Source organism: Glycomyces buryatensis, assembly GCF_004912275.1.
Lineage (GTDB): Bacteria > Actinomycetota > Actinomycetes > Mycobacteriales > Micromonosporaceae > Glycomyces > Glycomyces buryatensis.
Genome location: NZ_STGY01000073.1, coordinates 1 through 199221 on the forward strand (window position 1 = coordinate 1; position 199221 = coordinate 199221).

Consider the following 199221-nt stretch of genomic DNA (forward strand, 5'->3'; position numbering starts at 1 on the left):
CGACTGCTGTACCAATTCCATATCTCTGTGCGTACCTCAATACTACTTTTACGACAAAACCCGATCCACTTACGACAAAGAGACGCCGGTCACATCCGCCCCGTGGAACGGTTGCGGCACAACACCTCTCGCCACGACCGCCACCGGGACCGCACCGCACGATCGCACCCCCGCACCCCGCCATCCCGCCACGCCTCCGACCCTCCCCCCTCCCCGCGGACGGGCACGGAGGCCGCGCCCGTCCCCACCGCTGCCGTCGCCGATGCCTTTAGCGCAGAACGACCCTCCACTGGCACCGCCCCCGCCAGCGCCCCCACCCCCAATGCAGGCCTCCCCAAGCGCCCCACGCACACGCACGCACCCGCACCCGCACCCGAGGGCGCTCAGTCGAAAGCCCGATGCCCCATCGAAGGGGAAGTTTCGGGCCTTGGCCTAGAAGCCCGGTTCGCCGTTGCCGCCGCCCAGGATCCGGGGATTGCGTTCGATGATCGACAGAACCTTGTCGGCGAGGTCGGCCGCGCCGAAGTCGATCTGCGAGCGCACCCGCTCGGTCATGGTGGTCCACTGCCGGGTCAGGCCCGGGCGCTCCTCCAATGAGTCCCACATGAACTGAAGGTCGTGGCTGGTCCGCGAACCGGGGGACCACAGATGCAGCAGATGGTCGACGACCGGACGCAGCGTCTGCAGGGTGTGCCGGGAGTCCTCGCCGATCTTGGATCGCTGGATCCGCTCCTGGACTGCCGTCAGCAGCCAGTCGTGGACCGCCAGATCCTCTGCCGCAGAGGCGAGCTGTTCGGGGTCGACGGCACCGGTCGTCATGCTCATCCGGCGTCGGTCGCCGTCGACGAGGCGGAAGGCGACCTCCGAGACCATGCCGGGTTCGGCGATGGCCGCCCAGCGCACCCGCTTCGCACCGGTCTTGATCGGCGGGCGCTGGTCGAGGTGCTGCCAGGCCAGGACATCGTGGATGGAGTGCTTGGCGATGGCGGCGGTGTCGAGCAGGCCGGTGCGGTCGCGGCGGGCGTCGGCGTAGAGGAAGCCCCGGGCGAGGCGCCCCGCGTCCAGGTTCCCGATGGGATTGACCTTGCCGGGCCGCGCCAGGTAGTACGACCAGGGCATGCGGCGGGGCTGGTACTGCGCGGTGATCGCGGTCCAGGCCGACCCCTGGAGGAGGTGCCCGCCGGTGAGGACGGCGCGGGAGCAGACCGTGCCGACTCCGCGCACGGAGCCGTTGTCGGCGGCGGCGTCGGTGACCCTGCCGTCGTCCCGGGGCCCTTGCGGCAGTTTGCAGTCGACGCCGTGCAGCAGCGTCGGCGAGGCGGTGTGCGGAACGGGCCGCGCCCACTGGACGACGCTCTCACCGACGGCGAGAGCGAGCGCCTGCCGCGCCTGTTCGGGAGTGAGCGGCCGCGAGTGCGGCAGGAGCGCGGTGATGATCTCCCCGACGACGAGCATGGACGGACCACTTCCCTTCAGACGCGGTGACAACCGAAAGCGGGTAAGTCGGCGGTTCGGCCCGGTCGGCCTGGGGGACCGGTGCGTCCCGGGGTCGGGATGCGGCGCATTAGCGTTCCCGGTGTTCGGTGATCGCCAGTCCGTGACCGTCGGGGTCGCGGAAGGATGCCGCCCGCATCTCGTAGTTCTGTCCCAGCAGCGCGGTGCGCGGCAGGTGCAGGAACTCGACGCCGGCCTGGTTCATCTCGGCGAACGCCGCGTCGATGTCGCCGACCTCGAAAGTCAGGTGCATGACGCCGGTCTCGCCGGGTGGCGCGTCCGCGCGTTCCCACAGCAGGATCTTCCCGAACCCGGCGTCGAGCATGGCCGCCTCGTCCGTTCGATCGGTGATGGACAGACCGAGTGCGTCCCTGTAGAACTCGATCGACCGTTCCAGGTCCGCGACCACCAGGGTGGCGGCGACATCGGTGACGTCGGTGCCGTCGAGGCGCTGCTCGGACAGCAGCAGCTCGGCCAGTCCGTCGGGGAGCGAGGCGCCGTGTTCGGGGGAGATGCGCTGGCGGGGAGGCGTGGGCGCCGACCTGAACGCGGACGCCTCTTCGATCGGTGGCGGCGACGAGAGGTCGAAGGCCATCCCCGGATCGTCGGCGTCGAACCCGCCCGAAGCGGCCGTGGTCACGGGTTCCGGCGGCATCGCCTCAGACATCATCTCGAGTTCGTCGACCGGCCCGGCCTCGGATTCCGACAATGGACCGGTGACCTGCTCGATCACGATCGGACGCCGAGGTGTCTCGGCCGCAACCACTTCCCCAATGGGCTCGGCCGCAACGGGCTCGGCCGGACCGGGCCCAGGGTCGGCCGGGACGGTTTCCGGGGGAGGTTCGACCCCGCCGGCCTGCTCGGGAACCTTGGCCTCGACTCCCGGCGCCGGAGCGGGTTCCGGACCCTTCGGCTCGGGCGGCTTCGACTGGGCTGCAGGAGCCTTCGCTTCGGGAACCGGCGGCTTCGACTCAGTTGTGGGACCCTTCGGCTCGGTCGCGGGAGCCTTCGTCTCGGGCTCGAACATGTCGTTCAGGGCGTCGAGGGTGGCCGTCCGCTGGTCGGGGGCCGGTTTGGGGCGCGGAGGGTCGTCCTCCACGATCAGGTCTTCGAGCTTGTGCTGGCCGATGTTCGGCGGTGCGGGCACCGGCGCCGGGAAGCGCCGCGCCGAGAATTCCACGGTGATGAACGCGATGCCTCCGGCCAGGCACAGGAACGCCAGCACCGCGACGCCGACACTTTGCGCGCCGATCGACATGGAAGCGAAGAAGAACGACAGAATCAGTAAAGTGAATGCGCCGACCGCGTAGGAGGTGCGCCAGCGAAGCCGCCTGTCCCCGTTGAGGACCGTGCCGATCGCGTCGCCGCCCGCGGAGTGGTGCTGGGCGGCGTGCAGCTGACTCGTCGCGGTGTGGTTGGCGGCGAACCAGCGCAGTTCGCGCTGGCGGCGCTGCTGGTCGAGCATGATGCGTTGCTGCCGTAGCTGTTCGGCACTGTTGGGGCGGCCTTGCTGCTGTTTGCCGCGTTGCGCGGGCGCGGCCTTACGTGCGGTGCCGGTGCGCGGTTTCGCGCCACCTTTGGCTCCGCCTTTGCCTCCACCCTTCGCGCCGCCTTTGGCCCCGCCTCTGGCGGCTCCCTTGGAGCCGCCCTTGTTATTCGCGGCTTTGGGAGCCTGCCGCGGTGCTGGTCTGGGGGGCTGCCGCATTGCCGACACCTCATCCACAACTGGGAAACCGGGTTTCACCGTGAATGGTACGTGGGTGAGGCAAGGCGCACAACGTCGCTTAGTATGACGACGAAATCCGACAGTTACTTGAAGGAGTCGCCGTGGCCGAGCAGCGCACGCTCGTCTTGATCAAACCCGACGCTGTGAAGCGCGGGCTCATCGGCGAGGTTCTCGCCCGTCTGGAGCGCAAAGGGCTGCGGGTGGAGCGGATGGAGCTGCGCACGATGAGCTCCGAGCTCTCCGACGCCCACTACGCCGAGCACGTGGACCGGCCGTTCTACCCGGGCCTGAAGGCGTTCATGACGTCCGGTCCGCTGGTGAGCCTGATCGCCGTCGGCGACGAGGCGATCCCGGTGGTGCGGCAGCTCGCCGGCGCCACCGACGGCCGCAAGGCCGAGGCCGGGACGATCCGCGGCGACCTGTCGCTGTCCAACCAGCAGAACCTGATCCACGCCTCCGACTCCGAGGAGTCGGCCAAGCGCGAGATCGACCTCTGGTTCAGCTAGTCAGAGGCACGTTAGGCGGCGGCTCCGCCTTCGAGGGCGGTGAGGTCGGCGGGGGTGTCGATGTCGCCCGCGTCGCCCGGGCACGGCACCTCCCGGACCAGAGCCGCCTTGGCGGCCAGGTAGTTCCGGGCGCCGCGGTCGCCCGCGGCGTCGGCCGCGATGCCGTCGAAGTGCTTTCGGGAGAAGAACATCGGGTGGCCCCGCTCACCGTCGTAGGTGGCCGCGGCGAGCTCCGCGCCGTCGTCGGCGGCCGCGATGAGGCGCCGCACCGCCTCGGGCCGGATGTGCGGCAGGTCGACGAGGGTCACCACGACACCGTCGTACCGTTCGGGAATGGCCGCGAGCCCGGCCTGGAGCGAGGTCGACATGCCCTGGCCCCAACGGCGATTGAGCACCGGCGTGAACGGCTCCTTCGCGGCCCCCATCGCCTGCTCCGCCTGGGCGCCCAGCACGGCCAGGACCTGGCGGCACCCGCCCTCGCGCAGCGTGGCGACGGCCCGGTCGAGCAGGCTCCGCCCGTCGTATTCGACCAGCGCCTTCGGCTGTCCGAACCGGCGTCCCGCGCCGGCGGCCAGGACCAGTCCTGCGTAACTCATGCATCTCCCTCTATTCGAGGCTCACCGCGAGTGCCAGATCCATGCGGTCCAGCGGATTGCGCAGGTCGCGTCCGGTGAGCTGTTCGACGCGCCGCATTCGGTAGCGGACGGTGTTGACGTGCAGGTGGAGGCTCGTCGCGCATTGGCGCCAGGAGCCGTCGCATTCGAGGAACCGCCGCAGGGTCGGCAGCAGGTCGGAGCGGTGGCGGGCGTCGTATTCGATGAGCGGGTCGAGCACCCGGGTGCGGAAGGCGCGGCTGACGTCGGCGGGGACGGCGGCGAGGAGCATCCGGTGGGAGACGAGGTGGTCGGGCTCGGCGACGTCGACGCAGCCGGGGCGCGGCTTGGCGAGCGCGGCGGTGTGGCGGGCCTGTTCGAGGGCGCCGCGCAGGGACTCGGGGGAGCGGACCGGGTCGGCCAGGCCGACGCCGATCGCGCCGGCGCCGCCGAACGACAGGATCTCGGCGCAGCGGCGGGTCCACTCCACCAGGCGGGTGCGCTCCGTGGGCGCCCCGGCGGGCCCCGAGAGGACCGCGATCGTCTCGGCCCCCTTCGTGGCCCAGGCCGCGACCGGCATGTCCAGTGGGTCCGAGTCCTCGTCGTCGCCGCACGCCAGGGCCTCGGCGATGACGACCTCGCGCCGTTCGACCGGTTCGCCGGTCGCGACGATGACGGTCATCGGCTCGTCCAAGGGGAGTCCGGCGCGGCGCAGGGCGTCGTCGTCGGTGCCCGCACCGGCGATGGCGGCGATGAGTTCGGTGTGGCTGGCGGGCCGGATGGCCGGGTCGTCCAGCTCGAGCATGAGCAGCGCCGACAGCTGCTCGGCGACCAGGCGACGCTCGGGCGGCCACTGGGTGTGGTCGTCATCGATCACCAGGAATCGGCCGGTGTGAATGGTCGAGCCGATGCCGAAGACCGAGTAGCAGCGGTGCCGGTCCAGCGTGACGCGCTGCGGCAGGCGTTCGGCGGTGTGGGCGCGGGAGACGACCGTGGCCCGGTCGGGCTCCGACAGCGGGAGCGAGCCGCGAATGGGCCGCCCGGTGGGGGACATGACCAGGCACTCCATGCCCAACTCGTCGTGGATGAGTTCCAGGATCTGCCCGATGCCGTCGGCGGCGATGAGCTGGCGGTGGCGGTCCAGGAGCGAGGCCAGGTCGCCCGAGCGCCCGACCGACAGCCGCTGCACGATCCGCTCGGTGATCTCCGCGAACGCCACCGCCGCGTCGACCGAGAACAGAGGCAGATCATGCGCCTCGCAGGCATCGACCAGATCGGTTGGGACGGTGTGGAAATCGGGGTGGTCGCCGGCGCCGAGCGCGGTGACGCCGGCGGCGATCAGGTTGCGCACGAACGTATCGGAGTCGTCCCGGGCCCTGCGCCACATCATCCCGGTCAGCACCAGTTCGCCGCCGGAGAGGTAGCGGCGCGGGTCCTGGAGGTCGGTCGGGACGACCCAGCGGATCTCCCGGTCGAGGTGGTGCGTGCCCGAAAGCAGGGTCAGCCCCAGCTCGGGCATCTGTAGCAGGGAGCGAAGTCTCAAGGTGACCCCCAGGGGTTCCGGCGCCTACGGCGGCGCCGTTGTCGCTAAAAACCCACGATAGCGCTGCTCGCGAAGCCGACTTGGATGATCCTCCAGCATTTAACGAATGCGAAATCAAGGTTTCATAGCGTGCGACAGTGGCCCGGACCGCACCAGTCGGCTTCACTGGTGCGACAGCCTGCGCGCGGCCCGCGGGCAGAGCACAATGAGACCGATGCAGGAGGCGCCGATGTGGACTCTCGGGGAGTTCAACACCCTGGCGGCCGACGCCGTCACCGAAGGCCTGTTGGCCTGCTGCGCTTCGGCACAGTGGGCCCGGAAGGTCGTCTCCGGACGGCCGTACGGGACCCTCGCCGCGCTCCTCGCCGCAGCCGGAGCGGCCTTCGACGAACTGGACGAGGCCGAGATCGAGGTCGCCCACGCCGCGCACCCCCGCATCGGCCGGCCCGTCCAGCCGGCCGGCACCGGGCAGCGGACCGGGGCGGCCTGGTCCCGCGGCGAGCAGTCGCGGGCCCTGGCCTCCGGCGAGGCCGTGCGGGCCGCGCTGGCCGATGCGAACCAGGCCTACGAGCACCGGTTCGGCCGGGTCTTCCTCATCTGCGCGACCGGCCTGACCGGCGAAGAGATCCTGGCCGAGGCCAAGCGCCGCTTGGGCAATGACTCCCAGACCGAGGCGTACGAGGCCTCCGTGCAGCTGCGCAAGATCGTCCTGCTCCGACTCGGAAAGGCGGTGCGGGCATGAGCCAATTGTCATCCCACGTGCTCGACGCGGCCCATGGCCGTCCGGCCGAAGGCGTCCGCCTGACCCTCTCCTGGCAGGAGGAGGAAGACGGCGAATTCGTGGCGGTCCGCGAAGGCGTCACCGACGCCGACGGCCGGATCGGCGGTTGGCCGATCCTGTCCGGGCTCCACCGCCTGCGCTTCGACACCGGAACCTGGTTCGCCGAGCGCGACGTCGAGAGCTTCTACCCCGAGGTGGTCGTGGCCTTCGCCGTGGACGACGAGGCCCAGAACTACCACGTTCCGCTGCTGCTCAGCCCCTTCGCGTACTCGACGTACCGGGGCAGTTGAGCGGCGAGGTGCCCTTTCCGATCCCCACCACCCGAACTGGAGCGTTCTCTGTGTTTTCCTTGGGCGGCAACAACTACGGCAAGTCCGGCGTCCGGCTCGTCAGGGTCGAGCGCGAGACTCCGCGCCACGCCATCCGCGACCTGACCGTGCACACCGCGCTCTCCGGCGACCTGGACGCCACCCACTTCACCGGCGACAATGCGAACGTCCTGCCCACCGATACGCAGAAGAACACGGTCTACGCCTTCGCCCGCGACGGGATCGGACCGATCGAGTCCTTCGCGGAGCGCCTGGCCCGCCACTTCGTGGACCGGGCCGAGCCGATCCGCACCGCCCGCGTCCAGATCGAGGAGCAGGCCTGGTCGCGACTGGGCGACCACTCGTTCTCCCGCGGCGAGGGCGGCGAGCTGCGCACCTGCGAGGTCGTCTACGACGGCGAACGCGTCGAAGCGGTCGCCGGCCTCAGGGACCTCCTCCTGCTCAACAGCACCGACTCGGAATTCGGCGGATTCCTGGTCGACGAGTTCACGACCCTGCCCGAGACCTCCGACCGCATCCTCGCGACGGCCGTCAACGCCCGGTGGACCTACGTCGGAGCAACCGAGGACTTCGACTACGACCGGGCCTTCGCCGCCGCCCGGGGAGCCCTCCTGGCCGCGTTCGCCGGCACCTACTCGCTGTCGCTGCAACAGACCCTCTACGCCATCGGCGAGCGCATACTGGAGGCGATCCCCGAGGTCGGCGAGGTACGGCTGTCGCTGCCGAATCGGCACCACTACCAGTTCGACCTCGAACGATTCGGCATAGACAACCCCGGCGTGGTCTTCCAGGCCGGGGACCTGCCCTACGGACTCATCGAGGGCACGGTCCGGAGGGAGACGTCATGACCGCGCTTCGAGCGGCCGGGGCGGTTTCGACCGACCGACCGATCATCTTCTATCGGCCGACGGAAACCGCCGACGCGCTGCGGTTCCTGGCCGAGCGGCCCGAGGCCGTCCCGGTCGCCGGCGGCACCGACCTCATGGTCGGCGTCAACTACCGCCACATCCGCCCCGAGGCCATGCTCGACCTCACCGCGATCGTTGAGCTGTGCACCTGGACCGACGAGGGAACGGCGATCCGCATCGGCTCCGGCGTCCCCTACGCCCGGATCGTCGCCGAACTCGCCACCGCACTACCTGGACTGGCCGCAGCCTCCCGCACCGTCGGCTCCCCGCAGATCCGCAACCGCGGCACCGTCGGAGGGAACCTCGCCACCGCCTCACCGGCCGGGGACGCGCATCCGCCGCTGCTCGCGACCGGCGCGAACATCGAGATCGCCGCACCCGAGGGCCGTCGCACCGTCGCCATCGACGACTTCTTCACCGGCCCCAAACGCTCGGTGCTGCGCCCGGGCGAGATCATCACCGCCGTGACGGTGCCCAAGGCCGCCGGCCCGCAGCAGTTCCTCAAGGTCGGCACCCGCAACGCCATGGTGATCTCGGTCTGCGCGTTCGCGCTCGCCCTCGACCTTGATCGCCGAACGGTCGGCACCGGCATCGGCTCGGCCGGCCCCACCCCGCTGCGCGCTCTTCCCGCCGAGGAACTCGAACTGCCCTGGGCCGCACCCGCAGGGCTCACCGACGCGACCGTCGAACGCTTCGGCGACCTGGTCGCGGCGGCCGCCCGGCCGATCGACGACGTCCGCGGCACCGCCGCCTACCGCCGCCACGCGCTGGCCGTGTGCGCCGCACGCGCGCTGCGCCGCACCTGGCGGGCCGCCTTCGAGGAGAGGAGCGCCGAATGGAACTGAAACTGCACATCGACGGCGAGAACGTGACCGCCCAGATCGACCGGCCCGGGGAGAGCCTGCTGCAGACGCTGCGCGACCGGCTCGGCCGCACCGGCTCCAAGAACGCCTGTGAGCAGGGCGAATGCGGTTCCTGTACGGTCCTGCTCGACGGCGATCCGGTGTGCGCGTGCCTGGTGCCGACCGCCGGTTGCGAGGGCCGCGACGTCAAGACCGTCGTGGGCGCCGTGCCGAAGCCGGTGCGGGACGCGTTCGTCGCGTGCGGCGCGGTCCAGTGCGGCTTCTGCACCCCGGGGCTGCTGGTGAGCGTCGCGGACCTTCTTGCACGCGAGGACGACCCGTCCGATCCGCAGATCCGGGAGGCGCTGGCCGGGAACCTGTGCCGCTGCACCGGCTACGAGAAGATCATCGACGCGGTCCACCACGCGGCGGAGGCCTCCAGATGAGCCCGATGGTCATTGAGAACGCGGCCATCGCGACCGTCGATGCCCAGAGGCGCGAATACGACAGCGGCCACATCGTCATCTCCGGCGGCCGGATCACCGCCGTCGGCCCCGGTCCGGCCCCGGATCTGCCCGGCGCGCACCGCATCGACGGCGCCGGCTGCCTGGCGACGCCCGGCCTCGTCAATACCCACCACCACCTCTACCAGTGGGCGACCAGGGGTTACGCGACCGAGCACACCCTGTTCGAATGGCTGGTCGATCTCTACCCGGTGTGGGCCCACCTGCGGCCCGAGCACGTCGGCGCCTCCAACCGGGCCGGGCTCGCCTGGCTCGCCCTGTCCGGGTGCACCACCGCCGCCGACCACCACTACGTCTACCCCGCGGGCCAAGCGGCCGACCTCATCGACGTGCAGGTCGCGGCCGCCGCCGACATCGGCGTCCGCCTCCATCTGGCGCGCGGATCGATGGACCGGGGCGCCTCCGACGGCGGGCTCCCGCCCGACCACCTGGTCGAGGACATCGACGCCGCCCTCATGGCCACCGCCGAGGCGGTCGACCGCTACCACGACCCATCGCCGGAATCCATGCTGCGCATCGCGGTCGCGCCCTGCTCGCCGTTCTCGGTCTCCACCGACCTGCTGCGCGAATCGGCGGTCCTGGCCCGCGAGAAGGACCTGCGGCTCCACACCCATTTGTGCGAGACCCTCGACGAGGCCGAATTCTGCCAGAGCGTCCACGGCTGCGACCCCGTCGAATACATGGACTCGCTCGGCTGGCTCGCTCCCGACGTGTGGCTCGCCCACGCCGTCCACCTCTCCGCCGACGCCCAGAAACGCTTGGGCCACACCGGCACCGGCGTCGCCCACTGCCCGTCCTCGAACGCCCGGCTCGGCACCGGACTGGCCGACGTGCCCGCCATGCTCGCCGCCGGCGTCCCGGTCGGCCTCGGCGTCGACGGCGCCGCCAGTCAGGAGGCCGGACACCTCGGGGAGGAACTGCGCCAAGCCGTCTACACCGCCCGCCAACTCGCCGGACCGCACGCCATGAACGTCCGGACCGCACTCGAGCTCGGTACCATCGGCGGCGCCCGAGTCCTGGGGCGCGAAACCGAAATCGGTTCGCTCGAAACCGGAAAACAGGCCGACATCGCACTGTGGCAACTTGACGGACTGGGACACGCCGGCATCGCCGACCCCGTCGCCGCGCTCGTGCTCGGCCCGCCCGCGCCGCTGAAACTGCTCACGGTCGCAGGCCGGAGCGTGGTCGAGGACGGCACGCTCACCACCGCCGACACCGGCGAACTCGCCCGGAACCTGCGCAGCGCCAGCGCCCAACTGAGGGAGGCCGTCGATGCCTGAGCCCACACCGCTTCCGACCCCAACGAGCAATGCCGTCGGCCAATCCGCGATCCGGGCCGACGCGCTGCCGAAGGTCAACGGGGACTTCGATTACGCCTCCGACCTGGCCGCCGAGGGCATGCTCTGGGGACACACCCTGCGCAGCCCCCACCCCAAGGCCCGCATCCGCTCGATCGACACGGCCGCCGCCGAAGCGATGGCCGGAGTCGCGGCCGTCCTCACCGCCGCCGATGTCCCCGGCAAACGCACCTACGGCCTCATCGAGGACGACCAGCCCGTCCTCGCCGACACCATGGCGAACTACCAGGGCGAGCCGGTCGCGATCATCGCCGCCACCGATCTCGACACCGCCCGCCGCGCCGCCGACGCCATCACCGTCGACTACGAGGTCCTCGAACCGCTCTGCGACCCGGCCGAAGCGGTCCGCCGCGGCGAGTACTTCCGCCACCAGCCGCTCCAGGTCGGCGACCCCGACACCGCCACCGCCGCCGTGGTCGTCGCCCGCGAATACGTCGTCGGCATGCAGGACCAGGCGCCGCTCGGCCCCGAGTCGGGTCTGGCCCTGCCCCGCCCCGACGGCGGCGTCGACCTGCGGGTCGCCACCCAATGGCTCCACTCCGACCAGGAACAGATCGCACCTTGCCTGGGCCTGAAGGAATCACAGGTCCACCTGGAGATGGCCGGGATCGGCGGCGCCTTCGGCGCCCGCGAGGACCTGTCGGTGCAGGTCCACATGGCAATGCTCGCACTGGCCACCGACAAGCCGGTCAAGATGATGTACGACCGGGCCGAGTCATTCCTCGGCCACGTCCACCGCCACCCCGCTCGCATGCGCTACGAACACGGCGCCGACGCCGAGGGGCGCCTCGTGTACGTCAGGGCCCAGATCGTGCTCGACGGCGGCGCCTACGCCTCCACGACCGACGCCGTCGTCGGCAACGCCGCATCACTCGCGGTGGGGCCCTACGAGGTCGAGCATGTGGCGGTCGAGGCCTGGGGCACGCGGACGAACAATCCGCCGTGCGGGGCGATGCGCGGCTTCGGCGGCGTCCAGACCTGCTTCGCCTACGAGTCCCAAATGGACGCACTGGCGGAGGAGCTGGGCCTCGACCCCCTCGAAATCCGCCGCCGCAACGCCATGCACCAGGGCTCGAAGCTGATCACCGGTCAGGTCGTTCAAGAGCCTGGTATTGACGTACCGAACGAGAACGCACCCTTCTCACCCCTGGTCGACCTGCTCGACCGCTTCGCCGCGATCCCGGCCCCGGCGATCCCGGCCGGGCGAGACATCATCGAACTGCCCGGCGGAACCGGCAACACCACCCACGGCGAGGGCGTCGTGCGCGGCGTCGGCTACGGCGTCGGCCTCAAGAACGTCTGCTACTCCGAAGGCTTCGACGACTTCTCCACCGCCCGCATTCGGCTCGAACTGGTCGACGGCGAACCCGTCGCCTACGTCCACACCGCCGCAGCCGAAGTGGGCCAAGGGCACCAGACCATCCAGGCGCAGATCGTCCGCACCGAACTGGGCATCGACCGCGTCGAACTGCTCCCGGTCGACACCAAGGTCGGCTCCGCCGGATCCTCCTCCGCCTCCCGCCAGTCCTATATGACCGGCGGCGCCGTCAAGGCCGCCTCCGAGGCCGTCCGCGAACTTTGGGCCACTCACGATCTCGCCGACGGACCCATCGAAGCCACCCGCGAATTCCGCCACCGACCCACCAAACCGATGGACCCCGTGACCGGCCAAGGCGACTCGCACGTCCAGCTCGCCCTGTGCGTCCACCGCGCCACCGTCGACGTCGACATCGAGCTCGGACTCGTCAAGGTCGTCGACCTCACCTGCGTCCAAGACGTCGGCAAGATCCTCAACCCGATCGCCCTCGAAGGCCAGATCCACGGCGCCAGCGCCCAAGGACTCGGCCTCGCCGTCATGGAGGAGATGATCGTCGACGCAGGAGTCGTCAAGAACGCCTCCTTCACCGACTACCTCATCCCGACCATCCTCGACATGCCGCCGATGCGGCTGGAGATCGTGGAGAACGCCGACCCGGCCGCGCCCTACGGGCTGCGCGGCGCCGGCGAACCACCGACCCTCTCGTCCACGCCCGCCATCGTCGCCGCGATCCGCGACGCCACCGGCCTGGCGTTGACCCACGTCCCTGTCAGGCCCGAACACCTGACACGACACCTGGTGAGGCAGCCATGAAAGAAATCGCCACACAACTGCGCGACTGGATGCGGGAGGGACGCCCGTTCGCGCTGGCCTCCCTCGTCGGCGTCTCCGGCTCCGCGCCGCGACCACTCGGCACCGCGCTCGCCGTCGACGGTCGAGGAGCGGTCGTCGGCGGCGTCTCGGGCGGCTGCGTCGAGGCCGCCGTCTACACCCGCTGCCAGGAAATTCTCGAATCCGGGCAGGCGGCGGTCGAATCGTTCGGCTATTCCGACGAGGACGCCTTCGCGGTCGGCTTGACCTGCGGCGGATCGATGGACGTCCTCATCGTCCGGGTCGAGGCGGACGACGCGGCCATCGCCGCCGCCCTCGACGCGATCATCGCGGGCGAGGCGGTGACGCTCTACCGCGCCGTCGAAGGCCCCGATCTCGGTGCGGCGCTGGCGATCGGCGGCAACGGCTTCACCGGGACGCTCGAAATCGGCGCGGCGGACCTGCCTGCCACGTCGGGCCGGGACGGGCGATTCGCCGTCGAGGTCTACGCACCGCCGCCCCGGCTGCTCGTCTACGGCGCGGTCGATTTCGCCGCCCCCGTCGCCCGGGCCGCGAAGTTCTGCGGCTTCGATGTGACGGTGTGCGACGCCCGGTCGGTGTTCGCCACCGAGCTGCGCTTTCCCGACGCCGACCGGGTGATCGTCGACTGGCCGCACCGCCACTTCGACAAGACCACGGTGGACGAACGCACGGCCGTGTGCGTTCTGACGCACGACGAGAAGTTCGACATTCCGCTGCTCGAACGGGCGCTCGTGTCCAAGGCCGGGTACGTCGGCGCGATGGGATCAAGGCGCACGCACCAGGAACGGCTCGCGCGGCTGCGGGAGAACGGCGTGACCGAAGCCGAGCTCGCCCGCCTGCACGCCCCGATCGGCCTCGACCTGGGCGGACGGACCGCCGAGGAGACCGCGCTGTCGATCCTGGCCGAGATCGTCGCCGTCCGAAACGGCGCGAACGCCGGCTTCCTCACCACCTCCACCGGCCCTATCCACCACTGACACCACCGCATCGGACCCGCCGGAAGCCGACATTTCGGCGGGCCGAAGCACCGGCCAGCACAACTCATCTACCAGCATCGGAGGCGACCATGGTCCACATGTTCCTGAACGGCGGCGGCATGAAGGGCGGCAACCTGCACCACCTCATCGGCGGCGCCCCCTTCGTCGGGCCTGCCAAGACCCTGCCGATCTACCGCCTCCACTCCGTCGGCGACGACCACCCCGCCCTCGAACCCGCAGGAGAGGGCACAGGCGAGGGCGCCACCATCGAAGGCGAGCTGTACGACATCGACCTGCGCGTCCTGCGCGAATCCCTGCTTCCCGCCGAACCGGCCGACCTCGAACTCGGCGTCGTCGGCCTGGCCGACGGCACCGAAGCGCTCGGGATGCGGCTGCGGCGCGAATGCTCCGACCTGCCCGAACTCATCGACATCACCGCGTACGGCTCCTGGCGGGCCTACCTGGCCTCCAAGACCGATGCGTCATGAGCCCCATGTCGGTTGACAGCGACATCTCCGCGCCGGTCGTCTACGACCTGGTGATCCGCTCCCGGCGGACCGTCCTGCCCGACGGCGAACGACCGGCCGCCGTGGCCATCGCGGGCGAACGCATCGCCGTCATCGGCGACTACGACGACGCCATCCCCGCCCGGCACACCGAGGACCTCGGCGACACCGCCCTGCTGCCCGGCCTGGTCGACACCCACGTCCACGTCAATGAGCCGGGCCGCACCGAATGGGAAGGCTTCGCGACCGCCACGCGCGCCGCCGCCGCGGGCGGGGTCACCACCCTCATCGACATGCCCCTCAACAGCCTCCCGCCGACCGTCGACGCCGCGGCGCTCGACGTCAAACGCGCGGCGGCCAAAGGAAAGACGTATGTGGACGTCGGCTTCTGGGGAGGAGCGATCCCCGGGAACACCGATGAACTCAAGGGCCTGCACGAGGCCGGAGTCTTCGGCTTCAAATGCTTCACGGCACCAAGCGGAGTCGACGAATTCCCGCCGCTCGACGCCGCCCAGATCAGACAGGTCTGCCAGGTCGTGGCCGAACTGGGCACCGTGCTCCTCGTCCACGCCGAGAACCCCGACCACCTGCACGAGACCGAAGCGGCACCTGACTTCGACACCTTCCTCGGCACCCGGCCGCCCGAGGCCGAGACCAGCGCGATCCGCACCGTCATCGACATCGCCCGCGAGACCGGCGCGCGAGTCCACATCCTGCACCTGTCGGCGGCCGAAGCCGCCGGAGCGATCTACGAGGCCTGGCTCGAGGGCGTCCGCATCTCGGCCGAGACCTGCCCGCACTACCTCACGATCGCCGCCGAAACCGTCCCGGACGGAGCGACCGAGTACAAGTGCTGCCCGCCCGTCCGCGGCGAAGCGAACCGGGAAGCGCTGTGGCAGAGACTCATCGGAGGCGACATCGACTTCATCGTCTCCGACCACTCACCGAGCCCGCCGAGCATGAAATCGGGCGACTTCGCCACGGCCTGGGGCGGCATCTCCTCGATCCAACTGGGCCTGTCGCTGGTGTGGAGCGAGGCGCGGCTCCGGGGCCTGACCCTGTGGGACGTGGTGCGCTGGATGGCGAAGGAGACGGCCGATTTCGCAGGCCTGGAGCACAAGGGCCGCATCGCCGCCGGTGCCGACGCCGACCTGGTCGCGTTCGACGCGGACCGCGAATGGCAGGTCCGCGCCGAAGACCTGCACCACCGCCATCCGATTACCCCGTACGCGGGCCGGACCCTCCACGGCCAGGTGAGCGCGACCTGGCTGCGAGGCAAGAAGATCGACACCGAATCCGCCCCAAGAGGACGCCAACTGCGGCGTCCGCGACAGCAAAGGAGCCGGACATGACGCTCACCGCCCAATCGGGAGGCACCGGCGCGGACTTCACCGCGCTCCCCGACCTCGCCGCCCGCGCCCTCGGCGGCGCCGTCCTCGCCGCGAACGACGAGTCCTTCGCCGAGAAGGAAAGTCTCGTCCGGCCCTACCCCGTCGTCCACCAAGCCCACACCTTCGGCCACAAGGGACAGGTATACGACGGCTGGGAGACCCGCCGCCGCCGCGAGGACGGCCACGACTGGGCCATCATCCGCCTCGGCGTCGGCGGCACGATCAGCGGTATCGTCGCCGACACCGCCTACTTCACCGGCAACTACCCGCCCGCTGTCTCCATTGAGGCATGCACCGTCGACGGCCACCCGTCCGTCGCAGCGCTGCAAGCGGCCGAATGGACCACGATCGTCGCCCCAGCGGCGGCCAAGGGCGACAGCAGAAACGAATACGAAGTCGAACCGGATCGACGCTTCACCCACGTCCGGTTGAACATCCACCCCGACGGGGGAGTGGCCCGCCTACGCGTCCACGGAACCCCGATCCCCGACCCATCCGGCTTCGCGGACCTGCCGCTCGACCTTGCCGCATTGGTCAACGGCGCCATGGTTACCGATGCATCGAACACGTTCTACTCCAACCCGACCGGCGCCATCATGCCCGGCCTGGCCGCGAGCCAGGCCGACGGCTGGGAGACCGCGCGCCGGCGCGCGGAGGGCAACGAATGGCTGGACGTGGCGCTGGCCGGGCGCGGGATCATTCGCGTGGCCGAGCTGGACACGACCCACCTGAAGTACAACGCGCCGGGCTGGGCCTCGATCGAGGCCTTCGACGGTGAGGAGGAGTTCGAACTCCTGCCGAAGACGGTCCTTCAACCCGACACCCCGCACCGCTTCATCCTCGAAAGTGCCCGGCCCGCGACCGCGGTGCGGCTCAATATCTTCCCCGACGGCGGCATGGCGAGGCTGCGGCTGTTCGGCAGGCTGACGGCGGAGGCGCTCGAGGAGATGCGGGAGCGTTTCGAGGGGACCAAATAGAGGAATCGCCACGGCCCCCAGAGGCGAACCGAATCCACCGGAGTGAAATCCCAGGTAAAACCGGTAGGATTCGGCGCGGTAGGCCGGGAGCTATCCTCGCCGGATGCCAGAACAATCGCAGACTGCCGAGCAGACGGTCGAGGAGTCGACCGTCGAGGACTTCTTCCGCACCGAGATCCGCACCGGCCGCATCGACCGCGCCGAGGTCAATGAGAAGGCGCGCGTGCCCGCGTACAAGCTCTGGATCGACTTCGGCGACCCCGGAATCAAGCAGTCGAGTGCCCAGATCACCGCCCTGTACCAGGCGGAAGACCTGGTCGGGAGAACCGTGGTGGCGGTGACGAACTTCCCCCCGAGAAGGATCGCAGGCTTCAAATCCGAGGTCCTGGTCCTGGGAGTCCCGATCGAGGGCACCGACGAGGTAGTCCTCCTGGCTCCCGACATCAAGGTCCCGCTAGGAGCAAGAATCGCCTGAACGAACCGCTGTGCCGCTGTGCCCCTCTGCGACGGCTCCCGCGAAGACGAAGCAACGCAGTCGCACCGCCCGCGCGAACCCGAGGCCCTAAAACCCACGCACCAATGTCGCACTTCGCCAAGCCCACGCACCAATGTCGCACTTCGCCGGTAGCGTTGAATCCGGGGGACGCGACGATGCCCGAAATGCCGGGACCCTCCGCTCACATTCCCCCGCCGTCACACCCACGACGTAGCGTTGAAAGTGGGGGTTCCCGGATGTCCGTTTCGCCGGGAAACTCCGTTCACCTTCCCGCGGCGTCACACCCTCCACGTACGTTTGAAGTGGGGGTCCTCAGATGTCCGATTTGCCGGGACCCTCCGTTCACGTTTCCTCAGTAGCCGTTCTCGACCACATTCTCCAGCGGCTCACCGACCGCGAACCGCCGGATCTGGTTGCCCACCAGCGAGTAGCAGCGCTCCATGAAACCCTCAACCGCACCACCGCCATCACGTGCGGGGAAGCCGGATCGTGAACATCGCACCTCCCTCCGGGGCGTCCGCGACCTCGATCGCACCGCCGTGCGCGGAGACGACGTCGCGCACGATCGCCAGGCCCAGGCCGGCTCCGCCGTCGTCGCGGCTGCGGGACTCGTCCAGCCGAACGAACCGGTCGAAAATGCGCGCCCGCTCCTCGACCGGAACGCCATTGCCATCGTCGGCGATCTCCAGCCGCAGCCAGCCGTCGTCCTCCGCAGCCAGCCGCACCGCGACCGCGCCCCGCGAATGGCGACCGGCATTGTCCAGGAGGTTCGCGATCACCCTCGACAGATGATTCCGCACCCCCGTGACCGTCAGGTCCTCCTCCAACTCCAACCGCACCGGCACCCGCTCGGCGGCGGCGCGGCGGGCCACCTCCTCACGGACCAGTTCCGTGAACGGCACCGCGACATGCGGCGGCCGTTCCCCGGCATCGAGCCTCGCCAGCAGCAGCAGATCCGCCGCGAGATCCTGCAGGCGAATGACATCCGCTAGCGTCGCCTCAAGGTCCAGCAGGTCCGGATGGTCCTGGGCGATCTCAATCTGAGTCCGCAGGATCGCGAGCGGACTGCGCAGCTCATGCGAGGCATCCGCGACGAACTGCCGCTGCTGGGACTCCGCCGCATCCAGCGCCCCCAGCGTGAAGTTGGTGGTCACCGCGAGATCGTGGATCTCGTCCCGGCTGTCCGGCACCGGCACTCGGCGCGACAGATCGCCGCCGGTGATCTCGACCAGTTCGCTCTGGATGGCCCTGACCGGACGCAGCGCCCGCCTGGTCACCAGCCACGTCACGACCGCGACGACCGCGAGCAGCGCCGGCAGTGCCCACAACATGGCCGCCGCCACGCTGTCGACGGCCTCCTCCTGCGTCTCCAGAGAGGCACCCGAGTAGACGGTGAGGACCTCCCCGTTCGGGGTGTCGGCCGTGATTGCGGCGAACCGGTAGAATGCCTCCTCCCCGGGGACGTTCAGAGTCGCGTACGTGACCTCGGATCCCACCGCGCCGCTCTCGGCCGAGTCGTCATCGCTCTCCCCGCTCTCGTCGTCCCGGTCGTCATCGCCACCGTCGTCGGAGTCGTCCGAATCAGCCTGGTCATCTTGATCGTCCTGGTCCTCAGGAGGACTCGAACCGTCGTCGCTCGGCGGCGCGAAATCCGCGACCGGGCCATCCCCGGTCAGCTCCTCACTCGAGGCGAGCAGTCGGCCGTCAGCGTCCACCACCTGGACCGCCTCCTCGTCATCCGGCAGATCCAGCGTTGCGGGATCGACCCCGGAAGCCAACTGACCCGCGACCGAGCGGGCATTGACCTCGGCGGTCAGCTCCGCCCTGCCATACAGGTTGTCGCGAAGCAATGCGACCACCAGAATCCCGGCGGCGACCAGCGCCAGCGTGACCACCACGGTGGCGGCCAGTGTGGTGCGCGCCCGAACCGACTGCGGCCGCCAACCTCGCTTGAACTCAGCCACCGTCGGCCGCCAATCGGTAGCCCGCCCCGCGCACCGTATTGATCGCCGACCGCCCGAACGGTGCGTCGATCTTGCGCCGCAGATTGGAGATGTAGACCTCCACGATGTTCACGTCACCGTCATAGGCGAAGTCCCACACGTGGTGGAGTATCTCCGATTTGGACACAATGGTTCCGGCCCTGCTCGCGAGGTATTCCAGGACCGAGAACTCCTTGGCGGTGAGTGTCACCGCCTGTTCGCCGCGCTGGCAGGCCCGGGTGACGGGATCGACGACCAGGTCGCCGAAGCGCCACATGGTCGGAGCGGCTGCGGCCGGACCGCGCCGCAGCATGGCCCGGATGCGGGCCCGGAGGACCACGAAGGAGAACGGCTTGGTCAGGTAGTCGTCGGCGCCGGTGTCGAGGCCCTCGGCCTCGTCGTACTCGCCGTCTTTGGCGGTGAGCATGAGGATCGGCGTGGATTTTTCGTCCTCGCGGAGGGCCGAGCACACCTGGTAGCCGTTGAGTCCGGGCAGCATGAGGTCCAGGATGATCGCGTCGTAGCCAGTCGCACGCGCCATCGCGAGGCCGGTCCGCCCGTCGTGGGCGAGGTCCACGGCGTATCCCTCGGCCGTGAGCGCCGCGGCGACCATCTCGGCCATCCGCTGCTCGTCTTCCACCATCAGCAAGCGCATGTCGGGAAGCTTGACACACCAAACCTGAAGCGCACCTGAAGTCGGCTTCAGGTCTCTTCAGCTTCGCTTCAGGTACGCCCGGGCACGCTGGTGGACATCCGATACCGATTCAATTCCCGAAAGGACGCGAGATGAACAAGCTCACGAATCGCCGCAGGACCTGGATCATTGCCGGTGGCGCGGGTGCCCTGCTCCTGGCAGGTGGCGCCACGGCGGCCTACGCCGCCGAATCCGACGACGCGGACCCCCGGCTCACCGACGCGGCCGAATACGAGGACGCGGTCGAAGACACGGACGACGGCGACGACCTCGCCCAGTCCGAACTCCCGGCCGATGCCTACACGGCCGACGAGGCCATCGACGCGGCCCTCACTGAAATCGAAGGCACGGTCGATGACGTCGAACTCGAAGGCACCGCCGACGCCCCGGTGTGGGTCGTCGAGGTGGTCGACGCCGACGGCATCGACTACGACATCACGGTGGACGCGTTCGATGGCACGGTGATCGACGCGGTCGCGGACGACGCCGACGATGCGGACGAACCCGATGATGAAGATGACAGCGCCGATGACGGGGACGATGACGGCCCCGACGACGATGACGACGAGGTCGACGGAGGCGACGACTAGGTCCGAATCGCTGTCAGTGTCCCGCGCCGTCCAGGCGCGGGACACGGCAAGACGTTGAGGACACGCCCGACGCCGCGCCGAGAATCGTCACTGTTTGCACTAAATGTCCAATGCTGGGATGGAAGCATGAGCGTTGCGGGATCCCCCCGCCGACTCAGGAGGAACGAAACATGGGACGAACAAAGGTGTTCGGCGCGCTGGCGGTATTCGGTGCCGCGGTGGCGCTGTTCTTCGCGACCGCTGCCCCGGTCGCTGCCGAGGAGACAGAGCTGCTCGAGCCCGACGGCTCGATCTCGGCTTCCACCACCGACATCGAACAGTCCGACGCCGAAGAGGTCAACTGCGCGGCCGCCACCGATCGGACCGAGGTCCGCATCCGGGAGGCGCCCTCGACCGACTCGGCCATCGTCTCCTTCATGGAGTCGGGGGTCTGGTACTACTCGGCCTGCGACTCCACCCCCGGCGGCGAGTACGGCGGCGACTGCGGCGCAGGCTTCCACTGGCTGGAGGTCTACATCGGCGACACCGTCGGATACGTGGCCCTGCTCTGCCTCGACGGCTGGGTCGAGGTCGACGTCTGACAGGCCCTGCATCGCGCCCTCGCCCGAGATGGGCGCTCGTTTATTGAGGAGGGGAGCGGTTCAGGCTGAACCGCTCCCCTTCGTTGTGATCGGCCCGGTTCAAACTCTGCTCGAAGCCGAAGCCGAAGCCGAAGCCGAAGCCGAAGCCGGAGCCGAAGCCGAAGCCGAAGCCGAAGCCGGAGCCGAAGCCGAAGCCGAAGCCGAAGCCGCAGCCGAAGCCGAAGCCGAAGCCGAAGCCGAAGCCGAAGCTAGGCCGGTTTAACCCGGTAATGCAGCGATGCGAAGGCGCCGGATCGCTTGGCCTCCAGCAGTTCCAGCCGGTTGGACGGGATCCGCCGCGGCAGCAGCGGAGCGCCCTCGCCGAGGAAGACCGGCGCCAGAGTCGCGACCACCTCGTCAAGGAGGCCGGCGTCGAAGAACTGGCCCACCAGGTCCCCGCCGCCGACGATCCAACGGTTCTTTTCCCCGGCCGCTTCGGCCATCGCCTCATGGACCTCGGCGACGTCCCCCGACGCGAAACGGATGTCCGCGCCCGGCACCGCCGGCAGGTCTCGGCTGGTGAACACCCAGGTCGGCTGCGGGTACGCCCACTTGTCCGGGTTCTCGAGCAGCTGCTCGGCGCCGAGTATCCACTCGTAGGTGGTCGAGCCCATGCAGACCGCCCCGACTCCGGCCATGAAGTCGTCGAACTCGTTCAGCGGCCCCTCCTCGGATGACGGATCGTCCGGATGGCCGCCCTCGACGTCGAACAGCCACTGAAGCGAGTTGTCGGAGTCGGCGATGAATCCGTCGATGCTCGTTGCGGTGTTGTAAATGGTTTTCGCCATCCCCCAAGCCAATCACGACCCACCGACAAAAACACCGGGAGTCGCCCCTCCGGCAGCTCAGGACGCCGCGAGCTCCGGCGCCTTGATGCCACTGATCCCCATCGCGCGGGCGATCGCGCGCTCCCGCATCCGCGCGGCTGGGCCTCATCTGGCCCGCCATGCACCCGCAGATCTACGGTGAGCTGTCCGAACTCGCCGATGCCGGATGGATCGAGATCGACTCCGAGTGCCCGCGTGGCCGCAAGGTCTACCGGATCACCGACGCCGGCCGCGCCGTCCGGGCTAGTCGGCGGTCGTGCGCCAGTACTGCTTCTTGTCCTTGTCGCGCACCACGACGCCGAGCTTGGCGAGTTCTTCGCGCAGCTCGGCCGCGTCGTCGTTCTTCGAGTTCTCGATGGCGATCTGCCGGGCTTTGAACACCGGATTCGCCCCGGCTGGCAGGCCCTCGGCGTCGGGTACCCACAGCCGGTACTCCGACTCGAACGGGTCGCCGCCTTCGAGCCAGGTGTATCCGTGGCGTCGCAGCGCCTTCGCCAGTTCGTCCCGCTCCAGGTCGAACTCGACGCGGATGAGCTCCTCACCCTGATGCCCGAGCGCCACCATGCGCTTGTTCGCCACGAAGACCGACTCGACCGCCACCGCCTCGGCGGTCTGGACGTCCTCGCCGCGCTTGGTCTCGATCCGCTTCGAGTCCACAATGACCGTGATCAGTTCATTGAGCGCGAAGAAGGCCAGCGCCAGTCCGACCGCGGCGCCCAAACCGATGCCGACGAGCGGCCGCACCGCGTCGGGGAGGCGGTTGAACAGCTCCATAGGCCCCTGGAACGGGAACCACGGCAGGCCCACGATCCAGGCCACCGCGAAGACCAGGCCCCAACCGACCAGGGCGCCGACCACCGGCACCCCGACCAGCAGTAGCTTCGCGACCCACTTGGGGTCGGTAACGGTGGTCTGGTCGGGTTCCTCGATGAGCATGGCGTCCTTTCGGGCCGGGTCGGCCCGGCGGCGGAATCTGGTGGGCGCGAACCACTCTAATGTGCGCCGTCCTGCCGTACGCGGAACGGCCGGGGCCGCCATAGGCCCCGGCCGTCTCGCGATCGGGTTCAGGCGGTCAGTCGCAGCACATTGCCGATGATCCGGTGGCCGTGCGCGCCGGCCGCGGTGAGGATCGATTCGGGGTGGAACTGGACGGCGAACCATTTCTTCTCGGGCGCTTCGATCGACATGACGACCTCGTCGATCGCGGCGGTCGGCGCGAAGTCGCCCTTGACCTGGTCGGCCGTGGCGTACAGGGAGTGGTATCGGGCGGCGACGACCTCGTCGGGGAGGCCGTCGAAGAGCTTGCCACCGGTGACCTTGACGCTGCCGGGCTTGCCGTGGCTCGGCTCGTCCAGCAGCGACAGTTCGCCGCCGGCGTGTTCGATCATGGCCTGGAGGCCGAGGCAGACGCCGAAAGCGGGCAGGCCGCGCCGGGCGATCTCGTCCAGCAGAGCGGCGGTGCCGAAGTCGCCCGGGCGTCCGGGGCCGGGGGAGAGGACGACCAGGTCAGGCGCCAGTTCGTCGAGGGTCGCGGCGGTGTCGAAGCCGAACCGCAGCGTGGTCACCTCGCAGCCGTGCTGCCGGAAGTAGTCGCCGAGGGTGTTGACGAAGGAGTCCTCGTGGTCGACCAGGAGGACCTTGCGGCCGTTCCCGGCCGGGCCGCCGGCGACCTCGATCGGCTCGGACTTCGGCTCGGCGGCGCCGATGCCGCCCGAGGCCGTCTCCAGCAGCGCCCGCGCCTTGAGGTGCGTCTCGGCCTCCTCGGCTTCCGGCACGGAGTCGTACAGCAGCGTCGCCCCGGCGCGCACGCATGCGACGCCGTCGCGGATCTGCGCGGTGCGCAGGGTCAGGCCGGTGTTCATGGAGCCGTCGAGACCGATGTAGCCGACGGCGCCGCCGTACCAGCGCCGCGGCGTGGTCTCCTGCTCTTCGATGAACCGCATCGCCCAGGTCTTGGGCGCGCCGGTGACGGTCACCGACCACATGTGGGTGAGGAACGCGTCGAGCGCGTCCATGTCCTCGCGCAGGCGCCCCTCGACGTGGTCGACGGTGTGGATGAGCCGCGAATACATCTCGATCTGCCTGCGCCCCAGGACCTTCACCGAGCCGGGCACGCACACGCGGGCCTTGTCGTTGCGGTCGACGTCGGTGCACATGGTCAGCTCCGACTCCTCTTTCAGGGAGCCGATGAGCTCGGCGATCTGGGTGGCGTCGTGGACGGGGTCGTCGCCGCGGGCGATCGTGCCGGCGATCGGGCAGGTCTCGACGCGGTCACCGTGGACGCGGACGAACATTTCCGGGGAGGCGCCGACGAGGTATTCGCTGTCACCGAGGTTGAAGATGAACTCGTACGGCGCCGGGTTGGCCACCCGCAGCCGCTCGTAGAACGCGGTCGGGGAGTCGCAGGCGGCGTACATCTCGTGGCCGGGGACGACCTCGAACAGGTTGCCGGCCTTGAACTCCTGCTTGGCGCGGCGCACGGTGTCGGCGTAGACGCCGGGCACCGGCCCGTCCGGGACGGTGGCCGCGGGCGAGTAGGCCACGGTCTCGGTCTCGCGGGCCAGGCCCTTCGTGGTGCGGTCCCCGAGGGTGAAGTCGTAGCGGTAGACGCGGGCGGTCTCGCGCTTGCGGTCGACGACGTACACCTCGTCGGCCAGGTGCAGCACCAGGTCGCGCTGGTCTTCGGGGCGGTCCTTGGCGTAGGGGATCGGTTCGAACTGGTAGGCCAGGTCGTAGCCGAACGCTCCCCAGAACCCCAGGTAGGCGTCGTCGCAGGCGAGCGCCTCGAGCAGGACGCGCAGCGCCGAGAACGCGGTGGGCTGCTTGGACCGCTCCTCCTCGGGCACGCGGCCGACCGGCTCGGGCACGACGACCTTGACCTGGGCGTCCGCGCGTTCGATCCGTCCGGCTTCGGCCGCGGTGAGCGCGTCGGCGAAGGCGTCGACGAGCAGGTAACCGCGGGCGTTCAAGGCCCGCACGGTGACTTCGCGGCCGCGCGCCACGACTTCCACGGGCGGGTCCGAATAGGCCAGGTGGAAGCGCGAATATCGTCCCGGGTACTCCATGCCGCTGGAGAGCACCCCGCCACGTCTGGTCTCGACGCGCGCAATGACGTCGGTCAGGTCGGCGTGGTCGAGTTCGGTCGTCTCCCGCTGCACGTGAACCCCCGAAGGGGTGGAATAGGCGGTCATGCTTCCTCGCAATTCTCGATCGGAATCAGATTCGGGCCGAGACGGCCTACCCCGGATACGAGGAAGCGACCGCCATCGGCGGTCGCTTTGCTTTGCAGTACGCAGGAGCAGAGACGCCGCCTCAGCGACGCCACCACCAGTTGCGCGTACTCGAATTCACGAGACACACCTTACACGGCGGCCCGGCGGGTGCAAACTCGATAGTCCCGGCGCGAGGGCGGGGGCTACACTAGGCCCCAACAGCGTCGACCCGGCCATCACCGGTGAGCTTCCGGAAGAACGGGCCCCGCGGCCTCGCGCGGCAGGGCCTCAGTAGAACCGGACGGGCGCGGCCCGTCAGAGCCGCCGAATCAAGCGGGCGCATCCGTGCGCTAAGCGAGGTGGTACCGCGGGCCACTGCCTGACCAGGCAGCGCTCGTCCTCGCACACCGAAGTTCCGCAAGGTGTGTGATGAGGAGACACCGAGCCAATGGCTTATCCACTCGACGACCCAGCCCGGGGCGTACCTGCGAGCCCGAACCTGCCCGAGGTCGAGCGCCGCGTGCTCGACTTCTGGACCAAGGACGACACGTTCGCCGCCTCCATCGAGGCGCGCGACGCCGGCGAGAGGGGCGCGAACGAGTTCGTCTTCTACGACGGCCCGCCCTTCGCCAACGGCCTGCCCCACTACGGGCACCTCCTCACCGGTTACGTCAAGGACATCGTCCCGCGCTACCAGACCATGCGCGGCAAGCACGTCGAACGGCGCTTCGGCTGGGACACCCACGGCATGCCCGCCGAGGTCACCACCGAGAAGGAGCTCGGCCTGAGGTCGAAGGCCGAGATCGAGGCGTACGGCGTGGACCGGTTCAACGCCGCAGCCAAGGCCTCGGTCCTCCAGTTCACCGACGAGTGGGTCGACTACGTGACCCGCCAGGCCCGCTGGGTCGACTTCGAGAACGACTACAAGACCCTCGACCTGTCCTACATGGAGAGCGTCATGTGGGCCTTCAAGACCCTCTACGACAAGGGTCTGATCTACGAGGGCTACCGCGTCCTGTGGTACTGCTGGCGCTGCGAGACTCCGCTGGCCGCCACCGAGACCAAGATGGACGACACCTACCAGGACCGGCAGGACCCCGCCGTCACCGTCGGCCTCGACGTCACCGGCGACGGCCCCCTGGCCGGCGCCAAGCTCCTGGTGTGGACCACCACGCCCTGGACGCTGCCGTCGAACCTGGCCGCGGCCGTCCACCCCGACGTCGACTACGTCGTGGTCAAGTCCGAGGGCAGCCGCTACCTGCTGGCCGAGGCCCGCCTGGGCGCGTACGCGCGCGAACTGGGCGACGAGGCCGATGTCGTCGGCCGCTACAAGGGCGCCGACCTGGTCGGCCTCACCTACAACCCGCCGTTCGACTTCTTCGCCGGGCGCACCAACGCCCACCAGGTCCTCGCCGCCGACTACGTCACCACCGAGGACGGCACCGGCATCGTGCACATCGCGCCGGCCTTCGGTGAGGAGGACAAGCTCGTCACCGATGCCGCCGGGATCGAAACGGTCGTGCCCGTGGACGACTCGGGCAAGTTCACCGACGAGGTCCCGCCTTACGCCGGTGTTCACGTCTTCGAGGCCAACAAGCTCATCATCGCGGACCTCAAGGAGACGCAGGCGCTGCTGCGCCACGACACCTACAACCACAACTACCCGCACTGCTGGCGCTGCGGATCGCCGTTGATCCAGCGCGCCCTCTCGGCCTGGTTCGTGGCCGTGACCCGCTTCCGCGACCGCATGGTCGAGCTCAACCAGCAGATCGACTGGACCCCGTCGCACATCAAGGACGGCCAGTTCGGCAAGTGGCTCGCCAACGCCCGCGACTGGAACATCAGCCGCAACCGCTTCTGGGGCTCGCCGATCCCGGTGTGGACCAGTGACGACCCCGAATACCCGCGCGTCGACGTCTACGGGTCGCTCGAAGAACTCCAGCGCGACTTCGGAGTCGAGGTGACCGACCTGCACCGGCCGGGGATCGACAACCTCACCCGGCCGAACCCGGACGACCCGACCGGGAATTCGGTCATGCGCCGCGTCCCCGAGGTCCTCGACTGCTGGTTCGAATCCGGGTCCATGCCGTTCGCGCAGGTCCACTACCCGTTCGAGAACGCCGACTGGTTCGAGCACCACTACCCAGGCGACTTCATCGTGGAGTACACGGCCCAGACCCGCGGCTGGTTCTACCTGCTGCACGTCCTGGCCACCGCCCTGTTCGACCGGCCCGCGTTCCGCACCGCCGTCGTCCACGGCACGCTCCTGGGCGACGACGGGCAGAAGATGTCCAAGTCGCTCAAGAACTATCCGGATGTGCGGGAGTCCTTCGAGTCCTACGGGTCCGACGCGGTCCGCTGGTTCCTCGTCTCCTCCCCGGTTCTGCGCGGCGGCGACATGCCCGTCACCGAGACCGGCTTCCGCGACGCGGTGCGCCAGATCGTGCTCCCCTTGTGGAACGTGTGGTACTTCTACACGCTCTACGCCGGGGCCGCCGGATACGAGGCGACGCCGGAGCAGTCCCGCGCCACGGCGCTCGCCTCCGAGCACCGGCTCGACAAGTACCTGCTCGCCAAGACCCGCGAACTGGTCGAGGTCTCCACGAAGGCGATGGACGAGTACGACCTGGTCACCGCGACCGCGGCGTTCCGCACCTACCTGGAGAGCCTGACCAACTGGTACGTGCGTCGCTCGCGCGACCGGTTCTGGGAGGGTGACGAGGCCGGATTCGCCACGCTCGCAACCGCACTGGGGACCGCATGCGAGGTCGCCGCGCCGCTGCTGCCGCTGATCACCGAGGACATCTGGCGGGGCCTGACCGGCGGCCGCTCGGTCCACCTCGCCGACTGGCCCGACGCCGGCGACCTGCCCGCCGACCCGGGCCTGGTCGAAGCGATGGACACCGTGCGCGACATCGCCTCGGTCGGCCTGTTCATGCGCAAGGCCCGCAAACTCCGGGTGCGCCTGCCGCTGGCCAAGGTCACCGTCGCCACCGCCCACGCCGAACGGCTCTCCCCGTTCGCGGACCTGCTCAAGGACGAACTCAACGTCAAGGCCGTCGAGTTCGACTCGGATGTCGCGGCCTACTCCAAATCCGACCTCAAACTCGTCCCGCGCGTGCTCGGACCCCGCCTCGGCGGCGACGTGCAGCGGGTCATCAAGGCCGTCAAGGCCGGGGACTGGACCGTCGATGACGGCACGGTCACCGCCGGAGGCGTGACCCTGGAGGACGGCGAGTTCGAACTGACCATGGTCGCCGTCGACGCCGAACACACCGAGTCCCTGCCGAACCAGGGCGGGGTCCTGGTCCTCGACACCGAGGTCACCCCCGAACTGGCCGCCGAGGGCCTCGCCCGCGACGTCGTCCGCGTCATCCAGCAGGCCCGCAAGGACGCCGACTTCGACGTCAGCGACCGCGTCACCGCGGTCGTGGACGCGGGCGACGACGTCCGCGCCGCCATCGAGGCCCACCGCGAGTTCGTCCAAGGCGAGACCCTTGCCCTGGAACTGACCTTCGGCGACCTCCCAGGCGACGCCACCACCGGCGACGCCGGCGAGGGCACTGTCAAGGCCGCCGTCACCAAGGCCTAGCGCGAACGAGAAAGGGCCCGGCGACCTGCGCGGTCGCCGGGCCCCTACTCGTTCGCTCCCGTCCCGGGATCCGGGCCGACCTCGCCGTCGGTTCCCCCGCGCGGGGGAACCGAATCCCCCGCGCGGGCAAGGACATCGGCCACCGACCGGACCAGACTCGACGCCATGATCACCACCACGGCACCCCGGCCGACGACCCCCGCGGCCCACACGTACCCGGTCCTGACCTGGGCACCGACGGCGATCCTGCTCTGGGCCGTCCTCTACGGTGCGCTCCAGACCTACTGGGCACTCGGCAACGCCCCCGAATTCGCGCCCCTGCCCCAAGACCTCCTGGTCTTCCACGGATGGGGCGCCGTCGGACTGTGCGCCGCGGTTGCCGCCGCCGCCCTCGGACTCCGCCTCACCCGCGAATCCAAGACGGCGCTGATCGCCGCCTGGGCCGTCGCCGCGGCCATGCTGGCCGCGAGCCCCATGTTCTTCCTCGACGTGATCGGTGGAATCCTCGGCGGCCTCGGCATCGCGATCAACGGCGAGTCGGCCCTCAGCCGCGGAGGCATGGTGACCGGGGCAGCACTGCTGACACTCGCCTCACTCACCTATCTGCACCGCATGCGGGGCGCCTGCGGCCGCTGCGGCCGCAAGACGCCCGGCCCACGCCCCGAACGGGTGCCCGGCTGGGCCGTCGCCGCCGCCTACGCCGCCGTCGCAGGCTGTTTCATCCGGCTCGCCGCCCAATACGGCTTCGCCGGATTCGATGCCATCCCGTACAACGCCGGAGTCTCGGCGGTCCTCTTCGAGATCGGCTTCATCCTCGCCGGAACCCTGCTGCCGCTCGCGCTGGTCCACCGGTGGGGCCTGATCTGGCCCCGCTGGGTCCTCGGCCTGGCGGGGAGCAGGGTCCCGCGCTGGCTCGTGCTCGGCCCGGCGCTCTTCATCGCGGGCGGCATGACCGCGTACTTCGGTTTCCAACAGCTGGATCTGATCGGGATGCTGTTCACCGGCTGGGACGTCGACACCGGGGGAAGCCCGTACAGTCCGGCGTTCTTCTGGGTTTCGATCCCGGCCTACACCGTCTGGGGCCTGGGCATCGGCGTGGCCGCCATCGCCCGCCTCCGCCAGACCCGCCCGCAATGCAAGCGCTGCGAAGCCACAGAAAGAACGGTCAATGCGGCCATCACGATTGCGTAAGCATCAGAACAACCTCAGGGCTCGGACGTCGGGAAGGTGTTCGGGCCCTGGCGATTTCATTACTAGCATATTCATCGCTCGCGTGGACCGCCGAGCGGTGCTCTTGATTTATGCATTTTGGCGCCCGGTGGGGCGCCGCGATCGCGGGAGGTGCGGGCGCAGGAGCCGCACGCGGAGGCCTCCGCGTGCGATCTTCGGGGGCGGCTCCCGGGATAACCCAATGTTCTTACCGCCGATCCTGCACTGGCCGACACCAACTCGACTAGCCGGAATTGGTGCCACTACTTCAAAAACACGATCACATCACGCGCACCAAGGACCCACCAAAACTATTTTGCCGCCTGTGGATAACTTCGTGGAGGTGCAGGTCGTAGCCGTTTATTGCAGGACGGTCCGACCAACTTGGCATTGTTCGGGCGCAGGATTCACTCCGCGAGGCGTCGAAGCAGCTCGCGGTTCTTCTCCAAGGCCCGGTCGACCACCACTTCGAACTCCTGGGAGCGTTCGAAGTCTCGGCGCAGCTTCTGGAGTACGAGGTCCTGTCGCGAAGTGCCCATGCGCGCCGCATCTCTTGCAAGCCAACGGGCCAGGCCATCCGGAAGCTCGATCAGCATTCTCACCATCTGTCCATGGTCGATTACATGCTCGTGATGGGCAACTCGGAATTCGGCGATTGATGCCCCTGCAACCAGTCAATCGAGGTCGGGGCGCCAGGTCTTGTCGGCTCCCACGTAGTAGAAGGCCGTCTGGATCTCCGATTCGGGCACCTGCTTGAGTTTGGCCCAGGCCCTTCGATAGACCTTCAGTTGGAGGGCGGCGTGTTCCGCGGCCTCTCCCTGTGGCGGGCGACCGGTCTTCCAGTCGACTATGTCGTAGCCGCCGTCGGGGCCGGCGAAGATGGCGTCGATGCGGCCGCGCACCACTGTGCCCTCGAAGTCGATGACGAACGGGACCTCCTGGGCCACAATGCTTCGCTGCGCCCATTGCGATTGCTTGAATGACGCTTTGAGCCTCGCCAGGTCGACGTCGGCCTCCGCCTCGTCGGCGGCTCCGGGGAGGTCGGCCGAGTCGAAGAGGGTGCCGCCGCCGAAGAACTCCTCGACCCAGGCGTGGAATTCGGTGCCGCGCTGGGTGACCTCGTGCGGGGGCTGCGGCATCGGGCGGCGGCGCTCGGCCGCGAAGGCCTCCTCGTCGGCGCGCATCGCCATCAGCTGCGAGGTCGAGAGCCGCTCTGGCCTGGGCAGGCGCACGATGCCCGACTCGCGTTCGTCCCGCTCGGTCAGCAGCAGCTCGGCCTCCTCGGCCCACTGCCGCGCCGCCGGGGCGTCGCTCAGTTCGTCTCCCGCGACGAGCACCAGGTCCGCGGCCGCAGCGAACGCCTCCTGGCGCGAACCGAGCGGGGCCGGGCGCGGCCATTGGGCCGTCCTCACCTGGTCCTCGAGGGGATTGGACGGGCCCGAATCGGCCCACGCCGCCACCCGGGCGCCCGCAGCCCGCGCCTCCTCCAGATATGGCGCCGGCTTGTGCGACTTGCCGCTGTCGGCGTCCCACCAGTAGCCGCTGGCCAGCAGCGCCCGCTTCGCCCTGGTCAGCGCCACATAGGCGAGGCGCCGCTCCTCGTCCAGGCGGGCCTCCTTGTCGTCGGCCTTGAACGCCCGCACCGCCTTCGCCACCTCCGACGGGCTCTGCGCCGCGTCCAGGTAGAGCACCGGCAGGTTCTCCGCGTCCCCGCGCAGCGGGTACGGCAGCCGCGAGGCGTCGCTCACCCACGTCGAACCCGTCCCCGAACCGGGCAGGATGCCCTCGCACAGGCCCGGCACGGCCACCACGTCCCACTCGAGTCCCTTGGCGGCGTGGACGGTCATGAGTTGTACGATCCCGCCGGTCGTGCTCGCGGACTCGACCACCAGGCCCCGCTCGCGCTCGGCGGCCGACTCCAGATACGACAGGAACCCCGCGACGTTCGCTCCGGAGGTGTCGTTCTCATACGCCGCCGCGATGTCCGTGAACTCATCCAGATTGGACAGATCGCCGCGGTGGAGCATGACCTCCACGTCGAGGCCGCTGTGGGTGATCGCGTCGCCGATGACGTCGGGCAGGCTCTGGCCCAGCCTCGAACGAATCCAGGAGAGCTCCGCGTGGAGCTGCCCGAACCTGAGATACCCCAGGGCCGAATACGCTTCCTGCCCACCGGGATCGGCCAGCGCGTCGGCCAGGGAGGCCTCGGCGTCGGCGCCCGCGTCCGGTTCGAAGCCGCGGATGTCGGGGGCGAGTTCCCTCGCCCGCGCCCACAGCGCCGCGATGTCGCGGGCGCCGATGCGCCACCGCGTGCCGGTCAGCAGGCGCATGAGCGAAGGGCCGTTGGTGGGGTCGGCGGCGGCGCGCAGCATCGCGACGGTCTCGGCCACTTCGGGGTAGTAGAGGAGGCCGAGCGAGCCGACGACCTGGACCGGGAGCCCGGCGGCGGTCAGGGCCCGGTGGAGGGCCGGGATCTGGCGCCGCTTCCGCACCAGGACGGCGCCGGTGTCGAGGAACGGGTTCCAGGTCTCGACGAGGCGCGCGGCGATCCATTCGGCCTCGTCGTCCTGGGTGAGGTGCATGGCGGCCTCGGCCGTACCGACCCCGGGCACGCCCGCGGTCAAGGGTGGGACGGTTCCCGCGCGAAGCGGTTCGGAGACGGCGTTGGCGACGTCGAGGATCGCGGTGCGGTTGCGCCAGGACCGGGTCAGGTAGGCGGTGGACGTGGCGGCGTCTGCGGGTCCGGGGAAGTCGGATCCGAAGCGCTGCAAGGTGCCCGCGGAGGCCCCGCGCCAGGAGTAGATCGACTGGTTCGGGTCGCCGACGGCGGTGACGGGGTGTCCGCCGCCGAACAGTTCGCGCAGCAGCGTCACCTGCGAGTGGGAGGTGTCCTGGTATTCGTCCAGGAGCACGACTCGCCACCGGTCGCGTTCGGTCCGCACGATCTCGGGCGAGTGCCCGACGACCTCGGCGGCGAGCGCGAGCTGGTCGGCGAAGTCCATGACGCCGAGTTCGCGTTTGCGCAGCTCCCAGGCGTTCACGAGCGGCAGCAGCTGTTCGTGGCGTTTCACCAGCGACACCAGGGCCCGGAATTCGGGGTTGGTGCGTTTGGCGGCGCGCGCCTCGAGTTCGTCGGCCAGGCCGCGGTCGAAGGAGCGCAGTTCGTCCTCGCCGCGGAGGTGTTCGGCGAGTTCTCCGGCGAGGCGCAGCACGCGTTCGGTGACGGCGTCGACGCCGATGTCGAATTCGCTCATTTCGCCATCCCAGGCGCACACCAGATCCCGGGCGAGTTGCCAGCGCCCGGTCTCGGAGATGACGCGCGCGTTCGGTTCGACGCCGATGCGGATGCCGTGTTCGGTGACGAGGCTGGCGGCGTAGGCGTTGTAGGTGGACACGGTGGGTTCGCCGGGGAGCTGCGCGAGTTCGGGGATGCCTTCGGCGAGTTTGCGGAGCTTGTCGCGGATGCGCGCGGCGAGTTCGGCGGCGGCCTTGCGGGTGAAGGTGAGGCCGAGTATGTGTTCGGGGCGGGTGACGCCGTTGGCGATGAGCCAGACGACGCGGTCGGCCATGGTGGTGGTCTTGCCCGATCCGGCGCCGGCGATGACGAGGAGGGGGGCGGGCCCGGCTTCGATGACGGATCGTTGTTCGTCGGTGGGGGTGGGTTCGCCGAGCCGGTTGGCGATGCCGACGGCACTGTACTTGGGGGGCTTACTCATCGGTGACCTGCCGTCCTTCGTCCGCGATGGGGCAGCAGTGCTTGACCGAGCAGGTGGCGCACTTGTTGGTGTGGCGGGCCTCGAAGCTGGAGCCGCTCATCTGGTTGGCGGTGTCGGCGACGAGGTCGCGGGCCCAGTCGGGGTTCTCGGCCTCGCCGAGCGGGCCTTGGGTGAGGGAGGAGGCCTGTTTGGCCTCCTTGCTGGGGTAGACCAGTTCGGCGCCGCCGGCGTCGGTGCCCTCCTCGAAGGCGCCTTCGGTGACGGCGAGCTGGTAGGAGCCCATCTGCGAGTTCTCCTCGGCCTCTTTCTTGGTGGGCACGGTGCGGCCGGTCTTGAGGTCCACGATGTAGAGGCGGCCCTGGTCGTCGCGTTCGAGCCGGTCGACCTGGCCGGTCATGATCACGTCGACGCCTTCGGGGCCGAGCGAGAGCTTGACGCGGAAGTTGCGTTCGGCGCCGAGGAGTTCCCTCTGGTTGGCGCCCAGCCAGGCCGCGAATCGTTCGACGGTGCCGGAGACCCTGCGGCGTTCCTGTTCGGCCTGCCAGGGGGCCTCGAACGGGAGCCGGTCGAAGTGTTCGCCGACGACCTGCTCCATGACGGTTCGCGGGTCGGCGTCCGGGGTGGCGACGACGGCCTCGGCGGCGGCGTGCAGGAGCGTGCCCATGTAGCGGGGGAGGAGGTCGCCGTCGTCGCCTCCGTTGGATTCGAGGACCCATCGCAGCGCGCACTGCTGGGTTTTCTCCACTTGCGACGGTGAGATGCGGAGGGTCTCCCCGGCGAGCGCGAGCGCCCGGTCGTCGGAGAGCTCTGCCAGACCCCACCAGGTGGCCGGGTCGGCCCCGGGCACGTTCGCGCCGGCGAGCCGTTTCAATTGGGCGGCAGCGGCCTCGCGGCCCTGATGGGCCTCGGTGGCTACGGTTTCGCGGAGCCGGGCGACGAGCGCGGCCAGGCTCAGCGGCCGCGCCCCCCGCGCCGGAGCGGACGCCTCGCGGCCGAGTTCGGCACAGAACCGGCTGGGCTGCGCGTCGTCGGAGTCGACGGCGGTGACCAGAAGCCGGCGCCGCGCCCGGGTGCAGGCGGTATAGAACAGCCGCCGCTCCTCGTCGAGCAGCTGCGCCACCTGATCGACATCGGCACGCCCGTCGAGCAGGTCGACCAGCGCTTCGGCACCCATGACCGAGCCACGCGGGCGCAGGTTCGGCCACGCGCCCTCCTGGGCGCCGGCGACGACACAGAAGTCCCATTGCCGCCCGTGGGCGGCGTGCGCGGTGGTGAGCGTGACCGCGTCGCCGAGATTCGCCGTGGCCGAAAGGAAGTCGCCGGGCAGCTGCTGGTGCAGCACGTGCTCGCAGAACACGTCGACGCCGGCGCCGGGCTGCTTGTACTCGTAGTCGGCTGCCAGGTCGAACAGGGCGATGACGGCGTCGAGCTCGGAGTCGGCCCGCTGCGCGCGCCGGTCGGCCGACAGGGCCCTGCGCCGCAGCCGCTCGCTCTGGTTCGACTCCTCCCACACCCGCCACAGCACCGGCGCCACCCCGGATCCGCCACGGGCGGCCTCGAACAGCGCCGAGAGACGCCGCGCCGGCTCGGCCCACGGCTCCTCGGGCAGCGCCGCCACCACCTCGGGGTCGGCCAGGGCCTTGACCAACAGGTCGGCGCCGGGGGAGAAGTCGTCGGCCGCGACGGCCAAGCGCCGCAGCTCCTGACGCAGCCGCCGCTCGGCGAACGGGTCGGCGCCGCCGAACGCCGAATGCAGCAACTGCGCGGCGGCCGTCTCGTCCAACCGCTCCGGATGCCGTCCGATGAGAATGATGCGCAGCAGATCCCGGACGGTCGTGTGCGCCGGCAGCGGCACATCGTCGGCGGCCTGCGCGGTCGGCACGCCCGCGTGCTGCATGGCCCGCCGCAACTGCGGGATCTGCGAGGCGGACTTGACGATCACGGCCATATCGCCGTACGCGGTGCCCTCGAGCAGGTGCGCGCGGCGCAGCGTATCGGCGATGTGCACGGCCTCGCGGGTCGGCGACGGCAGGTACACGACCGCGGCCGCGCCCTCCTCCTCGGCATCGGTGCCGCGCCGCCGGTCCCGGTCAGGCCCCCGCAGCCGCTTCGACAACTCCACGGTCGCCGCCAGCGGCGCCGAAGCGACCGAGTGCGTGTTCGCCAACTGCACCACCGGCGCGTCCTCGCGCCCCAGCGTCGGGAACCGATCGGGGAAGTCGCGCACCGCCTCGGGATCGCCACCCTGGTAACCGAACACGGCCGCGTCCGGGCTCCCGGCGACGACCAGGTTCGCCCCGCCCCCGGCCAGCAGCTCGAGCAGGTCGACGTGCGCGGGCGTGGCGTCCTGCAGATCGTCCACGAACACCCACGACGGGCGCGGGACCAGCTCCGGGCTCTGCTTCAGCTCGGCGGCCGCGGCCCGCACGATCTCGGCCGAGTCGTACAGGGCGCTGGCGACCGACTGGACCGCGAGCGTGGTGACGTAGCGGTCGTAGAACCGCGCGGCGGCGCCCCATTCGGGATGCTCGTTCTGGCGTCCGAGCGCGGCCAACGCGCCGGGGGTCACGCCCCGCTCGCCGCAACGCAGCACCAGGTCCCGCAGCTGCTGCGCGAACGCATAGGTGCGCAGCGCCTCCGAGAGTTCCGCCGGCCAGGCGAAGTCCTCGGTGTCGAGCATCGACCGGATGAGCGCGTCGGCCTCAGGGCCGGTCAGCAGTCGCGGCTCGTCCTGGCCGGCGGCGAGGGCGGCGGCCCGCAGGACCGCGAAGGCGAAGGCGGGGAAGGTGAACACGCCGACCTCGGCGGCCGAGACACCCGCGCAGGCGGCATTGATCCGACCCCGCAGATAGGAGGTGTCCTGACGCCGCAGGCCCAGCACGAGGATCGAGGCGGGATTGACGCCCGAGACCACCTTCGCTTCGGCGGCGCGGATGAGCGATTCGGTCTTCCCGGTGGCGGGGCCGCCGCGGACCAGGAGCGGACCGGAGGCGTGCTCGACCACCGCCCGCTGCGCCGCATCGAGCTCGAACGCGGGCAGGGCGGGCGGTTCGGTGAACTCATACCGAAGCTCGACGGCACCCCCGGAAGACACGCTGCTCATAAAACCATAGGAAAGCACGCGGGTATGACAGGTCGCCCCCGGCCGCTCCGGAGTGGGCGAGCATACGAAGCGCCCGGCCGGCCCTTTCGGACCCGCCGGGCGCTCGATCTTCGGTTTCCTTGTATCTGGTTAATGCGCTGTTTCTGCAGTTAACTGAAGTGCAGATTGCGTCGCCGCACGCCCAGGTAGCCGATCGCGGCGATGAGCGCCGCGACCACCGTGAGGACGATCAGCGCCAGCCAGTCGATGTCCTGGGCCGGGTAGGCCGAGACGTGGTAGAACGGCGAGATCCCCTGGGCGCCTGAAGAAAGCTCCAGAAGTTCCCCGTAGTAGGCGACCACGAACGCGTAGATCCACGCGATCCAGCGCAGCCAGCCGGCGCGCGGCAGCCAGGCGTACATGGTGAACGCGAACGCCGTCAGTACCCATATCGCCGGGAGCTGGATGAGCGAGGCGCCCAAGAGCTTCCCGAAGAACGCGCCGTCACCCGTCGATGCGGCGCCGGTCAACCCCAGGATGAGTCCGCCGGCGGCCGTGGCCACGGTGGCGACGACGAGCGCGGCGGGCAGGTAGCTCCCGGGCCAGCCGCTGCGGGCCACGGGGCCGGAGGCGAGGAGCTCGCCGCGTCCGCCGGTCTCCTCTTTCCTGGCCCGTCCGACCACGAGCAGTCCGAACAGGGCCGCGAACAGTCCGTCGATCGCGGCGATGGTCGAGGCGAAGTTCTCCTCCATGCTCGCCCCGCCCTGGTTGAGGACCGCCTGCTGGTCTTCGGAGAGCCCCGAGAGCATGTCGTCGGCGCTGCCGACGATCGAGCCGTAGGCGGCCGCCAGCAGCACCAAGCTGATGACGCCGGCCCACATCAGGCCGCGGGTCAGCCGGAAGGTCAGCGCACCGGCGCTCCCCAGTCCGGGCTTCGCCTCGGCCCGGCCGGGCCGGTACGGGAGCATGCCGGCCCCGAAGTCGCGGTGCGTGACCAGCGCGAACGCCACCCACAGGGCGATCGCTCCCACGCCCAGCGTCAGGGCCAGCGGCCACCAGCGCTGGTCGGGCGTGGACACGAAGGTCAGCTGCGACCAGCCGACCGGCGACAGCCACGTCACCCAGTTCTCCTGGGCGTTGCCGATCGCCGCCAGCAGGACGGTGGCGCCGAGCGCGGCGAAGCCGAGCCCGTTGGCGCTCGACTGGTACGCGGCCAGCTGGGCGGCCACCGCGGTCAGGCAGGCGAAGACGATTCCCAGCGAGGTGTAGCCGAGCCCGTAGAGCAGTGCGCCACCGGCGTCGACGCCCTGCATGCCCAGGACGGACACGGCCATGCCGGCGCCGATTAGCACGGCGACGAGGACGGCCAGGATCATCGAGGCGGCCAGGTCGGCGCGGCGGCCGACCGGCTCGGAGCGGATGACCTCCAGGCGGGAGGTCTCCTCATCGGCGCGGGTGAGCCGGGTGACGAGGAGGATGAACATGACCGCGGTGATGGCCCCGACCCACAGGATCATCTGCTGGGCGAACATCGCGCCGGTCGACTCGGCGAAGGCGTCGAGGTATTCGCCCGGCCCGGTCATCGACCGCATCGCCGGAGTGTCGAGGGTGACGGCGAACTCGGCGCGGTCCTCGGCGTTCGGGTACAGGCTGGGGAAGGCCGCGGCGATGAGCCACGAGAAGCCCACGAGGCCGACGAACCAGCCGATGATGAAGACGCGGGTGCGGCGGGTCTGGAAGCGCAGCAGCTTGCCGGTGCCGGCGAGCGTGCCGAGGGTGCCCTCCTTGAGCGCCGTCGGCTCCATGGTCGCGGTGGTCATGACTGGTCTCCGTTGTTGACGCCCTTGGCGGCGAGCTCGTCGCCGTAGAAGCGCAGGAAGAGCTCTTCGAGCGACGGGGGCTCGCAGGTGAGGGCGGTGATGCCGACGACGGCGAGCTGGGCGAGCACATCGTCGAGCGCCCCGGTGTCGACATTGAGACGCACGTCCAGGCCGTCGACGGCGAGGTCGTGAACGCCTTCGAGGTCGTCAAGGCCGCGGACCGGGTTCTTCACCGTCGCGTGGATGCGCGAGCGGGAGAAGTGGCGCATCTCGGCGAGCGTTCCGGTCTCGACGATGACGCCCTTGCGGATGATGCTGACCTTCTGGCACAGCTGCTCGACCTCGCTCATGACGTGGCTGGACAGCAGTACCGTCGTGCCCTGGGCGGCGACCTCGCGGACGCACTCGTTGAACACGGCGGCCATGAGCGGGTCGAGCCCGGAGGTGGGCTCGTCCAGCAGCAGCAGTTCGACATCGGCGGCGAAGGCGGCGACGAGCGCGACCTTCTGCCGGTTGCCCTTGGAGTAGGAGCGGCCCTTCTTGCGCGGGTCGAGGTCGAACCGCTCCAGCAGTTCGTCGCGTTTGCGCTTGTCGATGCCGCCGCGGAGGCGCCCGAGGACGTCGATGGTCTCACCGCCGGTGAGGCCGGGCCACAGGGCGACGTCGCCGGGCACGTAGGCGAGGCGGCGGTGCAGCTCGGAGGCTTCGCTCCAAGGGTCGGAGCCGAAGAGCTCGGCCTTGCCGCCGTCGGCGCGCAGCATGCCCAACAGGACGCGGATGGTGGTTGACTTCCCGGCCCCGTTGGGGCCCAGGAAGCCATGGGTCTGGCCCCTGGCCACTTCAAGATCGAGATTGTCGAGCGCGGTCACGTGACCGAAGCGCTTGACCAGTTTCTCGGTGCGGATCACTGCGTTCATCGGCTCACAATATCATACTTTTCATGAATGTGTGAAAATTAGAATGCCGTGGCATAACATGTACATCGCTGACGAGGGGGAGACGATGAGCGGCCATACCGACGACCGAAAGGCGCTGCTGGAGTACGTGGAGCGATTCGCGGCGATTCTGGTGGAGTCGGGGATGCAGCGCATGTCGGCGCGCGTGTTCGCCTACATACTCGCCGACGACGAGGTCACCTACACCGCCGCCGAGATCGCTGAGGGCCTTGGCATCAGCCTCGCCGCCGTCTCCGGGGCGGTGCGCGAACTGACCACCGCCGGACTGCTCATCAAGGCCCGCCGCGCCTCCACCCGCGCCGACGTCTACCGGCTCAACGACGACGACATCTGGGGTTCGGTCATGCTCGACCGCTCCCCGATCATCGACCACTACCGCGCGGTCGCCATCGAGGGCGTGCGCACCCTGCCGCCGGGGCCCGGCCGCGACCGGCTCGAGCAGACCGTCGACTTCATGGAGTTCATGCTCTCGGAGATGGCGGACATGCGGGAGAAATGGAATGCGTACCGCGCCGGTAAGCGCGGCCCCGCCCGGCCGAAGTGAGGCGAAGGGGGGCCGTTCGGTAGCCTATGGCGGTATTGCCGATGCCGACCCCGCGCACACGCGCCGCAGGCTCACCGAGCCGAACTACCCTGGAGGACCGCCGTGGCCGACGACACCAGCCGCTCCGATGCGACCGCTGACAAAGGTCGTCCCACCCCCAAGCGTGGTGAGAAGACGGCCCGCGTCAACCCCTTCAGGCGTCTCGGCCGGTTCCTGCGCGAGGTCGTCGAGCAGCTGCGCAAGGTCGTCTACCCGACCCGACGCCAGCTCATCACCTACTCGATCGTCGTCCTCATCTTCGTCGCCGTCGTGATGGCCTACATCGGCGCACTCGACTTCCTCTTCGGCGACCTCGTCCGCCGGGCCTTCGGCGCCGACTCCTGAACCTCCGGCTTACGTGACCTGCGCCTGTCTCCAGGTGCCTGAGGCGAACCCCCGCATCGAGCGGTTACCCTAGGGGTATAACACGCGCCGGCTCCGTCCGGCGCGTGCGTGTTAGAGGGGGCGGGCTCGCCGCACCCGAGAGACCAATGCAGTCCCCCGCCGACCGCGGGGATGAGCCGGAATGAGAGCCAAGCGTGTCTGAGTTCGACGAAGCCTTGAAGAACGAAGCCGAGGCCCGAGCCGCCGCGGCGCAGGACACGGACGTCGCCGAGGAGATCGAGCCCGAGGACATCGAGGCCGATGAGAACGCCGAGCCCGAGGTCGACCCCGCCGAGGCCCTGCGCGCCAAGCTGCGCTTCGCACCCGGCGAGTGGTACGTGCTGCACTCATACGCGGGTTTTGAGAACCGCGTGCGCTCGAACCTGGAGAACCGCATCCAGTCCTTCGACCAGGAGGACTACATCTACCAGATCGAGGTCCCGACCCACACCGAGGTCGAGATCAAGAACGGCAAGCGGTCCAAGGTCGAGGCCAAGGTCTTCCCCAGCTACGTGCTGGTCCGCATGGAGATGACGCCCGAGTCCTACTCGGTCGTGCGCAACACTCCCGGCGTGACCGGATTCGTCGGCGTGGTCGACCGCACCGACCGCCCCAGCCCGCTCCCGCTCGACGAGGTCATCCAGTGGCTGCTGCCGCCGGAGCAGAAGCCCGAGACCGAGGCCTCCTCCGAGGACGGGACCTCCACCGATTCCGGCATCAAGGTCGACTTCACCGAGGGTGAGTCGGTCACCGTCGTCGACGGCGCCTTCGCCTCCATGCCGGCCACGATCTCCGAGATCAACGCCGAGCAGCAGAAGCTCAAGGTGCTCGTCTCGATCTTCGGCCGCGAGACCCCGGTCGAGTTGAACTTCAACCAGGTCTCGAAGCTCTAAGGAGCGCCGGGTCGCCGGCCGCGGCCTGTAGCGCCTGCTACAGGTCACACACCTCGCTTGAGGTGTGGACTTCTCCTGCGAGTACCCTGGAGAAGTTGTGCGCCTGCGTGCCGCAGGCGCGCGCACTGAACAGACGGGGCGATTTCGTCCCGTGACAGCCCAGGAAGAGAAGGACACGATGGCTCCCAAGAAAAAGGCCGTTGTGACGTTCAAGCTGGAACTCGCGGGTGGCCAGGCCACTCCGGCTCCGCCGGTGGGTCCTGCCCTCGGCCAGCACGGCGTCAACATCATGGAGTTCTGCAAGGCCTACAACGCGGCCACCGAATCGCAGCGCGGCGAGATCCTCCCCGCTGAGATCACGGTGTACGAGGACCGTTCGTTCACGTTCGTCCTCAAGACCCCGCCGGCAGCCAAGCTGCTGCTCAAGGCCGCCGGTGTGCCCAAGGGCTCCGGCGAACCGCACCGCGTCAAGGTCGGCAAGGTCACCGAGGCCCAGGTCCGCGAGATCGCGGAGAAGAAGATGCCCGACCTCAACGCCAACGACATCGACGCCGCCGCCCTGATCGTTGCGGGCACCGCCCGCAGCATGGGCATCACGGTCGAATAGATCGACGTCGAATAAGCAGACCCAGTGGAAGGGCGAGCGCTCGTCCTCACCACGACATCCGAAGGATGGATCATGAAGCGCAGCAAGAAATACACTGACGTCGCCAAGAAGGTCGACAAGTCCGAGCTCTACGCGCCGCTCCCGGCCGCCGAGCTCGCCAAGGAGACGTCCCCGTCCAAGTTCGACGCCACCGTTGAGGTCGCCATGCGTCTCGGCGTCGACCCCCGCCAGGCGGACCAGCTGGTCCGCGGCACGGTCTCGCTGCCCAACGGCACCGGCAAGACCGTCCGCGTCATCGCCTTCGCCGAGGGCGACAAGGCCGAGGCCGCTCTCGCGGCCGGCGCCGACGAGGTCGGCTCCGACGACCTGGTCAAGCGGATCTCCGAGGGCTGGCTCGACTTCGACGCCGCCGTCGCCACGCCCGACCAGATGGCCAAGATCGGCCGGATCGCGCGCATCCTGGGCCCGCGCGGTCTCATGCCGAACCCGAAGACCGGCACGGTCACTCCGGACGTCGCCAAGGCCGTCACGGAGATCAAGGGCGGAAAGATCTCCTTCCGCGTCGACAAGCACTCCAACCTGCACCTGGTGATCGGCAAGACCAGCTTCTCCGCGGAGCAGCTGGCCGAGAACTACAACGCGGCCGTTGAAGAAGTGCAGCGCTTGAAGCCCGCCAGCTCCAAGGGCGTCTACATCAAGAAGATCACCCTGACCACCACGATGGGCCCGGGCATCCCGGTCGACCCGTCCGCGGTCAAGGCCGCCAAGTAATTCGGCGAATGTGACGTGGCCCCAGTGCAGGTACCTGCACTGGGGCCCTCGCGTTTCCCCTGTTAAGATTGCCTAGTTTTCCACAACCCAAAGACCGTCGGTCACCGCTTTGAGCGGTTGTAAACCACCCGGGACCAACGCAGGGCGACTCAAGAGCTTTTCAGGCGCGAGCCTGATGCGGTTCCTTCTGGCGTCCCGATGGGGCGCCTTTTTTGTCGCCTCCATAAAGACGGTTGAGGATTGATCAGCCGAGAAAGGAGGGAAACATGGCTGAAAGGGAATATCCGGCAGACAAGCAGTCTGCCATCGCCGACCTCACCGAGCGTTTTTCGAACTCGTCGGCCGCAGTGCTCACGGAGTACCGCGGTCTGACCGTCGAAGAGCTTCAGGAGCTCCGGCGTTCCCTCGGCGAGGGGGCGAACTACCGTGTCGCCAAGAACACCCTCGCCAAGCGTGCCGCGAACCAGGCCGGCGTGTCCGGTCTTGATGACCTGTTCACCGGCCCCACCGCGATCACCTTCATCGAAGGTGACCCGGTCGAAGCCGCGAAGGGCCTGAAGGCTTTCGCCAAGGCCCACGAGGCTCTGGTGGTCAAGGGCGGTGTCATGGACGGCAACGTCCTGACCGTCGAAGAGATCACCAAGCTGGCCGACCTGGAGTCCCGCGAGGTGCTCCTGGCCAAGCTCGCCGGTGCGCTCCAGGCCACCGCGCAGAAGACCGCCGGCGTCCTCGCCGCCTCTGCTTCGCAGGTGGCGCGTCTCGGTGCGGCGCTGCAGGAAAAGAAGGCGGCCAGTGGGGAGTAACCCCCGGGCCCAAGACTTGAGAAAGGAACCACATCATGGCTAAGCTGTCCACTGAAGACCTGCTGTCGCAGTTCGAGGAAATGACCCTCCTTGAGGTCTCCGAGTTCGTTAAGGCGTTCGAGGAGAAGTTCGACGTCACCGCCGCCGCTCCGGTCGCCGTTGCCGCCGCTGCCGGCCCGGCCGCCGAGGCCGCCGAGGAGAAGACCACCTTCGACGTCGTCCTCGAATCCGCGGGCGAGTCCAAGATCAAGGTCATCAAGGAAGTTCGTAGCATCACGAGCCTCGGCCTGAAGGAAGCCAAGGAGCTCGTCGAGAGCGCCCCCAAGGCTGTTGTCGAAGGCGCCTCCAAGGACGACGCCGACAAGGCCAAGGAGGCCCTCGAGGCCGCCGGCGCCACCGTCTCCCTCAAGTAATACAAGCCGCTCCCAGCGACTTGGGCGAAGCCTTCGGGCGACGCCGCAATAGCAGTTAGGGGCCTCCCAGCCCTGTACGGCCGGGCCCGCGTCACCGATCGGTGACGCGGGCCCGGTTCTTTCATGCCCGAGAACATTGCGCGGCAGTGGCAACCTTGCGCCCGGTTCGCGCGTATCAATCGCGTACCCAGACCCTGGATGGAAAGAGGGACCCCTATGCGACGGTGGAAGAGTGCGGCCTCCCTGGCCGCCGCGGCCGCAGTCCTGGCCGCGGCGAGCGCCTGCACCCCCGACGAGTCCGATCAGGCGGGCGAGGAGGACGAAAAGGTCGCCCTGGTCGATCTGCTCAACGAGAACGAGCGCCTGCGCGCCGATGTGGCCGACGCCGAGTACGCGGTGATCAAGGACTGCCTCGAGGAGCAGGGCCACTCGGTGCACGACGCCCACCTGTTCCCCGCGTGGACCGAGGAGGACGGCGGTCTCCAGGACTCCTGGCACGACTTCGACAATTGGCTGCCGAAGCCGGAAGTCGCCTCCGAGTGGGGATTCGGCGTGGGCACCGTCGTCTCCAATGAGGATTACGAGGAATACGAGGAGGTCGCCTACGGCGTGGGCGGCGAGGAAGAGGAGATCGCCGAGTCGACCGAGGAGATCGACAACTCCGCGTTCGAAGCGCTCCCGGCCGAGGAGCGCGCCGCCTGGTACATCGCCTACGAGGGCGAGGAACTGTCCGAGTTCACGGTGTGGACCCTGGAGCACCCGGATGCCACCGAGGACGAGATTCGGGCCTACGACTGGACCGGGCTCGACGAGGACAACAACCCCCTCAAGCCGGGCGGCTGCCGGCTCACCATGATCGAGGCCCTCTACGGCGAGCCCGAGTTGGTTCCGATGGGGGGATTCGAGGACGACCCCGAGATGGCCGCCGAGATGGAGGCCTCCGGCGAGCCCATGAACGAATGGTCCTGGGGCGTGGACGAACCGGCCGTGGAGGTCGACTCCAATGCCGCCTACATCGAAGGGACCGTTGAAGAGTCGCAGGCGTTCATCTCTTGCCTGTCCGACGGCGGCTGGGGCGACTGGGAGTTCGACGAGTGGGGCTCGCTCCCGGTGAACCACTACCTGTCCATGGTCTACCAGGGTGAGGACTACCTCGAAGAGGAGGCCGCCATGTACGACCCGGCCGAGCTGGAGGACATGGGCGGCCTCGAGACGCCGGAGGGCGCCCCCGACCTCCCGGTGGACCTCCCCACCGACGACGCCGGCAAGGTCGCCCACGAGATCGCCCTCGCCGAGGCCTTCGTCGCCTGCTCCGACGAGACCGGCTTCCGCGATGCCGCCGTCGAGGCCTGGGACAACGCCGAGCTCTACGCCTACCGCGACGCCGAGACCGAACTCTTTGCGTACCAGGAGGAACTGCGCGCCGTCATCGCGGACGCGCAGAAGCTGCTCTAGCGGGACCGCCGCGCCGCCGGACCGGCGGCGCGGCGAAATTCAAGACTTTCTCATCCGCTTGCAACTCTTCTGCTTCCGCACTGCGTCTTCGGGATAGACACACTCACTTACCCAAGGAGACCGATGATGCGCAAGGCATCGAGAGGAGCGGGGGCGCTCGGCGTGGCCGCCGCGCTCGCGCTGACGGCCGCGTGCGGCTTTGGCGGAGACGAGCCCACCCAATCCGACGAGGATCGCCTCGTTGACATGGTCAACGAGAGCGCCCGCCTCGACGCCGAGCTGTCCGCGGCGGAGCACCGGATCATCGTCAACTGCCTTGAAGAGCAGGGACACACCGTCCACGATGCTTACACCATGGAGCAGTGGGAGCCTCAGGAGATGGACTCCCTGACCTACGAATATCCGCACGAGAGCTTCATCCTCAGCAAAGAGGACGCGGCCGAGTACGGCTTCGGCGCCTGGGCCGACGCGGAGGGCTCCGACCCCGAAGAGTCCCAGGCTTACTATGAGCACCAGGAAGAGCAGTACGAGGACGAATACGACGAGAACTACGAGGAGCCCGACAACTCCGAGTTCGAAGCCCTCGACCCGCAGGAGCAGTACGACTGGTGGGTCGCCTACTACGGCGAGGAGAAGGCCGCGGAGTGGGACGCCTACCTGCTCGATGAGAACTACGGCGAGGAAGGCATGCCCGAAGACGGCGTAGCCACCGAGGAGCCCGGCGCAGACGGCGCGATCGTGCTCGAAGACGAGGAGTACGTCGAGCCCAAGCCCGGCGGCTGCGAACTCGAGATGATCGAGGGCCTCTACGGCGAACCGGAACTCGTCGAGCACGAGGGCGAATCCGCGGAGGAGTCCTGGACCGAGTGGTCCTACCGCCCCGAGAACCCCGAGTACGGCTCCGAGACCATGTGGGAGGACATCCAACTCGCCTACCTCGACAAGATCGGCGACCTGCCCTACGACTTCTCCGACTGCCTGGCCGAACGCGGCCACGAGGGCTGGGAGATCGGCGAAGGGGGTTACGTCCCCACCTGGGAGTACTTCTACCAGATCTACTGGGACGAGTCCCAGGAAGATATGTACGGGGACATGGAGGGCTACGAGGCCCCCGAGCTCCCGCCGCTCCCCGACGACCTCCCCAGCTCGTACGAGGACAAGAAGGCCTACGAGATCGAGGTGGCGATCGCCTTCGCCGAGTGCGGCGAAGAGCTCGACTACGCCACCAAGTCCACCGAGGCCTACGACCAGGTTCACATCGACGCATACACGGCGATCGAAGAGGACGTCTTCGCATGGCAGGAAGAGATGCGTGACGCCATCGAGAAAGCCCAGGAGATGATCGGCTCCTAAAGACCACCTCTGGATCGGGGAAAAAGGGCCCGGGCTGCGCAGATGGGGCGCGGCCCGGGCTTCTCCATATCCAAGGGAGAAAAACCGGGATCCGGGGCAACGACGCTCGCGTCGGCGCACGTAATCAAGTTCAGACGGGGGACCGCAGAAGAGAGGACCGAAATGCGACAGTGGACCAGAATGGGCGCGATCGCGGGGGGTGCCGCCATGCTCGCGGCGACCGGTGCGTGCACCATGTTCGGCGAGGATTCGGGCGGGGAGGACCCGGCCGAGACGGTCGACGCGGAGACCGCGGCCGACCTGACGCAACTGGTCAACGAGACCCAGCTGACCGAATGGGAGCTCCACAACGCCGAGCGGCGGATCCTCAAGGACTGCATGGAGGACAAGGGCCACACGGTCCACGACGAGATCGGACTCGTCGAGATCGATACCGACGACCTCGAAGCCTCGGTCGTCTCCTACCCATTCGCCGAATGGCTCCCCGAGCCCGAGGACGCCGAGCAATGGGGCTTCGGGGAATGGGCCGGGGCGCCCGAGGCCCAGGGAACCGCCGAGGCCGAGGAGTACCACAACTTGCGCTTCGGGGAAGAGGTCGAGGACGAGTCCGGGCCGAAGATCGCCGACAACTCCGAGTTCGAGGCGCTATCCAATGAGGACCGACGCGCCTGGTACTTCGACTACGCCGGAGAGGAGTACGCCGAGGCGACCTATTCCGGGAACTACCTCACCGATGACGAACTCCAGGAGCTATGGGCCTCCAGCGAATCCGAGGCGGGCGGCACCCTCGACCTCGGCAACCCCCAGCCCGGCGGATGCCTGCTGGAGATGATCGAGGCCCTCTACGGCGAGCCCGAATTCATCACCGAGGAATCCGAGGAGGGCGACCGGGAGTACTGGGTCTGGCGGCCCCAGGCGCCGATCGACACCTACGAGATCGACTGGGGTGAACTCGAACCCGAATGGTCAGGATCGATCCAGGAATCCCAGGACGCGCTGCTCGACTGCCTCGCCGACGCCGACGCCGACGCCGACGCCGGCATGGGCGAGTGGCAGTTCAGCGAATGGGGGTCCCTCCCGGTGCGCGACTACTGGAGCGTCGCCTACTACGGCGAGAATTCAGACGAAAGCCCCTCCAGCGACGTCCCCGAACTCCCCGCCGACTTCCCGACCGACTACGACGGCAAGAAGGCCGCCGAGATCGCCATGGCCGTCGAATTCGCCGAGTGCGGCGACACCTCCGGCTTTCGCGAGGACGCCACCGTCGAATGGGACCGGATCCACTACGGCGTCTACGCGGAAGTCGAGACCGAGCTCTACGCCTGGCAAGAGGAGACCGACGCGGCACTGGGGCGGGCACAGGACCTCATCGCCGGCTGAATCGCATTTCGGATGAATAACGGCCCCAGTCGACCTGCAACGATTCGGCCCCTTCGCGGCGCCTTTCGGACGGTAGGAGTAATTCATTCGAAAGGACCCCTGACATGACACATTGGAATAAATCAGTGGGCGCGTTCGTGGCCGCCGCCCTGGCGGCGACCGGCGCGTGCTCGGTCTTCGGCGGCGACGAAGCGGGTGAGGGCGGGGACGGTGACGCCGCGACCCGCCTGGTCAACGCTCTCAATGAGAGCACCGCCCTCCAACAAGAGCTGTCCGCCGCCGAGCTCCGCATCGTCCAGACCTGTCTCGAAGACCAGGGACAGACCGTCCACGACCAGTACGAGCTGGCGCCGTGGGACGAGACCGAGCAGGAGTCGCTCGTCGAGTACTACCCGCACGAGGAGTTCCTGCCGTCGGCCGAGGAGGCCGAGAAGTGGGGCTTCAGCGCTTGGACGAACACCGGCGAGGGCTCGGAGGACCCCGAGCTCGATGCGGCCATCGCCGATGTGAACCCCGAGGGCGAGGACGAGATGCAGGACGTCGACAACTCCGAGTTCGAGACCCTCTCCCCGCAGGAGCAATTCGACTGGTACGCCGCCTTCTACGGCGAGGAATACGCCACCGAGTACTACGGCTGGGCACTCGAGGAGGAGGGGTCCATCGAGGAAGCCGAGACCGCCGAGACCGCCGAGGGCGACGCCGCATCGGGCGAGATCGACGTCGAAGGCGGGGACGGGTACTCCGAGCCCAAGCCCGGCGGGTGCAAGCTGGAGATGATCCATGCCCTCTACGGCGAGCCCGAGGAGGTCACCGAGGACCTCGGCGACGGCGATAGCTTCTCCCACTGGAGCTACGGCCTCGAAATGCCCACGGGCACCGAAGAATCCTGGCAGGAAATGGAGGACGGGTACCGGGCCGCGGTCGCCGAGGTAGAGGATGCCTTTTTGACCTGCCTGTCCGAGGGGCAGCTGGGCGAGTGGGAGTTCGACGAGAGCGGCTACCTGCCGATCTGGGAGTACTTCATCGTGGTCTACAACGGTGGCGAGGGGGGCGACCTCTCCGAATTCCCCGTCGGCGAGATGCCGGACTATGACATCCCCGAGATTCCCGCCGACCTGCCCTCCGACTACGAGGGCAGGAAGGCCTACGAGATCGAGATGGCGACCGGCTTCGTCGCCTGCGGTGAGGAGACCGGCTACAGCGAGACGGCAGGGAACGCCTGGGACCAGGTCCAGCTCGACTTCTACCTCTCCATCGAGCAGGAGCTGTATGCCTACCAGGAGTCGGTGCGCGAGGCCATCGACAAGGCCCAGGGCCTGATCGAAGGCTAAAAGAGCGATCGCCGGATCGGCCTCACCCGTCCGAGCCGGTTCAACGAGCCCGCGCCACCTTTGTGGCGCGGGCTCGTTGTACCCGATGAGGCGGCCCGCTTCGGCCGCCGCAGGTGTGAAGGCGGGGCGTCCCGGGCCCGCCGGCCGCGACTCGCGGTCGGCCGAGGCGACGCACCGGGGCGCTCCGCATCGCACCGAGGGCGCGAGTTCAGGCGCGCCGAGCCGGGGAGGGGACGGCTCGGCGCGCCGCCCGAGCCCGGCGCCCTCCACCGCGCTGTGGCGTCTGAAGCATCGCCCGCGCCGCCGCTCGCCAGCTCCAGTCGGATCCCGCCCGGTCCGCCGCCGTCCGAGCTGCCACCGGCCGGTCCGCGGCCGCGCGACTCCGCTGTGACCACGACTCCGCTGTGACCTTGTCGCGACGCTGCTGCGACCCTGCTCACGTCGCTTCCAGACGGGCAGTGCGAACAAACCCATCCGGGCGTATTGGACGCCTGACTTGACGAAGTGTGACTTGATCCTGCAAACTAGTTCCTCAAGCGCACCTAGTGGCGCGTGCAACGCCTACGCACTGGTCTTCGGCCGGTCGGGCAGGCGGAGCGAAGGAAGGCCCCGCAGTGTGGGGCCGGGCAGGATTCGACCCTGAGTTCGGGAGGACTTCGGCAGACGGAGAGATCGTCGTCACCACTGACCCCGCTGACCCGGCGGGGAGTTGACAGTTGCCGAAGCTTACACTAAGCTATTAATTTGCGCTGCCTCCTTCACGCCTTCTTGACGCGGTGAGGGACGCGGACGGTGGGGAATCCAGGCCAACGACCGACTCTTGAACACTTGTGCTCTGCGCGAGTCTGTTCGATTCGGTGCCTGCCTCCGGCTGTCCTCGTCTGATCCCGCATCGGTGCGGTGACTGTGGCATGCGTCGGCCGTCGTAACCATCAGGTCCTCGGAAGGACGAATCTTGGCAGCTTCCCGCACTGGCAAGACCAGCTCCAGCAAGAGCAAGCACGCACCTCGCCGTATCTCATTCGGCAGGATCGAAGAAAAACTGGAAGTCCCGAACCTACTGGCGCTCCAGACCGATTCGTTCGACTGGCTCGTCGGCAATGAGGCTTACCGCGCCCGCATCGGAGAAGGTGCAGAGAGCGGTCTGGGTGACATCCTTGAGGAGATCAGCCCGATCGAGGACTTCTCGGGCACCATGAGCCTGTCCTTCTCGAACCCGCGGTTCGACGAGGTCAAGGCCCCGATCGAGGAATGCCGCGAGAAGGACCTCACCTACTGCGCCCCGCTGTTCGTCACGGCGGAGTTCATCAACCACACCACCGGCGAGATCAAGAGCCAGACGGTGTTCATGGGCGACTTCCCGATGATGACCCCCAAGGGGACGTTCATCATCAACGGAACCGAGCGCGTCGTCGTCTCGCAGCTCGTCCGCTCGCCCGGTGTCTACTTCGACAAGCAGCCCGACAAGACGTCGGACCGCGACCTCACCAGTGCCAAGGTCATTCCCGGCCGCGGCGCCTGGCTCGAGTTCGATGTCGACAAGCGCGAGACCGTCGGCGTCCGCGTCGACCGCAAGCGCCGCCAGGCCGTCACCGTCCTGCTCAAGGCGATCGGCTGGGACGCCGACCGCATCCGCGAGCGCTTCGGCTGGTCCGAACTGATGATGGCGACCTTGGAGAAGGACACCATCAACTCCCAGGACGAGGCGCTCCTGGACATATACCGCAAGCTCCGTCCCGGCGAGCCGCCGACCAAGGACAACGCGCAGACGCTGCTGGAGAACCTGTTCTTCAACCCGAAGCGCTACGACCTGGCCAAGGTGGGCCGCTACAAGGTCAACAAGAAGTTCGAGCTCGACACCCCGATCAGCACCGGAGTGCTGACCGAGGAAGACCTCGCGTCGACCATCGAGTACATGCTGCGGCTGCACTCGGCGGAGCCGGGCTTCGGCCCCGACGACATCGACCACTTCGGCAACCGTCGCCTGCGCACCGTCGGCGAGCTCATCCAGAACCAGATCCGGGTGGGCCTGTCGCGCATGGAGCGCGTCGTCCGTGAGCGCATGACGACTCAGGACGTCGAGGCCATCACGCCGCAGACGCTCATCAACATCCGCCCGGTCGTGGCCGCGATCAAGGAGTTCTTCGGAACCTCCCAGCTGTCGCAGTTCATGGACCAGGTCAACCCGATCACGGGTCTGACCCACCGCCGTCGCCTCTCGGCGCTCGGCCCGGGCGGTCTGTCCCGCGACCGTGCCGCGATGGACGTCCGAGACGTCCACCCGTCGCACTACGGCCGCATGTGTCCGATCGAGACGCCGGAAGGCCCGAACATCGGCCTCATCGGCGCCATGTCGACCTTCGCCCGCGTCAACCCGTTCGGCTTCATCGAGACCCCGTACCGCAAGGTCGAGGCCGGCAAGGTCAGCGACGAGATCCAGTACCTCACCGCCGATGAAGAGGACAAGTTCGTCATCGCGCAGGCCAACCAGGGCCTGAACGCCGACGGCACCTTCACCGACGCGCAGGTCCTGGCCCGTGGCCGGGGCGGCGAGGCCGAGCTGGTGCCCGGTGCGCAGATCGACTTCATGGACGTCTCCCCGCGGCAGATGACCTCGGTCGCCACCGCGCTGGTCCCGTTCCTGGAGCACGACGACGCCAACCGCGCACTCATGGGTGCGAACATGCAGCGCCAGGCCGTGCCGCTCATCAAGACCGACTCGCCGCTCGTCGGCACCGGCATGGAGTACCGTGCCGCCGTCGACGCCGGTGACGTGGTCGTGGCCGACTCCGACGGTCTCGTCGAGGACGCCAGCGCCGACTACATCACGATCGCCCAGGACGACGGCCTGCGCCGGACCTACCTGCTGCACAAGTTCCGCCGTTCCAACGCCGGCTCGTGCATCAACCAGGTTCCGCTGGTCACCGAGGGCGAGCGGGTCGAGGCCGGTCAGCCGATCGCCGACGGTCCCTCGACCGACAAGGGCGAGATGGCCCTGGGCAAGAACCTGCTCGTGGCCTTCACCTCGTGGGAGGGCCAGAACTTCGAGGACGCGATCATCCTGTCCTCGAACCTGGTCGAAGGCGACGTGCTCACCTCGATTCACATCGACGAGCACGAGGTCGACGCCCGCGACACGAAGCTGGGTCCGGAAGAGATCACCCGCGACATCCCGAACGTCGGCGAGGAAATGCTCTCCGACCTCGATGACCGCGGCATCATCCGGATCGGCGCCGAGGTCGAGGACGGCGACATCCTCGTCGGCAAGGTCACGCCGAAGGGCGAGACCGAGCTGACCCCCGAGGAGCGGCTGCTCCGCGCGATCTTCGGTGAGAAGGCCCGCGAAGTCCGCGACACCTCGCTCAAGGTTCCGCACGGCGAGGCCGGCACCGTCATCGGTGTCCGGACCTTCTCGCGCGAGGACGGCGACGAGCTGAGCCCGGGCGTGAACGAGATGGTCCGCGTCTACATCGCGCAGAAGCGCAAGATCGGCGTGGGCGACAAGCTGGCCGGGCGCCACGGCAACAAGGGCGTCATCTCGAAGGTGGTGCCGCAGGAGGACATGCCGTTCCTGCCCGACGGCACCCCGATCGACATCCTGCTCAACCCGCTGGGTGTGCCGGGCCGTATGAACATCGGCCAGGTGCTGGAAGTCCACTTGGGTTGGGCGGCGAAGGCCGGTTGGAAGATCGAGAACTTCGACGAGCAGTGGGCGCAGGCGCTCAAGGGCATCGGGGCGGACGAGTCCCCGGCGGGCACGAAGGTCGGCACTCCGGTGTTCGACGGTGCGCACGCCGAGGAGGTCCAGGGTGTGCTGGCGAACGCGCTGCCGAACCGCGACGGGGACCGCATGGTCGCCCCGACCGGCAAGGCTCGGCTGTTCGACGGTCGCACCGGCGAGCCGTTCCCGGACCCGATCAGCGTCGGCTACATGTACATCCTGAAGCTGAACCACATGGTGGACGACAAGATCCACGCGCGGTCCACGGGCCCGTACTCGATGATCACCCAGCAGCCGCTCGGCGGTAAGGCCCAGTTCGGTGGCCAGCGCTTCGGTGAGATGGAGTGCTGGGCGATGCAGGCCTACGGTGCGGCTTACGCGCTGCAGGAGCTGCTGACGATCAAGTCTGACGACGTGGTCGGCCGCGTGAAGGTCTACGAGGCGATCGTCAAGGGCGAGAACGTCCCCGAGCCGGGTATCCCGGAGTCGTTCAAGGTGCTCCTCAAAGAGCTTCAGGCCCTGTGCCTGAACGTGGAGGTGCTGTCCGCCGATGGGCAGGCCATCCAGATGACCGAGAGCGACGACGAGGTCTTCCGTGCGGCTGAGGAGCTGGGGATCGACCTGTCCCACGAGGAACCCAACAGCGTCGACTTCGAAAGCGCCTGACGTCGAGTGAGGGCGGCTGCGTTGCCGCCCTCACCCACGTCTCATCCATCCTTATAGAAGCATCAAGGGGAAGAAGAGTTCAGTGCTCGACGTCAACTTCTTCGACAAGTTGAAGATCGGCCTCGCCACCGCCGAGGACATCCGGCAGTGGTCTCACGGCGAGGTGAAGAAGCCCGAGACCATCAACTACCGGACCCTCAAGCCCGAGAAGGACGGCCTCTTCTGCGAGAAGATCTTCGGCCCGACTCGGGACTGGGAGTGCTACTGCGGCAAGTACAAGCGCATCCGGTTCAAGGGCATCATCTGTGAGCGCTGCGGCGTCGAGGTGACCCGTTCGAAGGTCCGGCGTGAGCGCATGGGCCACATCGAGCTGGCCGCCCCGGTCACGCACATCTGGTACTTCAAGGGCGTTCCGTCCCGGCTGGGCTACCTGCTGGACCTGGCGCCGAAGGACCTTGAGAAGGTCATCTACTTCGCGGCCTACGTGATCACCAGTGTCGACGACGAGGCGCGTCAGCGCGACCTCCCGACGCTGGACAACGAGATCGTGGCCGAGAAGCGGACCCTCGAGCAGCAGCGCGACGCCGCGATCGAGGAGCGCGCCTCGAAGCTCGAGGCCGACCTGGCCGAGCTGGAGGCCGAAGGCGCCCGCGCCGACGTCCGCCGCAAGGTCAAGGACGGCGGCGAGCGCGAGATGCGCCAGATCCGCGACAAGGCCCAGCGGGAGATCGACCGTCTCGACGAGGTCATGGACACCTTCCGCAAGCTCGACGTGCGCCAGCTCATCGGCGACGAGATGCTCTACCGCGAGCTGCAGCAGCGCTTCGGCGAGTACTACACCGGCGGCATGGGCGCCGAGGCGATCAAGAATCTCCTCGAGCACATGGACCTGGTGGCCGAGGCCGAGCTGCTGCGCGACATCATCGCCAACGGCAAGGGCCAGAAGAAGCTGCGGGCGCTCAAGCGTCTGAAGGTCGTGGCGGCGTTCCAGGCCACCGGCAATTCGCCGATGGGCATGGTGCTCGACTGCGTGCCGGTCATCCCGCCGGAACTGCGCCCGATGGTGCAGCTCGACGGTGGCCGCTTCGCGACCTCGGACCTGAACGACCTGTACCGCCGGGTCATCAACCGCAACAACCGCCTCAAGCGGCTGATGGACCTCGGGGCTCCCGAGATCATCGTCGCGAACGAGAAGCGGATGCTGCAGGAGTCGGTGGACGCGCTGTTCGACAACGGCCGTCGCGGCCGTCCGGTCACCGGTCCCGGCAACCGCCCGTTGAAGTCCCTTTCGGACATGCTGAAGGGCAAGCAGGGCCGGTTCCGCCAGAACCTGCTGGGCAAGCGCGTGGACTACTCGGGCCGTTCGGTCATCGTGGTCGGTCCTCGCCTGAAGCTGCACCAGTGCGGTCTGCCCAAGCAGATGGCCCTGGAGCTGTTCAAGCCGTTCGTGATGAAGCGCCTCGTGGACCTCAACCACGCGCAGAACATCAAGTCGGCCAAGCGGATGGTCGAGCGGGCCCGCCCGGTGGTCTGGGACGTCCTCGAAGAGGTCATCTCCGAGCACCCCGTGCTGCTCAACCGTGCGCCCACGCTGCACCGTCTGGGCATCCAGGCTTTCGAGCCGCAGCTGGTCGAGGGCAAGGCCATCCAGCTTCACCCGCTCGTGTGCACCGCCTTCAACGCCGACTTCGACGGTGACCAGATGGCGGTCCACGTGCCGCTGTCCGCCGAGGCCCAGGCCGAGGCCCGCATCCTGATGCTGGCTTCGAACAACATCCTCAAGCCCTCCGACGGCAAGCCGGTGGCCCTGCCCACGCAGGACCAGATCATCGGCCTGTACTACCTGTCCCACCTCAGTGCGGGGCAGGCCGGCGAGGGCCGCGTCTTCACCGACATCGGTGAGGCCCAGATGGCGAAGGACCTCGGCGAGCTGGACCTCCAGTCGCCGATCCGGATCCGCCTGGACGGCATCCACTCGGTGACCAACGCTCCGGGTGAGGAGCCGTGGGTCGCTCCCGAGGGCTGGGAGCCGGGCGAGCCGCTCATCGTCTCCACGACGCTGGGCCGGGTGTTCTTCAACGAGTGCCTGCCGCCGGACTTCGGCTTCGTCAACTACGAGATCCGCAAGGGCCAGTTGTCGGACATCATCCACAACCTGTCCGAGCACTACTCGAAGGTGCAGCTGGGCGCCTGCCTGGACGCGCTGAAGTCGGCCGGTTTCAAGTGGGCCGGCTGGTCCGGTGTCACCATCGGCATCGAGGACGTCGTCGAGCCCGAGCACAAGGCCGAGATCCTGGAGAAGTACGAAGGCGACTCCGCCAAGATCGACAAGCAGTACATGCGCGGTCTGATGACGGCCGAGGAGCGCCGCGGCGAGCTCACCGAGATCTGGACCAAGGCGACGGCCGAGGTGCTGGAGGACCTGAACAACACCCTCCAGCCCGAGAACCCGCTGTGGCAGATGATCAACTCCGGTGCGCGAGGCAACATGCTGCAGCTGCGGCAGATCGCCGGTATGCGTGGCCTGGTGGCGAACCCGAAGGGCGAGATCATTCCGCGCCCGATCAAGTCCTCGCTGCGCGAGGGCCTGACGGTCCTGGAGTACTTCATCTCGACTCACGGTTCCCGTAAGGGCCTGGCCGACACCGCGCTGCGGACCGCCGACTCGGGTTACCTGACCCGTCGTCTGGTGGACGTCTCGCAGGACGTCATCATCCGCGAGGACGACTGCGGCACCGACCGGAGCCTGGACTTCCAGCTCGCGGTCGAGGTCGACGGCAAGCTCATCGAGACCGAGACCGCCGAGACCTCGGTGGACGCCCGGAACCTCGTGGACGACGTCGAGGTCGACGGCAAGGTCATCCTGCCGCGCAACACGGCGCTGAACTCGGACACGATCGCGACGCTGGTCGAGGCCGGCGTCTCGACGGTCAAGGTTCGCTCGGTCATGACGTGCGAGTCGCGTCAGGGCGTGTGCGCCGCCTGCTACGGCCGTTCCATGCCGACCGGTGAGAAGGTCGACCTGGGCGAGGCCGTGGGCATCATCGCCGCGCAGTCGATCGGTGAGCCCGGCACCCAGCTGACGATGCGTACCTTCCACACCGGTGGTGTGGCCGGGGACGACATCACGCAGGGTCTGCCGCGTGTGCAGGAGGTCTTCGAGGCCCGTATCCCGAAGGGCAAGGCGCCGATCGCGGAAGCGAGCGGCATCGTGCGCATCGAGGATGCCGAGAAGAGCCGCAAGATCATCATCACGCCCGACGACGGCTCCGAGGAGATCGTGGTCGACAAGGTTCCGCGCCGGCTCCGCCTGCGCGTGGCCGAGGGCGAGCACGTCGAGGTCGGCGAGAAGCTGGTCGAGGGAACCATCGACCCGCACGAGCTGCTGCGCGTGCTGGGCCCGCGGAAGGTGCAGCGCCACCTGGTCGAGCAGATCCAGGACGTGTACCGCTCGCAGGGCGTGATGATCCACGACAAGCACATCGAGATCATCGTGCGCCAGATGATGAAGCGGATCACCATCATCGACTCCGGCACCGCCGAGTTCCTGCCCGGTTCTCTGGTGGACCGCCTCGAGTTCGAAGAGGTCAACCGCAAGATCATCGCCGACGGCGGCGAGCCGGCCTCCGGCCGCCCGCAGCTGATGGGTATCACCAAGGCGTCGCTGGCGACCGAGTCGTGGCTGTCCGCGGCTTCGTTCCAGGAGACGACCCGCGTCCTCACCGAGGCCGCGATCTCCGGCAAATCCGACTCGCTGGTCGGCCTGAAGGAGAACGTGATCCTGGGCAAGCTGATCCCGGCCGGTACCGGCATCGCCAAGTACCGCAACGTCTCGGTCGAGCCGACCGAGGAGGCCAAGGCCGCGGTCTACTCCTTGGGGGGCTACGAGGACACGTCCACGCCCAGCTTCTCCTACGGAACGGGCCCGGCGGTCTCCCTGGAAGACTCGTACGACCTGGGCACCTTCTAGAAAAGCTGAATACAGGCCGATTCCCGACGGCTGAACGGTTCTGGCCCCCGGCGCGAAAGCGCCGGGGGCCAGAACCGTTCTCGCTGCTGGGTGTGTAGCTCAAACGCGCGGAAGCCATAAGAATCTGAAAGTGTTATAGTTAGAATGTAAGAAAATCCTGGGGAGGGTTCGATGTCGAGAGCACAAGACGAGGGGCGGCAGGTGGCAGGAACCTTCGAGGCTCGAATCCGCCAGAAGGGGCAAGTCACGCTCCCTAAGGAGGTTCGAGAGGCTTTGAAAGTCAAAGAAGGCGATTACGTTCGGTTCAACATCCATGAGGACGGTGAGGTAACGATGGAGGGCATGGCGATGGTCTCCGCCGATCAGCGCTGGTTCTGGACCCCCGAATGGCAGGCGGGAGAGCGCGAAGCGGACGAACAGATCGCGGCTGGCGGCGGGAAGGTGTTCCACGACCTTGACGAGATGTTCGAGTACTTGAACCGGGAGCGATAGAGTCAGTGGTCCCGACTTACGAGCCGCTCCCGAGATTCGATGATGACTGGGAACGGCTCAGCGATGAGCAACGAGAACGGTTCATGAAGGCGGTCAACGGCTTTAAGGCGGATCTTGCTGCGGGAATCCATCCGCGGCCCGGCCTTCGAGTCAAAGGCGTGAAGGGCACACCGGGGGTTTTCGAGCTGACCTGGGCGCCCGATGGACGCGCGACTTGGTCTTACGGTGGCGAAAAGATCCCAGGCGAACCCCATATCGTCTGGCGGCGGATCGGCACCCACGACATCTTCAAGAATCCGTGATTGATCGGGCCGGTAGTTGGCGCTACCGGCCCTCAGTGTTTTCGCTCTCGAGCGCGCGCTCGAGAGCTGCCTCCTGCGCTTCCTCCTCTTCCGGCGTGCCAAGGCCGTCGCCGGTTACGGAGTCCAAGAGTTCAGCGTCCCCTGAGGCGTACCACTCTTCCCAGGCCTCCTTGTACTGTTCCTTAAGTTCAGCCTCGCTCGGGCGTTTTGTCATGCGGGTATGTTCCCCCGCCGGGCTTAGCCGTGCAACCCCAATAGGATGGGCGGGTGGTAGAGGTTCAGCATGCTGGCGGGGTCCGGCATCCGGATGATCCGGAGCCGGTCGAATCGAGCAAGGTCGTCGCGGCTCAGATGCTCGCGGGGATCGGGGTGGCCCTGTCCCTGTTCGTCGGCGGGGTGGTGCCGGCGATCATGGCGCTGATCCTGGCGTCGCAGGCGGAGCGGGACATCGCCGCGTCCGGGGGGTTCCTGTTGGGGGCGGGGAAGCTGCGGCGGATCCGGAAGCTGGCCTGGATCGCGATCGGGATCGCCGGGGCGATCGTGCTGGCGGTAGTGCTGGTGTGGATCGTCGGGATGGCCCGGTCCGCGGGGCAGACTTCGTACGACGGCGATGTGGCTTTTGGCTTCTTCCTTCCTAATTCGGGGGCGTGATTTTTGCGTGGTGGGAAAGGGTGAGTGAACACTCGCCGCTGGCCCCCGGCCCCCTCGGTTCTCCCGTGTTCCACGAGCTAAGATAGGCCACGGTGTGTCTACCGCACCGCTTCGAACAATGTCGAAGTCGCCCGCCCCACCGCTCGTTCGTGACTCTGAACACGGATGTCCTGTGGGTCGATAATGGCTTTGACCGCGTTCGTTAGGCTAGGTAGGCTTTTCCCTTGCGCCTGGACACCGCTTTGAGCGGCATGGTGGCCCTGTCTACTCCGGCAGCTTGGTCCCCGTGAGAGCCAGGCCAGGTTGCGTGCCTGCAAGGCGGCGACGGCCCTTCATTGGGCCCAGTCTCCTGGCGTCATCGGCACGCACACCCTCGTACTGGGGGCTTCGTGAATATTGACTCTGATAGTCAATCCTTTTTGGGATGAATTCACGGACGCGTCTGAACCTGCACGATCGGCGAAGTTCGCTTTGCCTAGTGGCCGGTATGGGTCCGGAGAGACGCGACACGCCCGAACGCGGGGGACGGGACCCAGCTCACTTGAGCTGGGGTTACAGATGGCGCCACGCAAGGATTACGCAACCACCACGTCTGAGAGGGGTTCGGCTCAGTGCCAACCATCCAGCAGCTGGTCAGGAACGGCCGCAAGGTCAAGACCAGCAAGACTAAGACGCCCGCGCTGAAGGGCAGCCCGCAGGCCCGCGGCGTGTGCACCCGTGTGTACACCACTACGCCTAAAAAGCCGAACTCGGCCATGCGCAAGGTCGCCCGTGTTCGCCTGATGAACGGCACCGAGGTCACCGCCTACATTCCCGGCGTCGGCCACAACCTGCAGGAGCACTCGATCGTGCTCGTGCGCGGCGGTCGTGTCCGCGACCTGCCCGGTGTCCGTTACAAGATCATCCGCGGCGCGCTCGACACCCAGGGTGTGCGCGACCGCAAGCAGGCCCGCAGCCGCTACGGCGCGAAGAAGGAGAAGTAAGCATGCCGCGTAAAGGTCCCGCGCCGCGCCGGCCGCTTACCGCCGACCCGGTGTACAACTCGGTGCTCGTCACCCAGCTGATCAACAAGGTCCTCAAGGACGGCAAGCGCCGCCTCGCCGAGCGCATCGTCTACGAAGCCCTCGAGAACTGCCGCCAGAAGGCCGACTCCGACCCCGTGGTCATCCTCAAGCGCGCGCTCGACAACGTCAAGCCGACCCTCGAGGTCCGCTCCCGCCGAGTCGGCGGCGCGACCTACCAGGTCCCGGTCGACGTACGCCCGCAGCGCGCCACCACACTCGGTCTGCGCTGGCTCGTGGGCTTCTCCCGCGACCGCCGCGAGAAGACCATGGTCGAGCGACTGACCAACGAGATCCTCGACGCCTCCAACGGCCTCGGTGCCGCGGTCAAGAAGCGCGAAGACACTCACAAGATGGCCGATTCCAACAAGGCATTCGCCCACTACCGCTGGTAGTGACCTCAAGAGAAGGCAATCGTGGCTAATAAAGCGAACGAGGCCCTGGCCAAGCTCCGCAACATCGGCATCATGGCCCACATCGACGCCGGCAAGACCACCACCACTGAGCGCATCCTGTACTACACGGGCGTGTCGCACAAGATCGGTGAGGTCCACGACGGCGCCGCGACCATGGACTGGATGGAGCAGGAGCAGGAGCGGGGTATCACCATTACCTCCGCTGCTACTAAGTGCGAGTGGGACGACCACGTCATCCAGATCATCGACACGCCCGGCCACGTCGACTTCACGGTCGAGGTCGAGCGATCCCTGCGTGTGCTGGACTCCGCCATCGCCGTCTACGACGGTGTCGCGGGCGTCGAGCCCCAGACCGAGAACGTCTGGCGTCAGGCCGACAAGTACAGCGTTCCGCGCATGTGCTTCGTCAACAAGCTCGACCGCACCGGTGCGAACTTCTTCCGCTGCGTCGACATGATGCAGGACCGTCTCAACTCCAACACCGCGGTGATCCAGCTTCCGATCGGGAACGAGTCCGACTTCATCGGCGTCGTCGACCTGGTCGAGATGCACGCCAAGGTGTGGCGGGGCGAGACCGGTCTCGGCGAGGAGTACACGGTCGAGGAGATTCCCGCGGACCTGGCCGACCAGGCCGCCGAATACCGCGAGAAGCTGCTCGAGACCCTCTCGGACATCGACGACGCGTTCGCCGAGAAGTTCCTCGAGGGCGAGGAGATCACCAACGCCGAGATCAAGGCCGCGATCCGCAAGGGCACCATCGCGAACCAGATCAACCCGGTGCTGTGCGGCACGGCCTTCAAGAACAAGGGCGTGCAGCCGCTGCTCGACGCGGTGGTCGACTACCTGCCTTCTCCGCTCGACATCCCGGCCATCCAGGGAACTCTCACCGACAACGAGACCCCGGCCGAGCGTCACGCGGACGTCGACGAGCCCTTCGCGGCCCTGGCGTTCAAGATCGCCACCGACAAGCACCTCGGTCGTCTCACCTACGCCCGGATCTATTCGGGCAAGATCGAGACCGGCACTCAGGTCATGAACTCGACCAAGAGCCGCAAGGAGCGCATCGGCAAGATCTACCAGATGCACGCGAACAAGCGTGAAGAGCGCGGCGAGGCCCACGCCGGCGACATCATCGCCGTGCAGGGGCTGAAGCAGACCACCACCGGTGACACGCTCAGCGACTCGTCGAACATGGTGATCCTGGAGTCGATGATCTTCCCCGAGCCGGTCATCGACGTGGCCATCGAGCCCAAGTCGAAGGCCGACCAGGACAAGCTGGCCACTGCGATTCAGCGTCTCGCCGAGGAGGACCCGACCTTCCGGGTCAAGACCGACGAGGACTCCGGCCAGACGATCATCTCCGGCATGGGCGAGCTGCACCTCGACATCTTGGTCGACCGCATGAAGCGGGAGTTCAACGTCGAGGCCAACATCGGCAAGCCGCAGGTGGCGTTCCGCGAGACCATCACCCAGCGGGTCGACAAGGTCGAGTACCTGCACAAGAAGCAGACCGGTGGTTCCGGTCAGTTCGCGCGGGTCATCGTCAACATCGAGCCGCTCAAGATGGAGGGCGACGACGCTCCGATCTTCGAGTTCGACGACCAGATCACGGGTGGGCGCATTCCGCGCGAGTACATCCCGTCGGTCAAGGCCGGCGCCGAAAGCGCTCTGCCCGACGGCGTGCTGGCGGGCTACCCGCTGGTCGGCGTCAAGTTCGAGCTGAGCGACGGTCAGTACCACGAGGTCGACTCTTCGGAGATGGCCTTCAAGATCGCAGGCAAGATGGCGCTGAAGGAGGCCGCGAAGCGGGCTCGTCCGGTGCTCCTCGAGCCGATGATGGCCGTCGAAGTCATCTGCCCGGAGGAATCCATGGGCGATGTCATCGGCGACATCAACTCCAGGCGCGGCACGATCCAGGAAATGGGCGAGCGGGGCAACGACCGCACGGTCAAGGCCACGGTGCCGCTGTCGGAGATGTTCGGATACGTCGGCGACCTCCGGTCGAAGACGGCCGGCCGCGCGAACTACTCGATGCAGTTCGACAGCTACGCCGAAGTCCCGGCGAACGTCGCCAAGGAGATCATCGCCAAGGCGACAGGCGAGTAAACGGAACGGGAGGGCAAGCCTGCCCTCCCGCCCGTGAAACCCACCTGTTGCCGGCGGGGCATCCGCGATGCAATGGGTCAGTTAAGTCAATCCAGATTTATTCAGTCCACAGGAGGACGAAGTGGCTAAGGAAAAGTTCCAGCGGACTAAGCCGCACGTGAACATCGGCACGCTGGGTCACGTTGACCACGGCAAGACCACGCTGACCGCGGCGATCACCAAGGTCCTGCACGAGCAGTACCCGGACCTGAACCCGTACACGCCGTTCGACGAGATCGACAACGCGCCGGAAGAGAAGCAGCGCGGCATCACGATCTCGATCTCGCACGTCGAGTACCAGACCGAGTCCCGGCACTACGCCCACGTCGACTGCCCCGGCCACGCCGACTACATCAAGAACATGATCACCGGCGCGGCCCAGATGGACGGCGCGATCCTGGTCGTGTCCGCCGCCGACGGCCCCATGCCGCAGACGCGTGAGCACGTGCTGCTCGCCCGCCAGGTCGGCGTGCCCTACATCGTCGTGGCGCTCAACAAGGCCGACATGGTCGACGACGAGGAAATCCTCGAGCTCGTCGAGATGGAGGTCCGCGAGCTGCTGTCCGACCAGAACTTCCCGGGCGACGACGCCCCGGTCGTGCAGGTCTCCGCCCTCGGCGCCCTCAACGGCGAAGAGAAGTGGACGACCGCGGTCGCCGAGCTCATGGCCGCCGTCGACGAGTCGGTCCCGGAGCCCGAGCGTGACACCGAGAAGCCGTTCCTCATGCCCGTCGAGGACGTCTTCACGATCACCGGTCGCGGCACCGTGGTCACCGGTCGCGTCGAGCGCGGCGTGCTGCTCCCCAACGAGGAAGTCGAGATCGTCGGCATCCGCGAGGGCGCGATCAGCACCAAGGTCACCGCCATCGAGATGTTCCGCAAGACCCTCGACGACGCGCGCGCCGGTGAGAACGTGGGCCTCCTGCTCCGCGGCACCAAGCGCGAAGAGGTCGAGCGCGGCATGGTCGTCGTCAAGCCCGGCACCACGACTCCGCACACCGAGTTCGAGGCCCAGGTCTACATCCTGAGCAAGGACGAGGGCGGGCGTCACACGCCGTTCTTCAACAACTACCGTCCGCAGTTCTACTTCCGGACCACCGACGTGACCGGTGTCGTTACCCTCCCCGAGGGCACCGAAATGGTCATGCCCGGTGACAACACCGACATGAAGGTGGAGCTCATCCAGCCCATCGCCATGGACGACGGTCTGCTCTTCGCGATTCGCGAGGGTGGCCGCACCGTCGGATCGGGCCGAGTCACCAAGGTCCTCAAGTAAGACCGTATTCCGGGGCGACCCTCAAGGGTCGCCCCGGTTTCATCGCGGCCGGGCTCCGGTCCGGCCGCGAAGCGCAGCCTTACAACTCCAACTCGTAACCTGCCCCACTGCCGCCCGGCCCCCGTTTGTTCAGGTCGAGCAGGGTACGGCATAATATGCAGGTTGCGTTCGCATCAGTGCGCCCTTGAGGCACCCATTGATGCTCACGCCCGGCCCGAGGGCCCCAGTAGGCACTTGCCGAGGGGGACCGTTCACGGCGGGCAGGCGGGCGAGCCAAGACACCGAAGCGATGCCTTTCCGTGTCCACGTGCGTCTTGAACTCGCGACACGCCCGACCGCGTGGAGCGGTCCGAACAGCCAATTTACGTTAGGTAAGGAATCATGGCGGGACAGAAGATCCGCATCAGGTTGAAAGCCTACGACCACGAGGTCGTGGACTCCTCGGCCCGCAAGATCGTGGAGACGGTCACCCGTACCGGTGCTGCCATCTCCGGGCCGGTGCCGCTGCCGACTGAGATCAACCGCTTCTGCGTGATCCGGTCGCCGCACAAGTACAAGGACTCGCGAGAGCACTTCGAGATGCGCACGCACAAGCGCCTCATCGACATCCTCGACCCGACCCCGAAAACGGTCGACTCGTTGATGCGTCTCGACCTGCCGGCGGGCGTCGACATCGAGATCAAGCTGTAGGGGCACCAATGGACAGGCAGATCAAGGGAATCCTGGGCACCAAGCTCGGCATGACCCAGGTTTGGGATGAGAACGGCCGCGCCGTTCCCGTCACTGTGGTGCAGGCCGGGCCGAATGTCATCTCCCAGATTCGTAAACCCGATGTCGATGGGTACTCGGCCGTGCAGCTGGGCTTCGGCGACATCAAACTCAAGAACGTCACCAAGCCGATTCAGGGCCACTTCGAGAAGGCCGGTGTCGCACCGCGTCGCCACCTCGTCGAACTGCGCACCTCGGACGCCGACGCCTTTGAGCTCGGGCAGACCATCGAGGCCACGATTTTCGCGGCCGGCGACGTGGTCGATGTCACGGGCACGACCAAGGGCAAGGGCTTCGCCGGTGTCATGAAGCGCCACGGCTTCGGCGGTCTCCCCGCCAGCCACGGTGCGCACAAGGTCCACCGCGCCCCCGGTTCCATCGGAGGCTGCGCCACGCCGGGTCGTGTCTTCAAGGGCATGCGCATGGCGGGTCGTATGGGCGGCAACCGCCACACCACGCAGAACCTGCGGGTGCAGGCGGTCGACGCCGAGCGCGGGCTGCTGCTGATCGTCGGCGCCATTCCCGGCCCGAAGAACGGCCTGGTGCTCGTCCGGACCGCAGTGAAGCAGGTGGCCTAATCATGAGCCTTGAAATCAAAGTCAAAGACGCCGCTGGCAAAGAGACCGGGAAGACCATCGAGCTCCCCACGTCGATCTTCGACGTGGAGCCGAACATCCCGCTCATGCACCAGGTCGTCACCGCGCAGCTCGCCGCAGCCCGTTCGGGCACGGCCAGCACCAAGACGCGCGGTGAGGTCCGCGGTGGCGGCAAGAAGCCGTACCGCCAGAAGGGCACCGGCCGGGCTCGTCAGGGCTCGATTCGCGCACCGCAGTTCAAGGGCGGTGGCGTCGTCCACGGCCCCAAGCCGCGGTCGTTCGCCGAGCGGACCCCCAAGAAGATGAAGACGGCCGCTCTCGCGGGTGCCCTCACTGACCGGGTTCGCAACGCGCAGCTGCACGTCATCAGCTCCATCGTCGACGGGGAGTCCCCGAAGACGAAGGACGCCAAGGCCGCTCTGGCCAACACCTCGACCGCCAAGAAGGTCCTGGTAGTGCTCTCCCGCGAGGAGAACACGGCCGAGCTCAGCCTGCGCAACCTCCCGGGGGTCCACATCCTCCAGTGGGGCCAGGTCAACACCTACGACGTGCTCAACAACGAGGACATCGTGTTCACCGAGGGCGCCATCGAGGCGTTCATCGTTGACAGGACCGAGCAGGAGGTCGCGGCATGAGCGAAGTGACCGTCGCCGACCCGCGCGACATCATCATCAAGCCGGTCATCTCGGAGAAGACCTACACCCTCCTCGGTGAGGGCAAGTACACCTTCGAGGTCGACCCGCGCGCCAACAAGAGCCACATCAAGATCGCCGTCAAGCAGATCTTCGGTGTGGACGTCAAGAGCGTCAACACCCTGAACCGGGACGGGAAGCGCAAGCGCACCCGTGACGGCTGGGGCCAGCGTAAGAGCGTCAAGCACGCGATCGTCACCGTCGAGGGCGACCCCGGTCGTCTCGGTGAGATCTTCGGCGGACAGATCTCTTAGGGACGCAGGGAGTTAACCAGTTATGGCTATTCGCAAATACAAGCCGACGACGCCTGGGCGTCGTGGCTCCAGCGTCTCCGACTTCGCCGAGATCACCCGTTCGACGCCTGAGAAGTCGCTGGTCCGTCCGATCACCAAGACCGGCGGCCGCAACAACTCGGGCAAGATCTCGACCCGTCACCGCGGTGGCGGACACAAGCGCCGTTACCGCGTGATCGACTTCCGTCGCCACGACAAGGACGGCGTGCCGGCGAAGGTCGCGGAGATCGAGTACGACCCGAACCGCACCGCGAACATCGCGCTGCTGCACTACGCCGACGGCGAGAAGCGCTACATCCTGGCCCCCAAGGGGATCAAGCAGGGTGACGTGATTGAGAACGGCCCCGAGGCCGACATCAAGCCGGGCAACTCGCTGGAGCTGCGCCACATCCCCGTCGGTACGACGGTGCACGCGGTGGAGCTCAAGCCCGGTGGCGGTGCCACCCTGGGCCGCTCGGCCGGCGCGTCGATCCAGCTGCTCGCCCGTGAAGGCAAGTACGCGCACCTGCGCATGCCCTCCGGCGAGATCCGTCTGGTCCAGGTGACCTGCCGCGCCACTGTCGGCGAGGTCGGCAACGCCGAGCAGGGCAACATCAACTGGGGTAAGGCCGGCCGTATGCGCTGGAAGGGCTGGCGCCCGACCGTCCGCGGTGTCGTCATGAACCCGGTCGACCACCCGCACGGTGGTGGCGAGGGCCGGACGTCCGGTGGCCGCCACCCGGTGAACCCGCAGGGTAAGCCTGAGGGTCGCACTCGGAAGAGGAAGCACCCGAACGACAGGCTCATCGTCCGTCGTCGCAACGCCAGCCGGAAGCGGGGTAAGTAAGCCATGAGTCGCAGCCTCAAAAAAGGCCCGTTCATCGACGACCACGTTCAGAAGAAGGTGGACGCGGCGATCGAGTCCAAGTCCAAGACCGTCATCAAAACCTGGTCGCGTCGTTCCACGATCGCTCCCGATTTCATCGGGCTGACCTTCGGGGTCCACGACGGGCGGAAGCACGTTCCGGTGTACGTCACCGAGAACATGGTCGGGCACAAGCTCGGGGAGTTCGCTCCCACCCGCACGTTCCGGGGCCACGACAAGGACGACCGCAAGAGCCGTCGCCGCTAGGCCACGGGCTTGAAGTAACGAACGAAGGATTAGAACGATGGCAACAGTGGAGCAGGAGGCTCCGAAGGCGCGCGCGTCGGCGCGGTATGTCCGCGTCGCACCTCGCAAGGCGCGCCGCGTCGTCGACCTCGTGCGTGGCCTGCCCGTGGACGAGGCACTGACGACCCTCGAGTTCGCGCCCTACAGCGCGGCCGAGATCGTCTACAAGGTCATCGCGTCGGCTCAGGCCAACGCGGAGAACAACCTTGGCCTCGACCCCGAGTCGCTCTTGATCTCTGAGATCAAGGTCGACGAGGGCCCGACGATGCGACGCTACCGTCCCCGCGCCCACGGCCGGGCTTATCGGATCAACAAGCGCACCAGCCACATCACCGTGGTCGTGGAGTCGGTTCAGGCCGCTCCCGTGGACGCCGGCTCGATCCGTCGCCCCAAGGCCGCCGCGAAGCCGGCAGAGTCGACGACCGACACGAAGTCCGAGTCCGCTGAGAAGGAGGAGACCGAGTAATGGGTCAAAAAATCCACCCGCACGGGTACCGCCTCGGCATCAGCAGTGACTGGACGTCGCGCTGGTACGCCGACAAGGAGTACGCCGAGTACATCGGCGAGGACGTCAAGATCCGCGAGCTCATGACCAAGGGCCTTGAGCGCGCCGGCATCTCGAAGGTGGAGATCGAGCGCACCCGCGAGCGGGTTCGCGTCGACATCCACACCGCCCGCCCGGGCATCGTCATCGGCCGAAAAGGCGCCGAGGCCGACCGTCTGCGCGGCAACCTGGAGAAGCTCACCGGCAAGCAGGTGCAGCTGAACATCATCGAGGTCAAGAACCCCGACGTCGATGCTCAGCTCGTCGCCCAGGGCGTCGCAGAGCAGCTCTCCAGCCGTGTCAACTTCCGTCGCGCGATGCGCAAGGCGATCCAGTCGTCCATGCGCAACCCGACTGTGAAGGGCATCAAGGTTCAGTGCTCGGGTCGCCTCGGCGGCGCCGAGATGAGCCGCTCGGAGCAGTACCGCGAGGGCCAGGTCCCGCTGCACACGCTGCGCGCGAACATCGACTACGGCCTCTTCGAGGCCCACACGACGTTCGGCCGCATCGGTGTGAAGGTCTGGATCTACAAGGGTGAGGCCACGCTCAAGGAGCAGGCCGAGCAGGTGCAGCGTCGTCGCGAGAGCGGCGGCGGAGGCGAGCGCGGCGGCCGCGGAGGCGGCGGCCAGGCTCGCGGAGGACGCGGCCGAGGCGGCCGAGCCCGTCAGGGCGCTCCCGCCACTGCCGGTGCTCCCGCCGAGGCTCCGGCCGCGGCGCCTGCCGAGACTAAGAAGCAGGAGGGCTAAGCGAAATGCTCATGCCACGGAAACCGCCGCGCGGTTACCGCAAGCCCCACGCGCCCAAGCGCAAGGGCAAGGCGACTCGCGGCACCCGGGTTACGTTCGGCGAGTACGGCATCCAGGCGTTGGAGCACAGCTACGTGTCCAACCGCCAGATCGAGGCGGCTCGTATCGCGATGACCCGCCACATCAAGCGTGGCGGCAAGGTCTGGATCAACATCTTCCCGGACCGCGCCATCACCAAGAAGCCGGCCGAGACCCGTCAGGGTTCCGGTAAGGGCTCGCCCGAGTTCTGGGTGGCCAACGTCAAGCCGGGTCGAGTGATGTTCGAGATCTCGTACCCGACTGAGACCGTCGCCCACGAGGCACTGATGCGGGCGATCCACAAGTTGCCCATGAAGTGCCGCATCGTTACGCGTGAAGGCGCAGGTGAGCAGTGATGGCGACTGGTATCGACACGGGTGAGCTCCGCGAGCTCAGCGACAAGGAACTCCAGGCCAAACTCCTGGAGAAGAAGGAAGAGCTGTTCAACCTGCGGGTCCGGGGCGCAACCGGCCAGCTGGAGAACAACCACATGCTCGGCCTGGTTCGCAAAGAGATCGCGCGGATCTACACCGTCATGAACGAGCGCCGGCTCGGCCTCAGCGCCACGCCGGAGGAGGTTGAGAAGTGAGCGAGGAAACTCAGACTCGCGGTCGGCGCAAGGTGCTTGAAGGCCTGGTCGTTGGCGACAAGATGGATAAAACCGCTGTCGTCGAAGTCGAAGACCGCAAGAAGCACGCGCTTTACGGCAAGGTCATCAGGTCCAACAAGAAGTACAAGGCCCACGACGAGAACAACGACGCCGGCATCGGCGACCGCGTCTCCATCATGGAGACTCGGCCGCTGTCGAAGACCAAGCGTTGGCGCATCGTCGAGATCCTTGAGAAGGCCAAGTAGGGAGATCGGGACGTGATTCAGCAAGAGTCGCGGCTGAAGGTCGCCGACAACACCGGTGCGCGGGAGATCCTGTGCATCCGGGTGTTGGGCGGCTCTGGCCGACGCTATGCCGGTATCGGCGACACGATCGTGGCCTCCGTCAAGGACGCCATCCCGGGTGCCGGGGTGAAAAAGGGCGACGTCGTGCAGGCTGTCATCGTGCGGACGGTGAAAGAGCGCCGCCGCCCCGATGGCTCGTACATCAAGTTCGACGAGAACGCCGCTGTCCTCGTCAAGGACGGCGAACCGCGAGGGACCCGTATCTTCGGGCCGGTTGCCCGCGAACTGCGCGACAAGCAGTTCATGAAGATCATCTCCCTCGCACCGGAGGTGCTGTAAGAGATGAAGATCAAGAAGGGCGACCGAGTCCGCGTCACAGCGGGCAAGGACAAGGGCGCCGAGGGCCTGGTGCTGGAGGCTTACCCCGACCGCGAGCGCGTGCTCGTCGAGGGCGTCAACCGCATCACCAAGCACACCAAGGCGGGCCAGACCTCGCGCGGATCCCGCACCGGCGGGATCGTCACCCAGGAGTCGTCGATTCACGTGTCCAACGTGGCCGTGCTCGACGCCGACAACCAGCCCACCCGCGTGGGCTACCGCTTCGGTGACGACGACCGCAAGGTCCGGATTTCGAAGCGGACGGGTAAGGACCTCTAATGACTGATGTCGCAGAGAAGGTCGCTCCGCGCCTGAAGGAGACCTACAAGTCCGAGATCAGGCCGAAGCTGACCGAAGAGTTCAAGTACGGCAACATCCACCAGATCCCCGGTCTGACCAAGATCGTGGTGAACATGGGCGTGGGCGAAGCCGCTCGCGATTCCAAGCTCATCAACGGGGCCCTGGCGGACCTGGCCACGATCACCGGGCAGAAGCCGCTGGTGCGTCTGGCCAAGAAGTCGATCGCGCAGTTCAAGCTCCGCGAGGGCCAGGCGATCGGCGCGAAGGTCACCCTTCGCGGCGACCGCATGTGGGAATTCCTCGACCGGGTCCTGTCGCTGGCGCTGCCGCGCATCCGCGACTTCCGCGGGCTGTCGGACCAGCAGTTCGACGGCAACGGGAACTACACCTTCGGTCTGACCGAGCAGGCGGTGTTCCCCGAGATCGACCAGGACAAGATCGACCGGGTTCGCGGTATGGACATCACCCTGGTGACCACCGCGAAGACCGACGATGAAGGCCGGGCGCTGCTGCGGCACCTGGGCTTCCCGTTCAAGGAGAACGACTAATGGCGAAGAAAGCCCTCATCGCGAAGGCGAAGCGGAAGCCGAAGTTCGCCGTGCGCGCCTACACCCGCTGCCAGAAGTGCGGCCGGCCCAAGGCCGTCTACCGCAAGTTCGGCCTCTGCCGGATCTGCGTGCGCGACATGGCGCACGCCGGCGAGCTCCCGGGTGTCCACAAGGCTTCCTGGTAAAAAACGCGAATCGCTACAGGCCTCCGGTCGGTGTACCGGCCGGGGGAACCGGGGTGAGAAAGGTAAACACAGCCAATGACAATGACCGACCCGATCGCAGACATGTTGACCCGTCTGCGAAACGCCAACCAGGCTTTCCACGACACCACGTCGATGCCGCACTCGAAGATGAAGGTCTCCATCGCGGAGGTCCTGCAGCGCGAGGGCTACATCGCCGGCTGGCGTGTCGAGGAGCCTGAAGAGGGCAAAGTCGGCAAGACCCTGGTCGTCGATCTCAAGTTCGGCGAGCGCCGCGAGCGGTCCCTTGCGGGCCTGCGCCGCGTCTCCAAGCCGGGTCTGCGGGTCTACGCCAAGTCCACTGAGCTTCCGCGCGTCCTCGGCGGTCTGGGTGTGGCCATCGTGTCCACGTCCCAGGGCCTCCTGACGGACCGTCAGGCTCGCAAGCGCGGCGTGGGCGGCGAAGTCGTCGCGTACATCTGGTAAAGGAGGGTATTAAGCATGTCCCGCATTGGGAAGCAGCCGATCCAGGTGCCCTCCGGCGTCGATATCACCATCGACGGCGCGACGGTCACCGTGAAGGGCCCGAAGGGCCAGCTCGCTCGCGAGCTGCCCGAGCCCATCGGCATTGAGAAGAGCGAGGACGGGTTGATCCAGGTCACCCGCCCCAACGACGAGCGCAAGTCCCGGGCCCTGCACGGCCTGGCCCGCAGCCTCGTCAACAACATGGTCGTCGGCGTCTCGGAGGGCTACAAGAAGTCCCTCGAGATCAACGGCACCGGTTACCGGGCCCAGGCCAAGGGTGCTGGCGTGGAGATGAGCCTCGGCTTCTCCCACACCATCCAGGTCGACGCCCCGGACGGCATCTCGTTCAAGGTCGAGCGTCCGACCCTGCTGCACATCGAGGGCATCGATAAGCAGCTGGTCGGCCAGGTCGCCGCGAACATCCGCCGACTGCGTCCGCCGGAGCCCTACAAGGGCAAGGGCGTGAAGTACGTCGACGAGCGTATCCGCCGCAAGGCCGGAAAGGCAGGTAAGTAATGGCGAGCAAACTGGAGCAGCGACGCCCGTCAGGGTCCGTCTCCGAGCGCCGCCGGATCGCGAAGAACCGGCGCCACTTCCGCGGCCGCAAGAAGGTTCTCGGCACCGCCGAGCAGCCTCGTCTGGCGATCTTCCGCTCCTCGAAGCACATCGTGGCCCAGGTCATCGACGACGTGAAGGGCCACACCCTGGCCGCCGCGTCGACGGTCGAGCCTGGCCTGAAGGGTTTCGAAGGCGACAAGACCGCCAAGGCCAAAGAGGTCGGCAAGCTGGTCGCCGAGCGCGCCAAGGAAGCCGGTGTCGAAGCGGTCGTGTTCGACCGCGGTGGTGTCAAGTACCACGGCCGCGTTGCGGCCCTGGCCGACGCCGCCCGCGACAACGGCCTGAAGTTCTAGTATTTAGAACGGCTTGAAGAGGCCGGGACGGAGCCCAGCTCCGCCCCGGCCTTTTTTGCTGTCCTTCGGGTGAATAGTGGGGATCACGGCACCTCGTCCTTGATTGCCCCGACTCGAAGGGGTAAGACTGGGCGAATGCGTATCCCCCGATTGCGATCCGTTCGAATGACGCGCAAGACGCTCCTCGCCTCCGGCGCGGTGGGGGCGGTGGGCCTGGCCGGGGCCGCGGTCGCCTACGCCGAGTCCGGCGGCGTGCCCCTTGACGAGGCGGGGCACGATGATGCGGTGGAGCGACGCAGGGCATACGTGAAGGACCGGCTGGCGGCGATGTCCCTGGAGGACAAGGTGGGCCAGTTGTTCATGGTCTACGCCCACGGCACCAGCGCGGATACCGATGATCCCGATGACGTCGCCGCGAACCGGGACCACCTGGGCGCCGACAATGCGGCCGCGTTCATCACCGAATGCCGTCCGGGCGGGATCATCTACTTCAACTGGGCGAACAATGTGGAAGACCCCGAGCAGATAGCCCGGCTCTCCAATGGCCTCCAGGAGGCGGCGACCGCCGACGAGGGGGTGCCGCTGTTCGTCGCGGTGGACCAGGAGTACGGCACGGTGGCGCGCATCGCCGAGCCGGTCACGCAGTTCCCCGGCGCGATGCCGCTGGGCGCCACGGGGGACGCCGGGGCCGCACAGGACGCGGCGCAGCTCGCGGGGGACGAACTGGGAGCCCTGGGCCTGAACCTGAACTTCGCGCCCGATGCGGACGTCAATGTCAACCCGGCCAATCCGGTGATCGGGGTGCGGTCGTTCTCCTCGGATCCGGACACGGTCGCCGAGATGACGTCGGCGCAGATCATGGGCTACCAGACGACGAATCTGGCGGCCTGCGCCAAGCACTTCCCCGGCCACGGGGACACCGACGTGGACAGCCACGTGGGGCTGCCGGTCATCACCCACACCTACGAGGAGTGGGAGGAGATCGACGCGCCGCCGTTCAAGGCCGCCATCGCGGTCGACGCCGACATGATCATGTCGGCGCACCTCCAGTTCCCGGCTCTGGACGAGTCGCTGCTGCCGGCCACCCTGTCGGAGCCGATCCTCACCGGGCTGCTGCGCGACCGGCTCGGGTACGAGGGTGTGATCGTGACCGACTCGCTGGAGATGGAGGGCGTGCGGACCGAGTACGGCGACGAGGACGTCCCGGTGATGGCGCTCCAGGCCGGGGCGGACCTGCTGCTGATGCCGCCGGACTTCCGGCTGGCGCGCGACGCGGTGCTGGCGGCGGTCGAGGCGGGGGAGTTGACGGAGCAGCGCATCGACGCCTCAGTGCGGCGGCTGCTGTCGCTCAAGTGGGCCCGCGGGCTGACCGGCGACCCGTTCGTCGACCCCGACAAGGCGCTGGAGTCGGTCGGGACGGAGGCGGGCCTGGCGGCCGCCGCCGATATCGCCGACCGCTCGGTCACGTTGCTGCGCAACGACGGCACGCTGCCGGCGACGGCCGCGAGCGTGCTGGTGACCGGTTGGGGCGAGAACACGACGGCGCGGCTCGTGGACGCGTTCGCCTCGCTCGGGGTGGACGCACAGACGCTGGTGACCGGCGATGCGCCGGACCAGGCCGCGATCGACGCCGCAGTGGCGGCGGCCGAGGACAGGGACCTGGTGGTGGCGGTGACGTACAAGGTCGCGGCCTCCTCGAGCCAGATCGATCTGATCGCGGCGCTGCGGGAGGCGGGCGCGCCGCTGGTGTCGGCCGCGGTGGGGACCCCGTACGACGCCGCGCACCTGCCCGAGGACGCGCCGGCCCTGGCGACGTACTCGTACACCGCCGCTTCCCTGGCGTCCCTGGCGAAGGTGATCATGGGGCAGGGGCCGGAGGGGAAGCTCCCGGTCGACGTCCCGACTGCCGCAGGCCCCGACACGATCCTGTTCGAACGCGGTCACGGCCTGTCGTACTAGGCCCATACCGCTGGTCTTTACCCGCAGATTTCGGAAAGTTATTTTCACACGGTTGACTTTGGATGGAACTTTTCACCATACTGAGTCTCAAGTGCCATACCGGGCGCTTACCCCCGAAAGCCAGATCTCCTGACGAACTGGGAGTCTCGTGTGAACGAATCGTCAAAGGGTGCAAGCCGACCACGCCGCCGCAGAATCCGCGCCGCGATCGTCCTGCTCGCCTCCATCATCCTCACCACGACCGGATTGACCTGGGCCAGCCCGGCCCAGGCGCAGACGCAGCCATCCGGCATCGACGTGTCCCACTACCAGGGTTCGATCAACTGGGCCTCGGTCAAGGCCGCGGGCATCGACTTCGCCTACATCAAGGCCACCGAGGGCACCACCTACAAGGACCCCCGTTTCAACACCAACTACCCCGCGGCGCACGGCGCCGGCGTCATCCGCGGCGCGTACCACTTCGCCCGCCCCGGCTCCTCCAGCGGTGCGGCGCAGGCGAACTACTTCGTCGCCAATGGCGGCGCGTGGTCGGCCGACAACCTCACCCTGCCCGGCGCGCTCGACCTGGAGGCCCCGCCCTCCGGCGCGGCCTGCTACGGGCTGAGCACCTCGGCGATGCGCTCGTGGATCACCGACTTCTACAACACGTACAAGGCGGCCACCGGACGCGACGTCGTCATCTACACCACCGCTTCGTGGTGGAACTCCTGCACGGGTTCGTGGACGGGCATGGCCTCGAAGAGCCCGCTGTGGGTGGCCCACTGGGGCGCGTCCTCGCCGACGCGACCGGCGGGGTGGAGCTCCACGACGTGGACGTTCTGGCAGTACACGTCGAGCGGTTCGGTCTCGGGCATCTCCGGGAACGTCGACCGCAATAACTTCAACGGCTCGCAGGCCCGCCTGCTGGCCCTGGCCAACAACACCTAGCGACGGGGGCGGGGCCCGACCGGGACCCGCCCGCGGCGTGATGCGACGGCCCGCGGCCTCGAACCAGAGGCCGCGGGCCGTCCCGATTCAGCGGAGGCAGGCAATGAACGACTCGCAACTCATCCGGCGCAGGCTCCTGCTCGGGGCCGGGGCGGTCGGACTGTTCGGTGTCACGGGCGCGGCCGGTTTCGCGGCGATGCCGAGCGCGAACGCCGAGGCGGCCGAGCCCGAGATCGATTCGACCGAGGATTGGGGCGCGCGAGCGCCGGGCGGCACCAACCCGGTGATCACGGGCAGCCCGAACAAGCTCATCGTGCACCACACGGTCTCGGCGAACACCGAGGACTTCTCGCGCGAACAGGCGCACCTTCACGCGCAGTGGGTGCAGGACCTGCACATGGACGGGAACGGTTGGCGCGACACGGGTTACAACTTCATCGTGAGCCGGGGCGGCTTCCTGACGGAGGGCACGACGGGGAGTCTCGAGGCGCTGCGCGACGGCGGCCATTTTATCCAGGGCATCCACACCTCGGGGCAGAACTCGCAGGCGCTGGGGATCTCGAACGAGGGCTCGTACCACGACGGCGCGGAGCCCACCGCGGAGCAGTGGGCGGCGCTGGTGTCGGTGTGCGCGTTCGCGGCGGACCAGTACGGGATTGAGTCGGAGGAGATCTACGGGCACGTGGACTTCAACTCGACGCTGTGCCCGGGGATCTTCCACGAGATGCTCCCGCAGCTGCGGGAGGAAGTAGAGGCCGCGAGGGGCGAGTAAGCGGGCGAAAGCGGTGTTTGCCAACAAATTGGACCCCTGGGGTCCCGCCTCTTCCAATGGTGCCCCCGGGTCCGACGGACTTGTGGTTCAGACTCGTTGGCGGTTCGATACCGCCGCGGCGGTGGCGGCGAGGGCCTTGGCCGTTCGTTGCCGTCGCCGGGCCGCTACCCCGACGAACAGGCAGTCCACCACCATCAGCTGCGCGATGCGGCTGACGGTCGCGCCCGAGCGGAAGGTCGTCTCCCTCGCTGCGGTGGTCAACACGTAGTCGGCCGCCCGCGCCAGCGGGGAGCGGGCGTGGTTGGTGATCGCGATCGTGGTCGCGTCCCGGTCGCGGGCGGCCTCCAGGAACTCGACCGTCTCCGTCGTCGCCCCCGAGTGCGAGATCGCCACGGCCACATCCTTATTGCCCGCCAGCGACGCCGCCACGAGCGCGGAGTGCACGTCCGGCCAGTTGAACGCCGTGCAGCCGATGCGGTGCAGCTTCTTGGTCAGGTCGGCGCCGACGATTCCCGACGCCTCGACCCCGAACACGTCGATCCGCCCCGCCGCCGCGAGCGCGGCCACGGCCGCCTCGCAGGCCTCGGTGTCGAGTGCGTCGGCGGTGTCGGTGATCGCCCCGACATCGGCGTAGCTGATCGTCGCGATGATCCGCGACATGTCGGCGCCCGAGGGGATGTCGCCGCCCGCGATCTCCCGGTCGGGGCCCTCACCGGTGCCGATGACGGCCTGGGCCGCCCGCATCCGCAGTTCCCGGTGCCCCGCCAGCCCGAGCGAGCGGCAGAACCGCACCACGGTCGCCTCGGAGGTCCCGGCCGCGTGGGCCAGTTCGGTGATGGTGCGCGTCGAGGCGGCCTCGGGCTCGCGGATGATCTCCTGGGCGACCTTCGTCTCAGCCTTGGACAATGAGGGCAGGACGGATTTGATGGACACCAGGAGGTTCGGCGGATCGGTACGGCTCGCTGACATGCCGTCACGCTACACCCGCGCAAACGGTACGTTTCTTCAACTACTGTTACGCGGGTGAAATTTCTCTTCATTGAGCTAGGCTCGCCACTGTGAGTGATATGACCGAGCGGCCGCCCGAGCGCGCCCGACTGGCAACGCTGTCAACCGAACGTGCCGATCCGCGCTATGCGGGGATCGACCGATTGTCGACGCTGGAGTTGGCGCGCACCATGAACGATGCCGACGCGACGGTCGCCGAGTCCGTCGCGGCCGTGCTCCCCGAGGTGTCCGCGGCGATCGACGCCGTGGCCGAGCGCCTGGCCCGGGGCGGGCGCCTGAGATACGTCGGGGCCGGGACCGCCGGGCGGATGGCCGTCATGGACGCCGCCGAGTGTCCGCCGACGTTCTCGACCGACCCCGACCTCATCAAGGCCATCCTGGCCGGCGGCCGCGCCGCCGAGGGCGGAGCCGTGGAGGGCACCGAGGACGACGCCGCCGCCGGGGCGCGGGCCATCGTCGCCGCCGACATCGGCCCCGGCGACGCCGTGGTCGGCCTGGCCGCCAGCGGCCGCACCCCGTTCGTGGTGGCCGCCGTCCGCGAGGCCCGCCGCCGCGGGGCGCTGACCGTCGGACTGTCCTGCAATACCGGCTCGGCCCTGTCGGACGTCGCCGAGCACGCGATCGAGGTGAACGTCGGCCCCGAGGTGGTGGCCGGCTCGACCCGGCTCAAATCCGGCACGGCCCAGAAGTTCGTGCTCAATATGATCTCCACGATCACCATGGTCAAACTCGGACGCGTCTACCGCAACTACATGGTCGACATGCGCGTCCTCAACTCCAAGCTGGCCGACCGCGCCGCCCGCATGATCTGCGAGATCACCGGCGCCGCATACGAAACCGCGGAGCGGTGCCTGGCCGAGGCGGACAACCGCATCAAGACCGCGGTGGTCATGATCGAACACGGTCTCGATGCGGCCGAGGCCGACCGGCGTCTGGAGAGCGTGGGAGGGAAGCTCTCCGGCGCCTTGGCCGGGCCTTCGGAGTCCTTAAGGATCAAGAGGATCAAGGGATTCGGGGACGAGCGGGTTAGAGGGATTCGGAGGCCGGGGCCCCGCTATCGCCAGGCGAGTTGGCGGTGGAGCCGGGTCCTGGCCTCGGGGTCGGGCTGGAAGGCGCGGGCCGCGAGCCAGGCGGCGCCGACCGCCGGGTCCGTGGCCTTCGAGATCCCGGCCTTGGGGTAGACCAGGCGGAACCGCTCCTGGAGCAGGCTCGCCACCGGGGTGGGCCGGGTGAGGAGGCTCCCGGCCATGACGATGGGCTGGTCACGTTCGACCACGAACGCGACCGACTCGGCCAGGTTGCCGACCGCCCTGGCCACGATGGACTTCGCCACCGCGTCGCCCGCGTCGGCCGACTCGCACACCAGGGCCGCCAGGCGCGCCAAGCGGGCAGGCGGGTCGGCCATCGCCTTCGCCACCAAGGCGCCCGAGCGCTGGCTCTCCGGCGAGACGGCCGCGATGATGGCCTCGACGAGGCGCCCGCCCGGGCCATTGCCGTCGATATGGCGAAGGGTCGCGCGCACCGCCTCGCGGCCCATCCAGAACCCCGAGCCCGCGTCGCCGAACAGCCAGCCGTAGCCGTCGGAGCGCCGGTACGGTTCCCGGCCGCGAATGCTGAACGCGACCGCCCCCGTCCCGGCGACCACCACGGTCCCGTCGGGGGCGGAGGAACCGGCGGCGAAGGCGACGACGGCGTCCGAGACGAGCTCTACATCGCAGTCGACCACGAAGCGCCGCTTGAGTTCGGCGGCGACGGTGCGCACCTCCTCGGTCATCGACAGCGCCCCGGCGCACCCGGCGCACACGGCCGCGATCGCCGACGGGTCGATCCCGCCGAGCGCCCGGCGCACCGCCAGCGCCATGTTGGACATTGCGATGTCCCGGTCGCCCCCAACGGGATTGGCGGGCCCGGACGCGCCTGTGCCGAGCACCGCGCCGGTCTCGTCAATGAGCACCGCGCGAGTGCTGGTGCCGCCGGCGTCGAGGCCGACGGCGAGTTTCGGTTCCATGAGGGTCTCCCGATAGCGGTGTGGGCGCGTAAAAATAATTCTCGTGATCTTGACACGAGTGTGGCCTAGATAATAGTTTTTCTTGTACCCATCCGTAATGAAGGGCCGTCACGTGGACGATAACAGGACCGACGCCGCCGCACCGACCCTCGCCGTGGCACCTCCCAGAACCGGTGTCCTGGAACGGATCCGCCGCCAGGGCGGCGAGCTCTCCGACGCCATGTCCAAGGTCGCCGAGCAGGTCCTGGCCGACCCCGAGGCCGCCGCCAACGCCACGATCATGGATCTCGCCGAACTCTCCGGCACGTCCCCCGGCACCATCACCCGCTTCTGCCGCCACCTCGGCTACGACGGCTACGCCGCCCTGCGCGTCGCCATCGCCACCGAGACCGGCCGGGCCTCCGCCAGCCGCGAAAGCGGCTGGGACATCAATATCGGCCAGGAGATCGCCCCCGACGACCCGCTCGACCGGGTCCTCAAGCAGCTCATCACCATCGACGCCACCATGCTGCGCGACACCGTCGACACCCTCGACCTCGCCGCCGTCGAACGCGTCGCCGCCGCCGTGTCGGCGGCCCGCCGCGTCGACGTCTACGGCGTCGGATCCAGCGCCATCGTGGCCCGCGAACTCCAGATGGGCTTCTACCGCACCGGCGTCGCGGCCTGGGTGTGGACCGAGGTCCACGACGCGCTGGCCAGCGCCGCGCTGCTGGAAGAGGGCGACGTGGCCATCGCGCACTCGCACTCGGGCACGACCGCCGAGACCATCGAGATGCTCAGCGAGGCGAGCAGCCAGAACGCCCTCACCGTCGCGGTGACCGCCTGCCCGGAGTCGCCGCTGGCCGAGATCGCCGACGTGTGCCTGGTTTCGGCGGCCAGGCGGACCAGCCACCGCGCGGACCTGCTCGCGTCGCGCCACTCCGAGCTGCTCGTGGTCGACCTGGTGCACATCGCGGTGGCCCAGCGGCGGTTCCCGAAGACCATGGAGGCCTTGGAGTCCCGCGCCCGAGCGGTGGTGGGGCACCGGCCCGACCACTCATCCAGTAGCCGGCAGACCGATCGTTTAGTCCGACACCGAAGTTGGCGCCACACCCAGGCGCAGCGCAGTCACCCTTCAAAGGAGCGAACCCATGAGGAAGAACCCGCCCGATCCCATCACTCCAAACCCCCTGTTCACCAGACGACTGCTCCTCGGCTCCACCGCGGCCGGCCTGGCCGCGACCTCGCTCGGCGCCTGCGCCACCAGCGGTGACGACGGCGGGGTCAAGGAGATCACCCTCGGTGACGACCCCGAGAACCCGTTCGGCGTCGACCCCGAGGCACCGCTGGACGTCGTCATCTTCGACGGCGGCTTCGGCAAGGAGTACGCCGTGCAGCACCAGGCGCTGTACAACGAGGCGTTCGGGGACGCCGAGATCGAGTTCCTGGCCACGCAGGCCATCTCCGAGACCCAGCAGCCGCGCTTCGCCGAGGGCAAGCCCGCGGACGTGCTCGACAACTCGGGTGCCCAGCAGATCCCGCTCGACTCGCTCGTCAGCGACGGCGAGCTGGTCGAGCTGACGCCGCTGCTCGACGCGCCGTCCTACGACGACCCCGAGGTGACCGTGCGCGAGACGCTGCGCGACGGCGTCCTGGAGTCGGGCATGTTCAACGGCGAGTTCTACGTCCTCAACTACGTCTATTCGGCGTGGACGATCTGGTACAACGCGAAGCTGTTCCGCGACAAGGGATGGACCGCCCCGGCCACGTGGGACGAGATGCTCGCGCTGTGCGAGGACATCAAGGCCGAGGGCATCGCGCCGTGGACGTACGCCGGCAAGCACCCGGTGTACCTGTACGACTGGTTCCTCATGCTCGCCGGGCGCCACGGCGGCGTCGAGGTCGTGCGGGCCATCGACCACCTCGAGCCGGACGCGTGGCGCCACGACTCGGTCAGGGCCGCGGCCGAAGCCATGTACGGGCTCTGGGAGTCCGGCTACATCCTGGAGGGGACGCCGGGCATCGACCACATCCAGTCGCAGACGGCGTTCAACGAGGACCGGGCCGCGTTCATCCCGTGCGGTTCGTGGCTTCCCAATGAGCAGAGCGCGATCGCGCCCGAGGACTTCGAGTACATGCCGATCGGCGTGCCCTACCTCGAAGGCAGCGTGCAGCCGGGGCTGATCAGCGCCGGCGGCGAGGAGCCGTTCGTGGTGCCCAAGAACGCGACGAACCTCGCCGGCGCGGCCGAGTACCTGCGGATCATGCTCTCGGCGGAGGGCTCGCAGATCTTCGGCGACACCGTGCAGGCGACCACCGTCGTCAAGGGCGTCGTGCTCGACAATCCGGCCGCGAAGGCGACCGACGCTCTGGTGGCCGACCCGGAGAACCTGTTCCAGCCGCGGTTCCGCTTCTGGTACAAGACGATGGACGACGAGGTCCGGGCCGCCCTCGGGGCGCTCATGTCGGGGGAGTCGACCCCTGACGAGCTCATCGAGCGGATGCAGACCGTCGCGGACGAGACCGCCGCCGACGACAACATCGAGAAGTTCACGCACGACGAGTGAGCGAGCAGGGGACGAAAGACGGCCTGAGCAGAACGGACCTCTCATGAGACACGGCAAGTACCCGTTCATCCTGAGCTTCTTGGCGCTGCCGGTCGGGCTGTACGCCTGGCTGGTGATCCTGCCGTTCGCTCAGGCCTTCCAGATCTCGCTCACCGACTGGAGCGGATCGAGCAACCAGTTCAACTACATCGGCCTGGACAACTACGTCAACCTGTTCAAGGACGAGAACCTGGTCATGCCGGCCATCCGGCACACCGCGATCATCGTGGTGGCCCTGCCGGTCATCACGATCGCGCTGGGCCTGTTCTTCGCGTTCATGCTGAACATCGGCGGGCGCAGCCGCCAGGGCCGCATCGAGGGCGTGCGGGGCGCGCGCTTCCACAAGATCGTCTACTTCTTCCCGCAGGTGCTGTCGGTCGCGATCGTCGGCATCCTGTGGCAGCAGGTGTACGCCCCCCAGAACTTCGGCGGGCTCATCACCGGGACGCTCGACCTGTTCGGGCTGCCCGCCCCGGTCAACGGCTTCCTGGCCGACAAGCGCTTCGTGCTCGTCAGCGTCATCGCCGTCCTGGTGTGGAGTTCGGTCGGGTTCTACCTGGTGTTCTTCTCCTCGGCGATGGCCTCGATCCCGCGCGACCTGTACGAGGCGGGGATCATCGACGGTGCCGGGCGCATCCAGACCTTCTTCAAGATCACCCTGCCGCTGCTGTGGGATTCGGTCCAGACCGCCTGGATCTATCTGTCCATTGTGGCCTTGGACGTGTTCGTGCTGGTGTACATGATGACGCCCGACCGAGGCGGCCCCGACTCCGCGAGTGAAGTGGTCGGCGGCGTCATCTGGAAGTACGCCTTCAACAACGGGGAGCAGGCGTTCGCGTCCGCGCTCGGCGTGGTCCTGTTCTTCGCCGCCCTGACCCTGGCCGTCGTCTCGCTGCGCTTCGGCCGGCGCGAGCAGATCGAATACTGAGGAGCGAGCATGGCCACCCAGACCCCCGCGAAGGCCGAAACAGCCCAACCGGATCCGCCCCGCACGCCCGACGCCCCGCGCGTCGAGGGCCGCGTCATGAACGTGTTCTCCCAGGCCTTCCTGTGGCTGTGGGCGGTCATGGTGATCGTCCCGGTCGCCTGGATCGTGCTGACCTCCTTCAAATCCGCGCGCGAGATCGCCGTCGACCCGCTCGGACTGCCCGAGACCCCGCGGTGGGAGAACTACGTCAACGCCTGGACCAACGGGCACATCGGCGGGTACTTCCTCAACACCCTCCAGGTCATGGTCTTCTCCGTGTTCGGCACCATGCTGCTGGGCGCCATGGCCGCGTACGTGCTCGCGCGCTACGAGTTCCGGGGCAATCGCCTGCTGTACTTCATGTTCGCCGGCGGCATGATGTTCCCGGTGTTCCTGGCCCTGTTCCCGCTGTTCAAGACCCTCCAGAACGTCGGGCTGCTGAACACCTACCCCGGCCTGGTCATCGTCTACATCGCCTACTCGCTGCCGTTCACGGTGTTCTTCCTGACCGCGTTCTTCCGAACGCTGCCAACGGGAGTCGCCGAGGCCGCCCTCATCGACGGCGCCGGGCACTACCGACTGTTCTTCCAGGTCATGCTGCCCATGGCCAAACCGGGCCTGATCGCCATCACGATCTTCAACATCATCGGCCAGTGGAACCAGTTCCTGCTGCCGCTGGTGCTGCTCAGCCGCAACCCGGAGGACGCGGTCATCTCCCAGGGCCTGGCCAACCTCGCACTGCGCCAAGGCTACGAAGGCGACCCGGGCGCGCTCTTCGCCGGCACCGTCCTGGCGATGGTCCCGATCTTCCTCGCCTACGTCATCTTCCAACGCCAGATCCAGGCCGGCCTGACCGCCGGCGCCATCAAGTAGTCGCTCCCGGGGGCGCCCACCGGGCGTCCCCTGTTGCGCCCCGGGTCGATGGGGCCTCCGTGCCGCCAGTTCGTAAACTGGTTATACGAAGGGTGTTTACAAGTGTCGAAATCTGTGGAAATATCTACATTGTTCGATTAAACCCTTCGAAGGAGACGACGATGTCACCTACCAGGCAACCCGGATCCGGTCCCACGAGGCGCTGGCGGAGCGGCCTGCTCGCGCTGGCCGGCCTCTCCGGGCTTATCCTCACTGCGGCCACCTCCGGCCTCGCGGCGCAGGCCCAGACCGATGGGGGCGCAGCGGAAATCGGTACCCAGGAGGCAGTCGTGTTCGACAACGGCCAGCAGATCACCACCACCACGGGCGAACTCATGCACGCCCACGGCGGCGGCATCCTCAAAGACGGCGACACCTATTACATGGTGGGGGAGAATCGCATCGAGAACGGCTTCCTCTTCAACGCCGTCTCCATGTACTCCTCGCCCGACCTGGTCAACTGGACCCACGCGAACGACATCCTCACCAAGGACTCCGACCCCGACCTCGACCCGGCCAATATCGAGCGCCCGAAGGTCATCTACAACGAGTCCAACGACACCTACGTCATGTGGGCGCACAAAGAGAACGGCACGGACTACGGCGACGCCGAAGTGGCGGTCGCGGTGTCGGACACCATCGACGGCGACTACGCCTACCAGGGCTCCTTCCGTCCCCTCGACCACGAGTCGCGCGACATGACCCTGTTCGTGGACGACGGCACCGGCTACCTCATCTCCTCCGCGCGCAGCAACTACGACCTCCACATCTACCGGCTGACGGACGACTACCTCGGGGTCGAGGAGCTGCTCTACAGCTTCGACGGCGACCACCGCGAGGCCCCCGCCATCCTCGAGCGCGACGGCGTCTACTTCCTCATCACCTCCGGCGCCACCGGCTGGAACGCCAACCAGGCGCAGTACGCGACCACCACGAACTTCCCCGCGGGCCCCTGGTCGGGCTGGACGAACTTCGGCGACTCGACCACCTTCGGCTCGCAGTCCACCTACGTCACCGAGATCAGCGGCAGCGCCGGGACCGACTACCTCTACATGGGCGACCGCTGGGGGCCGCAGTTCGGCGGCACCCCCAACGACAGCGAATACGTCTGGCTCCCGCTGGAGTTCCCGTCGGCCACCAGCCTCGACATGGACTGGTTCTCGCAGTTGAGCATCGACACCGCCGCCGGCACTGTCGAAGGCATTCCGGGCGGCGACGACGGCAGCCCCTGGAACTCCACCTTCGTCAACTCCGGCACCGGCAAGTGCCTCGACGTCCCGCACGGCAGCGCCGACGACGGCGTGCTGCTCCAGCAGTACGACTGCCACGGCGGCACCCAGCAGGGCTTCACCTTCGACCCCGTCTACCCCGGGTCCAGCACCGGTTCCATCGCCAACACCGCCACCGGCCGGTGCCTCGACGTGCTCGACGAGTCCACCGCCGAAGGCGCCCCGGTCGGCCAGTGGGGCTGCTGGAACGGTGCCAACCAGCGCTTCACGCTGGAGCCGGCCGCGGACGGCCTCTACCGGATCGTCGCCCGGATCTCGGGGCTGTGCCTCCAGCCCGAGGGCGGCCAGAGCGGGAACAACGTGGGCATCGTCCAGGCCGCCTGCGGTTCCTCGGCCGCCCAACTGTGGGAGATCCCGGGCAGCCCCGCGTAGATGGGTGGTCGCCTTTCCCCTGATTCAGCACCGGTCCGCCCCGGCTTCACGAGAGCCGGAGCGGACCGGTGCGGTGTCCCCTGCTGCGCGGTTCGGTGCGGGCTTCAAGCAAAAGGCGGCAGCGACGGCGGAGCGGGCACTTTCCCGGGCGGGCGTTCCCGGTGCCCGGTCCCGCGGCACTCGGGCTTCAGGCGGGCAGCGACGGCAGAGCGGGGAGGGCGGCCCCGCGACACGCCCGACCGCAGGTGACGAGGCACTTGAGCAGGGAAAACACCGCCATCATTCACCCGATCGAGTGATGCAGTCAGACCCGTCATGTGTCACCATTGAGGCATAGAACAGGAGCACCAAGACAGGAACCCTGTTCGAGGAGCAAACGCGTTGAGGAGGTGACATCGATGGCCCCGAACCCCACCAGCACCGGCCCTGACCGGCGGGCCAAGTCAGCGACCATCCACACCGCGCTCGATGAGTCGGCGGCACTGATCAATGCCGCCCATGCTTCGGTGCTGGCGCATGTGATCGAGGCGAAGACCGCGAACATCCACCGCGACTTCGACGGCTTCTCCGCCCTCCGGGAATGGCTGGTGTCGACCTTCGACTTCCATCAGCAGATCGCCTCCGACCTGGCCGCGATCGCTCGCCGTTCCCGGAAGTTCACCCTCCTCGCCACTGCGGCGACGTCGCAGGCGGCCAGGATCGACCCGGTCGCCTATGCCGTGCGCCAGTTGGACAAGACTCCTGCGATGCGCCTGTACGCGAAGACGCCGTACCGCGAGGCGGTCCCCTCTCCCTTCGACGCCCAGACCGTGTGTGCGACTCCGGAAGCGCTCATCGTCCAGTACTGCGCGCACGCGCCGTTCAAAGACCTCAAGGCACACCTGGCCGAGATCGAAGCGTCCCTCGCTGAGAGCGCGGAGCTGTTCGAAGGGCTCGGGGAGCAGTCCCTGCAATACCTGGAACTGTCCGAGCAGCCCAACGGCATGTGGACCCTGAACGGACAACTCTCGGCCGATACCGGTGCCCTATTCGCCAAGATGCTCGCCACCGCCGTCCCCCCGCCCCGCCAAGACGAAGCCGACCAAGACGGCGACCTGCCCGCCGCCGCGAACCGGAACGCCGAAGCGCTCCACCAGATGCTCGCCGCCTACGGCACCAGCCCCGACGCACCGACCCGGCACGGCCACACCGCGACCCTCTCGCTCCTGTGCGACCTGGAAACCCTGCAAGGCTACGACACCGGACGCACCCCCACCCTCGAAGGCCGGCCGATCAGCCTCGCCAAGGCCCGCCTGCTGGCCTGCGAGGGCAGCGTCATCCCCATGGTCTACGACTATGCGACCGGTGAAGTAGTCGAACTCGGCCGCCAAGAACGACTCCCCAACACCGCCCTGCGCCGCAAACTCGAAGCCGAGCAACCCGGCGGGTGCGCCTGGCACAACTGCGACCGGCCCATCGCCTGGACCGAAGCCCACCACATCGTGCACTGGGCCGACGGCGGTGACACGAACGCGGACAACCTGATCCTGCTGTGCCGCTTCCACCACGGCCGCATCCACACACAGAAGAACAAAGAACATAGCATTTTGAGTACTTATTGTATCAATTGACGTCCTAGCTATCAACTCCAATAAGGAGTAAATTTGGCACTCCCCAGCCCCACTTGCTACAAGAAACTCGCCAAATCGAGCCGTACGGGCGAACATTCCCGGCTTGCGTTTTAACGTCATTTGAGTGATACGGGTGAACTTCGTGGTCATCGAGGGCACGCGCGCGGATGTTTGCTGTTGTGGACCAACATGATTCGACCAACGCACGTGAAGCGGAAATCGCTGCGTTGAACCGGTTTCGGTCGGACCTGTACACACGTGCATGACCTCTCGTGCCGACGGTCTCTTCGAGCTTTCCGACGCGCTGCTGTCCCATGTCGGGAAGGTCGACTCGCTCCCGCATCTGTCGCTGGAGGCGGGCTTCAGCCTTGCTCCGGCTGTGTGAAACAAGTAACGTCATCGTGAAGGAAAGGTTCTAACGCGGACATGCAATCTTGAGATTTTAGCGCATCAAAGTTTCATTTGGGGATATTGATGAGTAGTTACCAGGATGATGTTGACAGTCTGATCAGGCAGATCGAAAACGTAAATTCCTGGATTTGGGACTCGGACGATGTGAGATCTCAAATTCACCTTTTTCGTGGAAGTATGGAGCTATTGGTTTCGGGCAGCCTGGCGGCCGGGCGGCAAACACTTGAAGATCTGCAAATTCTTCGCGATCTAATGGTGCAATTTCAGGGTGAAGACGATTTCGGCGAGATAGCTAACCTCCTTGACGGTTGGCAAGGAGGTGCCGCTAGCATGTACGCAGAGTTGGGTCCGAGTGAATTCCCGCAAATCTGGGCGAACCAGATTGAGTATCTCGATGGCCTTATTGCGAATGTCGGCGGCCAGACGGAGTTGTTGAGAAAGTCGAGACAGATAAGCCGGGATATCGCAAGGGCGGCAATTGCTGATGGTGGCTCAGAAGTTTCAACGGTCGGCAGATTTGGCCTCATTCTGGCCGGTGCAGTAGTGGCCGGTGGCGTCGCCGCAGCACTTCCGGCTTCGGGTGGTCTTTCAACGGTTGCCTTGGGAACCGGCCTCGAGATTGTTGGAAACCTCATTTCAGGCATGGGCGCGGACTCAGATGATGGCGAGATAGAACCGGTATTTAAGTTCGACGGTGACCCGCCGGAGCGACTTGATCAAGCGTTTGAAACTCTCAGAGAGTTGATCGATGATCACTTGAATTTCCGTGAGCAATTCAGGTCGAATGTAATTTTGACTTTCAATGACATTAATCCAGCGAATATTACTATCGGTCAATATGGGCCTGTATCAAGCGAAATTGAGTTTGCGGACCGAAATGACGTCTCACGAGATATCGGTATCCTGCAATTTGTAGGAGACGCGCGCCTGCCGTATCTTGTTGACATATTCTATGGCCTAGGGCAAAAACTCGGAAATAGCATAGATGGCACAGGAGGCGACGCATCTTCCATGCCCCGAGTTCCGGGCGGTGAGCAGTTGGAATACCGCGGTCAAATTCTTGTTGACGCGATCAATTCCTCGGCCCAGTTTCTCGACACACTAGCTGCGAACTTCCGAGCTGCCGCAGCAGATTTTGCGGAGATCGAAAATGTTACACAGCAAGAACTTGAAGGCATCATTAGCGATCTGGAGGAAGTGTGGAATACCCATCCGCCTGATGGACCTGTCGACACTGGCGACATTGACGAGGAACTTCCGGACTGACCACAAGGACCTCCAACTGAGGACCATGCTTGCGTTTTAACGTGATCGGGTATTGACCTGGGAGTTTCGCGCAGTCTTCGGGCACTGCCAGGACCAGTTGATCATTACTCGCGGCCGTTTAACTGGGATTGGCTCGCGGTGTTGTCACTTGTTGGCGGTCTTGGGCGAGATTCCTGGCTTCCATCGTTTCGCCCGGTGGCGGTTCGGCCGTCCTGGCGGTCCTCCGGCCAGGCCACGCTCCCAGAGGTCGGTCTCCCACTTCTCGACGAGCCCGATCGGGGCGAGAATGATTGCGAAGGCCGTCGCTGCGAGGAGGACGAACCGTCGAAGCCTCCCGCCAACCAGGAGCTGCCAGACTTCCCGTGCGCCATCAGCAGCCGATTGTGTTGGATCGCCTGCGGTGATCGGTCCACCATGACGGCGAAGCCATTGCCGTCCAGCAATCAGTAGTAGAAGGACCAGAGCCATTTGTGCCCCTGGAAGGGTGAGCCTGGGGAGGTCCTTTAGGGCGATGCCGGTCGAGGTCAGTATGCAGAACGGCCAGAACGCGGCCATGAGTTTGACGACCCGTCCTGACTCGGAGCCTTCCCCGATGCTCTCCTTCTGCGAGGGTGCGGCGACGAGCGGCCCGATCATGCCGATCAGGTGAGTGAATCCGATGAGGGTTGCAAGTTCGGGCGAAGGCCGCCAATCGAAGGCGGTGACCAGGATGACCGCGAGTGCGACGATGTAGGTGGCGATCGGTTGTTCTCTGCGACGAGCGCTGGAGGCGGCGGCTACTCCCGACCAGAGCCCGAGAGCGACCAGCGCGAAGAGCACTGTGAAGACGAGCGCGATGAGCGCCATCGGGGCGAGGACCTGCTCGGTATTGAGCGAGACGTTGGAGAGGCGCAGGCCGAGGGCGTAGTAGAAGTGACCGTAGCCCTCAAGAACCCCGGCGTAGAGAAGGGTTGCGCTGCCGCCGAGGGTACCGGCGAAGGTGAGCAGATTCTTGGCGAGCGGGCGGTTCGCGTTGCGAAGGCTGAGTGGCCGTTCAGATGTGTTGGGGCTCATGGATTTGATGTTTGCAGGTCAATGCGGCGAGCGGGGTTCACGCTTGGTGATCGGTTGTGAACGGGCATAGCCGGTCACAAGCGGTCACATGGGTGCCGTGTTGTGATCGCCGGTTGCCCAGAGACGTTGACCTCGGCGAGCTTTTTGGGCTCCGACCTCGTCTCCGATAGCGGTGCGGGCTTCAGTGAGGGCGGTCCAAGCATCGGGACGGGTGCGGTCAATGGCGGTGGCCCGTTCCAGGACGGCAATGGCGGCGGCTGGATCGTCCTCGGCGTTGTGGAATGCGGCGAGGTGGAGGCAGGTCGTATACGCGGCTCGCCGGAGTTCGGCGCGTCTGTCGCTGAGCCAGTCGTCGTCGAAGCCTTCGGCGAAGTCGCCGCCGTAGTGGGACAGGGCGCGTGTGAGGTGGTCGCGGCGTTCGGTATCGGTGGTGCTGGCGGCGGCGAGGTGACGCTCGTGCTCGAAGTCGGCCAGGTCGCAGGCAACGTATTCATGGAGACGGTAGCGCTCGGTCTGGTCGTCGTGGACGATGACGCGAATGTCGAGACCGGTGGCGTCCTTGACATCGCGTCGGGCGTCCGAGGTGATGGTGCCGAGATGACCTCGGGCCTTGTCGACGTGGGAGTCGCCGACGACGGTTTCGAGGAGGTCGTCGAGTGTTCGCCCTTCGGTGTCGAGCGCGAGTGTGGTCAGCAGCAGGAGGCTTTTGCGGCGTCGCCATTGGACCGGCCGGTCTTGCCAGAGCAGTGCGGGGGTGCCGAGGAGTTTGAGCCGGAGATCGCCCTGTTCTGGCAGCGGTGCTGGTGCGGGTTTCGGTTCAGGGGCTTCAGCCTCGGGGCGCGCGGCTGGTTCGGAAGGCTGGGGATCTGACGGTTCCGGAGGATCGGTCGGTGTGGGCTCTGGATCGGCTGTGGCGGTGAGGAGTTCGGTAAAGGTGGTCTGGTCGGCGATATAGCAACGGGTGATCTCCTCCAGGCCGGAGCCTTCAGGACCGGTGGTGGTGACTGTGCCGTCGGCGGCGAGCGTAAGTTCGCCGCCGTCCCAGGGCCCAAGGATCAGCGCTCCATTCAGGTCGTGTTTGAGAACTTCGGCCAGGTGCGTTGCCTCGTCTCCCGGTGGTTCAAGGAGCAATAGCAGGGGCGGAAGGTCGATGCGGCCGGCGTTGAGGTCGTAGACGGGATCGTCCGCGCGTTCCTCCGCCGCCTCGATCGCGGCGCCGACGTCGGGGACGATGTTGAGGCTCGCCGGGGCCTCGGCGGAGTCGAGACCGATGGTCTCGGCGACGCTGGCCGTGATGACGATGGGGACCTGTGAGGAGACGGCGGTCAGGACGGTGGCGCGTGCGGCTCCTGCGGCTCCGGGCCCGGTAAGCCCGAGGCCGTCTCCGGTCCAGTCGAGCATGGAGGCTTCTGCGGTACGGGAGGGCCCGGCAGTTCCGAGGGGAAGGACAGTGTCAGTTGCAGTTGTCGGTTGCTCCTCTCCGTCGAGCAGGGTTTCCAGGTCTGCCAGGCGCCCGGTGAGGGTCTCGCCTGTCGTGCCTGGGTCGGAGTCGGTGCGGTCGCGGCGGCGTTTGGCGAGGACCAGGAGGCTGAAGGCGGCTCCGAACGCGAGGAAGGTCCCTGCCGTTAGCCAGAGTCCGACTGGGGCCGCTGCGGTGTCGATGGCGGAGTTGTCATCTGTCGGTGGCGCAGCGGCACTGGTCGATCTGTCGGCATCAGAGCTGGGGTTCTCGGTCGGTGTGGGTTCAGCGGTGGCTGTTGGCGCGGGGATCAGTCCGTCGTCGGTCCCCGGTGTCGATGTCTCCTCGCTCGCGGTGGAGGGACTTTCGGACGGTGGGTCTGCTTCGGGTGTGGGGGCTTCGGTCGGGTCTGGGGCGGCTTCGCTTGTGGGTCCGGGGCTCGGATCTTCCGATGGCTCAGCGGTGTTCGGTGTCTCCTCTGCCGGTTCGTCGGTGGCCGCTTCGTCGACGGGGATCGTGAGTTCCCAACCGGGATAGATCTCGTCCTCGTCGGTGAGCGTCCCGCCGACCTCCTGGGGCACGCCTTCGTTGGCTTCGTAGATCTCCTGCCAGCGGAGCGGGTCGTCCAGGTAGTCGTCGTCGGCGGCGATGTCCCAGAGCGTGTCGCCGCCTTCGACGACATGCGTGACCTCCTCGGTGTCGGCTTGCTGCTGTCGAGCTTGATCGCTGTCCGTATTCACGTTCGCGTGGGTGTCTTGTTCCGCGTGCTGCTCGTCGGCAGGGTTGATCGGGGCGGAGACCGATGCCGGGTCGGCGGCGGCTGACGTTGGTGCTGCCGCGGTGGCCGGGCCTGCGGCGAGGACTGCTGCGATGAGGACGGCGGCGAGCAGCCTGAGCGGGCCGCGGGACGTTGGCTTCGCGGTTGGCGTTCCTCCCGCAGGGGTGTGGATCTGGGCCCAGGTTTCGAAGGCGAAGGCGCGCAGGAGTGCGGCCCACAGGAGCCATCCGGCGATGGCGAGGGCGTTGAGCAGGAGCCGGTCTGAGACGGGGCGGGTGGCCGCCGCCCAGACCTCGTCGAGTCCGGGCAGGTGATCGGGCAGGGGCCAACCGATCTGGACCAGTAGGACCGGCGGCCCTGCCAGGACGGCGGCGACGGCGATGAGGGCGGCCGTGGCCTTGAAGAACTTCATAACGGAGCCTCCACGAGGGTGCCGGACGAGGGTTCGGCGGTCTGGGTTGCCGTGACGTTCCAGGTGCCCTGGCCAATGACGTCGAGCAGGATCGGGTCCCAAGTGGTCTCGATCGTGACGGTGACGGCTTCAGGTGTGGCGCTGGCAGATCCGGAGTGTCCGGAGTCGGTGAGGTAGTCCAGGGCCGCGCTTTTGGCTGCGGCCGGATCGAGCCGGGTTTCACCGGTGGCGCGCCAGTGGGCGAGGTCGATTTCGGCCGCGCCGGTGCGGGCGGCTTCGGCGGCGACGCCTCGGGCGGTGGCCTTGGTCGTGATGCCGAGCCCGGCGTCGAAGACGAGGGCAGCGACGGCGAACAGCGCGAGAGTGAGACCGACGATGTAGACGGTGGCCCCGCCCTCGTCCGGCCATGGCTTACCAGGCTCAGTTTGGGCACTCATAGGTCGGACCGCCACGTGTCGATGCGGGCCGTGCCGGTGGCCGTCAAGGTCCAGGTGGTGCCGTCGAACCCCGGCGCGTTGAGCGTGGGGACCTCGCAGGTGAGTGTGACGGTCACGGTGTCGCCTGGCGCGAAGTTCTCCAGGTCGACCGAGATGTCGAGCCCGGTGCAGGCGCTCGCGCTGGACGTCGCGGTGGCTTCGGCAGCGGCGATGGCATCGGCGCTGGTGCGTTGGAGACTGGCGTCGCGCGCGGCGTGGTAGGCGGCACCGGCCAGGTCGATGTCGGCGGCGATGAGCCTGGTGACGACGACAATGAACAGCATGATCGCTACCGGGACCGGGAAGACCAGGACGGTCTCGACAGTGCTGGAACCGTCGTCCCTCCCGTCTCCTGGATGTCTGCGTCTCATGCCGGTTCCGTCTCGAACTCGGCTTCGACCGGCGCGGTTTGGGTGACCGTGACCGGCAGTGTCAGGCCGGGAATGAGCTCGACCGCGGTGCCCGACAGAGTGACCGTAGCGCTGGCGTCGTCACGGCCGGTCGTGATGTCGAGACCGTTGAGGCCGCCTCCGAGGTCGTTCACCGATTCGAGGGCGACGGTGGCGGCGTCGTCTGCGGTGCCGTCGGCGGTTCGGAGAGCGGTGACGGCTTCGCCTGCGGCGGCGTGAGCGGTGTAGGCGGCGATGCCCCACAGCCCGGCTTGGACCACGATGAGCAGCATCAGCATGAGCGCAGGGGTGGCGATGACCAGTTCGACCGTCGCCGAGCCCTCGTCGGCTCCGTCCGGTGGCTTGTCGATGCGGGTCATTCGAGGAACCCGGCGGCTTCTTCGGCCCTGGAATTGATGGCGACGATGATGATTCCGGCGATGACCGCGATGGTCACGGCCGACATGAGCGCGATGATGATGGTCTTCTCGTCGATCTCGCCGGCGTCTCCGGTCGCGCGCAATCGATGCCACCGGTCCTGGAGGAACGTTTTGAGGATGACTGAGGCAGTGATGAGGTAGTTCATGCGGTGCTCCAGGGTTGGTGCTTCAAAGTCCGGTGAGGACGGCGTATAGGGACGGGAAGAGGACGAAGGTGAGGATGCCTGCACCGAACAGCACCAGCGGGAGGCTCATCTTCTCGGTGTCCGAAGCCTTGTCGGCCTCGATCTCGGCGACGCGGGCGGCGCGCATCGTCTCGGTCCGTGCCGCCAACGATTCGCGGACCCGCGCGCCCTCGTCTCCGGCGAGGCCGACTGTGGCGGCGAGCTGTTCGAACTCGGTGACCCCGATCCGATGTCCGAACTCGGCCAAGGCATCCCAGGGGCGCTGGCCGATCAGGCGGGCCCGCTCCAGGACCGCTGCCACGGCCTGCCACTTCGGGACCGTGCCCGCGCGGGCCGATTCGTAGATGGCCGAGGACAAGCCCGCGCTGCCGGACAGTGCGATCACGACGAGGTCCAGGTAGGAGGACAAGACGTGGCGGTACTCGACTCGGGCTGCGTCGGCGGCCCGGTGCACGGCCATTTCTCCCGCTAGGTAGGCGATGGCGGCGGCGAACAGCCCGGCCCAGACCGGCAGCATCCACGTCACGCCAGCTCCGGCAAGTACAGCCAGTCCCGCGAGCACGGCCGGGGCGAACGTAGCGGCGAAGGTCGTGATGGCTTGGCGTCGAAGGTGGCCTGTGACGCTTCGACCCAGGCAGGCCAGATCGGCTCGGGTGCGCTTCGACGGCAGGCCGACCTTCACGGCGACGCCGGTCGCCTCGGTGCCTTCGTCGGCGCCGGACAGTCGGGCCAGGGCTCGGTCGAGCTGTCGGCGACGCGGTTTCAGCCCGGCCAGGGCCACCCATGCGCCGCCGCCGAAGACCGCGCCGAGCAGGACCGCTGCTGTCACGCTCATGCCGTGCTCCCGCCGAGGAGACGGACGGCTCGGGCCGGGGCGGAGAGGCTGGCGAGCCACCACAGCGCGAGCGCGTAGATGCCGACCACGAGCGCCAACACCATCTGACCGGTCGCATTGCCGTACGGGGCCAGGAAGTCTCGGTTCAGGACGATCAGCCCGGCTGGGAAGATCAGGGCGACGGCGGCCATGATGCGGCTGGCCGTGCGAACCCTCGCCCGCGACGCCTGGATGCGCATGCGCACCGCCGCGCCTTCGCGAGCGGTGCGCGCTAGCCGCGAGAGCAGGTCGGACAGGTTCCCCGATTGGTTCGCGGCGGCGCTGAGTGCCATGACGGCCATGTCGGCGGTCTCGTCGTCGACAGCTCTGGCGAAGTCCGCCAGTGCATCAGACAGCGATCGTCCGGCGTGGAGGTCGTCGGCGAGCGCGGCTACTTCGGCGCGGATGCGGGGTGGGGCGTAGGCGGCGGTTGCGGTGATGGTCTGTTCCAGCCCGGCCGCTGCTGCGAGGACGTCGCGGAGGCTCTCGATCCATGCTGCGATGGCGTCGATGCGTTCGATCTCGGCGCGGCCGGTCTGCTCGGACCCGAAGAGACGTGGTGCGAACCAGGCCAGCGCGCCCGCCGCGAGCGCGGCGACCGGCCAGCCGGTGAAGAGCCCTGCTGCTGTTGCGGCGGCGAGTGCGGCGAGGAGTCGCTTCCAGTGTTCGCGCAGCCAGGACCGCCGGGCGGTGTACTGCGCTGCGACGGTAGGTCGGTTTCTCAGCCCGAGTGCTGCTATGACCGTGCCGAGGCCGAAGACGGCGCCGAGCGCGAGGGCGGTCTGCACGGTGCTCATCGGCGCATCACCGCCTGCTCAGGCCGCCAACCGGTGGCTGCCAGGCGGTCGCGAAGGCTCTCGGAGGGCGGTGAGGCCGGCGCCGCCCGACCGCCGGGGCCGGTGCGGAAGAGCTCGTTGCTGGTCACGGTCGATCCGTGCGCGCTGCACAACTCTCGGATCGAGACCACCCGCCGGACACGGTCGGTGCCGCGCGAGAGGTGGACGACTAGGTGCACCGCTTCGGCGATGAGTCGCGCCACGGCCGTCTCGGTGAGCTGCGATGCGGCCTCCAGTCCGTACAGCATGAGCTTGGAGACTGCGCCTTCCGAAGAGGACGCGTGGATGGTCGATAGGGACCCGTCGTTGCCTTGGGTCATGGCGTGCAACATCGTGATGGTTTCCGCGCCCCGGACTTCTCCGACGAACACCCGTGAGGGGTTCATGCGCAGTCCGGCTCGGAACAGGTCACCGAGGCCGACTTCCCCGGCGCCTTCGAGGTTCGCCGACCGAGCTTGGAGTGCGACGACGTTGGCGTGCACGTCGGGGTCGCCGTCGAGGGCCAGTTCGTAACTGTCCTCAATCGTCACGAGGCGTTCGGCCGGATCAAGCAGCGCGGCTAGGGAGCGCAGGAGCGTCGTCTTGCCGACGCCGGTCTCTCCGGAGACGACGATGTTGCACCGGGCCCCAATCGCCGCTTTCAGCAGCCGCGTCATGGCCGGGGTGAGTACGTTGAGGCGTTCGAGCTCGGCGAGGTCGGCTTTCAGGTGGCGGTGGCGGCGGATCGATACTGCCGGGCGGCGGGAGACGGCCATGACCGCGTTCAGTCGTGACCCGTCCGGCAGCTGGAGATCGAGGATCGGCGCCGAGCGGTCCCAGCGGCGTTCTTGCGACGCGAGGCCGCCGCCCGCCGCGATCGAGCGGACCATCTCGATGAGCTCGCGGTCAGAGGAGGCGACCGGCGGGGCGGGCAGGTCGACGCCGCCTTTACGGATCCAGACGTTGTCGCACCCGTTGCACCAGATGTCTTCAACCGCTTCGTCATCCAGCAGCCGCGCCAGACCTCCGGTCCCGGCCAGGTTTGCCGAGACCTCCCTGCCCAGTCGTGCCCGCAGTGCTGGATCGAGCGGCGCGTCGCCGTCCATCAGACGCGCCCCGTTGTGGTCGCGCAGCACCGCCTCGACGGCCATCGCCGCCGCCGCGTTCTGATCGGTGGGCAGCCCGTACTCGTCGGTCCGCTCGCGAAGCCACTCCCGCGCGGCCTCGGTCAGCGCCGCGATCAGGGCCGTTTCATCGATCGCCATCGGCTGCTCCAGTCGGGTGCGCTTCGACGGCGAGCGCGGCCTTCGGCACCGACCGCAGACGCTCGGCCACGGTGGAGGCGAGTCGGGCCCATTCCTTCGCGGCGCGTCGACGGGCGCGGCCTCGGACCGCACCGTAGACCACCTCGGGGGCAGGCATCGCTCCCAGCACTTCGGCCCGCTCATACTCAGCGAGCGCGGCAGCTACCTCGCTTGGCAGGTACTCACCGCCCGCGCACACCACGAGTACCGGCCCGGCTCGGCGGGCCGATAGTCCTGCCAAGTGGCTGCGCATATGCGCCACTGCGGAAACCGAGCCTTCGACCAGCAGCACCGCCACCTCGGCGTACTCGACCAGATTCCACACCGGCGACTCGGGCCAGAGCCTGCCGACATCCGCAAGGGCCACGCCCGCAGCCGGGTTGAGCGCCTTCGAGGCCGGCGGGCTCACGACCGGCAGTGCGGCGGCGACCTGCCGACCGCCCGGCGGCGCGCACACCACCCCCACCCGGCGTCCGACCACCTCCAGGTGCTGGACGCCGTAGACCAAGGGCTCCTCGCCGACTCCTCCGGCATCCGCCGCCGCAGCGACTTCGACGAGACCAGGCCGGAACGGAACGCCCCACCGCGCCGCCACGTCACCGCCGGTCGGATCGACCTCCACCACTCCGGCCGTCTGTCCGTCCGGCCACCACGCCGCCAACGCCAGACTTGTGGCCGTCACCCCGACCGACCCTGAAACTCCTGCCACCGCAACAAGACTCATCAGCCGCCCCCGTCCGATCCGAGGGCAACCATCACCGCCCCGTCGAGGTTCGCCAGCGCCAGACTCGCCGCGTCGTCCTCGGCGAACTCGATGCCGAACAGCGCGTCCTCACCGGAGGCGGTCACGCTGGACACCACTGCCTCAAAGCTCCACACTGCCGAACCTGAATCCGCTGCCGTGTCTTCGCCATCGCCGCCGCTGCCCAGCGGGGCATACACCGCGACCCGCCAACCAGGTTGCGCATCGACCGGGAAGCGACCGGCGGTCAGCAGCAACGTGGTCACCGCTCGGCCCTCATCCGGCCAGGCCTGGCCGGTCAGCATCGACTCGGTCAGCGGCGTTCCCGCCACCACCGGCACAGCGAGAGCGCTCCCGACCGCCGCCGAGGCATTGTCGGCTTCGATCAGGTCGAGCCGGTCGTCGACGACCATCGACACTTCAGCGGTATCGGTCAATTCCAGTACCTCACCGGCCGCGAGGTCTTCGGCGGCCACCAAGACCGGTACCCGCTCCTCACCGTTCAACGCCACCAGTGCGAAAGCGACGGCGGACACCACCATCACCAACGCGCCGACGAGCGCCAACGGCCACGACCTGCGCCGTGGCAACCGCGTCCCACTGGTCTCGGGCTCGGCCACGACTGGAGCGGTCTCGGAGGTCAACGTCTGACTCATCGCACGATCACCGACCGGGCCTCAGCCACTTCCCACGTCGTCTCGGACACCGTCGCCAAATCAGCGAAACTGCCACTGTCGCCGGTCGTGGAAGTCCAGGCCACCGTCCAATACACCGTCGCCGTCACATCGACCTCGGAGGCCGAGCGCGTATAGGTGTAGTCGCACCCATCAGGTGACTCGGCATCCGGGGCCATGCCTGGACGCCAAATCGTTCCAGGTCCTTCACACTCCACCTCGGAGCCGTCCCCGAGATCCCACACCACACGCGACGGCGCGGCCGTCGCGGTCACCGTCACGCTTCCGGCAGTCACCGACGCCGACACCGAGTTCCACGACGACTCCGAAACCGCCAACCACACCGGCAAATGCACCAACTGTCGGTCCGCAGGTGAAGCCGCCAAATCCGGCCCCGGCAGCGCCAACCGATCCCGCGCCGCTGCCGCCAACCCAGGGACCGGGTCTGATTCCGGCTCAGGCTGACACTTCTCGGGCCACTCCTCGACGGGCAGATCGGTGTATTCGATGGCCGCGCATTCCGAGCCGTCTCCTTCTCCCGGAGCAGGACCATTCTCGTCGTGATCGTCGCCGATCGGAGAGGTGGGCGAGTCGTCGGACGGCGACTCGGGCGATCCTTCTCCGTCCTCGCCTGCGTAGAGGTCACAGGCGGGTTCACCGGGCGGGCATTCCACGTCACCACGGTTGTCCGCCATGACGGTTCCAGGGGAGGCGAGCAATACGAAGCTGAACAGGCCAGTTGCCACGATTGTCGTTCGAATGAGTTTCAGCATGATCCGAGCTCCTGCACGTTGACCACGTCCACGACCCATCCGTCAGCGGACTTCAGGACCTCGGCTCGCGAGCCGCGCCTTCCGTACTCTTCGCCTTCGACCGGCACCTCCGTGCCCGCGTCGACAATGACTGCCGTGGACGTATCCATGCACAGCTCGATGAGGATCGTCGTCGGATCTTCCTCGGGGGTCCGTTCCAGGACCGTCGTATCGCTGATGACCGCCAGACCATTCTGCTTCTGATCCTGGTCGACCATACTTTGCGCGATGTCTTGGGCGGCTTGGAGTGCCTGCCCGGTCGCTACTTCTTGGAGCGCGTCGTAGTCGGGGTCAGGAATCGCGGCTGCTTCATCGACCGCCTTCCAGTACGCCTCGACAGCGGCCTCGGCGGCTTCATCTGGAGTCGGTTCGGATTCGTCCGCAGTGGAAGACTCAGCTTGCGACGGCAGGCTATCGGTCGTGTTGTCACCGGGATCACCTGGCCCGGTGCAGGCAGCAGCCACGGCCGTCATGAGGCCGAAAGCTATTGAAATGAGGAGTCGGCGGCCCATAGGCAAAACCTCCTAAATGGGGATCAAGGAGGACCTGAGACCTACCGTCTCGTAACCCTGAGCAATGCGTCAAGGGATCACAAGCAAAAATCTGACACAGAGCATGAATTTGTGGTTACACAAAGTCGCACCAGGCTCTCAGATGTCAACTCGTCACAGTAGTGACGCGAGTATCCCTAATGGTCAATGGAGTCAATGGGTCGGCGAGCGTGGCGTCTGCATCACTGGGCATTGAGTCATTCGACCTGCTGGAGGTGCCGCGCCCATTTCAAGGCGTGGTCGCTCATCTGGGCGAACAGGGCCCGCCCGGGCTTCCGCATGGCGAGGTAGGCCCAGACGCCGAGCATCTCGACGGCGAACATCCGACGCACCTCGGGTTCGAGGTCGGGGTGCGGGAGGTGGGCGAGCCGCCACCGGTCGGCTTCCTCGCATGGGTGCCCTGCGGCGACGAGGCGGAGGGTGAGCATTTCGGCGTCGACCCAGGGCGCGGCCCGGCGTGCCCACGCCCAGTCGATCAGCTTGGCCTGGCGTTCATCGATGAGGAGGTTGAGTTCGTGGAGATCGGTGTGCGCAAGGTGGTCACCGGCCAAGGCATCAAGGGCCGCGGCTTCTTGCCCCGCGAAGCGGTCCAGATTCGCACTGACCCACTGGTCCAGCTGCTCAGGCGGCTTGACCGCAAGTCGCGCCCAGGGGCGCATCTGCTCCCACCGCCGCGATTCGGAGGCGAACGTGTCGCGGCCTGCGAGCGGGGACCGTGCGGCCAGATCGTGCAGTGCCTTGGCGATGTGGGCGAGGTCCGGTGAACCCGGCACGAGGCTGGCATGGCGGCCTTCGACGTATTCCCAGCCCAGGAGAACCCACTCGTCGGCTTCGACCACCCAACGCAGGCCCGGCCCGGGGACGCCCGCTCGTGCGGCAGCGGCCTCGTTGCGGTACATCCACACCCGGGGGTCGCCTGCTCGGATGCCTTTGTAGAAGACGGCGCCGCCGTCGGTGTCGAGGACACCGGCGGCGGCATTGTTCATCCCCGCGGCGACCGGGCTGACCTGTCCGATGGGTCCGCAGCGCCTGCCCACCTCGCGGCGGACGGCCTCGGGCAGGTCAGTCCAGTCGCAGCGGTCCACGTGGCTCCCTTCCTAGAGCGGGCTCGTCAGGCCCGGCGGCGGCGGGTCGTCCGCGCAGCCGTCCTTGCACTGGGAGCATTTGCCGGCCTTGAGCGAGCTCCACAGCTCCGCATCGAGGCGGAACCCGGCCTTGCGGATGGCGGCGGCAGACCGGTCGAGCACGGCCTGCACGTCCGCCTCGCCCTGCTCCTCGGACTCGTGGGGGACGTGGTGGATGAACTGGCCCGCGACCTGCTCACAGAAGGCAGCGTAGTCGCGGGTGTGGAGGATGAACATGTGCCACCCGATGTCGACGGCCATCGACGGCGACAGCGGCTCGGCGGTGACCGCGCAGGCGGCGAGGAACGCGGCGGCCTGGTCCATGCACCGCTCGGCCATGGCGGCTTCGAAGTGGTGTTCGATCGCGATCCTCTTGGCGAGCTTCGCGAACACGTCGCCGGGGACGAGGTCGCGGCCCTGCTTCAGGGCCTTCGTGGTGTCCATTGGGGTCTCCTCTCGGGAGTCGGATTCGGGGCCTGATTGCCCCGCCTCATCCAGTACAGCCCGTGGTCACGTGGTGCCGGTAGAGTGAGTGCGCCGCGCATCGTGCGCGCAACCGTCGCGCACCCCCACTCAACCTCTCGGAGGCCGACCGTGAGCGCTCTTGAACCCGAGGATTTCGCTGCTACCGTCCGGCACTGGCTTGAGGTCTCGGGCTTCTCGCGCAAGAAGCTGGCGAAGGAGGCGAACTTCTCCTCCGGGTACGTCTCCAAAGTGGCCTCCGGGGCCGAACGCGGCTCGCTCGACTTCGCGGCCCGCGCAGACACGGCGATGGCCACTGGTGGCGCGCTCGAACGGGCATGGCAGGCGCACCACGGTCAAGGAGCAAAGCCGTCCGCAGAACCGATCGTCTCGGCACCAGGGGGATTGATCGTCGACCAGGACATCGCCGAACTCCACTATGGTCACGGGCAGTACCGGCTGACGCAGCGGCGCCGGATCGTCAACACCGGAAGCGAGCCGATCACCCGCTACCTGATCCGCATCGCCGTCGACAAATTCCCCGGCGAGCCGGAGCGGTCCAATGCCCACTACCGGGAGCATCCGCTTCGCTGGGAGGACCTCAATCTCGAAGCGTGGTGCGGGAGTGGCCGGACCGAGCCGATCACGTGGACCGTCCAGCACGACCGTGACTCTTTCAAGGAGGTGTGGCTGTCCTTCCGTGGCGCGCAGGGACGGCGGCTGCCGATCTACCCCGGCGAGGCCGGGTGGATCGAGTACACGTACACGGTGCCCGAAGGTCAGTGGGGCAACTGGTTTCGCCGGGCCGTCCGCCTGCCGACCAACCATCTTGGAGTGCGGTTGGACATGCCCGCCGACCGGGCACCGGAGGTGTGGGGCACGCACACGTCGCTCGCCGGTGACGACCTGCCGCTGCCCTCCCCGATCGAAGTCGAGCGAATCGGAGACCGGTTGACGTACTCGTGGTCGTGCGAGAACCCGCCTTTGCACGCCCGGTACACGATGCAGTGGCGTTGGTCTGCTGGCGCTTACGATGAGCCGATGCAGACGCCGAGTCAGGTCATGGCGGACCTGGGGATCGTCCAGGACCCCGACGCCGTCTTGCGCCGCACTGCTCGGCGCTTCAATCTCCCGGCCGAGGCCGAGCAGGTGCGCGATGTCGTGGCGCGGCTCGAAGCTGCCGCCGAGCAGATCACGAAGGTCCATGATTTCACTGGCAAAGGGCGAGGCTTGGCGGCTCCGCAAATCGGAGTCGATGCCGCCGCCGCTGTCGTCTACACGCCCGGCGCAGTCGCACCGCTCGTGTTGTTGAACCCCGTTGTCGTCGAGACCAGCGCCGAAACGGACATGCAATACGAGGGTTGCTTGAGTTTCTTCGACACGCGCTCTCGGATTCCTCGGCCGCTCGTAGCCCACATCGAGCACACCGGCCTCGATGGCACTCGACGGATTACGGTCTTCGATCAGGGCATCGCCCGCCTGGTCCTACACGAAGTGGACCACCTTCACGGGGTGCTGTGCAAAGACCGCCTACCCGAAGGCGAAGAACCCACACCGATCGAAGAATACCGAGGGACCGGCTCGGCCTGGCAGTACAAGTAACAGAAAGGCGGGCGGCAACAGCCGCCCGCCATTTCTGTACTTGGGGTGGGGCCGCCCGTTCGTCTGCAAAGTCGGCGGCGGCCCCATTCAGGGAGGACGGGAGTCCTCCCCGGTTTAAGGCGTCTGCGAGCGCTGCTCGGCGGTCACTGTAGGGTCCGCCGAACGCTTCACGCTGCGGTAGACCTTGATCGGCAGCGCCACTGCTACGGCAACAACTCCGAAACTGAACAGGAGCAGGGCGTAGACGATCACGGTCTTCGCGAACCCGTCTGCGAGCCATGAGGCCACCAGGAACAGTCCGATCGCGGTCGCGACCGCTGCGAAGGACAGGAATGCCTCGCTCGCGAGGGCTCGCGACCAGGCCGGCCGTGACGGCTTCTCGTCCTCGGAGACAACCTCGTTCGCTTCGGCATAGTCGGCTCGGTCGTAGCGTTCACGCCAGACCCGCACGGCTTCGGTGATGATCTGGGCCCGGAATTCGGAGGCGTGGACGGCCTCGGGCACGCCTTGCAGGTCCAGCGGCATCCATTCGGGAGCATCGGTGTGGAGACGGAGCACGGTGCCTACGATCTGGTCCCCGTCCAGTCGCTTCATCGGAGCCAGGATCGAAATGGAGGTGGGCGATGCCATCCGCCCGTTCATCTCGGCTTGCACCAACTTGTACTCAGTATCGCCGAGTTTGAACGTGTCGAGGACCTTCATCCGGCCACCTCTCCGACCGCGTTGCCGATCGCGCAGCCGCCTACCAGGACCGTGGTCACGATGGCGCTGATCGTCAGCAGGGCCCGGCGAGGGCGCTTCTTACGGTTCTTGGTGAGGATCGCCAAGCCGCCGACGATGGCGGCAAGGCCCACTACGACGCCGCCGCCAGCGGCTTTGGGAGCATCCAGCAGGCGCGGGGAGTAGTACAGTTCCGCGCCGATTCCGGAGAAGACGGCGAGAATCGAGACGCTGACGCGGTTGACGAGCCGCCCGAGTTTGATCCGGTTGATGTGGCGCTGAATCGGCCCCTGCTCGCCCGGGGCGATGACCGCGAGGAGCAGGACCCCGACGGCCGCGAAGACGAGCGTGAAGCTGGTGTCTATCGCGGAAGCCCCGAGGTCGAGGAGAGAGCGCCATGCCTGTTCGAGGTCAGCGGCGCTCGTTGGCGTTAGCTCACCCATGCCACGGCCTCCTGCGGCAGCATGGGGATCTTGTACGAGCAGTCCCGTGCCTTCTTGAAGCCGTGCCGGGCTTCGAGTTCAGTCCCGTTGAGGATGGCGTCCACGATCGCCTCGCAGGTGTTCACGATCCCGGTCTCAACGAGTGAACCGGCGATGATGCCGACCTCGTACGCCTCGGGTTTCCATGCCGGTGCCGTGGGCTGGCCGGGTGCGACGACGACGGCGCCGAGGGCCTCGTTTCCTTCTGGGTAGATCGCGGTGACGGTGATGCGCCATCGGCCCGGCTCGTTCGAGGCTTCGCGCGCAAGGCGCAGCGAACGGCAGTTGCGCCGGATCGTCCCGAGCGGGTCCGTTTTGGTCTTGACGCTAGTGGTGATGGTCATGGCCGGGGTGCTCCATGTCGGGGATCTGGTCGAGGAGATTGGACAGCGGTCCCAGGGAAGAGACGGCTTGTGCGGCTTGGGCGAGGAACCGGCCCGCGAAGATCAGGCCGCCGAGACCGGCGAGACCGAAGATGACGGCCAGGAGCATGAAGACGAGGCCGATCGCATCGACCTGGCCGGTTTCGAGCAGTGCTCGCAGCGTCACCGATGCCGCCGAGAGCCCGACGATGGCGAACAGCCCTGCGATGGTTACGAGCCCGAGCCCAAGGTGTTTGAGGTGCTTGTCAAATGCTGGCATTGCTTCCATTGGTGGGGAAAATCCTCACTACAAATCGATAGTCTTCATTGGCCTCTGTGGTGTGTGATGTGGGGCCGGGCGCGGCGAGATGGACATGATCTGGGAACTCGATGTCCTTGCCTTGGGTAAGCTCCGCCGCGCCCGGAGCCTTAAACGGACGAGGCGCTGTGGGTGTTCGCGATGATCTTGCGGGCCTTCGCCTCGATCCGCCCGCACATGCCGTCGCCGTTCCACGCGCCGCGCCAGACCGGCTCGGCTTCAGGGTCGGACGTGAACCAGCAGACCAGGCGTGGACCTGCGGGGCCGTCGTTGACGTACACGCGATACTCGGTGCCCTCGTCCCCGCTGTCCGGCACCTCCAACACGGTGAAGACGACCGGGTCCGTGCCGAACGTCCCGAGGGGCGTCTCTTTCCCGGTGGGCTCGACCGGCCTCGCGGCCTCTGCCGTGGGCGCGTTGGTGCTCGTGTTCTTCCTGCGTCGTGTCATTTACCCGTCCCTATAGATCTTCGTCGCGTACTCGCAGATGGCATTGCGATTCTCGGTTCCGTGCCGGTCGAACTGGCCGCGGCCGAGGTGTTCCCGGTAGGCGTAGCTGTGCCGCAGGAGCGCGCCATCCGTTCGATGGAGCATGAAGACGTTCCCCACCCAAGTCCCGGTCTGGGCGTCGGTGACCTGGACGTATGCGCCGACTCGGCTGTGCTTCACGAGGAATGCAAGCCGAAGCCCGGCCACCTCCAGGTCTGTGGTGGGTCCTGCCATCACACGCTCCCGGTGTTCACGACGGGCCGATCGCCCGCCGAGTCCTGTCAGTGAATGTTGTTGCGCCTCAAGGTGTGAGCGGTTCGTACGCCTGGTACATCCCGAGCGCATACCCGGCCAGGAACAACGCGAGAGGCGCGAGGCGGGCCTCGTAGTCCCCGCTACCGGCAAGCGCCACTTCGGTCGCTGACTTCGCGAGGTCGGCGACGACGCAAGGCGTGCCGGTGATCCGGTTGAAGTCGTGAAACTTCACCCGGCGAGTGCCGATCTCCGCAACGGCCAGAAGCGTGAGCGCATTGCCTGCGGCATCGACCACGGTGAACGTGGACGTTCCCTGTTGAACCAGGCCCTTGCCGGATTTGCGGCGGTCCATCACATGCCCCTTGTCTGGCGGACATACAAGTCGATCCGCTTCGGAGTCTCCTCGTTGTAGAACCCCTCTGCCGCGTCCCGGATCTCGTCCGAGTACGGCCGGAACCGGTCGCAGTTCTCGGGGTTGGGAAGGGCGATAATCGGCGCGATGGTGCCGATCCGCGTCACCTCCGCCACCTGCTGAGCTGGCGAGCCGGGAAGGTAGACGAACACGATCCCGTCGCCGGGGAACGCGCGGTAGACCAGTTCGGCCCCGCCGTCGCTCAGGGCGCGCATCCGCGTCGGTGTTTCGGTGTCGCTCATCATGACCAGACCTTCTCTTCCATGAGCTGGTGGAATGCGTTCGCGATGCTGTTGACGAGGGCGGCACGGGCAGAGGGGGCGAGCAGACTTTCCACGGCGCGCACCCAGGCCGGACGGACTCGCCTGCGGCCGATGACGACCGACCCCAGCCAGTACTCACGGCCGGTGCGGTCGGTACCGGTAACGGAGAACCCCCAGATCCGACCTACGGGCCGGACCGGAGTGGCCCAGACGGAGACGAGATGACTCCCGCCAACCTGGGACATGTCGAACGAGATCGGCTGGGCGCTCATGCGAGTGCTCCAGTGTCCACCGGATACGGGAGAGGTCGGCGCTGGCGCGGCACCAGGACTGTCGCGAGGGCGGGCTGCCGGATGATCTCGTACGTCCCGGTCGGGGCCACCTGGCCCCAGAACCCGGGCTTCGCCGGTTCGGGGTAGGAGTCCTGCCAGATGGCACTGAACTCGTCGGACCTCTCTTCGCGTGCGCGGCGTTCCTTCGCCGTCGCCTTCCGGCGCTTGCGGCTTCGCTGGTCGTTCGCCTCGATGATCTCGGCCTCGAACGTCGTAAAGAGGTCAGCGCTGTGCCGGAGGTCTTCGGCCCGGTCGGCTTCGGTGGAGTCTTGGAGGTAGGCGATGAACTCGGGGGTACGGTCCTCGCACCCGAACTCGCCCCAGCGCTTGCCGCAGATGCAGCGCTTGCTGAACCAGCCGTGGCGTTTCGTGTGCTTGGCGATCGCAGCCTTGGTCGGGTTGAGCGCTTCGTCGTAAGATGAGACGGAACTCAGGTAAGGCATGACAGATTAAGCCCTTCATGCTGCGCCGGGTTTTTAGAGCGGCCCGCCCGAGACCAACCGACTTCCAATCACCGGTCTCTAGGCGGGCCGCCGTCTTTGTACCCAGCGGCTTCGCGGATAGATCCTGTTCAGTTGAGGTGGCCCGCCCGTCCCCCAACTCCTCAGAAGAGGCGGGCGGGCCGTGGGCTGCCCTGCGGCGGGGCGCGCCAGCCGGGATACCCTCGTCGCTCGGCTGGCGCTCAAAGCACCGTCCGATCTCACAGCCAAGAATCAAGTTGTTTTGACTGGTCAACGCCCATAAGATGCGAATTACACCCGCTGGGCGAATTTTGGCCATGTGGCGATCATCCCATATCCCGGTCAGGTACACAAGTTGTGAATATGGAAAGATTCTGTGCGTTCTCACAGATCTGGTCCGCAGGCTGCGCGACTCCAAGGCCGACGTCGGCTCCGGATAAGATTCGCCTAGAAACAGGGAGGCATCGTGGCGAAGAAGACGAAAGAGCAACCTTCGCTGCGCGCCCAATGGCTTGGGCGCGATCTTCGCAAGCGCCGCACGGACCTCAAGCTCAAGATCGCCGAGGTTGCCACGTACCTCGCGCGAGATGACGGGACCATCAGCCGTTACGAGTCAGGCGATTATCGAATCCCCGAGAACGACCTGCGGAACATGCTCGACCGCTATGACATCACCGATCCAACGGAGTTTGCGTACTTCGTCCAGCTCAACGAGGAAGTACGCCAGCGTGGCTGGTGGGACGGCTTCAAGAAACACCTCGGCTCAGCGTTCGCAGACTACGTCTGGCTGGAGTCCAATGCCGTCTCGATGAGCGCGTTCTGCTTGGCGGTCCCGAACGGCCTGCTTCAAACGCCAGAGGTCGTTCACGAGCTGATCGGTCGAGGACCGCAGTCCGGCAATCCCGAGCAGGTGAAGTCCCTGGTCCAAGCTCGAACATTGAGGGCTGAGGTTCTGCGGAAGCGTGACCGTCACTTCAGGTTCCTCCTTCATGAGGCGGCGCTGAGTGTGCAGATCGGCGACGAGCGAACGATGGCAGGCCAGTATGAACACTATTTGACCGTGTCCGAGCTCGAGCAGGTCGAACTACGGGTCCTACCGGCGGCCGTCAACCGCCACATCGGCATGGGCATTACTACTGGGTTCACCAACTTCGAGCTTGCCGACCCGATGCCCGATGTCACCTGTACTGAGACCGCTTCAGGCGCCATCTTCAAAGAGAGCCCCGACACCGAGGTGTTTGAGCAGGCATTCGACTCGATGTGGAACGTTGACGCTCTCGGTCCGAAGGATTCCATGGAGTACATCACTAAATTGAAGGACGTACCAAAATGACTACCCGGTCTACCTCGCACCCCGTAGAGGATTTGGCCTGGACAACCTGGCGGAAATCGTCGAGGAGTTCGGACTCTGGGAACGGTCAGTGCGTGGAGGTTCGAGCAAGCGCTGCGGACCTAGCCTCCACTGTCTTTCAAGTCCGAGACTCGAAACTAGGTGGAGCTTCCCCGACCCTTCGTCTGACCGCTGGTGACTTCACTGCCCTGCTCAAGCAGAGCAACCAGCATTAAACGCCCAACAACTCCGAGGTGCGCTCCCGTTGGGGCGCACCTTTTCACTTTCCAGGTCAACGATCCTGTTCCGAGGTTTCACCGCTCCAGTCCTGCACGGGCATTTCCGGCTGAGGTGCCCATCGGGCACCAACCGAGTTCTCCTGTTCCGCAGGTAGATCAGGTCGCTGACCTGTGGTCGCGTATTCCTGCGCCAGGCGGATGGCCTCGGGGATGCTCACCCGCGCTTCTGAAGCCGCAACGTGAACCAGGTTCTCACTCGAGTCGACCATGACCGTGATGTCCGCGCCGGGGATATCGGGATCGACCGCGATCAGGCCCTCAGGAAGCCAGCACACGGCGGCGGCGCCGATGGTCTCGGCCGTTACTTCGGGAAGCGTCTCGATCTCCTCCATGGAGGCCACTGGCACCCCGCCTGGCTCGGGGTCAAGGTCGAGGCGCAGCGTCATGTCGTCGCGTTCGGCTCCGATCGGTCCGAGCCACATGGTGATCCCGCGTGTGCCGTGCGGGTTGACCATGTTCAGCGTCTCCACGATGAGTGAGGCGATCTCGGCGGGGTCTGTGACGTCCTCGCTGGCGACGTCCCATGCGATGCGCGCGCTCATGCGATTGCCTTTCCATTGCCGTCGTAAGTGCCGTAGAGCTGGGTTCCCGACTCGCATTTTACGTAGATCATGACCTTTGCCCCGGTCGGGATGAGGTCGGGGAACACCGCGTCGCAGCCGCGGAGGCCTCCGCATGGCTGGTTGTTGATCACGGCGACAACCGGTCCCGCCGCGGGTCGGGAGTCGCGGATCGCTGCGGCGAGTTTGGCTTCAGCGTGGTCCATGATGATCAGCCGCTTATAAGCAGTCTTCAGGCCCTCGGCTGCTGAGCGGTCGCGTCCGCTTTCGAAACGGACCGCGTCGCCGTTCTCGTTGTCGTCGTACGCGAACACGACAGTCGTCTTGCCCTTGCCTCCGGGCGGTAGTCGTTCGGCCAGGTCATGCACGAGTTTCGGCACCGGCTCGGGCCCACTTGGCTGGGGTGGGGCCGGTGGCGGCGGGCTCGGTGGCTTGCCGCCATGTCCACCCGCTCCGGCCCCACCTGTCGATCCACCACCGAGCAGGGTTCCCTCGATGTAGCGCTCGATTGTGTCGTCGCCAGCGGCATAGAGCGCGAGCGCCTCTTCGAGTTTCTCCTGGGACTGGGCGAGCTGGCCGAGTCCCTCTTCCACCAGCGGATTGGTCGACCCGTCGGTGTCCATGCGGAGCTGGGTGGCGAGCTGCTCGACCACATCGCGAATGGCTCGAACCGTGGCCTGCGTCCGCTCGCTTTCCTCAATGGCGGCTCGCAGGTCGGCGATGGTCTCGCTCAGCGTCGACACGAGGGCGGCTCCAGGGGCTTCCGAGACGGGGTTGGGGGAAGTGTACAAACCCGTGAGTCGTAATGCTTTGAGCCAGACGCAAAGGCGCTCTTCGGCTCGACGGCGGCAGAGACCGACCGCGAGGGGTGTGCGACCGGTTCGGCGGGCGATCGCGGTCAGGTGTTCGCCGTCGAAGCGGGTGGCGCCGATCAGGTGCGCCTCGGCTCGGTCGATGACGCCGGCAGTGACGGCGCTGCCGAGAATGAGGTCGACGTGGCCGGTGCCGACGCGCTCGGGCTCTTCGCGAAGGAGTGCTTCTTCGGACTCGTGGCGTTGCCGCCTGTTCGACCGGCCGAGGCTTCGGGCGGCGGTATGCGCCGCCTGGCACAGCTGCGAGCAGATGGCACGGCGGGCCAGGTCCACTGTGCTGATCGCGGCGATGAAACCGGTGATCGCTTCGGCTTCGAGGTCGGCGCGTTCGGTGCCGGGGCTTTGGAGTTTGGCGCGGCCCGCAGCTCTTCGCAGGCCGGGGACGGCGAGTCCGAGCAGGAGCAGGTGCAGCGGCTCCGCCTCGTCGGTATCGCGGACTCTGCGGATGAGGTCGGCCCAGACCTGATCCCGGATGGCGAGCGGGGCGGCGTCGTCGAGCAGCCACCGGCGGAACCTCCCCGGAGCGGCCGATGCGTCTGGCGCGCTGGGGTCGTGGTGGTCGCCCAGGGGTAGCGGTCCCTCGATGTCGCAGAAGTGGGCGTCGATCAGATTGAGCGGCAGCATGGCCGTTCCTCCCTTGATTCGCGTTCGCCGCGTCAGCGGCCGGGAGTCCATCGCGCCACGTCGTGACCGCCCACCGCCATGCACACGCGTTCACAGACGGACACAGCGCGAACGCTCCTGCGATCACACCCGTTCCGGCCCTGGACGACCAAGGATCGAACGGGCGCCTCGTGTGACCGCTCGTGACCGTGCCAGTCCGGTCACGGCACGCCCTTCGCCGGTCACGAGCGGCGGTTTTGGAGTGAACCGTCGCCAGGTGCGGCGGTTCGGGCCCGCTGTGCGGGGCTGCTTCCAGTCCGTTTCGTTCACGACCGACTGAGGAGGTGATGGCGCTCGCGCCGTTCCGCGCACCGGGTCCGGGGCTCCGGCCTTCCGCCGGGCCGGGGCCCCACTCGGGACTTCCTATGGGAGGTGCGCGGTGGAACCGACCTTCAACGACCGCTCCGATTCGGGGCGCTGGCGCGTCGTGGCGGCGCATCCGGCGACGGCCTGGGCGCTGCGCCTAGGGCTGATCGTGGCCGGGACCGCCGTGGTGATCGCGCTGGACGCGGGCCCGGCACTGGCGCAGACGACGACCGAGACGGTCACGGCCATGCTCAATCGGATCCGGAACTGGATCATCGGTCTGGCCGGCCTGTTCGCGGTCATCATGGCGACGATCGCCGGGGTCCGCTACATGCTCTCCTCCGACCCCGCGCAGACGGAGAAGGCGAAGTCGGCGCTGCGGGCCGCGGGGGTGGGTTTGGCGCTGGTGCTGTTCGCGCCGGTGCTGATCAAGCTCCTCGAATACTTCGTCGGCTCCCACTCCTACGAGTGAGGTGCCGCGATGATCGATGACCTGTTCGACAACGCGTCGCAGTGGGCGTTCGACCAGATGCGCGATACCAGTCTCAGTGTCATCGAGTCGCTGATCGCCCTGTCGATGCTGGTGCTCAACCCCCTGTTCACCGTCCTCGCAACGCCGTTGGCCTCGTCGTTCCGCCTGCTGGTGATGGGCGTCTACGGCCTGTTGGTGTGCGTCGGCGGGGTGATCGTGATGACCTCCGAATCGCTCCAGGAGCGCTACTCGGCCCGCGAGATCGTCCCCCGCCTCATCGCGGGCTTTCTGCTTTCCTCCTTCTCACCGAACATCGTGTGGTTCATCCAGGACCTCAATATCGATTTCGTCGCCGCGTTCACCCTCGGGGAGACGATGGGCGACTCCGAGCACGGGGCCGACTTCCTTGACATCCTGGCGATCGAGGCGCGCTCGATACCGATCACGCTCATCGATCTGGTGGTCGCGTTCTTGAAACTCATCGGGGCGTTCGTGCTGTGGCTGTGCATGCTCACCCGCAATATCGCCTGGTTCGTCGTCGCCGTCTTCGCGCCGGTCGCCTTGGCCTGCCACGCTCTTCCGTTCTCCGAGGGCGTGGCGTGGCTGTGGTGGCGGATGCTGTGGGCCTGTTTCGGCTCCTCGGTCGGGCAGGCCGCGCTGATCTGGGTGTGGGCGAACATCTACACCGACCTGGACGACATCGAGGTCCTCGGCTACTACAGCCTCGGCCCGTTCTACCTGCTGGTGCTCATCTGGGTCGCCTGGCGCCTCCACAAGGACCTGTTCATCTGGGCTAAGGGCACACCGCTGCGGATCCCCGGCGCCAAGCTGGCCAAGACCGTTATCGGCTCGGCGATCGGGATCGCCCTGTTCAGGGCCAACCCAGTCGGGCGCGTCATCGGCCTCGGCATGCAAATGTTCCGAGGCCGGGGCAACCAGAACCAGCAGGTCCCGCCCGCGCCGCCGCGCCGGCCCCAGCCTCCGAACCCACGGCCGCGACCGGCGCCGCCGGGCCCGCCCGGCCCGCCGAACCCGCCAAGCCAGCCCGCGCTCGACCGCCCGCCGTACGTCACCGGCGACTCATCTGCCCGGCCCCCGCAGCGTCCAGGGCAGGGACCGACCAGCGCCGAGCAACTACCCCCGCAACCGGTCCGGGGTGAACTGGAGGCCGCGCCGCCCCGGCAGTGGAAGGCGGGCGCCGGTCCCGAGCGCCCGCCAGAGCCGGACGGAGAGCCGGAGCCGCTACGGCCCGGACCGGTCCGCCGCGAACTGGAGACTGCCCCGCCGGGACTGTGGGAAACCGGCCCCGCGAAGTGGCGGGCCAGTCCCGGCCCTGATCGGTCTGTCGAGCGCACCGCCGACATCACTCCCGCCCCCGAACCCACGGCCTGGGACCGATTGCGGCGCCACCGGCCTCGGGTAGAGACGATTCCCCCTCCCGAGCCGGTCAAGCGCCCGGCCCTGGCCACGCCGACCGATATCGACCGGATCAAACGTCACCGCCGAGGAAGGAAATTCCCATGAGCACCGCAGGGCACGTACCGGTTCCAGCCGACATCGATATCCAGGACAGGGTCCTGTTCGGACTGACGGTGCGGCAGTTGTTGATGCTCGCCCCTTCCGGGCTGGCTGCGGCGTTGGTCTGGCAGTCGTTGAGTTCGCTGCTGCCTTTGGAGTTGGTCATGCCGCTGGCGTGTATTCCGGTGGCGTTGTCGGCGGCGGTGGCGATCGGCCGGGTCGACGGGATCGGGCTCGACCGGCTCTTCGCCGCTGCGGCCGTCATGCCGCGGCGGCCAATGGCCGCTGGCAGGGGCGCCGCCCTGGGCATTCAGTTGGAGCGGAGGGCTGCATCGAACCCGGAGGCCGGCGTGCTCACCGGCCCGGTCCGACGCGTCGCCGATGACGGCTTGATCGACCTCGGTGCGGCCGGGTTCGCTCGCGCGGTCGATGTAGGCAGCGTGAACTTCGACCTGCTGGGGCCGGCCGAGCAGACGAGTCTGGTCGCCGCGCTCGCCAGGCTGTGTTACGGGCTCGACGCCCATCTCCAGGTCGTCGTGGCCACGCGCCCAGTCGACCTGTCCGGATACATCGACGCACTCGACGAGCGTGCGACGGCCCATCCGAATACGGCTGTCGCGACTTCCGCTCGCGCGCATGCTCACTGGCTCGCCGGACTGGTGCGGGTGCAGGGATTGCTCGATCGGCAGATCACCGTGGTCGTCACCGCCCACAGCGCCGAGGCGGCCGAGCGGGCCGCTGGCGCGGTGTGCGACTTCGCTGCCTCCATCGGCGCGGGAGCGGCGCTGCTGGACCGGGCCGGAGTGTGCGAGCGCGTCCGTGCCGGGGTCGATCCCTTCGGGACACCGGGAAGGCGGATCGCATGAGCGGCATGACTTGGCTGCGGAGCCTGTGGGGATGGGGCGAATCGTTCGACGCCTCGGTTGAACTGTGGCCCGATGCGGTGCGCCCCGAAGCCCGCCGGGTGCAGACCGGGGACGGTTGGGCGGCCACGCTGATCCTGGTCGGCTGGCCCGGCATGGTCTCCTATGCGTGGCTGGAGCCGCTGGTCGACCAGGCCACCAGACTCGAAGTCGCCCTACACCTCGACGGTGTTCCCGCCGAGGTCGCGGCGGCGCGGCTGCGCAAGCAGCGGGCCCGGATGGAGTCGACGCAGCGGTACGTGGCCGCGAAGGAACACCTCGACGACCCCCGACTCGACGCCGCCGCCAGCGATGCGGCCGGACTCGCCTCCCGGATCGCCCGCGGCGACACCCGGTTGCACGCGATGAGCTTCTATGTCACCGTCCACGCCCCCACACCAGAAACGCTGGACCGCTCCTGCGCGCGGCTTCGTGCGACGGCGGCGGCGATGATGTGCGACCTGCGCCCGGCCACCTTCCGGCCCCTCCAAGGCCTGACCTCCACCGTCCCGGTCGGCATCGATTCGCTCGGCGCGCGCCGGACCGTCGACACCGATACCGCCGCCGCGGCCTTCCCGTTCGGCTCCCCGGACGTGCCCGGCCCGCCCGGCGAACAGGCGGTCCTCTACGGATTGAACGCGATCAGCGGCGCCCCGGTGCTGTGGGACCGGTGGGCCGAGGACAACTACAACTCGATCGTCGTCGCCAGGTCCGGCGCCGGAAAGTCGTATTTCGCGAAGACGACCATGTTGCGCGAGCTCTACCAGGACACCTCGGTGACCGTCATCGACCCCGAAGGCGAATACCGGGCATTGGCGGACGCGGTCGGCGGCACGGTCTGCGCCCCGGGCGCGGCCGGCGAGGCGATCAACCCCCTCGCGCTCCCGACCCAGGCGAGTCCGGAGGACCTGACTCGCCGCAAGCTCTTCTGCGCCACCGTCATCGAAACCGCACTCGGCGAGAACCTGTCGAGCACCGAAGCCGCCGCCGTGGACGCGGCAGTCGCGGCCGCCTATGCCGCCTGCGGCATCACCGACGAACCGGGCACCTGGGGCCGCAAACCGCCGATCATGCCGGAGGTGACTGCGCTCCTTGCCGAGGGCTCGGAGATCGGGGCGAGCTTGGCGGCAAGGTTGGCCCCGTATGTGACCGGCGGCCTCTCCAGCCTGCTCGCCGGGCACACCGAGACCGCTTCCACCGCTGGGCCAGGCCAGTTGCACGTCTTCGACCTGTCGGCAGTGCCCGAAGAGATGGCGGCCGTGACCACGCTCGTGGTGCTCGATGCGATCTGGCGGAGCCTGCGCACCGATGGCGTCCGGCGGCTGGTCGCGGTCGATGAGGCGTGGCTGCTGCTGCGCGACGGGGCCGGAGCCGCCTTCCTCAGCCGTCTCGCCAAGTCCGCGAGAAAGAGGAACGCGGGGTTGATGGTGATCACCCAGGATGCCGACGACCTGTTGTCGACCAGCTTGGGCCACACCGTCATCGCCAACAGCGCCACCCAAGTGCTCTTGCGACAGGCCCCGCAGTCGATAGCGGCGGTCACCGCGGCGTTCGCGCTCACCGACACCGAGGCCGACCTGATCGCCAGCGCGCGTCGGGGTGATGCGTTGCTGCTCGCGGGACAGACGCGGGTGGCGTTCTCCACGATCGCCGCGCCCGAGGAGCACCGGCTGTGCCTGACCGGACTCGAAGCCTTCGGCGACGGGGGGCGGTGAGGGCATGCGACGCATCATCTCCGCCATCGTCGTGGCAGTCATGGCCGCCTGCTGCTGCACCGTCGGCGTGGTCGCCACCGCGGCCGAAAGTCTCACGTCCTGGTTCGGGTTCGGATGGTTCGCCGGATGCAGCGTCGATGCCGGGGCCGTCGCGGCCGATCTGGAGCGCGAATACTCCTCCTACGGTGAGACCGAGATCGCCCACGCGGTCACCATCTACATCACCGGCGCCGACCTCGGGCTCTCCGAGCGAGCTGTGGTCATCGCCGTAGCGACAGCGATGCAGGAATCCGGGCTTGAGAACCTCGCCAACCCCAACCACCCGGCGTCGCTGGAGTTGCCCAACGACGGCACCGGCTACGACCACGATTCACTCGGGCTGTTCCAGCAGCGGCCCGCCTCGGGCTGGGGCACCGTCTCAGAGCTCATGGACCCCGCCACCGCCGCCACCAAGTTCTACAACGCGCTCACCGACGTCGAGGACTGGGAGACCCGACCCCTGACCGAAGCCGCCCAACTCGTGCAGCGCTCGGCGTTCCCCGACGCCTACGCCAAACACGAGGACACCGCCGCCGCGATCGTCCAGGGCGTCACCGCGCGCATCAACTGCAACCGGGCCGCAGGATCGGATATCTCGGCCGAAGGCTGGACCCATCCCCTCCCCGGCCACGTGGTCACCGGCGGGTTCCGCACCGCCGAGAGGCCGACACATCAAGGCGTGGACCTGCCCGCCGGCTCCGGCACGCCGATTCTGACCGCCGGGCCCGGCGAGGTCGTCAAGGTCCGCTGCAACGCCCACACCACCTCAGGCGGGGCATATTCGTGCGATGTGGACGGCTCACCCGACGTCCGTGGCTGCGGCTGGTATGTCGAGATCGCCCACCCCGACGGGACGCTCACCCGCTACTGCCACATGCGGACCGAACCGCCCGTCGCGGTCGGCGACTCGGTAGCGGCCGGGCAGGTCATCGGCGAGGTCGGCTCCTCTGGGCACTCCTCGGGCCCGCACCTGCACTACGAGACCCATAACCGCGCCGAGAACCCCGGCTCGGACTCGGCCGTGCCGCCGTTGGATTTCATGGCCGCTCGCGGTGTCCAGTTGGGGGAGGCGTAGGCGACATGAACAATCTCGTGCACGACCCCTCGATGTGGCTGGCCTTCGCTGCCGCACTCACTGCGGGCGTGGTCGGCCTCGTCCGAATAGCCCTCCACCGCCGTGACGCCCGAACCTGGCTTCCGGGATCGCGGTATGTCACCATCGCGGCCCCGCCCGAAGTCGACCCGCGCGGCGCAGCTGCACTGTGGACGCATCTGGGCGCGATCAGCCGATCGCCTTGGCAGCGATTCTGGTTCGGTCAGCCGCATGTCGTCTTCGAGTACCGGTTCTGCGGTGCGGAGATGACCGTCCGGATCTGGGTGCCCACGCCGGTGAGCGCCGGGGTCGTCGCCGACGCCGTCCAAGCCGCATGGCCGGGAGCGAAGACCGAGACCACCGACGCCGAACCACCGCTGCCAGAAGAAGACCATGCAGCCGGTGGGCGCTTGGTCTGGTCGGGGACGGCCGCCGAGCCGGTCACCGCCGATGCTCCGGTCGATCCGCTCCGCGGCCTCATCGCCGCCGGCCTCGCCGGTCGTCGAGACGCCGTCGCCCTCGTACAGGTCTCGGCCCGACCCGCATCCCCTCGCGAAACCCGCCTCCTACGCCGAGCTGCCGACGGCGCCCAGCGACGGACGAGCCTGATCGACGAGATCCTGGACCTGTTCACCCTCACCGGGCCGAAAACCACCGCCACAATCAGGGAACCGGCCACACTTACCCGGTACCGCAGGGCCGCGGCCGAACGGTCCGGCGGCCTGCTCTGGTCGGTCGGCCTGCGCTGGGCCGTCACCGGGAACACGGCGAGCGGGCAGGCAGCTGAAGCCGCCGCCTCCCGGCTCGGCGGTGCGGCAGCGGCGCTCACCGGCGCGGCCGGAATACGGCGCCGCCGCATGGCGAACCTCGCCGGGAGATGCAATACCTGGGTCCACGACAGCGCCATCACCTTGACCTGCAACGAGACCGGCGCCCTCGCGCACCTACCCTCCGATGAGGTCGTACCCGCGATGGAACGAGCCGGAGCCCGCACGGTCGCCGCACCAGTCCACGCGGTGAACGGCGGCCGGAACACCAAGACGCTCGGCATCGGCCCCGACGGCCGACGACTCGCCATCCGCGTCACCGACGCCCGCCACCACATGCACATCGTCGGCCCCACCGGCTCGGGCAAGTCGGTGCTACTGCACCACATGATCATGAGCGACATCAGGGCGCGCAGGCCCGTGGTCGTCATCGACCCCAAAGGCGACCTCGTCAACGACGTGGTCGACAGCCTCGATCCGGACACCGCCAAGAACCGCCTCGTCCTCATCGACCCCTCCGCCCCCGGGCCCCACCCCGGACTCGATCCCCTCGCCGGAGCCGACTCCGAAGTAGTCATCGACCAGTTCACCGGAATCTGCCGCCGCATCTGGGAACGACACTGGGGCCCCAGGGCCGACGACATCCTCCGCAACGCCCTGCGCACGCTCTTCGTCGCCGGTGACCCCGCACTGCGGCACCTGCCCTCACTGCTGACCAACAAGGCCTACCGCGCGCCCCTGATCGCCGGCATCGACGACCCGATGGTCCTCGGCGGCTTCTGGACATGGTTCGACCAACTCTCACCCACGGTCCAATCCCAAGCCGCCGGGCCAGTCCTCTCCCGCATCCGGGCACTGCTGGGCCACGAGTTCGTCCGCGACACCATCGGATCACCCGAACGCGGCTTCGACCTCGAAGCCGCATTGAACACCGACGGCATCGTCCTAGCGCGGCTGCCCAAAGGCCAGCTCGGCGACGACACCGCCCGCCTACTCGGATCGGTACTGACCGCCCGCGTCTGGCAGGCCGCCTCCGCCCGCGCCCGCATCCCAGAGAACAAACGACGCGACGCCACGCTCTATCTCGACGAATTCCAGAACTTCCTGAACCTGCCCTACGCCGTCGAGGACATGCTCGCCGAAGCCCGCGGCCTGCACCTGGGCATGGTGCTGGCCCACCAGCACTGGGCCCAACTCGACCGCCCACTCCAATTCGCCGTCGCGGCCAACGCCCGCACCAAGGCCTACTTCGCCACCAGCGCCGAGGACGCCCACCTGCTGGCCCGCCACACCGCCCCGAACCTCTCCGAGCACGACCTGGAACACCTGCCCGCGTACACCATCGCGGCCCGCCCCTTCACAGGCGGCCGCACCCTCCCCGCCTGCACCCTCACCACCCTGCCCCCCGAAACACCGATCGGGCAGGGCGAGTCCATCCGCGCCCAGGCCGCCGCGCACCCGGCGTTCACACCGCACACGACAAGGAGCCGCCGACCATGACCGCCACTGTGGCGAAAGACGCCATCGCCTTCACCGACCTCTACCAGCGCCTGACCGACAGGGACCTGGCCATCATCGACTGCCTCGGCTCCCACCAGATCCTGACCACACCGATGCTCGCCGACGTCTTCTTCCCCTCCGAATGGACCGCCCGCGACCGCATCCTCACCCTCAACCGCCTCGGCGTCCTCGCCCGATTTCGGCCCACCAACCGCTCCGCCTACCGCTACACCCTCGGCGAATGGGGCCACGCGATCTGGGCCCACCGCAACGCCGCCAAACCCCCGACGAAGCAGTGGTGCGCCTGGCACGTCCAGAAACTCGCCGTCTCCCGCACCCGAATCCACCTGGAGACGGCCAACGGCATCGCCTGCCGCCTCCACGCCGACGCCCAAGCGAACGGCGCCTTCACGGTCGTGCAATGGCTCTGTGAGACCGAGGCCGCCGCCGCATGTTCGGGGCAGCTCCACCCCGACGCCGGATGGGTCGTCAAGTGGCGCACCGGCCCCCAGCTACGCGCCTGGCACGAACACGACCAGGGCACCGAGACCCACACCCAGCTCGCCGCGAAGCTCCGCCGCTACATGCGCTACCGGCCCCTCGACGGTGGTCGCTCACGTACCCTCCTGTTCACCCTCCCCAGTGCGGCCCGCGAAAGCAACTTCCACACCACCGCCCGCCGCGAACCCCTCGAATTCCCGGTCGCCACCGCCATCACCGCCCAGGCCGCACGCCACCCCGCAGGACAGCACTGGAGATTGATCGGTTCCGGGCGCCGCCTGAGCCTCGCCGAAATCGCCCACCGCGCCGAGCAGACCTGACCGACGAGCGTGCAACATGCCCGGCCATGCCATCGGTTCGAAAGCAATTGACGCCTTCCCTCAAACTCAATGAGTGCATTATGGATCGATCTCGCCGGGCTCGTACCCGCCTCCTACAACCGGGCCCTGTGACCGACCCTCTCGCCCCTCCCATGACAACACGGCCCCGATCACAGCCTCAATCCGCAGCTCACGCCCCGTATCCGGCCCCAGCAGCAAACCCGAATCCATATCCCCAGAACACACCGACGACATTCACCGCGGTCTTGCCCCGCGACCCTCACTGCTGCCACCGATGCTGGTCATTACCCGGCTGCTTTCGTCGCGGGCGTGTTGCTGACGCCTCTTCAGGAGACTGCTGGCGCTGCCCCCTTACTCCTTCTCACAGACCGGTTCGGGCGGCGTCCCCGCTCAGCGCGGGCCCGTTCAGTGAGTCCGACCCGCGAGTTGGCTTCGGTCATGCCTTGCGCGAGGAGCGCCGATATTCTTCGATGGTGAACGCACCCTTCGACGACGACCATCCTCGGGTCGCTGACATCCTGCCCGTGCTCTCGGTAGCGCTGCAACGACACCTGCGCGAAGCAGGCGAGACCGATCTTGCGATCGTGGCCGCTGATCTTCGGGTCTACGGGAACTGCGAGTGCGATGGGCCCACGTGCCACAGCTTCTACACCGACGAGCCGCCGAACGGACCATACGGTGAAGGGCACCGGAACATCCTGCTCGACCGTGAAGACGGACGCGAGGGCATGATCATTCTCGATGTCGTCCGGGGCCGGATCAAGTTCGTCGAGGTGCTCGATTGAGCAGGGCCGCGACCGCACGGCAGTAGGCGCTCTCGGGTCTGCCAGATAGAGCAGCGAGTTTCGCCCTCTTGAATCCGAAACCACCGGGTCTGTGATCGCCTGTGACCGGTTGTGAACGCTTGTGATCGTGCATTTGCGCTGGCAGACCGCTATCGTCGAAGCTTCACATCACGTTTGACGCTTTACCTTTCCGGAGCTCGCTCCGCCAGTCGGTAGCCGTACCGGACGCGAACCCTCCCACTGGGAAACCGGTCGGACCCGCGTTCACGGCCATCTGGCGGCCCTGCCGCTCCGTCTCGTCCGCAAATCTGCGGCTGGTCAGCGCCTTTCTCGCGCTGCGCCCCACCTCCACCACCGCACCCTGAGCCGTCCGGTTCGGGGATTCCGTCATGCCCTCCATCGACTACATCGGAGTCATCGACATGCACATCGCACACCTCGCCATCGGTCAGACCGTCCGCCTCCGCCCTGCCATCACCATCCCGACCGGCAAAGGCCGCTGCACCGACTTCATCTCCCCTCGGTTCGTCGAAGCCGTCGTCGCCGGCTTCACCCCAGGCCCCAACCCGCATGCAGTCCTGGTGAACCTCCCCATCCCTGGTCCATGGAATTCCCCGCAATGGGTTTACCCGGACGACCTCCACTGCAACGGCTGCGACTGCCTCGAATGCGAACTCGACGCCCCGCGCGACCCGTTCGCCGTCATCGTCGCCGCAGAACAGCGTGAACGCCCCCACCGCAAGTCCTAGACGAGACGCCGCTCTTTCGATCGGATCGGCGAACGCCTGATCGCGGTCATACCACCAGCAGAGTGAGCGCCCAACCGGCCATGAGGAACGGCCCCAAGGGCATCCGGTGGCTCTTGCCGCGTTGCCGAAGTCGGACGGCGGCCACCGGTACGGCCAGCAGGAGGCTCAGCAGCAGCCACCAGGCGACCGCGCGGACCTCCAGCATCCCCAGCGGCAGCGCGTAGACCGTTCCAATGGCGATGTCTCCTCGTGCGATCCCGCCCCCGGAGAAGAACGCCACGGAGCCCAACGCCAGCAGCGCGATTCCCGCGCCGACGAGCGCCAACTTCGCTGGTCCCGGATCGCGGTCCGCGAGGAAGCCGAGGACGGCTGCCGCCGCGAAGACCGTCCCGAGCGTCCAGGCGATCGGGAACGGAATGCGTCGGGTCACCGCGTCGCACAAGGCGATACCGGGAACCGCCGCAGCGAAGACCATCAGGGCCCCGAGCTGGTACGGCCCCGCCGCTGCCGACACACCTATCCATCCGGCGAGCCCCGCCGCCGCTACTGCCGCTGCCACCGTCCACATCAATCGTCCGCTGCGGCTGCGAAACGAGGGCCGAGGCAACCGCCTTGGCGTCGTCCTCCAGGCGGCGGCGATGAACGGGAGCGCGGCGACCAATCCGAGCAGGGCCGCAGTCCAGGGGTGCATCGCTTCAGGCTACCGAGACCATCGGGCCGAGGCGGGTCCCCAAGTACTCCGAATCCGGGCAACACCATGCCACCAACATTGAGAGGAACACCGTCCATGAACCACCCGTCTTTCCCCACATCGCTGGAGCCGGGCCAGAAGGTCGCGGCCAGGCCCTGGTTGTGGCTGCCGGCCCCCGGAGCCCTGGCGGTCAACACGCTCGCGCCGTACTACTGCCCGGCCACGATCGACAGCACCCTGGTCGATCTCGTCGAGATCGTCTTCGACCAGCCGCAGTTCGAGGTGTGGCCGCAGCGGCAGATCATCGCCCCGACCGACCTGCACCCCTGGCCGCATCACTGCCGCGAATGCCGGGCCACCGCCGCGCCGCTCGACCCGGCCACCGACATCGCCGCTTTGCGACGCCATTGTGCAGCGCTCGAAGCCGAACGCGACGCCCTCCAGGCCGAGCTGTTCGCCACGCGCGCCGCGCTCCCGCTCTCCGCCTGACCACTCATGTCATTGATGGCCGCAGCCTTCTGGCTGCGGCCATCGCCGTCTCCGCAATCTGACTTCCGAGAAAAGGAGTACCGCCATGTCCCATCTCGATCACCGTGAACTGCCGTGCCGTCTGTGCGGCATGGACACCATCGTGCCCGGCCGGGTCTGCTGGACCTGCCGCCGCATCGCCCACGACGCCGAAGCCGACGCCTCGGGCTTGCTCGACGCTTCCGCCGGAGCCCTGGGTTCCCTGTGGGGCGCGGTTCTCGCCCGCCACCTCCTCCGGCGCGCCGTCGCCGACCGGACCCGCAACGGACTCACCCCGCTGGAACCGGCCGGGGCCGTCGTCGTCGAGTTCGAACACGCGGGCACCGGATCGACGTTCGCCACCCTCACCGCCGAAGCCTTCGACGCTTCCGATCGGACCCGTCTGCGCCAGTACGTCGGGCTCGGGCCGATCGATTCCGGCGAGTTGCTGCGGGTCCACGACGGGAGGCGGGTGTTCAGCGATGCGGTTGCCGAACGCATCCGCGCCGCCTGGTCCAGCCGACCGGCCGACCACTGAAGCCGACATCCCAACGACGTTCCCACCTCCGGCTCCGACGTCCTGTCGGGGCCGGTTCGCCATGTCCACCAACGCACAAGAAAGAGGAAAGCAACATGCCAACCGACAACAGCCACGACCTGAGCGCGCTCGCCCGCAGTCAACTGCGTCCCGAACTCGACCCCGCTCCGACTCTGCGCGTCCAGGTTCGAGCGAAGCCACTCCGCCAGGCCCCGGTGTACGCGCTCGTGGCGGTGCCCATGAAAGCCCAAGCCGCAGAACTTCGTACGGTCCGGCTCGAAGCCGACGACGACCGGTTGACGCTCACCGGGTTCGACTACATCCATGCCCTGTCGGTCTCCCTCACGGTGAAGCGCGGCCCGCTCCACCGCAGCGGCAACGCCGCCGTCGACGCTGCCCGCCTCGCGGCCGCGCTCGACCTTGTCGGCGGTGAGACCGTCGAAATCACCGTGGCAGGCAAGGCCATCACCGTGATGGCACCGGGTTGCACGGTGCTCTTGGCCGCCGTGCCACTCGACCGATTCCCTACCCTGCCACAGCCGATGGACGACGCCGAACGCATCACGGGCGGTGCGCTCGACGGCACGGCGCTCACCGCCATTGCCCGCGCGGGGGCGGTCGTCGAGACAGGACCTGTTTACGGCGACTGGGCAGCGGTCCGGGTGCGCATCGACGCCTCAGGTATCCGGGCGTGGGCGAAGGCCACGTACGCCGCGACGGTCCAAACCGTCGAGCACGCCACGGACGCCAGCGACCGGAAGGTGCTCGACGTCGTCATCCCCTCTGAGGCCGTCGTAGCGCTGGCGAAGCCCTTTGCCGACATGGGCGGGGAGTGGAGCACCGCCGTCGTCGCCTGTTCTTCCACGCGGTGGCTGGAGCTGCGCCGCGGCGACGTCACCAGCCGCATCAAGACCCTCGCCACCGCCGTCGAAGACCTGTCGGTGATCGGCGGATACCTCGACGAGCCGGTCCAGGCCAGTGCTGCGCAGTCCAAGTCCTCGCTCGCCTCCCGCATCCGCGCGAATCGGAGCGAGCGCCTGGAGCTGGCCGAGGTGGTCGAGTTCTGGGGCCTGCGCCGCACCGTCGACCGGCGGCTGCTCAAGAAAGCCCTGGCGACCCTCCCCGACGGTGAGGTCACGCTCGCCCTCACCACCGGCAACCGGCTCCTGCTCACCGCTGGCGGTGCGCGGACCGTCGTCTCAACGGCGCCGCTCTCGTAAGTACCGCCAGCTACCTCCATCGGCGAGCCCTGAACGACTCGCCTCCATCCATCAAGAATCAATCCAGAAGGGACAGCCCAATGGCTGACAACAACCGCGACAAGGTCCTGGCCTGCCTCACCGAGGCAGGAGAACCCTTGACCGTCCGCAACATCACCGCCACCACCGGTCTGAAAACCGCCGAGGTCAAGGAAGCCCTCGATTCGCTCAAGGCCGAGGACCGCACCGCATCGGCCAAGTCCGGCCGCACCGAGCAGTGGTCCCTGGCCAGCACCGACGCCAGCGACAGCCCGGACACGCCCGAAAAGCAGCCCGAACCCGAGGACGAGGCGACCGAGGAACCGTCCGAGATCGACGACCAGACCGGTCCCGTGAACACCGACGAGCCCGACGTGCAGGCCGTCACCGATGACGCCCAGGGCGAGGACCTCACCGACGAGGTCGAAGTCCAGGGCACCGACGACTCCGAGGCCGAGCCGCCCACCGAAGCCGACTCCGGCGACGACGCTGGGCCCGACGGCCCGAATGAGGACGAGGTGTCCGTACCCGAGCCGGTCGACCCGGAAGTCGTGTTCGCCGCGACGATGCTCGACCAGCTCGGTGAGAAAGCCACGTTCACCGTCGAGTCCTTCGCGCGGACCTGCGGGAAGACCACCGCGACCGAACGGAACCGGCTGCTGCGTGCCCTGTGGGCGCTGGCCGAGCACTACCTGCTCGACAAGTCCGACCCGAACAACGTCGACGGCGGCGAGTGGACAGTCAAGGCCCCGGGCCTGGCCGCTGCCGCCGTCGAGCGGCGCATCCAGGCCGACGACGCGCCGAACGAGATCGAGGTCCGCACCGTCAAGCGGATGCCGTGGGCAGCGAACGGCGGTTCGAAGGCCAGCCGCAGCCCCGGGAGCAACCTCAGGGGCGACTTGAAACCCGCCAGGGTCCGGGGCGAGCTGCGCGAGCAGATCGACGCGGTCCTTGACGCGCTTCCGTCCGGCGAGGTGGTGACGCCCGGCTGGGTCGCCGAGGCCGTCCGCAAGGACGACACCCACCACCGCGAGGCCGACTCGAACGCGGTCAACAACTACCTGCGCGAGCTGCGCCTCCAAGGCCGCGTCGCCGACGCCTCCGCCGAACACGGCGGCCGCGCCTACCGCCTCGCCTGACCAATCCACCAACACCACACCGAGGGCCGACAACTGCGGTTGTCGGCCCTCGCGCTGTCCAACCACGCCAACAAGAAAGGAAGAGAGGAACCCCAGATGGGACGCAAGACCTACACCGAAGAGGAGAAGGCCGCGTTCAAAGAACGCGACCGGGAACTGGCCGAAGCGGCCGACGCCGCCCTGGCCGCACCAGGGGCCGGAGCTAGAGCAACCGAGGTCGCGCTGCGCTCGCCGAAACTGGCGGCCTACAGCCTCCGCAACCACATGATGCTCGCCCTCCAAGCCGAACAGGCCGGGATCGAGCTGCGCGATGTCGACACCGGCCGCGGATGGAAGGAACGCGGTCGCACTCCCCGCAAGGGATCCAAGGCGGTCATGCGGATCGTCTACCCGATCACGCCCAAGTCCGGCGAAGCCGACACCAGCGAGGACGGCGAGACCCCGAAGACGCGGTTCCGCACCAAGGCGGTCTTCGAGATCGACCAGACCGACGAAAGCGAGACCTTCACTTCCGATCCCAAGGTGGCACCGGAAAGCGACCCGGCCCGGATCTGGCATGACCGGCTCCTCCGCGAAGCCGCGAGCCTGGGCTACACCGTCCGGTACACGCGTCCCGACGAGGCCGCAGCGCTCGCTGTCACCGACGGCGAGTCGAAGACGATCGCCGTGGCCGCCGCCGACCCGCTCGCGCTCGCACCCGAAGCCCTCGGCGCGCTGGCCGATCGCCTCGCCGAGGCACTGACGGCCGCGCGGGCCGACGGTTCGGCGAAGCCGAACGCGACTGCTGCACGTCAGGCCGGTCCCGATGCGGGCACGGTCCTCGAATTCGACTGATCCGAGTGGGACCACGCTTCGGCGCGGTCCCACTCCTCCAGTTTGGAGGCATCCGTTGGGACGCATCACCATCACCAGCCGATCCGCTCCGCAGCTCGGTCGAACACGCGCCGACTTCGTCGATGACTGGACGGCCCCGGCCACCTACTACGACTTGTCCGGCCCCCGCATCAGCGGCAGCGTCACCGTCTGGGCCGTAGCGGAACTCAGGGCCGACGAGGCTCCGAGCTTGGAGGTCTGCGAGGTCCACATGGCCCTCGGCCGTACCGACCCGTTCGAGTCTCACGGTTCCGCAGGCCGCCGTGGGCTGGACAACCCGCTGATCGTCAATGGTGTCGAGATCGCTCGCGACCGGACCAGCACCTACTTCTCGCCCGCGCATCTGGCCGACCGCAAGCACTCCGAGGGAGGCCATCTGAGTTGGCGTCTCCCCGATCGCTCTCGGGAAACCGCGCAGGCGCTGCTGCGGTACGTCGCCGCGCACTGGGCCAGGCGAGATCCGCACTTCCTGGTCTTCCGCATCAACGCCGTCCAACGGGCGCTCGCGGCCTGGAACTGCGAACGTCGAAGCCGCATGACCGGGGCATACCGCGGTGTCCTCGAACGACATCGCACCCTCACACGCCTACGAGCCGTCGCCGACAGCGCGCACCACTTCCGTCTGGCGCTGCCTCCCGGACCCGCCCCCGCCACATCGGAGGCCGCCCCTGTTCCACCCGCCCAAGGGCAATGACGCTCTCGATCGACCACCCGCGCCCGCCGGACCTCGTGTCCCGGCGGGCATTTTCCGCTGCACCGAAAGGAGTCCGCCGCTATGGACTACGCCACCGCCGCCACCGAGCACTCCACCTTCCACTGGCTCACCACCGAAAGCATCTGGGACGCAGACCCCGACGTCTACGACATGATCGCCCGTGCGGCCAGGGAAATTCACTGGGCCAGCGTCACCCACAGGCCCACCGCCGCCGCAGTCCACTGCGAACTCGTATTCGACTACCTCACCACCGGTCTGATCGCCGCCACCGGCGCCGCCGAGCGGACCGTATGGATCGGCAAGGCCAGCCGCTCCCGCACCAAGCCCATCCCACACACCCTCACGGGCGTCCGGGAGATCACCGATGAGGGCACCCGCGCGCTCCTCCTGCTCACCGGTGCCGAACAACCGGTTCCGGTCGCAGTGTGGGAGCAGGCGCTGCTCGGTCCCGCCGTAGACACCTCATGTGCCGCAGCGGCACACCGCTATTGCCACGGCCGCGACGACCAGGGCCGGGCCTGCGGGTGCCGGTGCGGATGCCGCTGGCCCGACCGGCTCGCGGCCTACCAGGGTCTCGCCGCCGGCGACGAAGCGACCGACCCGGCATTGACGTGGTCCTTCACCGTCACCAGTTCGCCCCAGCTCCAAAAGACCGGAAGCCTCGCCCTGGAAGTCCAAGGCGCCGACGAACCGTGCGCCGAGCTGTTCTACCGACAGCCCACAGAGCCGGTCATCGTCCACAACGCCTGGCGTCTGTCCCGGACCGACGAGGCAACCGAGCCGCCGTCGTCGGCCTAACCGTCGACTCGCCACCATGCGCGCGGTCCGGCCGTTCGACCGGCCCGCGCCGTTCCCGACGGCCCGCGCCGCTGCGGGCCGTTTCTCGTCCCTTCGCATCGAAAGGTCATCATCATGTCCGCCAACCACTTCACCGCTGCGGTAGCCCCGCCCGCCGTCACTGCCGACAACCACGGGCTGAGTGTCGCGGCCACTGCCACGCTCGACTACGCCGCCTGTTCCCTGAACCTCGCCGGACACCAGCCCCTCACCGAAGTCTGGGCACAGACCGCATGCATCGTCGCGGCGCTGCCCGGCCAGGTAATCGACGAAAGCGACCTCGATCCGGGCGGCGGCTGGCCGGGCGAGGGATTGCACGTGCTCGACCGGCGCAGCCCCAGCAGCTTCGCCTACGATCTGACCGCACTCGGGTTCGATGCGCGCGCCGAGACCATCTGGGACGACACGGCCCGCCTCAACTTCGCCGACGCCCCGCGCCGCCTCCACCTGCTCACCGTCGAGACACCGTTGGCGCTCGCGGCCGCGACCGTAACGGACGATCAGGCACGACCTTCGAGGGCGGCCGTACTGGGTCGATACGAGATCCGTCCGGGCCGGTACCTGTTCGCCGAGATCATCACCGCCGCCGGAACCCGAACGATGCTCCACGGCATCTGGGCCTGCCCAGGCGACATGACTACCGAATCGCTGGCCGAGGTCGAAGGGTTCGACGCCTGGCAGATCAACGCAGCCTGCGCTTCGTGCGGGCGAGCCTGGATCGCCTGCGCCGGATCGGCATGGTTCCGACCCGACCCCGACGACGTCGGCAACGACCTCGACTGGCATTACGAGGACGCCACTACCGCCAGGGGCGAGGCGATCGATTGCCCGATCGGCTGGTGCCCCGGCCGCGTCGACTTCACCGTCTAGGAACCCGGCGTTGAGCACCGAAACTCCGGCGATCAACGTCTGGCGGCTCGACAGAGGCAACCCCGACAAGCCCGACACCGAGCCATCGCCATAGCTCAACCCAGCAGCCATTCCTCCGCAATATCCGCACGATGAGGAAGGAGCCCATCATGGGTTCACGCTCGATCACCAAGATCACCTTCACCGACACAACCGTCCGGCTCTACCTCCACTGGGGCTCGCCGGAATACCAGATCCCGAACATGGCCGAGTTCATCTTCTGGGCCTGGACACTCGACAAACCCTGGACTGCCGACAGCTACCGCGCCTACCTCGACACGGTCAGCGACGGCTCCCTCCCGGCAGAACCGACCGACGGGTTCCACGGCGACCTGGAGCACTACTACCGCATCACGATCGGGGAGAACGGCCAGGTCACCTACGTCTACAAGCACCTCAACTTCGACGCCGAGGACTGGGCTGTCGAGTTCCAGGCAGAAAACCGCGCCGAGCTGTACGACGAAGCAATCCGCCAACTCGAAGCCCACCGTCGATGGGTCGCCGACGCCATCGAAGCGAACCCGAAAGCGGTGCACTACGAGCAAGACCTCGCCGCGATCGACCACCACCTGCACGAAGCCCGCCTGTACGCACAGGTCGAAGCACTGCCCGGCGTGCCCGCGTCGGCCTGCCAGTCCGACTTCCACGCCGAGCACTCGTGCGAGCGAGACCAGTGCTCGATCTGGACCCCCGAACTGACCGAAATCGCCGACCGGCCACCCCGTCGAGGAGACCACGACGACGGCAGCCAGGACTGAACCAACCGGCCCCAGGTGGCCCGAGCAGATGCTCGGGCCACCTGCCCGCACGCGAACCCGGCTTTTTTCATGCCCGAAATCGGCTGTACCAACCAGCGTTCACCGCTGCCGGATTACCAGCGCGGGAGTATAGCTCCGACCCGCCCTGACTGTCCATTCACAACCGATCACACGCGGGCACAACCGGTCACAGTGCAGGTCAGAGGCCGGTCACAAGATGCGGTTCTTCTATGACTGGAAGCAAACGGCCCCTGCGCCACCGCCATGACGACACCACCGAACCACCGACCCGGACACATCGACGTCCCCTTGAACGTCTGGCCCGGCCCCGCCACCACCGCCGAAATCACCACCCAGGTCGCCGCCCGCCTGGCCGCGCCAGGCGAGAGCGTCACTGTCATCGACGCCGACATCGATCCGTCCGATCTCGTGGCCACCGGCCGCCGGGTCACCGCGATCGCGACCTCACGCCGGGACGCGGGCGCCGTCCTCGCCGAGCTCCCCGCCCTCCCGGTGGCCGACCGTTCGCGCCTGACCATGCTGTACTCGCCCCGGGCAGCCCTGGCCGATACGCTCGCGCGCTTCGCAGGCCGCTCTCGCCTGACCATCGCCCCGGCCCGATTGACCGCGCTGCCGGACATTTGGGCCGGAGCGGTCGCCACCCTTCAGCCCGCGGGCCGACTGGCCCTCATCGACGCCGCCGGCCCGGCAGACCTACCGCCTGTGGCCACCAACGACCTGGTCTTCCAGGCGCACATCGTCTGCGCGGCCACCGAGGTCTACGAACACGCCGCCGCCGAGGCCGAGGAGCTGGACGAGGAGTTCGCCCTGCCCGAGGCGCTGACCCGCGTCCACCGGGACGTGGCGCTGTTCTGCCGCACCGACTTCGCCGGAGGTGAGCGATGAACGCCCCGCGTCAGCTCGCATCGATCTGGGCGAGTGGCCAACAGCACCAGCGGACCCAGCGCGCAGGCCGCTACACGAAAGCCTCCACCGAACACCCCGCGAAGATGCCGCCAGCGCTCGCCGCCCACGCCATCGCCGCTTATTCACGGCGCGGCGACCTCGTAGTCGATCCGATGTGCGGGATCGGCACGAGCGTGGTCGAGGCGATGCATCTGGGACGGGACGCCATCGGTGTCGACTGCGAGCCGCCCTGGGTCGACATGGCCGTCGACAACATCGACCTCGCCACCGCCCAGGGCGCGGCCGGAACCGGCTCAGTGCGGTGCGGCGATGCACGCGACCTGCCCGACCTTCTTCCGCTCGGAGCGGTCGGCGACGTCGCCCTCATCTTGGCCTCACCGCCGTACGGGCTCTACGGGCACGCCCGCGTCCGCACCTACACCGGGCCCGGCCGCCTCGCCGCGACCAGTGAGCACCCCTTCATCCACCGGCCCCATCCCGGCCAGCTCGCCCTCACCGGCCCCGACCGCTTCGCGGCCGGTCTCGCTGAAGTCCTCCTCGCCTGCCACGAGGTACTTCGGCCAGGAGGGTTCCTGGTCCTCACCGGCCGGCCCTACCGTGCTGCCGGACTCCTGATCGACCTGCCCGGCGAGCTCGCCGCCACCGCTGCCGTCTGCGGGTTCGACCTCCACGCCCGCCACGTCGCACTCCTGGCCTCCTGGAACGACGGGGTCCTGCGTCCCCATCACTCCTTCTTCGGGCTTCACCACGCCCGCCGCCTCGCCCGGATGGGTTTTCCTGCGCATCTGTGCGTCCACGAAGACGTCATCGTCGCCCGGAGGCCCAGGTGACCACCACATCTGAGAGGACGCTGTTGGAATCAGCCGGGAGCTACGCGAAGCAGATGGCCGACTCACCGGCCTTCGACTATGTGGCGAACCGCCGGGGCATCACCGACCCGGCCTTGATCCGGCGCCTCGGCCTCGGATACGTCGGTGAGCCATCGACAAGCCACGAGCGGTTCCAAGGTATGTTGGCCGTCCCATACCTGCGGCACGGCTACTCGGGCCCGAACGTCACCACGATTCGCTTCGCGTGTATCGCTGACGACTGTGCACACGAGCACCACGACAAGATCAGCTCACTACCCGGTCACGGGGTGCGCCTCTACAACACCCGTGACCTGCTCGCACCGGCAGACGAAATCTGCATCTGCCTGGGCGAGTGGGACACCATCACCGCCCTCACTTACGGCCTCCACGCTGTTGGCGTCCAAAGCGTCACTGGCTGGAAACCCTACATGGCCCAGGCGTTCCAGGGCTACAAAAAGGTCAGGATCTTCACCCGGATCGGCGACCGGGACCAATCGATGCAGTGGGCGAACGAACTGGCCGCGCAGATCCCCGCCGCCATTGTCGAGTCACACCCGGTTGCTCGAGGAGAACCAGCGGCGTTACGCCCTTGAAGTCGAGCAGGGGCTCCACCTGAAGAGCAAGGCTGCCAAGAAGTCCGCGAAGAAGGCTCCCAAGGCTGAGGTCTCGGTCCAGGATTCGCTGTTCGATATCTGATCCCGGGACGCCGTTCCGAAGGGTCGCAACACCGTTTGCTTTGGCATCATCTGCTACCTAGCGCGGGCTTAGTAGGGCAGCGGTTCGCCCGTGGTCAGCAGTTGACCTCCAGTTTGCGGTATGATGTTGCGGCCCAAGACAAGCAGCGCGGGGCCCCCTCTTGTCGATCCCGAATCCTTAGGCGGCAGCAGTGGGTGAAGACACCGACCATCACCTAGCGACACTGAAAGTTGCGAAGCACGGCGTCATCGTGGCGGTGTGGAGCTTGGTCGTCGCCGTGATCGGGCTCGGGTACACAGTCTTCGCTGACCTTGGCGGTGTGGAGTGGGCCCGTGGAGCATCCTTTACGGGAGACTGGCTGGTGAGGCCTGGGCTCCCGTTCTGGACTGGTTTTTTGCATTTGAGTTGGATCGGATTCGGCTGCGCGGTTGCTTTCGGCGGGCTCAATGTGCTGCTCCGCAAGCTGTTCAAGGTCGGTGACAACTTGATCGGCTGGTGGTTGTCGGAGTCCTTCGTGCTCATCGTGCTGATGGTGATGGCCGCAGTGTCAATCGGCAAAGGATTCTGGCCCACCGCGCTGGCGGTCGCCGGTGCACTGGTGCAATGCTGGGGGTTCGTCGGGCTCCTCCTGATGTCGATACGGCTGCCGAACATTCACCACAAGCATCCGGATGCATAGAGCCCGAGCCGACTAACCCACTCGCTGCGGACTCGGCTGGAGAGCGTTGGGCGGTTGTCGTATGACCGACAAACTTTGGGTAACGTCGGGGGTTACGAGACCCGATTTGTCAAGGTCGGGAGTTCCCCACTGCGTCTATTCAGTCAGGCCCACTGCCGCATCGCTGCGACCAGTTCCTGATCGTGTTTGGCAGCCATGGCCCGCTGCGCCAGTCGCGTCGCCTGCGTCTCCTCGTCTTCCGCCAGCGGCAGCAACCGGCCCCGGTAGTCATAGACGTGTACGTATTCCTCGATGGGTGGCTTCTTCGAGGTCTTCCCGGTCGGGAAGACGATGATCTCCGGGAACACCTGAGAGAGGATGTTCTGCTGCGCTTCGATGTCCAGGTCTTCCCATTCGCGGTAGACCTGGTCCCAGGGGACCTCGGTCAGTCTGGCCGGGGCCTCGGCGACGGCTTCGGTCTCGCCCAGAGCCTCTAGCTCCCGCTTGGCTCGGGCTTCACCGGCCAGGAACGCCTTCTTGGAGATTTGCCCGGCGAAGTACATCTCCGCCATCTCCTCCTGCGTCGCTTCGATCTCGGAGCGCTTGGCCTCCTTCGCCGCGGCCTGTGCTCGTGCGGACTCGGCGTCGTCTTTGCCGGTCGCCATGAACGCCTCGTACTGCTCCGGGGACTGGAGGTAGCCCATCAACAGGCCGGTCACGTACTCGTCGATCCGGTCCGCGCGCACGGAGGTGTGCTGCTTGCCGCAGCACTCGCGGCGGCACACGTAGTACAGGTACCCGCTCGCCCAGTGCGAGCGCAGCGGCAGGCACTCATCGACCGGCCCGCACTGGTAGATGCCCGATCCCATGTAGCGCTTGTGGTTGCCTTTCTCCGACAGCGTCCGCGTCAGGACCGCTTTCATCGCTTCCCACTCCTGGCGGGTGACGATCGGCTCCCAGTTGCCGGGAGTCAGCTCCGCGAGCCAGGGCGCGACCGGTTCGGGCGCGGAGTCGTACAGGTAGGTGGTGCGCTGGTAGGCGCGCATCGCGCACAGCTCGGGGGCCAGGAGTGCGGCTTTGACCGTGTCCCAGTCGAAGGCGTTGCCCGCCGTGTTCGTGAACCCCGCTTTGTTCCAGCGGCGCGAGACCTCCGCGAGGGTCCCGCCCAACGCGAGCACGTAGTTGTAGCCGTCGCGGATCGCCGCTGCCTGCTCGGGGACGATGGTGTACGAGGTCTTGTCCTCGGTCTTGGTGTAGCCGAACTTTGCCCGGCCGGTCGAGGGCATCCCCTGGCGGACGCGCTCCAGCTCGGTCAGGTTCCGTTTCTTCGCCATCTCCTCGACCATCGACCGGTTGATGTCGACACGGATGCGGGCGTTGAGCCGCCCTCCCGGCGTGCTCAGGTCGAAGTGTGCGTCATGGGTGAGGTAGACGGGGAAGTCCTTGGAATCGAGCAGGCTGATGAGGTCTTCGAGTTCCAGCGGGAGCCGGTAGAGCCGTTCGTTGTCACGGCAGATCGCCCGCGCGAGCACACCGGACTTGAGGGCTTCGATCATGCGGGTGTATTCAGGGCGCGGCTTGCGCGGGTTCGAGGCACTGACCGACTGGTCAAGGAACAGTGCCACATTGACCCAGCTGCGGGCCTCGCACTCCTTGAGGGCGTTCGTGATCTGGTTCTCCAGGGAGAGCGTGTCATCCTCACCCGGCCTCGGGGAGCGGCGGACGTAGATCGCTGTCACCGAGTCCGGCTCGGCCTCGGCAAGCTGCTGAGGGGTCCAGATGAGGTGCTTGTACTTGATGCTGAGGTCGCTTGCGACGCTGTATCGCCTGGCCTTGGTTCTGGGGGTCATACGATTGCCTCCTACGTTCGAGGATATGTTGTTTATTCTCATGTGTCCACACCCCCGGCTGGACGGTCACCAAGACCGGCCCCGGTAGTGCGTTGATCGTCCACCACCACGGCCACGAGGCCACCCCTGAGGACATGCACGAATACTCGGGCGGCCAGGGCTGCGGGCACGGCTGCGAAGACCACCGCAGCAACATCGACCTCGATGAAGACTTCAGGAACGGGCCTGATGATGCTTTCCCCACCGGCCTCTACCCCGAAGAACACGCACAAGTCCCAGACCGTGACTTGAAGGATGTCCTCGACGCCTATGCGCTCCACCGGATCGGCATCGACCTCAAACGGGCCAAAGCCAGGGCAAGGGAACGCTTCCGCCAACCCTCCACCGCCGAAGCCGAACCGGCCACGGCCACCCCACCGCCCGACCGGTTACCGTGCCCCGCCGCCAGGCAGCAACGGCGGCGGGGGAAGCGGACCCGCAAAGGACCGCAGCCCGACCCCACCCGGCAACGGGACCAGCGGGATCGGGCCCTCCGTCGTGCCCGAAGGCGGCATTACTGCCCCTGCCATCCCTACGGCCGAGGCCGGGCCGGGCTCACCAACTGGCCCCACCAACAGGCCCCGCCCCGGCAACGAATGCCAGCCACCCTCCGCACCTCTCCATCGCTGATTCGATTGAAGCCCAACCCACACGCACCCCGACCGCCAGCCGACCACAGCCGGCCTGGGCAGACCGCCACTGTCGCTGACTCGTCTGAAGCGCAACCTCTATGCACCCGGACCGCCAGCCGACCGGGCCCCGGGCCGGCCGGACCTCCACTGTCGCTGATTCACGGCCGCCCGGTCAGTGCTCGAGCGCGGCAGGTCAGTCGGATTCGAACGAGCCGATGGACAGATCCTCCATCGTGAAGACGCTGCCGTCGGCGAGGTGGAGTTCGACCGGGCCGAACATCAGGTAGAAGCGCAGGGCGCCGAGGGCGTTGTCGTGCGTGCAGAAGTTGCCCCCGGCCTTGGGATAGACCGTGCTGGAGAAGGCGCCGACCTCGATGGTGTCGTAGCCGGCGGCGATGACGCCGGGGCAGTGCGGCAGGTGGGATCCGAGGTCGTCGGCGCACTCGGCGCAACGGATGGTGAACGACTGCGGGACGCCGCCGGAATCGTGCTTGGACTTGTCGGTCGGGTGGGCGACAATGGCCTTGTCGGGCGTAGACATGTTCTGCCTCCGATGTTCGAGGCCGGGGCGGATCTGGCTACCAACCTTCTGACCGCCCCGGCCGGCTCCTGTTTCGGGCTGGGGCTCGGACACTCGCGTATAACCTCCGTGACCAAAACCACGCCCAGTGGTAGATTGACACAAACCTAATCACAGCGCAAGCTTCAAAACGCATTTCGTCCAAAAATATGCAACGCTGAGACTCGAACGAGCGATGGAGGTAGGGCGATGGCAGGACGCGGACGACCCAAAGGACCCGGTAGCAGCCTTCGATCCCGGTGGCTCGGCGAGCGCTTGCGCGCTCTCCGTGAAGCCGCCGACATCTCGCCCGTGGAAGTGGCCGAGTTCCTGCAACGGGACCGCTCAGTCGTGGGGCGCTACGAGACCGGCGACTATCCGATCCGGCGGGCCGACGTGTACGCGCTCCTTACTTACTACGGGGTCGAGGACGAGAAGACCCGCGAGACTCTGCTCGAACTGTGTGAAGATGTCTGGCGCAAAGGCTGGTGGGATCCCTATAAGAAGGAAGTCGCTAAGGACTTCGTAGACCTGCCCTGGCTGGAGTCGCGTACCGATGAGCTTTGCGTGTACCAGAACATGGTGATTCACGGTCTGGCGCAGACCCGTGCCTACGCGGAGACCTTGATTCGCAAAGCCGAAGCGGATGCGGAGGAAGCGCAGATCCAGCGATGGGTGGACCTTCGGCTCGGGCGACAGGCGATCCTCGCCGGCGATGAAGCACTTCGGTACACGATGGTGATCGAAGAGCCGGTGTTGCACAGGCCGATCGGCGGAGTCAAGGTGATGAGTGAACAGCTCAGGCATCTGCTGGACCTTGGAGAGCTGGAGACCATCGAGATCCGGGTCCTGCCCACAGCCCACGGACCGCACAGCGGCCATCTGGGCAGCTTCTTGCTGTTCGTGATGCCAGAGCAGTTCACGGATGTCGCCTATGTCGAGTCGCTCGGAGGGGCGCTCTATGTCGAATCACCTGATGTGGATCGGTTCGAGGATGCGTGGCACGATGTGAATAAGGCTGCGCTCGACCAGAAGAGATCGGCGGCGCTTATCAAGTCCGTATTGAAGGAGACCAAGTGAAGATCACCGGTACTGTCCAGGAGCTTTCGGCCCCGGAGCTTGCCGGGATTCGCTGGAAGATCAGTTCGCGCAGCGACAGCAACGGCGGCAGCTGTGTCGAGGCCGGGGCGCTGGCCGACAATTCCGGCCGGGTCGCCGTCCGTCACTCGCACCACCCCGAGGGGTCGGTCATCGTCTACACCCGCGCCGAATGGGATGCCTTCCTCGCCGGAGCCCGAGACGGCGAGTTCGACTTCACCGAGTAAATCGCGCGTGCGTCGGCCTCCGATGCCCCGCCGTGCGCTGTGTCGCCTGCCTCATCCCGACCCCGCCGTTCGTCGCATAACCCCTGACCAGGCATAATCGAGAGGTTGCGCTTCGGCGCGGCATTCTCCGGGTCTCGAACCCGGACAACCACAGCGAGTCGGTCCCGAACCGGACCGGCGTTTAGCGAACGAAGGGATTCAGTCAAGTGGCTGAACAAACACAGCAGCAGGCTGGCGGTGACCGCGGCGGACGTGGCGGTCGCGGCGGCCGCGGGGGCCGGGACGGCGGTCGCGGACGCGACCGCGCCGAGAAGTCCCCGCACATCGAGCGCGTCGTCACGATCAACCGTGTCGCCAAGGTCGTCAAGGGCGGTCGTCGCTTCGCGTTCACCGCACTCGTCGTCGTCGGCGACGGTGCGGGCAACGTCGGTGTCGGCTACGGCAAGGCCAAGGAAGTCCCCGCGGCGATCGCCAAGGGCGTCGAAGAGGCCAAGAAGGCCTTCTTCGAGGTCCCGCGCATCGGCGGCACCATCCCGCACGAGGTGCTCGGTGAGGACGCCGCCGGCGTCGTCATGCTGAAGCCCGCCTCGGCCGGTACCGGTGTCATCGCAGGTGGACCGGTCCGCGCCGTCCTCGAGTGCGCCGGCATTCACGATGTCCTGTCGAAGTCGCTCGGCTCCTCGAACGCGATCAACATCGTCCACGCGACGGTGCACGCGCTCAAGCAGCTCGAAAGCCCGGAGGCCGTCGCGGCCCGCCGCGGCATGGCCCTGGAGGACATTGCTCCCAAGGGTCTGCTGCGCGCCCGCGCCGAGGCCGCCCAGGCCGCGCAGGCTTAGGGGGATCGAGAACAGCATGGCACGTTTGAAGATCACCCAGGTCCGCTCCGTCATCGGCACCAAGCCGAAGCACCGGGCCACCATGCAGACCCTCGGTCTGCGCAAAATCCGCCAGACGGTATTCAAGGACGACCTGCCGCAGTACCGCGGCATGGTCCACAGCGTCCGCCACCTGGTCGAAGTCGAGGAGGTCGAGTAGTCATGACGATTCGCATCCATGACCTGCAGCCCGCCCCCGGCGCCAAGAAGGCCAAGACCCGCGTCGGTCGCGGTGAAGGCTCCAAGGGCAAGACCGCTGGGCGAGGCACCAAGGGCACCAAGGCCCGCAAGACCGTGCCGGCCGGGTTCGAGGGTGGCCAGATGCCGCTCCAGATCCGGCTGCCGAAGCTCAAGGGCTTCAAGCCGCACAACAAGGTCGTCTTCCAGGTGGTGAACCTCGACCGTCTCGTGGAGCTCTTCCCCGAGGGCGGCGAGGTCGGCCCCGAGCAGCTGATCGAGGTGGGCGTCCTCAACAAGAAGGAGCTCATCAAGGTCCTCGGCTCCGGTGAAGTCGACGGCGTCAAGTTCGACCTGAAGGCGCACGCCTTCTCCGCGTCGGCGACCACGAAGGTCACCGCCGCCGGCGGTTCGACCACCGTGGTGGACAAGAAGACCGGCGAGCCCCTCGGCGAATAATCGCCCTGGGCTTCGGCCGCACAAATGATCTGCGAAGCGGGTCGGAGGGAACTCCGGCCCGTTTCGTCATGGCGAATGCCGAATATCTGCGCCTGTGGACGCCTGCTAGGCTCCCGTAGCGAGGACCACCGTCTTCCTCGGCGTGTGACACCTCGCTCGGAACATATACACGCCCACTGGTTACCATGGCGGGCACCGTAATCCGAACGGACCTGCCGGTGGACCCCCCCAGGGGTCTTGTTCAGGAGGAACTGCTTTGCTCTCCGCCTTCATAAGCGCGTTTCGGACTCCCGATCTGCGCAAGAAGATCCTGTTCACCTTGATGATCATCGGACTGTATCGTCTTGGTGCGCAGATGCCGAGCCCCGGCGTCGACTACGCCGCTGTGCAGACCTGCCTGGACATCGCCCCGGACGACGACGCCGGCGCCTTTGGACTGTTGAACATGTTCACCGGGGGAGCGCTCCTTCAGCTCTCGGTGTTCGCACTCGGCGTGATGCCGTACATCACCTCCTCGATCATCATGCAGCTCTTGACTGTTGTGATCCCGCGACTCGAGCAGTTGCGCAAGGAGGGCCAGCCGGGCCAGGTCAAGATCACCCAGTACACCAGGTATCTGACCCTGGGTCTGGCGCTGCTCCAGGCCGCCAGCTATATCGCGTTGGCCCGTTCGGGTGTGCTGTTCCAGACGACGTGTCCCGACGAGATCCTCCCTGACCTGTCGGGCTCCGAGGCCAATATCCCGTACTGGATGACCATCGTCGTGGTCGTGTCGGTCATGGTCGCCGGTACCGCGATGATCATGTGGTTCGGCGAGCAGATCACCGAGCGCGGCGTCGGCAACGGCATGAGCCTCTTGATCTTCGCCTCGATCGCCGCGCAGATGCCCGGCCAGTTCTGGGGCCTGAAGAACTCCGAGGGCTGGTTCATGTTCGGCGCGATCGTCGCGGTCGGCATCGCCATCCTCGTCGCGGTCATCTTCATCGAGCAGTCCCAGCGCCGCATCCCGGTGCAGTACGCCAAGAAGATGGTGGGCCGCCGGGCCTACGGCGGGACCTCCACGTACATCCCGCTCAAGGTCAACCAGGCCGGCGTCATCCCGGTCATCTTCGGTTCCTCGCTGCTGTACATCCCGACGCTGTTCCTCCAGTTGAACGCCGGCTCCGACTCGTGGTGGACGAACTTCATCGACCGCTACCTGATCGACCAGGGCTCGTGGGTGTACATCCTCGTCTACACCGCGCTGATCATCTTCTTCACGTACTTCTACGTCTCGATCACCTTCAAGGTGGACGACGTCGCCGAGAACATGAAGAAGGCCGGCGGATTCATCCCAGGTGTGCGTCCCGGCAAGCCGACCGCCACCTACTTGCAGCGAGTCCTGTCACGCCTGACCTTCCCAGGCTCGCTTTACCTGGCCACAATCGCTATCCTTCCCAATCTGGCCATCATCGCGTTCGGAAACCAGCAGTTGTTCGCGCAGTTCCCGTTCGGCGGCACCTCCGTGCTGATCATGGTCGGCGTCGGCCTGGAGTCGGTCAAGCAGATCGAGTCCCAGTTGATGCAGCGCCACTACGAGGGCTTCCTGCGCTAGTCAAGCGGGAAGGGAAGGAACGGAATTTGCGACTGGTACTGGTAGGCCCGCCCGGGGCCGGCAAGGGGACCCAGGCGGAGATCATCGCCGAACGACTCGGCGTCCCCAAGATCTCCACCGGTGACATCTTCCGCGCCAACGTCTCCGGCGGTACCTCGCTCGGCCTGGAGGCCAAGCGCTACATGGACGCCGGGGACCTGGTGCCCGACGAGGTCACCAACCGGATGGTCGCCGACCGCCTGGAACAGGACGACGCGCTGGACGGGTTCCTGCTCGACGGCTACCCCCGCAACACCGAGCAGGCCGAGGTGCTCGACGGACTGCTCCTCGCGGCCGGCGTGAGCCTGGACGTGGCCCTGGAACTGACCGTGGATGACGACGAGGTGGTGCGTCGGCTGTCCGGACGCCGCGTCTCCAAGTCGACCGGCAAGGTCTACCACCTCGAATTCGACCCGCCCGAGGACCCCGAATCGGACGACCTGTACCAGCGTTCCGACGACCAGCCGGAGACCATCAAGAACCGGCTCAAGGTCTACGCCGAGCAGACCGCCCCGATCATCGGCTACTACGGGGCCCGGGACAAACTGGTCCAGATCGACGCGATCGGTGAGGTCGCCGAGGTGACCGCGCGGGCGCTGTCCGCCATCGGCGCCGACAAGTAACCGCCGTGTTCCGCCGTCGCCAGCAGATCCAGTACAAGACCCCTGCCCAGATCGTCAAGATGCGGGCCGCGGGCCTGGTCGTCGCCGAGGTCCATCGGGCCATGCGCGATGCGGCCCGGCCCGGGGTGTCGACGGCGGAACTCGACCGAATCGCCGATGACGTGATCCGCTCAGCGGGTGCCGTGCCCTCCTTCAAGGGCTACGACATCGGATTCGGGCCCTACCCGGCGTCGATCTGCTCCTCGGTGAACGAGCAGATCGTCCACGCCATCCCCAGCGAGGACGCGGTCCTCGCCGAGGGCGACCTCTTGTCCGTGGACGTCGGCGCCATCGTCGACGGCTGGCACGGCGACGCCGCCATCACCATCGAGATCGGTTCGGTGGACTCGAAGCTGACGGCGCTGCGCGAGGCCTGCGAGGCCTCGATGTGGGCCGGCATCCGGGCCGCCGCCACCGCGAAGCGCCTGGGCGGCATCTCGAACGCGATCGAGCGCTCGATCGAGGACAACTCCTCCTTCGGCATCGTGACCGGCTTCGGCGGGCACGGCATCGGCACGGAGATGCACCAGGACCCGCACATCCTCAACTACGGCCGCCCCGGCGAGGGCCCGAAGCTGCGCACCGGCATGGCCCTGGCCATCGAGCCCATGATCACGCTGGGCTCGCCGGACACCGCCGAGCTCGAGGACGGCTGGACCATCGTCACAGACGACGGCTCCGCGGCCGCCCACACCGAGCACACCATCGCGCTGTGCGAGGACGGCATCTGGGTGCTGACGGCGCCGGACGGCGGCGTCGAACACCTGGGTGAACTGGCCGCCAGCGCGGCTCGTGCCGAGTAATCCTCCGGTGCCATAATTGCCGGTGTGACGGAAGATCAAGGCAAGCTTCGAATCTCGAACGCCGATCGCGACCAGGCGATGGAGCGTTTGCAGCATGCGCTCGACGAGGGCCGCATTGACTTGGGCGAATTCGACGAGCGCACCAAGTCCGCCCTTGAGGCGAAGACCAATGCCGAGCTGGACCTGATCTTCGAGGACCTCCCGCAGGACCGCGCCGCGGACCAGGCGGTCAATACGATCGAACTGACCCCCGAGGAGCGCGCCGAGCGCGAGGCGGCCGTGCAGGGCCGCGTCCACGGCCGCCGCGGCCTGCCCGCTTCAGTGCAGACCCTGATCTGGGTGGCGGTTCCCACGACCGCGATCTGGCTGATCTCCTCGGTATCCTCGGGCGAGGTCCAGAACTTCTGGCCCGCCTGGCCGATCGGCATCATGTTGGCGATCTTCCTGGCCCAATGGCTGACCAGCGGCCGGAATCGGGACCGCTGAGAGGGCCGTTGACCGGCATCGGAACCTGAGTGGTGCTCGCCGCAAGTGTCCAGTGATGACATACTTATCGCGTGACCGAAGACCTGGGACGGTTTCGGATCTCGAACGCCGATCGAGACGAAGCGGTAGCCCTCCTCCAGCGCGCCTTGGACGAAGGCCGCCTCGATCTGTCCGAATTCGACACCCGATCGCATCAGGTCTATGAGGCGAAGACCCACGCGGAACTCGACCTGATCTTCGACGACCTGCCCCTCAGCCGTCCCGACTCCGGGACGATCGAGCCCGCGCGTCCCCGGGGCGCGAGCGATTCGTCTGAGCCGCAATCAAAACCGCAATCGAAGCCGGAACGGAAGCAGCGGCGGAAGGGGCATTTCGTCCCGCCGTCGCTGCACTGGCTCATCTGGGTCGGGACCATCGCGACCACCGCGTGGATCGTCTCGAATCTCAGCTCGGGTGACCCGGAGTGGGACAACTTCTGGCCGGCGTACCCCATGAGCGTGCTGGGGGCGATCACGATCGCCTGGTGGCTGTGCGACCGCTTCACCCGTGATTGATTCCGATCCCCAACCCCCTATGAGGAGTTCCATGTCCGCCCTGATACCCAACGGCGACCGCCACATGCGGATCGGCGATGTCGAACGTACGGCGCTGTCCGAACTGCTGCGGACCTCCGTCGACCGCGGCTACCTGACGCTCGAGGAATACGAGAAGCGGGTCGGCAGGATCCTGGAGGCGAAGACCGCCGGCGACGTCGAGGACGTGCTGGGGGACCTGCCCGCGTATCAGGCGATTCTCGAGGCGGAACCGCTTGAGCCGCTGCGGACTCCGGACTGGGTGAAGTGGGTGTGGGTCGGGATCTCGATTCCGATCGGGATCAATCTGGGAGTCTGGGCGATCCTGCTGGCCACCATCGGATGGGTCTACTTCTGGCCGATGTGGGTCATGGTCCCGCTGCTGGTGGTGGCGGGGGCGCTGACGGTGGCGGAGCGCGCGATCATTCGCCCGGCGCTGGAAAAGAAGCGTCGGGAAAGCCGCCGCAGGCGCCGCTGACTGGCACGAGCCCCGCGGTTTCCGCGGGGCTCAGTACGAACGGGATGAACGACGGGACGTCCTGCGCCCGGGACGCTCCGTGCGGCACGGCTCCTGGAACCCGGCCCGAGCGCACGAAAAAGCCCCGCGGAAACCGCGGGGCCTTTTGCCTTGGGGTGAACGACGGGACTTGAACCCGCGACCTCCTAGACCACAACCAGGCGTTCTACCAGCTGAACTACGCCCACCAAGTTCGGCTTACAAGGAATCCCTGTAGCCGCGAACAATCATAGCCAGAACCCGGCCCGATCTGTCAACCGGGTTCGGTGTTCGGGGTCTCAACGATGCTCAGGTCGGCGGCCGCCGACCTCGCCTCCTCGGTCGACGGACCGGGGAGCGGCACGAAGACGGTGCGCCGGTAGTACTCGAGCTCTTTGATGCTCTCGTTGATGTCCGCCAACGCGCGGTGGGCGAGGCCCTTGGCCGGCTGGTTGTAGTAGACCCGCGGGTACCAGCGGCGGCTGAGCTCCTTGATCGAGGACACGTCGATCATGCGGTAGTGCAGGTGCTCGTCCAGGCGGGGCATGTACTTGGCGATGAACGTCCGGTCGGTGGCGATCGAGTTGCCGCACAACGGGGCCGTGCGAGCCTCGGGCACGAACTGCTTGATGTACTCCAGGACCGCGTTCTCGGCCTCTTCCAAGGAGATCGTGGAGGCGCGAACCTCGTCGGTCAGGCCCGACTTGGCGTGCATGTCGGCCACGAATGCGCCCATATTGTCGAGTTCTATTCCGTCGCAGGCGATCACGAGGTCCAAGCCCTCGTCCAGGGGAGTCAGGTCGGGCTCGGTGACCAGTACGGCGATCTCGATGAGGGCTTCGGTCTCCGGGTCGAGGCCGGTCATTTCGCAGTCGACCCACACTAGGCGTTCTTCGCTCACGCGGCCCACTCTACGCGCAACGGGCCCCAACGTGATCTTCGTCTGTGCTCATCCCGTTCCCAGCTCCTTGTCAGGGGTCGGGAGGATACTCATGGGCATAGGGATAGAACGCGTGATGCCGCTGATCCGACCACCGCTGGCCGGGAAGGGTGTTGCTTATCACGGATACGGTCCGCTATGGTGCAGACATCAGAGAGTCGTCACCTATGCGGCCCGGATCGCAGTGACAAGCACCGCATTGAGATTATGTCTCAATAAATTCCAGGTAACAAGCGTGTACCCCTAGAGATTGAAGGTTTGCGATGAAGCAGACCGGGAAAAACCGTGACCAGGGCCGGAGCTCTCAGGCCTCACCTGAGGTGGAGTGATCCCCGTCTCAAGGGCATCATGAACGGTCCGAACCCCCGTCTTGGGAATAGGAACCGCGAACTGGGCCTTCTATGAGCAGGGCCAGGTTATCCGATCGGTACTCATCTCTCCCCTGAGGGATTGCCGGTTTTGTAACCGTGGTGTATCGAACACCAGGACGCGGAATTCCACGCAACGAAGCGGTCGTTGTAACGAGTACACCGTTTACGCGGTGTCGGGGGACGAGGAAGCTGGAGGAGACCTTGAGCGTGGAGACTAAGACAACACCCACCCTCACCACCGAAGAGGTCGCTGAGGAGCGAGACCTTGTAGGCGTATACCTGCATGAGATCTCGAAAACACCGTTGCTGGACGCCGCCGCCGAGGTCGACTTGGCCAAAGCGGTCGAAGCCGGCTTGTTCGCCAAGCATCTGCTCAACGAGGACGACGCCTTCGACGGCGCGACCGAGAAAGAGCTGAAGCGCTTGGTGGAGGATGGCGCTCGCGCCAAGGAACAGTTCATCAAGGCCAACCTGCGCCTGGTCGTCTCGATCGCCCGACGCTACGTCCGCTCCGGCATGCCGATGCTGGACCTCATCCAGGAGGGCAACACGGGGCTCGTCCGCGCCGTCGAGAAATTCGACTACCAGCGCGGCTTCAAGTTCTCGACGTACGCCACCTGGTGGATCCGCCAGGCCATCAGCCGGGCCATCGCCCAGCAGGAGCGCACCGTGCGCCTGCCGGTGCATCTGGTCGAGGACGTCAACCGCATGCGGAACGTGACCCGTCAGCTCACCCGTGAGCTCGGCGGCGACCCGGAACCGGATCAGGTCGCGAAGGCACTCGGCGTCACCGTCGAGCGCGTGAACGAACTCATCCGCTGGAGCCAGGACACGGTCTCGCTGGACACGCCGATCGGCGACGACGGCGACACCAGCCTCGGCGACCTGGTCGCCGATTCCGACGAGCCGAGTCCCGAGGACGTCGTGCTCGCCGGCATGGAGCGGCAGCGCATCGAGATGATGCTCAACCACCTCGACGAGCGTTCGGCCGGGATCGTCAAGGCCCGCTACGGGCTCGAAGACGGCCGCGAGCACTCGCTCACCGAGGTCGCCCACCGCTTCCACCTGTCGCGCGAACGCATCCGGCAGCTGGAGATCCAGGCGCTGGCGCGGCTGAAGGAGCTGGCCAACGACCAGGTGATGGCGGAGGCCGCTTGACTGCGGGAGAAGCGGCGCTTACCGCGACGAAGTAAACCTCTATTGAGACATGACGAAAGGGCCGGGGCGAATGCCCCGGCCCTTTCGTCATGCTCACCGATGGTCAGACGCGGCGGTAGCCGTCGATGCCCATCATGTCGATGTCGGAGATCTTCACGACGTCGCCCGAGGAGGGCGCGTGGAGGACCTGGCCGTCGCCGATGTAGATGCCCATGTGCGACTGGCCGTTGTAGAAGACCAGGTCACCAGGCTGGAGGTCGCCGCGGCCGATCGAGGACGTGGAGCCCCAGATCGAGTACGTCGAGTGGTCCAGCGAGATTCCCGAGACCGCGTAGGCGCCCATGACCAGGCCCGAGCAGTCCCAGGTGTCGGGGCCGGCGGCGCCGTAGACGTAGGACTCGCCGAGCTGGTCCTTGGCGAACTCGACCGCCGCGGTGGCGGCGTCGGAGCTGTAGGACGCGGTCGAGTCCGAGGACGACGATGACGAGGAGCTGCTGGAGCTCTCCGACTCGGCCGCCTCGGCTTCGGCCTCAGCCTCAGCCTCAGCTTCGGCTTCGGCTTCGGCCTCAGCCTCGGCCTCGGCCGCGGCGGCCTCGTCGTAGGCGTCCTCGGCCTCGTCGATCTCTTCGTCCAGGCCGTCGACCTTGGCCTGGGTCTGGTCGATCTGCGCCGTGAGCTTCTCGGCCACGGTGGAGGCGTGAGCGGCCTCGTCGTACCGGTCCGACTGCTCCTGGGCGTAGTAGACCAGGGTCGAGACCTTGGCGTCGAGCTCGTCCTCGGCGGCCGCCACGGCCTCGGTGACCTGGCCGAGCTGGATGTCGGTCGCGCCGTAGTCGGCCGCGGCCGCGTCCACGACGGCCTGGGCGGCCGAGAGCCGCTGCCCCAGGTCGTCGAGCTGCGCGTCGGCGGCGTCCCGGTCGGATTCGAGCTCGTCGAGGTGGTCCTGGATCTCCGAGGAGGTGGCGTCGTCGTAGTCGATCTCGGCCGCGTGGGCCTCGGATCCGGCGAAGACGGTCACGGTGCCGACGGTCACCAAGGTGATCCCGGCGAATGCGGTGGTACGGCGCAAAATGGCGCTCGCGCGCGAAATATGGACGGTATCAGAGCAGGTCTGAGCCACGAGTGGCCTTTCTTCCTCGTCCGCCTACCGGGTTAGCTGTCGGGTTCGGGCTGGGAAGAGCGCCCTACCCGCCGCGGCCCGAAGGCCCAGGCGGGATTCACCCCGTGCGTCGGATCTGGGGGGAGGCGTCTGACACGCCGACTCTTTCGAGTCTCCAAAGCGGTGGGTTCCCGGTCCGCGCTCAGGCGTGGACGAGTCATAGGGGTGGGCTCGTCCGGCGCCAAGGCGCGATTCGGCGGTCCGGCGGTAGGACCTCTGGGGGAGGCCCTGACGTCCCGACCGGAACAGCCGCCGACGCTAATCGAGACGGCTGTGGCTGACAAGAGTCGTGTGAATTGCTCCACAGCCCTGTAACGGACAGTGAGGACAGGCGGGGCGATAGGGCGGTTATCCAGGGGTTTTACTGTCCGAACGACCGATGGGGGTCGGGCGAACGGTCAGAAGCTCCGCAGCGAGGCCGGCGGCGGCGGGGACTGGAGCGCCGTCCCGTCCTTCGCCGGGGCCGCGCCCGCGACGTAGTCCGACAGCTCCGAACCGGCCACCACCCGGCACGGGAACGTCGCCTCCGCGCAGCGGCGGCGCAGCTCGGCCACCGGCAGCGCCACGTTCGCGCCGACGGCCACGACATTGCCGAAGCGCTTGCCCCGCAGGATCGCCGGCTCGGCCATGACCGCCCGGTGCTCCCACACCTCGCCCATCGCCGCCAGCGCCGGCTTCAGGAACCGCATCTGGCCGCCGTCGCACAGGTTCACCGCGTAGTGCCCGCCCGGGCGCAGCACCCGCGCGGCCTCGCGCAGGAACTCCACGGTCGTCACGTGCGCGGGCACGCGGGCCCCGGCGTAGACGTCGGTGATGATGAGGTCGTAGCAGTCGTCAGGGGCGGCCTCGACCGCTTCGCGCGCGTCGGTGTGGCGAATCTTCACCTTCACCCGGCGCGGCAGCGGCGCCTCGGCGCGCACCAGCGCCACCAGCTCCTCGTTCGTCTCCACGGCCTGCTGGTACGAGTTCGGCCGGGTGGCCGCGACGTACCGCGCCAGCGCCAGCGCCCCCGCACCCAGGTGCAGGACCCGCAGGGGCTTGCCCGGCGCGTCCACCGCGTCGATCAGATAGGCGATGCGCTGCATGTACTCGGCGTCGAGGTACGCCGGATCGTCGAGGTCGACGGTCGCCTGAATGACCTCGTCGGCGATCAGGTGCAGCAGGCTGGGGCGGTTGGGGTCGGCATCAAAGCGCAGTGAATTCAGCATGGCGAAGTCATTCTGGTTCGGGGAAGTGAGCGCAGCGAACGGCATTGGCGCGGTGGGCGCGCAGCGCCCTCGATGTGGGTGGCGGTGGGCGACGGGTGGGCGCGTAAGGGTGTGGGCTCGTCACGAACCCATTGTGCCCGAAGGGCCCCGCTCCTCCTGGATCCGAGCGGACGCCGCGATGTGTGCGATTCGGCGCAGTGCGGCCAGGACGGTCTCCCCGAGGACGGTCCCAATGACCGCCTGCTCGACGTTCACGCCCCCCTCGCCGGTTGCCTCCGCGATCGCCTCCATGTCCGCCGAGGCCAGCTGTGCCGCCGCGTCCGCGTAATGGCCCAGCACCTCCTGCGGGTCGCGATTGCCCAGCCGGTAGTACGCCGCCATCGCCGTCACCAGCGCGTCGCGGTACATCGGCGGGGCCACCTCGGCCCAGCCGTACTCCTCCAGCAGTGCGTCGACCGTCCGCTCCGCCGCCTGCGTGGTGCCCTCGCTGGCCAGGGAGAACTTCGGTTCGCGGTGCGTGGCCGCCAGGGCCGCGCCCATCGCCTGGAAGGCCGACTCCGGATGGCGGGCCAGGATCGTCAGGACCTCGCCGATCTGCGCGACCGACAGGCCGGCCGTCTCCGACAGCGCCCGGATCAGCAGCAACCGGTGGACGTGCTCGGGCCCGTACTCGACCGTGTTGCCCTCGCCGTGCACACCGGAAGGCAGGAGGTGTTCCCGCAGGTAGTACTTGATCGTGGCAGCCGGGACGCCGGTCCGCTCCGAAAGCTCCCCGATTCGCATAGGACGGAGTCTATGACGGAATGCGCGGTCGCGTTACGGTTGAGCCACGGCAGGATCCCCCCGCCTCCTTCTCACCGAGCCCCGACGCGGAAAGGCCACCCGATGCGGACCAGCCCTCCCGTCGCCCACCACCACCCGAACCCGAAGGCGCCCGCGCCTCCCGCGCCCACCTCCGTCGCCCACCACCCCCCGAACCCGCAGGCGCCCGCGCCTACCGCCCCCACCTCCGTCGCCCACCCCCACCCGAACCCGCAGGCGCCCGCGCCTACCGCCCTCCCCCCCGCCGCCCACCACCACCCGAACCCGAAGGCGCCCGCGCCTACCGCGCTCACCTCCGTCGCCGGGCGACACCCACATCCGAAGGCGCTTCGCGCCCGCCGCGCTCACCCGCGCCCTGAACACGAATGGCTTTGCCGTGACTGATCCCCGAACGGCTCTCATGGCCGAGCTGCGAGAGCTTGCGACGCAGCCGATCCCCGACTTCGATCCCGCGCTGGCCGACGACTACGCCGAGACCGGGCGGCGCCTGCCGTACGAGAACCAGTACTTCGCGCGCCGCCGCCACCTCGCGGCGCTCGCGATCGCCGGCGAGTCGGGGCAGCTCGACGAGGTTCTCGAGGCGATCTGCGAGGAGAAGTCCTGGGCGCTGCCCGCCCACTGGGACGAGGCCGAGCCGCGCACCTGCGTCGACCTGTTCGCCTGCGAGAGCGCCCAGACCCTGGCCGAGATCCTGGTCCTGCGCCCGGACCTCGAATCGGCGAAGCGCGTCCGCGAGGAGATCTTCGCGCGCGTCATCGACCCGCTGTTCGACTCCGAGGAGCCGTACTGGTGGGAGGAGCGGATCTCGAATTGGACGGCCGTGTGCGCCGGGGCGGCGGGGATGGCCGCGCTCGCGCTCGGCGTCGACACCGACACCGTCCGGGCCCGCATCATCCCCGTGCTCCAGAGCTACCTGTTCTCCTTCGGTCCCGACGGCGGCTGCGTCGAGGGGATCGACTACTGGGTCTACGGCTTCGGCTACTTCACCTACTTCGCCGAGGCCTGGCGGGACGCCACCGGCGAGGACCTGTTGGCCGGCACCGAGGCGATCGCCTCGTTCCCGGCGGCCGTGCAGCTGTACCCGCGCTCGTTCGCGACCTTCGGCGACGCCCGCTCGGACGCGGTGCTGCCGAACGGCCTCCTCGCCCGCCTGGCCGACCGCCTGGGCGTCGATCTGCCGGTCGTGGAGCACACGCCGACGTTCGCCGACGACTACTGCGCCCGCTGGGCCCACCTCACCCGGACCCTCGAATGGGGACGGGAGCTGGGCGGCCAGATCGCGCCCGGCCGCACCCTGCTGGCCGACGTCGGCTGGTATGTCGAGCGCCGCGAGCTCGGCCGCCGCATGTGGTCGCTCGCGGTCAAGGGCGGCTTCAACGCCGAGCCGCACAATCACCTCGACCTCGGCTCGTTCATCATCGCCGCCGACGGCGAGCAGCTGGTGTGCGACCCGGGCGCCGGCGAGTACACCGCCGCCTACTTCGGCGACGAGCGCTACGAGCAGACCCACCCCGCCTCGGCCTGGCACTCGGTGCCGACCGTCGAGGGCGCGTCCCAGCAGGTCGGCGAGGACTCCCGGGCCGAGCTGGTCTACACCGACGACGGGGTGGACGCCTACATCGACGCCTACGGCGATGGCGCGCTGCTGCGCAAGTTCTCCTGGGACTCCGGCGGCATCGAACTGTTCGACGCCGGTCCCGAACTGGTCGAGTCCTTCGTCAGCCGCCTCCAGCCCGAACTCGACGGCGACAAGGCCACCTGGATCGGCGAGCGCGGCACCCTCGTCCTCCACGGCGTCGATGCGGCGACGGCGGTCATCGAGCACGTCGACACCACCGACCACCACGGCCTGCCCGAGCGGCTATGGGCGCTCCGCTTCTCCTTCACGGGCGGCCTCCGCTTCGAGCTGCTCTAGCAGCCCGTCGGCCCGCAGCCGGTCGCGCGCGGCGGCGATGGCCTCGCTGGTGTGCTCGAACAGTCGACCCCGCTGCCACAGCGGCTCCAGGATCCCCAGGGCCGCCAGCGGCTTTGAGTGGAGCGGCTCCAGGCCCGAGAGGTAGACCGCGATGCCGCGGTGCTCCAGGCGCTTGATCGCGTCGGCCAGGACCGTCGCGCCCGAAGCATCCAGCGTCGACACCCGGCTCATGCGCAGGACCACCACGCGCACGTCGGCGACGTCGAGCAGTTGGAGCAGGAAACGGTGCGCGGCGGCGAAGAACAGCGGACCTTCGAGCCGGTAGGCCACGATGTGCTCGTGGAGCAGCGCCGTCTCCTCGTCGTGGTGGTCGGTCTCCTCGATCGGCTCTCGCTCGACCGTCATCGATCGCGAGATCCGGCCCAGTGCCAGCAGTCCCGCCAGCGCGATTCCCATGGCCACCGCCCACACCAGGTTGAACAGGACGGTCGCCGCCAGCGTCAAGGTCATGACCGCCGCGTCGGCGCGGGTCGACCGCGCGAGCGCCAGCATCGAGCCGACCTCGATCATCCGGATCGACGTCGCGATGAGCACCCCGGCGAGGGCGGCGAGCGGCACGTGGGCGACGACGGGCGCGAGCAGGACCATCATGAGCGCCAATACGATCGCATGCGAGAGCGCCGCCGTCCGCCCGGCCGCGCCCGCCCGCACGTTCACCGCCGTGCGCGCCAGCGCCCCCGAGGACGGCATGCCGCCGAAGAACGGAGTGACCAGGTTCGCCAGGCCCTGCCCGAGCAGTTCCCGGTCCGGGTTGTGGTGCTGGTCGACGGTCATATTGTCGGCCACGGTCGCCGACAGCAGCGACTCCAGCGCGCACAGGGCGCACACCGCGACGGCCGCGGCGACCAGGTCGGGGATCTCGGCCGGATCGAAGAACGACGTGTCCGGGGCCGGAATGGAACTCGGCAGCGCCCCGATCACCGACACGTCGGCCGCGAGGTACCAGGTCGTGACGGAGGCGCCGATGACCGCCAGCAGCGGCACCGGGATCAGCGAGTGCAGCCGGGAGCCGAGCAGGATCGCGGCCGTCACCGCCGCCGAGACCGTCAGCGGCTGCCAGTGGGGCTCCGCAATGAATTCGGCGACCGAATCCCAAGCGCCCGTGAGAATGTGCTCGTTCTGCGCCGGCAGGCCCAGCGCCGGCGGCAACTGCTGCAATGCGATCACCACCCCGACACCGGCGGTGAAGCCCTCCACCACCGGCACCGGCACGTACCGCGCGTAGCGCCCGGCCCCGCACACGGCGAGGGCCACCAGCATCAGACCGGCCATGAGCCCGACCAGGAGTACGCCCGCGTGGCTGTGGGTCGCCGCCAGCGGCACCAGCACCACCGCCATCGTCCCGGTCGGCCCGGTGACCTGAAGGTTCGAGCCGCCCAGGATCGCCGCGAGCGCCCCGGCGATGATCGAGGTGATGAGCCCGGCGAAGGCCCCCAGTCCCGAGGCGATCCCGAAGCCGAGCGCCAGCGGCAGGGCCACCACCGCGACGGTGACCCCCGCGAGCAGATCGGTGTGCCAGTGGCGGCGCAGCGGCGCCAGGTCCGAGCGGCCGGGGAACAGCTGCCTGAATCGTCGGGGTTTCGCCTGGGATGCCACTCGTACCGCTGCCATGGTCATATTGTCGGGGAACGGGACTGGTGAACCCGGCGGATGCGAACCGTCGGCGGGTTGCTTCGCCGTCGGCCGGATTCGGCTGCTGCCGTAGGATGGCGCCCGTGCGAGTCAAGGGAATGGAACTGGCCGTCCGCGTCGGCGGGGCCTGCGTCGTGAGCGCCGCCGCCGTGCTCGCCGCCGTCCTGGAGTCGTTCCTGGTGCCCTTCTACCTCGGCACCGTGGCCGTGCCGCTGGCCGGCGCGCTCGCCTTCGCCCTCAACTGGGGCCTGGCCGGGCTCGGCGTGTGGTGGACCGGCGGACGTTGGGCCGCGGTGCTCACCTCCGCCATCTGGTTCGTCGTCGTCCTCTTCGCGTCGGCCCCGACCGCGGCCGGCTCGCTCGTGATCACCAGCGGCCTGAACGGGTACGCGCTGCTGCTGGCCGGGACCGCCGGGGTCGCCGTGTCGCTGTGGCAGTATTTTCGTCCCAGACCGAATCGACAGCTTTCGCACCCCTCGATCCAGAAGGAGTCCTCATCGTGACCCTCTTCAATCGCCTTTTGATGCCGCACTGGCCCTCGATCTACGGCTTCGCGCTGGCGTTGATCGCGTCCAACCTCGTCGGGCGGATCATCGCCGGGCGGCTGGACGACGGCACCGAGGCCACCGCCGACACCGGCGAGCTCATCGGGTTGATCACCTACCTGTCGATGGCCGCCGTGGCGATCGCCGCCGGGATCTGGTGGGGCGTGCGGCGTCAGCGGGGGGAGATCGTGCCCGAGCTGCTGCCGATCTTCGTGGTCGCGACGCTGGTGTCGGTGCTGCTGAACCCGGTCATCGCCCGGATCGACTACCCCAGCGTCGACGGGATCTTCTCGCAGATCGTGCTGTTCTTCGCCACGCTCGTGGTCTCCGGCTTCGTCGGCTACCTGATCGTCATGGCGCTCGGCGTGGACCAGTACGGCCGCCAGCTCAAGGCCACCGAGGCCGCCTGGGAGAAGAAGGCGAACCCGGCGAAGGCCGCGGCCGCCTAAGCGGACCGTTCCGGGAGTCCGGTACCAGTAGCGGTAGCGCTCGGTGTAGCCGAGCTTTCCGTACATGGCGAGGGCGGCCTCGTTGTCGGTCTCGACCTGGAGCGCCGCCCGGCTCGCGCCGCTGCGGAAGCCCCAGGACTCCAACGCGTGCAGGATCTCGGTCCCGAGCCCGCGCCGCCGGTATTCGGGCAGCGTGCCGATGCCGGAGATCATCACCAGGTCGCCTTCGATCGCGCCGCGCCCGCGCGCGACGAGGACGCCGGCTTCGGTGATCTCGGCGAAACCCCGCCTCGGCCCCGAGCCCAGGATCTTCGCGGCCACTTCCGGCATGCCGCGACCGACCTGTTCCAGCAGGTCCTCGCTCGGCCGGTGCACGATGCGGGCCGCACCGTCGTAGCCGTCCCCGCCCAGCTCCTTCGTGAGCACCGCCGTGCGGGCTTCGTCCGTCCAGCCGCGCGAGGCCAGTTCCTCGTCGAGGCGCTTCGCGATCGGCGCGACGGCGATGAGCGGGCGCTCGCCGCGCTCGGCGTACCAGCGCTCGACCGCCGCGATGGCCGCGTCGAGGCTGAGATCGGATTCGGTGAGCGCCAGCACCGAGTTGGCTCGGCGCGTGTACCCGTCGGAGTAGCGTAGAAGCCATCCACCCAGGTCTTCGGCCTCCACGGGGGGCCAGGCGGCGGCCAGGAGCCGTTCGAGCTCAAGGATCTCGGAGAACGGGGTGGGCCTCGGCGGGATGGGACGGGCCGCGGCCACGTCGCCGATCGGGACGGTGACCGTTGTCCCCGCCGCGGAGCGCACTTCCAGACGTTCGGTGTCCCAGTGGATAAGCTCACCAGTAACGTCGCGGTATCGGCGGCCCGGAGCCGCGTCGTGCAGTCGAATTCGGACCGCGACCCGCAGGCCCACGTGTTCAGGTCCCAGCATCTGGCGCACCCCTTGCCTTCGGATCTCGTAATGGAAATAAGCTTTAGGCTCATCACAGCGCAGTCCGCCCGATTGCGCGCCGTAGGAAGGACGACTCGTGACATACGTAATCGCCGAGCCGTGCGTGGATGTTCTCGACAAGGCCTGCATTGAAGAGTGCCCGGTCGACTGCATCTACGAAGGCAACCGGATGCTCTACATCCACCCCGACGAGTGTGTCGACTGCGGGGCGTGCGAGCCGGTGTGCCCGGTGGAGGCGATCTTCTACGAAGATGACGTCCCCGACGAATGGGACGGCTACACCAAGGCCAACGTCGACTTCTTCGACGAGGTCGGCAGCCCCGGCGGGGCCTCCAAGGTCGGCAAGATCGACAAGGACGACCCGTTCGTGGCCGGACAGCCGGCCAAGGAGGAATAGCCGACGTGGCGTTCCGCCGTCTGCACAGCGCCTCTCCGGCGCGGCGGCTGCCCCAGTTCCCCTGGGACCGCTTGGCCCCGTACAAGGAACAGGCGGCGGCACACGCCGGCGGACTGGTCGACCTGTCGGTCGGCGGTCCCGTCGACGAGGTCGCCCCGCTCATCCGCGAGGCGCTGTGCGAGGCGGCCGCCCGGCCCGGTTACCCCACCGTCGCCGGCACGCCCGGGCTGCGGGAGGCGATCCGCTCCTGGCTCCACCGCCACACCGGCGTGGGCCCGGACGTGGCGGTGCTGCCCACCGTCGGCTCCAAGGAACTGGTCGCGAACCTCCCCGCCCAGCTGGGCATCGTCGCAGGAGAAGCCGTGTCCTACCCCGACATCGCCTACCCGACGTACGAGATCGGGGCGGTGCTGGCCAAGGCCGACGCGCTGCCCGTGGCCGACCCGCGCGACGGTGCGGGGTCCCGCCTGCGGCTGGCCTGGATCAACTACCCGACCAACCCGACCGGCGAGGTCGCCTCGGTCGAGTATCTGCGCGACCTGGTCCGCTGGGCCCGCGAGAGCGGCGTGGTCCTCGCCGGCGACGAGTGCTACCTCACCCTCGGGTGGGACGAGGAGCACCCGCCGGTGTCGATCCTCGACCCGCGCGTGAACGACGGCGACCTCACCGGACTGCTGGCGGCGCACTCGCTCTCGAAGCGCTCCAGCCTGGCCGGATACCGCTCGGCGTTCCTCGCCGGGGATCCGGCGATCATCGCCGATCTTTTGGAGATCCGCCGCCACTCGGGCTTCATGATTCCGTGGCCGGTCCAGCAGGCCACCATCGCGGCCCTGCACGACGAGGAGCACGCGATCGAGCAGCGCGCCCGGTACGGCGCGCGCCGCCAGACCCTGTTGGACGCCTTCGAATCCGCCGGGTTCCGCATCGAGGGCTCCCACGCGGGCCTGTACCTGTGGACCACTCGCGACGAGGACTGCTGGACGACCATCGAGTGGCTCGCCGACCGCGGCATCCTGGCCGCCCCGGGGGAGTTCTACGGGGCGGGCGGAGGCCGGCACGTGCGCGTGGCGCTGACGGCCACCGACGAACGCGTCGCCGAGGCCGCACTGCGCCTCGCGAAAGAGTGACCCGGCCGAAAACGACATAGGACGAGGGGCCCGCGGCCGGATGCCGCGGGCCCCTCGCCCGTTCACACTGGGACTGCCGATTCGCCGAAGCGCCCGGTTAGGGAATTTCGGGAGCCGGGACCTCGGGGTCCGGGACCTCAGGCGCCGGGACCTCAGGATCCTCCGCGCCCGGAACCTCGGCGCCCGTGACCAGGGCCAGGATCGTCTGGCACGTCTCGTTCATCGCCGCGATGTCGGGCACCTCGGCCGGCGGCTCGATGGGCGGCACTCCCGGAATCCCGGGCACCCCCGGAGTCTGCTCCGCGCCCTCCGGCTCCTCGGCCGGATCCTCGCCCACCTGCGCCTCCAGAGCCGCCTGGAGGTCGGTGAGGCATACCTGGAGTTCCAGGAGCACCGCCGGGTCGGGCACGCCCGGTACGTCGCCCGCGCCCGGAATCTCCGGCACAGGAGGAGCCTGCTCCACCTGGGTCGATTCGATCTGCCCCGTATCGGTCGCCGCGAAGGCAGGGGAGGCGGCGAACGCGGCGATGGGGACGGCGGCCGCCCCGATCAGAACGGTCCTCCAGAGTTTGCTGGTGCGGTTTGCTTCGGACTGTGCCATGCGGATTCCTCCGTGTAGATTGCTGGCTACTTTCCGATATGGACCATAGGTCGCCTGCGAGACAGTCTCAGCAGTTCGCTGAAAACAACCCGCATTAGTCCGAAATCGCCGATCGTTAGCTTGGATCGGATACGGCTTGCCGGATGTCGGTCCCCCGGGACACACTTAGCGGGTGACTGACTCGCTCCTGATCGGCCGGGACCATCCCGCGGCACTCCTGCGCGCCGCCGTGGAGCGCACCACCGCCAGCCACGGTGGCCTCGCCCTGGTCACCGGGGAAGCCGGGATCGGCAAGACCGCGCTCGTCACCGGCGTCGCCGCCGAATTCCGGGACGAGCTCATGGTCCTGTTCGCCACCTCCTGGGAATCCGAGGCCGTCCCCGAATACTGGCTGTGGACGCAGGTCCTGCGATCGTTGAAATCGCAACTGCCCAAAGACGAATGGGCCGAGCTTCCGACCGAAGAGCCCGGCATCGCCGCGATGCTCGGACAGGCCGAGAGCGTCAAGCCGAGCGAATTCGAGCTCTACGACGCGGTCACGCGGCTGCTCACCGCCGCCTCCCAGCACCGCCCGATCGTGGTCGTGCTCGACGACCTCCACTTCGCCGACCCCGGCAGCATCGACGCGCTCAAGTTCGCCTCCCAGCACACCTGGTTCGAACGCGTCCTGTTCATCGGCACCTACCGCGACGTCGAGGTCGACGCCGGCCACCCGCTGCGCGCCCGCATGCTGCCCCTCGTCGCCAAGGCCACCATGGTCACCCTCGACGGCCTCGACGAGACCGGAGTGGCCCGCCTCATCGGCGACACCGTCGGGCGCACCCCGGAGGCCGAGGTCATCGCCGAGATCACCCGCCGCACCGGCGGGAACCCGTTCTTCGTGGAGCAGACCGCGCAGCTGTGGGCCACCGGCCAGAGCGTCGACGCCACCACCGCCGGCATGCGCGACGCCCTGGAGCGCCGCCTCCAACAACTCGACGAGCCGCTGATCAAGATGCTCGCCCTCGCCTCGGTCGGCGGCCGCGAGTTCCACCCCGCCGTCATGTCCGGCGCCTCCGGGATCGAGCTCCACCGGATCGAGGCCGCCATCGACGCCGCCTGCCAGACCCGGCTCATCCGGCCCGAACGCGACCGCTTCGTCTTCGTCCACGACCTCGTCCGCGAGAAGCTCTACGCGGGCATCCCCGAAGCCGAGGCCTCCAAGCACCACGGCTGCATCGTGCGGGCCCTCGTCGCCGACGAATCGCTCCAGAAACTCATGCTGGCCACCGAGATCGCCCACCACGCCTGGCTCGCCGGCGACCACGTCGACCCCGAGGTCGCCGTCGACTTCCTCGCCCGGGCCGCCACCGAGTCCGGCAACTGCCTCGTCGGGAGGGCCGCCGAGAAGTACCTGCGCCGGGCCGTCGAGCGCTGCGGTCCGGACATGGTCCGCCGTCGAGTGCTGCTGCGGCTCGAACTCGCCGACGCCGTCAGAATGACCCGCCGCGAGGACGAGGCCCGCGCCATCCACGACCTGGCCGTGATGGAGGCCCAAGACCACGGCGACCCGCTGCTGCTGGTACGCGCCGTGGTGTCGGGGCCGCACGAAGGCGCCTCCCAGAACATCGACCTCAAACGCCGCATCTACGAGGAGCTGACGGGCACCCCGCCCGACCCCGGGCTCTCGCACGACGACCTCACCCGCCAAATCCTGGCCAACTTCATGGCCGCCGCCCGCGAACGCGACTCCGACGACGACATCGCCTACGGGCTGTGGGCCACCCACGCGGTCATGTGGGGACCGGGCACGGCCGCGCGGCGCCAGGAACTGGTGGAGGAGCTGATCGAGGTCGCGCGGCGCACCGGCGACGAGGGCACGCGCCTGTTCGCCACCTCCCTGCGCTGGGTCGCGCTCCTCGAACAGGGGGATCCGGCCTTCCGGGACCAGCTCGAACTCTTCGCCGGCCTGGCCGAGAACACCGGGACCGAGCGCTGGCTCGGCGCCGCCAGGGTCGACCGCTCCGTCATCGCCGTCCTCCAGGGACGGTTCGAACAGGCCGCCGAACTGCTCGAAGCCGCACGCGAGTTCATCGGCGACGATCGCGTGCACGAGGACTGGCTGCGCTACCTCGAATGGGAGGCCCGCTACGCCGCCGGAGAGGCACCCGAGCCGCCGAGTTCTGTGTGGCGCACCGTCTTCGGCTCCTGGCACTACGAGATCGTGTCGGGCCTCAGTTCGCTGCGGCGCGGCGATATCGCCGAGGCCCGCCGCGCCCACGACCGCGTCGAGGCCGAATCGATCGACCACTACGACTCGTGGGCCTCGCTGTGGCTCCGCTTCGAGACCGAACTGGCCGTCGCCGAGGGCGACGCCGAGATGATCGCCCGCCTGCGGTCGCGACTCGCGCCCCACGAGGGCGAATGGCTCGTCGCCATGTGGGGTTGCAGCATCCACGGTCCGATCAGCCACTGGCTCGGAGTCCTCGCCGCCGCCGCGTGCGACCGCGAGCGCGCCCTCGAATGCTTCCGTTCCGCAGCCGAGCAGGCGGACCGGCTCGGCGCCGTCCCCTGGGCGAAGCTGGCCCGCGGCGCCGCCGCCGATCTGACCGCGCCCGCCCCGATCCCGGTCGCGGCCGGGACGGGGCCGCTGCTTCGCCGCGACCGGTCCACCTGGACGCTGCGCTACGACGGCACCACCATCCACCTGCCGCACACCAAGGGCCTGGCCGACCTGCAGCACCTGCTGGAGCGGCCGGGGGCCGAAGTCTCCGCGGTGGAACTGCTCGACCCCGAGGCCGGGCCCGAGGTCGCGACCGACGCCGCGCTGGGCGGGGACGACGTCCTCGACGACGAGGCCCGCGCCAGGTACCGCAGTCACCTCGAGGCGCTCGACGATCAGATCGATGCGGCCGCCGCCTTCGGCAACGACGCGCGCGCCGCCGTCCTCGACGCCGAGCGCGCCGCCCTCATCGAGCAGCTCAAGGTCGCCACCGGGCTCGGCGGGCGGTCCAGGCGGCTCGGCGACAATGCCGAGCGTGCCCGGAAGTCCGTGACCAACCGGATCCGCAACACCCTCAAGAAACTCGAGTCCGTCCATCCCCCGCTCGCCGCGCACCTGCGCGAGACGGTCACCACCGGCTCCAGCTGCGCGTACCGGCCCGGCGCTGATGCTCCGGAGTGGGGCTTCTAGAAAGCGACCACCGCTGCACGCCTGCTCGCCGGACGAGACAGAGCCGGGCCCACCTCGCGGCGGGCCCGGCTCCCGGGTGTTTTCAATGCGGTTCTAGCGGCGGTTGTAGGCGCGGACCGTCAGGGTCCCGAAGACCAGGATGAAACCGGCCGACCAGATCAGCGTCGTCACGATCGCCCCGGAGTCGGCAGTGCCGTCGAACAGGCCGCGGACGCCGTCGACCAGCTGGCTGATCGGGGTGTTCTCAACGACCGGCTGGAGCCAACCCGGCATGGTCGACGGGTCCACCATGACGTTCGACAGGAACGTCAGCGGGAACAGGATCGACATCGAGATCGACATGACCGTCTTCTCGGAGCGGGTGATCAGGCCCAGCCAGGTCCACAGCCACGAGAACGAGAAGCAGAACACCAGCAGCAGTGCCACGCCCAGCAGGACGCCGTCAGCGCCGCCATCGGGCCGGTAGCCCATCACCATGCCGGTGCCGAACATGATCGCCCCGGCTGCGGCGTAACGGAACACGTCCGCCAGCAGGTAGCCGACCATCGGCGCGGCCCGCCAGATCGGCAGCGTCCGGAACCGGTCCGACACGCCCTTGTGGATGTCGATGTTCACCGACATGCCGGTGTACATCGTGGTCATCACGATGCTCATGACCATGATGCCCGGCAAGAGGAACTGCAGGTAGTCGCCGGTGCCGCCCGCGATCGCGCCGCCGAACAGGTAGGTGAACATCAGCAGCATCATGATCGGGAAGATCAGAATGTCCGACAACTGCTCGGGCACGTGCTTGATCTTCAGCATCGAACGCCAGGCGAACGCCCGGGCCGAGGCGAACGCGCTCGGCGGGGCCGGGCGCTCCCCGGCGGCCAGGAGCCGGCGCAGCCGCTCCTTCTCGACCGGCGCCGGAGCCTCGGCATCGGTCCTCGTCTGGGTATCGGTGATAGCCATGATCGGTTTCCTTTCTTAAAGCTTGAGGGGTGTTCAGGCGTCGGTGCGCTCTGTCAGGGACAGGAAGACCTCGTCGAGGCTGGGTTGGCCCAGCGAGAAGTCGTCCACGAGGATGCCCTCGCGGGACAGTTCGCCGAGGGCGTGCGAGCCCTGCGCGGCGGTGTCCTGCCCGGGCGGCAGCAGCGCCGTCAGCGCCACCGGGTCGTCGTCGAGCTCGACCTCGGCGCCCAGCGCGTCGGCCAGGACCTGACGTGCGTGGTCCCGCTGGTCGGTGTGGTGCAGCCGCAGCTTGATCGACCCGGCGCCCACCGACGACTTGAGCTGGCCGGGGGTGCCCTCGGCGATGACCTTCCCGGTGTCGATGACCGCGATGCGGCTCGCCAGCTGGTCGGCCTCCTCCAGGTACTGGGTCGTCAGCAGCACCGTGGTGCCCTCGCCGACGATCGTGCGGATCACGTCCCACACCTGGTTGCGGCTGCGCGGGTCGAGACCGGTCGTCGGCTCGTCCAGGAACAGCAGCTTCGGGGTGATGATGATCGACGCGGCGATGTCCAGGCGCCGCCGCATCCCGCCCGAGTAGGCCTTCGCCTGCTTGCCGGCGGCGAAGGTGAGTCCGAACGCCTCCAGAAGATCCGAGGCACGAGACCGCGCGGCCGGCTTGGAGTAGCCGTACAGACGCGACAGCAGCACCAGATTCTCCAGGCCGGTCAGGTCCTCGTCCATCGAGGCGTACTGCCCGGTCAGGCTCACCTGGGTGCGCACCGCGGCCGGGTCGGAGACGATGTCGTGGCCGAAGACGGTCGCGGTCCCGGCGTCCGGGCGCAGCAGCGTCGCCAGCATCCTGACGGTGGTGGTCTTGCCCGCGCCGTTGGGGCCGAGGACGCCGTACACGGTTCCGGCCGGGACGGAGAGATCGACGCCGTCGACGGCTTTGATGTCCTTGAAGTGCTTGACGAGCCCTTCGGCTCGGATCGCGATGTCGGGGTTCGACATGGTCGCCTCCTGGGTGGGTTTCTGTCTCTCACCCAGAAGGCGCTACGCCTCGGCCACGAACCCCGCTACGGGCCGCTACATCGCGTGTAGCAGTGCCCGACGCCACACGAAACGGCTCATTCGGCGTGGTGCTTGGGCCGGACCACCAGCCACAGCAGCAGCGCCGCGATGCCCGAACCGATGCCGATCGCCGCCGCCGTGGTGTTCCACACGCCCGGCAGGCCCAGCTCGTAGAAGTCCGCCAGCCACGGGACGCTCAGCACCAGCAGGAACGCGCCGCCGCACGCCGCCACCAGGGTGACCTTCCACCACGTGTACGGCTTCGCCACGATCGCCAGGGCCGCCAGAGCGAGGCAGAACAGCGTGATGCCGGCGGTCGTCTGCGGCAGTTTCGAGTCGGTCCCGTCGTGCGCCAGCGATGCCAGGTAGACGACGAACGTCGGAATGGCGCAGGCCAGACCGGCCGGGATCGCGAACTTGAGGGTCCGCTTCACAAAGCCCGGCTTCGCCCGGTCGAACGTCGGCGCGAGCGCCAGGAAGAACGCCGGGATGCCGATCGTGAACGCGTTGATCAGCGACTGGTGGATCGGCAGGAACGGGTACGGCAGCGGGTCGCCGCCGGCGATCCACGAGCCGATCGCCCCGATCGCGATGAACAGGGCCAGCGAGATCGCGTAGACCGTCTTGGTCAGGAACAGGTTCGAGACCCGCCCGATATTGCCCAGCACCCGGCGGCCCTCGTTGACCACGTGCGGCAGCGTCGCGAACTCGTCGTCCAGCAGGACCACCTGGGCGACCGAGCGGGCCGCGGCCGAACCGGAGCCCATGGCGATGCCCAGGTCCGCGTCCTTGAGCGCCAGCACGTCGTTGACGCCGTCGCCGGTCATCGCGACGGTGTGACCCCGCGACTGGAGGGCCTTGATGAAGTCGCGCTTCTGATGCGGCTTGACGCGGCCGAAGATCGTGTTGTTCTCCAGCAGGTCCGCGAGTTCCTCGGGGTCCTCGGGCAGACGCCGGGCGTCCACGGTGTCGCCGGCGCCGTCCACGCCGAGCTGCGCGGCCACCGCTCCGACGGCGGCGGGGGAGTCACCGGAGATGATCTTGACCGCGACCCCCTGCTCCTTGAAGTATTCGAGGGTGGCGGCGGCGGTGGAGCGCAGGCGCTGGCGCAGCACCACCAGGGCCTGGGGCTTGACGCCGGTGACGCCGCCGGTGGTGGAGGCCGACTCGGCCGTGACCAGCGCGAGGACGCGGAGTCCCTGGGCGGCGAGCATGTCGGCCTCGAGCGCGACCGGGTCGGACTGGTCCAGCAGGATGTCGGGCGCGCCGAGCAGCCAGGTGCCGTTGTCGGTGAAGCGGGTGCCGCTCCACTTGCGGGCGGAGGAGAACGGCATGGCGTCGATGACCCGCCAGCCGGGGTCCTCCGCGTCCCGCTCCTGGAGGTAGGCCCCGATGGCCTGCATGGTCGGGTTGGGGCTGTCGTCGGAGGCGTCGAGCGCGGCCAGGGCGACGAGCGGGTCCTCGCCTTCGCCGGGGACGGGGCGGATCTCCTCGACGTCCATGCCGCCCTCGGTGAGCGTGCCGGTCTTGTCCAGGCACAGCACGTCGGTGCGGGCCAGGCCCTCGATCGCGGGCAGTTCCTGGACGAGGCAGTGGCGCGCGCCGAGCCGGATGACGCCGACGGCGAAGGCCACGGAGGTCAAGAGCACCAGGCCCTCGGGGATCATCGGGACGATGCCGGCGACGGTGGAGACGACGATCTCGCGCCAGTTCTCGAGGTCGGAGGCCTGGCTGATGATGAGCAGCAGCGCGATCGGGACGATGAGCCAGTTGATGAGCTTGATGAAGCGGTTGATGCCCTCGCGCAGCTCGGAGCGGGCCAGGGTGAACTTGCTGGCCTCCTCGACCAGCTTGGCCGCGTAGGAGTCCGCGCCGATCTGCTCGGCCCGGAACTTGCCGGTGCCGGCCACGGCGAAGGAGCCGGAGCGGACCTCGTCGCCGGGGGCCTTGGCGACCGGGTCGGCCTCGCCGGTCAGGAGCGATTCGTCGATCTCCAGGTTGCGGGATTCGACGACGGGGCCGTCGACCACGATGCGGTCGCCCGGCTCGATGACCACGATGTCGTCGGCCACGATCGTGGCCGGGTCGATCTCAATCACCTCGCCGTCGCGCAGGACCCTCGCATTGGCGGTGTTCATGAGCGAGAGCTTGTCCAGGGTGCGCTTGGCGCGCAGCTCCTGCACGGTGCCGATGAGGATGTTGGCGATGATGACGCCCACGAACAGGGCCTGCTTCAAGCCGTAGAAGAGGTCTTCCTGCAAGGTCCCGAAGGTGATCGCGATGACCGCCAGGACGGCGATGACCGCGTTGAGCGGGGTGAAGAAGTTGGCGCGCAGGATCGCCGAGAGCGGCCGGCTGGTGTGCCGCTTGGTCTCGTTGGTCCGCCCCGCCTCGACGCGCTCGGCGACCTCGGCTTCGGTCAGTCCGCGGGTTCCTGCCAGCATGGGTGTTGTCACGTCGACAGCTTATGCGACCCAAACCGCTGTCCATCACCGCAGAAGGACCGAAACTCCGGTTCCGCGGCTCCTCCTTCGGAATGAGCCCGGGCAGCGCTCCTCGGCCGAACTGCCGACCGCGAACCACCTTCGGGCACCTCGTAGAATTCCTGCTATGGCCAAAGTACTCACACCGCAGAGCGAGGATTTTCCCCGCTGGTATCAGGACGTCATCACCAAAGCCCAGCTGGCCGAGAACGGTCCGGCGAAGGGCTCGCAGGTGATCCGGCCGACCGGTTTCGCGCTGTGGGAGCGTATGGTCGCCGAGCTGGACGACCGCATCAAGGAGACCGGCACCGAGAACGCCTCGTTCCCCCTGCTGATCCCCGAGTCCTACTTCCAGCGGGAGGCCAACCACGTCGAGGGCTTCGCGCCCGAGCTGTGGATGGTCACCCACGGCGGCGGCAAGGAGCTCGAAGAGAAGCTCGCGATCCGCCCCACCTCCGAGACCGTCATCGGCGAGTACCTGTCGAAGTGGATCAACTCGTACCGCGACCTGCCGCTGCTGCTCAACCAGTGGTGCAACGTCATGCGCTACGAGCTGCGCACGCGGTTGTTCCTGCGCTCCTCGGAGTTCCTGTGGCAGGAGGGCCACACCGTCCACGAGACTTATGAGGAAGCCCACGCGTTCACGCTGCGCATCCTCCACGACGTCTACGCCGACTTCATCGAGAACGTCCTGGCGCTGCCGGTCCACCGCGGCATCAAGACCGAGGCCGAGCGCTTCGCCGGGGCCTTGAACACGTTCACGGTCGAGTCGCTCATGCGCGACGGCAAGGCGCTCCAGATGGGCACCTCCCACGAGCTGGGCCAGAACTTCGCCAAGGCCTTCGACGTCCAGTTCCAGGGCGCCGACGGCAAGCAGCAGTTCGGCTGGACCACCTCCTGGGGCGTCTCGACCCGCATGGTCGGCGGCCTCATCATGGGCCACGGCGACGACGACGGACTGCGGGTCCCCCCGAATCTTGCACCCGTCCAGGTGAACGTGATGGTCGTCAAGGACACCGAAGAGGTCCAGGCCGCCGCGAAGAAGGTCTACGACGAGCTCAAGGGTGACGGCCTGCGCGTCAAGCTCGACAACCGCGGCGACATCGCCTTCGGCCGCCGCGCCGTCGACGCCGAACTCAAGGGCTACCCGGTCCGCATCGAGATCGGCCCCCGCGACCTCAAGAACGGCGAGGCCACCGTGGTCAGCCGCGTCGAGGGCACGAAGCAGACCATTCCGCTGGGGATGCTCGCCGAGGCCGTCGCCGCCGCGCTCGAAGAGGCCCAGCAGCAGCTGCGGGACGAGGCCCTGGAGTTCCGGGAGTCCCACACCGCCGACGTGGCCACCGTCGAGGAGGCCGTCGAGGCCGCCCAGACCGGCTACGCCCGGATCGCGTGGGACCGGTGCGGCGTCGAGGGTGAGACGCAGGCCGCCCAATCGGGCGTGACCGTGCGCGTCCTGCAGCGCGCCGACGGCTCCGTGCCGGACTCGCTGGATGAGGACGGTCTCATTGCCTACCTCGCCCGGGGGTACTAGGACCGACGTGCGCTAGACTTCGACGCTGTAAATAGCTTTGGGACGGGTGCCCTCTCAACAACCGTGACGCAAAGCCAGGTCCTAGCAGCGCAGCGATCCATATTTTCCATGTGGATCATCGCTGCGCTGACGTGATCCCTAATTCAGGAGTTACAGGAACGTGGCAGTAAAGATTCGCCTCACGCGCATGGGGAAGATTCGTTCTCCCCAGTACCGCATCGTCATCGCCGACTCGCGCGTCAAGCGCGACGGCAAGGTCATCGAGAATGTCGGGATCTACCACCCGAAGGAAAACCCGTCGCTGATCGAGGTCAAGTCCGACCGCATTCAGCACTGGCTCTCCGTGGGCGCCCAGCCGTCCGAGGCCGTCAAGGCCATCCTCTGCAAGACCGGCGACTGGCAGTCCTTCAAGGGTCTGCCCGCGCCGGGCGAGCTGAAGGTCAAGGAGCCGAAGGCCGAGAAGGAGGCGCTTTACATCGCCGCCCTCAAGGAGTCCGGTGTCGACCCGAGCAAGGCCTACGTGCCGGAGGAGACCCCGGCCAAGAAGACCGCGTCGAAGTCGAAGAAGTCCGCCGAGAAGGCCGACGAATCGGCTAAGACTGAAGAGGCCGAGGCCAAGACCGACGAGGCCTCTGAAGACAAAGGGGAGTGACCGTGTTGCGGCCAGCGCTTGAACACCTTGTGAAAGGCATTGTCGACAATCCCGACGATGTCCGAGTACGTCTGGTCGACTCCCGTCGCGGTAAGCGCCTCGAGGTCCGGGTCAACCCGGAAGACCTCGGGACGGTCATCGGACGGGGCGGTCGCACCGTCAATGCGCTGCGCCAGGTCATCGGTTCCATCGGTGGCCGCGGCATTCGCGTTGAGGTCGTCGATTCCTACTGAGTCAAGCCGCACGGCCCCGGGGTTCGCCCCCGGGGCCGTTGTGCTGTCTCCAGAGCAGAAGAGGTTTTCCATTGGTACAGCTGGTGGTCGGGCGGATCGTGCGCCCGCACGGGGTGCGCGGCGAGCTCATCGTGGAAGTCCGCACCGATGATCCCGAGGAGCGGTTCAAGCCGGGCGTGGAGTACTCCACGAAGGCGGGGCCGCTCAAGGCCGAGACGGTGCGCTGGCACCAGGGCCGCCCGATGATCAACTTCGCGGGCGTGTCGGGCCGCAATGAGGCCGAGGCGCTGCGCGGGACGGAGCTGAGTCTCGACATCGATCCGGACGATCTCGTCGCGTCGGAGGACGAGGTCCACGACACGCTGCTGATCGGGCTCACCGTGGTCGATCGGGACGCGGGGGAGATCGGGACGGTGTCCCGGGTCGACCACGGCGCCGCCCACGAGACCCTGGTCGTCAAGCGGCGCGGGCAGAGCCCGGCGCTGATCCCGTTCGTGGCCGAGATGATCCGCGAGGTCGACCTGGACGCGGAGACGATCCACGTGGACCTGCCCGAGGGGCTGCTGGAACTCTGATGCGGGATCTTTCATGAGAATCGACGTAGTGACGGTCTTCCCCGAGTACCTCTCGCCGCTGGAGCTGTCGCTCATCGGCCGCGCCCGCGAGCGGGGCCTGCTCGAGTTGAACGTCCACGACCTCAGGCGCTGGACGCACGACGTCCACCACTCGGTCGACGGCGCCCCCGCGGGCGGCGGGGCCGGCATGGTCATGAAGCCGCAGCCGTGGGGCGAGTGCCTCGATGAGCTCATCCCGGGTGAGGCAAAGCCCCGTCTGCTGGTGACCAGCCCGGCCGGGCGGCCGTTCACGCAGGCGATGGCGCATGAACTTGCGGCCGAGCCGTGGCTCATGTTCGCCTGCGGCCGTTACGAAGGCATCGACCAGCGGGTGGTCGACCACGCGTCGGACAGCATGGAGGTCACCGAGGTCTCGATCGGCGACTACGTCCTCTTCGGCGGGGAGGTCGCGGTCCTGGCGATCGTGGAGGCCGTGACGCGGCTGCTGCCGGGCGTGCTCGGCAATGCCGCCTCGTTGGACGACGAGTCCCACAACGACGGCCTGCTGGAGGCTCCGGCGTACACCCGCCCGGCCGAGTGGCGGGGCCTGGAGGTGCCGCCGGTGCTCCTGTCGGGCGACCACGGCAAGGTCGACCGGTGGCGCCGTGACCAGGCACTGCTCCGCACCGCGAAGGCCCGCCCGGATTTGCTGGAGCGCATCGACCGCGATAACCTCGATGAACGTGACCGGCGCCTACTTCTAGGGGCCGGGATAACTCTGTCCGAGCAGGATGTGGCAGAGTAGGTGAGTTGACGTGATGAGCCGTTCGTTCAGGCGGTTCCTCTCGCGCGATCACGAACTTTCATTTCTGAAATCAACGAGGGTTGACACCAATGAACATTCTGGATGAGCTGAACGCTGCTTCCATGCGAGCCGACGTGCCGGACTTCCGTCCCGGCGACACCGTCAAAGTGAGCGTGCGCGTTCAGGAAGGCGCCCGGTCCCGTGTCCAGGTGTTCCAGGGCGTCGTCATCCGTCGCCACGGCGCCGGCATCGGTGAGACCTTCACCGTCCGCAAGCTGAGCTTCGGCATCGGCGTCGAGCGCACCTTCCCGGTCCACGGCCCGATGGTCGACAAGATCGAGATCGCGATGCGAGGCAAGGTTCGCCGCGCCAAGCTGTACTACCTGCGCGAGCGCAAGGGTAAGGCCGCGAAGATCAAGGAAAAGCGCGAGATCTAGTCGGCGACGCTTTCGAGCCGACGATTGGCTCAGTGCGCCAACGGTTTCGAACCCCGGGCTTCGGTCCGGGGTTTCGTGTTGCCCCCGGTTTTCGGTTAGGCTCTGCGAATGAGTCCTGGTTCTCCCGATAACGGCGGGTTGAATGGACCGCGCCGTATCGACTGGGGCCGACTCCCCGGGCCGGACGGCCCGGTCGATCCGCCGCCTCCGCCCGAGCGGTCCGGGCCCCGCCGTCCGCCTCCGGGCCGCGGCGATTCCCCGACCGAGAGGATCCCCCGGGTGGACCTGGGGCGAGCGGGCGGCCCGACCGGCCCGCCCGATCGCGTCCCGGGCGCCTTCGACAACGTCGGCGGAGCGGACCAGAGGAACAGAACGGGAGCGCACCCGCGCCCCACCGGACCCCAGAACCGGGCGGCCGGTCCCCAGGACAAGGTGACCGGCTCGCACCAGCGGCCCGGCGCCCGTCCCAAGCGTTCGCCCCGCAAGGAGAAGGAGCCCGAGAGCCGCCTGTCGCAGCCGCACAAGCGCCAGTACCTGTCGCTGTGGATCGAGCTGCCGCTGCTGCTGGTCGTCGCGTTCTCGGCGGCGGTGCTGCTGCGCACCTTCGCGGTGCAGCCGTTCTACATCCCGTCCGGTTCGATGGAGCAGACCCTCCAGGAGGGCGACAAGGTCCTGGTCCTCAAGCTCACCCAGACGCTGCGCACCCCGCAGCGCGGCGAGGTCGTGGTCTTCCGCGGCACCGACTCCTGGGATCCGGAGTACCGGCCCTCGAACTCGGAGGACTCGTTCACCTCCGACGTCTCCACCGCCGTGCTCGACCTGATCGGGCTGGCGGAGCCCGACGAGAAGGACTTCATCAAGCGGGTCATCGCCGTCGGCGGCGACACCGTCTCCTGCTGCGACGCGGACGGCAATGTCGTGGTCAACGGCGTCTCGCTGCACGAGGACGAGTACGTCTACGACAACGCCCCGCTGGACGTCGAGCCCGGCACGTGCCATTCGCGGCTGTTCGAGGAGCTGACCATCCCCGAGGGACAGGTGTGGGTGATGGGCGACCACCGCGGCAATTCGAAGGACTCCCGATGTCAGGGGCCCGTGCCGGTGGAGAACCTCATCGGCCGGGCGATCGCGCTGGTGTGGCCGACGGACCGCGCCCGGAACCTGGAGATCCCCGCGTCGTTCGCGGTGCTGGACGGCACGACCGGGGGCGGCGGAGGGGATTCCGGCGACGAAACCGGCGATTCCGACACGTCCGGATCCGAGGCGATAGGGGCCGTCACGTCCGGGTGGACCAGTGCGGCGGGCGGATATCAGCTGCCGCCTGCCTTGCCTGCCACGGGGATGGGCGCCCCCCTGCCCGCAGTGCAAGCGCGTAGACTCGCACCGTGATCGAAGAAGGGCAAGCGCCCGATGCCGACGGTGACGGCGTCGACGAGACCTCCAGTCAGCAGCAGCCCCAGAAGAAGAAGGGTTCGTTCTGGAAAGAACTGCCCATCCTCTTGGGCGTGGCCATTCTGGTGGCCATTGTGGTGCGTACCTGGGTGGTCCAGACCTATTACATCCCTTCGGGATCGATGGAGAACACCCTTGAGCTGAACGACCGGGTGCTGGTCAACAAGCTGGTCTACAACTTCTCCGATCCGGAGCGCGGCGAGATCGTCGTCTTCACGGCTCCCGTTTCGTGGCGGTCAGATCCGGATGAGGACGAGTTCATCAAGCGGGTCATCGCCGTCGGCGGCGACCACGTGGTGTGCTGCGACGACGACGGACGGATCACCGTCAACGGCGAGGCCCTCGAAGAGGACGACTACCTCTACGTCAACCCGCTGACCGGTGAGCAGGACGTGCCGAGCCTGGACGCGTTCGATGTAGTCGTGCCCGCGGACCGGCTGTGGGTCATGGGCGACCACCGTCAGGCCTCCGGCGACTCGCGCGAGCGCTACATCCGTGAGGGCGGCGACGTCGAGGCGGCGACCATCGAGACCGACGCCGTCATCGGCAAGGCGTTCGTGCTGTTCTGGCCGGTCGGTCACGGGACCTGGTTCTCGATTCCCGGGACCTTCGAGGACGTCCCGCCGCCTTCGTGACCATGCTGCGCCCCGCCCCGACCCGCATGCGGCGCGCCGGCGACCTGTACGCGATGGAGGCCGCCCTGTGCCGCCGCGGCCTCGGCCCGGTGGCCGGGGTCGACGAGGCCGGGCGCGGGGCCTGCGCCGGACCGCTCGTGGTCGCCGCCGTCAGCCTCCCGCCCACGGCCCGCCTGGAGGAGTTGAACGACTCCAAGCTGCTGACCGAGGCCGCCCGCGAACGGGTCTTCGAGCGACTGCGCCGCTCCCGTGCCCTGATTGCGACCTGCGCCTACCCGCCGGCCGAGATCGACGCCAGGGGCGTCGGCGTGTGCAACCTGGAGGGCATGCGGCTGGCGGTCGCCCGCCTGGAGGAGCGTCCCGGATACGTCCTCACCGACGGCTTCCCGGTGGCGGGCATGCCTGTCCGGAGCCTCGGAGTGGTCAAGGGCGACCGGAGCGCCGCGTGCGTCGCGGCCGCCGGGGTGGTCGCGAAGGTCACGCGCGATCGGATGATGCACGAGCTCGACGGGCGCTACCCTCACTACGGCTTCGCCGTGCACAAGGGATACGGCACGGCCCTTCACGCTGCGGCGCTGCACCAATGGGGCCCATGCGAGGAGCACCGGAAGTCCTATGCGAACGTCGCCGTCCACCTCGCTGCGTGACCGCTGGTTCGCCCCGGCGCTTGCCCGGCGGCAAGCCGCGGGGCGAACAGGGCGCAGGCGCACTATCGTTGGAACCGTCGTTGAGAAGGAGGAGCGTTGAGCGCCGAGGACCTCGAAAAGTACGAGACCGACATGGAACTCCAGCTGTACCGCGAATACCGGGACATCGTGCGGCAGTTCACCTACGTGGTCGAGACCGAGCGGCGGTTCTACCTGGCCAACGCGGTGGAGGTCCACGTGCGGGGCGCGGAGGCCGAGACCTACTTCGAAGTGGAGATGACCGACGCCTGGGTGTGGGACATGTACCGGCCGGCCCGCTTCGTCAAGCACGTCCGCGTCCTGACCTTCAAGGACGTCAACGTGGAAGAGCTGGATAAGCCCGACATCACCCTGCCGTAAAGCGGACCATAACGGGCGGCGAATCCGCCGCTAATATTGTCTGGTGTCAACACTCCGTGATGTCGTCAGCTCCCACACCGACCTGACCTCGAACTCAGCCGCCCACCTGCAGCGGCTGGTCGCCGAATGGCAGCTCCTCGCCGACCTCTCGTTCGCCGACTTCCTGCTGTGGGGCGCGGTCGCCGGCCACCCCGGCCGGTACGTGTGCATGGCGCAGGTCCGGCCCACCACGGGTCCGACGGCGTACGAGGAGGACCAGGTCGGGCGCGTCATCGAAGGCGCCGACGCCCAGCACCTGAACGTCGCCTTCACCGAGGGGCGCATCTTCCGCGAGGGCGACCCGGTCTGGCGCGGCGACGTCGCGGCCCGCCACGAGGCCATCCCGGTGCGCCGCCGCGACCGCAGCCAGGTCATCGCCGTGGCCGCCCGCGACACCAACCTGTCCGACTCGCGCAGCCCCTCCCACCTGGAACTCAACTACCTCAAGACCGCCGACTACCTGGTCCAGATGCTCACCGACGGCGGCTTCCCGCCCCCGCTGCTGCCCGGCGAGCCCACCACCGCGCCCCGCATCGGCGACGGCCTGGTCCGCATCGGCTCCGACGGCCTGGTCCGCTACGCCTCCCCGAACGCCCTCTCGGCCTACCGCCGCATGGGCGTCACCGGGCACCTGCGCGACCGCGACCTGGCCGAACTGACCCGCAGCCTGCCCGGCGACACCGAGGTCGGCGCCGACGCCGCCCGCCGCATCGCCGACGCCCTCGCCGGCGGCACCCCCCGCCGCAAGGAGATCGAGGCGCGCGGCGCCACGGTCCTCATGCGGGCGCTGCCGCTGCGGCCCGGCGGGAAGGCCGCCGGCGCGCTCGTCCTGGTCCGCGACATCACCGAGGTCCGCCGCCTCGACCGGGAGCTGGTCACCAAGGACGCGACCATCCGCGAGATCCATCACCGCGTCAAGAACAACCTCCAGACCGTCGCCGCGCTGCTGCGCCTCCAGGCCCGCCGCGTCGGCTCCCCGCAGGCCCGCGTCTCCCTGGAGGAGTCGGTGCGCCGGGTCGCCTCGATCGCGCTGGTCCACGAGACCCTCGCCCAGTCCTCGGACGAATCGGTCGGCTTCGACCAGATCGTGGACCGCGTCGCCTCCATGGCCGTCGAGGTCTCCGTCGCCGAGTCGAAGGTGACGCTCCGCCGCGAGGGCACCTTCGGGGTCCTGCCGAGCGAATACGCCACGCCGCTGGTCATGGTCGTCAACGAACTTCTCCAGAACGCCGTCGAGCACGCCTACCCGCCCGGCCAGGAGGGTGAGGTCGTCATCAGCGTCGAACGCTCCGGCGACCGGCTCCGCGTCACCGTCTCCGACCAAGGCAAGGGGCTCCCCGAGGGCTTCAAGATCGCCGGCTCCAACCGCCTCGGCCTCCAGATCGTCCACACCCTGGTCACTGGCGAACTGCGCGGCACCATCGACATGCGCCCCCGCGAGGAGGGCGGCACCGAGGCCGTCGTGGACTTCGCCCTCCAGTGACGAAGGAACGGAGGGCGAAGCAGGAGGTGCAGTGCCCTCCAGTAATCCGAGTCGACGTCCCGAAGCGGACGGTCGCGGCACTGGTCTCTGTGGCCCGGGCCGCCCTTCTCGTGCGCCCGAACGCGTGTGGCGCGGGCTTCCACCAGCCGGGACGAGGGGTGTCGATGGGCGGGATGTGTGGCATGCTTGCAGGCATGTCTCGCGCACACGGGCTCCGATTGGTGGCACGCCGCCACGTCGACCTTTGCCGTGTGTTCAGCGCCGCCTGTCTGATGCGCGCTTAATTCTTCCGGCTATTCGCCGTCGAAACCTTGCCACTTCTGTGTCCGCATGAGGAGAACTGTGCCAACGCCAACGCGCAAACCCCGTCGCCCTAAGGGCCAAGGCCAGTGGGCCATGGGCCACCGGGAGCCGCTCAACAAGAACGAGCAGTCCAAAAAGGACGACAACCCGCTCAATGTGCGGCAGCGCATCGAGGGCATCTACTCCGTGCGCGGTTTCGACTCCATCGACCCGGCGGACCTGCGCGGACGCTTCCGCTGGTGGGGCCTGTACACCCAGCGCAAGCCCGGCATCGCCGGCGGCAAGACCGGCATCCTCGAAGAGGAGGAGCTGGACGACAAGTACTTCATGATGCGCGTGCGCATGGACGGCGGCCAGCTCAACCTCGCCCAGCTGCGCACCGTCGCCGACATCTCCAAGGACTTCGGCCGCGACACCGCCGACGTCACCGACCGCCAGAACGTCCAGTACCACTGGATCCGCGTCGAGGACGTCCCCGAGATCTGGCGCCGTCTCGAAGCGGTCGGCCTCGACACCCAGGAGGCCTGCGGCGACTGCCCGCGCGTCGTCCTCGGCTCGCCGGTGGCCGGAGTCAGCAAGGACGAGGTCATCGACCCGACCGAGCAGATCCAGGCCATCCACGATCGCTTCGTCGGCGACCGTTCGCTGTCGAACCTGCCGCGCAAGTTCAAGTCCTCCATCGGCTGGCTCCCTGACAACCCGTACGAGACCAACGACATCTCCCTCATCGGCGCCGAGCACCCCGAGCACGGCCCCGGCTTCGACATCTGGGTCGGCGGCGGGCTCTCCACCAACCCGATGTTCGCCCAGCGCCTCGGCGTCTGGGTCGCCCAGGAGGACATCGAAGAGGTCTGGGTCAATGTCGTCCGCATCTTCCGCGACTGGGGCTACCGGCGCCTGCGCACCCGCGCGCGCCTGAAGTTCCTCGTCAAGGACTGGGGCGCCGAGAAGTTCCGCGAGGTCCTGGAGTCCGAGGCCTATCTCGGCCGCAAGCTTCCCGACCTCGACGCGCCGCCCGTGCCCGAGAAGCTGCTCGACCACATCGGCATCCACGAGCAGACCGACGGCAACTACTACATCGGCGTCGCGCCGGTCGTCGGCCGCGTCTCCGGCACCCTGCTCGGGCAGCTCGCCGACGTGGCCGAGAAGTACGGCTCCGACCGCGTCCGCACCACCGCGCTCCAGAAGCTCCTGCTCCTGGACGTCCCCGCGGACCGCGTCGAAGACGCCGTCGCCGATCTCGAGGCGATCGGCCTGTCCGCCCGCCCGTCCCAGTGGCGCCGCGCCACCATGGCCTGCACCGGCATCCAGTTCTGCAAACTGGCCATCGTGGACACCAAGGACCGCGCCCGCGACCTCGTCGCCGAGCTCGAGAAGCGCGTCCCCGAACTCGACGTCCCGATCTCCATCCACGTCAACGGCTGCCCCAACGCCTGCGCCCGCACCCAGACCGCCGACATCGGCCTCAAGGGCCAGCTGGTCACGGTCGACGGCGAGCAGGTCGAGGGCTTCCAGGTCCACCTCGGCGGCGGCCACGCCGCCGCGGCCAGCCTCGGGCGCAAGTCCCGCGGCCTCAAGGTCGCCTCGGCCGAACTCGGCGACTATGTGGAACGCCTCACCCGCCGCTACCTGTCCGCCAGGTCGGAGGGCGAGACCTTCGCGCAGTGGGTCCATCGGGCCGACGAAGAGGAATTCAAGTGAGCGGCCGCGTCGTTCCTTATAACTGCCCGTACTGCGGAGAGGAAGACCTGCGCCCCTACGAGCCGGATCCCGACAGCGACGTCGAGATCCGCGGCGGATGGCATTGCTACGACTGCACCCGAGTCTTCTCGGTGAAGTACTACGGCACCGCGGCCCCCGCGGCCATCGCCCCGCCAGACCTCCCTGCAGCCAGCAGTGAGTAGCGCTTTTTACCCCGAGGAGTAACGACATGAACACCACGACGAACCGGGATCCCTTCGAACTACGCGACCTCGCCACCGCCGCGGGAGACCGCCTCGAAACGGCCACGGCCACCGAGATCATCGAGTGGGCCGTCGGCGAGTTCGGCGAGCGCTTCTGTGTGACCTCCTCGATGGCCGACGCCGCCGTGGTCCACCTGGCCTCGCAGGTCGCTCCCGGGCTCGACGTGGTGTTCCTCGACACCGGACTCCACTTCCCCGAGACCCTCGAAGTCCGCGACTTCGTGGCCTCCACCATGAACGTCAACGTCCGGACCATCGGCCCCGACCAGTCGGTCCTGTCCCAGGACGCCGAGTTCGGGCCGCGGCTGTTCGCGCGCGCCCCCGACGAATGCTGCGCCCTGCGGAAGGTCATGCCGCTCAACGAGGCGCTGTCCGACTACGACTCCTGGGCCACCGGCCTGCGCCGCGACGAGGGGCCGAGCCGCGCGAACACCCGCGTGGTCGACTTCGACGTGACCCGCCGCAAGGTCAAGGTCTCGCCCATCGCCAAGTGGACCGAGGCCGACCAGGAGGCGTACATCGAGCGCTACAACATCCCGGTGAACCCGCTGCTGAAGGACGGCTTCCGTTCGATCGGCTGCTGGCCGTGCACCCGGCGCACCGAGCCGGGCGAGGACCCGCGCGCGGGCCGCTGGGCCGCCTTCGACAAGACCGAGTGCGGACTGCATGTCTAACAGCGCCTCCGCGGAGCTGACGCGGGCGCAGGACGCGACCTCGGTCGCGTCCCGGCCCGCCTCCCGGCCCGCGCCTGAGCCGGCGGCTCCGGTCGTGCTGGTGGCGCACGGCAGCCCCGACCCGAGGTCGCCGGAGGCCGTGCGCGCCATCGCCGACGCGGCGGGGAGCCGCGTCGGCTTCCTGGAGTTCAACGACCCCGATCCGGTCGACGTGTTGACTTCCCTTGCAGACGAGGGCACCCGGCGCGCCGTGGCACTCCCGCTGCTGCTGACCGACGCTTATCACTCGCAGACCGACCTGCCGGACGTCGCGCGCCGCGCCGAGGCGGCCCGTCCGGGGCTCTCGGTGGACCTGGCCCGCCCGGTGGGGGACCTGTCGCTCGCGAAGGCCCTCGTGCGCGGACTGCCGAGGGACGTGGACGGTCTGGTCGTGCTCGCCGCCGGTACGCGCGTCGACGCGGGCCGCGCCCACGTAGCGGAGGTGGCGGCCGAGGCCGGTCGCCTGCTCGGCGTGCCGGCCGGCCCGGGATTCGCCTCGGGGCCGGGACCGCGCGCCGCGGAGACCGTCGAGGCGCTGCGAGCCGAAGGCGCCCGGAAGGTCGCGGCGGTCTGCTACTTCATCGCCCCGGGACTGCTGTGCGACACGGCGATCGAATCGGCCCGCTCCGCCGGCGTCGTACACGCCGGAGAACCGCTCGGTACGGCCCCCGAGCTCCTGGAGCTCATCGCGGCCCGCGCCGACGCGGTCCGCTGATACTCGCGAAAAGCCATCCCCAGCCCCCACCCGCCCAGGGGAGAAATGCAGTATCGCCGCAAGCGTCGCAGCCGGGTCCGACAGAAAACGCGGCCGGTGACGGTCCGGGAACTGAAGGTCACCCGAAAGCGTTACTCGCCGGTCTCTCCGAAGGGGCGCCGCTCCTCGCCGAAGTCGGTCGCCTTTCGCGTCGCCGGAGCCAGAACCAACACGAGCATGACCGCCGCCAGGACCCACGCCGCCAGGCCGTAGCCCGAAAGCCCCGCCTCGCGCAGGTAGTACCCGACCGGCAGCCACAGCAGCGCATTGAACACCGCTTGCGCGATCGCATTGCGCCCCATCCACAGTCGCCGACCCAGGAACCAGTAATACAGGGCGATCAGCCAGGCCGCCACGGCGACGCCGAGCGCGGCCTGAGTCGAGCTCACCTCGCCGATGACCAGCTGCGCCACGCCCCACAGCCCGGCGGCGACGAGTCCGGTTGCGAGGAGCCAGAAAACGGCCGAAGCGGCGACGAGCGTCCACGGCCTGTCGCGATCGGCGTCGGAATCGGTGACGGTGCCCATGTCGGCGTCGGTTTCGTTCACCTCCCCACCGTATCCCGGGCTACGCTGCGCTTATGCGCGCCTTGCAACCAGCGCCACAGCGTGGTCTGCTCATCGTGAATCCGAAGGCCTCGACGGGCTCTCGCCGCCGCACCAAGTGGGTGGTCAGACAGCTCGGCGAGGTGATTGACCTGACCGTGCGGAAAACCGAGCGGCGCGGGCACGCCGAGGAACTGGCGCGCCAAGGTGCCGAAGAGGGCTTCGACGTGATCCTCAGCCTCGGCGGCGACGGCACCGTCAACGAGGTCGTCAACGGCCTGCTGGCCGACGTCCCCGACGCCGAGTCCGCTCCGATCTTCGCCCCCATCCCCGCCGGGTCGACCAATGTCTTCGCCCGCGCGCTGGGGCTTCCCTGGGACCGCCGCCGGGCCTCGATGGCGATCGTGGACGCCCTGCGGGAGCGAAGGACCCGCACGGTGAGTCTCGGGCGCGTCGTGAGCGAGAAGGAGGACCGCCTCTTCACCTTCTGCGCCGGACTCGGCTGGGACGCCTCGGTGATCAAGCGTGTCGAGTCTTACCGCAAGAGACGCAATATCGGCGCGCACTATGCCCGAGCCGTCATGGCGGAATTGAACGAGCATGGCGTGGAAGGCGATTCGATAGATGTCGAGCTGTCGACGGGGGAGTCGGATCAGTCGACCGGCATGGTCGTGGTCCAAAATTGTGCGCCGTGGACGTACTTGGGTACCCTTCCGGTGAATCTCAACGCGCGGGCATCCTTTAATGCTGGACTTGACGTTCTGATTCTGCGTAAACTTGACCTACCGGCCACAACTCGGACCGCCGCTTCACTGCTGGTGGGAAGAGAAGGTCCGGACGGTGAGCACGCAGTCACGCATCACGATCTCGACGGGATCAGACTGCGCACATCGCTACCGCAAGCGTTTCAACTCGACGGAGACTATCTCGGCGAGCGTACGGAACTCGAACTCAGTTCGGTTCCCGGAGCATTGCGGGTAGCCTGCTAACAACTTGGGAAAACCTGAGACTGGGTGTTGACAACTCAGGCGTGAGCGGGCAAGGTTGATTTCGCCGCCGACTGTACTAACACTTGGCTCGCAAGCTTCGCCAAGGTGGGCGGCGTGAGACTTCATAACCGAATATCGTGTTTTCGGTGCGTATTGACCGGGCATTTGGATGAGTACTGTCGCCCAGTAGTCACTCACGGCGAAGCCTCTGAGCCCAGCCGGCCCAACGTTGAGTGCCAGTGTGTCAAACCGGTTCGACTCGCTGTCATCGGCCCCCGGGTATGGGGGTTGAGGGAGCCGCCCCGAGGGCCCGCGGTAGGGGTCCCGGAGTGTGTGGCCCACGAGTCTTCGTCGAGGTAGCGCGGTGAGTTCACTCACTTCAAGCTAATTTCCGGAGTCGAACCCCTTGACAAATCCAAACTTTGTGAAAGCATTCACAAGGTGGTCGGGTCAAGGTGCGGACCGCAGGTCACCAACCGGGTGACCGCCTACGTCGGTCGATGTTCTCGAAAGACGCTCAGGCGTTCAGCAATGACGCTGAGGTGTGCGGAGGAAGACCGCGTTCGCGGTGGCAACGGTTCCCTTTGTCGGGAGCCCTCGCCCACCTCGATATCGCCCGAATGGTCGCCCGTTGCGGTGTGACCGTCCACAAGCAATACCGGCTGGCCAGTGCGTGAGCGATCCCGTCGCACGCCGCCGGAACACAAGCAGCGAATAACAACGTGTAATCCAATGTTCTGATCTTAAGCAAGGAGATGTTTTGATGGATTGGCGCCACGAGGCCATTTGCCGAGACGAGGACCCCGAGCTGTTCTTCCCCATCGGGGACACGGGTCCTGCGCTCTCGCAGATCGAGCAGGCCAAGAACGTCTGCCGGCGCTGCCCTGTCACCGAGTCCTGCCTGCAGTGGGCACTCGAAACCGGCCAGGATGCCGGCGTATGGGGTGGGCTGAGCGAGGTGGAACGCCGCGAGCTCAAGCGCCGTTCCGGTGCGCTGCGGACGCTTGCCGCTCCGGTCGCGGGCTAGGACCCGACCAGCGGCGGACCAGCGGGTCCGCAGTCCCCTTGATTCACCCATCCCTCGTATTTGAGCAGTGAGCTTGAAAGGCCCGGCAGGAATGCCGGGCCTTCAGGCTTTTCAGGACGGAAACGGCGGCCTCGGCAGCGGCGCGAGGCCGACGTGCCGCATCGCGGTGAAGTGGCGCCTCGCCCGCGGCTTCGTAGTGCGACCGTGCCGTGAGACCGTGCCGCACGGGGGCGAAACCCGCCGCCGATTCCCACGGCGGGTCGCCCCGGTCAGTGGAGGCTGTGGCGCTCGGTGTCGGCGTCGGACTCCGTGGAGGGGCGCCGCTGGCGGATGCTGATCGTGGACACCGACCCGGCCGTCTCGGACCTGACCTCGTCAGTGAGGGCCCTGAGGACCTGCCACTGGTAGGTGTTGTCTCCGGGTAGCGGATCGCCCTTGGGGCGGCTCAGGACGATCTGGAGGCACGTCTCGCCCACCTCCAGGCGGCACCGCAGCGGCTCCGGGGGCGTGCGGCCGCGCAGCAGCCTCGGGCGGGCCGAATCCGGCGGCAGGAGCAGCCCCACCGCCGCGTTCACCGCCGCTCGCAGGTCCTCGATCTCGTCGAGAGAGAAGCCCAATCGGGTGGCCACCGCCGCGGTCGCGGTGGGCAGCACCGAGAGGTAGTCACCCTCCTGTGGGACGTCGAGCAGCAGCACGTCTTCGCGTTCATCGCTCACCGGCATCGCCGCTCCCTGTGACGTTCTGTGTAGACGAATTCAGCAACTCGCACTGCAAAGAATAGTGGTCACCACGTTCGCGCGCAGGCCGGGCCATGATGCGGGCCCGGGCCGCAATCCCCCGGACGGGTTGGTTTCGCCCGCACAAGCGAAGACAATTCGGGACGATCGGATGATGCACCCCAGCGTATACCCACGAGCGCCCGCCCGGTCCTGGATGGACCGGGCGGGCGCTACGGTGCTTCAGATACGTTGCGGTGCAACGCTTTATAGATCTTGCTAGGCCTTCTTGGTCTCCCAGAAGATGGTGGCGATCTCGTCGATCTTGGCCAGGAGCTCCTCGGCCACCTTCGGGTCCGCGCTGCCCTTGGAACCGGAGGCTCCGGCGAGCTTCGTCGCCTCGTTGACGAGGGAGTGCAGCTGCGGGTACTTCTCGAAGTGCGGCGGCTTGAAGTAGTCGGTCCACAGCACCCACAGGTGCTCCTTGACGAGGTTGGACCGCTGCTCCTTGATGATCAGAGCGCGAGTGCGGAATTCAGGGTCCTCGTTGGCCTGGTACTTCTCGCAGATCGCCTTGACCGACTCGGCTTCAATGCGGGCCTGCGCCGGGTCGTAGACCCCGCAAGGCAGGTCGCAGTGGGCCGAAGCCGTGATTTGCGGCAGCATCCGCTTGAACAGAGGCTTCAACATTGTGCCCCTCCAGCTTCTTTCCAGTGGGTGTGATTCCACCGCCGACCTTACCTCTCGGAGAGGAGAATTCGGCTATACCCCTAGAGTGGGAGTCGCAACACGGATTCATGAATACCCATAGTGGACAACGCGTTCGCGGCTGAAACCCAGGTTCCCGCTCGCCAGCTCGCCAAACGGAGGTCGATCACCGATGCTTGCCGCCTATGCCCGCGATGTCAATCCGGACGATCCGTTCTCGGCTCTCTCGGTGGGTGAGATCGATCCGCCCGCCGTTCCCGCGGACTGGACCCGGATCGAGCTCGCCGCCGCGACGATCAATCACCACGACCTCTGGTCGCTCGCCGGAGTGGGCCTGAGCGCCGAGCAGTGCCCCATGATCCTCGGGACCGACGCCGTCGGCACCACGGCCGACGGCGAGGAGGTCGTCGTCTACCCGATCATCGCCGACGCGACCCTGCCCGACGAGACGCTGGACCCGAAGCGGTCCCTGCTCTCGGAGCTCCACCCCGGCACGCTCGCCGAGTCCGTCGCCGTCCCGGCCCGCAACCTGCTGCCCAAGCCGCGGGGCTGGAGCGCCGCCCAGGCCGCCTGCCTGCCGACGGCCTATCTCACCGCCTGGCGCATGCTCACCGCCCGCGGACGCCTCGCTGAGGGCGGCGCCGTCCTCGTTCAGGGCACCGGCGGCGGCGTCGCCACCGCCGCCATCGTCCTGGCCAAGGCCCTCGGCGCCCGCGTCTACGCCACCGGCCGGACCGAGGAGCGCCGCGCCAAGGCCGCCGAGATCGGCGCCGAGGCCGTCGAACCGGGCGCGCGGCTGCCCGAACGGGTCGACGTCGTGATCGACTCCGTCGCCGGTGAGACCGTCGCCCACTCGATCAAGTCCCTCAAGCCCGGCGGGCGCCTGGTCATCTGCGGTGCCACCGCCGGCCACGCCCCCGTGATCGACCTGCGCCACGTCTTCTTCAAGCAGCTGGAGATCGTCGGCTCGACCATGGGCACGCGGGACGAGCTGGCCGAACTCATCGCCTTCTGCGAAAACCAGGAGGTCGAGCCCGTGATCGACTCCGTCCACACCCTGGCCGACGCCGAGACCGCGCTGCGCCGTCTGGACTCGGGAGACGCGTTCGGCAAGGTCGTGGTGCTGCGCTCGTGAGAAACCCAACGTCGTAAGTACGACAGTGGGGTCGGTTTCTGGCGCATTCGCCCGCCGACCGGCCCCGCCAGAGCCCACCCTGTAGGGGATCTGAACCTAGGGGAGGGACGATCATGGCAGTCGTAGGGCGGGTCAAGGACGGACTCAAGTCCGGCGCCACAGGCGCGTGGGCGATCGGCAGGAAACTCGCGTTCAAGATCGCGGTCGGCGCGGCGATCGTCGTGGTCGCCGTGGCACTGGCCGAGCAGGGCGAGGGTGCGGCCTCCACTGCCGCCTCCCGTGCCGCGTTGACCGACGCGAGCCCGGCCGCGGCGCACCCGGCGCTGTTGACCACCGAACGGGCCGAGGAACAGCTCATGCTGTGCAAGTACACCGTCGAGGCCACCTTCGGCGTCTCGATCTTCACCGAGACCAAGATGAGCGCGAAGCGCCTCGCCCGTCTCAAGAACGGCACCGAGGTGCGCGGTTCCTGCGGCACTACCGAGGGCGAGAAGACGATCGGCTGCGCGGGCCTGGAATGGGAGACGAAGTGGATCAGGATCTCCTCGGGCGACACGGTCGGCTGGGCCCAGGCGAGCTGTCTGGAGAAGCAGGGCATCTTCTGATCGCTTAGGGGACAGGCAAAACGGGGCGCGGCTCAGGCCGCGCCCCGTTTCGTATTGCGTCAGGTCCGGCTACTTCAGGCCGACGCCCGCGACGCCTTCGACGATCCGCTTCTGGAAGATCAGGAAGACGATGAGCAGCGGCAGCGCGCCGAGCACGGCCGAGGCCATGGTCTGCGCGTAGAACAGGCCGTAACCGCCGGCGACCGTGCCGAGGCCGACCGGGAGGGTCATCATCGACGGGTCGGTGGCGGCGATCAAGGGCCACAGGAAGTTGTTCCAGGAGCCGATGAAGGTGAAGATGCCGACCGCGGCCATGATCGGGCCCGCCAGCGGGATGATGATCGACCACAGGATCCGGAAGTGACCGGCCCCGTCGATCTTCGCGGCCTCCTCGTAGTCGCGCGGGATGCCGTCGAAGAACCGCTTCAGGATGAACACCATGACCGGCGCGACCACCTGCGGGAGCGCCAGGCCCCAGTAGGTGTTCGACAGGTGCAGGGCGTTGACCAGGTCGAACATCGGGATGATGAGGGCTTGGCCCGGCACCATGAGGCCCGCGATGATGCTCGCGAAGATGACGTTCTTGTAAGGGAAGTCGAAGCGCGAGAACCCGTAGGCTGCCAGGACGCACAGGATGAGCGTCAGGACCGTGACGATGGTCGACACGATCGTGGAGTTCAGCATCCACGTCAGGTGCTCGCCGCGTTCGAACAGGACCTTGTACCCGTCAAGCGACCAGTCCTCGGGGATCCAGCGAATCGGCTGGCCGAGGCTGGCGGCCTGCTCGGTCTTGAAGGACGTCGACAGCGCCCACAGCAGCGGCACCAGCCAGAACAGAGCCAGCACGGTCGCCGAGACGTAGACGATCACGGCGCCGACGCTGAGGCGCCCGCGGCGCGGCTTGAGCGCGCGCTTCTCGCCGGACTCAGGCGTAGGGGCTTCTTTGAGAGCGGTCATGTCAGTCCTCCTCCCTGGAGAAGATCCGGAACTGGACGATGGAGACGATCAGGATGAGCACGAACAGCACATAGGACAGTGCCGAGGCGTAGCCGATCCGGAAGCCCTCGAAGCCCGCGATGTAGATGTAGTGGATGGCGACCTCGGTGGCCCGGTTGGGGCCGCCCGCCGTCATCAGGTACATCTGGTCGAAGATCCGCAGGCTGGCGATGAGCTGCAGGACGATGACCAGGCCCGTGGTCTTCTTCAGCAGCGGCAGCGTGATGCCCCACAGCTGCTGCCACCAGTTGGCGCCGTCGATCGCGGCGGCCTCGTAGACCTCGGGCTGGATCGACTGGATGGCGGCCAGGTAGAGCAGGAAGTTGAAGCCGACGGTCCACCACACGGTGGTCATGACGACCGCCATCATCGCGGTGTTCTCGTCCTGAAGCCACAGCGTCGCCGCTTCGGGGCTCTGGATGCCGAGGAGTTGGAGGTAGTGGTTGACCAGGCCGCCGTCGGGCTGGTACATCCACATCCAGATCATCGTGACCACGGAGACCGGCAGCACGAACGGCGCGAAGAACGCCATCCGCAGGAACCAGCCCATCTTGCGGGCGCGATTGACCAGGAGCGCCAGGATGATCGCGATGATCACCAGCGGCGGGGTGCTGTACAGCGTGAACACGGCGGTGTTCCACAGGGCGTCCCAGGCGCGCTGGTCGCCGAAGGCCTCCGCCCAGTTGTCGAGGCCGATCCAGCTGACGGGGCGGCCGGTCAGGCTCTTGTCGGTGAAGGAGTAGTACAGGCCGAGGATGGTCGGCCAGACCAGGAAGAGCACGTAGGCGGCGAAGAAGGGGAGCACGAACCAGAGTCCGGCCAATGACCGGGGCTTCTTCTGGGGCGCCAGGGCCTCTTGCCGCGCCGTTGCGGCGGACGCCTCGTCGGGCGTCTCGGTTTTCACAGTCATGTCAGAGGTCCCTTGTTCACTCGACCGGGTTGGGGAGCGCCAACAGGTCTTCGATGCGCGACTTCATGGTCGCCAGGGCGACGTCGGGAGTCATCGCCTGCGAATAGACCTGGTTGAGCACGGCGTTGGAGTCGTCCAGGAGTCGAGCGGCGGAACCGGAGAACCAGGCGTCGGGATCAAACTGGACATTGTGGACAACGTTCGCGTACTCCGCGTTCGGCTGGAGGTTCTGGTAGTCCTCGCCCTCGGTGACGGGCAGGTAGGTCGGCGTGTGGCCGCCCCCGGCACCCCACTCGAAGCTGTTCTTGACCATGTAGGCGACGTAGGCGATGGTGGCCTTGCGGACCTCGGGGTCCCACGAGTTGTGATGGGGGAAGACGAATCCGTGGCTGTCGCCCTGGGTGTAGCGGTTGCCGTTGTAGAGCGCGGGCATCTCGGTCATGGAGAAGTCGAGGCCCTCGAACAGCCTGAACCGGGCGATCTCCCAGTTGCCGACCTGGACGAGGCCGGACACGCCGTTCTCGAAGTTCGCGGCGCACTGGCCGCCGTCGGCGAAGGTCGGGCACAGGCCTTCTTCGGCCATCTTGTACAGGACTTCGATGGCGGCGAGGGCCTTGCCGTCGTCCATCTCGTAGTCGCCGTCGCCGAAGATCATCTCCCCGTCCTGCTGACGGTAGAAGGCCCAGAACTGGCGCCATCCGGCCAGGGTGTCGAGCGAGGTGCCGTACTCGCCGGTGACGTCCTTGACGGCGCGCAGCAGGTCGAAGTACTCCTCGACGCCGTCGGTCTCCAAGAGGGTGCCGTCGGGGTTCAGGACGTTCGCCTGGGCGCAGATGTCGCGGTTGTAGTAGTTGACCAACGCGTGGGTGTCGAGCGGGACGGCGTAGAGCTTGTCGTCCACGAAGCACTTGTCCCAGATCGCCTCGGGGAAGTCCTCACCCTTGATCCCGAACTCTTCGAGCTCGGAGAGCTCGATGTGGTCGAGGATGGTGCCGGGGGAGAGGCTCTTGACCCGCGACACGTGGGAGGTGGCGACATCGGCGGCGTTGCCGCCGCTCTTGACCCGCGACACGTGGGAGGTGGCGACATCGGCGGCGTTGCCGCCCGCCGCGCCCATCACGACCCGGGTGTAGAACGGGGTTCCCCAGGCGAAGGTGGTCGCTTCAAGGTTGATGTCGGGATTGGCGGCCATGAACTCTTCGTGCATGGCCGTCATGACCGCGCCGTCGCCGCCGGCCAGGAGATTCCACTGCTTCACAGGTGTACCGCCGCCGAGTTCACTGGAGAGCGAGCCGCACCCGGCCAGGCCTAGGCCGGCTGTCGCGGTCGCTCCAGTGAGGAGCGTTCGCCGGGACACATTGCCCGGCGGTGAGGGAACGGGGGGCATCTAAGCATCACTCCAATGTGATCTTCTTTGTTTCATCAGTTGCCCATATGGGGGCCGCCTCACATTGTTACCGGTTACATGGACTATCGTCAAGAGTCCGAACATAGACAAACCTCATTTAGAGGGACTATTGAGGCTGCTGTTGTAGAAGTGAGACCTGATTGAGTCCTGTGAGTGCCAGGGCACGGGACGCAAGCAAAAGCAGAGGTGAGGCCCGCGGGCCTCACCTCTGCTCTTCTTACGTTTTCCTAGTGCGTCCTACCGTGTCCTAGCTGGGCTGCGGCAGGGCCACGTCGACCAGCGCCCGCTGCTCGACCTCGTGGACCTTCGGCGAACCGGTCGACGGCGCCGCCGCGGCCGGGCGCGAGATGCGGCGCAGGTGCACCCCGCCCAGCTGCTCCAGCAGGTTGAGCGCGATGTGCGACCAGGCGCCCTGGTTGGCCGGCTCCTCCTGGACCCAGGCGATGTCGTCCGCGTTCGGGAAGGCGCCCAAGGCGCCCTGGAGCTCCTCGGCCGGGAGCGGGTAGAGCTGCTCGACCCGGACGATCGCGGTGTCGGTGATGCCGCGCTGCCTGCGGGCATTGGCCAGGTCGTAGTAGATCTTGCCCGAGCAGAGCAGGATCTTCTTGACGCTGCCCGCCTGGACTTCGCCGGCGGCGAGGGCCGGGTCGGGCATGACCGGCTGGAAGCGGCCCGAGGTGAACTCGTCGAGCTGGCTGACCGCGGCCTTGTGGCGCAGCAGCGACTTCGGCGTGAACACGATGAGCGGCTTCTTGACCGGGTCGAGCGCCTGGCGCCGGAGCAGGTGGAAGTAGTTGGCCGGGCTGGTCGAGTTGACCACCCGCATGTTCTCGTCGGCGCACAGTTGCAGGAACCGCTCGATGCGGCCCGAGGTGTGGTCGGGGCCGGCGCCCTCGTGGCCGTGGGGGAGCAGGAGCGTCAGGCCCGAGTGCTGGCCCCACTTGGCCTCGCCCGAGGAGATGAACTCGTCGGTGATGGTCTGGGCGCCGTCGACGAAGTCGCCGAACTGGGCCTCCCAGGCCACCAGCATCTCCGGGTTCTCCACGGAGTAGCCGTACTCGAATCCCATCGCGGCGTACTCCGAGAGGAGCGAGTCGTAGACGAAGAACTTCGAGGACTGTTCGCCCAGGTGGTTCAGCGGCGTGTACTCCGCGCCGGTGGCCTGGTCGATGGCGACCGAGTGGCGCTGCACGAAGGTGCCGCGGCGCGAGTCCTGGCCGGCGAGGCGGATGGCCTTGCCCTGCATCAGGAGCGAACCGAACGCGAGGGTCTCGGCGAAGGCCCAGTCGACATTGCCCGAAGTGGACATCTCGCTGCGCTTCTCCAGGACCTTGCGGACCGCCTTGTGCGGCTCGAAGCCCTCGGGAAGCGTGGTGTGCGCCTTGCCGATCATGGCGACGGTCTCGGCGTCGACCGAGGTATCGATGTCGGCGACCGGTTCGGGCTGGTGGCGCCACGGCATCGGGCCGGTCTGGCCGGACAGTGCTTCCTTCGTCTCGCGGAAGACCCGCTCGAGCTGCGCCTGGTAGTCGGCCAGGGCTTCCTCGGCGTCGTCCATGGTGATGTCGCCGCGGCCGATGAGCGCTCGGGTGTAGAGCTTGCGGACGGACTGCTTGGAGTCGATGACCTGGTACATCTCCGGGTTGGTCATCTTCGGGTCGTCGCCCTCGTTGTGGCCGCGGCGCCGGTAGCAGACCATGTCGATGACGACGTCCTTGCGGAACTGCTGGCGGTAGGCGAAGGCCAGCTTCGCGACCTCGCAGACCGCCTCGGGGTCGTCGCCGTTGACGTGGAAAATCGGCGCCTGGATCATGCGGGCGACGTCGGTGCAGTACAGCGACGAGCGCGAGTGCAGCGGGGCGGTGGTGAAACCGACCTGGTTGTTGACCACGGCGTGGACGGTGCCGCCGGTGCGGTAGCCGCGCAGCTGCGACAGGTTCAGCGTCTCGGCGACCACGCCCTGACCGGCGAACGCGGCGTCGCCGTGGATGGCCAGCGGCAGGACGGTGAAGCCCTCCTCGCCGAGGTTGATCTTGTCCTGCTTGGCGCGCACGATGCCCTCGAGCACCGGGTTGACCGCCTCCAGGTGGGAGGGGTTGGCCGCCACCGACACGACGGTCTCATTGCGTCCGTCGGGGGAGGTGAACTTGCCGGTCAGTCCCAAGTGGTACTTGACGTCGCCGGAGCCGCCGATGGACTTGGGGTCGATGTGCCCCTCGAACTCGGTGAAGATCTTGGAGAGCTTCTTGCCGACGATGTTCGCCAGGACGTTCAGGCGCCCGCGGTGGGGCATGCCGATGACGACCTCGTCGAGCTCCTCATTGGCGGCCTCGTTGAGGATCTGGTCGAGCAGCGGGATGAGCGACTCGCCGCCTTCGAGGCTGAAGCGCTTCTGGCCCACGAACTTCGTCTGGAGGAAGGTCTCGAAGGCCTCGGCTGCGTTGAGGCGCCCGAGGATGTGCTTCTGCTCCTCGACCTTCGGCTTCTCGAAGGGGACCTCGATGCGCCGCTGGAGCCATTGGCGCTCTTCGGGATCCTGGATGTGCATGTACTCCACGCCGATGCGGCGGCAGTAGGAGTCGCGCAGGACGCCGAGGATCTCGCGCAGGCTCATCCGCTGCTGGCCGGCGAAGCCGCCGACCGGGAAGGTGCGGTCGAGGTCCCACAGCGTCAGCCCGTGCGACAGGATGTCGAGGTCGGGGTGGCGGCGGATCTCGTAGTGCAGCGGGTTGGTGTCGGCCATGAGGTGGCCGCGGACCCGGTAGGCGTGGATGAGCTCGATGATCCGGGCGTTCTTGTCGATCTGACCCTCGTGGGTCTTGGAGACGTCGCGGACCCACCGGACCGGCTCGTACGGGATGTACAGGCTCTTGAAGATCTGGTCGAAGAAGTCGTCGCCGAGCAGCAGCCGGTGCAGCGTGGCGAGGAACTGGCCGGACTCGGCGCCCTGGATGATGCGGTGGTCGTAGGTCGAGGTCACCGTCATGATCTTGGAGACGCCCAGGTCGGCGAGGGTCTCGTCGGAGGCCCCGGCGAACTCGGCGGGCACCTCCATGGCGCCGACGCCGACGATGAGGCCTTGGCCCTTCATCAGGCGCGGGACGGAGTGGACGGTGCCGATGCCGCCGGGGTTGGTCAGAGTCAGCGTCGCCCCGGCGTGGTCCTCCATCGTGAGCTTGCCCGTGCGGGCCTTGCGGACCAGGTCCTCGTAGGCCTGCCAGAACTCGCGGAAGTCCATGGACTCGCAGTGCTTGATCGACGGCACGACGAGGGTGCGGGAGCCGTCGGGCTTGGCGAGGTCGATCGCGAGGCCGAGGTTGATCGAGGCGGGGGTGACCTGCTGCGGCTTGCCGTCGACGACCTTGTAGGCGGCGTTCATGCCCGGGTGGGCCTTGACCGCCTGCACCAGCGCGTAGCCGATCAGGTGGGTGAAGGAGACCTTCCCGCCCTGGCCGCGCTTGAGGTGGTTGTTGATGACGATGCGGTTGTCGAACAGCAGCTTCGCGGGGACGGCGCGGACGGACGTGGCCGTCGGGATCTCCAGCGACGCGTCCATGTTCTGGGCGACCTTCGCGGCGACGCCCTTGAGCGGCTTGATGGCGGCGGAGCCGGAGGCGGGGGCGGTGGGTTCGGGCTCGTTCACGATCGGGGCGGCCTTCTTCTCCGTTGAAGCGGTCTGGGGAGCGGGGGTGGGTGCAGCCGGGACGACGGGCGCGGGAGCCGCCTGGGGCTTCTCGACCTTGGCGGTGATCTCGGCCTCGGGCTTTCGCGAGGCATCCGCGACCGCGGCGGTGACCGAATCGGCGGCCTTTGCGGCCGGCGTCGGATCGCCGCCGAAGAACTCGCGCCACCCGGCGCTCACACTGTCGGGGTTTTCGCGGTAACGCTCATACATCTCGTTGACCAGCCATTCATTGGCACCGAAATCGGTCAACGGATTGCGCGGAGTCGCACTCGACACGACTGAATCGCCTCTTCTTTGACGCTGCGTGGACGGAGACGGAAGTCCCCGCGTCAAGAGTAACCGCGGGGCTGAAAAAATGTAGTACCGGTAACGCTCCTGCGGAACCGGTCACGGCACGGGTCACGGGGCGCCGCTGCGCTCCTTCGCAGAGAACGTCTCTGTCGGCTCCTCGAGGAGTTCCTCGGCACCGACGACGGTGAACAGTCGGGTGATGAACCGGTTGGGGCCCACCACGGCCAGTTCGACGCCCATCTCGCGGGCGATCCGGTAGGCGACCACGATGGTGCCGATCCCGGTGGAGTCGAGGACGGTCACCTTCGCGACATCGACCCGGATGGAGGACACCCCTCCGGCTTCGAGGGCGTTGGTGATCGTCTCGCGGATCTGGGGAGCGGTCGCGTAGTCGACCTCCCCTGCCAGTTCCACCGTGACGACCCCGGTATCGGTGGTAGCGGTCTCGATTGACAGCGTCATGAATTCACCTAGCAAACTCGGTAGGGAGCCCGCCCGAGCACCTGCCGTACTCGGCTGCGACCCAAAGTCTATCCGACGGGGCCGACACAGAACACGTCCAGATGCCACTGTTTGGAGGCGCTTTGGGGGGAAAGTGCACAGGTGACGGACGAGACAGCCTCGTGTTCGCACCCGCACGGACCAGGCGTCACGGCTGGCCGGGGCCCTGGCCACGACGTATTCTTCATAGCCACCCCTGACCTGGACGAAGCCGCACATGTGAAGATGAGGTCTATGCCCCAGCCGAACACCGAGTCCGAGGCCACGTTGCTCGTCGTAGAGGACGAGGAGAACATCTGCGAGCTGCTGGCGACCTCGCTGCGCTACGCGGGATTCGCCGTCCACGCCGTCGGCACCGGCGACGAAGCGCTCCGCTCCGTCGCCAGGCACCGCCCCGACCTGGTCGTCCTCGACGTGGGCCTGCCCGACTTCGACGGTTTCGAGGTGGTTCGCCGCCTCCGCTCCAGCTCCGACCGCACTCCGGTGCTCTTTCTCACCGCCCGAGATGACACCGCCGACACGGTGACCGGTCTGACCGCCGGCGGTGACGATTACATCACCAAGCCGTTCGCGCTCGAAGAGGTCGTCGCCCGCATCCGCGCGGTCCTGCGCCGCTCCGGCGGCGAGCTGCCGCGTCCCTCGCGGCTGAAGTACGCCGACCTCGAACTGGACGAGGAGACCCACGAGGTGTGGCGCTCCGGCGAGGCCGTGCAGCTCTCGCCCACCGAGTTCAAGCTGCTGCGCTACTTCATGATCAACGCCGGACGGGTGCTGTCCAAGGCCCAGATCCTCGACCACGTCTGGCGCTACGACTTCCGCGGCGACGACGGCATCGTGGAGTCCTACGTCTCCTACCTGCGCCGCAAGGTCGACACGGGCGACCCCAAGCTCATCCAGACCCTGCGCGGCATCGGTTACGTCCTGCGGGAGCAGAATCGTTGAGCAGGCCAGGCATCGCCCAGTCCATTCGGGACCGGTGGGACCGCACCCCGCTGCGGGTGCGCCTCACCGCGGCGGTGCTCGTGCTCGTGGCGGGTTCGCTCCTGCTCATCAGCGTCTCCACCATCCTCGCCCTCCACTCCTACTTCCTGGGGACCGTGGACGACGAGCTGGAGTCCACACTGCTCAAGACCAGCCCCAGTGAGCTCGACTTCTCCGAGGATGAGAACTCGGCGCCGCAGCTGCGGCCCAACCAGTACATCTTCAGCGCCGTCTATGACGACGGGACGGCAGGGGGAAACCGCCTCGACCACCCTCGCGACCGCTCCGATGTGCCCGTGTTCGACCTGGCGCAACTGGAGGCCGCCGAGGGGAACGCCTTCACCGCACTCGGCGCCGACGGCACCACCCGGTGGAGGGTGCTCGGCGTCGTCGGTTCCATGGTCGGCAGCCAGAGCCCCGACTTCGATCCCGAGACGCAGACCGGTGAGCACGCCGCCTACTACGTCCTCTCCTACAAGCTCACCCACTTCGACAAGACCGTCGCCGGCCTGGTGTGGGTCGACCTGCTCATAGGAGCCGGGGTCCTGGCCGGGCTCGCCGCCCTCGGCGTCGGCCTGGTGCGGGCCAGCCTCTCGCCGCTGCGGCAGATCGAGAACACCGCCGCGATGATCGCGGCCGGCAACTACTCGCGCCGGGTGCCCGACCGAGATCCGGGCACCGAGGTCGGCCGCGTCGGCTACGCCATCAACTCGATGCTCGGCAAGATCGAGAGCACCGTGCGGGCCCGGGAGTACTCCGAGGAACGCGCGCACGACTCCGAGCAGCGCATGCGGGAGTTCATCGCCGACGCCTCCCACGAGCTGCGCACTCCGTTGACCTCCGTGCGCGGCTACGCCGAACTCGTGCGCACCAACCCGAACATGCCCGAGTCCGAGCGGCAGCACTACATCGGACAGATCGAGGAGGCCGCCAAGCGGATGGGCCTGCTCGTCGGCGACCTGCTGCACCTGGCCCGGCTCGGGCAGGAGCGGCCGGTCGAGACCGAACCGGTCGATCTGGCGGTGCTCGGCCACGAGGCTGTCTCCGCCCACGCCGTCACCGACGTGGACCACCAGTTCGAGTTCAAGTCCTCCGGGCGGCCCGCCATCGTGGCCGCCGACCGGGCCCGGATGCGCCAGGTCCTCGACAACCTCCTGTCGAACGCGGTGCGGCACACCCCGACCGGGACGCTCATCACCGTCGAGGTCGCCGCGGACGAGGACGGGGTGCGCCTCAACGTCGCCGACAACGGGCCCGGCATGGACCCCGAGACCGCCGAGCGCGTCTTCGAGCGCTTCTACCGCTCCGAGGCCGTCGGGCACGCCGGTTCGGGGCTGGGGCTGGCGATCGTGATGGCCATCGTCAAGGGACACGGCGGCACCGTCGAGGTCCAATCCACCCCTGGTGAGGGCACGGTGTTCACCGTGAAGCTCGCCGCCGAACCGACGCCGTGAGCGCGATTCGGTTCTTAAAGGGTTTTAAGGCGTTTTTGCAGCGGACCGAGAGCAAGGCCCGGCATGCTGCTATTCATGAGCAACACTGAGAGCAATTCGGTCCCCGAGGGGGCCAGGGAGCCGCAGAGCCCGGAGGGGACGCCGAATCGTCCTGAAGCACAGGCGGCTCCGAACCCCGCTGACTCGACACCGTCCACGCCGGAGCCCTCCGGATCGAACGGTGAGACGAAGAACTTGAGCCCAGATCAGGTCACAGCACCCGCGGCCCCCGACTACAGCCAGGCCGACCCGGCCCATGCCGGGCCCGAATTCGATCAGGCCGCCGCCGCGGCCGGTCCCGGTGAGGCCGCCCCGAGCGCGCCGGTCTCCGCGTACGGCCCCGGCGCCGACGCCGCCGCCCAGCCGGGAGACGGCACCCGCATCATGCAGCCCGGCGCCCCGCAGCCCGCGCCCCCCGCCGTGCCGCACATGGCCGCGCCCGGCGGGCCCCCGCCGTACCCGCCGCCCGGCGGCCCCATGTACTCCCAGCCCGGGGCGCCCATCGCCCCGCCGAAGCAGGGCCGCGGCAAACTCGTCGCGGGCGCTCTGGCCCTGGCCCTCCTCGCCGGCGGCGCCGGCGGCATCGCCGGATACTGGCTCTCGGATGGCAAGGGCGGCACCACCACCGTCGAATCGGTGTCGATGGACGCCGGCGACGGCCAGACCTATACCGACATCGTCAACGAGGTGAGCCCGTCCGTGGTCACCATCGTGACCGACGCGGCCGAGGGCTCCGGCGTCGTCTACTCCGACGACGGCTACATCGTCACCAACAACCACGTGGTCGACGGCGCCCAGAGCGTCGAGGTCCGCTTCTCGGACGGCTCTAGCGCCGACGCCGAGATCGTGGCCACCGACGCCACCCAGGACCTGGCCGTCATCCAGGTCTCCGGGGGCGAAGACCTGACCCCGGTGGCCTTCGGCGACTCCGACTCGCTGCAGGTCGGCGACGTCACCGTCGCCATCGGCTCGCCGCTGGGACTGGAGGGCACGGTCACCACCGGCATCGTCTCGGCGCTCAACCGCTCCATGACGGTGGCCGGAGAGGACTCCCAGATGCAGTCCGCGCAGGGCACGACCCTCTCCGGGCTGATCCAGACGGACGCGGCGATCAATATGGGCAACTCCGGCGGCGCCCTCGTGAACGGCAACGGCGAGCTCGTCGGCATCAACTCGGCGATCGCCACCACCGAGTCCGGCAGCATCGGCCTGGGCTTCGCGATCCCGTCCAACACCGTCAAGGACGTGGTCGACCAGCTGATCGAGCACGGCTCGGTCGAGCAGGGCTACCTGGGCGTGTCGGTCTCCGACACCGACGGCAACGGGGCGATGGTCCTGGCCGTCGAGGACGGCTCGCCGGCCGCCGAGGCCGGGCTCCAGGAGGGCGACGTCATCACCAAGATCGACGACCAGGACGTCACCAGCGCTGCCGAGGTCGTCTCGGTGGTGCAGAGCAAGGCCTCCGGCGACAAGGTCACCATCACCTTCACCAGGGACGACCAGGAGCAGACGACCGAGGCCACCCTGGCCACCCAATAAGCGCATCGGCTGGCAGAACTCGGCCCCGAGGCGTCTAGCCTCGGGGCCGAACTCTGCGCAGTTCACTGATGCGCGCTCGTCGTCTCCCTTTGGCGCTCTTCGGATCCGGTGAGTTGCGCCGGCGCCATGCGGAGCTCGGCCGGCGGCAATCCGGTGTCGATCCACTCGGCGAGCCGGTTGTGGTCGATGATGAGGACGCCCAACTGCGCGGCGACGGCCTCGTTGCGGGCCGAGTGATGGAGCCAGTGCAGGTTGGCGTTGGTGATGAGCACCCCGGCATCGCAGTCCCAGCGGGCCTTGATCTCGCCGCCGAGGATCTGGACGTGGCGGGTGCCATTCTGGCGCTTCATGGCGCGGTCGTCCTTCTTGGCGCGCACGATGATGCGCTTGCCGTTGTTGAAGGTGACCACGAAGTTGCAGCCGAGGTCGTTCTGGCGGTGCCCGAACTTCTTGATGCGCTTGGCGTCGAGGCGGACCAGGAGCTGGGCGACGGTGGCGTCGAAGGTCGGGATGTTCATCCGGCCCACGCTGCGCATGAGCTCTTGGCGCTCGGGGGTCATGGTGCGCTCGTGGCGGTCACCGCCGCGGCTGCGGAATAGGACCCACGCTGCGGTTGCGGTGCCCCCCAACAGGATCGCTACCGAGGCGAACCAGGCCCAGTGGTCGGCTACGAAGCCGAGAGCGAAGTAGCCGAGGATGAGAACGGCGATTCCCGCTCCCACTCTTAGGAACACGGACATGGCGGCCTCCACTGTGCTGAAGGGGGCGTGCGGTTAGCGTTATGTCACCTGGCTTGTTACACCGAGTATCCGTTACCCTTCGCTCATTTGTAAGACCACTGTCCGGTACCCGACAACATGACCCGGCAACCTGCGTGTGCGATGTGTCGCGGCATGATCACCGGTGTGGCGGCCCTGCAACGAAGGTAGTGGATACTGGCCGGATGTCAACATCTTCGACCGGCGTTGTGGTGCTTCTCGGTGCGCCGCTGGGAAATCCAGAGGACGCCTCACCTCGGGTGGCTGCCGAGTTGGCTCGCGCCGACATCATCGCGGCAGAGGATACCCGTCGGCTGCAACGACTCCTGGGCGAGCTGGGCGTCACGACGAGTGCGCGGGTCACATCGTATTTCGAGGCGAACGAGTCCGGTCGAACCCAGATGCTCATCGAACAATTGTACGACGGAAAGCGGGTCGCCGTCATCACCGACGGCGGCATGCCGTCGGTTTCCGACCCCGGTTTTCGCCTGGTGCGGGCGGCGATCGACGCCGGGATCCCGGTCACCTGCACGCCGGGCCCGAGCGCGGTGACGACGGCGCTGGCACTGTCGGGACTGCCGTGCGACCGCTTCTGCTTCGAGGGCTTCGCGCCCCGCAAGGACGGCGAGCGGCGGCGCCAGTTCGGGGCGCTGGCCCGGGAGCGGCGCACGATGGTGTTCTTCGAGTCGCCGCGACGCATCGCGGACACCTTGCGCGCCATGGCGGACGCCTTCGGGCCGGAGCGCGAGGCGGCGCTGTGCCGGGAGCTGACGAAGACGCACGAGCAGGTGCGCCGGGGCGGCCTGTCGGCGCTGGCCGAGGGCGCCGAGGAGGACCCACCGCGCGGCGAGATCACCCTGGTGGTCGCGGGCTGGTCGGGCCCGGACCCGCAGGACGCCACCCCGGAGGCGATGGCGGCGGCCGTGGCCGAACTCGAAGCGGCCGGCGAGGACCGAAAGGCGGCCATGAAGGAAGTGGCCGCGCGCTTCGGAGTGAGCCGCAGGGACGTCTACAACGCCACGATCAATCCCGATTGAGGCCGGTCAGAGTTCGTCGAACTTGAAGGTCTTCCAGGCGATCAGGGAGACGACGACCGCGAAACCCGCGAGGTAGGCGATGTGGCCGAGGACCATGCTCGGGGGTTCGCCCAGGGTCGCCACCGATTGGATGGCCAGGTTCAGGTGGGTCATCGGGGAGAGCTGGGAGATCCAGGACATCCAGCCGGGCAGCGCGTCGACCGTGTAGAACGCGCCCGAGACGAACGCCATCGGCATCGTCACGAGGTTGCTCAGGCCCGCCGCGCCCGGGCTCGTCTTGGCGATCGAGCCGATGATGACGCCTATGGCGAGGAACGAGAAGGTCCCGAGCAGCACCAGCGGGATCACGAACCACGTCCACGCCGACAGCGTGAAGCCGAGCAGTCCCGCCGCGATGCTCAGGAACACCACCGTCTGGAGCAGCACCACCAGCAGGCTCACGCTGATGCGGGCGGCGATGAAGCGGCCCGAGGAGGCCGGGGTGACGCGGAGGCGGCGGATCAGCTTGTCGCGCTTGAGGTCCACGATCGTGCCGGCCGCGCCGAACACGCCCGAGATGGCGATGCCCCAGGCGAGCATGCCCGGCGCCAGCCACTGCACCGGCTGCATCGAGCGGTCCTCGGCGGCCACGTCCTCGGAGTCCAGCGGCAGGGCGGTCCCGTCCTCGGTCAGGGCGGTGACATTGGCGTCGGCGATGAGCTCGCCGAGGCGGGCCTCGGCCAGCTCGCCGGTGACGCCCGTGGTCTGCGAGTAGTAGATGGTGATCGCGTCGCCGTCCTGGACGACGGCCGCGTCGGCCTCGCCCTCCTCGACCTGTTCGAGCGCGCCGTCGATCCCCGAGACCGTCTCGATCTCGAGCTCGTCGGCACCGACCCCGTCCAGCACCGCGACGTCGCCGACGGTCAGCACCTTCGGGACCGGGTCGCCGCCGGGGCCGTACACCAGCGACAACAGCACCAGGAACAGCAGTGGCAGCAGCAGGTTGAAGAACACCTGGGCCTTGTCGCGGGTCCACGACAGCCACAGGGCCTTCACCAGCGCCAGATAGGTCCCCATGGCGCTGGGGCGAACGCCGGGCCGCGTCGCCGCCTGCGGCTCCGTTCCCGAAGGCGTCTGCGCCTGCTCGCTCGTCCGCATCTCGGTGCTCACTCGCGCCACTCCCGTCCGGTCACTTCAAGGAACACGTCTTCGAGGCTCGCCGTCCGCACCGACAGGCCCTGGAGGGCGCCGTCCGCGGCCAGCGCCGTCAACAGCTTCTGCGGGTCGCGGGTCTCGAAGACCAGTTGGCCCTCGTCCTCGCGCACCGTCTCGCCCGCCGCAATTGCTGTCACTTGATCGGAATCCAGCTGACCTGCGGCGACGGCGATGCGGGTGGGCGCGTCGAGCTCGCCGATGAGTTCGGCCGGGGTCCCGATGGTGCGGATCTTCCCCGCGTCCATGATGGCGACCCGGTCGCAGAGCGCCTCGGCCTCCTCCATGTAGTGGGTCGTCAGCACGACGGTGCGGCCTTCGTCGTTGATGCGCCGGATCAGGTCCCACAGGTTCCGCCGGGCCTGCGGGTCGAGTGCGGCGGTCGGCTCGTCCAGGAACACCAGCTCCGGGTCGCCGACGAGGGAGCAGGCGATGGAAAGCCGCTGCTTCTGACCGCCGGAGAGCTTCTCGGCCCGCACGTTCGCGAAGTCGCCGAGACCGACGATGTCGAGCATTTCCGCCGACCGCTCGGGGCCCGCCCCGTAGAGCTTGGCGAAGGTGTCCAGCTGCTCCCGGGCCGAGAGGAATTCGAAGAACGCCGAGGACTGGAGCTGGACGCCCATGCGACCGGCCAGCTCGGGGGAGTGGGGCCACGGGGACCGGCCCAGCAGGCGGACCTCGCCGGAGTCGGGCTTGCGCAGCCCCTCGACGATCTCCAGGGTGGTGGTCTTCCCGGCCCCGTTGGGACCGAGGATGCCGAAGAACTCGCCCGGCTCGACCCGGAAGCTCACCCCGTCGACGGCGCGGATCTTCCCGGTCTTCCGGCCGCTGTATGTCTTTCGCAGATCGGTGACCTCAATGGCGGCTTCCATACTGCGCAACGCTATGCCATGCGTCAATGTGACGGGGTTCTCGTCGGGGCCGCTGCCAGGAGGCCGTCCACGGATCTCGGGATTCATTCACTGCATTACGCGAGTATGCGTGGGTCCTCAGGTCAGGAAGGATTCGCGGGTGGTTGCTTGCTGGTGAAGCTGCAGAGCGGGCTGTTCGAACCGGAGGTCCGGAGAAGTGTCATACCCCTTGTTTAGGGTCGTGGGGTGCAGCTCAGGTACCGGTACCGGATATTCCCGACAGCCCCGCAACGGCGGGAGTTGGCTCGGGTATTCGGATGTGTTCGCACGGTCTGGAACGACGCGGTCGCGGCGAGGAAGCACGCGCATGCCAAAGGACTGCCGTATCCGTTGACATCGGAGTTGGACAAGGCGTTGATAACCGCGGCGAAGCGAACCCCGGAGCGGTCGTGGTTGGCCGAGGTGTCGACGGTGCCATTGCAGCAGGTGTTGCGTGACTGCCATCAGGCGTACCGGAACTTTTTCGATTCGTTGTCGAGCAAGCGTGCCGGGCCGCGAATTGGTCGGCCGCTGTTCAAGCGGCGCACGGGTATGCAATCGGCGAGGTACACCCAACGCGGGTTTGTGCTGCGGCCGAACGGCCGGTTGTATATAGCGAAGGTCGGGGAGGTGACGGTGGCGTGGTCACGGGACCTTCCGGCCGCTCCGTCCAGCGTGACGGTTATCAAGAGCCCGACCGGGAAGTACTACGCCAGTTTCGTCGTCTCGATCGATGGCGACGCCGAGCGGTTGGAGCCGATGGCGGATCCGGAAGCGGAGACCGGGATCGACTTGGGGCTGAAGGATTTCGCGGTGCTGCGCGGGGGCAAGTGGATCGAGAATCCGAAGTTCTTCGCCCGGCTGGAACGAAAA

At 67.8% G+C, this 199221-nt stretch carries 201 protein-coding genes, 1 tRNA gene, 4 pseudogenes and 1 riboswitch; of the genes and pseudogenes, 136 read left to right on the plus strand and 70 right to left on the minus strand.

The window, feature by feature from the left end; genetic code table 11:
- Nucleotides 1-432 precede the first annotated feature (432 nt).
- The gene (locus FAB82_RS22225; RefSeq protein WP_136536757.1) at nt 433-1455 is read right to left on the minus strand and encodes an SCO2521 family protein; all 1023 of its coding nucleotides are present in this window, start codon (nt 1453-1455) and stop codon (nt 433-435) included.
- Nucleotides 1456-1564: 109 nt separating this feature from the next.
- A complete protein-coding gene (locus FAB82_RS22230) occupies nt 1565-3199 on the minus strand; it encodes a glyoxalase/bleomycin resistance/dioxygenase family protein (RefSeq protein ID WP_136536758.1) in 1635 nt (544 codons plus the stop codon).
- 122 nt (nt 3200-3321) lie between these two features.
- Here FAB82_RS22230 and ndk point away from each other — a divergent pair, with 122 nt between their 5' ends.
- Complete coding sequence (gene ndk / locus FAB82_RS22235) at nt 3322-3726, plus strand: nucleoside-diphosphate kinase (protein WP_136536759.1); 405 nt, start codon at nt 3322-3324, stop codon at nt 3724-3726.
- 11 nt (nt 3727-3737) lie between these two features.
- Here the strand turns inward: ndk and FAB82_RS22240 are convergent, their stop codons facing one another.
- Nucleotides 3738-4322, minus strand: coding sequence for a nucleotidyltransferase family protein (locus FAB82_RS22240; protein WP_136536760.1), 585 nt, complete (start codon nt 4320-4322; stop codon nt 3738-3740).
- 10 nt (nt 4323-4332) lie between these two features.
- Nucleotides 4333-5862, minus strand: coding sequence for a PucR family transcriptional regulator (locus FAB82_RS22245; RefSeq protein WP_136536761.1), 1530 nt, complete (start codon nt 5860-5862; stop codon nt 4333-4335).
- A 214-nt stretch (nt 5863-6076) separates the two neighbouring features.
- On the opposite strand from FAB82_RS22245, the gene uraD reads away from it, so the two are divergent.
- The 12 genes from uraD to FAB82_RS22305 all read left to right on the plus strand — a co-directional run bounded on the left by uraD (nt 6077) and on the right by FAB82_RS22305 (nt 17100).
- Nucleotides 6077-6604: a 2-oxo-4-hydroxy-4-carboxy-5-ureidoimidazoline decarboxylase gene (uraD, locus tag FAB82_RS22250; RefSeq protein ID WP_211116776.1), complete on the plus strand. Its 528-nt coding sequence runs from the start codon at nt 6077-6079 to the stop codon at nt 6602-6604.
- Nucleotides 6601-6933, plus strand: a complete 333-nt coding sequence (uraH, locus tag FAB82_RS22255) for a hydroxyisourate hydrolase (protein WP_136536762.1) — start codon at nt 6601-6603, stop codon at nt 6931-6933. Before uraD ends, uraH begins: the two co-directional genes overlap by 4 nt.
- A 50-nt stretch (nt 6934-6983) precedes the next feature.
- A complete protein-coding gene (gene pucL, locus FAB82_RS22260) occupies nt 6984-7820 on the plus strand; it encodes a factor-independent urate hydroxylase (RefSeq protein WP_136536763.1) in 837 nt (278 codons plus the stop codon).
- A 41-nt stretch (nt 7821-7861) separates the two neighbouring features.
- On the plus strand, nt 7862-8725 hold the full coding sequence (locus tag FAB82_RS22265) for an FAD binding domain-containing protein (protein WP_168801735.1): 864 nt from the start codon (nt 7862-7864) through the stop codon (nt 8723-8725).
- A complete protein-coding gene (locus tag FAB82_RS22270) occupies nt 8716-9168 on the plus strand; it encodes a (2Fe-2S)-binding protein (protein ID WP_136536765.1) in 453 nt (150 codons plus the stop codon). The genes FAB82_RS22265 and FAB82_RS22270 overlap by 10 nt, the downstream gene beginning before the upstream one ends.
- Nucleotides 9165-10526 (plus strand): 8-oxoguanine deaminase, encoded by a 1362-nt coding sequence (locus FAB82_RS22275; RefSeq protein WP_136536766.1) that lies wholly within the window; start codon nt 9165-9167, stop codon nt 10524-10526. Before FAB82_RS22270 ends, FAB82_RS22275 begins: the two co-directional genes overlap by 4 nt.
- Complete coding sequence (locus tag FAB82_RS22280; RefSeq protein WP_136536767.1) at nt 10519-12735, plus strand: molybdopterin cofactor-binding domain-containing protein; 2217 nt, start codon at nt 10519-10521, stop codon at nt 12733-12735. The genes FAB82_RS22275 and FAB82_RS22280 overlap by 8 nt, the downstream gene beginning before the upstream one ends.
- Complete coding sequence (locus tag FAB82_RS22285; RefSeq protein WP_136536768.1) at nt 12732-13751, plus strand: XdhC family protein; 1020 nt, start codon at nt 12732-12734, stop codon at nt 13749-13751. Before FAB82_RS22280 ends, FAB82_RS22285 begins: the two co-directional genes overlap by 4 nt.
- Nucleotides 13752-13840: 89 nt before the next feature.
- Nucleotides 13841-14239: an allophanate hydrolase-related protein gene (locus tag FAB82_RS22290; RefSeq protein WP_136536769.1), complete on the plus strand. Its 399-nt coding sequence runs from the start codon at nt 13841-13843 to the stop codon at nt 14237-14239.
- A 5-nt stretch (nt 14240-14244) separates the two neighbouring features.
- A complete protein-coding gene (gene allB, locus FAB82_RS22295; RefSeq protein WP_136536770.1) occupies nt 14245-15609 on the plus strand; it encodes an allantoinase AllB in 1365 nt (454 codons plus the stop codon).
- Nucleotides 15606-16625, plus strand: a complete 1020-nt coding sequence (gene alc / locus FAB82_RS22300; RefSeq protein ID WP_136536771.1) for an allantoicase — start codon at nt 15606-15608, stop codon at nt 16623-16625. The genes allB and alc overlap by 4 nt, the downstream gene beginning before the upstream one ends.
- A gap of 103 nt (nt 16626-16728) precedes the next feature.
- Entirely contained in the window at nt 16729-17100 is a 372-nt protein-coding gene (locus FAB82_RS22305; protein ID WP_136536772.1) for a tRNA-binding protein, read from the plus strand.
- Nucleotides 17101-17588: 488 nt separating this feature from the next.
- Here the strand turns inward: FAB82_RS22305 and FAB82_RS22310 are convergent, their stop codons facing one another.
- Together FAB82_RS22310 and FAB82_RS22315 are read right to left on the minus strand one after the other, a co-directional pair.
- On the minus strand, nt 17589-19085 hold the full coding sequence (locus FAB82_RS22310; RefSeq protein ID WP_136536773.1) for a sensor histidine kinase: 1497 nt from the start codon (nt 19083-19085) through the stop codon (nt 17589-17591).
- Nucleotides 19078-19758: a response regulator transcription factor gene (locus FAB82_RS22315; protein ID WP_136536774.1), complete on the minus strand. Its 681-nt coding sequence runs from the start codon at nt 19756-19758 to the stop codon at nt 19078-19080. Before FAB82_RS22315 ends, FAB82_RS22310 begins: the two co-directional genes overlap by 8 nt.
- A gap of 131 nt (nt 19759-19889) precedes the next feature.
- Between FAB82_RS22315 and FAB82_RS22320 the strand changes: the two genes are divergently transcribed.
- The 3 genes from FAB82_RS22320 (at nt 19890) to FAB82_RS27245 (ending at nt 21230) form a co-directional block, all read left to right on the plus strand.
- On the plus strand, nt 19890-20387 hold the full coding sequence (locus tag FAB82_RS22320) for a PepSY domain-containing protein (protein WP_136536775.1): 498 nt from the start codon (nt 19890-19892) through the stop codon (nt 20385-20387).
- A 170-nt stretch (nt 20388-20557) separates the two neighbouring features.
- Complete coding sequence (locus FAB82_RS22325) at nt 20558-20968, plus strand: hypothetical protein (protein WP_136536776.1); 411 nt, start codon at nt 20558-20560, stop codon at nt 20966-20968.
- Nucleotides 20969-21053: 85 nt separating this feature from the next.
- Entirely contained in the window at nt 21054-21230 is a 177-nt protein-coding gene (locus FAB82_RS27245; protein WP_168801721.1) for a hypothetical protein, read from the plus strand.
- Here the strand turns inward: FAB82_RS27245 and FAB82_RS22330 are convergent.
- A complete protein-coding gene (locus FAB82_RS22330) occupies nt 21217-21795 on the minus strand; it encodes a dihydrofolate reductase family protein (protein ID WP_136536777.1) in 579 nt (192 codons plus the stop codon). The two genes, FAB82_RS27245 and FAB82_RS22330, sit on opposite strands and share 14 nt — an antisense overlap.
- 158 nt (nt 21796-21953) lie before the next feature.
- Between FAB82_RS22330 and FAB82_RS28680 the strand changes: the two are divergent.
- A pseudogene (locus FAB82_RS28680) lies at nt 21954-22064 on the plus strand (PadR family transcriptional regulator); the annotation flags it as partial.
- 13 nt (nt 22065-22077) lie between these two features.
- Here FAB82_RS28680 and FAB82_RS28145 read toward each other — a convergent pair.
- The gene (locus FAB82_RS28145; protein ID WP_246039760.1) at nt 22078-22770 is read right to left on the minus strand and encodes a YqeB family protein; all 693 of its coding nucleotides are present in this window, start codon (nt 22768-22770) and stop codon (nt 22078-22080) included.
- A 128-nt stretch (nt 22771-22898) separates the two neighbouring features.
- Nucleotides 22899-25025: an anthranilate synthase component I gene (locus FAB82_RS22340; protein ID WP_136536779.1), complete on the minus strand. Its 2127-nt coding sequence runs from the start codon at nt 25023-25025 to the stop codon at nt 22899-22901.
- Between the two features lie 469 nt (nt 25026-25494).
- Between FAB82_RS22340 and ileS the strand changes: the two genes are divergently transcribed.
- Both ileS and FAB82_RS22350 read left to right on the plus strand, forming a co-directional pair.
- Nucleotides 25495-28638 carry an isoleucine--tRNA ligase gene (gene ileS, locus FAB82_RS22345; RefSeq protein ID WP_136536780.1) on the plus strand — a complete coding sequence of 1048 codons (3144 nt, stop codon included), beginning with the start codon at nt 25495-25497 and terminating at the stop codon, nt 28636-28638.
- 165 nt (nt 28639-28803) lie between these two features.
- Nucleotides 28804-29829: a hypothetical protein gene (locus FAB82_RS22350; protein ID WP_136536781.1), complete on the plus strand. Its 1026-nt coding sequence runs from the start codon at nt 28804-28806 to the stop codon at nt 29827-29829.
- Nucleotides 29830-30254: 425 nt separating this feature from the next.
- Here the strand turns inward: FAB82_RS22350 and FAB82_RS27615 are convergent, their stop codons facing one another.
- The 5 genes from FAB82_RS27615 to FAB82_RS22375 form a co-directional block, all read right to left on the minus strand.
- Nucleotides 30255-30452, minus strand: a complete 198-nt coding sequence (locus tag FAB82_RS27615; RefSeq protein WP_136536782.1) for a hypothetical protein — start codon at nt 30450-30452, stop codon at nt 30255-30257.
- Between the two features lie 69 nt (nt 30453-30521).
- Nucleotides 30522-33563, minus strand: coding sequence for an ATP-dependent helicase (locus tag FAB82_RS22360; RefSeq protein ID WP_136536783.1), 3042 nt, complete (start codon nt 33561-33563; stop codon nt 30522-30524).
- Nucleotides 33556-36666: an ATP-dependent helicase gene (locus FAB82_RS22365; RefSeq protein ID WP_136536784.1), complete on the minus strand. Its 3111-nt coding sequence runs from the start codon at nt 36664-36666 to the stop codon at nt 33556-33558. Before FAB82_RS22365 ends, FAB82_RS22360 begins: the two co-directional genes overlap by 8 nt.
- Before the next feature lie 149 nt (nt 36667-36815).
- A complete protein-coding gene (locus FAB82_RS22370; protein ID WP_136536785.1) occupies nt 36816-38465 on the minus strand; it encodes an ABC transporter permease in 1650 nt (549 codons plus the stop codon).
- Complete coding sequence (locus tag FAB82_RS22375; protein ID WP_136536786.1) at nt 38462-39382, minus strand: ABC transporter ATP-binding protein; 921 nt, start codon at nt 39380-39382, stop codon at nt 38462-38464. Before FAB82_RS22375 ends, FAB82_RS22370 begins: the two co-directional genes overlap by 4 nt.
- A 58-nt stretch (nt 39383-39440) precedes the next feature.
- On the opposite strand from FAB82_RS22375, the gene FAB82_RS22380 reads away from it, so the two are divergent.
- From FAB82_RS22380 to FAB82_RS22450, 15 genes are all read left to right on the plus strand, one after another.
- Nucleotides 39441-39965 carry a GbsR/MarR family transcriptional regulator gene (locus FAB82_RS22380; protein ID WP_168801722.1) on the plus strand — a complete coding sequence of 175 codons (525 nt, stop codon included), beginning with the start codon at nt 39441-39443 and terminating at the stop codon, nt 39963-39965.
- Between the two features lie 102 nt (nt 39966-40067).
- Nucleotides 40068-40349 carry a preprotein translocase subunit SecE gene (gene secE, locus FAB82_RS22385; RefSeq protein WP_136536788.1) on the plus strand — a complete coding sequence of 94 codons (282 nt, stop codon included), beginning with the start codon at nt 40068-40070 and terminating at the stop codon, nt 40347-40349.
- Nucleotides 40350-40543: 194 nt separating this feature from the next.
- A complete protein-coding gene (gene nusG / locus FAB82_RS22390; protein ID WP_136536789.1) occupies nt 40544-41281 on the plus strand; it encodes a transcription termination/antitermination protein NusG in 738 nt (245 codons plus the stop codon).
- Between the two features lie 178 nt (nt 41282-41459).
- A complete protein-coding gene (rplK, locus tag FAB82_RS22395; protein WP_136536790.1) occupies nt 41460-41888 on the plus strand; it encodes a 50S ribosomal protein L11 in 429 nt (142 codons plus the stop codon).
- A gap of 69 nt (nt 41889-41957) precedes the next feature.
- A complete protein-coding gene (gene rplA, locus FAB82_RS22400) occupies nt 41958-42659 on the plus strand; it encodes a 50S ribosomal protein L1 (protein WP_136536944.1) in 702 nt (233 codons plus the stop codon).
- Nucleotides 42660-42925: 266 nt separating this feature from the next.
- The gene (gene rplJ / locus FAB82_RS22405; protein ID WP_136536791.1) at nt 42926-43462 is read left to right on the plus strand and encodes a 50S ribosomal protein L10; all 537 of its coding nucleotides are present in this window, start codon (nt 42926-42928) and stop codon (nt 43460-43462) included.
- A 35-nt stretch (nt 43463-43497) separates the two neighbouring features.
- Nucleotides 43498-43875 (plus strand): 50S ribosomal protein L7/L12, encoded by a 378-nt coding sequence (gene rplL, locus FAB82_RS22410; RefSeq protein WP_136536792.1) that lies wholly within the window; start codon nt 43498-43500, stop codon nt 43873-43875.
- 216 nt (nt 43876-44091) lie between these two features.
- Nucleotides 44092-45330: a hypothetical protein gene (locus FAB82_RS22415; protein WP_136536793.1), complete on the plus strand. Its 1239-nt coding sequence runs from the start codon at nt 44092-44094 to the stop codon at nt 45328-45330.
- 123 nt (nt 45331-45453) lie between these two features.
- Nucleotides 45454-46683 (plus strand): hypothetical protein, encoded by a 1230-nt coding sequence (locus FAB82_RS22420; RefSeq protein WP_136536794.1) that lies wholly within the window; start codon nt 45454-45456, stop codon nt 46681-46683.
- Between the two features lie 180 nt (nt 46684-46863).
- The gene (locus FAB82_RS22425; protein WP_136536795.1) at nt 46864-48063 is read left to right on the plus strand and encodes a hypothetical protein; all 1200 of its coding nucleotides are present in this window, start codon (nt 46864-46866) and stop codon (nt 48061-48063) included.
- 104 nt (nt 48064-48167) lie between these two features.
- Nucleotides 48168-49394, plus strand: coding sequence for a hypothetical protein (locus tag FAB82_RS22430; RefSeq protein ID WP_136536796.1), 1227 nt, complete (start codon nt 48168-48170; stop codon nt 49392-49394).
- A gap of 955 nt (nt 49395-50349) precedes the next feature.
- A complete protein-coding gene (gene rpoB / locus FAB82_RS22435; RefSeq protein WP_136536797.1) occupies nt 50350-53781 on the plus strand; it encodes a DNA-directed RNA polymerase subunit beta in 3432 nt (1143 codons plus the stop codon).
- Nucleotides 53782-53863: 82 nt separating this feature from the next.
- Nucleotides 53864-57751: a DNA-directed RNA polymerase subunit beta' gene (locus tag FAB82_RS22440; RefSeq protein ID WP_136536798.1), complete on the plus strand. Its 3888-nt coding sequence runs from the start codon at nt 53864-53866 to the stop codon at nt 57749-57751.
- 171 nt (nt 57752-57922) lie between these two features.
- Nucleotides 57923-58243, plus strand: a complete 321-nt coding sequence (locus FAB82_RS22445; protein ID WP_211116777.1) for an AbrB/MazE/SpoVT family DNA-binding domain-containing protein — start codon at nt 57923-57925, stop codon at nt 58241-58243.
- A gap of 83 nt (nt 58244-58326) precedes the next feature.
- Nucleotides 58327-58545: a hypothetical protein gene (locus FAB82_RS22450; RefSeq protein ID WP_136536799.1), complete on the plus strand. Its 219-nt coding sequence runs from the start codon at nt 58327-58329 to the stop codon at nt 58543-58545.
- Between the two features lie 22 nt (nt 58546-58567).
- On the opposite strand, the gene FAB82_RS22455 is transcribed toward FAB82_RS22450, so the two are convergent.
- Nucleotides 58568-58759, minus strand: a complete 192-nt coding sequence (locus FAB82_RS22455; RefSeq protein WP_136536800.1) for a hypothetical protein — start codon at nt 58757-58759, stop codon at nt 58568-58570.
- Nucleotides 58760-58812: 53 nt separating this feature from the next.
- Between FAB82_RS22455 and FAB82_RS22460 the strand changes: the two genes are divergently transcribed.
- From FAB82_RS22460 to FAB82_RS22585, 26 genes are all read left to right on the plus strand, one after another.
- Nucleotides 58813-59196: a hypothetical protein gene (locus tag FAB82_RS22460; protein WP_136536801.1), complete on the plus strand. Its 384-nt coding sequence runs from the start codon at nt 58813-58815 to the stop codon at nt 59194-59196.
- Between the two features lie 611 nt (nt 59197-59807).
- Entirely contained in the window at nt 59808-60179 is a 372-nt protein-coding gene (gene rpsL, locus FAB82_RS22465; RefSeq protein ID WP_136528419.1) for a 30S ribosomal protein S12, read from the plus strand.
- Between the two features lie 2 nt (nt 60180-60181).
- The gene (gene rpsG / locus FAB82_RS22470; protein WP_136536802.1) at nt 60182-60652 is read left to right on the plus strand and encodes a 30S ribosomal protein S7; all 471 of its coding nucleotides are present in this window, start codon (nt 60182-60184) and stop codon (nt 60650-60652) included.
- Between the two features lie 21 nt (nt 60653-60673).
- The gene (gene fusA / locus FAB82_RS22475) at nt 60674-62779 is read left to right on the plus strand and encodes an elongation factor G (protein ID WP_425461595.1); all 2106 of its coding nucleotides are present in this window, start codon (nt 60674-60676) and stop codon (nt 62777-62779) included.
- A gap of 121 nt (nt 62780-62900) precedes the next feature.
- Nucleotides 62901-64094 (plus strand): elongation factor Tu, encoded by a 1194-nt coding sequence (gene tuf, locus FAB82_RS22480; RefSeq protein ID WP_136536804.1) that lies wholly within the window; start codon nt 62901-62903, stop codon nt 64092-64094.
- A 381-nt stretch (nt 64095-64475) separates the two neighbouring features.
- Nucleotides 64476-64784: a 30S ribosomal protein S10 gene (rpsJ, locus tag FAB82_RS22485; protein WP_026922761.1), complete on the plus strand. Its 309-nt coding sequence runs from the start codon at nt 64476-64478 to the stop codon at nt 64782-64784.
- A gap of 8 nt (nt 64785-64792) precedes the next feature.
- Nucleotides 64793-65440, plus strand: a complete 648-nt coding sequence (gene rplC, locus FAB82_RS22490; RefSeq protein ID WP_136536805.1) for a 50S ribosomal protein L3 — start codon at nt 64793-64795, stop codon at nt 65438-65440.
- Between the two features lie 2 nt (nt 65441-65442).
- Nucleotides 65443-66093 (plus strand): 50S ribosomal protein L4, encoded by a 651-nt coding sequence (rplD, locus tag FAB82_RS22495; RefSeq protein WP_136536806.1) that lies wholly within the window; start codon nt 65443-65445, stop codon nt 66091-66093.
- Nucleotides 66090-66404: a 50S ribosomal protein L23 gene (gene rplW / locus FAB82_RS22500; RefSeq protein WP_026922764.1), complete on the plus strand. Its 315-nt coding sequence runs from the start codon at nt 66090-66092 to the stop codon at nt 66402-66404. The genes rplD and rplW overlap by 4 nt, the downstream gene beginning before the upstream one ends.
- A 22-nt stretch (nt 66405-66426) precedes the next feature.
- Nucleotides 66427-67269, plus strand: coding sequence for a 50S ribosomal protein L2 (gene rplB / locus FAB82_RS22505; protein WP_136536807.1), 843 nt, complete (start codon nt 66427-66429; stop codon nt 67267-67269).
- Between the two features lie 3 nt (nt 67270-67272).
- A complete protein-coding gene (gene rpsS / locus FAB82_RS22510) occupies nt 67273-67554 on the plus strand; it encodes a 30S ribosomal protein S19 (RefSeq protein ID WP_136536808.1) in 282 nt (93 codons plus the stop codon).
- Between the two features lie 37 nt (nt 67555-67591).
- Nucleotides 67592-68059, plus strand: a complete 468-nt coding sequence (rplV, locus tag FAB82_RS22515; protein WP_136536809.1) for a 50S ribosomal protein L22 — start codon at nt 67592-67594, stop codon at nt 68057-68059.
- Nucleotides 68059-68883, plus strand: coding sequence for a 30S ribosomal protein S3 (gene rpsC, locus FAB82_RS22520; protein ID WP_136536810.1), 825 nt, complete (start codon nt 68059-68061; stop codon nt 68881-68883). Before rplV ends, rpsC begins: the two co-directional genes overlap by 1 nt.
- Nucleotides 68884-68888: 5 nt before the next feature.
- On the plus strand, nt 68889-69317 hold the full coding sequence (rplP, locus tag FAB82_RS22525; RefSeq protein WP_136536811.1) for a 50S ribosomal protein L16: 429 nt from the start codon (nt 68889-68891) through the stop codon (nt 69315-69317).
- Nucleotides 69317-69550, plus strand: coding sequence for a 50S ribosomal protein L29 (gene rpmC, locus FAB82_RS22530; protein WP_136536812.1), 234 nt, complete (start codon nt 69317-69319; stop codon nt 69548-69550). Before rplP ends, rpmC begins: the two co-directional genes overlap by 1 nt.
- Nucleotides 69547-69816, plus strand: coding sequence for a 30S ribosomal protein S17 (rpsQ, locus tag FAB82_RS22535; protein ID WP_136536813.1), 270 nt, complete (start codon nt 69547-69549; stop codon nt 69814-69816). Before rpmC ends, rpsQ begins: the two co-directional genes overlap by 4 nt.
- A 12-nt stretch (nt 69817-69828) precedes the next feature.
- Nucleotides 69829-70194, plus strand: a complete 366-nt coding sequence (gene rplN, locus FAB82_RS22540; protein ID WP_136536814.1) for a 50S ribosomal protein L14 — start codon at nt 69829-69831, stop codon at nt 70192-70194.
- 3 nt (nt 70195-70197) lie between these two features.
- Nucleotides 70198-70512 carry a 50S ribosomal protein L24 gene (rplX, locus tag FAB82_RS22545; RefSeq protein ID WP_136536815.1) on the plus strand — a complete coding sequence of 105 codons (315 nt, stop codon included), beginning with the start codon at nt 70198-70200 and terminating at the stop codon, nt 70510-70512.
- Nucleotides 70512-71081 carry a 50S ribosomal protein L5 gene (gene rplE, locus FAB82_RS22550; RefSeq protein ID WP_136536816.1) on the plus strand — a complete coding sequence of 190 codons (570 nt, stop codon included), beginning with the start codon at nt 70512-70514 and terminating at the stop codon, nt 71079-71081. The genes rplX and rplE overlap by 1 nt, the downstream gene beginning before the upstream one ends.
- A complete protein-coding gene (locus FAB82_RS22555; RefSeq protein WP_136536817.1) occupies nt 71081-71266 on the plus strand; it encodes a type Z 30S ribosomal protein S14 in 186 nt (61 codons plus the stop codon). Before rplE ends, FAB82_RS22555 begins: the two co-directional genes overlap by 1 nt.
- Nucleotides 71267-71341: 75 nt before the next feature.
- Entirely contained in the window at nt 71342-71749 is a 408-nt protein-coding gene (gene rpsH / locus FAB82_RS22560; RefSeq protein WP_136536818.1) for a 30S ribosomal protein S8, read from the plus strand.
- Between the two features lie 15 nt (nt 71750-71764).
- Nucleotides 71765-72304 carry a 50S ribosomal protein L6 gene (gene rplF / locus FAB82_RS22565; protein WP_136536819.1) on the plus strand — a complete coding sequence of 180 codons (540 nt, stop codon included), beginning with the start codon at nt 71765-71767 and terminating at the stop codon, nt 72302-72304.
- Complete coding sequence (rplR, locus tag FAB82_RS22570; RefSeq protein ID WP_136536820.1) at nt 72304-72699, plus strand: 50S ribosomal protein L18; 396 nt, start codon at nt 72304-72306, stop codon at nt 72697-72699. Before rplF ends, rplR begins: the two co-directional genes overlap by 1 nt.
- A 165-nt stretch (nt 72700-72864) precedes the next feature.
- Nucleotides 72865-74658 carry a glycoside hydrolase family 3 protein gene (locus FAB82_RS22575; protein WP_211116778.1) on the plus strand — a complete coding sequence of 598 codons (1794 nt, stop codon included), beginning with the start codon at nt 72865-72867 and terminating at the stop codon, nt 74656-74658.
- A gap of 228 nt (nt 74659-74886) precedes the next feature.
- Nucleotides 74887-75585, plus strand: coding sequence for a GH25 family lysozyme (locus tag FAB82_RS22580; protein ID WP_342799480.1), 699 nt, complete (start codon nt 74887-74889; stop codon nt 75583-75585).
- A 103-nt stretch (nt 75586-75688) separates the two neighbouring features.
- Entirely contained in the window at nt 75689-76357 is a 669-nt protein-coding gene (locus FAB82_RS22585) for a peptidoglycan recognition protein family protein (RefSeq protein ID WP_136536823.1), read from the plus strand.
- 87 nt (nt 76358-76444) lie between these two features.
- Here FAB82_RS22585 and FAB82_RS22590 read toward each other — a convergent pair whose 3' ends face one another.
- On the minus strand, nt 76445-77326 hold the full coding sequence (locus FAB82_RS22590; protein ID WP_136536824.1) for a MurR/RpiR family transcriptional regulator: 882 nt from the start codon (nt 77324-77326) through the stop codon (nt 76445-76447).
- Between the two features lie 98 nt (nt 77327-77424).
- Here FAB82_RS22590 and murQ point away from each other — a divergent pair.
- Nucleotides 77425-78324 (plus strand): annotated as a pseudogene (murQ, locus tag FAB82_RS22595) (N-acetylmuramic acid 6-phosphate etherase); the annotation flags it as partial.
- Between the two features lie 95 nt (nt 78325-78419).
- On the opposite strand, the gene FAB82_RS28150 reads toward murQ, so the two are convergent.
- Nucleotides 78420-79373 (minus strand): N-acetylglucosamine kinase, encoded by a 954-nt coding sequence (locus tag FAB82_RS28150; protein WP_136536825.1) that lies wholly within the window; start codon nt 79371-79373, stop codon nt 78420-78422.
- A gap of 112 nt (nt 79374-79485) precedes the next feature.
- On the opposite strand from FAB82_RS28150, the pseudogene FAB82_RS22605 reads away from it, so the two are divergent.
- The 8 genes and pseudogenes from FAB82_RS22605 to FAB82_RS22635 all read left to right on the plus strand — a co-directional run.
- A pseudogene (locus FAB82_RS22605) lies at nt 79486-80421 on the plus strand (MurR/RpiR family transcriptional regulator); the annotation flags it as partial.
- A gap of 82 nt (nt 80422-80503) precedes the next feature.
- Entirely contained in the window at nt 80504-81919 is a 1416-nt protein-coding gene (ngcE, locus tag FAB82_RS28155; RefSeq protein ID WP_136536827.1) for an N-acetylglucosamine/diacetylchitobiose ABC transporter substrate-binding protein, read from the plus strand.
- Between the two features lie 43 nt (nt 81920-81962).
- Nucleotides 81963-82886 carry a carbohydrate ABC transporter permease gene (locus FAB82_RS22615; protein ID WP_136536828.1) on the plus strand — a complete coding sequence of 308 codons (924 nt, stop codon included), beginning with the start codon at nt 81963-81965 and terminating at the stop codon, nt 82884-82886.
- Nucleotides 82887-82895: 9 nt separating this feature from the next.
- Complete coding sequence (locus FAB82_RS22620; RefSeq protein WP_136536829.1) at nt 82896-83798, plus strand: carbohydrate ABC transporter permease; 903 nt, start codon at nt 82896-82898, stop codon at nt 83796-83798.
- Nucleotides 83799-83959: 161 nt separating this feature from the next.
- Nucleotides 83960-85498 carry an RICIN domain-containing protein gene (locus FAB82_RS22625; protein ID WP_136536830.1) on the plus strand — a complete coding sequence of 513 codons (1539 nt, stop codon included), beginning with the start codon at nt 83960-83962 and terminating at the stop codon, nt 85496-85498.
- A 398-nt stretch (nt 85499-85896) separates the two neighbouring features.
- Nucleotides 85897-87108 carry an HNH endonuclease signature motif containing protein gene (locus tag FAB82_RS22630; protein ID WP_136536831.1) on the plus strand — a complete coding sequence of 404 codons (1212 nt, stop codon included), beginning with the start codon at nt 85897-85899 and terminating at the stop codon, nt 87106-87108.
- Between the two features lie 262 nt (nt 87109-87370).
- Nucleotides 87371-87493, plus strand: coding sequence for a hypothetical protein (locus tag FAB82_RS28460; protein WP_281276937.1), 123 nt, complete (start codon nt 87371-87373; stop codon nt 87491-87493).
- Between the two features lie 89 nt (nt 87494-87582).
- Complete coding sequence (locus tag FAB82_RS22635; protein WP_136536832.1) at nt 87583-88785, plus strand: hypothetical protein; 1203 nt, start codon at nt 87583-87585, stop codon at nt 88783-88785.
- A 144-nt stretch (nt 88786-88929) separates the two neighbouring features.
- On the opposite strand, the gene FAB82_RS22640 is transcribed toward FAB82_RS22635, so the two are convergent.
- The 15 genes from FAB82_RS22640 to FAB82_RS22710 all read right to left on the minus strand — a co-directional run bounded on the left by FAB82_RS22640 (nt 88930) and on the right by FAB82_RS22710 (nt 101317).
- Nucleotides 88930-89838, minus strand: coding sequence for a hypothetical protein (locus FAB82_RS22640; protein ID WP_136536833.1), 909 nt, complete (start codon nt 89836-89838; stop codon nt 88930-88932).
- A gap of 84 nt (nt 89839-89922) precedes the next feature.
- Nucleotides 89923-92487 carry a BTAD domain-containing putative transcriptional regulator gene (locus FAB82_RS22645; protein WP_136536834.1) on the minus strand — a complete coding sequence of 855 codons (2565 nt, stop codon included), beginning with the start codon at nt 92485-92487 and terminating at the stop codon, nt 89923-89925.
- A complete protein-coding gene (locus FAB82_RS22650; protein WP_136536835.1) occupies nt 92484-92924 on the minus strand; it encodes a hypothetical protein in 441 nt (146 codons plus the stop codon). The genes FAB82_RS22645 and FAB82_RS22650 overlap by 4 nt, the downstream gene beginning before the upstream one ends.
- On the minus strand, nt 92921-93334 hold the full coding sequence (locus FAB82_RS22655) for a TadE/TadG family type IV pilus assembly protein (protein WP_136536836.1): 414 nt from the start codon (nt 93332-93334) through the stop codon (nt 92921-92923). Before FAB82_RS22655 ends, FAB82_RS22650 begins: the two co-directional genes overlap by 4 nt.
- Nucleotides 93331-93732: a TadE family protein gene (locus FAB82_RS22660; protein ID WP_136536837.1), complete on the minus strand. Its 402-nt coding sequence runs from the start codon at nt 93730-93732 to the stop codon at nt 93331-93333. Before FAB82_RS22660 ends, FAB82_RS22655 begins: the two co-directional genes overlap by 4 nt.
- Nucleotides 93729-93938, minus strand: coding sequence for a hypothetical protein (locus tag FAB82_RS22665; protein ID WP_136536838.1), 210 nt, complete (start codon nt 93936-93938; stop codon nt 93729-93731). The genes FAB82_RS22660 and FAB82_RS22665 overlap by 4 nt, the downstream gene beginning before the upstream one ends.
- 22 nt (nt 93939-93960) lie before the next feature.
- Nucleotides 93961-94812: a type II secretion system F family protein gene (locus tag FAB82_RS22670; RefSeq protein ID WP_136536839.1), complete on the minus strand. Its 852-nt coding sequence runs from the start codon at nt 94810-94812 to the stop codon at nt 93961-93963.
- Nucleotides 94809-95648 carry a type II secretion system F family protein gene (locus tag FAB82_RS22675; protein ID WP_136536840.1) on the minus strand — a complete coding sequence of 280 codons (840 nt, stop codon included), beginning with the start codon at nt 95646-95648 and terminating at the stop codon, nt 94809-94811. The genes FAB82_RS22670 and FAB82_RS22675 overlap by 4 nt, the downstream gene beginning before the upstream one ends.
- Nucleotides 95645-96931, minus strand: a complete 1287-nt coding sequence (locus FAB82_RS22680; protein WP_168801723.1) for a TadA family conjugal transfer-associated ATPase — start codon at nt 96929-96931, stop codon at nt 95645-95647. The genes FAB82_RS22675 and FAB82_RS22680 overlap by 4 nt, the downstream gene beginning before the upstream one ends.
- Nucleotides 96918-97652, minus strand: coding sequence for a hypothetical protein (locus tag FAB82_RS27250; RefSeq protein ID WP_168801724.1), 735 nt, complete (start codon nt 97650-97652; stop codon nt 96918-96920). Before FAB82_RS27250 ends, FAB82_RS22680 begins: the two co-directional genes overlap by 14 nt.
- Before the next feature lie 41 nt (nt 97653-97693).
- Nucleotides 97694-98278 carry an SAF domain-containing protein gene (locus FAB82_RS22690; protein WP_168801725.1) on the minus strand — a complete coding sequence of 195 codons (585 nt, stop codon included), beginning with the start codon at nt 98276-98278 and terminating at the stop codon, nt 97694-97696.
- Between the two features lie 86 nt (nt 98279-98364).
- Nucleotides 98365-99159, minus strand: a complete 795-nt coding sequence (locus FAB82_RS22695) for a hypothetical protein (RefSeq protein WP_136536844.1) — start codon at nt 99157-99159, stop codon at nt 98365-98367.
- Nucleotides 99153-99710 carry a hypothetical protein gene (locus FAB82_RS22700; protein WP_136536845.1) on the minus strand — a complete coding sequence of 186 codons (558 nt, stop codon included), beginning with the start codon at nt 99708-99710 and terminating at the stop codon, nt 99153-99155. The genes FAB82_RS22695 and FAB82_RS22700 overlap by 7 nt, the downstream gene beginning before the upstream one ends.
- 236 nt (nt 99711-99946) lie before the next feature.
- Nucleotides 99947-100834, minus strand: a complete 888-nt coding sequence (locus tag FAB82_RS22705) for a phosphotransferase (protein ID WP_136536846.1) — start codon at nt 100832-100834, stop codon at nt 99947-99949.
- A gap of 12 nt (nt 100835-100846) precedes the next feature.
- Complete coding sequence (locus FAB82_RS22710; RefSeq protein WP_136536847.1) at nt 100847-101317, minus strand: glycine-rich domain-containing protein; 471 nt, start codon at nt 101315-101317, stop codon at nt 100847-100849.
- A 150-nt stretch (nt 101318-101467) separates the two neighbouring features.
- Here FAB82_RS22710 and FAB82_RS22715 point away from each other — a divergent pair, with 150 nt between their 5' ends.
- The gene (locus tag FAB82_RS22715) at nt 101468-102937 is read left to right on the plus strand and encodes a peptide deformylase (protein WP_136536848.1); all 1470 of its coding nucleotides are present in this window, start codon (nt 101468-101470) and stop codon (nt 102935-102937) included.
- A 114-nt stretch (nt 102938-103051) separates the two neighbouring features.
- Here FAB82_RS22715 and FAB82_RS22720 read toward each other — a convergent pair whose 3' ends face one another.
- From FAB82_RS22720 to FAB82_RS22765, 10 genes are all read right to left on the minus strand, one after another.
- A complete protein-coding gene (locus tag FAB82_RS22720; RefSeq protein ID WP_136536849.1) occupies nt 103052-103639 on the minus strand; it encodes a hypothetical protein in 588 nt (195 codons plus the stop codon).
- Nucleotides 103636-104100, minus strand: a complete 465-nt coding sequence (locus FAB82_RS22725; RefSeq protein ID WP_136536850.1) for a hypothetical protein — start codon at nt 104098-104100, stop codon at nt 103636-103638. The genes FAB82_RS22720 and FAB82_RS22725 overlap by 4 nt, the downstream gene beginning before the upstream one ends.
- Nucleotides 104088-104483 (minus strand): hypothetical protein, encoded by a 396-nt coding sequence (locus FAB82_RS22730; protein WP_136536851.1) that lies wholly within the window; start codon nt 104481-104483, stop codon nt 104088-104090. The genes FAB82_RS22725 and FAB82_RS22730 overlap by 13 nt, the downstream gene beginning before the upstream one ends.
- Entirely contained in the window at nt 104467-104781 is a 315-nt protein-coding gene (locus FAB82_RS22735; RefSeq protein ID WP_136536852.1) for a hypothetical protein, read from the minus strand. The genes FAB82_RS22730 and FAB82_RS22735 overlap by 17 nt, the downstream gene beginning before the upstream one ends.
- Nucleotides 104782-104930: 149 nt before the next feature.
- Nucleotides 104931-105269 (minus strand): hypothetical protein, encoded by a 339-nt coding sequence (locus tag FAB82_RS22740; RefSeq protein WP_136536853.1) that lies wholly within the window; start codon nt 105267-105269, stop codon nt 104931-104933.
- On the minus strand, nt 105270-105542 hold the full coding sequence (locus FAB82_RS22745) for a hypothetical protein (protein ID WP_136536854.1): 273 nt from the start codon (nt 105540-105542) through the stop codon (nt 105270-105272).
- Nucleotides 105543-105609: 67 nt separating this feature from the next.
- The gene (locus FAB82_RS22750) at nt 105610-105915 is read right to left on the minus strand and encodes a hypothetical protein (protein ID WP_136536855.1); all 306 of its coding nucleotides are present in this window, start codon (nt 105913-105915) and stop codon (nt 105610-105612) included.
- On the minus strand, nt 105915-106217 hold the full coding sequence (locus FAB82_RS22755; RefSeq protein WP_136536856.1) for a hypothetical protein: 303 nt from the start codon (nt 106215-106217) through the stop codon (nt 105915-105917). The genes FAB82_RS22750 and FAB82_RS22755 overlap by 1 nt, the downstream gene beginning before the upstream one ends.
- A complete protein-coding gene (locus FAB82_RS22760; RefSeq protein WP_136536857.1) occupies nt 106217-106510 on the minus strand; it encodes a hypothetical protein in 294 nt (97 codons plus the stop codon). The genes FAB82_RS22755 and FAB82_RS22760 overlap by 1 nt, the downstream gene beginning before the upstream one ends.
- A complete protein-coding gene (locus FAB82_RS22765) occupies nt 106507-107013 on the minus strand; it encodes a hypothetical protein (protein ID WP_136536858.1) in 507 nt (168 codons plus the stop codon). The genes FAB82_RS22760 and FAB82_RS22765 overlap by 4 nt, the downstream gene beginning before the upstream one ends.
- A 484-nt stretch (nt 107014-107497) precedes the next feature.
- Between FAB82_RS22765 and FAB82_RS22770 the strand changes: the two genes are divergently transcribed.
- Together FAB82_RS22770 and FAB82_RS28685 are read left to right on the plus strand one after the other, a co-directional pair.
- Nucleotides 107498-108364: a helix-turn-helix domain-containing protein gene (locus FAB82_RS22770; protein WP_168801726.1), complete on the plus strand. Its 867-nt coding sequence runs from the start codon at nt 107498-107500 to the stop codon at nt 108362-108364.
- A complete protein-coding gene (locus FAB82_RS28685) occupies nt 108361-108597 on the plus strand; it encodes a DUF397 domain-containing protein (protein ID WP_136536860.1) in 237 nt (78 codons plus the stop codon). The genes FAB82_RS22770 and FAB82_RS28685 overlap by 4 nt, the downstream gene beginning before the upstream one ends.
- A 56-nt stretch (nt 108598-108653) precedes the next feature.
- On the opposite strand, the gene FAB82_RS22780 is transcribed toward FAB82_RS28685, so the two are convergent.
- Together FAB82_RS22780 and FAB82_RS22785 are read right to left on the minus strand one after the other, a co-directional pair.
- Nucleotides 108654-109202: a hypothetical protein gene (locus tag FAB82_RS22780; RefSeq protein ID WP_136536861.1), complete on the minus strand. Its 549-nt coding sequence runs from the start codon at nt 109200-109202 to the stop codon at nt 108654-108656.
- A complete protein-coding gene (locus FAB82_RS22785; protein WP_168801727.1) occupies nt 109199-110716 on the minus strand; it encodes a DddA-like double-stranded DNA deaminase toxin in 1518 nt (505 codons plus the stop codon). Before FAB82_RS22785 ends, FAB82_RS22780 begins: the two co-directional genes overlap by 4 nt.
- 418 nt (nt 110717-111134) lie before the next feature.
- Between FAB82_RS22785 and FAB82_RS22790 the strand changes: the two genes are divergently transcribed.
- The 9 genes from FAB82_RS22790 to FAB82_RS22830 all read left to right on the plus strand — a co-directional run bounded on the left by FAB82_RS22790 (nt 111135) and on the right by FAB82_RS22830 (nt 121443).
- Nucleotides 111135-111533: a pilin gene (locus tag FAB82_RS22790; RefSeq protein WP_136536863.1), complete on the plus strand. Its 399-nt coding sequence runs from the start codon at nt 111135-111137 to the stop codon at nt 111531-111533.
- Between the two features lie 9 nt (nt 111534-111542).
- Nucleotides 111543-113057 carry a hypothetical protein gene (locus tag FAB82_RS22795; RefSeq protein WP_136536864.1) on the plus strand — a complete coding sequence of 505 codons (1515 nt, stop codon included), beginning with the start codon at nt 111543-111545 and terminating at the stop codon, nt 113055-113057.
- Nucleotides 113054-113917, plus strand: a complete 864-nt coding sequence (locus FAB82_RS22800) for a PrgI family protein (RefSeq protein ID WP_136536865.1) — start codon at nt 113054-113056, stop codon at nt 113915-113917. The genes FAB82_RS22795 and FAB82_RS22800 overlap by 4 nt, the downstream gene beginning before the upstream one ends.
- Nucleotides 113914-115668: a VirB4 family type IV secretion system protein gene (locus tag FAB82_RS22805; protein ID WP_211116780.1), complete on the plus strand. Its 1755-nt coding sequence runs from the start codon at nt 113914-113916 to the stop codon at nt 115666-115668. Before FAB82_RS22800 ends, FAB82_RS22805 begins: the two co-directional genes overlap by 4 nt.
- A gap of 4 nt (nt 115669-115672) precedes the next feature.
- Nucleotides 115673-116782, plus strand: coding sequence for a M23 family metallopeptidase (locus FAB82_RS22810; protein WP_136536866.1), 1110 nt, complete (start codon nt 115673-115675; stop codon nt 116780-116782).
- Between the two features lie 5 nt (nt 116783-116787).
- Nucleotides 116788-119067, plus strand: a complete 2280-nt coding sequence (locus FAB82_RS22815; protein WP_136536867.1) for a type IV secretory system conjugative DNA transfer family protein — start codon at nt 116788-116790, stop codon at nt 119065-119067.
- On the plus strand, nt 119064-119888 hold the full coding sequence (locus tag FAB82_RS27255) for a replication-relaxation family protein (protein ID WP_168801728.1): 825 nt from the start codon (nt 119064-119066) through the stop codon (nt 119886-119888). The genes FAB82_RS22815 and FAB82_RS27255 overlap by 4 nt, the downstream gene beginning before the upstream one ends.
- A 494-nt stretch (nt 119889-120382) precedes the next feature.
- Nucleotides 120383-120694 carry a hypothetical protein gene (locus FAB82_RS22825; RefSeq protein ID WP_211116781.1) on the plus strand — a complete coding sequence of 104 codons (312 nt, stop codon included), beginning with the start codon at nt 120383-120385 and terminating at the stop codon, nt 120692-120694.
- Between the two features lie 389 nt (nt 120695-121083).
- Nucleotides 121084-121443 carry a hypothetical protein gene (locus tag FAB82_RS22830; RefSeq protein ID WP_136536868.1) on the plus strand — a complete coding sequence of 120 codons (360 nt, stop codon included), beginning with the start codon at nt 121084-121086 and terminating at the stop codon, nt 121441-121443.
- A gap of 46 nt (nt 121444-121489) precedes the next feature.
- Here FAB82_RS22830 and FAB82_RS22835 read toward each other — a convergent pair whose 3' ends face one another.
- Nucleotides 121490-122134: a hypothetical protein gene (locus FAB82_RS22835; RefSeq protein WP_136536869.1), complete on the minus strand. Its 645-nt coding sequence runs from the start codon at nt 122132-122134 to the stop codon at nt 121490-121492.
- A gap of 96 nt (nt 122135-122230) precedes the next feature.
- On the opposite strand from FAB82_RS22835, the gene FAB82_RS22840 reads away from it, so the two are divergent.
- The 13 genes from FAB82_RS22840 to FAB82_RS22900 all read left to right on the plus strand — a co-directional run bounded on the left by FAB82_RS22840 (nt 122231) and on the right by FAB82_RS22900 (nt 132801).
- Nucleotides 122231-122623, plus strand: coding sequence for a hypothetical protein (locus FAB82_RS22840; RefSeq protein WP_136536870.1), 393 nt, complete (start codon nt 122231-122233; stop codon nt 122621-122623).
- A gap of 85 nt (nt 122624-122708) precedes the next feature.
- Nucleotides 122709-123179, plus strand: a complete 471-nt coding sequence (locus FAB82_RS22845; RefSeq protein ID WP_136536871.1) for a hypothetical protein — start codon at nt 122709-122711, stop codon at nt 123177-123179.
- A gap of 95 nt (nt 123180-123274) precedes the next feature.
- A complete protein-coding gene (locus tag FAB82_RS22850) occupies nt 123275-124399 on the plus strand; it encodes a hypothetical protein (protein ID WP_136536872.1) in 1125 nt (374 codons plus the stop codon).
- Between the two features lie 80 nt (nt 124400-124479).
- On the plus strand, nt 124480-125556 hold the full coding sequence (locus tag FAB82_RS22855) for an ICP22 family protein (protein WP_136536873.1): 1077 nt from the start codon (nt 124480-124482) through the stop codon (nt 125554-125556).
- A 96-nt stretch (nt 125557-125652) separates the two neighbouring features.
- The gene (locus FAB82_RS22860; protein WP_136536874.1) at nt 125653-126390 is read left to right on the plus strand and encodes an ArdC family protein; all 738 of its coding nucleotides are present in this window, start codon (nt 125653-125655) and stop codon (nt 126388-126390) included.
- Between the two features lie 55 nt (nt 126391-126445).
- Nucleotides 126446-127123: a hypothetical protein gene (locus tag FAB82_RS22865; RefSeq protein ID WP_136536875.1), complete on the plus strand. Its 678-nt coding sequence runs from the start codon at nt 126446-126448 to the stop codon at nt 127121-127123.
- Nucleotides 127124-127204: 81 nt separating this feature from the next.
- Complete coding sequence (locus tag FAB82_RS22870) at nt 127205-127942, plus strand: hypothetical protein (protein WP_136536876.1); 738 nt, start codon at nt 127205-127207, stop codon at nt 127940-127942.
- 114 nt (nt 127943-128056) lie between these two features.
- Nucleotides 128057-128851: a hypothetical protein gene (locus tag FAB82_RS22875; protein WP_136536877.1), complete on the plus strand. Its 795-nt coding sequence runs from the start codon at nt 128057-128059 to the stop codon at nt 128849-128851.
- A 149-nt stretch (nt 128852-129000) separates the two neighbouring features.
- Nucleotides 129001-129648, plus strand: a complete 648-nt coding sequence (locus tag FAB82_RS22880; RefSeq protein ID WP_136536878.1) for a hypothetical protein — start codon at nt 129001-129003, stop codon at nt 129646-129648.
- Nucleotides 129649-129912: 264 nt separating this feature from the next.
- Nucleotides 129913-130554, plus strand: a complete 642-nt coding sequence (locus tag FAB82_RS22885; RefSeq protein WP_136536879.1) for a hypothetical protein — start codon at nt 129913-129915, stop codon at nt 130552-130554.
- Nucleotides 130551-131405, plus strand: coding sequence for a TRM11 family SAM-dependent methyltransferase (locus FAB82_RS22890; RefSeq protein ID WP_136536880.1), 855 nt, complete (start codon nt 130551-130553; stop codon nt 131403-131405). Before FAB82_RS22885 ends, FAB82_RS22890 begins: the two co-directional genes overlap by 4 nt.
- Before the next feature lie 53 nt (nt 131406-131458).
- Nucleotides 131459-132019 carry a topoisomerase gene (locus FAB82_RS22895; RefSeq protein ID WP_136536881.1) on the plus strand — a complete coding sequence of 187 codons (561 nt, stop codon included), beginning with the start codon at nt 131459-131461 and terminating at the stop codon, nt 132017-132019.
- Nucleotides 132020-132312: 293 nt separating this feature from the next.
- Nucleotides 132313-132801: a hypothetical protein gene (locus tag FAB82_RS22900; protein WP_136536882.1), complete on the plus strand. Its 489-nt coding sequence runs from the start codon at nt 132313-132315 to the stop codon at nt 132799-132801.
- Nucleotides 132802-132944: 143 nt separating this feature from the next.
- Here the strand turns inward: FAB82_RS22900 and FAB82_RS22905 are convergent, their stop codons facing one another.
- The 3 genes from FAB82_RS22905 to FAB82_RS22915 all read right to left on the minus strand — a co-directional run bounded on the left by FAB82_RS22905 (nt 132945) and on the right by FAB82_RS22915 (nt 135842).
- The gene (locus FAB82_RS22905) at nt 132945-134630 is read right to left on the minus strand and encodes a recombinase family protein (RefSeq protein WP_168801729.1); all 1686 of its coding nucleotides are present in this window, start codon (nt 134628-134630) and stop codon (nt 132945-132947) included.
- 38 nt (nt 134631-134668) lie between these two features.
- Nucleotides 134669-135007 (minus strand): hypothetical protein, encoded by a 339-nt coding sequence (locus tag FAB82_RS22910; RefSeq protein ID WP_136536884.1) that lies wholly within the window; start codon nt 135005-135007, stop codon nt 134669-134671.
- Nucleotides 135008-135494: 487 nt separating this feature from the next.
- Entirely contained in the window at nt 135495-135842 is a 348-nt protein-coding gene (locus FAB82_RS22915; RefSeq protein WP_136536885.1) for a hypothetical protein, read from the minus strand.
- Between the two features lie 228 nt (nt 135843-136070).
- Here FAB82_RS22915 and FAB82_RS22920 point away from each other — a divergent pair, with 228 nt between their 5' ends.
- The 11 genes from FAB82_RS22920 to FAB82_RS22970 all read left to right on the plus strand — a co-directional run bounded on the left by FAB82_RS22920 (nt 136071) and on the right by FAB82_RS22970 (nt 143333).
- Nucleotides 136071-136940 carry a helix-turn-helix domain-containing protein gene (locus tag FAB82_RS22920; protein WP_136536886.1) on the plus strand — a complete coding sequence of 290 codons (870 nt, stop codon included), beginning with the start codon at nt 136071-136073 and terminating at the stop codon, nt 136938-136940.
- Nucleotides 136937-137185, plus strand: a complete 249-nt coding sequence (locus FAB82_RS22925) for a DUF397 domain-containing protein (RefSeq protein ID WP_136536887.1) — start codon at nt 136937-136939, stop codon at nt 137183-137185. Before FAB82_RS22920 ends, FAB82_RS22925 begins: the two co-directional genes overlap by 4 nt.
- Nucleotides 137186-137391: 206 nt before the next feature.
- Nucleotides 137392-138024, plus strand: a complete 633-nt coding sequence (gene rpsE / locus FAB82_RS22930) for a 30S ribosomal protein S5 (RefSeq protein ID WP_136536888.1) — start codon at nt 137392-137394, stop codon at nt 138022-138024.
- Between the two features lie 16 nt (nt 138025-138040).
- The gene (gene rpmD, locus FAB82_RS22935; RefSeq protein ID WP_136536889.1) at nt 138041-138223 is read left to right on the plus strand and encodes a 50S ribosomal protein L30; all 183 of its coding nucleotides are present in this window, start codon (nt 138041-138043) and stop codon (nt 138221-138223) included.
- Between the two features lie 2 nt (nt 138224-138225).
- On the plus strand, nt 138226-138699 hold the full coding sequence (gene rplO, locus FAB82_RS22940) for a 50S ribosomal protein L15 (protein WP_136536890.1): 474 nt from the start codon (nt 138226-138228) through the stop codon (nt 138697-138699).
- Nucleotides 138700-138955: 256 nt separating this feature from the next.
- A complete protein-coding gene (secY, locus tag FAB82_RS22945; protein ID WP_136536891.1) occupies nt 138956-140293 on the plus strand; it encodes a preprotein translocase subunit SecY in 1338 nt (445 codons plus the stop codon).
- 26 nt (nt 140294-140319) lie between these two features.
- Nucleotides 140320-140955 carry an adenylate kinase gene (locus tag FAB82_RS22950; RefSeq protein WP_136536892.1) on the plus strand — a complete coding sequence of 212 codons (636 nt, stop codon included), beginning with the start codon at nt 140320-140322 and terminating at the stop codon, nt 140953-140955.
- Between the two features lie 5 nt (nt 140956-140960).
- Entirely contained in the window at nt 140961-141797 is an 837-nt protein-coding gene (map, locus tag FAB82_RS22955) for a type I methionyl aminopeptidase (RefSeq protein WP_136536893.1), read from the plus strand.
- 24 nt (nt 141798-141821) lie between these two features.
- On the plus strand, nt 141822-142283 hold the full coding sequence (locus FAB82_RS22960) for a DUF1707 SHOCT-like domain-containing protein (protein WP_136536894.1): 462 nt from the start codon (nt 141822-141824) through the stop codon (nt 142281-142283).
- 71 nt (nt 142284-142354) lie between these two features.
- On the plus strand, nt 142355-142837 hold the full coding sequence (locus tag FAB82_RS22965) for a DUF1707 SHOCT-like domain-containing protein (RefSeq protein ID WP_136536895.1): 483 nt from the start codon (nt 142355-142357) through the stop codon (nt 142835-142837).
- 31 nt (nt 142838-142868) lie between these two features.
- Nucleotides 142869-143333 (plus strand): DUF1707 SHOCT-like domain-containing protein, encoded by a 465-nt coding sequence (locus FAB82_RS22970; RefSeq protein WP_168801730.1) that lies wholly within the window; start codon nt 142869-142871, stop codon nt 143331-143333.
- 151 nt (nt 143334-143484) lie between these two features.
- On the opposite strand, the gene FAB82_RS22975 is transcribed toward FAB82_RS22970, so the two are convergent.
- Together FAB82_RS22975 and orn are read right to left on the minus strand one after the other, a co-directional pair.
- Nucleotides 143485-143560, minus strand: a tRNA-His gene (locus FAB82_RS22975).
- Between the two features lie 65 nt (nt 143561-143625).
- Nucleotides 143626-144252: an oligoribonuclease gene (gene orn, locus FAB82_RS22980; RefSeq protein ID WP_136536897.1), complete on the minus strand. Its 627-nt coding sequence runs from the start codon at nt 144250-144252 to the stop codon at nt 143626-143628.
- A gap of 617 nt (nt 144253-144869) precedes the next feature.
- Between orn and FAB82_RS22985 the strand changes: the two genes are divergently transcribed.
- Nucleotides 144870-145820: a sigma-70 family RNA polymerase sigma factor gene (locus FAB82_RS22985; protein WP_246039763.1), complete on the plus strand. Its 951-nt coding sequence runs from the start codon at nt 144870-144872 to the stop codon at nt 145818-145820.
- Nucleotides 145821-145923: 103 nt separating this feature from the next.
- On the opposite strand, the gene FAB82_RS22990 is transcribed toward FAB82_RS22985, so the two are convergent.
- From FAB82_RS22990 to FAB82_RS23000, 3 genes are all read right to left on the minus strand, one after another.
- A complete protein-coding gene (locus FAB82_RS22990) occupies nt 145924-146889 on the minus strand; it encodes a C40 family peptidase (protein WP_168801731.1) in 966 nt (321 codons plus the stop codon).
- Nucleotides 146890-146946: 57 nt separating this feature from the next.
- Nucleotides 146947-147138: riboswitch (cyclic di-AMP (ydaO/yuaA leader) on the minus strand.
- Nucleotides 147139-147377: 239 nt separating this feature from the next.
- Nucleotides 147378-148187 (minus strand): spermidine synthase, encoded by an 810-nt coding sequence (locus FAB82_RS22995; protein ID WP_136536900.1) that lies wholly within the window; start codon nt 148185-148187, stop codon nt 147378-147380.
- A 120-nt stretch (nt 148188-148307) separates the two neighbouring features.
- Nucleotides 148308-148970, minus strand: coding sequence for a MerR family transcriptional regulator (locus FAB82_RS23000; protein ID WP_136536901.1), 663 nt, complete (start codon nt 148968-148970; stop codon nt 148308-148310).
- A gap of 415 nt (nt 148971-149385) precedes the next feature.
- Here FAB82_RS23000 and FAB82_RS23005 point away from each other — a divergent pair, with 415 nt between their 5' ends.
- On the plus strand, nt 149386-150924 hold the full coding sequence (locus FAB82_RS23005) for a heparinase II/III domain-containing protein (protein ID WP_136536902.1): 1539 nt from the start codon (nt 149386-149388) through the stop codon (nt 150922-150924).
- On the opposite strand, the gene FAB82_RS23010 is transcribed toward FAB82_RS23005, so the two are convergent.
- Nucleotides 150871-152595 (minus strand): SulP family inorganic anion transporter, encoded by a 1725-nt coding sequence (locus FAB82_RS23010; protein WP_136536903.1) that lies wholly within the window; start codon nt 152593-152595, stop codon nt 150871-150873. The genes FAB82_RS23005 and FAB82_RS23010 overlap by 54 nt on opposite strands.
- A gap of 104 nt (nt 152596-152699) precedes the next feature.
- Between FAB82_RS23010 and FAB82_RS28160 the strand changes: the two genes are divergently transcribed.
- Both FAB82_RS28160 and FAB82_RS28165 read left to right on the plus strand, forming a co-directional pair.
- Entirely contained in the window at nt 152700-153119 is a 420-nt protein-coding gene (locus FAB82_RS28160; protein ID WP_246039764.1) for a hypothetical protein, read from the plus strand.
- A complete protein-coding gene (locus FAB82_RS28165) occupies nt 153116-153610 on the plus strand; it encodes a hypothetical protein (RefSeq protein WP_246039765.1) in 495 nt (164 codons plus the stop codon). The genes FAB82_RS28160 and FAB82_RS28165 overlap by 4 nt, the downstream gene beginning before the upstream one ends.
- Before the next feature lie 81 nt (nt 153611-153691).
- Here FAB82_RS28165 and FAB82_RS28945 read toward each other — a convergent pair.
- Nucleotides 153692-154708: pseudogene (locus FAB82_RS28945) on the minus strand (GNAT family N-acetyltransferase); the annotation flags it as partial.
- On the opposite strand from FAB82_RS28945, the gene fdxA reads away from it, so the two are divergent.
- Both fdxA and dapC read left to right on the plus strand, forming a co-directional pair.
- The gene (fdxA, locus tag FAB82_RS23020) at nt 154632-154952 is read left to right on the plus strand and encodes a ferredoxin (RefSeq protein ID WP_211116782.1); all 321 of its coding nucleotides are present in this window, start codon (nt 154632-154634) and stop codon (nt 154950-154952) included. The pseudogene FAB82_RS28945 and the gene fdxA overlap by 77 nt on opposite strands.
- A complete protein-coding gene (gene dapC, locus FAB82_RS23025; protein WP_425461596.1) occupies nt 154949-156079 on the plus strand; it encodes a succinyldiaminopimelate transaminase in 1131 nt (376 codons plus the stop codon). The genes fdxA and dapC overlap by 4 nt, the downstream gene beginning before the upstream one ends.
- 97 nt (nt 156080-156176) lie before the next feature.
- On the opposite strand, the gene FAB82_RS23030 is transcribed toward dapC, so the two are convergent.
- A complete protein-coding gene (locus FAB82_RS23030) occupies nt 156177-156680 on the minus strand; it encodes a hypothetical protein (RefSeq protein ID WP_136536906.1) in 504 nt (167 codons plus the stop codon).
- 172 nt (nt 156681-156852) lie between these two features.
- Between FAB82_RS23030 and FAB82_RS23035 the strand changes: the two genes are divergently transcribed.
- Nucleotides 156853-159852, plus strand: a complete 3000-nt coding sequence (locus tag FAB82_RS23035; RefSeq protein WP_136536907.1) for an ATP-binding protein — start codon at nt 156853-156855, stop codon at nt 159850-159852.
- Between the two features lie 93 nt (nt 159853-159945).
- Here FAB82_RS23035 and FAB82_RS23040 read toward each other — a convergent pair whose 3' ends face one another.
- The 3 genes from FAB82_RS23040 to FAB82_RS23050 all read right to left on the minus strand — a co-directional run bounded on the left by FAB82_RS23040 (nt 159946) and on the right by FAB82_RS23050 (nt 164312).
- Nucleotides 159946-160803 (minus strand): ABC transporter permease, encoded by an 858-nt coding sequence (locus FAB82_RS23040; RefSeq protein WP_136536908.1) that lies wholly within the window; start codon nt 160801-160803, stop codon nt 159946-159948.
- 33 nt (nt 160804-160836) lie between these two features.
- Nucleotides 160837-161796, minus strand: coding sequence for an ATP-binding cassette domain-containing protein (locus FAB82_RS23045; RefSeq protein ID WP_136536909.1), 960 nt, complete (start codon nt 161794-161796; stop codon nt 160837-160839).
- A 116-nt stretch (nt 161797-161912) separates the two neighbouring features.
- Nucleotides 161913-164312 carry an HAD-IC family P-type ATPase gene (locus tag FAB82_RS23050; protein WP_136536910.1) on the minus strand — a complete coding sequence of 800 codons (2400 nt, stop codon included), beginning with the start codon at nt 164310-164312 and terminating at the stop codon, nt 161913-161915.
- A 154-nt stretch (nt 164313-164466) separates the two neighbouring features.
- Between FAB82_RS23050 and proS the strand changes: the two genes are divergently transcribed.
- The 15 genes from proS to FAB82_RS23125 all read left to right on the plus strand — a co-directional run bounded on the left by proS (nt 164467) and on the right by FAB82_RS23125 (nt 176904).
- Nucleotides 164467-165873: a proline--tRNA ligase gene (proS, locus tag FAB82_RS23055; protein ID WP_136536911.1), complete on the plus strand. Its 1407-nt coding sequence runs from the start codon at nt 164467-164469 to the stop codon at nt 165871-165873.
- Nucleotides 165874-166033: 160 nt separating this feature from the next.
- Entirely contained in the window at nt 166034-166525 is a 492-nt protein-coding gene (gene rpsP / locus FAB82_RS23060; RefSeq protein ID WP_136536912.1) for a 30S ribosomal protein S16, read from the plus strand.
- Between the two features lie 2 nt (nt 166526-166527).
- On the plus strand, nt 166528-166758 hold the full coding sequence (locus tag FAB82_RS23065; RefSeq protein WP_211116792.1) for an RNA-binding protein: 231 nt from the start codon (nt 166528-166530) through the stop codon (nt 166756-166758).
- A 71-nt stretch (nt 166759-166829) separates the two neighbouring features.
- Nucleotides 166830-167333, plus strand: coding sequence for a ribosome maturation factor RimM (gene rimM / locus FAB82_RS23070; protein WP_136536914.1), 504 nt, complete (start codon nt 166830-166832; stop codon nt 167331-167333).
- Nucleotides 167334-167346: 13 nt separating this feature from the next.
- Nucleotides 167347-168117 (plus strand): tRNA (guanosine(37)-N1)-methyltransferase TrmD, encoded by a 771-nt coding sequence (gene trmD / locus FAB82_RS23075; RefSeq protein ID WP_136536915.1) that lies wholly within the window; start codon nt 167347-167349, stop codon nt 168115-168117.
- A gap of 89 nt (nt 168118-168206) precedes the next feature.
- Nucleotides 168207-168554: a 50S ribosomal protein L19 gene (rplS, locus tag FAB82_RS23080; RefSeq protein WP_136536916.1), complete on the plus strand. Its 348-nt coding sequence runs from the start codon at nt 168207-168209 to the stop codon at nt 168552-168554.
- 279 nt (nt 168555-168833) lie between these two features.
- On the plus strand, nt 168834-169943 hold the full coding sequence (gene lepB, locus FAB82_RS23085; RefSeq protein WP_246039769.1) for a signal peptidase I: 1110 nt from the start codon (nt 168834-168836) through the stop codon (nt 169941-169943).
- Nucleotides 169943-170641: a signal peptidase I gene (lepB, locus tag FAB82_RS23090; RefSeq protein ID WP_136536951.1), complete on the plus strand. Its 699-nt coding sequence runs from the start codon at nt 169943-169945 to the stop codon at nt 170639-170641. The genes lepB (FAB82_RS23085) and lepB (FAB82_RS23090) overlap by 1 nt, the downstream gene beginning before the upstream one ends.
- 2 nt (nt 170642-170643) lie before the next feature.
- On the plus strand, nt 170644-171288 hold the full coding sequence (locus FAB82_RS23095) for a ribonuclease HII (protein WP_136536950.1): 645 nt from the start codon (nt 170644-170646) through the stop codon (nt 171286-171288).
- 96 nt (nt 171289-171384) lie between these two features.
- Nucleotides 171385-171687: a DUF2469 domain-containing protein gene (locus tag FAB82_RS23100; protein ID WP_136536918.1), complete on the plus strand. Its 303-nt coding sequence runs from the start codon at nt 171385-171387 to the stop codon at nt 171685-171687.
- Nucleotides 171688-171730: 43 nt separating this feature from the next.
- Nucleotides 171731-173209, plus strand: coding sequence for a sensor histidine kinase (locus FAB82_RS23105; protein ID WP_136536919.1), 1479 nt, complete (start codon nt 171731-171733; stop codon nt 173207-173209).
- A gap of 330 nt (nt 173210-173539) precedes the next feature.
- On the plus strand, nt 173540-175213 hold the full coding sequence (locus tag FAB82_RS23110) for a nitrite/sulfite reductase (RefSeq protein WP_136536920.1): 1674 nt from the start codon (nt 173540-173542) through the stop codon (nt 175211-175213).
- On the plus strand, nt 175210-175416 hold the full coding sequence (locus FAB82_RS23115) for a hypothetical protein (RefSeq protein ID WP_136536921.1): 207 nt from the start codon (nt 175210-175212) through the stop codon (nt 175414-175416). Before FAB82_RS23110 ends, FAB82_RS23115 begins: the two co-directional genes overlap by 4 nt.
- A gap of 26 nt (nt 175417-175442) precedes the next feature.
- Entirely contained in the window at nt 175443-176150 is a 708-nt protein-coding gene (locus FAB82_RS23120) for a phosphoadenylyl-sulfate reductase (RefSeq protein WP_136536922.1), read from the plus strand.
- Nucleotides 176143-176904, plus strand: a complete 762-nt coding sequence (locus tag FAB82_RS23125) for a sirohydrochlorin chelatase (RefSeq protein WP_136536923.1) — start codon at nt 176143-176145, stop codon at nt 176902-176904. Before FAB82_RS23120 ends, FAB82_RS23125 begins: the two co-directional genes overlap by 8 nt.
- Before the next feature lie 131 nt (nt 176905-177035).
- Here FAB82_RS23125 and FAB82_RS23130 read toward each other — a convergent pair whose 3' ends face one another.
- Nucleotides 177036-177491: a hypothetical protein gene (locus FAB82_RS23130; protein ID WP_136536924.1), complete on the minus strand. Its 456-nt coding sequence runs from the start codon at nt 177489-177491 to the stop codon at nt 177036-177038.
- A gap of 32 nt (nt 177492-177523) precedes the next feature.
- Between FAB82_RS23130 and FAB82_RS23135 the strand changes: the two genes are divergently transcribed.
- On the plus strand, nt 177524-178477 hold the full coding sequence (locus FAB82_RS23135; protein WP_136536925.1) for a diacylglycerol/lipid kinase family protein: 954 nt from the start codon (nt 177524-177526) through the stop codon (nt 178475-178477).
- Nucleotides 178478-179240: 763 nt separating this feature from the next.
- Complete coding sequence (locus FAB82_RS23140) at nt 179241-179504, plus strand: WhiB family transcriptional regulator (protein ID WP_136536926.1); 264 nt, start codon at nt 179241-179243, stop codon at nt 179502-179504.
- 269 nt (nt 179505-179773) lie between these two features.
- On the opposite strand, the gene FAB82_RS23145 is transcribed toward FAB82_RS23140, so the two are convergent.
- Together FAB82_RS23145 and sodN are read right to left on the minus strand one after the other, a co-directional pair.
- A complete protein-coding gene (locus FAB82_RS23145; protein WP_136536927.1) occupies nt 179774-180220 on the minus strand; it encodes an ATP-binding protein in 447 nt (148 codons plus the stop codon).
- 279 nt (nt 180221-180499) lie between these two features.
- Entirely contained in the window at nt 180500-180910 is a 411-nt protein-coding gene (gene sodN, locus FAB82_RS23150) for a superoxide dismutase, Ni (RefSeq protein WP_211116783.1), read from the minus strand.
- 190 nt (nt 180911-181100) lie between these two features.
- On the opposite strand from sodN, the gene FAB82_RS23155 reads away from it, so the two are divergent.
- Complete coding sequence (locus FAB82_RS23155; RefSeq protein ID WP_136536928.1) at nt 181101-182063, plus strand: zinc-binding dehydrogenase; 963 nt, start codon at nt 181101-181103, stop codon at nt 182061-182063.
- Between the two features lie 113 nt (nt 182064-182176).
- Nucleotides 182177-182668, plus strand: coding sequence for a hypothetical protein (locus tag FAB82_RS23160; RefSeq protein WP_136536929.1), 492 nt, complete (start codon nt 182177-182179; stop codon nt 182666-182668).
- Nucleotides 182669-182737: 69 nt separating this feature from the next.
- On the opposite strand, the gene FAB82_RS23165 is transcribed toward FAB82_RS23160, so the two are convergent.
- From FAB82_RS23165 to FAB82_RS27260, 5 genes are all read right to left on the minus strand, one after another.
- Nucleotides 182738-183625 (minus strand): carbohydrate ABC transporter permease, encoded by an 888-nt coding sequence (locus FAB82_RS23165; protein ID WP_136536930.1) that lies wholly within the window; start codon nt 183623-183625, stop codon nt 182738-182740.
- A gap of 1 nt (nt 183626) precedes the next feature.
- Entirely contained in the window at nt 183627-184574 is a 948-nt protein-coding gene (locus tag FAB82_RS23170) for a carbohydrate ABC transporter permease (protein WP_136536931.1), read from the minus strand.
- Between the two features lie 16 nt (nt 184575-184590).
- On the minus strand, nt 184591-185832 hold the full coding sequence (locus FAB82_RS23175; RefSeq protein WP_211116784.1) for an extracellular solute-binding protein: 1242 nt from the start codon (nt 185830-185832) through the stop codon (nt 184591-184593).
- A 397-nt stretch (nt 185833-186229) separates the two neighbouring features.
- On the minus strand, nt 186230-189943 hold the full coding sequence (locus FAB82_RS23180) for a multifunctional oxoglutarate decarboxylase/oxoglutarate dehydrogenase thiamine pyrophosphate-binding subunit/dihydrolipoyllysine-residue succinyltransferase subunit (protein WP_136536933.1): 3714 nt from the start codon (nt 189941-189943) through the stop codon (nt 186230-186232).
- A 123-nt stretch (nt 189944-190066) separates the two neighbouring features.
- Nucleotides 190067-190420, minus strand: a complete 354-nt coding sequence (locus tag FAB82_RS27260) for an STAS domain-containing protein (protein ID WP_168801733.1) — start codon at nt 190418-190420, stop codon at nt 190067-190069.
- A gap of 273 nt (nt 190421-190693) precedes the next feature.
- Between FAB82_RS27260 and FAB82_RS23190 the strand changes: the two genes are divergently transcribed.
- The 3 genes from FAB82_RS23190 to FAB82_RS23200 all read left to right on the plus strand — a co-directional run bounded on the left by FAB82_RS23190 (nt 190694) and on the right by FAB82_RS23200 (nt 194472).
- Nucleotides 190694-191401: a response regulator transcription factor gene (locus FAB82_RS23190; RefSeq protein ID WP_136536935.1), complete on the plus strand. Its 708-nt coding sequence runs from the start codon at nt 190694-190696 to the stop codon at nt 191399-191401.
- Nucleotides 191398-192894, plus strand: coding sequence for a sensor histidine kinase (locus FAB82_RS23195; RefSeq protein WP_136536936.1), 1497 nt, complete (start codon nt 191398-191400; stop codon nt 192892-192894). Before FAB82_RS23190 ends, FAB82_RS23195 begins: the two co-directional genes overlap by 4 nt.
- 234 nt (nt 192895-193128) lie before the next feature.
- On the plus strand, nt 193129-194472 hold the full coding sequence (locus FAB82_RS23200) for a S1C family serine protease (RefSeq protein WP_168801734.1): 1344 nt from the start codon (nt 193129-193131) through the stop codon (nt 194470-194472).
- Nucleotides 194473-194534: 62 nt separating this feature from the next.
- Here FAB82_RS23200 and FAB82_RS23205 read toward each other — a convergent pair whose 3' ends face one another.
- Nucleotides 194535-195212: a restriction endonuclease gene (locus tag FAB82_RS23205; protein ID WP_136536938.1), complete on the minus strand. Its 678-nt coding sequence runs from the start codon at nt 195210-195212 to the stop codon at nt 194535-194537.
- Nucleotides 195213-195415: 203 nt separating this feature from the next.
- Here FAB82_RS23205 and rsmI point away from each other — a divergent pair, with 203 nt between their 5' ends.
- Nucleotides 195416-196267 (plus strand): 16S rRNA (cytidine(1402)-2'-O)-methyltransferase, encoded by an 852-nt coding sequence (rsmI, locus tag FAB82_RS23210; protein ID WP_136536939.1) that lies wholly within the window; start codon nt 195416-195418, stop codon nt 196265-196267.
- A gap of 6 nt (nt 196268-196273) precedes the next feature.
- On the opposite strand, the gene FAB82_RS23215 is transcribed toward rsmI, so the two are convergent.
- Together FAB82_RS23215 and FAB82_RS23220 are read right to left on the minus strand one after the other, a co-directional pair.
- Entirely contained in the window at nt 196274-197416 is a 1143-nt protein-coding gene (locus FAB82_RS23215; RefSeq protein ID WP_136536940.1) for an ABC transporter permease, read from the minus strand.
- A complete protein-coding gene (locus tag FAB82_RS23220) occupies nt 197413-198330 on the minus strand; it encodes an ABC transporter ATP-binding protein (RefSeq protein WP_136536941.1) in 918 nt (305 codons plus the stop codon). Before FAB82_RS23220 ends, FAB82_RS23215 begins: the two co-directional genes overlap by 4 nt.
- A 225-nt stretch (nt 198331-198555) precedes the next feature.
- On the opposite strand from FAB82_RS23220, the gene FAB82_RS23225 reads away from it, so the two are divergent.
- A partial coding sequence (locus FAB82_RS23225) for an RNA-guided endonuclease InsQ/TnpB family protein (RefSeq protein ID WP_136536942.1) occupies nt 198556-199221 on the plus strand: 666 nt, incomplete at its 3' end.

Excerpts from the sequence above, each read along its gene's own strand:
- FAB82_RS22225 (WP_136536757.1), bottom strand. The coding sequence starts at position 1,455 with ATGCTCGTCGTCGGGGAGATCATCACCGCGCTCCTGCCGCACTCGCGG.
- FAB82_RS22230 (WP_136536758.1), bottom strand. The coding sequence starts at position 3,199 with ATGCGGCAGCCCCCCAGACCAGCACCGCGGCAGGCTCCCAAAGCCGCG.
- FAB82_RS22240 (WP_136536760.1), bottom strand. The coding sequence starts at position 4,322 with ATGAGTTACGCAGGACTGGTCCTGGCCGCCGGCGCGGGACGCCGGTTC.
- uraD (WP_211116776.1), top strand. The coding sequence starts at position 6,077 with ATGCAGGAGGCGCCGATGTGGACTCTCGGGGAGTTCAACACCCTGGCG.
- uraH (WP_136536762.1), top strand. The coding sequence starts at position 6,601 with ATGAGCCAATTGTCATCCCACGTGCTCGACGCGGCCCATGGCCGTCCG.
- FAB82_RS22270 (WP_136536765.1), top strand. The coding sequence starts at position 8,716 with ATGGAACTGAAACTGCACATCGACGGCGAGAACGTGACCGCCCAGATC.
- FAB82_RS22275 (WP_136536766.1), top strand. The coding sequence starts at position 9,165 with ATGAGCCCGATGGTCATTGAGAACGCGGCCATCGCGACCGTCGATGCC.
- FAB82_RS22280 (WP_136536767.1), top strand. The coding sequence starts at position 10,519 with ATGCCTGAGCCCACACCGCTTCCGACCCCAACGAGCAATGCCGTCGGC.
- FAB82_RS22285 (WP_136536768.1), top strand. The coding sequence starts at position 12,732 with ATGAAAGAAATCGCCACACAACTGCGCGACTGGATGCGGGAGGGACGC.
- FAB82_RS22290 (WP_136536769.1), top strand. The coding sequence starts at position 13,841 with ATGGTCCACATGTTCCTGAACGGCGGCGGCATGAAGGGCGGCAACCTG.
- allB (WP_136536770.1), top strand. The coding sequence starts at position 14,245 with ATGTCGGTTGACAGCGACATCTCCGCGCCGGTCGTCTACGACCTGGTG.
- alc (WP_136536771.1), top strand. The coding sequence starts at position 15,606 with ATGACGCTCACCGCCCAATCGGGAGGCACCGGCGCGGACTTCACCGCG.
- FAB82_RS22305 (WP_136536772.1), top strand. The coding sequence starts at position 16,729 with ATGCCAGAACAATCGCAGACTGCCGAGCAGACGGTCGAGGAGTCGACC.
- FAB82_RS22315 (WP_136536774.1), bottom strand. The coding sequence starts at position 19,758 with ATGCGCTTGCTGATGGTGGAAGACGAGCAGCGGATGGCCGAGATGGTC.
- FAB82_RS22320 (WP_136536775.1), top strand. The coding sequence starts at position 19,890 with ATGAACAAGCTCACGAATCGCCGCAGGACCTGGATCATTGCCGGTGGC.
- FAB82_RS22325 (WP_136536776.1), top strand. The coding sequence starts at position 20,558 with ATGGGACGAACAAAGGTGTTCGGCGCGCTGGCGGTATTCGGTGCCGCG.
- FAB82_RS22330 (WP_136536777.1), bottom strand. The coding sequence starts at position 21,795 with ATGGCGAAAACCATTTACAACACCGCAACGAGCATCGACGGATTCATC.
- FAB82_RS28145 (WP_246039760.1), bottom strand. The coding sequence starts at position 22,770 with ATGCTCATCGAGGAACCCGACCAGACCACCGTTACCGACCCCAAGTGG.
- FAB82_RS22340 (WP_136536779.1), bottom strand. The coding sequence starts at position 25,025 with ATGACCGCCTATTCCACCCCTTCGGGGGTTCACGTGCAGCGGGAGACG.
- ileS (WP_136536780.1), top strand. The coding sequence starts at position 25,495 with ATGGCTTATCCACTCGACGACCCAGCCCGGGGCGTACCTGCGAGCCCG.
- FAB82_RS22350 (WP_136536781.1), top strand. The coding sequence starts at position 28,804 with ATGATCACCACCACGGCACCCCGGCCGACGACCCCCGCGGCCCACACG.
- FAB82_RS27615 (WP_136536782.1), bottom strand. The coding sequence starts at position 30,452 with ATGGTGAGAATGCTGATCGAGCTTCCGGATGGCCTGGCCCGTTGGCTT.
- FAB82_RS22360 (WP_136536783.1), bottom strand. The coding sequence starts at position 33,563 with ATGAGTAAGCCCCCCAAGTACAGTGCCGTCGGCATCGCCAACCGGCTC.
- FAB82_RS22365 (WP_136536784.1), bottom strand. The coding sequence starts at position 36,666 with ATGAGCAGCGTGTCTTCCGGGGGTGCCGTCGAGCTTCGGTATGAGTTC.
- FAB82_RS22370 (WP_136536785.1), bottom strand. The coding sequence starts at position 38,465 with ATGACCACCGCGACCATGGAGCCGACGGCGCTCAAGGAGGGCACCCTC.
- FAB82_RS22375 (WP_136536786.1), bottom strand. The coding sequence starts at position 39,382 with ATGAACGCAGTGATCCGCACCGAGAAACTGGTCAAGCGCTTCGGTCAC.
- FAB82_RS22380 (WP_168801722.1), top strand. The coding sequence starts at position 39,441 with ATGTACATCGCTGACGAGGGGGAGACGATGAGCGGCCATACCGACGAC.
- rplK (WP_136536790.1), top strand. The coding sequence starts at position 41,460 with ATGGCTCCCAAGAAAAAGGCCGTTGTGACGTTCAAGCTGGAACTCGCG.
- rplJ (WP_136536791.1), top strand. The coding sequence starts at position 42,926 with ATGGCTGAAAGGGAATATCCGGCAGACAAGCAGTCTGCCATCGCCGAC.
- rplL (WP_136536792.1), top strand. The coding sequence starts at position 43,498 with ATGGCTAAGCTGTCCACTGAAGACCTGCTGTCGCAGTTCGAGGAAATG.
- FAB82_RS22415 (WP_136536793.1), top strand. The coding sequence starts at position 44,092 with ATGCGACGGTGGAAGAGTGCGGCCTCCCTGGCCGCCGCGGCCGCAGTC.
- FAB82_RS22420 (WP_136536794.1), top strand. The coding sequence starts at position 45,454 with ATGATGCGCAAGGCATCGAGAGGAGCGGGGGCGCTCGGCGTGGCCGCC.
- FAB82_RS22425 (WP_136536795.1), top strand. The coding sequence starts at position 46,864 with ATGGGCGCGATCGCGGGGGGTGCCGCCATGCTCGCGGCGACCGGTGCG.
- FAB82_RS22430 (WP_136536796.1), top strand. The coding sequence starts at position 48,168 with ATGACACATTGGAATAAATCAGTGGGCGCGTTCGTGGCCGCCGCCCTG.
- FAB82_RS22445 (WP_211116777.1), top strand. The coding sequence starts at position 57,923 with ATGTCGAGAGCACAAGACGAGGGGCGGCAGGTGGCAGGAACCTTCGAG.
- FAB82_RS22450 (WP_136536799.1), top strand. The coding sequence starts at position 58,327 with ATGAAGGCGGTCAACGGCTTTAAGGCGGATCTTGCTGCGGGAATCCAT.
- FAB82_RS22455 (WP_136536800.1), bottom strand. The coding sequence starts at position 58,759 with ATGACAAAACGCCCGAGCGAGGCTGAACTTAAGGAACAGTACAAGGAG.
- rpsG (WP_136536802.1), top strand. The coding sequence starts at position 60,182 with ATGCCGCGTAAAGGTCCCGCGCCGCGCCGGCCGCTTACCGCCGACCCG.
- rpsJ (WP_026922761.1), top strand. The coding sequence starts at position 64,476 with ATGGCGGGACAGAAGATCCGCATCAGGTTGAAAGCCTACGACCACGAG.
- rplC (WP_136536805.1), top strand. The coding sequence starts at position 64,793 with ATGGACAGGCAGATCAAGGGAATCCTGGGCACCAAGCTCGGCATGACC.
- rplD (WP_136536806.1), top strand. The coding sequence starts at position 65,443 with ATGAGCCTTGAAATCAAAGTCAAAGACGCCGCTGGCAAAGAGACCGGG.
- rplW (WP_026922764.1), top strand. The coding sequence starts at position 66,090 with ATGAGCGAAGTGACCGTCGCCGACCCGCGCGACATCATCATCAAGCCG.
- rplB (WP_136536807.1), top strand. The coding sequence starts at position 66,427 with ATGGCTATTCGCAAATACAAGCCGACGACGCCTGGGCGTCGTGGCTCC.
- rpsS (WP_136536808.1), top strand. The coding sequence starts at position 67,273 with ATGAGTCGCAGCCTCAAAAAAGGCCCGTTCATCGACGACCACGTTCAG.
- rplV (WP_136536809.1), top strand. The coding sequence starts at position 67,592 with ATGGCAACAGTGGAGCAGGAGGCTCCGAAGGCGCGCGCGTCGGCGCGG.
- rpsC (WP_136536810.1), top strand. The coding sequence starts at position 68,059 with ATGGGTCAAAAAATCCACCCGCACGGGTACCGCCTCGGCATCAGCAGT.
- rplP (WP_136536811.1), top strand. The coding sequence starts at position 68,889 with ATGCTCATGCCACGGAAACCGCCGCGCGGTTACCGCAAGCCCCACGCG.
- rpmC (WP_136536812.1), top strand. The coding sequence starts at position 69,317 with ATGGCGACTGGTATCGACACGGGTGAGCTCCGCGAGCTCAGCGACAAG.
- rplX (WP_136536815.1), top strand. The coding sequence starts at position 70,198 with ATGAAGATCAAGAAGGGCGACCGAGTCCGCGTCACAGCGGGCAAGGAC.
- rplE (WP_136536816.1), top strand. The coding sequence starts at position 70,512 with ATGACTGATGTCGCAGAGAAGGTCGCTCCGCGCCTGAAGGAGACCTAC.
- FAB82_RS22555 (WP_136536817.1), top strand. The coding sequence starts at position 71,081 with ATGGCGAAGAAAGCCCTCATCGCGAAGGCGAAGCGGAAGCCGAAGTTC.
- rpsH (WP_136536818.1), top strand. The coding sequence starts at position 71,342 with ATGACAATGACCGACCCGATCGCAGACATGTTGACCCGTCTGCGAAAC.
- rplF (WP_136536819.1), top strand. The coding sequence starts at position 71,765 with ATGTCCCGCATTGGGAAGCAGCCGATCCAGGTGCCCTCCGGCGTCGAT.
- rplR (WP_136536820.1), top strand. The coding sequence starts at position 72,304 with ATGGCGAGCAAACTGGAGCAGCGACGCCCGTCAGGGTCCGTCTCCGAG.
- FAB82_RS22575 (WP_211116778.1), top strand. The coding sequence starts at position 72,865 with ATGACGCGCAAGACGCTCCTCGCCTCCGGCGCGGTGGGGGCGGTGGGC.
- FAB82_RS22585 (WP_136536823.1), top strand. The coding sequence starts at position 75,689 with ATGAACGACTCGCAACTCATCCGGCGCAGGCTCCTGCTCGGGGCCGGG.
- FAB82_RS22590 (WP_136536824.1), bottom strand. The coding sequence starts at position 77,326 with ATGTCAGCGAGCCGTACCGATCCGCCGAACCTCCTGGTGTCCATCAAA.
- FAB82_RS28150 (WP_136536825.1), bottom strand. The coding sequence starts at position 79,373 with ATGGAACCGAAACTCGCCGTCGGCCTCGACGCCGGCGGCACCAGCACT.
- ngcE (WP_136536827.1), top strand. The coding sequence starts at position 80,504 with ATGAGGAAGAACCCGCCCGATCCCATCACTCCAAACCCCCTGTTCACC.
- FAB82_RS22615 (WP_136536828.1), top strand. The coding sequence starts at position 81,963 with ATGAGACACGGCAAGTACCCGTTCATCCTGAGCTTCTTGGCGCTGCCG.
- FAB82_RS22620 (WP_136536829.1), top strand. The coding sequence starts at position 82,896 with ATGGCCACCCAGACCCCCGCGAAGGCCGAAACAGCCCAACCGGATCCG.
- FAB82_RS22625 (WP_136536830.1), top strand. The coding sequence starts at position 83,960 with ATGTCACCTACCAGGCAACCCGGATCCGGTCCCACGAGGCGCTGGCGG.
- FAB82_RS22630 (WP_136536831.1), top strand. The coding sequence starts at position 85,897 with ATGGCCCCGAACCCCACCAGCACCGGCCCTGACCGGCGGGCCAAGTCA.
- FAB82_RS28460 (WP_281276937.1), top strand. The coding sequence starts at position 87,371 with ATGACCTCTCGTGCCGACGGTCTCTTCGAGCTTTCCGACGCGCTGCTG.
- FAB82_RS22635 (WP_136536832.1), top strand. The coding sequence starts at position 87,583 with ATGAGTAGTTACCAGGATGATGTTGACAGTCTGATCAGGCAGATCGAA.
- FAB82_RS22640 (WP_136536833.1), bottom strand. The coding sequence starts at position 89,838 with ATGAGCCCCAACACATCTGAACGGCCACTCAGCCTTCGCAACGCGAAC.
- FAB82_RS22645 (WP_136536834.1), bottom strand. The coding sequence starts at position 92,487 with ATGAAGTTCTTCAAGGCCACGGCCGCCCTCATCGCCGTCGCCGCCGTC.
- FAB82_RS22650 (WP_136536835.1), bottom strand. The coding sequence starts at position 92,924 with ATGAGTGCCCAAACTGAGCCTGGTAAGCCATGGCCGGACGAGGGCGGG.
- FAB82_RS22655 (WP_136536836.1), bottom strand. The coding sequence starts at position 93,334 with ATGAGACGCAGACATCCAGGAGACGGGAGGGACGACGGTTCCAGCACT.
- FAB82_RS22660 (WP_136536837.1), bottom strand. The coding sequence starts at position 93,732 with ATGACCCGCATCGACAAGCCACCGGACGGAGCCGACGAGGGCTCGGCG.
- FAB82_RS22665 (WP_136536838.1), bottom strand. The coding sequence starts at position 93,938 with ATGAACTACCTCATCACTGCCTCAGTCATCCTCAAAACGTTCCTCCAG.
- FAB82_RS22670 (WP_136536839.1), bottom strand. The coding sequence starts at position 94,812 with ATGAGCGTGACAGCAGCGGTCCTGCTCGGCGCGGTCTTCGGCGGCGGC.
- FAB82_RS22675 (WP_136536840.1), bottom strand. The coding sequence starts at position 95,648 with ATGAGCACCGTGCAGACCGCCCTCGCGCTCGGCGCCGTCTTCGGCCTC.
- FAB82_RS22680 (WP_168801723.1), bottom strand. The coding sequence starts at position 96,931 with ATGGCGATCGATGAAACGGCCCTGATCGCGGCGCTGACCGAGGCCGCG.
- FAB82_RS22695 (WP_136536844.1), bottom strand. The coding sequence starts at position 99,159 with ATGCTGAAACTCATTCGAACGACAATCGTGGCAACTGGCCTGTTCAGC.
- FAB82_RS22700 (WP_136536845.1), bottom strand. The coding sequence starts at position 99,710 with ATGGGCCGCCGACTCCTCATTTCAATAGCTTTCGGCCTCATGACGGCC.
- FAB82_RS22710 (WP_136536847.1), bottom strand. The coding sequence starts at position 101,317 with ATGGACACCACGAAGGCCCTGAAGCAGGGCCGCGACCTCGTCCCCGGC.
- FAB82_RS22720 (WP_136536849.1), bottom strand. The coding sequence starts at position 103,639 with ATGAAGGTCCTCGACACGTTCAAACTCGGCGATACTGAGTACAAGTTG.
- FAB82_RS22725 (WP_136536850.1), bottom strand. The coding sequence starts at position 104,100 with ATGGGTGAGCTAACGCCAACGAGCGCCGCTGACCTCGAACAGGCATGG.
- FAB82_RS22730 (WP_136536851.1), bottom strand. The coding sequence starts at position 104,483 with ATGACCATCACCACTAGCGTCAAGACCAAAACGGACCCGCTCGGGACG.
- FAB82_RS22735 (WP_136536852.1), bottom strand. The coding sequence starts at position 104,781 with ATGCCAGCATTTGACAAGCACCTCAAACACCTTGGGCTCGGGCTCGTA.
- FAB82_RS22740 (WP_136536853.1), bottom strand. The coding sequence starts at position 105,269 with ATGACACGACGCAGGAAGAACACGAGCACCAACGCGCCCACGGCAGAG.
- FAB82_RS22745 (WP_136536854.1), bottom strand. The coding sequence starts at position 105,542 with ATGGCAGGACCCACCACAGACCTGGAGGTGGCCGGGCTTCGGCTTGCA.
- FAB82_RS22750 (WP_136536855.1), bottom strand. The coding sequence starts at position 105,915 with ATGGACCGCCGCAAATCCGGCAAGGGCCTGGTTCAACAGGGAACGTCC.
- FAB82_RS22755 (WP_136536856.1), bottom strand. The coding sequence starts at position 106,217 with ATGAGCGACACCGAAACACCGACGCGGATGCGCGCCCTGAGCGACGGC.
- FAB82_RS22760 (WP_136536857.1), bottom strand. The coding sequence starts at position 106,510 with ATGAGCGCCCAGCCGATCTCGTTCGACATGTCCCAGGTTGGCGGGAGT.
- FAB82_RS22765 (WP_136536858.1), bottom strand. The coding sequence starts at position 107,013 with ATGCCTTACCTGAGTTCCGTCTCATCTTACGACGAAGCGCTCAACCCG.
- FAB82_RS28685 (WP_136536860.1), top strand. The coding sequence starts at position 108,361 with ATGACTACCCGGTCTACCTCGCACCCCGTAGAGGATTTGGCCTGGACA.
- FAB82_RS22780 (WP_136536861.1), bottom strand. The coding sequence starts at position 109,202 with ATGAGCGCGCGCATCGCATGGGACGTCGCCAGCGAGGACGTCACAGAC.
- FAB82_RS22785 (WP_168801727.1), bottom strand. The coding sequence starts at position 110,716 with ATGCTGCCGCTCAATCTGATCGACGCCCACTTCTGCGACATCGAGGGA.
- FAB82_RS22795 (WP_136536864.1), top strand. The coding sequence starts at position 111,543 with ATGATCGATGACCTGTTCGACAACGCGTCGCAGTGGGCGTTCGACCAG.
- FAB82_RS22800 (WP_136536865.1), top strand. The coding sequence starts at position 113,054 with ATGAGCACCGCAGGGCACGTACCGGTTCCAGCCGACATCGATATCCAG.
- FAB82_RS22805 (WP_211116780.1), top strand. The coding sequence starts at position 113,914 with ATGAGCGGCATGACTTGGCTGCGGAGCCTGTGGGGATGGGGCGAATCG.
- FAB82_RS22810 (WP_136536866.1), top strand. The coding sequence starts at position 115,673 with ATGCGACGCATCATCTCCGCCATCGTCGTGGCAGTCATGGCCGCCTGC.
- FAB82_RS22815 (WP_136536867.1), top strand. The coding sequence starts at position 116,788 with ATGAACAATCTCGTGCACGACCCCTCGATGTGGCTGGCCTTCGCTGCC.
- FAB82_RS27255 (WP_168801728.1), top strand. The coding sequence starts at position 119,064 with ATGACCGCCACTGTGGCGAAAGACGCCATCGCCTTCACCGACCTCTAC.
- FAB82_RS22830 (WP_136536868.1), top strand. The coding sequence starts at position 121,084 with ATGCCCTCCATCGACTACATCGGAGTCATCGACATGCACATCGCACAC.
- FAB82_RS22835 (WP_136536869.1), bottom strand. The coding sequence starts at position 122,134 with ATGCACCCCTGGACTGCGGCCCTGCTCGGATTGGTCGCCGCGCTCCCG.
- FAB82_RS22840 (WP_136536870.1), top strand. The coding sequence starts at position 122,231 with ATGAACCACCCGTCTTTCCCCACATCGCTGGAGCCGGGCCAGAAGGTC.
- FAB82_RS22845 (WP_136536871.1), top strand. The coding sequence starts at position 122,709 with ATGTCCCATCTCGATCACCGTGAACTGCCGTGCCGTCTGTGCGGCATG.
- FAB82_RS22850 (WP_136536872.1), top strand. The coding sequence starts at position 123,275 with ATGCCAACCGACAACAGCCACGACCTGAGCGCGCTCGCCCGCAGTCAA.
- FAB82_RS22855 (WP_136536873.1), top strand. The coding sequence starts at position 124,480 with ATGGCTGACAACAACCGCGACAAGGTCCTGGCCTGCCTCACCGAGGCA.
- FAB82_RS22860 (WP_136536874.1), top strand. The coding sequence starts at position 125,653 with ATGGGACGCAAGACCTACACCGAAGAGGAGAAGGCCGCGTTCAAAGAA.
- FAB82_RS22870 (WP_136536876.1), top strand. The coding sequence starts at position 127,205 with ATGGACTACGCCACCGCCGCCACCGAGCACTCCACCTTCCACTGGCTC.
- FAB82_RS22875 (WP_136536877.1), top strand. The coding sequence starts at position 128,057 with ATGTCCGCCAACCACTTCACCGCTGCGGTAGCCCCGCCCGCCGTCACT.
- FAB82_RS22880 (WP_136536878.1), top strand. The coding sequence starts at position 129,001 with ATGGGTTCACGCTCGATCACCAAGATCACCTTCACCGACACAACCGTC.
- FAB82_RS22885 (WP_136536879.1), top strand. The coding sequence starts at position 129,913 with ATGACGACACCACCGAACCACCGACCCGGACACATCGACGTCCCCTTG.
- FAB82_RS22890 (WP_136536880.1), top strand. The coding sequence starts at position 130,551 with ATGAACGCCCCGCGTCAGCTCGCATCGATCTGGGCGAGTGGCCAACAG.
- FAB82_RS22895 (WP_136536881.1), top strand. The coding sequence starts at position 131,459 with ATGGCCGACTCACCGGCCTTCGACTATGTGGCGAACCGCCGGGGCATC.
- FAB82_RS22905 (WP_168801729.1), bottom strand. The coding sequence starts at position 134,630 with ATGACCCCCAGAACCAAGGCCAGGCGATACAGCGTCGCAAGCGACCTC.
- FAB82_RS22915 (WP_136536885.1), bottom strand. The coding sequence starts at position 135,842 with ATGTCTACGCCCGACAAGGCCATTGTCGCCCACCCGACCGACAAGTCC.
- FAB82_RS22920 (WP_136536886.1), top strand. The coding sequence starts at position 136,071 with ATGGCAGGACGCGGACGACCCAAAGGACCCGGTAGCAGCCTTCGATCC.
- rpmD (WP_136536889.1), top strand. The coding sequence starts at position 138,041 with ATGGCACGTTTGAAGATCACCCAGGTCCGCTCCGTCATCGGCACCAAG.
- rplO (WP_136536890.1), top strand. The coding sequence starts at position 138,226 with ATGACGATTCGCATCCATGACCTGCAGCCCGCCCCCGGCGCCAAGAAG.
- FAB82_RS22970 (WP_168801730.1), top strand. The coding sequence starts at position 142,869 with ATGTCCGCCCTGATACCCAACGGCGACCGCCACATGCGGATCGGCGAT.
- FAB82_RS22995 (WP_136536900.1), bottom strand. The coding sequence starts at position 148,187 with ATGCTGAATTCACTGCGCTTTGATGCCGACCCCAACCGCCCCAGCCTG.
- FAB82_RS23000 (WP_136536901.1), bottom strand. The coding sequence starts at position 148,970 with ATGCGAATCGGGGAGCTTTCGGAGCGGACCGGCGTCCCGGCTGCCACG.
- FAB82_RS23010 (WP_136536903.1), bottom strand. The coding sequence starts at position 152,595 with ATGGCAGCGGTACGAGTGGCATCCCAGGCGAAACCCCGACGATTCAGG.
- FAB82_RS23030 (WP_136536906.1), bottom strand. The coding sequence starts at position 156,680 with ATGGCACAGTCCGAAGCAAACCGCACCAGCAAACTCTGGAGGACCGTT.
- FAB82_RS23040 (WP_136536908.1), bottom strand. The coding sequence starts at position 160,803 with ATGGCTATCACCGATACCCAGACGAGGACCGATGCCGAGGCTCCGGCG.
- FAB82_RS23045 (WP_136536909.1), bottom strand. The coding sequence starts at position 161,796 with ATGTCGAACCCCGACATCGCGATCCGAGCCGAAGGGCTCGTCAAGCAC.
- proS (WP_136536911.1), top strand. The coding sequence starts at position 164,467 with ATGGCCAAAGTACTCACACCGCAGAGCGAGGATTTTCCCCGCTGGTAT.
- trmD (WP_136536915.1), top strand. The coding sequence starts at position 167,347 with ATGAGAATCGACGTAGTGACGGTCTTCCCCGAGTACCTCTCGCCGCTG.
- rplS (WP_136536916.1), top strand. The coding sequence starts at position 168,207 with ATGAACATTCTGGATGAGCTGAACGCTGCTTCCATGCGAGCCGACGTG.
- FAB82_RS23095 (WP_136536950.1), top strand. The coding sequence starts at position 170,644 with ATGCTGCGCCCCGCCCCGACCCGCATGCGGCGCGCCGGCGACCTGTAC.
- FAB82_RS23110 (WP_136536920.1), top strand. The coding sequence starts at position 173,540 with ATGAGGAGAACTGTGCCAACGCCAACGCGCAAACCCCGTCGCCCTAAG.
- FAB82_RS23120 (WP_136536922.1), top strand. The coding sequence starts at position 175,443 with ATGAACACCACGACGAACCGGGATCCCTTCGAACTACGCGACCTCGCC.
- FAB82_RS23125 (WP_136536923.1), top strand. The coding sequence starts at position 176,143 with ATGTCTAACAGCGCCTCCGCGGAGCTGACGCGGGCGCAGGACGCGACC.
- FAB82_RS23135 (WP_136536925.1), top strand. The coding sequence starts at position 177,524 with ATGCGCGCCTTGCAACCAGCGCCACAGCGTGGTCTGCTCATCGTGAAT.
- FAB82_RS23140 (WP_136536926.1), top strand. The coding sequence starts at position 179,241 with ATGGATTGGCGCCACGAGGCCATTTGCCGAGACGAGGACCCCGAGCTG.
- sodN (WP_211116783.1), bottom strand. The coding sequence starts at position 180,910 with ATGTTGAAGCCTCTGTTCAAGCGGATGCTGCCGCAAATCACGGCTTCG.
- FAB82_RS23155 (WP_136536928.1), top strand. The coding sequence starts at position 181,101 with ATGCTTGCCGCCTATGCCCGCGATGTCAATCCGGACGATCCGTTCTCG.
- FAB82_RS23160 (WP_136536929.1), top strand. The coding sequence starts at position 182,177 with ATGGCAGTCGTAGGGCGGGTCAAGGACGGACTCAAGTCCGGCGCCACA.
- FAB82_RS23165 (WP_136536930.1), bottom strand. The coding sequence starts at position 183,625 with ATGACCGCTCTCAAAGAAGCCCCTACGCCTGAGTCCGGCGAGAAGCGC.
- FAB82_RS23170 (WP_136536931.1), bottom strand. The coding sequence starts at position 184,574 with ATGACTGTGAAAACCGAGACGCCCGACGAGGCGTCCGCCGCAACGGCG.
- FAB82_RS27260 (WP_168801733.1), bottom strand. The coding sequence starts at position 190,420 with ATGACGCTGTCAATCGAGACCGCTACCACCGATACCGGGGTCGTCACG.
- FAB82_RS23190 (WP_136536935.1), top strand. The coding sequence starts at position 190,694 with ATGCCCCAGCCGAACACCGAGTCCGAGGCCACGTTGCTCGTCGTAGAG.
- FAB82_RS23205 (WP_136536938.1), bottom strand. The coding sequence starts at position 195,212 with ATGTCCGTGTTCCTAAGAGTGGGAGCGGGAATCGCCGTTCTCATCCTC.
- rsmI (WP_136536939.1), top strand. The coding sequence starts at position 195,416 with ATGTCAACATCTTCGACCGGCGTTGTGGTGCTTCTCGGTGCGCCGCTG.
- FAB82_RS23220 (WP_136536941.1), bottom strand. The coding sequence starts at position 198,330 with ATGGAAGCCGCCATTGAGGTCACCGATCTGCGAAAGACATACAGCGGC.